This window comes from Streptomyces violaceusniger Tu 4113 (assembly GCF_000147815.2).
In the GTDB taxonomy this organism is placed as follows: Bacteria; Actinomycetota; Actinomycetes; order Streptomycetales; family Streptomycetaceae; genus Streptomyces; species Streptomyces violaceusniger_A.
In genome coordinates this window covers 340,507-570,588 of the sequence record NC_015957.1, presented here as the reverse complement: position 1 = coordinate 570,588, position 230,082 = coordinate 340,507, and the positions used below count along the sequence as shown (strand labels likewise).

General features: G+C 69.8%; 204 protein-coding genes, 6 rRNA genes and 1 riboswitch (2 of these 211 cut by a window edge). Of the genes, 104 read left to right on the top strand and 106 right to left on the bottom strand.

The annotated features are described in order from the left end of the window. From STRVI_RS02580 to STRVI_RS02555, 6 genes are all read right to left on the bottom strand, one after another. Positions 1-1,184 carry the 5' portion of a geranylgeranyl reductase family protein gene (locus tag STRVI_RS02580; RefSeq protein ID WP_014054058.1) on the bottom strand. 127 nt of this gene lie to the left of the window's left edge, so only the first 1,184 of its 1,311 coding nucleotides appear in the window; the start codon lies at positions 1,182-1,184; the stop codon falls past the left edge of the window. A 239-nt stretch (positions 1,185-1,423) separates the two neighbouring features. Then, positions 1,424-2,116: a demethylmenaquinone methyltransferase gene (locus tag STRVI_RS02575; RefSeq protein ID WP_014054057.1), complete on the bottom strand. Its 693-nt coding sequence runs from the start codon at positions 2,114-2,116 to the stop codon at positions 1,424-1,426. A gap of 54 nt (positions 2,117-2,170) precedes the next feature. Further along, the gene (locus tag STRVI_RS02570; protein ID WP_014054056.1) at positions 2,171-2,620 is read right to left on the bottom strand and encodes an imidazolonepropionase-like domain-containing protein; all 450 of its coding nucleotides are present in this window, start codon (positions 2,618-2,620) and stop codon (positions 2,171-2,173) included. Then, entirely contained in the window at positions 2,620-3,819 is a 1,200-nt protein-coding gene (mqnC, locus tag STRVI_RS02565; RefSeq protein ID WP_014054055.1) for a cyclic dehypoxanthinyl futalosine synthase, read from the bottom strand. Before mqnC ends, STRVI_RS02570 begins: the two co-directional genes overlap by 1 nt. A 106-nt stretch (positions 3,820-3,925) precedes the next feature. Continuing rightward, a complete protein-coding gene (locus tag STRVI_RS02560; protein WP_014054054.1) occupies positions 3,926-5,710 on the bottom strand; it encodes a serine/threonine-protein kinase in 1,785 nt (594 codons plus the stop codon). Positions 5,711-5,820: 110 nt separating this feature from the next. Continuing rightward, positions 5,821-6,678: a menaquinone biosynthetic enzyme MqnA/MqnD family protein gene (locus STRVI_RS02555; protein ID WP_043237721.1), complete on the bottom strand. Its 858-nt coding sequence runs from the start codon at positions 6,676-6,678 to the stop codon at positions 5,821-5,823. A 356-nt stretch (positions 6,679-7,034) separates the two neighbouring features. On the opposite strand from STRVI_RS02555, the gene STRVI_RS02550 reads away from it, so the two are divergent. Continuing rightward, positions 7,035-7,238, top strand: coding sequence for a cold-shock protein (locus STRVI_RS02550; protein ID WP_014054052.1), 204 nt, complete (start codon positions 7,035-7,037; stop codon positions 7,236-7,238). Positions 7,239-7,332: 94 nt separating this feature from the next. Here STRVI_RS02550 and STRVI_RS02545 read toward each other — a convergent pair whose 3' ends face one another. Beyond that, positions 7,333-7,779, bottom strand: a complete 447-nt coding sequence (locus tag STRVI_RS02545; RefSeq protein WP_043235315.1) for a cupin domain-containing protein — start codon at positions 7,777-7,779, stop codon at positions 7,333-7,335. Between the two features lie 143 nt (positions 7,780-7,922). Between STRVI_RS02545 and STRVI_RS02540 the strand changes: the two genes are divergently transcribed. Beyond that, positions 7,923-9,014 (top strand): AraC family transcriptional regulator, encoded by a 1,092-nt coding sequence (locus STRVI_RS02540; RefSeq protein WP_014054050.1) that lies wholly within the window; start codon positions 7,923-7,925, stop codon positions 9,012-9,014. Positions 9,015-9,113: 99 nt separating this feature from the next. Then, complete coding sequence (locus STRVI_RS02535) at positions 9,114-10,277, top strand: lipase family protein (RefSeq protein ID WP_014054049.1); 1,164 nt, start codon at positions 9,114-9,116, stop codon at positions 10,275-10,277. A gap of 120 nt (positions 10,278-10,397) precedes the next feature. Here the strand turns inward: STRVI_RS02535 and STRVI_RS02530 are convergent, their stop codons facing one another. Beyond that, positions 10,398-11,012, bottom strand: a complete 615-nt coding sequence (locus tag STRVI_RS02530; protein WP_251982853.1) for a TetR/AcrR family transcriptional regulator — start codon at positions 11,010-11,012, stop codon at positions 10,398-10,400. 221 nt (positions 11,013-11,233) lie between these two features. On the opposite strand from STRVI_RS02530, the gene STRVI_RS02525 reads away from it, so the two are divergent. Together STRVI_RS02525 and STRVI_RS02520 are read left to right on the top strand one after the other, a co-directional pair. Continuing rightward, the gene (locus STRVI_RS02525) at positions 11,234-12,250 is read left to right on the top strand and encodes an alpha/beta hydrolase (RefSeq protein WP_014054047.1); all 1,017 of its coding nucleotides are present in this window, start codon (positions 11,234-11,236) and stop codon (positions 12,248-12,250) included. A 6-nt stretch (positions 12,251-12,256) separates the two neighbouring features. Then, a riboswitch (guanidine-III (ykkC-III) riboswitch) is annotated at positions 12,257-12,322 on the top strand. 31 nt (positions 12,323-12,353) lie between these two features. Next, a complete protein-coding gene (locus STRVI_RS02520; protein WP_014054046.1) occupies positions 12,354-12,674 on the top strand; it encodes a DMT family transporter in 321 nt (106 codons plus the stop codon). Between the two features lie 61 nt (positions 12,675-12,735). On the opposite strand, the gene STRVI_RS02515 is transcribed toward STRVI_RS02520, so the two are convergent. The 6 genes from STRVI_RS02515 to STRVI_RS02490 all read right to left on the bottom strand — a co-directional run bounded on the left by STRVI_RS02515 (position 12,736) and on the right by STRVI_RS02490 (position 17,949). Further along, complete coding sequence (locus STRVI_RS02515) at positions 12,736-14,061, bottom strand: dicarboxylate/amino acid:cation symporter (protein ID WP_014054045.1); 1,326 nt, start codon at positions 14,059-14,061, stop codon at positions 12,736-12,738. Between the two features lie 377 nt (positions 14,062-14,438). Next, positions 14,439-14,705, bottom strand: coding sequence for a DUF4229 domain-containing protein (locus STRVI_RS02510; protein WP_043235306.1), 267 nt, complete (start codon positions 14,703-14,705; stop codon positions 14,439-14,441). A 115-nt stretch (positions 14,706-14,820) separates the two neighbouring features. Continuing rightward, on the bottom strand, positions 14,821-15,345 hold the full coding sequence (locus STRVI_RS02505) for a GNAT family N-acetyltransferase (protein WP_014054043.1): 525 nt from the start codon (positions 15,343-15,345) through the stop codon (positions 14,821-14,823). A 193-nt stretch (positions 15,346-15,538) separates the two neighbouring features. Then, positions 15,539-16,198 carry a UdgX family uracil-DNA binding protein gene (locus STRVI_RS02500; RefSeq protein WP_014054042.1) on the bottom strand — a complete coding sequence of 220 codons (660 nt, stop codon included), beginning with the start codon at positions 16,196-16,198 and terminating at the stop codon, positions 15,539-15,541. Between the two features lie 63 nt (positions 16,199-16,261). After that, entirely contained in the window at positions 16,262-17,440 is a 1,179-nt protein-coding gene (mqnE, locus tag STRVI_RS02495; protein ID WP_014054041.1) for an aminofutalosine synthase MqnE, read from the bottom strand. 47 nt (positions 17,441-17,487) lie between these two features. Further along, positions 17,488-17,949, bottom strand: a complete 462-nt coding sequence (locus STRVI_RS02490) for an Lrp/AsnC family transcriptional regulator (protein WP_014054040.1) — start codon at positions 17,947-17,949, stop codon at positions 17,488-17,490. A gap of 112 nt (positions 17,950-18,061) precedes the next feature. On the opposite strand from STRVI_RS02490, the gene STRVI_RS52465 reads away from it, so the two are divergent. Then, entirely contained in the window at positions 18,062-18,238 is a 177-nt protein-coding gene (locus tag STRVI_RS52465) for a hypothetical protein (protein WP_165449181.1), read from the top strand. An 11-nt stretch (positions 18,239-18,249) separates the two neighbouring features. On the opposite strand, the gene STRVI_RS02485 is transcribed toward STRVI_RS52465, so the two are convergent. From STRVI_RS02485 to STRVI_RS02475, 3 genes are all read right to left on the bottom strand, one after another. Further along, complete coding sequence (locus STRVI_RS02485) at positions 18,250-18,924, bottom strand: UbiX family flavin prenyltransferase (RefSeq protein ID WP_043235304.1); 675 nt, start codon at positions 18,922-18,924, stop codon at positions 18,250-18,252. A gap of 81 nt (positions 18,925-19,005) precedes the next feature. Further along, entirely contained in the window at positions 19,006-19,929 is a 924-nt protein-coding gene (mqnP, locus tag STRVI_RS02480; protein WP_014054037.1) for a menaquinone biosynthesis prenyltransferase MqnP, read from the bottom strand. After that, a complete protein-coding gene (locus STRVI_RS02475) occupies positions 19,926-21,377 on the bottom strand; it encodes a menaquinone biosynthesis decarboxylase (protein WP_014054036.1) in 1,452 nt (483 codons plus the stop codon). The genes mqnP and STRVI_RS02475 overlap by 4 nt, the downstream gene beginning before the upstream one ends. A 90-nt stretch (positions 21,378-21,467) precedes the next feature. Between STRVI_RS02475 and STRVI_RS02470 the strand changes: the two genes are divergently transcribed. Then, entirely contained in the window at positions 21,468-21,950 is a 483-nt protein-coding gene (locus STRVI_RS02470; protein ID WP_014054035.1) for a PLD nuclease N-terminal domain-containing protein, read from the top strand. Positions 21,951-22,054: 104 nt separating this feature from the next. Here STRVI_RS02470 and ccsB read toward each other — a convergent pair whose 3' ends face one another. The 11 genes from ccsB to STRVI_RS52460 all read right to left on the bottom strand — a co-directional run bounded on the left by ccsB (position 22,055) and on the right by STRVI_RS52460 (position 32,354). Continuing rightward, positions 22,055-23,149 (bottom strand): c-type cytochrome biogenesis protein CcsB, encoded by a 1,095-nt coding sequence (gene ccsB / locus STRVI_RS02465; RefSeq protein ID WP_014054034.1) that lies wholly within the window; start codon positions 23,147-23,149, stop codon positions 22,055-22,057. After that, on the bottom strand, positions 23,146-24,987 hold the full coding sequence (locus tag STRVI_RS02460; RefSeq protein WP_014054033.1) for a cytochrome c biogenesis protein ResB: 1,842 nt from the start codon (positions 24,985-24,987) through the stop codon (positions 23,146-23,148). Before STRVI_RS02460 ends, ccsB begins: the two co-directional genes overlap by 4 nt. A 3-nt stretch (positions 24,988-24,990) precedes the next feature. Beyond that, entirely contained in the window at positions 24,991-25,755 is a 765-nt protein-coding gene (locus STRVI_RS02455; protein WP_014054032.1) for a cytochrome c biogenesis CcdA family protein, read from the bottom strand. 5 nt (positions 25,756-25,760) lie between these two features. After that, positions 25,761-26,378: a TlpA family protein disulfide reductase gene (locus STRVI_RS02450; RefSeq protein WP_014054031.1), complete on the bottom strand. Its 618-nt coding sequence runs from the start codon at positions 26,376-26,378 to the stop codon at positions 25,761-25,763. Positions 26,379-26,484: 106 nt separating this feature from the next. Continuing rightward, on the bottom strand, positions 26,485-27,669 hold the full coding sequence (locus STRVI_RS02445; protein WP_014054030.1) for a hypothetical protein: 1,185 nt from the start codon (positions 27,667-27,669) through the stop codon (positions 26,485-26,487). Positions 27,670-27,935: 266 nt separating this feature from the next. Next, on the bottom strand, positions 27,936-28,622 hold the full coding sequence (locus STRVI_RS02440; protein ID WP_174893822.1) for a histidine phosphatase family protein: 687 nt from the start codon (positions 28,620-28,622) through the stop codon (positions 27,936-27,938). An 8-nt stretch (positions 28,623-28,630) separates the two neighbouring features. Beyond that, a complete protein-coding gene (gene hemL, locus STRVI_RS02435; RefSeq protein WP_014054028.1) occupies positions 28,631-29,947 on the bottom strand; it encodes a glutamate-1-semialdehyde 2,1-aminomutase in 1,317 nt (438 codons plus the stop codon). Positions 29,948-30,137: 190 nt separating this feature from the next. Then, complete coding sequence (locus tag STRVI_RS56315; RefSeq protein ID WP_050993607.1) at positions 30,138-30,623, bottom strand: integrase core domain-containing protein; 486 nt, start codon at positions 30,621-30,623, stop codon at positions 30,138-30,140. A gap of 17 nt (positions 30,624-30,640) precedes the next feature. After that, entirely contained in the window at positions 30,641-31,483 is an 843-nt protein-coding gene (locus STRVI_RS02425) for a hypothetical protein (protein WP_014054027.1), read from the bottom strand. Further along, positions 31,480-32,022, bottom strand: coding sequence for a SigE family RNA polymerase sigma factor (locus STRVI_RS02420; RefSeq protein ID WP_014054026.1), 543 nt, complete (start codon positions 32,020-32,022; stop codon positions 31,480-31,482). The genes STRVI_RS02425 and STRVI_RS02420 overlap by 4 nt, the downstream gene beginning before the upstream one ends. Positions 32,023-32,207: 185 nt before the next feature. After that, positions 32,208-32,354 carry a hypothetical protein gene (locus STRVI_RS52460; RefSeq protein ID WP_014054025.1) on the bottom strand — a complete coding sequence of 49 codons (147 nt, stop codon included), beginning with the start codon at positions 32,352-32,354 and terminating at the stop codon, positions 32,208-32,210. A gap of 807 nt (positions 32,355-33,161) precedes the next feature. On the opposite strand from STRVI_RS52460, the gene STRVI_RS02405 reads away from it, so the two are divergent. Then, complete coding sequence (locus STRVI_RS02405) at positions 33,162-34,433, top strand: IS256 family transposase (protein ID WP_014054022.1); 1,272 nt, start codon at positions 33,162-33,164, stop codon at positions 34,431-34,433. Positions 34,434-34,702: 269 nt separating this feature from the next. Next, complete coding sequence (locus STRVI_RS02400) at positions 34,703-35,716, top strand: helix-turn-helix transcriptional regulator (RefSeq protein ID WP_251982544.1); 1,014 nt, start codon at positions 34,703-34,705, stop codon at positions 35,714-35,716. A gap of 833 nt (positions 35,717-36,549) precedes the next feature. Here STRVI_RS02400 and STRVI_RS02395 read toward each other — a convergent pair. Then, entirely contained in the window at positions 36,550-38,277 is a 1,728-nt protein-coding gene (locus STRVI_RS02395) for a recombinase family protein (protein ID WP_251982543.1), read from the bottom strand. Positions 38,278-38,490: 213 nt separating this feature from the next. Between STRVI_RS02395 and STRVI_RS02390 the strand changes: the two genes are divergently transcribed. Continuing rightward, positions 38,491-39,042: a hypothetical protein gene (locus tag STRVI_RS02390; RefSeq protein ID WP_251982542.1), complete on the top strand. Its 552-nt coding sequence runs from the start codon at positions 38,491-38,493 to the stop codon at positions 39,040-39,042. Between the two features lie 75 nt (positions 39,043-39,117). On the opposite strand, the gene STRVI_RS02385 is transcribed toward STRVI_RS02390, so the two are convergent. Then, complete coding sequence (locus STRVI_RS02385; protein ID WP_014054017.1) at positions 39,118-39,630, bottom strand: DinB family protein; 513 nt, start codon at positions 39,628-39,630, stop codon at positions 39,118-39,120. A gap of 139 nt (positions 39,631-39,769) precedes the next feature. Here STRVI_RS02385 and STRVI_RS02380 point away from each other — a divergent pair, with 139 nt between their 5' ends. Continuing rightward, positions 39,770-40,102 (top strand): YnfA family protein, encoded by a 333-nt coding sequence (locus STRVI_RS02380; protein ID WP_043235298.1) that lies wholly within the window; start codon positions 39,770-39,772, stop codon positions 40,100-40,102. Here the strand turns inward: STRVI_RS02380 and STRVI_RS52455 are convergent. After that, the gene (locus STRVI_RS52455; protein ID WP_043235295.1) at positions 40,092-41,372 is read right to left on the bottom strand and encodes a PepSY domain-containing protein; all 1,281 of its coding nucleotides are present in this window, start codon (positions 41,370-41,372) and stop codon (positions 40,092-40,094) included. The two genes, STRVI_RS02380 and STRVI_RS52455, sit on opposite strands and share 11 nt — an antisense overlap. A 255-nt stretch (positions 41,373-41,627) precedes the next feature. On the opposite strand from STRVI_RS52455, the gene STRVI_RS02370 reads away from it, so the two are divergent. From STRVI_RS02370 to STRVI_RS02355, 4 genes are all read left to right on the top strand, one after another. Then, a complete protein-coding gene (locus STRVI_RS02370) occupies positions 41,628-42,383 on the top strand; it encodes an SDR family NAD(P)-dependent oxidoreductase (protein ID WP_014054014.1) in 756 nt (251 codons plus the stop codon). A gap of 192 nt (positions 42,384-42,575) precedes the next feature. Beyond that, positions 42,576-42,812, top strand: a complete 237-nt coding sequence (locus STRVI_RS02365; RefSeq protein WP_014054013.1) for a ferredoxin — start codon at positions 42,576-42,578, stop codon at positions 42,810-42,812. Then, positions 42,802-44,190: an NAD(P)/FAD-dependent oxidoreductase gene (locus STRVI_RS02360; protein WP_043235293.1), complete on the top strand. Its 1,389-nt coding sequence runs from the start codon at positions 42,802-42,804 to the stop codon at positions 44,188-44,190. Before STRVI_RS02365 ends, STRVI_RS02360 begins: the two co-directional genes overlap by 11 nt. Positions 44,191-44,335: 145 nt before the next feature. After that, on the top strand, positions 44,336-45,574 hold the full coding sequence (locus STRVI_RS02355; protein WP_014054011.1) for a cytochrome P450: 1,239 nt from the start codon (positions 44,336-44,338) through the stop codon (positions 45,572-45,574). 110 nt (positions 45,575-45,684) lie between these two features. On the opposite strand, the gene STRVI_RS02350 is transcribed toward STRVI_RS02355, so the two are convergent. Next, positions 45,685-46,878 carry an RtcB family protein gene (locus STRVI_RS02350; RefSeq protein WP_014054010.1) on the bottom strand — a complete coding sequence of 398 codons (1,194 nt, stop codon included), beginning with the start codon at positions 46,876-46,878 and terminating at the stop codon, positions 45,685-45,687. Between the two features lie 163 nt (positions 46,879-47,041). Here STRVI_RS02350 and STRVI_RS02345 point away from each other — a divergent pair, with 163 nt between their 5' ends. The 3 genes from STRVI_RS02345 to STRVI_RS02335 all read left to right on the top strand — a co-directional run bounded on the left by STRVI_RS02345 (position 47,042) and on the right by STRVI_RS02335 (position 50,374). Beyond that, complete coding sequence (locus STRVI_RS02345; RefSeq protein WP_063644211.1) at positions 47,042-47,974, top strand: DUF3558 domain-containing protein; 933 nt, start codon at positions 47,042-47,044, stop codon at positions 47,972-47,974. Positions 47,975-48,108: 134 nt separating this feature from the next. Then, positions 48,109-48,810 (top strand): hypothetical protein, encoded by a 702-nt coding sequence (locus tag STRVI_RS02340; RefSeq protein WP_014054008.1) that lies wholly within the window; start codon positions 48,109-48,111, stop codon positions 48,808-48,810. Positions 48,811-48,898: 88 nt separating this feature from the next. Further along, positions 48,899-50,374 (top strand): DUF2637 domain-containing protein, encoded by a 1,476-nt coding sequence (locus STRVI_RS02335; RefSeq protein ID WP_014054007.1) that lies wholly within the window; start codon positions 48,899-48,901, stop codon positions 50,372-50,374. 61 nt (positions 50,375-50,435) lie between these two features. Here STRVI_RS02335 and lysS read toward each other — a convergent pair whose 3' ends face one another. Continuing rightward, positions 50,436-52,187: a lysine--tRNA ligase gene (gene lysS, locus STRVI_RS02330; protein WP_014054006.1), complete on the bottom strand. Its 1,752-nt coding sequence runs from the start codon at positions 52,185-52,187 to the stop codon at positions 50,436-50,438. 157 nt (positions 52,188-52,344) lie between these two features. Between lysS and argS the strand changes: the two genes are divergently transcribed. After that, positions 52,345-54,132 carry an arginine--tRNA ligase gene (gene argS, locus STRVI_RS02325; RefSeq protein WP_014054005.1) on the top strand — a complete coding sequence of 596 codons (1,788 nt, stop codon included), beginning with the start codon at positions 52,345-52,347 and terminating at the stop codon, positions 54,130-54,132. Positions 54,133-54,225: 93 nt separating this feature from the next. Here argS and STRVI_RS02320 read toward each other — a convergent pair whose 3' ends face one another. After that, positions 54,226-55,722 carry an alpha/beta hydrolase gene (locus tag STRVI_RS02320; protein ID WP_014054004.1) on the bottom strand — a complete coding sequence of 499 codons (1,497 nt, stop codon included), beginning with the start codon at positions 55,720-55,722 and terminating at the stop codon, positions 54,226-54,228. A 207-nt stretch (positions 55,723-55,929) separates the two neighbouring features. Here STRVI_RS02320 and STRVI_RS02315 point away from each other — a divergent pair, with 207 nt between their 5' ends. Beyond that, a complete protein-coding gene (locus STRVI_RS02315; protein WP_014054003.1) occupies positions 55,930-56,526 on the top strand; it encodes an AMIN-like domain-containing (lipo)protein in 597 nt (198 codons plus the stop codon). Positions 56,527-56,597: 71 nt separating this feature from the next. Here the strand turns inward: STRVI_RS02315 and STRVI_RS02310 are convergent, their stop codons facing one another. Next, on the bottom strand, positions 56,598-57,479 hold the full coding sequence (locus tag STRVI_RS02310; protein ID WP_050993606.1) for a D-alanyl-D-alanine carboxypeptidase family protein: 882 nt from the start codon (positions 57,477-57,479) through the stop codon (positions 56,598-56,600). A gap of 229 nt (positions 57,480-57,708) precedes the next feature. Here STRVI_RS02310 and STRVI_RS02305 point away from each other — a divergent pair, with 229 nt between their 5' ends. Continuing rightward, positions 57,709-58,329 carry a nucleoside/nucleotide kinase family protein gene (locus STRVI_RS02305; protein WP_014054001.1) on the top strand — a complete coding sequence of 207 codons (621 nt, stop codon included), beginning with the start codon at positions 57,709-57,711 and terminating at the stop codon, positions 58,327-58,329. 94 nt (positions 58,330-58,423) lie between these two features. Here the strand turns inward: STRVI_RS02305 and hemB are convergent, their stop codons facing one another. From hemB to STRVI_RS02280, 5 genes are read right to left on the bottom strand one after another with little or no spacing between them, the layout of a single operon-like run. After that, entirely contained in the window at positions 58,424-59,428 is a 1,005-nt protein-coding gene (gene hemB, locus STRVI_RS02300; RefSeq protein WP_014054000.1) for a porphobilinogen synthase, read from the bottom strand. Continuing rightward, positions 59,425-61,083: a uroporphyrinogen-III synthase gene (locus STRVI_RS02295; protein WP_014053999.1), complete on the bottom strand. Its 1,659-nt coding sequence runs from the start codon at positions 61,081-61,083 to the stop codon at positions 59,425-59,427. Before STRVI_RS02295 ends, hemB begins: the two co-directional genes overlap by 4 nt. Further along, positions 61,080-62,069 (bottom strand): hydroxymethylbilane synthase, encoded by a 990-nt coding sequence (gene hemC / locus STRVI_RS02290; RefSeq protein ID WP_014053998.1) that lies wholly within the window; start codon positions 62,067-62,069, stop codon positions 61,080-61,082. Before hemC ends, STRVI_RS02295 begins: the two co-directional genes overlap by 4 nt. Next, a complete protein-coding gene (locus STRVI_RS02285; protein ID WP_014053997.1) occupies positions 62,066-63,535 on the bottom strand; it encodes a glutamyl-tRNA reductase in 1,470 nt (489 codons plus the stop codon). The genes hemC and STRVI_RS02285 overlap by 4 nt, the downstream gene beginning before the upstream one ends. Beyond that, positions 63,532-64,332, bottom strand: coding sequence for a redox-sensing transcriptional repressor Rex (locus tag STRVI_RS02280; RefSeq protein ID WP_014053996.1), 801 nt, complete (start codon positions 64,330-64,332; stop codon positions 63,532-63,534). The genes STRVI_RS02285 and STRVI_RS02280 overlap by 4 nt, the downstream gene beginning before the upstream one ends. A gap of 581 nt (positions 64,333-64,913) precedes the next feature. Here STRVI_RS02280 and STRVI_RS02275 point away from each other — a divergent pair. The 4 genes from STRVI_RS02275 to STRVI_RS02260 all read left to right on the top strand — a co-directional run bounded on the left by STRVI_RS02275 (position 64,914) and on the right by STRVI_RS02260 (position 69,003). Further along, complete coding sequence (locus tag STRVI_RS02275) at positions 64,914-65,192, top strand: glutaredoxin family protein (RefSeq protein ID WP_043235285.1); 279 nt, start codon at positions 64,914-64,916, stop codon at positions 65,190-65,192. A 142-nt stretch (positions 65,193-65,334) separates the two neighbouring features. Further along, on the top strand, positions 65,335-66,258 hold the full coding sequence (locus tag STRVI_RS02270; RefSeq protein WP_014053994.1) for an HAD family hydrolase: 924 nt from the start codon (positions 65,335-65,337) through the stop codon (positions 66,256-66,258). Between the two features lie 495 nt (positions 66,259-66,753). After that, positions 66,754-67,560, top strand: coding sequence for an ECF subfamily RNA polymerase sigma factor, BldN family (locus STRVI_RS02265; RefSeq protein WP_014053993.1), 807 nt, complete (start codon positions 66,754-66,756; stop codon positions 67,558-67,560). A gap of 204 nt (positions 67,561-67,764) precedes the next feature. Next, positions 67,765-69,003, top strand: coding sequence for a DUF5667 domain-containing protein (locus STRVI_RS02260; RefSeq protein ID WP_014053992.1), 1,239 nt, complete (start codon positions 67,765-67,767; stop codon positions 69,001-69,003). 423 nt (positions 69,004-69,426) lie between these two features. Here the strand turns inward: STRVI_RS02260 and STRVI_RS02255 are convergent, their stop codons facing one another. The 11 genes from STRVI_RS02255 to STRVI_RS02210 all read right to left on the bottom strand — a co-directional run bounded on the left by STRVI_RS02255 (position 69,427) and on the right by STRVI_RS02210 (position 81,534). Next, a complete protein-coding gene (locus tag STRVI_RS02255; RefSeq protein ID WP_014053991.1) occupies positions 69,427-70,473 on the bottom strand; it encodes a lysophospholipid acyltransferase family protein in 1,047 nt (348 codons plus the stop codon). Between the two features lie 14 nt (positions 70,474-70,487). Beyond that, positions 70,488-71,531 carry an NAD-dependent epimerase/dehydratase family protein gene (locus STRVI_RS02250; protein WP_043235281.1) on the bottom strand — a complete coding sequence of 348 codons (1,044 nt, stop codon included), beginning with the start codon at positions 71,529-71,531 and terminating at the stop codon, positions 70,488-70,490. A 210-nt stretch (positions 71,532-71,741) separates the two neighbouring features. Further along, the gene (locus STRVI_RS47350; RefSeq protein ID WP_003948845.1) at positions 71,742-71,840 is read right to left on the bottom strand and encodes a 30S ribosomal protein bS22; all 99 of its coding nucleotides are present in this window, start codon (positions 71,838-71,840) and stop codon (positions 71,742-71,744) included. A gap of 128 nt (positions 71,841-71,968) precedes the next feature. Beyond that, a complete protein-coding gene (locus STRVI_RS02245; RefSeq protein WP_014053989.1) occupies positions 71,969-72,178 on the bottom strand; it encodes a helix-turn-helix domain-containing protein in 210 nt (69 codons plus the stop codon). Positions 72,179-72,309: 131 nt separating this feature from the next. Then, a complete protein-coding gene (locus tag STRVI_RS02240; RefSeq protein ID WP_014053988.1) occupies positions 72,310-73,125 on the bottom strand; it encodes a phosphatase in 816 nt (271 codons plus the stop codon). 136 nt (positions 73,126-73,261) lie between these two features. Then, on the bottom strand, positions 73,262-74,434 hold the full coding sequence (locus tag STRVI_RS02235) for an acetoin utilization protein AcuC (RefSeq protein WP_014053987.1): 1,173 nt from the start codon (positions 74,432-74,434) through the stop codon (positions 73,262-73,264). Beyond that, positions 74,403-75,629 carry an MFS transporter gene (locus STRVI_RS02230; protein WP_014053986.1) on the bottom strand — a complete coding sequence of 409 codons (1,227 nt, stop codon included), beginning with the start codon at positions 75,627-75,629 and terminating at the stop codon, positions 74,403-74,405. Before STRVI_RS02230 ends, STRVI_RS02235 begins: the two co-directional genes overlap by 32 nt. Before the next feature lie 24 nt (positions 75,630-75,653). Next, positions 75,654-76,310: an HAD family hydrolase gene (locus STRVI_RS02225; RefSeq protein WP_014053985.1), complete on the bottom strand. Its 657-nt coding sequence runs from the start codon at positions 76,308-76,310 to the stop codon at positions 75,654-75,656. A 76-nt stretch (positions 76,311-76,386) separates the two neighbouring features. After that, positions 76,387-76,503 (bottom strand): 5S ribosomal RNA (gene rrf / locus STRVI_RS02220). A 94-nt stretch (positions 76,504-76,597) separates the two neighbouring features. Then, positions 76,598-79,717, bottom strand: a 23S ribosomal RNA gene (locus tag STRVI_RS02215). 290 nt (positions 79,718-80,007) lie between these two features. Further along, positions 80,008-81,534: ribosomal RNA gene (locus STRVI_RS02210) — 16S ribosomal RNA — on the bottom strand. Together the 16S, 23S and 5S rRNA genes form the textbook arrangement of a ribosomal RNA operon. Before the next feature lie 733 nt (positions 81,535-82,267). On the opposite strand from STRVI_RS02210, the gene trpS reads away from it, so the two are divergent. After that, a complete protein-coding gene (gene trpS / locus STRVI_RS02205; protein WP_014053984.1) occupies positions 82,268-83,287 on the top strand; it encodes a tryptophan--tRNA ligase in 1,020 nt (339 codons plus the stop codon). A 19-nt stretch (positions 83,288-83,306) separates the two neighbouring features. Here the strand turns inward: trpS and proC are convergent, their stop codons facing one another. Next, positions 83,307-84,116: a pyrroline-5-carboxylate reductase gene (gene proC / locus STRVI_RS02200; RefSeq protein WP_014053983.1), complete on the bottom strand. Its 810-nt coding sequence runs from the start codon at positions 84,114-84,116 to the stop codon at positions 83,307-83,309. A gap of 359 nt (positions 84,117-84,475) precedes the next feature. On the opposite strand from proC, the gene STRVI_RS47345 reads away from it, so the two are divergent. Next, complete coding sequence (locus STRVI_RS47345) at positions 84,476-84,811, top strand: hypothetical protein (RefSeq protein WP_251982541.1); 336 nt, start codon at positions 84,476-84,478, stop codon at positions 84,809-84,811. Positions 84,812-84,988: 177 nt separating this feature from the next. Continuing rightward, positions 84,989-86,545 (top strand): SulP family inorganic anion transporter, encoded by a 1,557-nt coding sequence (locus STRVI_RS02195; protein ID WP_014053981.1) that lies wholly within the window; start codon positions 84,989-84,991, stop codon positions 86,543-86,545. 90 nt (positions 86,546-86,635) lie between these two features. Here the strand turns inward: STRVI_RS02195 and STRVI_RS02190 are convergent, their stop codons facing one another. Then, positions 86,636-86,971 carry an SH3 domain-containing protein gene (locus STRVI_RS02190; protein ID WP_014053980.1) on the bottom strand — a complete coding sequence of 112 codons (336 nt, stop codon included), beginning with the start codon at positions 86,969-86,971 and terminating at the stop codon, positions 86,636-86,638. A 146-nt stretch (positions 86,972-87,117) separates the two neighbouring features. Between STRVI_RS02190 and STRVI_RS02185 the strand changes: the two genes are divergently transcribed. Further along, complete coding sequence (locus STRVI_RS02185; protein WP_043235279.1) at positions 87,118-89,448, top strand: serine/threonine-protein kinase; 2,331 nt, start codon at positions 87,118-87,120, stop codon at positions 89,446-89,448. A gap of 37 nt (positions 89,449-89,485) precedes the next feature. Then, positions 89,486-89,947 (top strand): PQQ-binding-like beta-propeller repeat protein, encoded by a 462-nt coding sequence (locus STRVI_RS02180; protein WP_078505076.1) that lies wholly within the window; start codon positions 89,486-89,488, stop codon positions 89,945-89,947. Here the strand turns inward: STRVI_RS02180 and ilvD are convergent. From ilvD to STRVI_RS02160, 4 genes are all read right to left on the bottom strand, one after another. Next, the gene (gene ilvD / locus STRVI_RS02175; protein ID WP_043235274.1) at positions 89,931-91,781 is read right to left on the bottom strand and encodes a dihydroxy-acid dehydratase; all 1,851 of its coding nucleotides are present in this window, start codon (positions 91,779-91,781) and stop codon (positions 89,931-89,933) included. The two genes, STRVI_RS02180 and ilvD, sit on opposite strands and share 17 nt — an antisense overlap. Positions 91,782-91,999: 218 nt before the next feature. Next, positions 92,000-92,629, bottom strand: a complete 630-nt coding sequence (locus STRVI_RS02170; protein WP_014053977.1) for a TetR family transcriptional regulator — start codon at positions 92,627-92,629, stop codon at positions 92,000-92,002. Next, a complete protein-coding gene (locus STRVI_RS02165; protein ID WP_078505073.1) occupies positions 92,626-93,471 on the bottom strand; it encodes a sugar phosphate isomerase/epimerase family protein in 846 nt (281 codons plus the stop codon). The genes STRVI_RS02170 and STRVI_RS02165 overlap by 4 nt, the downstream gene beginning before the upstream one ends. 443 nt (positions 93,472-93,914) lie before the next feature. Next, positions 93,915-94,844, bottom strand: coding sequence for a Ppx/GppA phosphatase family protein (locus STRVI_RS02160; RefSeq protein WP_014053975.1), 930 nt, complete (start codon positions 94,842-94,844; stop codon positions 93,915-93,917). A 171-nt stretch (positions 94,845-95,015) separates the two neighbouring features. Between STRVI_RS02160 and STRVI_RS02155 the strand changes: the two genes are divergently transcribed. Then, entirely contained in the window at positions 95,016-95,888 is an 873-nt protein-coding gene (locus STRVI_RS02155; RefSeq protein ID WP_014053974.1) for a hypothetical protein, read from the top strand. 637 nt (positions 95,889-96,525) lie between these two features. Here STRVI_RS02155 and STRVI_RS02150 read toward each other — a convergent pair. Next, positions 96,526-98,244 (bottom strand): BACON domain-containing protein, encoded by a 1,719-nt coding sequence (locus tag STRVI_RS02150; protein WP_014053973.1) that lies wholly within the window; start codon positions 98,242-98,244, stop codon positions 96,526-96,528. Positions 98,245-98,501: 257 nt separating this feature from the next. Here STRVI_RS02150 and radA point away from each other — a divergent pair, with 257 nt between their 5' ends. Together radA and disA are read left to right on the top strand one after the other, a co-directional pair. Beyond that, positions 98,502-99,926: a DNA repair protein RadA gene (gene radA / locus STRVI_RS02145; protein WP_014053972.1), complete on the top strand. Its 1,425-nt coding sequence runs from the start codon at positions 98,502-98,504 to the stop codon at positions 99,924-99,926. A 491-nt stretch (positions 99,927-100,417) separates the two neighbouring features. Further along, positions 100,418-101,476: a DNA integrity scanning diadenylate cyclase DisA gene (disA, locus tag STRVI_RS02140; protein ID WP_050993876.1), complete on the top strand. Its 1,059-nt coding sequence runs from the start codon at positions 100,418-100,420 to the stop codon at positions 101,474-101,476. A gap of 394 nt (positions 101,477-101,870) precedes the next feature. Here the strand turns inward: disA and STRVI_RS02135 are convergent, their stop codons facing one another. Then, positions 101,871-102,734 carry a hypothetical protein gene (locus STRVI_RS02135; protein ID WP_014053970.1) on the bottom strand — a complete coding sequence of 288 codons (864 nt, stop codon included), beginning with the start codon at positions 102,732-102,734 and terminating at the stop codon, positions 101,871-101,873. A gap of 335 nt (positions 102,735-103,069) precedes the next feature. Between STRVI_RS02135 and STRVI_RS02130 the strand changes: the two genes are divergently transcribed. The 5 genes from STRVI_RS02130 (at position 103,070) to cseC (ending at position 107,626) form a co-directional block, all read left to right on the top strand. Further along, positions 103,070-103,996: an A/G-specific adenine glycosylase gene (locus tag STRVI_RS02130; protein WP_014053969.1), complete on the top strand. Its 927-nt coding sequence runs from the start codon at positions 103,070-103,072 to the stop codon at positions 103,994-103,996. 229 nt (positions 103,997-104,225) lie between these two features. Continuing rightward, complete coding sequence (locus STRVI_RS02125; RefSeq protein WP_014053968.1) at positions 104,226-104,834, top strand: SigE family RNA polymerase sigma factor; 609 nt, start codon at positions 104,226-104,228, stop codon at positions 104,832-104,834. A gap of 26 nt (positions 104,835-104,860) precedes the next feature. Next, a complete protein-coding gene (locus STRVI_RS02120; protein ID WP_014053967.1) occupies positions 104,861-105,547 on the top strand; it encodes a hypothetical protein in 687 nt (228 codons plus the stop codon). A gap of 9 nt (positions 105,548-105,556) precedes the next feature. Continuing rightward, the gene (gene cseB / locus STRVI_RS02115) at positions 105,557-106,264 is read left to right on the top strand and encodes a two-component system response regulator CseB (protein WP_043235269.1); all 708 of its coding nucleotides are present in this window, start codon (positions 105,557-105,559) and stop codon (positions 106,262-106,264) included. Positions 106,265-106,270: 6 nt separating this feature from the next. After that, a complete protein-coding gene (cseC, locus tag STRVI_RS02110; protein ID WP_014053965.1) occupies positions 106,271-107,626 on the top strand; it encodes a two-component system sensor histidine kinase CseC in 1,356 nt (451 codons plus the stop codon). 4 nt (positions 107,627-107,630) lie between these two features. Here the strand turns inward: cseC and STRVI_RS02105 are convergent, their stop codons facing one another. The 3 genes from STRVI_RS02105 to STRVI_RS02095 all read right to left on the bottom strand — a co-directional run bounded on the left by STRVI_RS02105 (position 107,631) and on the right by STRVI_RS02095 (position 110,374). After that, positions 107,631-108,098 carry a VOC family protein gene (locus STRVI_RS02105; protein ID WP_014053964.1) on the bottom strand — a complete coding sequence of 156 codons (468 nt, stop codon included), beginning with the start codon at positions 108,096-108,098 and terminating at the stop codon, positions 107,631-107,633. Positions 108,099-108,179: 81 nt separating this feature from the next. Then, positions 108,180-108,566, bottom strand: coding sequence for a helix-turn-helix transcriptional regulator (locus STRVI_RS02100; RefSeq protein ID WP_251982852.1), 387 nt, complete (start codon positions 108,564-108,566; stop codon positions 108,180-108,182). Between the two features lie 164 nt (positions 108,567-108,730). Further along, positions 108,731-110,374: an MDR family MFS transporter gene (locus tag STRVI_RS02095; protein WP_014053962.1), complete on the bottom strand. Its 1,644-nt coding sequence runs from the start codon at positions 110,372-110,374 to the stop codon at positions 108,731-108,733. Between the two features lie 161 nt (positions 110,375-110,535). Between STRVI_RS02095 and STRVI_RS02090 the strand changes: the two genes are divergently transcribed. Next, positions 110,536-111,114, top strand: a complete 579-nt coding sequence (locus tag STRVI_RS02090) for a TetR/AcrR family transcriptional regulator (protein ID WP_014053961.1) — start codon at positions 110,536-110,538, stop codon at positions 111,112-111,114. A 74-nt stretch (positions 111,115-111,188) separates the two neighbouring features. Here STRVI_RS02090 and STRVI_RS02085 read toward each other — a convergent pair whose 3' ends face one another. Beyond that, on the bottom strand, positions 111,189-111,806 hold the full coding sequence (locus STRVI_RS02085; protein WP_014053960.1) for a M23 family metallopeptidase: 618 nt from the start codon (positions 111,804-111,806) through the stop codon (positions 111,189-111,191). A 308-nt stretch (positions 111,807-112,114) separates the two neighbouring features. On the opposite strand from STRVI_RS02085, the gene STRVI_RS02080 reads away from it, so the two are divergent. Then, on the top strand, positions 112,115-115,171 hold the full coding sequence (locus STRVI_RS02080) for an NACHT domain-containing protein (RefSeq protein WP_014053959.1): 3,057 nt from the start codon (positions 112,115-112,117) through the stop codon (positions 115,169-115,171). On the opposite strand, the gene STRVI_RS02075 is transcribed toward STRVI_RS02080, so the two are convergent. Together STRVI_RS02075 and STRVI_RS02070 are read right to left on the bottom strand one after the other, a co-directional pair. Continuing rightward, positions 115,122-115,337 carry a hypothetical protein gene (locus STRVI_RS02075; RefSeq protein WP_014053958.1) on the bottom strand — a complete coding sequence of 72 codons (216 nt, stop codon included), beginning with the start codon at positions 115,335-115,337 and terminating at the stop codon, positions 115,122-115,124. The two genes, STRVI_RS02080 and STRVI_RS02075, sit on opposite strands and share 50 nt — an antisense overlap. Continuing rightward, positions 115,334-115,768 carry an ATP-binding protein gene (locus tag STRVI_RS02070; RefSeq protein ID WP_014053957.1) on the bottom strand — a complete coding sequence of 145 codons (435 nt, stop codon included), beginning with the start codon at positions 115,766-115,768 and terminating at the stop codon, positions 115,334-115,336. Before STRVI_RS02070 ends, STRVI_RS02075 begins: the two co-directional genes overlap by 4 nt. 181 nt (positions 115,769-115,949) lie before the next feature. On the opposite strand from STRVI_RS02070, the gene STRVI_RS02065 reads away from it, so the two are divergent. From STRVI_RS02065 to STRVI_RS47340, 3 genes are read left to right on the top strand one after another with little or no spacing between them, the layout of a single operon-like run. Continuing rightward, positions 115,950-116,840 (top strand): helix-turn-helix domain-containing protein, encoded by an 891-nt coding sequence (locus STRVI_RS02065; RefSeq protein WP_014053956.1) that lies wholly within the window; start codon positions 115,950-115,952, stop codon positions 116,838-116,840. A gap of 11 nt (positions 116,841-116,851) precedes the next feature. Beyond that, positions 116,852-117,046, top strand: coding sequence for a DUF397 domain-containing protein (locus STRVI_RS02060; protein ID WP_014053955.1), 195 nt, complete (start codon positions 116,852-116,854; stop codon positions 117,044-117,046). Positions 117,047-117,058: 12 nt separating this feature from the next. Next, positions 117,059-117,211 (top strand): DUF397 domain-containing protein, encoded by a 153-nt coding sequence (locus STRVI_RS47340; protein ID WP_353477027.1) that lies wholly within the window; start codon positions 117,059-117,061, stop codon positions 117,209-117,211. Positions 117,212-117,837: 626 nt separating this feature from the next. Here the strand turns inward: STRVI_RS47340 and STRVI_RS02055 are convergent. Then, positions 117,838-118,947, bottom strand: coding sequence for a methyltransferase domain-containing protein (locus tag STRVI_RS02055; RefSeq protein WP_014053954.1), 1,110 nt, complete (start codon positions 118,945-118,947; stop codon positions 117,838-117,840). A gap of 349 nt (positions 118,948-119,296) precedes the next feature. On the opposite strand from STRVI_RS02055, the gene STRVI_RS02050 reads away from it, so the two are divergent. From STRVI_RS02050 to STRVI_RS02040, 3 genes are all read left to right on the top strand, one after another. Continuing rightward, the gene (locus tag STRVI_RS02050) at positions 119,297-120,430 is read left to right on the top strand and encodes an NADH:flavin oxidoreductase (RefSeq protein ID WP_014053953.1); all 1,134 of its coding nucleotides are present in this window, start codon (positions 119,297-119,299) and stop codon (positions 120,428-120,430) included. Between the two features lie 106 nt (positions 120,431-120,536). Beyond that, complete coding sequence (locus tag STRVI_RS02045; RefSeq protein WP_014053952.1) at positions 120,537-120,797, top strand: RNA recognition motif domain-containing protein; 261 nt, start codon at positions 120,537-120,539, stop codon at positions 120,795-120,797. 101 nt (positions 120,798-120,898) lie between these two features. Next, a complete protein-coding gene (locus STRVI_RS02040) occupies positions 120,899-122,236 on the top strand; it encodes an LmeA family phospholipid-binding protein (RefSeq protein ID WP_014053951.1) in 1,338 nt (445 codons plus the stop codon). Between the two features lie 99 nt (positions 122,237-122,335). Here the strand turns inward: STRVI_RS02040 and STRVI_RS02035 are convergent, their stop codons facing one another. Next, positions 122,336-123,583: a sensor histidine kinase gene (locus STRVI_RS02035; RefSeq protein ID WP_014053950.1), complete on the bottom strand. Its 1,248-nt coding sequence runs from the start codon at positions 123,581-123,583 to the stop codon at positions 122,336-122,338. Further along, on the bottom strand, positions 123,577-124,233 hold the full coding sequence (locus STRVI_RS02030; protein ID WP_014053949.1) for a response regulator transcription factor: 657 nt from the start codon (positions 124,231-124,233) through the stop codon (positions 123,577-123,579). The genes STRVI_RS02035 and STRVI_RS02030 overlap by 7 nt, the downstream gene beginning before the upstream one ends. A gap of 222 nt (positions 124,234-124,455) precedes the next feature. On the opposite strand from STRVI_RS02030, the gene STRVI_RS02025 reads away from it, so the two are divergent. The 6 genes from STRVI_RS02025 (at position 124,456) to STRVI_RS02005 (ending at position 130,628) form a co-directional block, all read left to right on the top strand. Beyond that, positions 124,456-124,980: a hypothetical protein gene (locus STRVI_RS02025; RefSeq protein WP_014053948.1), complete on the top strand. Its 525-nt coding sequence runs from the start codon at positions 124,456-124,458 to the stop codon at positions 124,978-124,980. Further along, positions 124,977-126,125, top strand: a complete 1,149-nt coding sequence (locus STRVI_RS02020) for an efflux RND transporter periplasmic adaptor subunit (protein ID WP_014053947.1) — start codon at positions 124,977-124,979, stop codon at positions 126,123-126,125. Before STRVI_RS02025 ends, STRVI_RS02020 begins: the two co-directional genes overlap by 4 nt. A 113-nt stretch (positions 126,126-126,238) precedes the next feature. Further along, complete coding sequence (locus tag STRVI_RS02015) at positions 126,239-126,904, top strand: ABC transporter ATP-binding protein (RefSeq protein ID WP_043237695.1); 666 nt, start codon at positions 126,239-126,241, stop codon at positions 126,902-126,904. Next, positions 126,901-128,142 (top strand): ABC transporter permease, encoded by a 1,242-nt coding sequence (locus STRVI_RS02010; RefSeq protein WP_014053945.1) that lies wholly within the window; start codon positions 126,901-126,903, stop codon positions 128,140-128,142. Before STRVI_RS02015 ends, STRVI_RS02010 begins: the two co-directional genes overlap by 4 nt. Positions 128,143-128,306: 164 nt before the next feature. Then, entirely contained in the window at positions 128,307-128,435 is a 129-nt protein-coding gene (locus STRVI_RS55480; RefSeq protein ID WP_014053944.1) for a hypothetical protein, read from the top strand. 108 nt (positions 128,436-128,543) lie between these two features. Then, a complete protein-coding gene (locus tag STRVI_RS02005) occupies positions 128,544-130,628 on the top strand; it encodes an ABC transporter ATP-binding protein (RefSeq protein ID WP_251982849.1) in 2,085 nt (694 codons plus the stop codon). Between the two features lie 726 nt (positions 130,629-131,354). Here STRVI_RS02005 and STRVI_RS02000 read toward each other — a convergent pair. The 5 genes from STRVI_RS02000 to STRVI_RS01980 form a co-directional block, all read right to left on the bottom strand. Further along, on the bottom strand, positions 131,355-132,779 hold the full coding sequence (locus STRVI_RS02000; RefSeq protein WP_014053942.1) for a HAMP domain-containing sensor histidine kinase: 1,425 nt from the start codon (positions 132,777-132,779) through the stop codon (positions 131,355-131,357). Beyond that, positions 132,776-133,516 (bottom strand): response regulator transcription factor, encoded by a 741-nt coding sequence (locus STRVI_RS01995; protein WP_014053941.1) that lies wholly within the window; start codon positions 133,514-133,516, stop codon positions 132,776-132,778. The genes STRVI_RS02000 and STRVI_RS01995 overlap by 4 nt, the downstream gene beginning before the upstream one ends. A gap of 128 nt (positions 133,517-133,644) precedes the next feature. Continuing rightward, positions 133,645-134,781 (bottom strand): S1C family serine protease, encoded by a 1,137-nt coding sequence (locus tag STRVI_RS01990; protein ID WP_014053940.1) that lies wholly within the window; start codon positions 134,779-134,781, stop codon positions 133,645-133,647. A gap of 622 nt (positions 134,782-135,403) precedes the next feature. After that, positions 135,404-136,426, bottom strand: coding sequence for a LacI family DNA-binding transcriptional regulator (locus tag STRVI_RS01985; RefSeq protein ID WP_014053939.1), 1,023 nt, complete (start codon positions 136,424-136,426; stop codon positions 135,404-135,406). A gap of 23 nt (positions 136,427-136,449) precedes the next feature. Beyond that, positions 136,450-137,262, bottom strand: coding sequence for a response regulator transcription factor (locus STRVI_RS01980; protein WP_014053938.1), 813 nt, complete (start codon positions 137,260-137,262; stop codon positions 136,450-136,452). Between the two features lie 305 nt (positions 137,263-137,567). Between STRVI_RS01980 and STRVI_RS01975 the strand changes: the two genes are divergently transcribed. Further along, positions 137,568-138,470, top strand: coding sequence for an alpha/beta hydrolase (locus tag STRVI_RS01975; protein ID WP_014053937.1), 903 nt, complete (start codon positions 137,568-137,570; stop codon positions 138,468-138,470). A 51-nt stretch (positions 138,471-138,521) separates the two neighbouring features. On the opposite strand, the gene STRVI_RS01970 is transcribed toward STRVI_RS01975, so the two are convergent. Together STRVI_RS01970 and STRVI_RS01965 are read right to left on the bottom strand one after the other, a co-directional pair. Continuing rightward, entirely contained in the window at positions 138,522-140,480 is a 1,959-nt protein-coding gene (locus STRVI_RS01970; protein ID WP_014053936.1) for an ABC transporter ATP-binding protein, read from the bottom strand. Further along, positions 140,477-142,219, bottom strand: a complete 1,743-nt coding sequence (locus tag STRVI_RS01965; RefSeq protein ID WP_014053935.1) for an ABC transporter ATP-binding protein — start codon at positions 142,217-142,219, stop codon at positions 140,477-140,479. Before STRVI_RS01965 ends, STRVI_RS01970 begins: the two co-directional genes overlap by 4 nt. A gap of 121 nt (positions 142,220-142,340) precedes the next feature. Here STRVI_RS01965 and STRVI_RS01960 point away from each other — a divergent pair, with 121 nt between their 5' ends. The 7 genes from STRVI_RS01960 (at position 142,341) to STRVI_RS01935 (ending at position 146,826) form a co-directional block, all read left to right on the top strand. Beyond that, positions 142,341-142,616, top strand: coding sequence for a MoaD/ThiS family protein (locus STRVI_RS01960; protein ID WP_014053934.1), 276 nt, complete (start codon positions 142,341-142,343; stop codon positions 142,614-142,616). Positions 142,617-142,627: 11 nt separating this feature from the next. Then, a complete protein-coding gene (locus tag STRVI_RS01955; protein WP_014053933.1) occupies positions 142,628-144,028 on the top strand; it encodes a hypothetical protein in 1,401 nt (466 codons plus the stop codon). A gap of 83 nt (positions 144,029-144,111) precedes the next feature. Beyond that, positions 144,112-144,798 carry an LmeA family phospholipid-binding protein gene (locus tag STRVI_RS01950; RefSeq protein WP_014053932.1) on the top strand — a complete coding sequence of 229 codons (687 nt, stop codon included), beginning with the start codon at positions 144,112-144,114 and terminating at the stop codon, positions 144,796-144,798. Positions 144,799-145,009: 211 nt separating this feature from the next. Further along, the gene (locus STRVI_RS55870; RefSeq protein WP_350203226.1) at positions 145,010-145,090 is read left to right on the top strand and encodes a putative leader peptide; all 81 of its coding nucleotides are present in this window, start codon (positions 145,010-145,012) and stop codon (positions 145,088-145,090) included. A gap of 154 nt (positions 145,091-145,244) precedes the next feature. Next, positions 145,245-146,084 carry a sulfurtransferase gene (locus tag STRVI_RS01945; RefSeq protein WP_014053931.1) on the top strand — a complete coding sequence of 280 codons (840 nt, stop codon included), beginning with the start codon at positions 145,245-145,247 and terminating at the stop codon, positions 146,082-146,084. Between the two features lie 43 nt (positions 146,085-146,127). Next, on the top strand, positions 146,128-146,415 hold the full coding sequence (locus STRVI_RS01940; RefSeq protein ID WP_014053930.1) for a DUF1416 domain-containing protein: 288 nt from the start codon (positions 146,128-146,130) through the stop codon (positions 146,413-146,415). Between the two features lie 153 nt (positions 146,416-146,568). Next, positions 146,569-146,826: a DUF3099 domain-containing protein gene (locus STRVI_RS01935; protein ID WP_014053929.1), complete on the top strand. Its 258-nt coding sequence runs from the start codon at positions 146,569-146,571 to the stop codon at positions 146,824-146,826. 137 nt (positions 146,827-146,963) lie between these two features. Here the strand turns inward: STRVI_RS01935 and STRVI_RS01930 are convergent, their stop codons facing one another. Beyond that, entirely contained in the window at positions 146,964-147,329 is a 366-nt protein-coding gene (locus tag STRVI_RS01930; RefSeq protein WP_014053928.1) for a DsrE family protein, read from the bottom strand. A 272-nt stretch (positions 147,330-147,601) separates the two neighbouring features. Between STRVI_RS01930 and STRVI_RS01920 the strand changes: the two genes are divergently transcribed. The 3 genes from STRVI_RS01920 to ygfZ all read left to right on the top strand — a co-directional run bounded on the left by STRVI_RS01920 (position 147,602) and on the right by ygfZ (position 149,751). Continuing rightward, a complete protein-coding gene (locus STRVI_RS01920; protein ID WP_014053926.1) occupies positions 147,602-148,165 on the top strand; it encodes an FABP family protein in 564 nt (187 codons plus the stop codon). Positions 148,166-148,299: 134 nt separating this feature from the next. After that, positions 148,300-148,776, top strand: coding sequence for a Fur family transcriptional regulator (locus STRVI_RS01915; protein ID WP_043237684.1), 477 nt, complete (start codon positions 148,300-148,302; stop codon positions 148,774-148,776). Between the two features lie 9 nt (positions 148,777-148,785). Then, positions 148,786-149,751: a CAF17-like 4Fe-4S cluster assembly/insertion protein YgfZ gene (ygfZ, locus tag STRVI_RS01910; protein ID WP_014053924.1), complete on the top strand. Its 966-nt coding sequence runs from the start codon at positions 148,786-148,788 to the stop codon at positions 149,749-149,751. A gap of 57 nt (positions 149,752-149,808) precedes the next feature. On the opposite strand, the gene dtd is transcribed toward ygfZ, so the two are convergent. Next, complete coding sequence (dtd, locus tag STRVI_RS01905) at positions 149,809-150,234, bottom strand: D-aminoacyl-tRNA deacylase (protein ID WP_043237681.1); 426 nt, start codon at positions 150,232-150,234, stop codon at positions 149,809-149,811. Between the two features lie 146 nt (positions 150,235-150,380). Here dtd and STRVI_RS01900 point away from each other — a divergent pair, with 146 nt between their 5' ends. Both STRVI_RS01900 and STRVI_RS01895 read left to right on the top strand, forming a co-directional pair. After that, positions 150,381-151,019 (top strand): RsiG family protein, encoded by a 639-nt coding sequence (locus tag STRVI_RS01900; RefSeq protein WP_014053922.1) that lies wholly within the window; start codon positions 150,381-150,383, stop codon positions 151,017-151,019. Between the two features lie 171 nt (positions 151,020-151,190). Continuing rightward, positions 151,191-152,438, top strand: coding sequence for a GNAT family N-acetyltransferase (locus tag STRVI_RS01895; RefSeq protein WP_014053921.1), 1,248 nt, complete (start codon positions 151,191-151,193; stop codon positions 152,436-152,438). 109 nt (positions 152,439-152,547) lie between these two features. Here the strand turns inward: STRVI_RS01895 and soxR are convergent, their stop codons facing one another. Next, the gene (soxR, locus tag STRVI_RS01890) at positions 152,548-153,009 is read right to left on the bottom strand and encodes a redox-sensitive transcriptional activator SoxR (RefSeq protein WP_014053920.1); all 462 of its coding nucleotides are present in this window, start codon (positions 153,007-153,009) and stop codon (positions 152,548-152,550) included. A gap of 52 nt (positions 153,010-153,061) precedes the next feature. Between soxR and STRVI_RS01885 the strand changes: the two genes are divergently transcribed. Beyond that, complete coding sequence (locus STRVI_RS01885; protein WP_014053919.1) at positions 153,062-153,688, top strand: NADPH-dependent FMN reductase; 627 nt, start codon at positions 153,062-153,064, stop codon at positions 153,686-153,688. Positions 153,689-153,751: 63 nt separating this feature from the next. Here STRVI_RS01885 and STRVI_RS01880 read toward each other — a convergent pair whose 3' ends face one another. Together STRVI_RS01880 and STRVI_RS01875 are read right to left on the bottom strand one after the other, a co-directional pair. After that, positions 153,752-154,495, bottom strand: coding sequence for an ABC transporter permease (locus tag STRVI_RS01880; RefSeq protein WP_014053918.1), 744 nt, complete (start codon positions 154,493-154,495; stop codon positions 153,752-153,754). Continuing rightward, a complete protein-coding gene (locus STRVI_RS01875) occupies positions 154,488-155,495 on the bottom strand; it encodes an ATP-binding cassette domain-containing protein (RefSeq protein ID WP_014053917.1) in 1,008 nt (335 codons plus the stop codon). Before STRVI_RS01875 ends, STRVI_RS01880 begins: the two co-directional genes overlap by 8 nt. Before the next feature lie 121 nt (positions 155,496-155,616). Between STRVI_RS01875 and STRVI_RS01870 the strand changes: the two genes are divergently transcribed. Next, positions 155,617-156,366, top strand: a complete 750-nt coding sequence (locus STRVI_RS01870) for a TetR/AcrR family transcriptional regulator (RefSeq protein WP_014053916.1) — start codon at positions 155,617-155,619, stop codon at positions 156,364-156,366. Positions 156,367-156,586: 220 nt separating this feature from the next. Then, the gene (locus STRVI_RS01865; protein ID WP_043235264.1) at positions 156,587-157,390 is read left to right on the top strand and encodes an NAD(P)H-dependent oxidoreductase; all 804 of its coding nucleotides are present in this window, start codon (positions 156,587-156,589) and stop codon (positions 157,388-157,390) included. Here STRVI_RS01865 and STRVI_RS01860 read toward each other — a convergent pair. The 5 genes from STRVI_RS01860 to STRVI_RS01840 all read right to left on the bottom strand — a co-directional run bounded on the left by STRVI_RS01860 (position 157,387) and on the right by STRVI_RS01840 (position 162,791). Continuing rightward, positions 157,387-157,920: a GNAT family N-acetyltransferase gene (locus STRVI_RS01860; RefSeq protein WP_014053914.1), complete on the bottom strand. Its 534-nt coding sequence runs from the start codon at positions 157,918-157,920 to the stop codon at positions 157,387-157,389. The genes STRVI_RS01865 and STRVI_RS01860 overlap by 4 nt on opposite strands. A gap of 177 nt (positions 157,921-158,097) precedes the next feature. Continuing rightward, the gene (locus STRVI_RS01855; protein WP_014053913.1) at positions 158,098-158,976 is read right to left on the bottom strand and encodes an aldo/keto reductase; all 879 of its coding nucleotides are present in this window, start codon (positions 158,974-158,976) and stop codon (positions 158,098-158,100) included. A gap of 42 nt (positions 158,977-159,018) precedes the next feature. Beyond that, complete coding sequence (locus STRVI_RS01850) at positions 159,019-160,299, bottom strand: RNA polymerase sigma factor (RefSeq protein ID WP_014053912.1); 1,281 nt, start codon at positions 160,297-160,299, stop codon at positions 159,019-159,021. 47 nt (positions 160,300-160,346) lie between these two features. After that, positions 160,347-160,703, bottom strand: coding sequence for a YciI family protein (locus STRVI_RS01845; protein ID WP_014053911.1), 357 nt, complete (start codon positions 160,701-160,703; stop codon positions 160,347-160,349). A gap of 516 nt (positions 160,704-161,219) precedes the next feature. Beyond that, positions 161,220-162,791 (bottom strand): carboxylesterase/lipase family protein, encoded by a 1,572-nt coding sequence (locus STRVI_RS01840; protein ID WP_063644355.1) that lies wholly within the window; start codon positions 162,789-162,791, stop codon positions 161,220-161,222. A gap of 191 nt (positions 162,792-162,982) precedes the next feature. On the opposite strand from STRVI_RS01840, the gene STRVI_RS01835 reads away from it, so the two are divergent. From STRVI_RS01835 to STRVI_RS01820, 4 genes are all read left to right on the top strand, one after another. Further along, complete coding sequence (locus tag STRVI_RS01835) at positions 162,983-163,741, top strand: TetR/AcrR family transcriptional regulator (RefSeq protein WP_251982539.1); 759 nt, start codon at positions 162,983-162,985, stop codon at positions 163,739-163,741. Between the two features lie 331 nt (positions 163,742-164,072). Beyond that, on the top strand, positions 164,073-164,495 hold the full coding sequence (locus STRVI_RS01830) for a helix-turn-helix domain-containing protein (RefSeq protein WP_014053908.1): 423 nt from the start codon (positions 164,073-164,075) through the stop codon (positions 164,493-164,495). Positions 164,496-164,513: 18 nt separating this feature from the next. Then, positions 164,514-165,218, top strand: a complete 705-nt coding sequence (locus STRVI_RS01825) for a hypothetical protein (RefSeq protein ID WP_014053907.1) — start codon at positions 164,514-164,516, stop codon at positions 165,216-165,218. A 120-nt stretch (positions 165,219-165,338) separates the two neighbouring features. Then, positions 165,339-165,683 carry a DUF2516 family protein gene (locus tag STRVI_RS01820; RefSeq protein ID WP_014053906.1) on the top strand — a complete coding sequence of 115 codons (345 nt, stop codon included), beginning with the start codon at positions 165,339-165,341 and terminating at the stop codon, positions 165,681-165,683. Between the two features lie 102 nt (positions 165,684-165,785). Here STRVI_RS01820 and STRVI_RS01815 read toward each other — a convergent pair whose 3' ends face one another. After that, a complete protein-coding gene (locus STRVI_RS01815) occupies positions 165,786-167,012 on the bottom strand; it encodes a PP2C family protein-serine/threonine phosphatase (protein ID WP_014053905.1) in 1,227 nt (408 codons plus the stop codon). 231 nt (positions 167,013-167,243) lie between these two features. On the opposite strand from STRVI_RS01815, the gene STRVI_RS01810 reads away from it, so the two are divergent. Continuing rightward, a complete protein-coding gene (locus tag STRVI_RS01810; protein WP_014053904.1) occupies positions 167,244-167,768 on the top strand; it encodes an O-acetyl-ADP-ribose deacetylase in 525 nt (174 codons plus the stop codon). 57 nt (positions 167,769-167,825) lie between these two features. On the opposite strand, the gene STRVI_RS01805 is transcribed toward STRVI_RS01810, so the two are convergent. After that, positions 167,826-168,926 (bottom strand): C40 family peptidase, encoded by a 1,101-nt coding sequence (locus STRVI_RS01805; protein WP_014053903.1) that lies wholly within the window; start codon positions 168,924-168,926, stop codon positions 167,826-167,828. Between the two features lie 444 nt (positions 168,927-169,370). Here STRVI_RS01805 and pstS point away from each other — a divergent pair, with 444 nt between their 5' ends. The 4 genes from pstS to pstB all read left to right on the top strand — a co-directional run bounded on the left by pstS (position 169,371) and on the right by pstB (position 173,454). Continuing rightward, the gene (gene pstS, locus STRVI_RS01800) at positions 169,371-170,489 is read left to right on the top strand and encodes a phosphate ABC transporter substrate-binding protein PstS (protein WP_014053902.1); all 1,119 of its coding nucleotides are present in this window, start codon (positions 169,371-169,373) and stop codon (positions 170,487-170,489) included. Positions 170,490-170,604: 115 nt separating this feature from the next. Continuing rightward, the gene (gene pstC / locus STRVI_RS01795) at positions 170,605-171,594 is read left to right on the top strand and encodes a phosphate ABC transporter permease subunit PstC (protein WP_014053901.1); all 990 of its coding nucleotides are present in this window, start codon (positions 170,605-170,607) and stop codon (positions 171,592-171,594) included. Further along, positions 171,591-172,652 carry a phosphate ABC transporter permease PstA gene (gene pstA / locus STRVI_RS01790; protein WP_014053900.1) on the top strand — a complete coding sequence of 354 codons (1,062 nt, stop codon included), beginning with the start codon at positions 171,591-171,593 and terminating at the stop codon, positions 172,650-172,652. The genes pstC and pstA overlap by 4 nt, the downstream gene beginning before the upstream one ends. A 25-nt stretch (positions 172,653-172,677) precedes the next feature. Next, the gene (gene pstB, locus STRVI_RS01785) at positions 172,678-173,454 is read left to right on the top strand and encodes a phosphate ABC transporter ATP-binding protein PstB (RefSeq protein WP_014053899.1); all 777 of its coding nucleotides are present in this window, start codon (positions 172,678-172,680) and stop codon (positions 173,452-173,454) included. 308 nt (positions 173,455-173,762) lie between these two features. Here pstB and STRVI_RS01780 read toward each other — a convergent pair whose 3' ends face one another. After that, complete coding sequence (locus STRVI_RS01780) at positions 173,763-174,761, bottom strand: inorganic phosphate transporter (RefSeq protein ID WP_014053898.1); 999 nt, start codon at positions 174,759-174,761, stop codon at positions 173,763-173,765. Positions 174,762-174,769: 8 nt separating this feature from the next. Further along, entirely contained in the window at positions 174,770-175,390 is a 621-nt protein-coding gene (locus tag STRVI_RS01775) for a DUF47 domain-containing protein (RefSeq protein WP_014053897.1), read from the bottom strand. A 191-nt stretch (positions 175,391-175,581) separates the two neighbouring features. Between STRVI_RS01775 and STRVI_RS01770 the strand changes: the two genes are divergently transcribed. After that, on the top strand, positions 175,582-175,986 hold the full coding sequence (locus STRVI_RS01770; protein ID WP_014053896.1) for a metal-sensitive transcriptional regulator: 405 nt from the start codon (positions 175,582-175,584) through the stop codon (positions 175,984-175,986). A 556-nt stretch (positions 175,987-176,542) separates the two neighbouring features. Here STRVI_RS01770 and STRVI_RS01760 read toward each other — a convergent pair. Continuing rightward, positions 176,543-177,457 carry a hypothetical protein gene (locus tag STRVI_RS01760; RefSeq protein WP_014053894.1) on the bottom strand — a complete coding sequence of 305 codons (915 nt, stop codon included), beginning with the start codon at positions 177,455-177,457 and terminating at the stop codon, positions 176,543-176,545. 96 nt (positions 177,458-177,553) lie between these two features. Between STRVI_RS01760 and STRVI_RS47325 the strand changes: the two genes are divergently transcribed. Then, positions 177,554-177,757: a hypothetical protein gene (locus tag STRVI_RS47325; protein WP_078505066.1), complete on the top strand. Its 204-nt coding sequence runs from the start codon at positions 177,554-177,556 to the stop codon at positions 177,755-177,757. A gap of 144 nt (positions 177,758-177,901) precedes the next feature. After that, positions 177,902-179,518: an FAD-binding oxidoreductase gene (locus STRVI_RS01755; RefSeq protein WP_014053893.1), complete on the top strand. Its 1,617-nt coding sequence runs from the start codon at positions 177,902-177,904 to the stop codon at positions 179,516-179,518. A gap of 81 nt (positions 179,519-179,599) precedes the next feature. On the opposite strand, the gene STRVI_RS01750 is transcribed toward STRVI_RS01755, so the two are convergent. Continuing rightward, on the bottom strand, positions 179,600-180,313 hold the full coding sequence (locus tag STRVI_RS01750; protein WP_014053892.1) for a phosphatase PAP2 family protein: 714 nt from the start codon (positions 180,311-180,313) through the stop codon (positions 179,600-179,602). A gap of 236 nt (positions 180,314-180,549) precedes the next feature. Beyond that, entirely contained in the window at positions 180,550-181,557 is a 1,008-nt protein-coding gene (locus STRVI_RS01745; protein WP_014053891.1) for a bifunctional lytic transglycosylase/C40 family peptidase, read from the bottom strand. A gap of 224 nt (positions 181,558-181,781) precedes the next feature. On the opposite strand from STRVI_RS01745, the gene STRVI_RS01740 reads away from it, so the two are divergent. The 9 genes from STRVI_RS01740 (at position 181,782) to STRVI_RS53985 (ending at position 191,219) form a co-directional block, all read left to right on the top strand. Continuing rightward, the gene (locus tag STRVI_RS01740) at positions 181,782-182,030 is read left to right on the top strand and encodes a DUF397 domain-containing protein (protein WP_014053890.1); all 249 of its coding nucleotides are present in this window, start codon (positions 181,782-181,784) and stop codon (positions 182,028-182,030) included. A 334-nt stretch (positions 182,031-182,364) separates the two neighbouring features. Next, positions 182,365-182,673, top strand: coding sequence for a hypothetical protein (locus STRVI_RS01735; RefSeq protein WP_014053889.1), 309 nt, complete (start codon positions 182,365-182,367; stop codon positions 182,671-182,673). Positions 182,674-183,006: 333 nt separating this feature from the next. After that, complete coding sequence (locus STRVI_RS01730) at positions 183,007-183,897, top strand: hypothetical protein (protein ID WP_014053888.1); 891 nt, start codon at positions 183,007-183,009, stop codon at positions 183,895-183,897. Further along, positions 183,887-185,236, top strand: coding sequence for a hypothetical protein (locus tag STRVI_RS01725; protein WP_014053887.1), 1,350 nt, complete (start codon positions 183,887-183,889; stop codon positions 185,234-185,236). The genes STRVI_RS01730 and STRVI_RS01725 overlap by 11 nt, the downstream gene beginning before the upstream one ends. Before the next feature lie 2 nt (positions 185,237-185,238). After that, entirely contained in the window at positions 185,239-186,795 is a 1,557-nt protein-coding gene (locus STRVI_RS01720) for an SCO6880 family protein (protein WP_043237672.1), read from the top strand. Positions 186,796-186,832: 37 nt separating this feature from the next. Next, a complete protein-coding gene (locus tag STRVI_RS01715; RefSeq protein ID WP_014053885.1) occupies positions 186,833-188,239 on the top strand; it encodes an ATP-binding protein in 1,407 nt (468 codons plus the stop codon). A gap of 1 nt (position 188,240) precedes the next feature. Beyond that, positions 188,241-190,121, top strand: a complete 1,881-nt coding sequence (locus tag STRVI_RS01710; RefSeq protein WP_014053884.1) for a type IV secretory system conjugative DNA transfer family protein — start codon at positions 188,241-188,243, stop codon at positions 190,119-190,121. Between the two features lie 52 nt (positions 190,122-190,173). Further along, on the top strand, positions 190,174-190,578 hold the full coding sequence (locus tag STRVI_RS53990; protein WP_106685607.1) for a helix-turn-helix domain-containing protein: 405 nt from the start codon (positions 190,174-190,176) through the stop codon (positions 190,576-190,578). Continuing rightward, entirely contained in the window at positions 190,548-191,219 is a 672-nt protein-coding gene (locus tag STRVI_RS53985) for an IS630 family transposase (protein ID WP_167543192.1), read from the top strand. Before STRVI_RS53990 ends, STRVI_RS53985 begins: the two co-directional genes overlap by 31 nt. Positions 191,220-191,455: 236 nt before the next feature. Here the strand turns inward: STRVI_RS53985 and rrf (STRVI_RS01700) are convergent. From rrf (STRVI_RS01700) to STRVI_RS01685, 4 genes are all read right to left on the bottom strand, one after another. Then, positions 191,456-191,572: ribosomal RNA gene (gene rrf / locus STRVI_RS01700) — 5S ribosomal RNA — on the bottom strand. A 94-nt stretch (positions 191,573-191,666) separates the two neighbouring features. Further along, positions 191,667-194,787, bottom strand: a 23S ribosomal RNA gene (locus STRVI_RS01695). A gap of 288 nt (positions 194,788-195,075) precedes the next feature. Continuing rightward, positions 195,076-196,602: ribosomal RNA gene (locus STRVI_RS01690) — 16S ribosomal RNA — on the bottom strand. Between the two features lie 541 nt (positions 196,603-197,143). Further along, positions 197,144-197,695: a MarR family winged helix-turn-helix transcriptional regulator gene (locus STRVI_RS01685; RefSeq protein WP_043237669.1), complete on the bottom strand. Its 552-nt coding sequence runs from the start codon at positions 197,693-197,695 to the stop codon at positions 197,144-197,146. 160 nt (positions 197,696-197,855) lie between these two features. Between STRVI_RS01685 and STRVI_RS01680 the strand changes: the two genes are divergently transcribed. Beyond that, positions 197,856-199,169 (top strand): MFS transporter, encoded by a 1,314-nt coding sequence (locus STRVI_RS01680; protein WP_043235253.1) that lies wholly within the window; start codon positions 197,856-197,858, stop codon positions 199,167-199,169. A gap of 131 nt (positions 199,170-199,300) precedes the next feature. Here STRVI_RS01680 and STRVI_RS01675 read toward each other — a convergent pair whose 3' ends face one another. Both STRVI_RS01675 and STRVI_RS01670 read right to left on the bottom strand, forming a co-directional pair. Beyond that, positions 199,301-201,244: an ATP-binding SpoIIE family protein phosphatase gene (locus STRVI_RS01675; RefSeq protein ID WP_014053881.1), complete on the bottom strand. Its 1,944-nt coding sequence runs from the start codon at positions 201,242-201,244 to the stop codon at positions 199,301-199,303. Positions 201,245-201,479: 235 nt separating this feature from the next. Next, positions 201,480-202,835, bottom strand: a complete 1,356-nt coding sequence (locus STRVI_RS01670) for an NAD(P)/FAD-dependent oxidoreductase (protein ID WP_043235250.1) — start codon at positions 202,833-202,835, stop codon at positions 201,480-201,482. Between the two features lie 321 nt (positions 202,836-203,156). Between STRVI_RS01670 and STRVI_RS01665 the strand changes: the two genes are divergently transcribed. Then, the gene (locus tag STRVI_RS01665; RefSeq protein ID WP_043235248.1) at positions 203,157-203,882 is read left to right on the top strand and encodes a TetR/AcrR family transcriptional regulator; all 726 of its coding nucleotides are present in this window, start codon (positions 203,157-203,159) and stop codon (positions 203,880-203,882) included. Positions 203,883-204,139: 257 nt separating this feature from the next. On the opposite strand, the gene STRVI_RS51675 is transcribed toward STRVI_RS01665, so the two are convergent. After that, entirely contained in the window at positions 204,140-208,198 is a 4,059-nt protein-coding gene (locus STRVI_RS51675; RefSeq protein WP_014053878.1) for an AfsR/SARP family transcriptional regulator, read from the bottom strand. 255 nt (positions 208,199-208,453) lie between these two features. Further along, the gene (locus STRVI_RS01655) at positions 208,454-210,541 is read right to left on the bottom strand and encodes an asparagine synthase-related protein (protein WP_014053877.1); all 2,088 of its coding nucleotides are present in this window, start codon (positions 210,539-210,541) and stop codon (positions 208,454-208,456) included. A 946-nt stretch (positions 210,542-211,487) separates the two neighbouring features. Here STRVI_RS01655 and STRVI_RS01650 point away from each other — a divergent pair. The 7 genes from STRVI_RS01650 to STRVI_RS01620 all read left to right on the top strand — a co-directional run bounded on the left by STRVI_RS01650 (position 211,488) and on the right by STRVI_RS01620 (position 220,425). Next, a complete protein-coding gene (locus STRVI_RS01650; protein ID WP_014053876.1) occupies positions 211,488-212,951 on the top strand; it encodes a hypothetical protein in 1,464 nt (487 codons plus the stop codon). A gap of 274 nt (positions 212,952-213,225) precedes the next feature. Continuing rightward, positions 213,226-214,440: an L-2-hydroxyglutarate oxidase gene (lhgO, locus tag STRVI_RS01645; protein WP_014053875.1), complete on the top strand. Its 1,215-nt coding sequence runs from the start codon at positions 213,226-213,228 to the stop codon at positions 214,438-214,440. Between the two features lie 466 nt (positions 214,441-214,906). Next, positions 214,907-215,722, top strand: a complete 816-nt coding sequence (gene trmB / locus STRVI_RS01640; RefSeq protein ID WP_014053874.1) for a tRNA (guanosine(46)-N7)-methyltransferase TrmB — start codon at positions 214,907-214,909, stop codon at positions 215,720-215,722. A 456-nt stretch (positions 215,723-216,178) separates the two neighbouring features. Continuing rightward, entirely contained in the window at positions 216,179-217,690 is a 1,512-nt protein-coding gene (locus STRVI_RS01635) for a PrsW family intramembrane metalloprotease (RefSeq protein ID WP_063644351.1), read from the top strand. A 65-nt stretch (positions 217,691-217,755) separates the two neighbouring features. Then, entirely contained in the window at positions 217,756-218,337 is a 582-nt protein-coding gene (locus STRVI_RS01630) for a SigE family RNA polymerase sigma factor (RefSeq protein WP_014053872.1), read from the top strand. After that, positions 218,330-219,172, top strand: coding sequence for a hypothetical protein (locus tag STRVI_RS01625; protein WP_014053871.1), 843 nt, complete (start codon positions 218,330-218,332; stop codon positions 219,170-219,172). The genes STRVI_RS01630 and STRVI_RS01625 overlap by 8 nt, the downstream gene beginning before the upstream one ends. 50 nt (positions 219,173-219,222) lie before the next feature. Continuing rightward, on the top strand, positions 219,223-220,425 hold the full coding sequence (locus STRVI_RS01620; RefSeq protein WP_050993603.1) for a L,D-transpeptidase: 1,203 nt from the start codon (positions 219,223-219,225) through the stop codon (positions 220,423-220,425). Positions 220,426-220,508: 83 nt separating this feature from the next. On the opposite strand, the gene STRVI_RS01615 is transcribed toward STRVI_RS01620, so the two are convergent. Continuing rightward, the gene (locus STRVI_RS01615; RefSeq protein ID WP_014053869.1) at positions 220,509-221,297 is read right to left on the bottom strand and encodes a hypothetical protein; all 789 of its coding nucleotides are present in this window, start codon (positions 221,295-221,297) and stop codon (positions 220,509-220,511) included. A 199-nt stretch (positions 221,298-221,496) separates the two neighbouring features. Between STRVI_RS01615 and STRVI_RS01610 the strand changes: the two genes are divergently transcribed. Next, positions 221,497-222,492 carry a NaeI family type II restriction endonuclease gene (locus STRVI_RS01610; protein ID WP_014053868.1) on the top strand — a complete coding sequence of 332 codons (996 nt, stop codon included), beginning with the start codon at positions 221,497-221,499 and terminating at the stop codon, positions 222,490-222,492. 25 nt (positions 222,493-222,517) lie between these two features. Beyond that, positions 222,518-222,973 carry a very short patch repair endonuclease gene (locus tag STRVI_RS47310; protein WP_078505062.1) on the top strand — a complete coding sequence of 152 codons (456 nt, stop codon included), beginning with the start codon at positions 222,518-222,520 and terminating at the stop codon, positions 222,971-222,973. Here STRVI_RS47310 and STRVI_RS01605 read toward each other — a convergent pair. Then, complete coding sequence (locus STRVI_RS01605; protein ID WP_014053866.1) at positions 222,908-224,068, bottom strand: DNA cytosine methyltransferase; 1,161 nt, start codon at positions 224,066-224,068, stop codon at positions 222,908-222,910. The two genes, STRVI_RS47310 and STRVI_RS01605, sit on opposite strands and share 66 nt — an antisense overlap. Positions 224,069-224,233: 165 nt before the next feature. On the opposite strand from STRVI_RS01605, the gene STRVI_RS01600 reads away from it, so the two are divergent. Further along, the gene (locus STRVI_RS01600) at positions 224,234-224,971 is read left to right on the top strand and encodes an HNH endonuclease (RefSeq protein WP_014053865.1); all 738 of its coding nucleotides are present in this window, start codon (positions 224,234-224,236) and stop codon (positions 224,969-224,971) included. Between the two features lie 18 nt (positions 224,972-224,989). On the opposite strand, the gene STRVI_RS01595 is transcribed toward STRVI_RS01600, so the two are convergent. Next, entirely contained in the window at positions 224,990-225,622 is a 633-nt protein-coding gene (locus STRVI_RS01595; protein WP_014053864.1) for an ATP-binding protein, read from the bottom strand. A gap of 219 nt (positions 225,623-225,841) precedes the next feature. On the opposite strand from STRVI_RS01595, the gene STRVI_RS01590 reads away from it, so the two are divergent. Together STRVI_RS01590 and STRVI_RS01585 are read left to right on the top strand one after the other, a co-directional pair. Continuing rightward, entirely contained in the window at positions 225,842-226,687 is an 846-nt protein-coding gene (locus tag STRVI_RS01590; protein ID WP_014053863.1) for a helix-turn-helix domain-containing protein, read from the top strand. After that, positions 226,687-226,896 carry a DUF397 domain-containing protein gene (locus STRVI_RS01585; protein ID WP_014053862.1) on the top strand — a complete coding sequence of 70 codons (210 nt, stop codon included), beginning with the start codon at positions 226,687-226,689 and terminating at the stop codon, positions 226,894-226,896. The genes STRVI_RS01590 and STRVI_RS01585 overlap by 1 nt, the downstream gene beginning before the upstream one ends. A gap of 74 nt (positions 226,897-226,970) precedes the next feature. Here STRVI_RS01585 and STRVI_RS53980 read toward each other — a convergent pair whose 3' ends face one another. Then, entirely contained in the window at positions 226,971-227,765 is a 795-nt protein-coding gene (locus STRVI_RS53980) for an NgoMIV family type II restriction endonuclease (RefSeq protein ID WP_014053861.1), read from the bottom strand. 221 nt (positions 227,766-227,986) lie between these two features. On the opposite strand from STRVI_RS53980, the gene STRVI_RS53975 reads away from it, so the two are divergent. Continuing rightward, positions 227,987-228,286: a hypothetical protein gene (locus STRVI_RS53975; RefSeq protein WP_014053860.1), complete on the top strand. Its 300-nt coding sequence runs from the start codon at positions 227,987-227,989 to the stop codon at positions 228,284-228,286. A 95-nt stretch (positions 228,287-228,381) separates the two neighbouring features. Here STRVI_RS53975 and STRVI_RS01575 read toward each other — a convergent pair whose 3' ends face one another. Both STRVI_RS01575 and STRVI_RS01570 read right to left on the bottom strand, forming a co-directional pair. Next, positions 228,382-229,326: an aldo/keto reductase gene (locus STRVI_RS01575; RefSeq protein ID WP_014053859.1), complete on the bottom strand. Its 945-nt coding sequence runs from the start codon at positions 229,324-229,326 to the stop codon at positions 228,382-228,384. A gap of 157 nt (positions 229,327-229,483) precedes the next feature. Continuing rightward, positions 229,484-230,082, bottom strand: the 3' portion of a protein-coding gene (locus STRVI_RS01570) for a M23 family metallopeptidase (RefSeq protein WP_014053858.1). 592 nt of this gene lie beyond the right edge of the window; only the last 599 of its 1,191 coding nucleotides appear in the window; its start codon lies off the right edge, out of view; its stop codon occupies positions 229,484-229,486.

The following is a 230,082-nucleotide window of genomic DNA, read 5'->3' as shown; positions in this document are numbered from 1 at the left end:
CGCTGCGCCGCCAGCTTCATGACCTTCGGATTGCCGATCAGCTTCACGAACGCCCGGCCCAGCGTGTAATAGCCGCCGTAGGTGTCCTTGAGGACCTTCGGGTAGCGCTGGAGGGCCAGTTCGCGCTGGGGGGCGGTGGCGCGGGCATGGGCCTGGACGATCACGTCTGCGGCGATCTGCCCGGATTCCATCGCATAGGCGATGCCCTCGCCGTTGAACGGGTTGACCATGCCGCCCGCGTCACCGACGAGCAGCAGCCCGCGGGTGTAGTGCGGCTGCCGGTTGAAGGCCATCGGGAGCGCTGCGCCGCGGATCGGGCCGGTCATGTTCTCCGGGGTGTAGCCCCAGTCCTCCGGCATCGAGGCGCACCACGCCTTGAGAACCTCGCGCCAGTCGAGCTCCTTGAAGGAGGACGAGGTGTTGAGGACGCCCAGGCCCACATTGCTCGTGCCGTCACCCATTCCGAAGATCCAGCCGTAGCCGGGCAGAAGCCGGTCCTGCGCACCGCGCCGGTCCCACAACTCCAGCCAGGACTCCAGGTAGTCGTCGTCATGGCGGGGCGAGGTGAAGTACGTCCGCACGGCCACGCCCATCGGACGGTCCTCGCGCCGGTGCAGCCCCATGGCGAGCGAGAGCCGGGTGGAGTTGCCGTCGGCGGCGACCACCAGGGGCGCGTGGAAGGCGACGGGCGTCTTCTCCTCGCCCAGCTTCGCGTGGACCCCGGTGATCCGGCCGGTGCGCTCATCGGTGATCGGGGCGCCCACATTGCAGCGCTCGTACAGCCGGGCCCCGGCCTTCTGCGCCTGCCGCGCGAGCTGCTCGTCGAAGTCGTCGCGCTTACGGACCAGGCCGTAGTTGGGGTACGCGGCCAGATCCGGCCAGTCGAGCTGCAGCCGCACCCCGCCTGCGATGATCCGCAGGCCCCGGTTGCGCAGCCAGCCCGCCTCCTCGGAGATGTCGATGCCCATGGCCACGAGCTGCTTGGTGGCGCGCGGGGTCAGACCGTCACCGCACACCTTCTCGCGCGGAAAGGCCGTCTTCTCCAGCAGCACCACATCCAGCCCCGCCTTGGCGAGGTGGTACGCGGTGGTGGAGCCGGCCGGTCCGGCGCCGACGACGATCACATCGGCGCTGCGCTCCGAGATCCCAAAGGACGCGCTCTCGGTGGGTGCGGTCTCGCTCACGCGGGTCTCCCCAAGCCTCGGTAACGGCGTGCCGGTCACGCCGGGCACTGGACAGCTGCAGTCTATGGGGGGCGTAACTCCGGCACTCGCGAAGGGGCGCAGGGAGCCGTCCCCCGCGGCCCGGCCGGTGACCGCCTTACGGCTCGTATGCCGCGTGCGTGGCCGCCTTACGGCTCGTACGGCCGCCTTACGGCTCGTAGGGCCACGTTACGGCTCGTAGGGCCGCGTTCGTGGCCGCCTTACGGCTTGTACGCCCGGTGGAGGGCCACCACGCCGCCGGTGAGGTTGCGCCAGGCCGGCCGCTCCCAGCCCGCCGACCGCAGCCGGGCGGCGAGACGGGGCTGGTCCGGCCAGGCGCGGATGGACTCGGCGAGGTAGACATACGCGTCCGGGTTGCTGCTGACCGACGTCGCGATCGGCGGCAGCGCGCGCATCAGATACTCGCTGTAGACCGTGCGGAACGGCTCCCATGTGGGGTGGCTGAACTCGCAGATGACGACCCGTCCGCCGGGCCGGGTCACCCGCAGCATCTCGCGCAGCGCCCCCTGCGTGTCCTGGACGTTGCGCAGCCCGAAGGAGATCGTGACGGCGTCGAAGACCCCGTCCGCGAAGGGCAGCCGGGTCGCGTCGCCCGCCGTCAGCGGCAGCCGCGGATGGCGCTTCTTGCCCTCCCGGAGCATCCCGAGCGAGAAGTCGCACGGCACCACGTACGCGCCCGCCGCCAGGAACGGGAGCGAGGACGTCCCCGTACCGGCGGCGAGGTCGAGCACCCGCTCACCGGCGCGCGCGTCCACGGCCCGGGCGACTGCCTTGCGCCACAGCCGGGCCTGCCCGAGCGACAGCACATCGTTGGTGAGGTCGTATTTGGCCGCCACGCCGTCGAACATGGCGGCGACTTCGTGCGGCTGCTTGTCCAGGGATGCTCGGCTCACGCCCCCATTGTTCACCTCCCGCGCCCCGTGCCCCCGCCCGGGGCCCGGCGTGCCTCAGCGGCGGCGGTGCACCAGCCGCCCCGCCACCACCGTGGCCAGGCATGCGCCGTCCGCGTCGAAGACGGCCAGGTCCGCGCGGCCCGCCAGGGCGAGCACGGGCGGCCGGGGCCGGTCCAGGACGGTGATGCCGCCCCGGTGGGCGGCCGCGCGCAGCTCGGCGTCGCCGAGGTGCTGCGCGAGGACGGCGGTCGCGCCCCGCCGCAGCAGGGCGTGAATCCGCTCCCGCGGGCTGGGCGCGTCGGGGACCGGGCCCTCGTGGACGAGAGCCGGGCCGAGCTCCCCGGGCCACTCCCGCACCCGGGCCCGCGGAAAGGCCCGCCGCAGCTCCTCCAGGGGGCCGATGGCCGCGATGCGGTCGCCGTCGACCGCGACGGCGGCCTCGTGCAGCGGCGCCGCGTCGTCGGGGGTGTACCGGACGACGGGCGCCGCGTGGAGCGTGAGCATCAGGACGCCTGGATCACCGTCAGCTCGGGGTGGGCCGTGCCACCGTCGATCGCCGTCGAGGACAGATGCGAGACGACGTGGTCGTCGACCGGGTCGTTCGCCGGGTCGTCGTGCACCACCAGGTGCTCGTACGTCGTCGCGCGCTGCGCGGGGACCCGGCCGGCCGCGCGGATGAGGTGGAGCAGCTCCATCCGGTTGGAGCGGTGGCGGGCGCCCGCCGAGGAGACCACGTTCTCCTCCAGCATCACCGAGCCGAGGTCGTCCGCCCCGTAGTGCAGGGCCAACTGGCCGGCCTCCTTGCCCACGGTCAGCCAGGAACCCTGGATATGGGCCACGTTGTCGAGGAAGAGCCGGGCGATGGCGATCATCCGCAGGTACTCGAAGACGGTCGCCTGCGTCTGGCCCTTCAGATGGTTGTTCTCGGGCTGGTAGGTGTACGGGATGAAGGCGCGGAAGCCGCCCGTACGGTCCTGCACATCACGGATCATGCGGATGTGCTCGATCCGCTCGGCGTTGGTCTCGCCGGTGCCCATCAGCATGGTGGAGGTGGACTCCACGCCGAGGTTGTGGGCGATCTCCATGATCTCCAGCCAGCGCTCGCCGGACTCCTTGAGCGGTGCGATGGCCTTGCGCGGCCGCTCGGGCAGCAGCTCGGCGCCCGCGCCCGCGAAGGAGTCGAGACCGGCCGCGTGGATACGGCGGATGGCCTCCTCGGCCGGGACGCCCGAGATCCGCGCCATGTGCTCGACCTCGGACGCCCCCAGCGAGTGGATCACGAGCTGCGGGAACGCCTTCTTGATGGCCGAGAAGTGCTTCTCGTAGTACTCCACGCCGTAGTCCGGGTGATGGCCGCCCTGGAACATGATCTGCGTGCCGCCCAGCTCGACGGTCTCCGCGCAGCGCCGCAGGATGTCGTCGAGATCGCGGCTCCAGCCCTTCGCCGTGTCCTTCGGCGCGGCGTAGAAGGCGCAGAACTTGCACGCCGTGACGCAGACGTTGGTGTAGTTGATGTTCCGTTCGATGATGTACGTCGCGATGTGCTCGGTGCCCGCGTAGCGACGGCGCCGGACCGCGTCGGCGGCGGCCCCCAGCGCGTGCAGCGGGGCCGAACGGTAAAGGTCGAGCGCCTCTTGTGGGGTGATCCGACCCCCGTCGGCGGCGCGGTCGAGGACTACCTGCACCTCTGCGTTTGCGGTCACCGGGGCGTACCTTTCGGAGGTTTATGGGTGGACCGACCCAGCGTACGCCAGCGCCTTTTCGCCAGTACGAGTACGTGTCGGGCACACCAGCGCCGCCCGCCCCCGCTCATTCCAGCTTGCGCAGAGTGCCCGTGGGGTCACCCGCCTGATCGTCCTTCGCCTGGTAGCTGAGCGCCCCGTCGGAGGTGAGGGTGAACTGCTCGTCCGTCGAGGCGTCGCTGCACCCCTGCTGGGGCTCGGAGCCCTTCAGGCGCGCGTCGAGGTGGAGTTGTTTCGGAGCCGCCGAGACCAGCTTCCAGGTGCTGTCGCAGCGCAGCACCGACAGCTTGACCCGGCCACTGGCGACGTCCTGCCCGGTCCGCCCCTGCCGGAAGGTGATGGTCAAGGTGCCCACCGGGATGCCCGAGTCGGAGGTCAGATCGCCCTGCCAGGTGCCGAGGAACGCCTTGGGCACGGCGCCCTTTCCGGAGCCATCGTGAGCTCCGTCTCCCGGGTTCCGTCCGGTGGCGGAGGGGCGGGGGTCCGCGGCGCCCTGGTCGCTGTTGTCGCCGGAGCCTCCGGGCAGCACCTTGAAGAGCACGGCGGCGGTCGTCGCGACGGCCAGCGCGCCCGCGACGGACAGGACCAGCGTGCAGCTCAGCGCCTTGGGGCGCTTCTTACCGCCGACGGCGGCGGAGAGCGCGACACTTCGGCCGCCCGGTTTCGACGACGGCGGGTAGGGGAGCGGGGGCCCGGTCGGCTGATCCTTCGGGGGCAGCCCGTTGGCGTACGACGGGTCGGGCGGGCCGAAGGCGCCCAGCAGGGGTGAGGCCGGGGCCGGGGTGGGCGGCGGGGTCGGTGAGTCCGCGGCGGGCGGCTGGGTGGTGGAGGGCTCGGCGGCGGGTGGCTCCGTGGCCGACGGCTCGGCCGAGGACGGCCCTGTGGATGACAGTCCTATCGATGACGGCCCTATAGCGGGCGGCTCGGCCACGCGCGGCGGTGCCACGGCCTCCGCCTCCAGGTCGAGCAGCTCCACCACCTGCCGGCTCACCCGCTCGACCAGCGCCCCCGGCAGCCAGCCCGGCCGCGCGAGCCCCGAGGCGCCGTCCTCCGGGGCGAGGCGCCGCACGATCCGCTCGGGGGTGGGGCGGTCGGCCGGGTTCTTGGCAAGGCACGCGGCGACCAGATCGCGCAGGTCACCCGTCAGCTCGGGGCCGAGCCGGGGCTCGTCGTGCACCACCTTGTAGAGCAGCGCGGCCGAAGTGTCGCCCGGGAACGGCGGCTTGCCGGTCGCCGCGTACGCCAGCACCGCCCCCAGGGAGAAGACATCGGCCGCGCCCTCGACGCCCTCGCCCAGGATCTGCTCGGGCGCCATATAGCCGGGCGAGCCGATGGAGGCGCCGGTCGAGGTCAGTGACACCGTGCCCTCGGTGGCCCGGGCGATGCCGAAGTCGATCAGACGCGGACCGTCGAGCGCGAGCAGCACATTGGACGGCTTGACGTCGCGGTGGACCAGGCCGAGGGCGTGCACCGCGGCCAGGGCCTCGGCGAGCCCCGCGCCCAGGGCCCGCACCGCCGACTCGGGCAACGGCCCCTCGTCGGACACCGCCTGGTTGAGCGGAGGGCCCGCCACATAGCCGGTGGCCACCCACGGAATGCGCGCCTCCGGGTCGGCGTCCAGGACCGGCGCGGTAAAGGCGCCGCCGACCCGGCGCGCGGCGTCGACCTCGCGCCGGAAGCGGGCGCGGAACTCCTCGTCCAGCGCGAAATGGGCGTGCACAACCTTCACCGCTACCGTGCGCCCGCCCACGCTGCGTCCCACAAAGACCCGGCCCATCCCGCCCGAACCGAGCCGTCCGAGCAGCCGGTACGCGCCGATGACCTGCGGATCGTCCGCTCCCAGCGGATCCATCGCGTTGCCTCCCCCTCCGTGCGCCGGTCCAGCTTAGGCGGTGTTCCCGCCATCCACGCAGGTCGGTGCGGCCCGGAAGGTCAGGTCGGCTCAAGTCAGGTCGGCTCAGGTCAGGTCAGCAGATCGACCCGGACGTCCGCCGGGTATCCGGTCGTCGGACCCGTACGGCGGGCGAACTCCGCGATGCCCTGCAACTGCTCCGCGCCCAGGCTGAAGTCGAGGGTGGTGAAGTAGCGCTCCAGCACCGACGACTCGAGCTGCTCCCAGCGCGCCGCCTGCTCGGCGACCTTGCCGACCTCTTCCAGGGAGACGTTCCGCGACTCCAGGAACGCCTGGTGCACGCCCCGGACGATCTCCGGCTCCCGCTCCAGGTACTCGCGGCGGGCCGCCCACACCGCGAAGACAAAGGGGAGCCCGGTCCATTCCTTCCACATCTGCCCCAGGTCGTGGACCTGGAGGCCCAGCCGGGGGGCGTCGTGGAGATTGGCCCGCAGCGCGGCGTCGCCGATCAGCACCGCCGCGTCGGCCTCCTGCATCATCAGGCTGAGGTCGGGCGGGCAGGTGTAGTAGTCGGGCGTGAGCCCGTACCGCTCGGCGAGCAGGAGCTGAGCCAGGCGTACGGAGGTGCGCGAGGCGGAACCGAGTGCGATGCGCGCCCCGTTGAGCTGCTCCAGCGGCAACTGCGAGACGATCACGCAGGACATCACGGGCCCGTCGCAGCCCACCGCGATGTCGGGGAGCGCGACGAGATCGTCCGCATTGCGCAGATACTCCACCAGGCTGATCGGACCGATGTCGAGATCGCCGCGGACCAGCAGGTCGTTGAGGGCATCGGGAGATGCCTTGGTGAGCTCGAAATCCAGGAGCGATCCGGTCCTGGCGAGGCCCCAGTACAACGGCATGCAATTGAGGTACTGGATGTGCCCCACTTTTGGCCGGCTGAGCCGATGACCGACAGAGGGCCTGATGCTTTCGGAAGCGTCCTGGGTACTCCGCGAGGGGGAACTCGGTGAATTGTCCACGTCTCGGAGGCTAGCCCCGCTCGCCCCCGGTAATGGCGGCGGGGTGGTCGGCCGGCCTTGCGCTGACCGACCGGTAAGCGCTCGACCTGCGATCTTATCCATCTTGGAGGCCAGGGAAACCCCTCGTTTTCGTGATCTTCGGCTCTTTCCTCGTGCACACGGAGCGTGCTAGGCTCGCCGCAAGTTGCAGTTTGGTTTCCTTGCAGTACAGAGCCTGCGGAGCATGTAACCGCGGGCTTTTGTAGTTTTCAGACTTCTTGCAGGTTCTGGAGCAGGGCAACCCTTTGGCCCAAGGAGGGCTTATGGCTACCGGAACCGTCAAGTGGTTCAACGCCGAGAAGGGCTTCGGCTTCATCGCCCAAGACGGCGGCGGCCCCGATGTCTTCGTTCACTACTCCGCGATCAACGCGACCGGCTTCCGTTCTCTTGAGGAGAACCAGGCCGTGACCTTCGACGTCACTCAGGGCCCGAAGGGCCCACAGGCGGAGAACGTCAGCCCCGTCTGATCCAGCAGCACCACCTAAGGAGCCCTGCTCCCCGCCTGGCGGGGAGACGGGGCTCCTGCCTTTTCTGCCTTTTCCCGGAGCCTCGCGGGGACGGTCAGTCCTCCAACAGCCGGAAGTCGGCGAAGTCGAAGCCCGGGGAGACCACACAGCTCACCAGGACCTCCTCGTCCGCCGCCGGACGGGCCGACTGCCAGGTGCCCGGCGGGACGACGGCCTGGGGGCGCTGGCCGGAGGCGATATCGGAGCCCAGGACCAGCTCCGTGGGGGTCGCCTCCGGGCCGTCGCCCGTACCGCCCAGCCGGAGCTGCAGCGGGCCGCCGCTGTGCCACAGCCACAGCTCGGCCGAGCGCACCACATGCCAGCGGGACTCCTCACCGGGAGTCAGCAGGAAGTAGATCGCCGTGGCCGTCGCGCGCTCGCCCTGGTACCCCGGCAGCCGCACCGTGACATCGCTGCGCCAGGTCTCCCGGTACCAGCCGCCCTCCGGATGGGGCTCGAGGCCCAGCCATTCGGCTGTCGCGGGCCGCCGGGATGTGGTCATGTCCCTCACCGCTTTCACAGGTCCGTCCGGGCCGTCGAGGATAGCCCGTAAGGCGCTCGCGTCGTCCTTAAGGTGCTCACGCCGCGTAGGGGTCCAGCGACGCACCGCTGACGCAACGCCCCGATCGGGCTACGGTTTCGACCATGGGGCGCGGGCGGCGGACGGTGACGGTGCACCATGTACGGGCCGCGCTGCGCGGTGCGCAGCGGCTCGGCCTCGACACCGTCCCCCTGCTGCAACGGGCCCGGATACCCCCGCTGTTGCTCACCGACGACCGCGCCCGCGTCTCCCCCGAGCAGTTCGCCCGGCTGGTGCGCGCCCTGCACCGGGCCACCGGGGACGAGTTCCTGGGGCTGGGGACCATCCGCAGCCGCCCCGGCACCTTCGCGATGATGTGCTACGCCTCGCTGGGCTGCCCCGACCTCGGCACGGCGGTGGAGCGCGGGGCGCGCTTCTACCGGCTCTTCCCCGGCGGACCCAATCTGGCCCTGGAGCGCGGCGAGGGCCACGGCCGGGAGGCGGTGTTGGCCCTGCGCGGCGGGCTGGGCCCGCATGCTGACGGCCTTACGGCGGCCGAGCACCACATCGTCGCCGAATGGCTCATGCTCATCTGGCACCGGCTCGCCGGCTGGCTGATCGGACGCCGGGTCCCGCTGCTGTGGGCCCAGTTCGCGTATCCCCCGCCCCCGTACGCCGACGACTACGAGCCGCTCTTCGGCTGCCCGCCCCGCTTCGGCGCACCGCGCACCGCGGCCGGTTTCGACCGCCGCTGGCTGACCGCCCCCGTCGTCCAGGACGAGTCCACGCTCCAGACGCTGCTGCGGCACGCGCCCGCCGGGCTGCTCAGCCGCCGCGCCTACGGGACGACCGTCGCCGAGCAGGTACGGCACGCGCTCACCGGGGCGCTGCGGGCGCGCGGCGGCCCGGCGACGAGCCCACGCGGCCGGCGCACCACGCGGCTCCCGGAGCTTCCCGAGGTCGCCGCCCGGCTGGCGGTCAGCCCGGCGACGCTGCGGCGGCGGCTACGGGAGGAGGGCACGTCCTTCCAGGAGCTCAAGGACACCGTGCGGCGTGACGAGGCGGTCAGCAGCCTGGCCGAGGGGGTCGAACCCATCGCCGACCTGTCGGCACGGCTGGGCTTCTCCGAGGACACGGCGTTCCACCGGGCGTTCCGGCGCTGGACCGGGTCAACCCCGGGCGCATACCGACATGAGACATGGAGTCAGCAAATCTGAGCGCCGCGGTCAGCCACAGACATTCCGCCCGTCCTTACGGTCCTCCCACAGCGACTCGGCACCACCAGAGCGCCGCCCCCGCACCGTTGGGAGAGCCGTATGCGCATCCGCACCACCGTGCTCGCCACCCTCGCCGCACTGGCCCTGGCCTCGGCGCCACCCGCCGCCGCGGCCATCTCGGGCGCCCCGGCCGCCGGTACCGGCAGACCCGGTGACATCCTCACCTCCGCCCCCACCGCCTTCCGGACCCAGCCCGGGGTGCCGACCGCGACCAGGGCATGGCACATCACCTACCGCTCGACCACCGCCACCGGCCGCCCCGACGTCGTCTCCGGCACGGTCGTCGTCCCCGACGACGGCAAACAGGGCCCCCGACCGCTCCTCACCTGGGGCATCGGCGCCGTCGGCCTCTCCGACGACTGTGCGGTCTCCGGCCGGTTCCCGCAGGGCACCTCGATCGAGGCCCAGCTCATCGACCTCGCCCTGCGCCGCGGCTGGGCCGTCGCCGTCACCGACTACGAGGGCCTGGGCACCCCGGGCGACCACACCTATACGGCCGGCCGGTCCGAGGGACATGCCGTCCTGGACGCGGCGCGCGCCGCCCAGCGCCTTCCGGAGGCGGGGCTCTCACCGGACACTCCCGTCGGCATCATGGGCTACTCCCAGGGCGGCCAGGCGGCCGGCTGGGCCGCCGAACTGCACGCCTCCTACGCCCCCGAACTGCGGCTGAAGGGCACGGTCGCCGGAGGCGTGCCCGCCGATCTCCCCACGACGCTCGACTACAACGACGGCGGAGCGGGTGCCGGGCTCGCCCTTATGGCGCTCACCGGACAGGACGCGGCCTTCCCCGCGCTGCGGCTCGACGCGTACCTCAACGACCGGGGCCGCGGCTATGTGGACTTCATCAAGCGGAACTGCGTGGCCCTCAGCACCATCGCGGGGCTCTTCCAGCGCATGTCCGAGGTGACCGTAAGGGACCCGCTCACCAGCCCGGCCTGGCAACTCGCCCTGCGGTCCTCGTACTTGGGCACCCGTTCCCCCGACCGCCCCGTCTATCTCTACCAGGGCTTGCTGGACGAGCTGATCCCGTACCGGGTCGGCGAGGCGCTGCGCACCCGCTGGTGCGCCCGGGGCGCGCCGGTGGAGTGGCAGGACTATCCGCTCGACCATGTCACCACGGCGCTGACCGGGCTCCCGGCGGCCCTGGACTGGATGGCCGGGCGGCTGGCGGACGAGCCGACGCGGGGCAACTGCACCGCCTGAGGCCCGCCTGACGCCCGCCTGAGACCCGCCTGAGGCCAGACCGGCCCACACCTCAGCCGATCCACGCGTCAGCCGACCCCCGGGCCCCAGCCGACCCGAGCGCGTCACCCCACCCACACCTCACCCCACCCGCTCGGGCGACCATCCCGTCCCCTGGAGCAAATTCCCCAGCCCGGCCCAGGCGAAGTTCATCAGGGTGGCCGCGGCCTCCTTGGCCGAGTGCCCGCCCACTCTCCCGTCCCCCGCCCAGTCCGCGAGCGACTCGGCCGCGCCCACCAGCGCGTGCGCAAGCCCGGACACCTCGGTGCCCGCGAGGGTCCGGGCGCGCGCCGCGCCGCGGGCGTGCTCCCGCGCCGCCGCCCCTATCAGCTGCGTCACGAACTCCACGATCTCCGCCCGCATCGCGGCCACTTCGCGCGCGTAGGGCTGCCCATGCGTACGGGCCTGCACATGCAACAGCGTCCAGCCGTCGGGATGTTCGGCCGCATGTGCGAAGAAGCCGCTCAGCCCGCTCCACAACTGCCGGTCGGCGGGCGCGTCCCGCTCCACGGCGGCGCGCACCGCGGTCACCAGCGCCACGGCCTCCCGCCGTATGCACGCCGTGAACAGCTCTTCCTTGGAGTTGAGATAGAGATAGACCAGCGGTTTGGAAACCCCGGCCAACTCGGCGATGTCGTCCATCGAGGCGTTCTGATAGCCGCTGCGCGCGAAGGCCCGTACCCCCGCGTCCAGCATCTGCTGCTCCCGCACCGCCCGTGGTACGCGCTTGCTCCCCGTCGCCCCGCCCACGCAGGCCGCCCCCTTCGATCGTGCCCCCGCACACATATCGCGGTTAAGCCTACGTGGGACCACTGTCGGCGCTCTTGCCACGGCCGCCCGCCGACATCAAAGTTTCAACTGACCACGCACCGTGCCCCGTTCAGCTCCGTACGCAGCACCGCGAAGGAGAACGAACGATGCCGAACCGCCGCAGAGCCGTCGCCGCGCTCACCGCGCTGGCCGCCGCACCGCTCCTGACGTCCACCGCCGAAGCCCGCTCCCGGGAGCCCGGCCCCTCGAAGGCCCGTCCCGCGGAAGCCCTTGCCGGACGCCGGACGCCCGCCCGCGCGCGCCTCATCGCCGCGGACCGCGTCAGCGAGCGCGTCCTCGACCTGACGATCGACTCGCCCGCCCTGGGCCGCGAGGGCCATGCCCGCGTCCTCCTCCCCACCGGCTACGACCGCCGGCCCCACCACCGCTGGCCCGTCCTCTACCTGCTCCACGGCTGCTGCGACCCGGGCCCCGGCTGGGAGGCGTGGACCCTCAACACCGATGTCGAGGCCATCACCGCCGGCACCCCGGCCCTGATCGTCTCCCCCGAGGGCGGCCCCGTGGGCTTCTACTCCGACTGGTGGAACGGCGGCCACTACGGTGCGCCCGCCTGGGAGACCTTCCACCTGGCCGAGCTGCGCCCCCTCCTGGAGCGCGCCTTACGGGCCAACGGCCGCCGTACGATCGCCGGCCTGTCCATGGGCGGCTTCGGCGCCCTGTCCTACGCCGCCCGCCACCCCCGCCTGTTCCGCGCGGCGGCGTCCTTCAGCGGTGTCGTCCACACCACCCTGGATCCCGCCGGCATCCAAGGCATCCTTACGGGCCAGGGCGCCGACCCGACGGCCCTGTGGGGAGACCCCGCCGCCCAGTCCGCGCTCTGGGGCGCCCACAACCCGTACGCCCTCATCCCCCGACTCCCCCGCGGCTACCCGCTCTACGTCGCCTGCGGCAACGGCACCCCCGGCCCCCTCGACCCTCCGGACCGCCCCGAGGACACCCTGGAGCGCGGCCTCGGCGAGATGGCCCAGCGCTATGTGCGCCGCGCCCGCACCCACGGCCTGGCCGTCACCGCCCACCTCTACGGCCCCGGCACCCACACCTGGCCCTACTGGGAGCGCGAGCTCACCCGCGCCCTGCCCCTCCTCACCGCCCCGCTCCTCTGACGCCGGGACTTGCTACGGTCGAGAACAACCCGACGAGACGCGCCGTACCGGGCCCCGCAAAGACGACGCACCCCGTAACGAGAGACTTCACGGAGGTGCCGTCATGGCATGGGTCCTGCTGCTCATCGCCGGACTGTTCGAAATCTGCTGGTCGATCGGCATGAAGCTGAGCGACGGCTTCACCCGGCTGTGGCCCAGCGTCTTCACCGTCGCCGGTCTGATCGTGAGCATGGGGCTGCTGAGCGTGGCGGTGAAGAGCCTGCCCATCGGCACGGCCTACGGCGTCTGGGTCGGCATCGGCGCCGTCGGCACCGCGCTGCTGGGCATGATCCTCTTCCATGAACCGGTCACCCCGGCCCGGATCTTCTTCCTGCTCCTGCTGCTGGTGGCCATCGTCGGCCTGGAGGCCACGGCGGGCGAGTGAACGCCGCGGTGCCCCCGGACCTCGCGGAGGTCCGGGGGCACCGTTTGTCGCTGGGCAGCAGTTACGCGGCGGCGAGCCGGCGCTCCGGCTCGTCGTAGTCGTCCAGCGGGGAAGCGCTGGCGTGGGCGTACGCCTCGTGATCGAGGATCTTCTCGCGGGCCGAGACGATCACCGGGATCAGCGATTGGCCGGCCACGTTCGTGGCGGTCCGCATCATGTCCAGCACCGGGTCGATGGCCATCAGCAGGCCGACGCCCTCCAGGGGCAGGCCCAGGGTGGAGAGGGTCAGGGTCAGCATGACCGTGGCGCCCGTAAGGCCGGCGGTGGCGGCGGAGCCGATGACCGAGACGAAGGCGATCAGGAGGTAGTCGCCGATGCCGAGGTGGACGTCGAAGATCTGGGCGATGAAGATCGCGGCGATCGCCGGGTAGATCGAGGCGCAGCCGTCCATCTTCGTCGTCGAGCCGAAGGGCACCGCGAAGGAGGCGTACTCCTTGGGGACGCCGAGGCGCTCGGTGACCTTCTGGGTCAGCGGCATGGTGCCGACCGAGGAGCGGGAGACGAAGGCGAGCTGGATGGCGGGCCAGGCGCCCTTGAAGAAGCTCAGGGGGTTGACCTTGGCGACCGTCGCGAGCAGCAGCGGGTAGACGCCGAACATCACCAGCGCGCAGCCGATGTAGATGTCGGCGGTGAACGTCGCGTACTTGCCGATCAGGTTCCAGCCGTAGTCGGCGATGGCGGTGCCGATGAGGCCGAGGGTGCCCAGCGGGGCGAGGCGGATGACCCACCACAGGGCCTTCTGGAGCAGTTCGAGCACCGACTGGCTCAGCGTGAGGATCGGCTGGGCCTTCTCGCCGAGCTGGAGGGCCGCGACACCCGCGACGGCGGCGATGAAGACGATCTGCAGGACGTTCAGCTCGGTGAACGGGGTGATGACGTCGGTCGGCACGATCCCGGTGAGGAAGTCCAGCCAGGAGCCCGCGTGGTCGGGCTTGGCGCCGTCCTTGGGGGTCAGATCGGTGCCGGCGCCCGGGTTGGTGATCAGGCCGATCGCGAGGCCGATGGCGACGGCTATGAGCGAGGTGGCCATGAACCACAGCAGGGTGCGGGTCGCCAGCCGGGCGGCGTTGTTGACGTTCCGCAGGTTGGTGATCGAGATCAGGATCGCGAAGAACACCAGCGGGGCGACGGCCAGCTTCAGCAACTGGACGAAGATCGAGCCGATCTTGTCGAGCGTGGTGACCAGCCAGCCGACATCACCGCTGCGGGCGATCCAGCCCAGCACCACACCGAGGACGAGGCCCAGCAGGATCTGCGCCCAGAAGGGCACCTTGGGCAGGCGGAAGGACGACGACCCCTGGGGGGACGCCTTGAGGGCGGACGACAACGGACACACTCCGGTGGAGGTAAGAGAGCGGGAGAAAGCCAGGAGTCCGTACGGGATCTCCGGCCGCTGTGCGTGAGGTCGATCAGCGGCGACGACAGGCCGCGGAGAGACAGCGGCAAAGATCGATGTGCAGGCGCGCCACGAGCGGAACGCTCGCGGAGATGAGGGGCGCGGCTGCTGTCTTCATGACAAGTACATTAACACCGCGGCTTTGGGGCACCCAAAGGAAATCTTTGACTTCTGGCGGCTTCCCCGGGCTCCTGACGGCTCCTGAGGGGCCGAAAGACATCAACGCCCCCTGTGCCAACGGAAGCTGACACAAGGGGCGTCGGTGGAGTGTGCGGGGTGGTGTGAGGAGGGTTACAGCCCGGCGCGGGTCAGACGCCGTCCTCCTGGCTCTGGTTCGCCGCCAGCCGCTCCTTGGCGCGGTCCACCTTCTCGGCGACCTGGACGGCCACGGCGTCCCGCTGCCTGCGCAGCGTCACCCAACTGAGCGGCGCGGAGACGACCAGCGCGAGCAGCGCCACCCAGAAGAGGTTGGAGCTGCCGAGGCCGGAGGGCAGCACCCGGACGTAGACCAGGCCCCAGATCGCCAGGAACGAGCCGACGAAGATTCCCAAGCGCATGAGGGTGTAGCGGAACATGGCACTCGGCGTGAAGGACACGACTCGTCCTCTCTCCTGGGAGTTCTGCTGGGCGTTCTGCCGGAGCGTGTGCCGGAAGAAACTGTCCTCCCAGTGAACCACGGCCGGTTTCTGATCAATTCAGCGGCAGCCACATGGTGACATCGTCCCGGAAATCGTCGTCCGCGACCCTGATCGCGCCGGGCGCCCGGCCGACCTCCTTGTAGCCGCACGCCTCGTAGAAGCGGTCCGCCCCGGTGCCGCCGCGGCAGGTGAGCCGTATCCCCCGGATGCCGTCCATATCGCGCGCGGCGTCCTCGGCGGCGGCCATAAGGGCGCGGCCGTGTCCCTTGCCCTGGTGGGAGGGGTGCACCATCACGGTGTAGAGCCAGCACCAGTGGCGCATCAGCCGGTGGGCGTTGAAGGTGAAGAAGGCGGTGGCGGCCACGGCGCCGTCCTCGTCGCGGCCGATGAGCAGGCGGGTCCGGCCCTCCGTCATCGCGGCGAGGTGCTTGAGCAGATCGGGGCGTATGTCGTCCTTGGCCACGGGCGGTACGAAGCCGACGGCGCCGCCCGCGTTCGAGACGTCGGCCCAGAGGGCGCAGACGGAGTCGAGCAGCTCGGGGGTGGCCTCGGGATCGAGTTCAAAACGCAGGGGCATGCGGCCGACGATACCCACCGGCGCTGTTACCGCTCACGCGCCTCAGGCCCCGTACGCGACGGCGGCCGGGCTCCCCTACGCCACGGCGGCCGGGCTCCTGGACACGAGGGCGGCCGGGCTCCCGTACGCCACGGCGGCCGGGCTCCTGGACACGAGGGCGGCGGGGCTCCCGTACGCCACGACCCCGGGCCGCTCAGCCGAGTGCCTCCGCCGCGACCCTCAGATCCGCCACCAGCCCCTCGTACGCCGCCTCCCGGTCATCGGCCCGCAGCACCGCGGAGGGGTGGATCGTGGGGACGATCAGGGCGCCGCGCGCCGGTCCCGACGCATCGCCCTCCAGCCGCGTCCCGCGCTGTTGGGTCACCCGGAACGACGAGCCGAGCAGCGCCTTCCCGGCCGTGGCGCCGAGCGCCACGATCACCTCGGGCCCGATCAGCTCCACCTCGGCCGCCAGCCAGGGCCCGCAGGCGGCGAGCTCGCGCAGGCTGGGCGGCTTGTGGATGCGCCGCTTGCCGCGCTCGGGGACGTAGGTGAACTTGAAGTGCTTGACGGCGTTGGTGATGTACGTCTCGTCCGGGTCGATCCCGGCCTCGTCCAGGGCCCGGTCGAGGACCTTGCCGGCCGGGCCCACGAAGGGCTTGCCCTGCCGGTCCTCCTGGTCGCCAGGCTGCTCGCCGACGAGCATGGCCCGGGCGTCCGGGTCACCGGCGCCGAAGACCGTCTGGGTGGCATCGCGGTGCAGCGGGCAGCCGCGGCAGCCGGCCGCCGCCTCCCGGAGCGCGCCGAGGTCGGCGCCGTCCGGGACGAAGGGGGCGGCGGTGTACGCGTCCTCGGGGCTCTTCGTACCGGCCATGCCCCCCGGGTGCCCCGCCCGGCGGCCGTCAGACGGCGGCCGCCGGGCGGTGGGCAGAGCGGGTCACACCCGCATCGGCTGCGGGGACTCGCGGCGGGCCGCGTCCGGGCCCTCGAACTCGCGGATGATCTCGTAGCGGGTGTTCCGCTCCACCGGCCGGAAGCCGGCGTCCCGGATCAGCTCGAGCAGGTCGTCACGGGTGAGCTTGTTGGGCGTCCCGTAGGAGTCGGCGTCGTGAGTGATCTTGTACTCGACGACCGAGCCGTCCATGTCGTCCGCGCCGTGGTTGAGCGCGAGCTGTGCGGTCTGCACGCCGTGCATCACCCAGAAGACCTTGACGTGCGGCACGTTGTCGAACAGCAGCCGCGAGACCGCGAAGGTCTTCAGCGCCTCGGCGCCGGTCGCCATGGTGGTGCGGGCCTGAAGACGGTTGCGGATCTTGCCGTCCTTCATGTCCACGAAGTCGTGCTGGTAGCGCAGCGGGATGAAGACCTGGAAGCCGCCGGTCTCGTCCTGGAGTTCACGCAGGCGCAGCACGTGGTCCACCCGGTGGCGGGGCTCCTCGATATGCCCGTAGAGCATCGTGCAGGGGGTCTTGAGCCCCTTCTCGTGCGCGAGCCGGTGGATCCGCGACCAGTCCTCCCAGTGGGTTTCGTGGTCGACGATGTGCTGCCGGATCTCCCAGTCGAAGATCTCGGCGCCGCCGCCGGTGAGCGACTCCAGTCCGGCGTCGATCAGCTCGTCGAGGATCTCCGAGGCGGGCATGCCGGAGATCTTCTCGAAGTGGTGGATCTCGGTGGCGGTGAACGCCTTGAGCGAGACCTGCGGCAGGGCCTCCTTGAGCGCCTTGAGCGACCGCGGGTAGTAGCGCCAGGGAAGGGTCGGGTGCAGGCCGTTGACGATGTGGAGCTCGGTGAGGTTGTCGTTCTCCATCGCCTTGGCGAGGCGGACGGCCTCCTCGATGCGCATCGTGTAGGCGTCCTTCTCGCCGGGCTTGCGCTGGAAGGAGCAGTACGCACAGGACGCGGTGCACACGTTCGTCATGTTGAGGTGGCGGTTGACGTTGAAGTGCACCACGTCGCCGTTCTTACGGGTGCGCACCTCATGGGCGAGACCGCCCAGCCAGGCCAGGTCGTCGGACTCGTAGAGGGCGATGCCGTCCTCCCTCGAGAGCCGCTCGCCCGCGCGGACCTTCTCTTCCAACTCCCGCTTGAAACCCGCGTCGTGTGTGGTCCCCGTCACCCCGGGTCGCCTCCCAATACGTCTGCTGATGTCAGCCTTGGCCGAGACTACGCCTCGATGTCCTCGGGAAGCTCGCCGACCCGGTTCTCCCACTTGGTGGAGAGGACGATCGTGGTCCGGGTGCGGGAGACGCCCTTGGTGCCGGAGAGCCGGCGGATGGTCCGCTCCAGGCCGTCCACGTCGGAGGCGCGCACCTTGAGCATGTAGGAGTCGTCGCCCGCGATGAACCAGCAGTCCTCGATCTCGGCGAGCTCGCGCATCCGGTGGGCCACCTCCTCGTGGTCGGTGGCGTCCGAGAGCTGGATGCCGATCAGGGCGGTGACGCCGAGCCCGAGGGAGGCGGCGTCGACGGTCGCGCGATAGCCGGTGATCACCCCGGCGGCCTCCAGGCGGTTGATCCGGTCCGTGACGCTGGGCCCGGAGAGGCCGACCAGCCTGCCCAGCTCCGCGTACGAGGCCCGGCCGTTCTCCCGCAGGGCCTGGATGAGCTGCCTGTCCACCGCGTCCATAAGCACGTACGCCTTCCATTATTCAGGGATTGAGCGAGATTACATGTAGAATCTAAGGCATCAGGGCCACAAGCCCTGTAAATCTTTTAGGCGATACACCTGTCCTCAGGAGATGAGACTCACCGTGTACACGATCGAGGGTCTTGAGGCCCGCATGCTCGAGCTGCGGGACCTGGCCAACCGCTCGCGTGCAGCCCATGCCACCGACCGGCCCGTCTCCCGTGCGGCCCGCCGCGCGGCCGTCGTCGCGGCCCGCGCCGCGCGCACCAGGAGGCGCTGGACCCGCTAGGGCCGACGCCCCTAGGCCATTCCCCGGTCCCGGTCTCCACCGAGCTCCCCCTCCCACCGGCGGTACAGCTTGTGCGGCACCCCCGCCGCGTCCAGCACCCGCCCCGCGACGAAGTCCACCAGATCCTGGATATGCGTCGCCCCCGCGTAGAACGCCGGCGAGGCGGGCAGCACCACCGCGCCCGCCTCGTCCAGCGACACCAGGGCCTTGAGGGTCTGCCCGCTCAGCGGCGTCTCGCGCACCGCCACCACGAGCTTGCGCCGTTCCTTGAGCGTGACGCTCGCGGCCCGCTGGAGCAGATCCTTCGACAGCCCGAGCGCCACTCCGGCCACACACGCGGTGCTCGCCGGGACGATCAGCATCCCCTTGGTCGGGTACGAGCCGGAGGACGGCCCGGCCGCGAGGTCCCCGGCCGCCCAGTGGGCCACGTCCGCGACCTCGGCGGGCACCTCGAAGGCGTCGGGTCTGCCGTCCGCGCCCCGCGCCAGCCAGCGGCGCAGATCCTCGCGCCAGTGGGCGTCGCGGAAGCCGATCCCCGTCTCGTCCAGCAGCGTCAGCCGTGACGCCCTGCTGACCACGAGGTCGACGGCCTCCCCCGCCGCCAGCAGCGCGCGCAGCACCGAGGCGGCGTACGGCGTCCCGGACGCGCCGGACACACCGACCACCCAGGGACGGCGCCGGCTCACTTCTTCGTGCGGCCCGTACGGCTCGTGCGGTCCGTAAGGCTCGTGCGGCGTCTCCACGTCACCGAGCCTATCCGGCGGGTCTCACAGGCCGAGGCCCCGCACCATGAGGTCCAGGAGCGCGCAGACGAAGAGGGCGATCCCGATGAAGCCGTTGACCGTGAAGAAGGCGCGGTTCAGCCGGGACAGATCGCCGGGCCGCACGATGGTGTGCTCGTACCCGAACGCCACCGCGACGATCACCAGCCCCACCCAGAAGAACGCCCCGGCGTCCGTGGCCAGCGCGTACCAGACCAGCAGGGCCGTGGTGACCACATGGCAGACGCGCGCCCCGTACAGGGCGCCCGCGATGCCGAAGCGGGCCGGTACCGACCGCACCCCGTGCGCCCGGTCGGCCGCCACGTCCTGGCAGGCGTAGATCAGGTCGAAGCCGCCGATCCAGATGCCGATCGCGAGCCCGAGGATCACCGCGTCCCACGACCACTCGCCGGTGACCCCGATCCAGGCGCCCACCGGGCCGATGGCCTGGGCCAGCCCCAGGATGGCGTGCGGATAGTCGGTGAACCGCTTGCCGTACGGATAGACCACCATCGGCACCACCGCGAACGGCGCCAGCGCCAGGCAGAGCGGGCCCAACAGCGCCGCCGCGCCCAGGAAGACGGCGAGCGCGATGAGTGCGCCGGTCCAGGCGGTGCGCACCGACACGGCGCCGGTGACCAGCTCACGCCCGGCGGTGCGCGGATTACGGGCGTCGATCTCGCGGTCGATGATCCGGTTGCAGGCCATCGCGAAGGTGCGCATGCCCACCATGGCGACCGTGATCAGCAGGAGCCGCGTCCAGTGGACGGTGCCGTCCCACAGTTGCATCGCGGTCAGCGCGGCGGTGTAGGCGAAGGGCAGCGCGAAGACCGAGTGCTCGATCATCACCAGCCGCAGAAAGGCGCGGACCCGGCCGGGCGGCGCCGGTTCGGGGCCGAAGAGATCAGAGGTTGCGGAATCGGCGCTCACAGCCCGTACTCCTTCCATCGCTTTGTCACCCGATCGGCGATCTCCGGGTCGGACATGACCATGCGCGGCCATCCGCCGTCGCGCGTATAGCCCTCCTCGGGCCATTTCGCGGTGGCGTCGATGCCCGCCTTGCCGCCCCAGAACTGCTGGTACGAGGCGTGGTCGAGGTGGTCGACGGGGCCATCGACCACGGTCAGATCGCGGCCGTAGTCGGTGTTCCCGAGAGCGCGCCAGGAGACCTCGTGCAGATCGTGTACATCGCAGTCGGCGTCGACCACGACGATCAGCTTGGTGAGCGACATCATGTGGGCACCCCAGATGGCGTGCATCACCTTCTGCGCGTGCTTGGGGTACTTCTTGTCGATCGAGACGATCGCGCAGTTGTGGAATCCGCCGGACTCGGGGAGGTGGTAGTCCACGATGTCCGGGATGATGATCTTGAGCAGCGGGAGGAAGAACCGCTCGGTCGCCCGCCCCAGCGGTCCGTCCTCGGTCGGCGGACGGCCCACCACGATCGACTGGAGCAGCGGCCGCCGCCGCATCGTCACACAGTCGATCGTCAGGGCCGGGAACGGCTCCTGGGGCGTGTAGAAGCCCGTATGGTCGCCGAACGGGCCCTCGGGCAGCATCTTCCCGGGCTCCAGCCAGCCCTCGATGACGACCTCGGCCGCCGCCGGGACCTGGAGCGGCACCGTCTTGCAGTCGACCATCTCGACCCGCCGGCCCTGGACGAACCCCGCGAAGAGGTACTCGTCGATGTCGCCGGGCAGCGGCGCGGTCGAGGCGTAGGTCACGGCGGGCGGCGCGCCGAAGGCGATCGCCACCGGGAGCTTCTCCCCGCGCCGGGCGGCCACTTGGTAGTGGTTGCGGCTGTCCTTGTGGATCTGCCAGTGCATGCCGATGGTGCGGCGGTCATGGCGCTGGAGGCGGTAGAGGCCGAGGTTGCGCACCCCGGTCTCGGGGTGCTTGGTGTGGGTGAGGCCGAGGTTGAAGAACGACCCGCCGTCCTCGGGCCAGGTGAACAGCGCCGGAAGCTGGTCCAGATCGACGTCCTCGCCGGTGAGGACCACCTCCTGGACGGGCGCGTCCTTCACCTTCTTCGGCGGCACATGGGCCATCGAGCCCAGCTTCCCGAACGCCTCGCGCATGCCGCCGAATCCCTGCGGCAGCTCGGGTTTGACCAGCCCGCCGATCTTCTCGCTGATCTCGTCGTACGAGCGGAGTCCGAGGGCCTTGAGGAGGCGGCGGTCGGTGCCGAAGACATTCATGGCCAACGGCATCGCCGAGCCCTTGACGTTCTCGAAGAGCAGCGCGGGGCCGCCCGCCTTGTTGACCCGGTCGACGATCTCCCCGACCTCCAGGTACGGATCGACTTCGGCCTTGACCCTCTTGAGGTCGCCTTCCTTGTCGAGCGCCCGCAGAAAGGAACGAAGATCGTCATAAGCCATGCGTCCCAGTATCCGGTACGCACTACCCTGGTCCCGTAACTGGGGGCCCGAGCCACCGCCCCGAACACCACACGCAGGGGGAATCGCCTCATGCTACGGGTGCTGATGATCCTGGTGCCGCTGGCACTGAGCATCTACGCGTTCATCGACTGCATCACCACCGACGAACAGGACATCCGCTATATCCCCAAGCCCATCTGGGCGATCCTCGTCCTGCTGTTCCCCATCGTGGGCTCCATCTCCTGGCTGATCGCGGGCCGTAAGCGCGCCGTCGCCGGAGGCGGCGGGCGGGGCGCTGCCCGCGGCGCGGGCAACGGGGGCGGGTGGGTCGCGCCGGACGACAATCCCGAGTTCCTCAAGTCCCTGAACGACACGAGCCGTAAGGACGACGGGAACGCCGCACCGGCCGACACGCCCGGCGACCAGGAGGAGAGCGACGAGGAGCGCCTGAAGGACTGGGAGGCCGACCTCCGCCGCCGCGAGGAGGAGCTGCGCCGCAAGGGCGAAGGGCCCGGCCCCGGTTCCGGTTCCGGCTCCGGTCCCGAGGACTCACCGCCGCCGGCCGCGTCCTGAGGAGGGGGCGGCCGGCCTGACGCGGCGGCCGGGACTGTCCGCACGCACCACGGCCGGTGCCCGTGACCTGGGTCACGGGCACCGGCCGTTGCCGTGTTCCGGTGTCAGACCCCGGCGTAGGAGTGCTTGCCGGTGATGAAGATGTTGACGCCGTAGTAGTTGAACAGGTAGCAGCCGAAGGCGATCAGCGCGAGGTAGGCGGCCTTGCGGCCCTTCCAGCCGGCGGTGGCGCGGGCGTGCAGGTAACAGGCGTAGGCGACCCAGGTGATGAAGGACCAGACCTCCTTGGGGTCCCAGCCCCAGTAGCGGCCCCAGGCCGCCTCGGCCCAGATCGCGCCCGCGATGATCGTGAAGGTCCACAGCGGGAAGATCGTGGCGTTGATGCGGTACGCGAACTTGTCCAGCGACGCCGCCGAGGGCACCCGCTCCAGAACGGACTTGGCGAACCGGCCGTACTGCTTGCCCTCCGGGTTCTCCAACTGGGCCTCGTAGCGGTCGCGGAAGAGGTACAGCAGCGTGGAGACGGCCCCGATGTAGAGCGAGGCGCCGGAGACGATCGCGCAGCTCACGTGGATCCACAGCCAGTACGAGTGCAGGGCCGGAACCAACTGGTCGCTGTCGGTGTACAAGACAGAGACGGCGAGACCGAGGTCGAGGAGGACCGTGGTGACGAGGGGCAGCCCGATCCAGCGCACATTCTTCTTCAACGCCAGCAGCACGAGGTACGTGGCGACCGCGACCATGGCGAAGGTCGTGGAGAACTCGTACATGTTGCCCCACGGCGCCCGCTGCACCGACAGCGCGCGGAAGAAGACGCCCACCGCATGAAAGAGGAAGGCCAGTACGGTCAGGCCCACCGCGATCCGGCCGTACACATCGCCCTGTTCGGTGCCGCCCGCGGCGCCCGGCCCGTCCGGCACATCGCGGCTGCCCGCCGCGGAGCGGGTGACGATCTTCGGTCGCTCCAGCACGGCGGTGCCACCGCTCTGGCCGCCGACCCGCACGGTCACCTTGGCGCGCTGGGCGGACGCGGCGTCGGCGGTGATCGCGGCGGCGGTGCGGCCGACGGCGCTGCGGCTGCCGAACACCCACTCGGCGATATGCGCGAGGAAGGCGAGCGTGTAGACCGCCATCGCCGAGTAGATCAGCACGTTGCTGTAATGAGCCAGGTTCTCGTTGACTTCGGCGGCGAGGTTCACGCGCGCGCTCCTTCGGCAGGATCTGCGGGATCTGCGGTGTCGGATGCGGATTCCGAGGCGGAGTCCTTGGTGGGCTCCTTGGTGGAGTCCTTACCGGCGTCCTTGGTGGAGTCCTTACCGGGCTCCTCGGTGGAGTCTCGGCCGGGCTCCGGATCGGGTTCCGCTTCCGGGGCCGGAGGTGCGTCCGTCTGCAGACGGACGGCCAGATCGGCGAGTTCTTCGGGGAGCTTGGCGTACTCACTGCGGCCGAGCCCCGCCATCTCGACCACGGTGGTGCCGTCGTCGCCCCTCACCGCGCGCACCCACACCCGGCGGCGCTGGATGAACAGGGAGCCGGCCAGGCCCACCAGGGCGGCGACGGCGCCGATGAGGGCGCCCTGGTCACCCGGCTTGTGCGAGATCTGGAAGCTGGCCCATTCCTTGACGCCGTCGAACGACAGCGTTCCGCCGCCGTTCGGCAGCTTCATGGTGTCGCCGACCTTGAGCGCCCGGGCGAACTTGGTCTTGCCGTCGGGCTCCATGAACTGCTTCATCCGCGACTTGTCCAGCTGGTACACGCTCTGCGGAGTGCCGCCGTCGACGCCGAGGCTGCCGTGGTAGGCGGTCAGGACCAGCGTCGGGTTGTCCAGCGCCGGGAAGACGGAGAACATGCCCTGGCTGCGCACCCAGGTCGGCAGGAACTGCCCCTGGAAGCCGATCTGGTCCTTCTTGCCGTCCTTGTCCCGGTAGTCCGGGACCTTGATGACCATGCTCTCGGTGAGGTTGGCCCCGTCGATCGGCAGCCCGACCGCCGGGCCCTGGTGCACCACATTGCCCTTGCCGTCCCGGATGGTGACGACCGGCGAGTAGCCGTGGTTCAGCAGGTAGACCTTGTAGCCCGAGATCTCCAGCGGCTCGTTCACCTTGATGGAGGTCTTACGGGTGGCACCGTCCGCGCCGTCCCAGTAGGACACATCGGCGCGGAAGGTGCGCGGGGTGCGCATCTGCGGACCGCTGCGTTCATAGGTCGCGGTGAAGCGGTCGAGCTGGAAGCCGAAGGGGGCGAGATCGGCGTTGTCGAAGAGCTGCCCCGACTTGATGTCGTCGTACTGGGTGACGCTGTTGGAGAAGCCGCCGCCCTCGGTGATCAGGGTGCTGCCCTCGGTCTTCCACAACTGCCCGGCGGCGAAGGAGACCAGCAGCACGATCAGCGCGATATGGAAGAGCAGATTGCCCACCTCGCGCAGATAGCCCTTCTCCGCGGCCATCGCGTCCCCCGAGCCATGGATGCGGAAGCGGCGCCGCTTCATGATCTTCCGGGCGGCCTCGAGCACCTGCTCCGGCTCGGCCTCACTGCGCCAGGTGGTGTACGCGGGAAGCCGGGTCAGCCGGCGGGGCGCGGCCGGCGGGCGGCCGCGCAACTGGCCGATGAACTGCCAGGTGCGCGGCACGATGCAGCCGATGAGGGAGATGAACAGCAGGAGATAGATCGCCGAGAACCACACCGAGCTGTAGACGTGGAAGAGCTGCAGCTTCTCGTAGATCGGCGTGAGCGTCGGGTGCCGCTCCTGGAAGTCCTGCACCTTGAGCTGGTCGATGCTGGTCTGCGGGACCAGCGAGCCGGGGATCGTGCCGAGGGAGAGCAGCAGGAGCAGCAGCAGCGCCACCCGCATCGAGGTGAGCTGCCGCCAGAACCACCGAGCCCAGCCGAGCGGCCCCAGCGAGGGGATGTTGATCTCCTCGACCGGGGCGGTGGAGAGCTGCGACTCCGCGGCGCCGAGCTCGCGCTCCTCGGCGGTCGCGCCGCTCTCGGGCGGCGCCTCCTGGCCGGCCGCGGTGTCGGTATCGGTGGTGGACATCAGTCAGATCCCAACGTTGAAGCCCTGAGCCCAGGTCTGCATGGAGCCCATCATGGTGTCCCAGATACCGGTGAGCAGCAGCACCCCCAGGAGGACGAGCATGCCGCCCCCGGCTCGCATCACCCAGACGTAGTGCCGCTTGACCCAGCCGAAGGCGCCCAGGGCCCGGCGGTAGGCCACGGCGACCACCACGAAGGGCAGCCCGAGCCCCACGCAGTACGCGGCGGTGAGCAGGGCCCCGCGCCCCGCGCTCGCCTCATTGAACGCCAGGGCGTTGACGGCGGTGAGCGTCGGCCCCAGGCACGGCGTCCAGCCGACGCCGAACAGGGCGCCCAGCACCGGCGCCCCCGCGAGCCCCAGCGTGGGCTTGATGTGAAAGCGGAACTCCCGCTGCCCGAAGCCCCCCAGCACCCCCATGAAGGCGAGGCCCATCACGACCGTGACGACCCCGAGAATCTTGGAGATGGTCTCCTTGTGCTCCTGGAGGGTCCAGCCGAAGTTGCCGAAGAGCGCGCCCCCGGAGACGAAGACCGCGGTGAAGCCGAGCACGAAGAGCGAGGCGCCCGCGACCATCCGGCCGCGCTTGGCCTCGGCCAGATCCGTCCCGGTGACCCCGGTGACATACGACATATAGCCGGGCACCAGCGGCAGCACACAGGGGGAGAAGAAGGAGACCAGCCCGCCGAGCAGGGCGACCGGAAGCGCCAGCAGCAGCGCCCCGGTCAGGACGGTCTGGTTGGGATCGGTGGCGGCGGCCAGCGTGCTCACGGAGGTCACTTCTCCGCGATCAGCGGGGTGATCATCGAGCGCAGGCGCTCCTCGCTGAGCGGCGTCAGAGCGCGGGCAGCGATCCTGCCCTCCCGGTCCAGGACGATCGTCGAGGGGATGGCCTGCGGGTTGAGGCTGCCCTTGGGGAAGCGCAGCATGAGCTTCCCGATCGGGTCGTAGAGGCTCGGGTAGTCGACGCCGTATTCCTTCTCGAACCTGAGCGCGGGGGCTCGGTTGGAGTCACGGGTGTTGATCCCGACGAACTGCACGCCCTTGGCCTTGGTGTCCTTGGCGACCTTGGCGAGGTTCGCCGCCTCCGCGCGGCAGGGGGCGCACCACGAGCCCCAGACGTTCAGGACCACGATCTTGCCCTTGTAGTCCGCCACGTCCAGCGGCTTGTCCTCCAGGGTCTTCCCCGACAGCTTGGGGGCGTCCTTACGGTTCTCCGCGGAGACCGTGTCCACGCCGCCCTTGCCCTGGACGAACTTGGTGTCGGTGGAGCCGCCCGAGGTGCCGCCCCCGCCGCAGGCGGTCAGGGACAGCGCGGCGATCACGGCCCCGATGGCCGGCACGGTTACGCCACGACGGGTCGCGAGGCCCCGAGGGGCACGGCAGGCACTCATGTGAAAAGTTTCGCATGGACCTTTTGGGGATCTTCGCCACCCCCCTCCGGGCACCCTCGTCGGGGTTCCGGAGGGCCTCTGCGGACCTTACGGCCCGCCGGCGCGGTCAGTGGCCGCTCGCGCTCCACGCCTGGCCCACGCCGAGCCCGCGCAGATCGGCCAGGACCGCGGGGTCCTGTGCGTCCATCCAGTCGGTGAACTGCTTGAACGAGACCAGCCGGACGTCCTTCCGCTTCTCGTCGGCCATATGCTTCAGCGCCTCTTCGACGGCGTCCATGTAGATGCCGCCGTTCCACTGCTCGAAGTGGTTGCCGATGAAAAACGGGGCGCGGTTGGTCTCATAGGCCCGCTTGAAGCCGGCTATGTACGCCTCGGTGGCCTGCTTGCGCCAGCCCGGGTAGTTCGCGGGCGGGGCATTGGTGGAATTCTGCGACTGGTTCGCCAGGATGTTGTAGTCCATCGAGAGCACCTCGAAGGTGTGCCCCGGAAAGGGAATCTGCTGCAGCGGGAAGTCCCAAACGCCCTGCTTCTTCGACGGCCACACCTGGAGTCCGCCGGGCGAACTGGCGTCATAGCGCCAGCCGAGTTCCCGGGCGGTCGGCAGCAAATTGGTCTGGCCCTTCAGACAGGGCGTGCGGCCACCGATGAGTTCCTTGTGGTAGTCGAACGGCAGCGGATCCACATCGGTGAAGCGCGTATTCGTCCGCCACTCGGTGACGAAGGACATGGCCTGGTCGATCTCGGACTTCCACTGCGCGGACGTCCAGTTCTCCACCGACCCGCTTCCGGAGCAGAAATGGCCGTTGAAGTGGGTGCCGATCTCATGGCCCTCGAGCCACGCCTCGCGGACGTTGCGCAGCGTCTCCTTGATGTGCTCATCGGTGAGATAGCCGATGTCGGAGGCGCCCACCGCGTTGTTCGGCGGCCGGTACAGCGACTTCTTCGACTCCGGAAGGCAGTAGATACCGGAGAGGAAGAAGGTCATGGTCGCGCCGTGGTCCTTGGCCAGCCTGCGGAACCGCGGGAAGAGACCGTTGCCGACCTCTCCCGCGCCGTCCCATGAGAAGACCACGAACTGCGGCGGCTTCTGCCCCGGCGCCAGCCGCTCGGGCTTCGGGTCCGCCGGCCGCTGCTCACCGTGCGAAGTGGAACCGTCACCGATCGGCTTCGCCTGAGCCGTCTTCTTCGCAGGCTTCGGCGACCCGGATCCCGAGGAACAGCCGGCGACGGCCAGCGATGCCGCCGCTCCCATACCCAGACCGAGGATCCCCCTCCGGCTGACCTCACGCATAACGTCCTCAATTCGCACTCGCCGTTCTGATTGCCCGGGGTGTCCGGACAACCCTGGAGATGGCGAAGCGAATAGCGAGGTTCCGAAGGAACGCGGTCAATTACACGGTGGACACAATGTCTCCATTCGGGAACGCGCCCCGTGACGAGCCGGCCACCGTGCGGCCATGTGCCGGTCACGCGCACCGCGGCCCGCGCCGCTGAGGCGCCGTAGCCCTGCCGCTCAGGCGCCGTAGCCCTGCCGCTCAGGCGCCGTAGCCCTGCCGCTCAGGCGCCGAAGCCCTTGGAGGCACCCTTCACCGGCTTGGCGCCCGCGCGCAGATGGGCCGGGACAAGATCACGGGCCGGTTCGCTGTAGCCCACCGCGACGATCCTGTCGCCGCGGTAGGTGAAGCTGGTGAGGCTGGCCAGGGTGCACTGCCGCTTGCGCGGGTCGTGCCACAGCCGCCGCCGCTCCACGAAGCTGCGCACGATCCAGATGGGGAGCTGATGGCTGACGCACACCGCCTCGTGCCCGCGCGCGGCGTCCCGCGCCCGGCCCAGCGCCGCCATCATCCGCACCACCTGGTCGACATAGGGCTCGCCCCAGGACGGGCGGAAGGGGTTGGTGAGATGGCGCCAGTTGGCCGGTTTGCGCAGCGCGCCGTCGCCGACGCCGAAGGTCTTGCCCTGGAAGACGTTCGCCGCCTCGATCAGCCGCTCGTCCGAGGCCACATCCAGGCCGTGCGCCTTGGCGATCGGCCCCGCCGTCTCCTGCGCCCGCTCCAGCGGGGAGGCGACGACATGGGTGATGTCACGGTCGGCGAGGTGCTCGGCGACCCGGTCGGCCATCTGCCGCCCCAGATCCGAGAGGTGGTAGCCGGGCAGCCTGCCGTAGAGCACGCCCTCCGGGTTGTGGACCTCGCCGTGGCGCATCACATGGACGACGGTGATGTCGTTCTCGCTCTGTGTCATGTCACCCATCATTCAGTGGCCTCGGCGGCGGCCCGCGCCGCCCCCGGCAGAGCCGCGGCCACCCGCTCCAGCGCCCGCTCGTCATGCGTCGTGGAGACGAACCACGACTCGAAGGCGGACGGCGGGAGATAGACGCCCTGGGACAGCATCGAGTGGAAGAAGGCGGTGAAGCGGAACGACTCCTGCGCCTTGGCCTGCTCGTAGTTGGTGACCTCGTCGCCGGTGAAGAAGACCGAGAACATGTTGCCCGCGACCTGCACCCGGTGGGCCACGCCCGCCTTGGAGAGCGCCTCCGTCGCCATCGCCCGCAGCCGCTCGGAGGCCGCGTCGACCTGTCCGTACGCCGCGTCGTCCAGCAGCCGTAGCTGCGCGACGCCCGCGGCCGTGGCGACCGGGTTCCCGGACAGCGTGCCCGCCTGGTAGACCGGGCCGGCCGGGGCCAGGCGCTCCATGACATCGGCGCGCCCGCCGAAGGCCGCGGCCGGGAAGCCGCCGCCCATGACCTTGCCGAAGGTCATCAGCTCCGGCTCCACGCCGTCCAGCCCGAACCACCCGGCCCGGGAGACCCGGAAGCCGGTCATGACCTCGTCGGAGATGTAGAGCGCGCCATGGTCGGCGCAGAGCTGCTTGAGGCCCGCGTTGAACCCGGGCAGCGGCGGGACCACGCCCATGTTGCCCGGCGACGCCTCGGTGATCACACAGGCGATCTCCCCGGGGTGCGCGGCAAAGGCCGCCCGGACCGCCTCCAGGTCGTTGTACGGCAGCACCACGGTCTCCCCCGCCTGCGCTCCCGTCACCCCCGGAGTGTCCGGCAGCCCGAAGGTCGCCACCCCGGACCCGGCCGCGGCCAGCAGGGCGTCCACATGCCCGTGGTAACAACCGGCGAACTTGATCACCTTCGACCGCCCGGTGAACCCACGGGCCAGGCGGATCGCCGACATCGTCGCCTCGGTGCCGGACGACACCAGGCGCACCTGCTCGACGGGGGCGACCCGCGCCACGATCTCCTCGGCGAGCTCGACCTCACCCTCACCGGGCGTGCCGAACGACGTACCGCGAGCGACGGCGGCCTGCACGGCCGCGATGACCTCGGGGTGGGAATGGCCGAGGATCATCGGTCCCCACGAGCACACGAGGTCCACATACTCGCGTCCGTCGGCATCGGTGAGGTACGGACCGTCACCGGACACCATGAACCGGGGCGTTCCTCCCACGGCGCGGAACGCCCGCACCGGAGAGTTCACGCCGCCGGGGGTCACGGCGGCCGCGCGATCGAAAAGCGTCTGCGACACTGGGGCTTCATGGCTATAGGGCAGTTCGGTCATGACCTGCTGTCTCTACGTCGACGGGAGGCGAACCCAACCAGCGTAGGACAGTGCACCCAAGTGGTGGGCACGCCCGCTCATGAGGAAGCCCCGCCCGGCGCCACGGGGGAAGCGCACGGACGGGGCAGGTGTCCGCTCCGGCCGGGTGGCCGCGCGGCGGTCTCCTAGGTGTGGTGTCTCGGGACCTTGGTTACACGAAGTCCTCGAACGTGAGCTGCTGCGGGATGTCCACGAGCGGCTCGGGTGGCTGATCGAAGACGACTCGGTAGTCGCTCCCTGCGGTACGGCTGATTGGCGGTCGACCGCCGAGCGCCGCGTGTGGTCTGTCGTGGTTGTAGTAGTTCACGAACTCTGCGAGGGCGACGCGGCGTTCGTACTCGGACGTGTAGTCGCGGACGTATGCCCACTCTCTGGCGAGAGTCCCGTTGTACCTCTCGACTTTTCCATTCGTGCGTGGTGTGTAGGGGCGGGTGCGCTTGTACTTCGTGCCGGTCACGGCCACAGCGGCCTTCCAGGCGTCGGAGCGGTAGCAAGAGCCGTTGTCGGTCAGAACGCGGCGGGTCGGGGAGATGCTGTGGGCGGCGAAGAACGCCACGACCCGGTGCCAGAAGGCGACCGCGGTCACGGCCTTTGCCGCGGGCGTCGCGAACCGTCGTCCGGCCTCGGCTCCCCGCACTCGGTCTCCCGCTTCGTCTACTTCGTCACCTTGATCCCCTCGAACGCGGTGGACTTCGGCGCCAGGCAGACGAACCAGTCGTAGGGCGAGTGCTTGGGGCTGTGGATGACCGGAACGGCGGCGTTCGCCTCGGTGGCCGCGGACGCACGGCCGACCTTGGTAGACGTGCCGTCCTTCCAGTTGCAGGTGACCTTCCGGGCGGTCTTGGCGACCTGGCCAGTCACCAGGCGCGGGGCCGTGTCGTTCCCGGGGAGCAGCGGGAGCGAGACGGTCCCGGACTCGCCGCCGGACAGGACGTCGTCCTCAGGTACCACGATGTCCGCGATCTGGGTGGTCCTCGCCTCTTTACCGGTGACCCGGTGCACGAAGTGCGCGACATTGCCCACCAGTTCGGAGGCCGTGGAGACGTCCTCCGGGTGCTCGCCGAACTCCGCCATCGCCGCCAGGGTGGCCTTGGCCTCCGCCGTGTCCGCCGGAGCCTTCCACACGTCGATGTACACCCTCCACGGCACTCCCGCGTCGGTGCCGCTCGCCAGGGTCGTCCGCATGTGCGGCTCGGGGGTCGTCCGCATGTGCGGCTCGGACGCCTCCGCGCTGGCGACCGGCCGGCTCGCCGGCGACACCCCCCGGTCCCCGTCACCGGACAGCCCCGTCAGCGCCAGAGCCCCCGTGGAGCCGGCCACGACCAGGGTGGTGGTCGCCACGACCGCCCAGCGACGGGCCTTGCGGCGGCGGCCGCCGCGAATCAGCGCCTGGGCGGGGGCTATGCCGATCTTCACCTCGTCGGCCGCGTCGGCCAGCAGGAGTGCGATGTCGTGCTGTGTCATGTTGTGGCTCGTCTCCCAGTCCGCGCTTTTCACTTTCGTCCTCCCTGCGTCACTGTTTCCGCCAGTCCCGATATGGCGCGCAGCTTCGCGATCCCCTTGGCTGCGTTGCTCTTCACCGTGCCGACCGAACAGCCCATCGCCTCGGCCGTTTGTGTCTCGGTGAGGTCCTCCCAGTAGCGCAGGACCACTGCTTCCCGTTGCCGTGTCGGCAGTTCGGCCAGCGCCTTCAGCAGTGTGTGGCGGTCGTCGGCCTGGGCGATCCGGTCACCGGTGTCGGCCACCTCGTGTGTCAGGCCCGCGTCCTCGCTCCTGGGCACCAGGAACTCCCGCAGTTTCCTGCGGTACCTGCGGGCATGCGCGTTGATCATCACTCGTCGTACATACGCCTCCGGGGCGTCGGCCGAGGCGACCCTGTGCCAGGCCACATAGACCTGTTCCAGCGTCGACTGGACCAGATCCTCCGCAGCGTGCTGCTCCCCCGTGAGCAGGAATGCCGTGCGCATCAGCCGCGGCCAGCGGCCGACGACGAAGGCCTGGAACTCTCTGTCCCCGGCCTGTTTTCGAACCCCCATGAGCACCTCCTAGATGTTCAAAAGAGGCCATGAGAGGCCGAGACCGTTGCCTTACCGCGGAGTCTTCTTCCGCGTTCTCGTCGGGGCGGGGGGTGCCTGTTGAGGCGGATCCTCCTGGAGACTCCTGTCGCTCGTCCCGCAGCCAACTGACACGGCCGTGGCACCAATGTCATGAGATGGCACACCTAGGTGATGAGGCAGGGCGGGCAGTTCACCTCTCGCTGCCACACGTTCCACCCCTCGGAGTCGTCGGCCGCCGACGCTCCGCAGCGCGCAAGACCATCGCGCATCTTGTGGACGGTCATGACGTCACGGCCGATCGTCCCGGGCACCCACCACTCCTCTTCAGTCGGCGGTCGTGTCTGAGGCTTCCCCACGGTCCTCCCCTCTCTGTGGCTGGAGTCTCCTCCGACGGCAGTGCGCGCACGGGTACGGGCACGGCGGGAGGTCAGCACCCGCGGGGATGTAGACGACGCCAGAGACGGGATCCTCAGCCCCGCCGTACTTCGTCCACCACCCGACCCGCGACCCCTCGTACGCGGTCCCCGCATACGGGTCGGCGGTCATGGCATCAGCGCGTGGTACTGCTTGACTTGCGCGTCCACCAAGCGGCGAAGCTCCGCCCACGTGGGAGCACTGACGGTCTGATCCAGCTTGCCCCTGCCCTCCACCGCCGGGAGGCTCGGGATGCTGTACGGCGCCGTGGCGTACCACTGGGGCAACTGACCTCCCAGCACTGGCTTTGCCTCAGACCGGAAGTACGTCCACCCCTCTGGCAAGGGGTCAGACAGCGGCGTGGGCTCCATGCGTCGGCTCATGACGTGGCCTCCGGGGTCTTGTCCTCCAGCACACGTTCCGCCTCAGGCTCCAGCGGGCTCGGTGCGGGGAGTCGGCCGCCCCGGGACTCCGCCACGCGGAGCACGTCCGTCAGGCACTCCGTGAGGCGCTTCATCAGATAGGCACACTCGTCCGGCTCGATGCGTAGACCGGTGCCCAACAAGCCCTTGGCGAGAGACAGAACAGCCTCCGCCGTTGCGACCTGTTCAGCTTGAGCGTGTCTGAAAGATCGTGTAAGTCCGTGATGTGGCAGGCTGGCCGTGGCTCTGACCTGGGCCTTTGACCAGCCGGGACGGACGGACATGAACGACAACGAGATCCTGGCCGTCGGACCGGTCGAGGACGAGCTCGTGGATGAGGTCGTCGAGCGGTTGATGGACCGCGCCGACGCCTCGGGTGCTGCCCTGCTGGGTGAAGGCGGGCTGCTGACCGAGGTGACCCGGGCCGTGCTGGAGCGGGCCCTGGACGCGGAGATGACCGACCACCTCGGATACGAGAAACACGATCCCGCGGGCCACGGCTCGGGCAACAGCCGCAACGGCACATCGCGCAAGACGGTGCTGACCGATGCGGGGGCGGTCACACTGGCCGTTCCGAGGGACCGTGACGGGTCGTTCGAACCGCAGTTGGTGCCCAAGCACGCCAGGCGGCTCGCGGGCTTCAACGAGCAGGTCCTGTCGCTGTACGCACGCGGCATGTCGGTGCGCGACATCCGCTCGCACCTGGCCGGCATGTACGGCGTCGAGGTCTCACCGGACTTGATCAGCAAGGTCACCGACGCTGTCACCGATGAGCTCGACGCATGGCGGAACAGACCGCTGGACGCGGTCTGGCCGATCATCTACATCGACGCGCTGTGGGTGAAGATCCGCTCCGGATCCGTGGCCTCCCGGCCGGTCTACCTGGCCGTCGGGGTGGACATGGACGGCTGCAAGGACGTGCTCGGCCTGTGGGCCGGCGACGAGGGCGAAGGCGCCACGACCTGGATGACCGTGCTGTCCGAGCTCCGTAACCGCGGGGTCGAGGACGTGTGCATCGTCGCCTGCGACGGGCTGAAGGGCCTGCCCGACGCGGTCACTGCGACCTGGCCCAAAGCCACCGTTCAGACATGCGTGATCCACTTGATCCGTGCCTCGCTGAGATTCGCCTCCAAACAGCACCACGCAAAGCTGGTCACGGAGTTGAAGGCCATTTACACCGCCCCGACCGAGCAGGCCGCCGAGCAGGCCCTCGCCGACTTCACCGCAGGCGAGCTGGGCCAGCGGTATCCCGCGATCGTGCGGACCTGGCAGGCCGCGTGGAGCGAATTCACCCCCTACCTCGCCTTCCCGCCGGAGATAAGGAAGGTCGTCTACTCGACGAACCTGATCGAGTCGATCAACGCGCGGCTGCGGAAAGCCACCCGCAACCGCGGACACTTCCCCTCCGAGCAGGCCGCGTTGAAGGTGCTCTACCTCGCCATCCGTGAGCAGGTCACCCCCAGAGCGCGCGATGTCAACCACGTCGCGGCACACTGGAAGAAGGCACTGAACCAGTTCTCACTCTTCTTCGAGGACCGGCTCAACCCCAAGTGAAAATCGAGGACTTACACAAAGTTCCGTACACGCCCTTCAGCTTCGACGCGATCGGCTAACCGGGCAATCCGGCCGTTGGGGGAGTCGTCTGGTGTGTACGCGAGTTTGCCGTTCGGCCCCGGCCAGGGCAGTAGGCGTAGGCGGGTAGCCTCCATGTGTCGCGCTCCTTCGCAGCGTGGCCATGCCCCCGGGCCGTTCGCGCGGTCGCGGGGGTCCCTTGCATCGGCCCATGCTCCGCCTCGCAGTGCTCACACGGGAGTTGACCAGGATTGACTATTCTGGAAGGACCACCGGTCAACCCCCAGAGGTTCACGATGCGTGACTTTGCTGATCTTGCCCGTAGGGCACTTCGGGACAGCGGCTATTCAATGAAGGCTGCGGCACGTGCGCTGAACTACGACCCTGCCTATCTGTCCCGTGTGCTCAATGGGAAGCAAAAATCATCGGAAAATCTCGCGTCAGCGCTGGATTCCCTCGTTGGGGCAGGCGGGGCACTGGCCGGAATAGTCCTCAACGATGACGACGCCGCTCGGGTTGCGAAAAGCTCTGCCAATCCTTCCCGTCTCGACGCTGGGACCGTGGATGCGCTTGCCGGAGTCTTGGCCGCATACCGCCGCCTTGACGACACGGCACAGCCAAAGTCCGTGATTCCGGCGACGGTGGCGCAGATGAAAGAGGTTATCCGCATGCTCCGCGCTGCCCGGGGGCCGCACCGGGACCGGCTAGCCGAAGTAGCGTCGGAATGGACACAATTCGCCGGATGGCTTCATGCGCAGGCCCGAGACGACAGCGAAGCGGTAAGCCTTCTTAACGGTGCTGTAGAGCTTGCCGACGAAATCGAGAACGGCACCCTGGCGGCGCAAGCACTCAACTTCAAGGGCTACCTTGCTCGGCAGCAAGGAAGGCCACAGGGTACTGCCCGTTGGTTTGCCGCAGCAGCGAACACGCCCGGGGCACATCCGGCACAGCGAATCGGCGACTACCTACAGGCAGCGGGTGGACTTGCTGAAATGAAGGAGCCCGATCTAGCGCTACGCATGGTGGAAGACGCGGAAAGGCTCATGGACGAAGCCGCCGCCCTTCCTCCGCCAGAAACTGCCTACTGGCTCACGCCCAACTTCAACCGACTGAATATGGGAATCTGCGTTCTCTCGCTGGGGCGGTACAACGAAGCCGCCGACCACTTGCGGGCCGGTCTTGCTGGCCTGCCTGATGACCTCGCCGACGCGCCGTGGACCTGGGAACACAAGGACGCGCTTCGCCGGGCGGTAGCAGCGGCATAAACGTAAGACGGCCCCCGCACTCTGTCCGACTGAGCGCGGGGCTTCCTTACGTCAGAAGGCATCCCAGCCGCCGACGCTGAACACAGCCGTCTTGCGGCGCAAGAGCTTCCCACACCACGGACGGCAGAATCGCTTTGCCCTCCCCGGCCCCTTCTTCTGCTCCAGCGGCTTACCGCACTGGAGACACTTGGTGCTCTCGTCCTTCGCAGACGTGTTGGAGTAGTCCATGTTAAACCTCTCTAGAAGTCGGTGGGGCCGCCCTCCCCTGAATGGAGAGAGCGGCCCGGGTGCGTCAGTGTGCGTTTGGTTTACCAGCGGCCGACGTTGATTGCGCGCGACGTCTCCGCTTCGCGGACGGTGTACCGGTGGTCGACGAGTTCCGTCAGTTCCCTGTCACCGATGTACGTGTGATTCTCGACGATGACGTTGGGGCTTCCACTCCTTCCGGAGTTGGCCCGGAGGGTGTCCCGTTGGCCGGAAGTGAATACTGGCTCGGGCTTTCCAGTTCCGTTGGCGACGAGGGAAAGGCCGGGGGGTAGATAACCGCCGCTGTCGCATGGCTGACACCGATGAGAACGAGTACGACCCAGCGCGGCGCGTGCGCATGCCTGACGACGAGTGGGGGGCCGCTCCTAGCGGCAGCGAAGACCGTGCACCCGACGGGCCGCCGCCCCCGCAGACGCGTGATTCGGGAGTTCGTCAGGTGGTACCTACGACGTCCCGGCGCGAAGCTGCCTGAGCGGCCCCCAACGGGCCCCTGGTCGACGCCCTGAGCCACACACACGCCAACGGCCCCCGCCAGCCTTCGACGGGGGCCGTTTTTGTGCGCGCGATCAGGCGGCGTCGCTCTCCTCGTCCGCGTTTGCTTGGGACGAGGCCATGAGCACCGTCACGCGGTCCTCTACACGGCACGTGCGGTCAGTGCCGCCACGCTCCTTAGCCTTCGCGACAGTGATGCGGTCGACGAACAGCTCGACCAGCATGCGGCGATCTTCGATGTCGGCACGCGCCCACCACGAGTTAGGGCCGAGGGGGTTGCCGTCTTCGGAGTCTGCCCACTCTTCGATGGGGAGGGGAGGCAGATCAGAATCACCAACCACAACAATCCTGGCGTCGACTGCCCTCAGGCGCGCCTCAAGCGACGATTTGTCAGCCAGGAATTGCTGACGTCCGATTTGACCATCATAGATTCCCATCCGAAGGTCGCTGTAAAGCTGCTCAATCGATCGGACGATATCCGACCGCTCCCCGAGCAGTGCGGCTCGTTCACTCCGAATCTCCGGGCTCTCATTACGACGCGCCAGTCGGACGGTTGCTTCGGCAAGGATGTCCAGCGTCTGCGGGTCGCCCGCATCGGCGTTGGTGATGACGGCCATGATGCGAGAAGCGACGTAGTAGTCCACGTCTGCTCGCTGGATCGTGCTCCCGCCTTCGTGCGTTCCCTCCTCCGCAACTCCCGCCGGCCGACTGCACTTGTAGACATCACCCGAACCAGTCTTGGGGCGTCCGCATTCGCAGTAGAACCGTTCCATGGCCGTCAGAAGATACTTACTGGGCGCGCCGCCTCGGTGGCCCCGCCCCCTGCCTGCCAGCCAGTCCTGAGCCTCGAAGAATCGGCGCTGCGGGATTAGCGCTTCGCCGATGACGATGGGCTCTTCGTTCTCGTCGCGGAGGATGCGGTACCCACTGACGTTGCGCGTCTGGTTGCCATCTTTGTCCCGGGAGTACACGGGCTCGGCAGCCATCCCAGCCAACCGAGGGTCTGTGAGGAGCCGCTTGACCGTGCGCTCCCTCCACGGCCCGCCCTTCTGCGTGCGGACGTTGTTGGAGTTGAGCCACGCCACAATGGCGCCTACCGACGCCGGATGGGCGTTCTTCTTTCCCGTCCAGGGCTTTTCTTTGAATTCGAAGATTCGGTCAAACATCTTCAAGACCTCGCCCGCTTGGTCTGTGCCGTCTTCACGCACTGCCGCGGGACGAAGGCGACGAATGGTGACCGTGACGGGCTTGCCGTCGATCTCACGCGTCACTGATTCTGCGTAGGACTCCATGCCGTAGGGCAGCGCCCCTCCGGTCCAGCCTCCGAATTCCTTTGCCTTCTTCTTCGTCCCGGCGATTGCCTGACTCTTGTTCCGGCTGTCCTGGTGGGCTGCGTCAAGACGCATGATCAACATGATGAGTTCCATCGTGTTGTCAGGACCGGGAGAGAAAGAGCCCTCCGACACCGATGTGATGGTGACGCCGAGGTCGAACAGCTCCAGGACAACGGGGATTGCGTCCCTTGGCTCTCGCCGGGAGAACCGAGTCACGTTGAAGACGATGATCTCGTGTACTAACCCCGCGCGGCAGTCATTCAGTAGCCGCTCGAATGCCTTTCGATTGGCGTTCGGATCGTATCCGGATACGCCGATGTCCCTGTAATGGCCTTTGAAGGAGCATCCGCGCTCTCGCGCTTTCCGCTCCGTCGCTTCGTCCTGCGTTTGCGGACTGGCTTCCGATTTGTCTGATTTAGCTTTCGACTGGCGGGTATACCCTGCTGCTACCCGGAGCACGGTAGCCACGTGCTCCGGGATCCCCACCTGTGTAGTTGGGTTCACACTCCCAAAGTACCCCAACGGCATGAAGATGGGCTGTGTACGGATAGCTCACGCAAGCCATGTTGTCAGAGCCGGACAGACTCCCGCGGCCGGGCGTTTCACAGCCCGAGCGTGGGGGAGGTTGCTGTAACAGAGATCGGGTTGCGCGGTAGTGGCCGCGAGTGGTCGGGTGGAGATATGTATCGCGGTGGCGAACTGGGTGAAGGGACCGACGACCGAGGCGGCCCCGAGCGTGCCCGGCCCGGACGCCATCGGCGGGACGAGGCGGGCAGGGCAGGCAGAAGCGGGGGCCGCATGGGGGTGACCTACAAGTACTTCGGTGCGCCCGATGGCGCCACCGCGGCCAGGGTCCCCATCTCCATGCGCCCCGAGGAGCTCGGCGGCGATGAGCTCGGCCAAGGCATGTTCACGAAGATCAAGCCGGAGACGGTCGCGGCGATGGTCCTCACCGGCATCGAGGGCGTCCCGCTGCACAGGGTCCCCCCGCTCGAACTGGTCGTCCTCCACCCGGACTACGCCGTCGTCAAGCTCCCGATGACCGTCGTCGACCCGCTGCGCGGCGTGGGCGAGGAGTCCGTGGGCGCCGCGGCCTTCATCTGGTCCACGGTTCCCGACCGCGGCGGCCCCCGGGATGCCTTCACGGTCTATCAACTGCTCCATGAGTGGCAGGACTTCAGCCACCGGCTGCACGAGGCGGGGCACCAGGCGTACTGCTTGGTGTGGCCCTGAGGCCAGGGGTCCTGAGGCCGGGGCTCTGAAGCCGGGACCGCAGCCCTGAGGCCAGGGGTCCTGAGGCCGGGGCCCCTACGTCGCGGACGCGGCGCGCAGCGGGCGGAGTTGGCCGATCTCGGTGGCGTTCTGCATCAGCTCGGCGTTCACCCAGGCCGCCATGCGGGCCACGGTGTGCCCGGGGTCCCGATCCCAGGAGAACGGTGCGATGCCGTCCAAGTCCTCCTCGGTGAGCCGTTCCAGCACGGCCGTCCACGCCGCCCGCAGGCCCCGCAGCCATTCGATGGCCGCCTTACCGTCGCCGGGCCAGGTGACGTCGGTCCGCTCCCGCGGCCTCCGTCCCTCCGCGTGGTCGATGGTCACGCTCCACCACCAGCCGATATGCCGGCTCAGCCATCCGATGGTGGGAACGGGCACGGGATCGGGCTCGGTCTCCGCCCAGTCCGGCACCCACACCCCGTCAGCGCCCTGCCGCACCGTCCAGCAGTGGGCCGCGGGCTTCCACAGGAAGTCCTCGGGCTCCAACCGCTCCAGGTGGTACTCGAAGAGCGACCAGGTCAAGTCGGACTGCCGCGCGGTAAGGCACATCGGGATGTCGTCGACGTCGTCATCGACCGACCCTGGCACATGGCCGGATGCGCGCGAAGGGAATTTCGGCCTACGCCCGGGGCTCGGGCGGGCCACGGGTGTTCGTTCAGGTTTCATGATCGGCCCGTACCCTTCCCCCATGCTCACCGCACGTTCCATCGCTCTGTTCGCCGTGGCCGCGCTCCTGGAGATCGGAGGCGCCTGGCTCATCTGGCAGGGCGTACGGGAGCACAGGGGTTGGGCGTGGATCGGCGCAGGGATCATCTCCCTGGGCGCCTATGGTTTCGTGGCCACGCTCCAGCCGGACGCGGAGTTCGGCCGCATCCTCGCGGCGTACGGCGGCGTTTTCGTCGCCGGATCGCTCGCCTGGGGCATGGTCGCCGACGACTACCGGCCCGACCGCTTCGATGTCATCGGAGCGCTGATCTGCCTGGCCGGAGTCGCCGTGATCATGTACGTGCCTAGGCGGTAACCATCGGCCGGCCGTGGCCGCCCTTGCCCTCGTGGTCGCCGTGGTCGTCCTGCTTGCCGTGGTCACCGTGGTGGTCGTCCTGCTCCTGCTCCTGCTCCGTACCCAGGACGCAGCCGGTTTCCGGGTCGATGAAGACGGTCGTGAGGGTGTGGTCGCACTCGACCTCTACGACCCACACCTTCTTGCCCTCCTTCTGGTGCGGGTCCTTGTGCTCGTCCTTGCGCTGCTGGTCCTTGCGCTGACCGTCGTGGTGCCGCGGGTCCTTACGGTCGTCCTTACGGTCGTCCTTGCGCTCGTCCTTGCGCTCGTCCTGGTGGTTGCCCTTGTGGTGCGGGTCGTCCTCGGGGCAGTCCACCAGCTCGGCGGTGACGGCCCGGCCGCCGACCTCGCACTCGGCGATCTCGATCGCCTCGGCGATCGTCACCGGGTCGTTCTTCTTCGCGTCCTGGTGCTCCTTGTTCTCCTTGTTCTGCTTGTTCTCCTGGCCGTGGCGCGCCTGGTCGTCCTCGTGGGCGGGAACGGTGACGGGGCGCACGGCACCGCGGTCCTGGGCCTCCTCAGCGGGCTGGGCGGCCTGCTGCGGCTGAGCCGTCTGCTCGGTCTGCGCTGCCTCCTGCGGCTGGGCGACCTGCTCCGGCTGAGCCGCCTGCTGCGGCTGCGCGGCCTGCTCGGGGCGCGCCATGCTGCGGCCCTGGGGACCGTGCCAGATCTTCCCGGGGAAGTAGTGGCTCATGTCCGGGCGCCCGTTGTCGTCCCGCCGGCTGTTGTCCTGGCTGCCGTTCTCCTCCTGGCTGCCGTTGTTCTCCTGGCTGCCGTTGTTCTCCTGGCCGCCGTTGTCCTCCTCGTTCTCCTGGCCGCCGTTGTCCTCCTGGCGCCCATGGTCGTCACGACCGCTGTTCATCTTCTCGTCGTAGCGGCCGCTGTCCTCGCGCTGACCGCTGTCCTCGCGCTGGCCGCTGTCCTCGCGCTGGCCGCTCTCCTCGTGCCGCCCACCGTCGTCGTGACGGCTGTCCTTGTCGTGACGGCTGCCCTCGTCGTCCCGGACATGATCGTGGCGGCCGTTCGGGTCCTGATGTCCGTTGTCGTCGTGGCGGCCATTCGGGTCCTGGTGACCGTTCTCGTGCTGCCCCTTGCTGTCGCCGTGCGCCCGGTCCTGGTGGCACTTGTTGCTCGGCGACGAGTGCGGCTCGGGGGTGCTGCCCGCGGCCCATGCGGTCCCCGGAGCACCGGTGACCAGGGCCGCAGCCGCGATGGCACCCGCTGAGGCCACGCCCCAGCGCCGGAAAGAACGACGAGACCGCTGAAGGAATCTGCTCTGCTGCGTCATTACCTGAATTCACTCCTTGGGCATGGGTGCTCCATTACCGGCGCCGCGCCGGACGCACTGCACCCTTCCCCGAGCCCAGCACCCGCTAGCGGATTCTGATCCTCAGTCCCCCGATTGGAGGTAAATCAGGCCGTCATATCCTGCGTATGGATCAGGCGCACGCACCACCGTTTGCGCCACGTCGCCACAGGAGGGCCGATGACCACCCGTACCGCAGTCATCACGGGCGCGAGCAGCGGGATCGGCGCCGCGACCGCGCGCCGCCTGGCCGCCGCCGGATTCCGCATCGTCCTCGCCGCCCGCCGTAAGGAGCGCGTCGACGCGCTCGCCGCCGAGCTGACCGAGGCGGGGCACGAGGCCGAGGCGTACGTCCTGGACGTCACCGACCGTGCCGCCGTGGAGTCCTTCGCCGCCGCTCTGGACCGCTGCGACGTCCTGGTGAACAACGCGGGCGGCGCCATCGGCGCCGAGCCCGTCGCCACCGCCGACCCGGCCGACTGGCGGGCGATGTACGAGGTCAATGTGGTGGGCGTGCTCCAGGTGACCCAGGCGCTGCTGCCCGCCCTCACCGCCTCCGGCGACGGCACGATCGTCGTGCTGTCCTCCACGGCGGGCCATGTGGCGTACGAGGGCGGCGGCGGGTACGTGGCGGCCAAGCACGGCGCCCACGCCATCGCGGCCACCCTGCGCCTGGAGCTGTGCGGTGAGCCGGTACGGGTGATCGAGATCGCCCCGGGCATGGTCAGGACGGACGAGTTCGCGGTGAACCGCTTCCGCGGCGACGAGGCCCAGGCCGCGGCCGTCTACGAGGGCGTGGCCGAGCCGCTGACCGCCGACGACGTGGCCGACACGGTCGAGTGGGCGGTCACCCGCCCCTCGCATGTGAACATCGACATGATGGTCATCCGCCCGCGCGCCCAGGCCGCCCAGCACAAGGTCCACCGCGAGCGCTGAGCGCGTTTCGCGGCCGCTGGCGCGTTTCGCGGCCGCTGAGCCCGTTCGCGAGCGCTGCGCCCGTTCGCGAGCGCTGCGCCCGTGAACGGGCGGCCGGTAGCCGTCCGCCCGTCTGACCCGGTGAATATGCGCCGTCCCGTGGGCTCTCCGATGCTGGGAGAGACCGTCACCTCGCGGTGAAGCGGAGGCGTCATGAGAGTTGTCGTTGATCTCAACCGGTGCCAGGGCTACGCGCAGTGCGCCTTCCTCGCGCCGGATGCGTTCGCGATGCACGGTGAGGAAGCGCTGCTGTACGACGGGCAGCCCGACGACACGCGGCGCCTGGACGTCCTGCGGGCGGAGGCGGCCTGTCCGGTCAAGGCCATCACCGTGGAGGGCGCGGGCGCGGCGTGGGCCACGGAGGGGGCGGGTGTCTCCGATGGCGGTTGACGGTTCCCTGGAGCGGCTCAGGCGCGAGGGCCGCATCGTCGTCGTGGGTGCCTCCCTGGCCGGGCTGCGGGCCGCCGAGACGCTCCGGGCGGAGGGCTTCGCCGGCACCCTCACCATGATCGGTGACGAGCCGTACGAGCCGTACGACCGGCCGCCGCTGTCCAAACAGGTGCTGCTCGGCAGGGTGCCGGCCGACCATACGGCCCTTCCCCGGCGCCGCGCGATCGAGGCGCAGTGGCGGCTGGGTGTCGCCGCGACCGGCCTGGATCCGACGGCCAAGCGGGTGGCTCTCGCCGATGGCACCTCGGTGGAGTACGACCGGCTGCTGATCGCCACCGGGGTCCGCTCCCGCCCATGGCCGAACGAGCTGGAGGCCGGTCTGGACGGCGTCTTCGTGCTGCGGACCAGGGACGACGCCACCCGGTTGAGACACCGGCTGAAGGCCGGGCCCAGCCGGGTGCTGGTGATCGGTGCCGGATTCACCGGCTCGGAGATCGCCTCCGTCTGCCGCGAGCGGGACCTGCCCGTCACCGTCGCCGAACGCGGCCCGGCCCCCCTGTCGGGCGCCCTGGGCAGCGTGATCGGCGACGTGGCCGCCCAACTGCACCACCAGCACGGCGTCGACCTGCGCTGCGGGGTGATGGTCACCGGGCTCGAAGGCGACGGCGCGGGAAGGCTGCGGCGCGCCCACTTCTCGGATGGCGGCACGGTGGACGCGGAGGTGGCCGTCGTCGCCCTGGGGGCGACGCGCAACACCGAATGGCTCGCGGGATCCGGGCTGGCCGCGGGACCGCGCGGGATCGCCTGCGACGCGGGCTGCCGGGCCTTCGACGTACGGGGCATCGTCGCCGATGATGTCTTCGTCGCTGGGGACGTCGCCCGCTCCCCGCATCCGCTGTTCGGCTATCAGTTCCTGTCGCTGGAGCACTGGGGAAACGCGGTCGCACAGGCCGAGGTCGCGGCCCACAACATGATCTGCCGCGGTGAGGAGCGCCGCCCGCACCTGTGGACGCCGTATTTCTGGTCGGCCCAGTTCGGCGTCAACATCAAGTCCGTCGGGGTCCCGAACATGGCCGACCAGATCATCGTCAGCCAGGGGTCGCTGGGCGAACACCGCTTCACCGCGGCCTACGGCTACCAGGGCCGCGTCATCGCCGCCGTCACCTTCGACCAGGCGAAATGGCTGGAGTTCTACCAGCGGCAGATCGAACAGGCCGCGCCCTTCCCGCCGCCGTTCGCCACCGTCGACCGGCGGGCCGAGGGCATGCGTCCGGTGCCGGCCGGATTCCCCGATCCCTCGGTGCCCACCCACGGCCCCCAGGTCACCGTGAGCGGCCACTCCCCGACCGACCAGCGCGTCACGTTCACCCCCGCCTGACGCGGGCCCCGACGCCCGACGTGTTCACCCCCGCCTGACACCGGCCCCACCGCCTGACGCGGGCCCCAACCCCCGACGCGGGCACCACCGCCCGCAGGCACCCCCGCCCGACGCGGACACCCCCGGCACCCGGAAGGAAACCACCATGACGTCGGTCGCACTCCTGGGCCAGATCCTCGACCACGCCAACCGCGCCGACCCCTACCCGCTGTATGCCGAACTCCGCAGGACCCCCGTGGTGCGCGACGAATCCGGCCCCTACCTGGTCAGCACCTACTGGGAGATCCACAGCCTGCTCCACGACCCCAGGGTCAGCTCCGACATCCGCAATCTCGCCCCCGAGGCGAAGACCGCCCCCAGAATCGAGGACCCCGACCTGCCGCCGAGCTTCATCAGGCTCGACCCTCCCGACCATGACCGCCTGCGCCGGCTGATCATGCGGACGTACGGCCCCCCGCGCTCCCCCCGGCGCGTCTACGGCCTGCGCGGCGAGATCTCCGGAATCGTCTCCGGCCTCATCGACCGCTTCCAGGGGCGGGACCGGATCGACCTCGTCGACGACTTCTCCTACCCCTTCCCCGTCACCGTGATCTGCCGCCTGCTCGGCGTCCCGCAGGAGGACGAGCAGCGCTTCCACGGCTGGGCCGACACCGTCGCCACCGCCATCGAGCCGCCCGTGGGCACGCCCGAGGAGCAGCAGGCCCACTGGCGGGCCATCCGGGAGGCCCACCACCAGCTCGCCGACTACCTCTCGGGCCTGATCGAGCAGCGCCGCCGCGCACCCCGGGAGGACATGATCTCCGCCCTGGCCACCGACCGCGGAGCCGACGAGAGTCCGATGTCCCTGCCCGAGATGCTCAGCAATCTGACGCTGCTGCTGATCGCGGGCCACGAGACCACCGTCAACCTCATCACCAACGGGATGCTCACCCTGCTGCGCCACCCCGACACCCTCAAGCAGCTACGTGCCGACCCCGACCTGGTCATCCCGCTGGTGGAAGAGCTGCTGCGGTTCGAACCGCCCGTGCAGTTGCTGCCCGAGCGCACCACGCTCGACGACATCGAGATCGCCGGTACCACCATTCCCCAGGGCGCCTCCCTGTGGCTCGTCCCGGCCTCCGGGAACCGGGACCCGCAGCGCTTCCCCGAGCCCGACCGCTTCATCCCCGACCGCCCGGACAACCAGCACTTCGGCTTCGGCACCGGCATCCACAACTGCATCGGCTCGCCCCTGGCCCGCCTCGAGGCGCAGGCCGCCCTGGCCGAACTCGTCCGCCGGCTCGACAACCCCCGCCTGGTCGAGGACCCGCCCCCTTACCGCCACAACGCCGTCCTCAGAGGCCCCCAGCATCTGCCCATCGCCTTCGACGGCCTCAGCCGATAGCGCGGGGCATCACCCATGGAACAGCCATGGACAAGGCAGAGCCCCCGAACCTTCGCCGGTCCGGGGGCCGTTGATCTTGTGCGGTCCCCAGGGTCACGGGGACCCGGGCCTCAGCCCTTCACGCACACGACCTGCTTGAGCCTCGCCACCACCTCGACGAGATCCCGCTGCTGGTCGATGACCTTCTCGATCGGCTTGTAGGCCCCCGGGATCTCGTCCACGACGCCGGAGTCCTTACGGCACTCCACGCCCCGCGTCTGCTCCTCCAGATCCCGGGTCGAGAAGCGCTTCTTCGCCGCGTTACGGCTCATCTTCCGGCCCGCTCCGTGCGAGGCCGAGTTGAACGACGCCTCGTTCCCCAGACCGCGCACGATGTACGAACCGGTGCCCATCGAGCCCGGGATGATCCCGTAGTCCCCGCTCCCGGCGCGGATGGCGCCCTTACGGGTCACGAGAAGGTCCATGTGCTCGTAGCGCTCCTCGGCGACGTAGTTGTGGTGGCAGCTGATCACCGGCTCGAAGACCGGGCGGGCCTTCCTGAACTCCTTGCGCACCACGTCCTGGAAGAGCGCCATCATGATCGCGCGGTTGTACTTCGCGTACTCCTGCGCCCAGAAGAGATCGTGCCGGTACGCCGCCATCTGCGGGGTGTCCGCGATGAAGACGGCCAGGTCGCGGTCGATCAGGTCCTGGTTGTGCGGCAGCTTCCGGGCCTGGCCGATGTGGTACTCGGCGAGCTCCTTACCGATGTTGCGGGAGCCGGAGTGCAGCATCAGCCAGACCGAACCCTCGTCATCGAGGCAGAACTCGATGAAGTGGTTACCGGACCCGAGCGAACCCATCTGCTTGACGGCCCGCTCCTGACGGAACTTGACCGCCTCGGCCACTCCCCCGAACCGGCTCCAGAAGTCGTCCCAGCCCGCCGTCGGAAACGCGTGCAGCCGCCCCGGGTCCACCGGGTCGTCGTGCATGCCGCGCCCCACCGGGATCATCTGCTCGATCCGGGACCGCAGCCGCGAGAGATCCCCCGGAAGGTCGTCGGCGGTCAGCGATGTCTTGACCGCCGACATCCCGCAACCGATGTCCACGCCGACGGCCGCCGGGCACACCGCGCCCGCCATCGCGATCACCGAGCCGACCGTGGCACCCTTCCCGTAATGCACATCCGGCATCACGGCGAGGCCCTTGATCCAGGGGAGCGTGGCAACGTTCCGGAGCTGCTGCATGGCCACGCCCTCGACCGTCGAGGGGTCGGCCCACATCCGGATCGGCACCTGAGCGCCGGGCACTTCCACATACGACATGATGTACTCATTCCCCCGCAAAAGACAGAAAACGCAAAAGCCGGACCAATGCGCCATAGGTGGCAGGCGACCGGCAGGCACGGCAGTGCGTGCGATAGACATTGTCTCCAGTCACCGCCCGCGGGCGGCAAGGAGTTTTCCGTCGTTCGAAGGGACACCGACAGTGCAGCCAGCGCAGCGAAGGGCGCACGGACGGCGGGTCACCCCGGCCGTCGCCGTGCTCATCACCGTGCTCGCCGCCGCGGGGCTCGGCGGATGCACCGGCTCCGATTCATCCTCCGGCCCGCACGACGGCGCCTCCGGCAACTCGGGGACGAATGCCTCCGCCGAGCCCGGCCGATTCCGCACCCTGCCCGAGGCATGCGGCGCGGTCAGCCGTAAGACCCTCCAGACCCTGCTGCCGGGCGCCGAGCAGGACGACAAGGTGTACGACGGCCAGGCCGTCGTGACGTACGACATAGACCGGCGGGACGGCTGCCGCTGGAAGGTGGAGACCACCAGCGGCACGCGCTATCTCACGATCGACTTCCAGCGCGTCGTCTCGTACGACCCCTCGGTCAGCGATGACGGCCGGGCGCAGGAGACCTACGAGAAGAAGGCCGTCGCCGCCGACATCCCGGACGCCCCGACCGCCCCCTCGACCCCCTCCTCCAGCTCACAGAGCGAGGGCGGCGTGAGCGGCGACAGCAGCTCCTCCGCCTCCCCCGGCACGAGCTCCGACGAGCCCGGCAAGAGCGGTAAGGGCGGCACGAGCGATGAGGCCGACACATCCAACGAGCCGGGCAAAGGCACCGATACCCCCTCCGCGGGGGGCGAGTCGAGCGGCGGAAGTGACGAAGGTGACACCGCCTCCGACGGCACCGCTCCGCGCCGGCTGGACGACCTCGGCGACGACGCCTTCCTCAACGACCAGCTGATCACCAAGGACTCGGGTATCCACCGCGATATCACGCTCGTGTTCCGGTCCTCGAATGTGATTGCCACCATTGAGTACGACCAGTGGACGACCGACAAGAAGCACATTCCCAACAGCCAGGGACTGCAGGAAAACGCCCAGGACTTGGCCGATGAGCTGACCGGTCGGCTCAACGAATAGCGGGTTCTGGCCACCCTCTGCGGGCCCCCGCTCAGACCTCGGAAATTGGGACGCCCGCGCGTCGGCCGCGTACCGTGCCGACTAATGACGCGGGCGGTACGTCCGCCCATCGACAGAGAATGAGCGAAGGACCCATGCACCGTTCAGCCCCGCGACTCGCCCGAATACTCGCCTGCGCGACCGTACCGATGGTGCTCGTCGCCGGCTGCTCCTCCGGCTCGGACCACAAGGACGAAAAGAACACCGGTGGCTCGGCGAGACCCGGCTCGCCCAGCGCTTCACCCACCGTCGCGGCCGCGAAGTTCAGCAAGCTGCCCGATGTGTGCACCACCCTTTCCGGAAAGACGGTCGACCAGCTCGTCCCCAAGGCGCAGAACAAGAAGGGCAAGGCCCTTCCCTCGGCCGACACCAACACGTCCGCAAGCTGCCTGTGGACCGGCCTCGACGGCTTCAAGTACCGCTCGCTGACCGTCTCCCTGAAGCTGTTCCACTCCGACCCGGGGCTCGGCTCCGGCGACCGGCGCGCCGGGGAGTACGCCGCCCAGCAGGCGAGCAGGGCCGCCACCGGCAAGGTGACCGACCCCAAGAGCGAGAAGGTCGCGGGCATCGGCGACGAGGCGACCTCGGTCAGCTCCAAGGAGAAGAAGGACGGCGACGAGTTCCGCAACCAGACGGTGGTGACCCGCACCGCCAATGTCGTCATCACCGTCCAGTACGACGGCGCGGGCTATGAGAAGGAGAAGACCCCGGACGCGGCCGCGCTGCTCAAGGACGCCAAGTCCGCCGCCAAGGAGGCCATCGGCGCCATCGCCAAGGGCTCCCAGAGCGGCACCTGATCCCCCGACACGACCCCTTCCCGCCCACGGGCCTTGACGTGTATGCGACGCTGAGGCCGCTGTTGTTGAAGACGGGGAGGGGTCGCGGGTGGCCGCGATGCAACTGACACGGATGCACCGAATACTGGCCGGGGTGGTCGTCACCGGGGCGGTGGTGATCGCGGGGATCGGCTTCGCCGGTTCCTATGCGGCGGTGCGCGATCTCGCCCTCGACAAGGGCTTCGGCAAGTTCTCCAATGTCTTTCCGATCGGTATCGACGCGGGGATCGTGGTCCTGCTCGCGCTGGATCTGCTGCTCACCTGGATCCGGATCCCGTTCCCGCTGCTGCGCCAGACGGCCTGGCTGCTGACCGTGGCCACCATCGCCTTCAACGGCGCGGCCGCCTGGCCGGACCCGATCGGCGTCGGCATGCACGCCGTGATCCCGATCCTGTTCGTGGTCTCCGTGGAGGCCGCCCGGCACGCGGTCGGCCGGATCGCCGACATCACCGCCGACCGGCACATGGAGTCGGTCCGCATCACCCGCTGGCTGCTCGCGCCGGTGCCCACCTTCCGGCTGTGGCGCCGGATGAAGCTGTGGGAGCTGCGCAGTTACGACGAGGTCATCAGGCTGGAGCAGGACCGGCTGGTCTACCAGGCCCGGCTGCGCGCCCGCTACGGGCGCTCCTGGCGCCGTAAGGCGCCCGTGGAGTCGCTGATGCCGCTGCGGCTGGCGCGGTACGGGGTGCCGCTGTCGGACACCGCTCCCGCGGGGCTCGCGGCGGCCGGTCTGGAGCCGTCCGCGGTGTCGCCGACGGCGCTTCCGCGGGGCCGGACCGACGCGGCGGACGGGACGGGGGCCAAGAGCGTCTCCCCGGGGGCCCAGCCGGGCCCGTACGGCCCGCCCGGGGCCCTGGAGGGTGCGGGCGGCACCGGCGCCGCCGACGGCCCGCAGCAGCACCCCCAGCCGCCCCAGACGCAGGAGCTGCCGCTCTCGCTGCCCCTGCCGGTGTACCAGCAGCCCGCCGGGCAGGGCCACGACGGCCGGAACGCCGTGCCGTTCGACCCGGCGGCCGCCGGGCATCCCGCGCCGGTCGAGCAGCAGCCGCAGCAGCCCCAGCAGCCGCACTACGAGCAGGCCCCCCAGCCGCAGTACCAGCAGGTCCCGGGCCAGGCGGCGCAGTTCGGGCAGCAGCCCGAGCAGCTACAGCCGCAGCAGCCCCAGCTCACCGTGCCGGTCGGGCCCGGCGGCCGGGTGCGACCGCTCGGCGGTGAGGGCGTGGGCAGCCATCAGGGTGTGTACGTGCCGGAGCAGCGCGAGCCGGAGCGGTACGCGTACGAGGAGCAGCCGGGGCAGCCGGGGCAGCCGGTGAACCAACTGCCGGACGACGTCCCGCGCGAGGAGGTCTACTACGCGACCTTCCGCCAGTTCCTCGCCGACCACAGCCGGTACCCCTCCGCGTACCAGTTCGGGCAGCGGCTGCGCGACACGTACGGCGTGAGCGACCTCAGCAACAGCGAGCTGTCCGCGTACGTCGAGGACTTCAAGGAGCGCGTCCGCCTGGAGCGGGAAGCCATCCCGTAAAGCCGAAAGCGCCGGGCGGGCAGCCGTAAGGCCGCCCGCCCGGCGCCCGGGAGCGGAGTGGTCAGGCCGCGAGCAACTTGCGCACCCGGTCCGCCCCCACCGCCAGCAGCAGCGTGGGCAGCCTCGGGCCGGTGTCCCGCCCGACCAGCAGGGTGTAGAGCAGCGCGAAGAACGACCGCTGGGCGACCTTCAGCTCCGGCGTCGGCTTGGCGTCCGGCGCCAGGCCCGCCTGGATCTTGGGCACTCCGTAGACCAGCGTGGTGAGACCGTCCAGCGACCAGTGGTCGTCCAGGCCGTCGAGCAGCAACCGCAGCGACTCCCGCTCGGTGTCGCCCAGCGCGGCCAGCCGCTCGGTGTCCGGCTCGTCCCGGACCCGGGTGCGCTGGTCGGCCGGGACCTGGGTGGTGATCCAGCGCTCGGCCTTGTCGAGCCGGGGCCGGGTCTCCTCCAGGGACGTGACCGGGTTGCCCGGGTCGAGGTCGCTGAGGATGCGCAGCGTCTGCTCGTCATGGCCGGTGGTGATGTCCACCACCGAGGCCAGCGTGCGGTACGGCAGCGGGCGCGGGGTGCTCGGCAGCTCACCCATGGCGGTGCGGGTCGCGCGGCCATAGGCGGCCACGTCGGCGGGCTGCGCCGTACCCTCGGTGATCTTGCGCTCCAGCGCGTCCCACTCGTCGTAGGTCCGCTGGATCTCCTGGTCGAAGGCGATCTTGAAGGACTGGTTGGGCCGGCGGCGGGCGTACAGCCAGCGCAGCAGCGGCGCCTCCATGATCTCCAGGGCGTCGGCCGGGGTGGGCACACCGCCCTTGGACGAGGACATCTTGGCCATGCCGCTGATGCCCACGAAGGCGTACATCGGGCCGATGGGCTGCTCCCCGCCGAAGACCTCGCGGACGATCTGGCCGCCGACCACATAGGACGAGCCCGGCGAGGAGTGGTCGACGCCCGAGGGCTCGAAGACCACGCCCTCGTACGCCCAGCGCATCGGCCAGTCGACCTTCCAGACCAGCTTGCCGTGGTTGTGCTCGGTGAGCAGGACGGTCTCGCCGTGGCCGCACGCGCAGGTGTAGGCCAGCTCGGTGGTCTCCTCGTCGTACGAGGTCACCGTGGTCAGATCGCGGTCGCAGACCGAGCAGTAAGGCTTGTACGGGAAGTAACCCGCGCCGCCCGCACTGCCGTCGTCCTCGGCGGCCGCGCCCGAGCCCTCGGCGGCGGCCAGCTCGGCCTCGTCGACCGGCTTCTGCTGCTGCTTGCCCGGCTTCTTCGCGCCGGCCTTCTCCTTGGTGCGGTACCGGTCCAGGACGGCGTCGATCTCCCGGCGATGGCGCATCGCGTGCAGGATCTGCTCGCGGTACGCCCCCGAGGTGTACATCTCGGTCTGGCTGATGGGGTGGAAGTCGATGCCCATCTCGCGCAGCGCCTCGGCCATCGGCACCTTGAAGTGCTCCGCCCAGTTCGCATACGGCGATCCGGGCGGGGCCGGGACCGAGGTGAGCGGCTTGCCGATGTGCTCGGACCAGGACGGGTCGATCCCGGCCGGGACCTTGCGGTACCGGTCGTAGTCGTCCCAGGACAGGATGTGAACGCATTCATAGCCCCGGCGCCGGATCTCGTCGGCGACCAGGTGCGGGGTCATGACCTCGCGCAGATTGCCGAGGTGGATCGGGCCGGACGGGCTGAGACCCGAGGCGCAGACGACAGGTTTGCCCGGGGCGCGGCGCTCCGCCTCGGCAATGACCTCGTCGGCGAATCGGGAGACCCAGTCGGTCTCGGTGCTCTGAGCCACGGTCGGCACTTCCTTCCTAGCGGTCATGGCACCGCCCATTGTCCCAGACGGAACGGACCCCTCCGGCGTTGCCCACAGGGCCTGCCGGACGGGCCCGGGTTATCCACAGGCCGGGGAAATCGTTGGACCCGCCGTGAAATACTGGGCTGACCCATACCACCACTATCGGAATGGCACCTCATCTATGGCATCGGTCCCTTCCCTCGCCGCCACCGTCCATCAGCGCGTCGTGGACGCCCTCTCGGCTGCCCTGCCGGAGGCCGGCTCCGCGGACCCGCTGCTGCGACGAAGCGACCGGGCCGATTTCCAGGCCAACGGGATGCTGGCGCTGGCCAAGAAGCTCCAGGGAAACCCCCGTGAGCTGGCCGCCAAGGTCGTGTCGCACCTTCCGGTCGCCGCCACCTCGGCCGACCCCGATCCGGTGATCGCCGACATCGAGGTCTCCGGCCCCGGCTTCCTCAACATCACCATCGCCGACTCCGCGATCACCGCGACCCTCGCCGCCCGCGCCGCCGACGACCGCCTCGGCGTGCCGTTCGCGCAGGCGCCCGGCACCACCGTGATCGACTACGCCCAGCCCAATGTGGCCAAGGAGATGCACGTCGGCCATCTGCGCTCGGCGGTGATCGGCGACGCGGTGGTGCGGATCCTGGAGTTCGCGGGCGAGAAGGTGGTCCGCCGCCACCACATCGGCGACTGGGGCACCCAGTTCGGCATGCTCATCCAGTATCTGATCGAGCACCCGCATGAGCTGGACCACAAGGACGCCGCCTCCGGCCAGCAGGCCATGTCCAATCTGAACCGGCTGTACAAGGCCGCGCGGGCGCTCTTCGACTCCGACCCGGAGTTCAAGGAGCGGTCCCGGCGGCGGGTGGTGGATCTCCAGGCGGGCGACGAGGAGACCATCGCCCTGTGGCGGAAGTTCGTGGACGAGTCGAAGATCTACTTCTACTCGGTCTTCGACAAGCTGGACATCGAGATCCACGACCCCGATGTGGTCGGCGAGTCGGGTTACAACGACATGCTGGCCGAGACCTGCCGGTTGCTGGAGGAGTCCGGCGTCGCCGTCCGCTCCGAGGGTGCGCTGTGCGTCTTCTTCGACGACATCAAGGGCCCCGAGGGCAATCCGGTGCCGCTGATCGTCCAGAAGTCCGACGGCGGCTTCGGCTATGCGGCCACCGACCTCTCCGCGATCCGCGACCGGGTGCAGCATCTGAAGGCCGACACCCTGCTGTATGTGGTGGACGCCCGGCAGTCGCTGCACTTCAAGATGGTCTTCGAGACCGCCCGCCGGATCGGCTGGCTCAATGACCAGGTGCACGCCGTCCAGCTCGCCTTCGGCACCGTCCTGGGCAAGGACGGCAAGCCGTTCAAGACCCGCGCGGGCGAGACGGTGCGGCTGGAGGACCTGCTGGACGAGGCCACCGAGCGGGCCGCCGCCGTGGTCCGGGAGAAGAGCGAGAAGCTCGGCCTCACGGAGGAGGACATCCTCGAGCGCGGCGCCCAGCTCGGCGTCGGTGCGGTGAAGTACGCGGATCTGTCCACCTCCGCGTCGCGTGACTACAAGTTCGACCTCGACCAGATGGTCTCGCTCAACGGCGACACCTCGGTCTATCTGCAGTACGCGTACGCCCGGATCCAGTCGATCCTGCGCCGCGCCGAGGAGGGCCAGCGGACGGTGGCCCACCCCGAGCTGCCGCTGACCAAGGCCGAGCGGGCGCTGGGCCTGCACCTCGACCAGTTCGGGGAGACGCTGGGCGAGGTGGCCGCCGGATTCGAGCCGCACAAGCTGGCCGGGTATCTCTACCAACTGGCCTCGCTGTACACGACCTTCTACGACCAGTGCCCGGTCCTGAAGGCCGAGGGCGGCCCGTCCCAGGTGGAGAACCGCCTCTTCCTGTGCGACATCACGGCGCGGACGCTGCGGCAGGGCATGACCCTGCTGGGCATCCGCACCCCCGAGCGCCTCTGAGTCGACCGAACCGGAAGCGCCCCGCCCCGTCGAGAGGGAGCGGGGCGCCTCGCGTTCGTCAGCGGCGTATCGCGTTCCTCAGCCGCGGGTTCCTCACCGGCAGAGCACATCGTGCTCCGGCCGCTCACCTTCCAGCAGGAAGTCCGTGACCTTCCGGTCCGCGCAGGCGCTGCCGTTGTTCACCACATAGGCCGCGCCATGCCCCATCGCGTTCACGCTGACCATCCGGGCCCGGTCGCCGTAGGCGCGCCGCAGGTTCAGCGCCCCGCTGTACGGGGTGGCCACATCGCGCTTGTTCTGCACCAGCAGGACGTTCGACGGCCCCTGGTCGGTGATCCGCACCGGCTTGTCCCGCGGCGCGTCATGCCAGAACGAGCAGGGCGTGACGTTCACCGGCATGCCCGCGGTGAGCGGGTGGCTCTTACGGCCGGCGGCCACATCCCGCGCGTAGTCCGGCAGGGACGTGGGCCACTCCACGTCGTTGCAGATGGTGGCCAGGGACACGGCCGCGGCGTCCTGGGGCGGGTCGGCCGGTGCAGCGCCGGGCGCCTTACCGGCGTCCGCGTCCACGATCAGCTTGGCCAGGTCCTCGAAGTCGTCCCGGGAGTACAGGGCGTTCAGCATGCTCTGGCGCAGTGCGTTGCCGTTCAGCTCGGGCGGGTTGGCGCCGGGCCACGGCAGCGGCTTCGCGTCCAGCCGCGCGGCGAGGTCCAGCACCCGCCGGCGCACTCCGTCGGGGGTCTCGGCGAGCCGGACGGGGCTGTTCGGGGCGGAGGCCCAGGCGGCGAAGTCGGGGAAGGTGTCCTCGACGCCGACGGCGTAGTTGGCCAGCCAGCGGCGCTCCACCCGCTCCGGGTCCGGGTCGTCATTGCTGTCCAGCACCCAGCGGTCGGTGTGCTCGGGGAAGAGCTGCGCGTAGACGGAGCCCACGTACGTCCCGTAGGAGACGCCCCATGCGGACAGCTTCCGCTCGCCGAGCGCCCGCCGGATGCTGTCGATGTCCCGGGCCTCGTTGACGGTGCTGATGGTGCGCAGCAGCTCACCGCCGTTGCGGGCGCAGGTGTCGGCGATGCGGCGGCCGGTGGTGACGTTCTGGGTGATGTCCCCGCCGGGGGCGGGCCAGGGGCGGGAGGCGAGCAGCGACAGATCGGCGGTGTCCAGACCGCAGCCGGTGTGCGTGGACTTCCCCATCCCGCGCGGGTCGAAGCTGACGATGTCATAGGCGTCCCGCACCGACCGCGGCAGCCGCTTGCCGAGCGTGGTGGGCCGCTCCAGCCCCGTCGATCCGGGGCCTCCCGGGATCAGCAGCAGGGTGCCCCGGCGGGCCTGCGGCCGCTCGCTGGGGATGCGGGACACGGCGAGGGAGATCCGCTTGCCGCCGGGGTCGCGGTGGTCCAGCGGCACCTTCAGCGTGGCGCATTCCTGCCGGGGGTCGAGCCCGGTGCCCGCGCAGGCCCCCCAACTGAGCGCGGTGGTGGTCGGATCGGCCAGCGGTCCCGGGGTCGCGTCCGCGGACGCGCTGCCGAGGAGGGATGCGGTGGCGGCGGTGGCGAGGGCCAGCGCGGCGGTTCTGCCGGTCGTCGGTCTCATGTGCACAAGCCTTGTCGAACCGGCATCTGTCTCCCATCCGGGCAACCGGCCGACCCGTCCGGGGGATAACCCCCGACGGAGCGTCAGGCGTACCGCCGCGCACGTAGCATTCGCGACACATTTCCCGGACCGGGACAACCTCTCGCCGCCCCGGCCCGTCCAACCCCGTGCATCACCTGTCATCAACAGAACATTGGGGGCTTGACCATGCGACGGTGGGGGACCGCACTCGCGGCGATGGTGCTCGCGGGCGGCGCGCTGGCGGCGACGGCGGGGGCGGCGGGGGCCGTCACTCCGGCCGCGGCCAAGTCGGCGGCCAAGGCGGCGGCCTGTGAGACCGGCTGGGGGAGCGGCGAGAAGACGGCCCAGCCGGCGGGCCACACACCGCTGGGCAGCATCAGGACCGGCCGGCACGCCTGCTACGACCGCATGGTGTTCGACGTGAAGGGCGCCACGGCCGCCGATCGCGTCGGCTACCGCGTGGCGTACGTGGACACCCTGTACCAGGACGGTTCGGGCGAGGAGATCCCGGTCGGCGGCGGGGCGATTCTGGACATCCATGTGGCCGCGCCGAGCTACGACCCGGGGACCGGCGGGGAGTCGTATCCCGGGCGGGCGCGCAAGCCGCTGCCGGGGGTGGACGTCACCGGCTACCAGACCTTCCGGGACACCCGCTTCGGCGCCAGCTTCGAGGGCGAGACCCAGGTCGGCCTCGGCGTGCGCGCACGGCTGCCGTTCCGCGTCTTCCAGACGGACGGGCGGGTCGTGGTGGACGTGGCGCACTCCTGGAACGCGGTGCGCTGAGGGCGATGACGAAGGGCCTGCCCCACGGCCGGACGGTCGTGGGGCAGGCCCTTGTCCACCTCGGACCCGCCCTACTGCTTGAAGCCGTAGTCCATGATCTTCTTCGCGTCCGCCGTGCGGGCGTCCACCGAGGAGGAGGCGAGGACGGTCCCGATGACCGTCTTCCCGTTCCGGGTGGCGGCGAAGACCAGGCAGTACTTGGCCTCCGGACCCGAGCCGGTCTTGACGCCGATGGTGCCCGAATAGCTACCCAGCAGATTGTTGGTGTTGGTCCACGACATGTAGCGGTAACCGCCGCTCTTCGTGGTCACCTTCTGCTTGGTCGACTTCGTCTTCACGACCGTACGGAACGTGGAGTACTTCATCGCGCTGCTGGCCAGCTTCGTCAGATCGCGCGGCGTCGAGTAGTTGGCGCCGCGCCCGATGCCGTCGAACGAGTCGAAGTGGGTGTTCGTCAGCCCGAGGGACTTGGCCGTGGTGTTCATCTTGCCGATGAACGACTTCACCCGCGCGGCCCGGGTGGAACCGGTGCCGAACTTGTCCGCCAGCGCGTACGCCGCGTCACAGCCGGACGGGAGCATCAGCCCGTACAGCAACTGGCGGACGGTGACCTTGTCGCCGACGATCAGCTTGGCCGAGGAGGCCCAGTTGTTGTCGACGATGTAGTCGCTGTACGCCTTCTGGACCGTGACCTTGGCGTCCAGGTTGAGATTCGGCTGTGCGAGCACCACCCGGGCAGTCATGATCTTGGTGGTGGAGCCGGTGGACCGACGGGTGTCCGCGGCCTTGGTGAACAGGCTCTTTCCCGTGCCGTTGTTCATCACGAACCCGCCCTTGGCGGCGATCGTGGGAGTAGCGGTCGTCGCGGCCTGCGCGGAGGCGGTGAACGCCCCCGCCGTCAGCACGGCTCCAGCGGTGATCGCGACCGCGGATACGCGACGTAGACCCTTCATGCCGGTTTTCAACGTGAATATCTCCAAATACCCAAGTGTGCGGCCACATCGCAGGGCCGCTCTCTCATGTGACGCGTGAAAGGGGTCAGGGGATGTGCCCCTCTGCCGAGATTTCTGGAAATTCGCCCGGCTGCCCGCCTGCCCTCCCCCGCACCGCCGACCGCGGGGGCGGGCCGCAGGCCGGATAGTGGATCGTGCCCATTCCCGAAAGCCACCGAAAGCGCCCGCCATGACTTCCCAGCAACTCCTCGACCGCGCCCAGCGCCTGGCCGACGCGGGCGGTCGCCGCCTGCTCGGAATCGCCGGACCGCCCGGGGCCGGCAAAACCACCCTCGCCCAGTACCTGGTCGACGCCCTCGGCGCCGACCGGGCCGTCCTGGTGCCGATGGACGGCTTCCACCTCGCCGACGCCGAGCTGCGCCGGCTCGGCCTGATCGGCCGCAAGGGCGCGCCGGAGACCTTCGACCCGTACGGCTACACCGCGCTGCTGCGGCGGCTGCGGGCGCCGCGCGCCGAGGAGGTCGTCTACGCGCCGGGATTCGACCGCGAGCTGGAACAGCCCGTCGCGGGCACCATCCCGGTGGTGCCGGAGACCCCGCTGGTGATCACCGAGGGGAATTATCTGCTGCTGGCCGAGGCGCCCTGGCTCCCGGTCCGCGAGCTGCTGGACGAGACCTGGTGGGTCGACCTGGACACCGAGGAGCGGGTGCGCCGGCTGATCGACCGCCATGAGCGGTTCGGCAAGCCGCGCGAGGTGGCCGAGCGCTTCGTCCTCACCTCCGACGAGGCCAACGCCCGGCTGGTCGCCCCCGGGCGGGCGGCCGCCGACTTCGTGGTCAGGGGACGGTGACCGCCGTATGAGCGACCCGAAGAGGGCGAGCCGGGGGCGCGAAGGCCGGCGGCTCCGCGCCCCCGGCCTCGTGGTCATTCCCCGCGGTGGAGGCTCACTCCCCGCGGTTCAGCCGCTGGGCGACCTCGGTCGCCCAGTACGTGAGGATCATCCCCGCGCCCGCGCGCCGTACCGAGGTCAGCGTCTCCATGATCGCGCGGTCGCGGTCGATCCAGCCGTTGGCCGCCGCCGCCTCGACCATCGCGTACTCACCGGAGATCTGGTAGGCGGCCACCGGCACGTCCACGGCGTCGGCGATCTGCCGCAGGATGTCCAGGTAGGGCAGGGCCGGCTTCACCATGACCATGTCCGCGCCCTCGGCCAGGTCCAGCTCCAGCTCGCGCATCGCCTCCCGGGCGTTGGCCGGGTCCTGCTGATACGTCTTGCGGTCGCCCTTCAGCGAGGAGCCCACCGCCTCGCGGAACGGACCGTAGAAGGCGGAGGCGTACTTCGCGGTGTAGGCGAGGATCGAGATGTCCTGGTGCCCGGCGCCGTCCAGCGCCTCGCGGATCACCCCGACCTGCCCGTCCATCATGCCGCTGGGGCCCACTGTGTGGACGCCCGCGTCGGCCTGGGCGCGGGCCATCTCCGCGTACCGCTCCAGCGTGGCGTCGTTGTCGATCCGGCCCTCGGCGTCCAGGACCCCGCAGTGGCCGTGGTCGGTGTGCTCGTCCAGGCAGAGATCGGACATGATCACCAGGTCGTCGCCGACCTCGGCGCGCACATCGCGGATGGCCACCTGGAGGATCCCGTCCGGGTCGGTGCCGGGCGTGCCGACGGCGTCCTTCTTGGACTCCTCCGGCACCCCGAAGAGCATGATCCCGCCGAGGCCCGCGGCGACCGCGTCGGCCGCCGCCTTCCGCAGGGAGTCCCGGGTGTGCTGCAGAACGCCCGGCATCGTCTGCAGCGGCACCGGCTCGGTCACGTCCTCGCGGACGAACGCGGGCAGGATCAGCTCGGCCGGATGCAGCCGGGTCTCCGCGACCATGCGGCGCATGGCCGGATTCACCCGCAGCCGGCGCGGTCGCGCACCGGGGAAGCTGCCGTACGTGGTGCTCAAGAGCGTGCCCTCCTCCGTGATCCCGGCCGTCGCTCGCTCGGGCGGGTGACCGGCTCCCCGGCTTCGATCGCGGCCTGCCGCCGCGCCGCCCCGAAGTCCGCGAGCGCCTCGGCGAGCTTGAGCACCGAGGGCTCGGGCGACAGCACGTCCACCCGCAGCCCGTGCTCCTCCGCGGTCTTCGCGGTGGCCGGGCCGATACAGGCGATGACAGTGACATTGTGCGGCTTGCCCGCGATGCCGACGAGGTTCCGCACGGTGGACGACGAGGTGAAGAGCACCGCGTCGAACCCGCCGCCCTTGATGGCCTCACGGGTCTCGGCCGGCGGCGGCGAGGCGCGCACGGTGCGGTACGCGGTCACGTCGTCGACCTCCCAGCCCAGCTCGATCAGCCCGGCGACCAGGGTCTCGGTGGCGATGTCGGCCCGCGGCAGGAAGACCCGGTCGATCGGGTCGAAGACCGGGTCGTAGGGCGGCCAGTCCTCCAGCAGCCCGGCCGCGGACTGCTCACCGCTGGGCACCAGATCAGGCTTCACTCCGAAGTCGATCAGCGACCTGGCGGTCTGCTCGCCCACCGCCGCGACCTTGATCCCGGCGAACGCGCGGGCGTCGAGCCCGTACTCCTCGAACTTCTCCCGCACCGCCTTGACCGCGTTGACCGAGGTGAAGGCGATCCACTCATAGCGCCCGGTGACCAGGCCCTTGACCGCGCGCTCCATCTGCTGCGGGGTGCGCGGCGGCTCCACGGCGATCGTCGGCACCTCGCTGGGCACCGCGCCGTAGCTGCGCAACTGGTCCGAGAGCGAGGCGGCCTGCTCCTTGGTGCGCGGCACCAGGACCTTCCAGCCGAACAGCGGCTTGGACTCGAACCAGGAGAGCTGATCACGCCGGCCGGCCGCGCTCTGCTCGCCGACCACGGCTATCACCGGCTGTGCGCCCTGCGGCGACGGCAGCACCTTGGCCGCCTTCAGCACCTGGGCGATGGTCCCCAGCGTCGCGGCCCAGGTCCGCTGACGCGTGGTGGTGCCACCGACGGTGACGGTGAGCGGGGTGTCCGGCTTGCGGCCCGCGGCCACCAGCTCACCCGCGGCGGCGGCCACCGTCTCCAGGGTCGCGGAGACCACGGCGGTCGCGTCGGACGAGCCGACCTCGCTCCAGCAGCGCTCATCGGCGGCCAGGGCGTCCACGAAACGCACATCCGCGCTGTGGGCGTCCCGCAGCGGCACCCCCGCGTAGGCGGGCACACCCACCGCGGCGGCCACACCCGGCACCACCTCGAAGAGGATGCCCTCGGCGGCGCAGGCGAGCATCTCGTCGGCGGCGTATCCGTCGAGGCCGGGGTCGCCCGCGACCGCGCGGACGACCCGCTTGCCGCCGCGCGCGGCCGTCATGACAAGATTGGCGGTGCCCCGGAGTACCGGGACGGTGGCTGACGACCCATCAGCCTCCGCTTGCCGCGGCGCGCCCTGAGCGTCCGCGGCCACGCCCGGCCTGACGTGCCCCCGCACCACGTCGAGCACTTGCGGGTCGGCGATCAGTACGTCCGCGGTGGCCAGAGCCTCCACGGCGCGCAAGGTCAGCAGGCCCGGATCTCCGGGGCCCGCACCGAGGAAGGTGACGTGTCCGCAGCCGGGGTGATTCGGGACGGTGGGGTTCAAAGTGCTCGCTCCCCCATAAGACCGGCCGCACCCTTGGCGAGCATCTCGGCTGCGAGTTCGCGACCGAGGTCCCCGGCCTCACTGGGCGACGCGGGTACGGGACCGGTGGTGGACAGCTGCACCAGCGTCGTGCCGTCGGTGGTGCCGACGACGCCGCGCAGGCGCATTTCGGTGACAGCCTGACCGTCGGCCAACAGGTCGGCCAGCGCCCCCACAGGTGCGCTGCAGCCGGCCTCCAGGGCGGCGAGCAGGGATCGCTCGGCGGTCACGGCGACCCGCGTGTACGGGTCGTCGATCTCGGCGAGCCGGGCAGTGAGCGCCACGCTGGACGCGGCACACTCCACTGCCAGTGCCCCCTGGCCGGGGGCGGGCAAAACATGGCCGACATCGAGCAGCTCGGTCGCCTCGCCGATCCGCCCCAGACGGATCAGGCCGGCGGCGGCGAGCACCACGGCGTCCAGCCGTCCCGACCGGACGTAGCCGATGCGGGTGTCGACATTGCCGCGTATCGGCACGGTCTCGATGTCGAGGCCGAAGGCGCGGGCCCACGCGTTGAGCTGGGCCGCGCGGCGCGGGGATCCGGTGCCTATCCGGGACCCCGGGGGAAGCTGGGCGAAGGTGAGCCCGTCCCGGGCGATCAGCGCGTCGCGCGGGTCCTCGCGGCGCGGTATCGCGGCCAGCCGCAGCCCGTCGGGCTCCGCGGTGGGAAGGTCCTTCAGCGAGTGCACGGCCAGGTCGATCTCACCGCTCAGCAGCGCCTCGCGCAGCGCCGAGACGAAGACGCCGGTGCCACCGATCTGCGCGAGGTGCTCCCGCGAGGTGTCGCCGTACGTGGTGATCTCGACCAGTTCCACGGGACGCCCGGTGACCTCGCGCACCAGGTCCGCGACCAGGCCGGACTGGGCCATGGCGAGCGCGCTGCGGCGAGTGCCCAGCCGCAGCGGCGGAGCGCCGCCGAAGGCGGCGGGTGAGGGGGTGGCGTTCATGGCCGGCCTCCCTTCGGGTCGTTCTGTTCGGCCGCGCGGGCCGAGCCGTCGGCGCGGCTGACGGCGGCGACCGCCTGCGGATCGAGGTCGAAGAGCTCGCGCAGCGCATCGGCGTAACCGGCGCCACCCGGAGTGCCCGCGAGCTGCTTGACCCGCACGGTGGGCGCGTGCAGCAGCTTGTCGACGACCCTGCGCACGGTCTGCGTGATCTCGGACCGCTGCTTGTCGTCCAGATCCGGAAGGCGCCCGTCGAGCCGGGCGATCTCACTGGCGACGACGTCCGCCGCCATGGTACGCAGCGCGACCACCGTCGGCGTGATGTGCGCGGCGCGCTGGGCCGCCCCGAAGGCGGCCACCTCGGCGGAGACGATGGTCCGCACCTTGTCCACGTCGGCGGCCATCGCCCCGGCGGACGAGCCCGGCGCCCCGGACGGCTCGGTGGCCGCCTCGGCGAGGGACTCGATATCGACCAGGTGCAGCCCCTCGATCCGGTGCGCCGCCGCGTCTATGTCGCGCGGCATGGCCAGATCGAGCAGCGAGACGTCCGTCCCCGTGCGGTGGGCCCCGGGCGGGCAGGCCGCGCGCTGGGCGAGCGCGGTGCGCAGCTCCGCGGCGGTCAGCACCAGGCCGGTCGCGCCCGTACAGGAGACGACGATGTCGGCGTGCGGCAGCTCGGCGGTGACCCGGTCCCGCGGCACTGCACGGGCCACCAGCGGCTCGCGCAACGTTTCCTCACCCTCGGCGGGGATCGCGGCCGGAGTGGCCGCATGCTGCTGGACCAGGGACTCGGCGAGGCGCAGCGCCCGCTCCAACGTCCTGTTGGCGATCACCAGTTCTGCCACACCGGCGCGTGCGAGCGTCGCCGCGGCCAGCGAGGACATCGAACCCGCGCCGATCACCAGGGCCCGCTTGCCCCGGGCCCACTCCGCCACCGACGCGCCCTGGGCGAGCTGCTCCAGGCCGAAGGTGACCAGCGACTGGCCCGCCCGGTCGATACCGGTCTCGCTGTGGGCCCGCTTGCCGACCCGCAACGCCTGCTGGAAGAGATCGTTCAGCAGCCGCCCGGCGGTATGCAGCTCCTGCCCCAGCGCGAGCGCGTCCTTGATCTGGCCGAGGATCTGGCCCTCGCCGACGACCATCGAGTCCAGCCCGCAGGCCACCGAGAAGAGGTGGTGGACGGCCCGGTCCTCGTAGTGGACGTAGAGATACGGGGTGAGCTCGTCCAGTCCGACGCCGGTGTGCTGGGCGAGCAGCGTGGACAGCTCGGCGACCCCGGCGTGGAACTTGTCCACGTCGGCGTAGAGCTCGATGCGGTTGCAGGTGGCCAGCACCGCGGCCTCGGTGGCGGGCTCGGCGGCGAGGGTGTCCTGCACCAGCTTCGCCTGCTCGTCCCCCACCAGGGCGGCCCGCTCCAGCACGCTCACGGGCGCGCTGCGGTGGCTCAGTCCGACGACGAGGAGACTCATGCCGGCATCACGGCGGGCACGTCCCCGTCAGGTCCTTGCCGACCGCTGTCGGCGCCGGGGCCACCGGAGGGCGCGCGATGCGCCACGGGCGGTGGTGGAACGGCTCCCGCGGCCTCCTCGGGCGCGGCGACCTCCTCGCCCGCCTTGCGCTGCTCGTGGAAGGCGAGGATCTGCAGCTCGATGGAGAGATCGACTTTGCGCACATCCACCCCGTCCGGAACGGTCAGCACGGTGGGCGCGAAGTTGAGGATCGAGGTGATCCCGGCGGCGACGAGCCGGTCGCAGACCTGCTGGGCCGCGCCCGCCGGGGTGGCGATGACGCCGATCGAGACGCCGTTGTCCGTGATGATCTTCTCGAGCTCGTCGGTGTGCTGCACCGGGATGCCCGCGACCGGCTTCCCGGCCATGGTGGGGTCGGCGTCGATCAGCGCGGCGACCCGGAAGCCACGGGAGGCGAAGCCGCCGTAGTTGGCGAGCGCGGCGCCGAGATTACCGATACCGACGATCACAACCGGCCAGTCCTGGGTGAGCCCGAGCTCCCGCGAGATCTGGTAGACGAGGTACTCCACGTCGTAGCCGACACCGCGGGTGCCGTACGAACCGAGATAGGAGAAGTCCTTGCGCAGCTTGGCCGAATTGACGCCGGCCGCGGTGGCCAGCTCCTCCGAGGACACTGTGGGCACCGAGCGCTCCGAGAGAGCGGTCAGCGCACGCAGATACAGCGGTAGCCGGGCGACGGTGGCCTCGGGGATCCCTCGGCTGCGGGTCGCCGGTCGGTGAGTTCGGCCAGTTGCCACGGTGCTCCTGCGGGTAGAGCGAGGCTGTGGGCGGCCGGGTGTTTCATGACCGCCCCATCGACAGCAGGCTATGTCTTTGTGAACGCGTGCACAAAGATGGTGTCCGCTTTGTCCGAGCAAAGTGACCGGTGTCACGCGCCTTTTCGCGCCAGCCGCGGAACCACCACCTGCGTCACACCGTTCCCGGCAGGCACGCTCGTACCGCTGGGCCGCCGACCGGAGCACAGGCCCTCACTCCTCACCTTTTACCCCCGGACAGCAACAAAACGCCCTCGATCGTAATCGACCGAGAGCCCACTTCCGAACTCGTGGAAGGGGCACCGTCGCGGGTCAGGGCACTGGGGTCTTCCGGCCGGGGGCACCTCCCAGCGGTAGCCGGGGGCGAGCCGAAGGGGCGCGTCGCTGTCGAAAGGGAGAGCGCGCGCAGGGAGCGAGGGCTGCGATCGATATGCGGCTCCGCCGCGTGAGCGACCGAGCACGGTCGACCGCCGACAGGGGGCACCTCCCAGCGGTAGCCGGGGGAGACTGGAGCGCCCCGGAGGCGAACCGAGCCTCGAAAAAGGCCAGGCAGAATGAAGGGCATGAGTCCGTTGCTGCGCCGCACCCCGCGGAAGAAGCCCGCCGAGCGCACGGTCACGCTGATCGGCAAGCCCGACTGCCACCTGTGCGAGGACGCCGAGGCCGTGATCGAAGAGGTCTGCGGCGAGCTGGGCACCCCCTGGGAGAAGAAGGACATCACCCAGGACGAGGAGCTGTACCGCGCCTACTGGGAGCAGATCCCGGTGGTGCTCATCGACGGCGAACAGCACGACTTCTGGCGGGTGAACCCCAAGCGGCTGCGCACCGCGCTCGGCGGCTGATCCCGCCCCCGCGAGGCGGCCCGATCCCGCGCCCGCGAGGCGGCTGATTTCGGCCCCTGCGCGGCCTCCCTTTCGCGTAACCTGAATCGGCCCGACACCCGGGCGTAACGGGATGCGCCGGAGCGCTGGCTATGCTCGCTCCATGGCCGCACTGGGATGGTTCACCCGACGTCGACGACCCGCCACCGAGCGGAGTGTCCTCGCCGGAGAGGCATCGGCCGAGGCAGCGCGCAAGTCGTCGGCCGAGACCCCCGCACCGCAGCCCCCCGCCGAACCGGAATTCCCCGTCGTCGGCGACGAGCGGGCCGCCGCCTTCTTCGACCTGGACAACACGGTCATGCAGGGCGCCGCGATCTTCCACTTCGGCCGCGGCCTCTACAAGCGGCACTTCTTCCGCAAGCGCGAACTCGCCCGCTTCGCGTGGCAGCAGACCTGGTTCCGGGTGGTCGGCGTCGAGGACCCGGCACATATGGAGGACGTGCGCAGCAGCGCCCTGTCCATCGTCAAGGGCCACCGGGTCTCCGAGCTGATGTCCATCGGCGAGGAGATCTACGACGAGTACATGGCCGACCGCATCTGGCCCGGCACCCGCGCCCTCGCCCAGGCCCATCTGGACGCGGGGCAGCGGGTCTGGCTGGTGACCGCCGCGCCGGTCGAGACCGCGACGATCATCGCCCGGCGGCTCGGCCTGACCGGGGCGCTGGGCACGGTGGCCGAGTCGGTGGGCGGCGTCTACACCGGCCGGCTGGTCGGTGAGCCGCTGCACGGCCCGGCGAAGGCCGAGGCCGTACGGGCGCTGGCGACGGCCGAGGGGCTGGACCTCTCCCGCTGCGCGGCCTACAGCGACTCCGCGAACGACATCCCGATGCTGTCGATCGTGGGCCATCCGTACGCGGTGAACCCGGACACCCGGCTGCGCAAGCACGCCCGTGAGAACAGTTGGCGGCTGCGCGACTACCGCACCGGCCGCAAGGCGGCCAAGATCGGCATTCCGGCGGCGGCCGGGGTGGGCGCGGTGGCGGGCGGCACGGCGGCCGCCGTGGCCCTGCACCGCCGACGCCGCTGACCGCAGGCGGCCGAGGACTCACTCCACCCCTCTGACCTCCCGCTGAGCCCTTTTCAGCGCTCTTCCCTCGGGTCGCGTTGACCGCTCGCGCACGACCGTGACCGAGGACGGTCAAGGCTGACCATCGATCGCGCTCCGTGACAATGCGCCCATCGATACGCAGCGTCACCAACCGAACGCGCCCGCCCTGTTTCGGTCATTCCGCGCGTCTTACCCCACAGCGCTCCCGCCAGTCCCCTTACCGCCGCTTTGTCACAACACGCCACGCAATCGCACAAGCCACGAACGATTTCGATCAATTAGCGGTACGTGTTCGATACTTGATAGGTCATCAATCCATAAGAGAGCGAACGGAAACGATGATTTGAACAACTGGGTGTAGTGCTGCCTGTACGAAGCGTTATTCTCCTTAGACGCAAACCGGTACCCACACGTCCCTACGGCGGGTGACGGTCCCGTACTGCTCGTGATGGAAGCTCTGCCTCTGGGAGTCTCGTGTACCCACACGTCGGGGTTGACGCCTCGGGCCTGGCTACGCTGCGCGCAACGGTCCTTGACTGTCTGCGCGGCTTCGTCCCCACCGCGTATGCCGTCCCCGGCCTCGCCGCCCCCCTGCCCGCCAGCCCAGCCGTCGGCACGGTCAATCGCCCCGGCCAGGCCGGTTCGTGCTACGCACTGGCGGACGGCGGCGCCGCGGTCAGCAGACGCTCCCGCGGCTCCACCCCCACCGCCCGGCGCCCCGGCGCCGACAGCGACAGCCGTCGCATGATGGACCTCGTCGAGCGCGCCCAGTCCGGAGAGGCCGAGGCGTTCGGCAGGCTCTACGACCAGTACGCCGACACGGTCTACCGCTATATCTATTACCGCGTGGGCGGCAAGGCCACGGCCGAGGACCTCACCAGCGAGACGTTCCTGCGCGCCCTGCGCCGCATCGGCACCTTCACCTGGCAGGGCCGCGACTTCGGCGCCTGGCTGGTGACCATCGCGCGCAATCTCGTCGCCGACCACTTCAAGTCCAGCCGCTTCCGGCTGGAGGTCACCACCGGCGAGATGCTCGACGCCAACGAGGTCGAGCGCAGCCCCGAGGACTCCGTCCTCGAATCGCTGTCCAACGCCGCTCTCCTGCAGGCGGTGCGAAAACTCAACCCGCAGCAGCAGGAGTGCGTGACGCTCCGCTTCCTCCAGGGCCTCTCGGTCGCCGAGACCGCCCGGGTCATGGGGAAGAACGAGGGCGCGATCAAAACCCTTCAGTACCGGGCCGTGCGCACCCTGGCCCGGCTTCTTCCGGAGGACGCCCGCTGACCACCCGTAGCCGTCCGGCCACGGACCGTCCGCCTTTGGGCAGGGCGTAACCCGGGTGCTGCGCCGCTCGTTGTGGGAGATGCAGGCGCCTCGTGGTCGTACCCTGCCCGTAGTTCACTCACTCGATCAGGTGGACGCGCGCATGGCACGGAACCCTCGGGTGTCCTGGGGAGTCGACCGTCACGAGGAGAGGAGGTGCCGCCTGTGATCGCGAACGTATCGGCACACCGGCGGGCGAACGCCTTCGCCAAGGCCTTGGAGGCCCTGGACGCCCTGGAGAGCAACCACCAGGCCGCCCAGGACAAGACGCCGCAGCAACAGCCAGGTTCCCCATCGGCGGAGAGCGCCGAGCGGAGACGGCTGCTGGCCCTGGCGAGCGGGCTGGGCGAGCTGCCGGCACCAACATTGGACCCGGAGGTACGCGTCACCCAGCGGGCGCAGTTGCTCGCCGCCATGGAGGCGGCCTTCGCCGAGGGCGCGCCACGCGTGCCCGAGCAGCGCCGCCGCACCGGCGGCGCCCACCGCGCCAAACCCCCGGTGGCAAGACTGCGCCCCCGTTCCCGCTGGTCCAAGGGGCTCGCGGCCGGGGGGCTCACCGTCGGCGTCGCGGCGGGTGCCTTCGGCGGCGTCGCCGCCGCCAGCTCGGACGCGCTGCCGGGCGACACCCTCTACGGGTTCAAGCGCGGCATGGAGGACCTCAAGCTGGAGATGGCGGACGGCGACGCCGACCGGGGCCGGATCTATCTGGACCAGGCGTCGACGCGGATGAGCGAGGCGCGCCGCCTGATGGAGCGCACCCGCACCGGCGATCTGGACCATGACTCGCTGGGGGAGATCCGCCGGGCCCTGGCCGGTATGCGCCATGACGCCTCCGAGGGCCACCGGCTGCTGCACCAGGTCTACCAGCGAGACGGCTCGCTCGGCCCGATCCAGCAGCTTTCCACCTTCTCGCAGGCGCATCGCGGCGGCTGGAGCCGGCTGCGCGATCAGCTACCGGTCCAGCTCATGGACGTCGGCGACGAGGTGAGCTCGGTCTTCGACGCCATAGACCAAGAGGTCGGTCCGTTGCGGGCGTTGCTGCCCACGAAGAAGGAGCAGCAGGGCCAGTCCGGCCAGACCGGGCACGCGCCCGAGCGCGCCGACGGGGTGGCCCCGGGCGACCGTCCGGCGTCCACCTCGGCCACCCCGAGCGGCAGCCGCACCGACGAGACCGCCTCCCACCCGCACCCGTCGTCCTCGGCAAGCGCCCACGACCAGAGCGGCGGCCTGGTGGGCGGCGCCGGGGACCTGCTGGACCCGCCGCTCGGCGGCGCGAGCCCCAGCCCGTCCACGGGCAAGGGCGACCCGGGCGGCAAGACGTCGTCCCAGCCGGACATCACCATCCCCCCGCTGCTGCCGGACCTCCTGCCGGGCCTGAGCATCGACGGCGACGACACAAGGTGAAACAGACCGGGGGTGGGCGATGTGCACCGCACGCCACCCACCCCCGGACCCCAGGTCAGAAGACCAGGCTCAGCAGAACACCGCCCGCAGGGGCAAGCCTCGGAAGAACACCGACCCGCCGCTGCACCAGCAACTTGACCCCTCCTCCGGCCGCCCTCGCATAGCGCGGCCCCGAGGCCCCCCAGCCTCAGCCGAGCTGCGCCGGACTCCGTCCGACGGACCAGGTGCCCGCGCCACATCACACCGCCCGCCGGGCAAGCCTCAGAAGAACACCGACCGCCGCTGCACCAGCAACTTGACCCCTCCTCCGGCCGCCCTCGCATAGCGCGGCCCCGAGGCCTCCCCCGCTTCAGCCGAGCTGCGCCGGACTCCGTCCGACGGACCAGGTGCCCGCGCCACATCACACCGCCCGCCGGGCAAGCCTCAGAAGAACACCGACCGCCGCTGCACCAGCAACTTGTAGAGCGTGTGCTGGATCGTTTCTCGTACCTGGTCGGTCAGGTTGAACATCAGCATCGGGTCGTCCGCCGCCTCCGGCGGATGCCCGTCGGTGGGGATGGGCTCGCCGAACTGGATCGTCCACTTCGTCGGCAGCGGCACTGCGCCCAGCGGCCCCAGCAGCGGGAAGGTCGGCGTGACCGGGAAGTACGGCAGGCCGAGCAGCCGGGCCAGGGTCTTCGCGTTCCCCACCATCGGGTAGATCTCCTCCGCGCCCACGATCGAGCACGGCACGATCGGCGCCCCCGCGCGCAGCGCCGTCGAGACGAAGCCGCCCCGCCCGAAGCGCTGTAGCTTGTACCGCTCCGAGAACGGCTTGCCGATCCCCTTGAAGCCCTCCGGCATCACCCCGACCACCTCGCCGCGCTCCAGCAGCAACTGGGCGTCCTCGGAGCAGGCGAGGGTGTGACCCGCCTTGCGGGCCAGCTCGTTGACGACCGGCAGCACGAAGACGAGGTCGGCCGCGAGCAGCCGCAGATGGCGCTGGGCCGGGTGGTTGTCGTGCACCGCGACCTGGAGCATCAGCCCGTCCAGCGGCAGCACCCCGGAGTGGTTGGCGACGACGAGCGCACCGCCACTGTCGGGGATGTTCTCGATCCCCTTCACCTCGACCCGGAAGTAGTTCTCGTACAGCGGGCGAAGCAGGGACATCAGGACCTGCTCGGTCAGGTCGTGGTCGTAGCCGAAGTCGTCGACCTCGTAGTCCCCGGTGATCCGGCGGCGCAGAAAGCTCAGCCCGTGGGCCAGCTTGCGCTCCCAGTCGCCGCTGCCCGGGGCCTGCTTGGGCGGGCCGGGCGGCAGGGGCGGTACGGCCGCGGCCGCCGTCTGGGGGCGCTGTTCGAGCGCCTCGTCGCGCTGCTGCGGTACGGGCTTGAGCGAGCCCTGGGAGCGGCCGCCGCGCCCCAGCCGAGGGACCTTCCTCCGGGAAGACCGGGGCTCCTCACCAAACGGAATGACCTTGGCGTCCGCCATGGTGGTTGCGCTCCTCACGTCTGGGCGCCCGCGGGCAGCAGCGCGGCGAGCCGATCGATGGTACGGGCGAGGGTCTCGGGCGGGAGCAGCCCGGGGCCGCGGCTGTGCGCATAGTCCGCGAGGGCACCGGCGGTGGTGTGCTCGGGTTCGAATCCCAGGGTCTCGCGCATCTGGTTGGTGGCCACGACCCGGCCGTGGGTGAGCAGCCGGACCTGCTCGGGCGAGAAGTCGGTGATGCCGAGGGACCGCAGCGCGGTGCGGGCCCATCGCAGGGTGGGCAGCAGCAGCGGCAGGGTCGGGCGGCCGAGCCGCCGGGCGGCCTGGGAGAGCAGCAGCACCCCGTCCCCGGCGATATTGAACGTGCCGCTGTTGAGCGTGGACCGGCGCGGTTCGGAGGCCCCGATCCGCAGCACCTCGATGGCGTCCTTCTCATGGACGAACTGCAGCCGCGGGTCGTAGCCGATGACGGTGGGCAGCACGGGCAGCGCGAAGTACTCGGCGAGCGGTGAGTCCGCGCAGGGCCCCAGGATGTTGGCGAAGCGCAGCACGCACACCGCGACATCGGGGCGGCGCCGGGCGAAACCGCGGACATATCCCTCGACCTCGACGGTGTCCTTGGCGAAGCCGCCGCTCGGCAGGGATTTGGGCGGGGTGGTCTCGCTGAAGACGGCGGGGTCGCGGGGCGCCGAGCCGTACACATTGGTGCTGGACTTCACCACCAGCCGCTGCACCGACGGGGCCTTCTGACAGGCACCGAGGAGCTGCATGGTGCCGATGACATTGGTCTCCTTGATCGAGGCGCGATTGCCGCGCGCCCCCAGCGGAGTCCCGTTGATATCCATGTGGACGACCGTGTGGACGCCGTATTCGGCGAGCAGTTTCCCGATCGTGGGGTGCCGGATATCGGCCCGGACGAAGTCGGCGCCGCCGAGGTGGTGTTCGGGCGGCACGGCGTCCACGCCGATCACCCGCTCCACATCGGGTTCGCGCTGTATGCGCCGGACGAAACGGCCTCCCAGGCGGCGAGCGACCCCGGTGACGAGCACGACCTTTCCCAAGATCAGCGCCTTCCTTCCCACCCTCGTCCGAGCTGGGCTGTGCGGAACACCGTAACCGCTCGATGTTGCGCTGTGATGGCCACTCGCCGCGCGCTGCGCGTTTTAAGCCGGGGCCACAGGGGCCACCGTGGCTCAGACCCGTGCCACATACGCACCGCAGCCCTTCCACCGATGGTGGAAGGGCTGCGGGACGAACACAGCGTCGCTTGCTTACTTCTTGTTGCGACGCTGGACGCGCGTGCGCTTGAGCAGCTTGCGGTGCTTCTTCTTCGCCATCCGCTTGCGCCGCTTCTTGATAACAGAGCCCACGACTACCCTCGCTCACTTCGATTCACTCGGTGCGGGGCGTCCGAGCCCACACGACCTACATCGGGCCAGCCTACCCGGCACCGAGCGAACCACGTAATCCGAGGGTCCTCCCCGGGCCCGGAAAGCGCCTAGGCGGACTCCACCCCCACATACGATTCGCGGAGGTATTCATGAACCGCTTGCTCTGGGACCCGGAAAGACCTGCCCACCCGGATCGCCGGCAGATGACCGCTGTGCACCAAGCGGTACACGGTCATCTTGGACACTCGCATCACCGAGGCGACTTCCGCCACGGTCAGAAACTGAACCTCGTTCAGAGGCCGTTCGCCAGCAGCCATGACACAACACCTGAACCTTCCGCACATGTCGGGCACCGGCTTCCCCTCCGGTGACTCCTGGTCGCATGCGCGCTCCACCCCAGGTTAGGGGCGGGTGATGCAAGTGGGGAAGAGGAGTAGCGATCGGACGCCTACTGTGACAGACACGCTCGATTGAGTACATAGCGAGTAAGCGGCCGGTAGTAACCAGACCGCACAGCGTCATCAAGCGGAACGGCGACGGACACCCGTCCCTCGGCCTCCCCGACGAACAGCGCGGGGTCATCCGTATCCCCGAGCCCGATGGCCTCAAAGCCGAGCTGACCTGCACCGCAGACCCATCCGTGGTCCCCGATGACCAGTCCCGGCAGCGGGCCGCCGGACTCCACGGCAGAGCCGAGCGCGACCCGAACCGGGAGCGGCGAGTGGCTGTGGGCGCCCGGCTCACTCACGGACGGGCGAGCGCCGGGCGCCTGCACCATCGCAATACCTCGTACGTAGGCGAGCCGGTGGGTACGTACGCCGAACCGCGTCGTTATGTCGATACATCTACCGTGCGCGGGAGTGAGGACACGGCAGCCCGCCGCCGAGAGCGCCGACGCCAACGCGGCGTAGAAGCCGAGGAGACGGTGGGGATGGCCGGTGCCGAGGAGCACGGGGAGCCGGTCCTGGGCGGCGGCGCGCAGCCGGTCCGCGAAGGCATGCAGCGCGGCGATCGTCAGCTCTGGATCGATCACATCCGGCCCCGAAACGTTGGCCGGGTCGACCGAAACCCCGCATTTGGCGCCCATCAGGCTGAGCAATTCCACAAAGGACCAGTCGTATTCGGGCTCCAGACCGAGCAGCACCCGGGGGTCCCGGGCGGCGAAGAGCCGATAGCGGCGCAGGCTCTCCTCCCGGCTCGTCGCCACGGGTCCGGCGAGCCGCGCCGCCAGCAGATGCGCGCGCAGCGCGGCAGTACTCAACACGTCACCGATGCTGACGGACGCGGCCCGCCGACCGCCCGGTTATGCCGGCAGACCCCACGGTTGGCGTAACGCCCGTTTGGTCAGAGCCTCGTCCGGGCGTTCCCGGTCGGCGTGGAGAGGCTTTGCCTGGGGCGATTCACGGAAGCAGCCCATGGTGCGGGAAGACCGCCCGGCGCGTCGCCAGGATCGCCTGGTCCAGCCGGTCCGCGGGGTCGTACCCGGACTCGGCGAACTCCCGCCAGCTCGGCTCCCGCCCGTCCGTCATCCGCCGCGGCGCGTCCATCCGGGTCCGCCGGTACACCTCCTGCCGCCACTCCTCCGGCACCGGCGCGGCGGGCTCGACCGGCCGCCCCGCCGCGATCGCGACCAGATGCGTCCAGGACCGCGGCACCACGTCCACCACCGCATAGCCGCCGCCCCCGAGCGCGACCCAGCGCCCGTCCGCATGCTCATGCGCCAGCCGGTGACAGCTCTCGGCGACCGCCCGCTGCGCGTCGACCGTCACCGCCAAGTGGGCCAGCGGGTCCTCGACATGGGTGTCCGCGCCATGCTGGGTCACCAGCACCTGCGGACGGAACGCCGCCAGCAGCTCCGGCACCACCGCGTGAAAGGCCCGCAGCCATCCCTCGTCCGAGGTCCCGGCCGGCAGCGCCACATTGACCGCCGAGCCCTCGGCGCCCTCCCCGCCCGCCTCCTCCGGCCAGCCGGTCTGCGGGAACAGGGTCCGGGGGTGCTCATGCAGCGAGATCGTCAGTACCCGAGGATCGTCCCAGAAGGCCGCCTGGACCCCGTCCCCGTGATGGACATCCACATCCACGTACGCGACCCGCTCCGCGCCCAGCTCCAGGAGCCGCGCGACCGCCAGCGCCGCGTCGTTGTAGATACAGAACCCGGACGCGCCCCGGGGCATCGCATGGTGCAGCCCGCCCGCGAAGTTCACCGCGTGCAGCGCCTCTCCGCGCCATACGTCCTCGGCGGCGCCGACCGACTGCCCGGCGATCAGCGCGGACGCCTCGTGCATCCCCGCGAAGGCCGGATCGTCGATCGTCCCCAGGCCGTACGAACCGTCCGCCGATTCCGGGGCGGCCGAGGCCCGCCGTACCGCCTCGATGTACTCCTGCCCGTGGACCAGGCGCAGCGTCGACTCCCCGGCCGGCTTGGCGGCCACCACTTGGACCGCCCGGTCCAGCCCGTACGCCTGCACCAACCGCATGGTCAGCGCGAGCCGCACCGGGTCCATCGGGTGCCCGGCGCCGAAGTCGTATCCGGTTACTTCCTCATCCCACATCAACTGTGCGCGGCCGCTCATGCCCGTCACCGTATCCGGCTGGTACAGGGGTGAACGACCTCGCGTACCGGATCGTCACCAGCACGAGCGCCATCGGCACCAGCATCGCCGCCCGGTAACTCCACGCACCGCCCAGGGCGCCGACGAGCGGTGAGCCGATGAGAAAGCCCACGTAGTTGAAGATGTTGAGGCGGGCGACCGCGGCATCGGACGCCCCGGGGAAGAGCCGCCCCGCGGCCGCGAAGGTCTGCGGCACCAGCACGCACAACCCCAGCCCCAGCAGCGTGAACCCGCCCATCCCCGCCCATGGGCCGGGCGCCGCCGCGACCACCGCGAAACCGGCGCCCGCGAGCAGCGCCCCGGCCCGGACCACGGCGACCGCGCCGAAGCGCCGCACCCCGAAGTCGCCGAAGGAGCGGCCGAGGAGCGTGGTGACCATATAGACGTTGTACGGGATCGTGGCCAACTGCTCGGAGCTGTGCAGCACGTCCTCCAGATACTTGGCGCTCCAGTTGGAGACGGTCGAGTCCCCGATATAGGCGAAGGCCATGACGAGACAGAGCGGCAGCAGCGCCCGCATGCTCACGGCGGCACCGTGGTCGTCGGCTTGGTGCTCGACTTGGGGGTCGGCCAGGTGGTCGGCTCGGCGGTCCACGTACCAGCGGCCGGCGATCAGCGCGACGGGCACCAGGGTGGCCACCAGCGGTGCGTAGAGCGTGGGCAGCGACAGGTCCCAGTGCGCGCCCACCCAGGCCAGCGAGGCCCCGGCGATCCCGCCCAGGCTGTACGCGCCATGGAAGCCGAGCATGATGCTGCGGCCGTACGCGCGCTGCAGGCTCACTCCGAGCATGTTCATCGACGCGTCGAGCGCCCCGACGGTCAGCCCGAACACCGCGAGAGCCGCCGCGAGCTGCCATACCGTCGTACCCGATCCAGCGGCCAGCAGGGCGACGGAGACGATGGGCTGCACCACGCGGAGGACGAGCCCCGGACGCATCCGCTTGACGAGATGCTCGGTGCCGACGCTGCCCGCACCGGCGAGGATCGGCACGGCGGCCAGGAAGAGGGGCAGCAGCCCATCGGATATCCCGTACCGATCCTGCAGCGCGGGTATGCGCGTCACCAGCAGAGCGAAGATCGCGCCCTGGACGAAGAAACTGATGGCCAATGAGGCCCGGCCCTGCCGAAGTCGGCGGCTCGGACGCGAATCCGTCATGGCCGTGGAGCGTACGGCCCCGAACTACTTGTGGGTAGAGGTGAGCAACCCTCGCAGTTCGGCCATGTGGACGAAACGGTCGCTGGCCGCGGCGAGCTTGGCGGCGGGTGTCATGGCCGTGTAGCCGTACACGTCCATCCCTGCGGCCACGGCTGCCTGGACCCCGAGCGGGCTGTCCTCGACGACGGCACAGCGCCCGCGCGCCACCCCCATCCGCTCGGCCGCGTGCAGAAACAGATCCGGGGCGGGCTTGCCGCGGCCCACGTCCTCGGAGCTGAAGATGTGGTCCTCACCGAAGAGGTCGTACAGCCCGGTCGTACGGAGGGCGACACGGATGCGCTCATGGCTTCCGGAGGAGGCGACGCAGTACGGAATCCCGTCGGCCCGCAGCTTCTCCAGCACCTCGGACACCCCGGCCACCGGCTGCAGCTCCTGGCGGAAGGCGTCGAAGACCCGGCCGTGGAAGGTGCTGTCGAAGTCCGACGGCAGCTGCCGGCCCCAACGCTCGAGGACCAGCTCGTGGATGCGATGCATGGCGGAGCCCATGTAGTCGCGTATGGAGTCCTCGTAGCTGGTGGGGTGCCCCAACTCCGTGAGGTAGGCGGCGAGAATCCGATTGGAGATGGACTCGCTGTCCACGAGCACTCCATCGTTGTCGAAGATGACCAGGTCATAGCGCATGAGGCCAGCCTACAAACTGAAATGAGAAAAGCCCGGTTGAGAGCCGAAGCTCCCAACCGGGCTTTTCTTAATATTTGTTCGGCGGTGTCCTACTCTCCCACAGGGTCCCCCCTGCAGTACCATCGGCGCTGAAAGGCTTAGCTTCCGGGTTCGAAATGTAACCGGGCGTTTCCCTAACGCTATGACCACCGAAACACTATAAAGCTGAACCGGAACCACACCCCAAACAAGAGGGGGGTTCAATACGGTTCGTTGCTTCAGAACCAACACAGTGGACGCGAGCACCTGAGGACAAGCCCTCGGCCTATTAGTACCAGTCAACTCCACCGGTTACCCGGCTTCCATATCTGGCCTATCAACCCAGTCGTCTACTGGGAGCCTTAACCCATCAAGTGGGTGGGAGTCCTCATCTCGAAGCAGGCTTCCCGCTTAGATGCTTTCAGCGGTTATCCCTCCCGAACGTAGCCAACCAGCCATGCCCTTGGCAGGACAACTGGCACACCAGACGGTTCGTCCGTCCCGGTCCTCTCGTACTAGGGACAGCCCTTCTCAAGACTCCTACGCGCACAGCGGATAGGGACCGAACTGTCTCACGACGTTCTAAACCCAGCTCGCGTACCGCTTTAATGGGCGAACAGCCCAACCCTTGGGACCGACTCCAGCCCCAGGATGCGACGAGCCGACATCGAGGTGCCAAACCATCCCGTCGATATGGACTCTTGGGGAAGATCAGCCTGTTATCCCCGGGGTACCTTTTATCCGTTGAGCGACGGCGCTTCCACAAGCCACCGCCGGATCACTAGTCCCGACTTTCGTCCCTGCTCGACCCGTCGGTCTCACAGTCAAGCTCCCTTGTGCACTTACACTCAACACCTGATTGCCAACCAGGCTGAGGGAACCTTTGGGCGCCTCCGTTACCCTTTAGGAGGCAACCGCCCCAGTTAAACTACCCACCAGACACTGTCCCTGATCCGGATCACGGACCCAGGTTAGACATCCAGCACGACCAGAGTGGTATTTCAACAATGACTCCCCCTGAACTGGCGTCCAGAGTTCACAGTCTCCCACCTATCCTACACAAGCCGAACCGAACACCAATATCAAGCTATAGTAAAGGTCCCGGGGTCTTTCCGTCCTGCTGCGCGAAACGAGCATCTTTACTCGTAGTGCAATTTCACCGGGCCTATGGTTGAGACAGTCGAGAAGTCGTTACGCCATTCGTGCAGGTCGGAACTTACCCGACAAGGAATTTCGCTACCTTAGGATGGTTATAGTTACCACCGCCGTTTACTGGCGCTTAAGTTCTCAGCTTCGCCACACCGAAATGTGACTAACCGGTCCCCTTAACGTTCCAGCACCGGGCAGGCGTCAGTCCGTATACATCGCCTTACGGCTTCGCACGGACCTGTGTTTTTAGTAAACAGTCGCTTCTCGCTGGTCTCTGCGGCCACCACCGGCTCACACCGCAAGGGTGATCACCAACAATGGCCCCCCTTCTCCCGAAGTTACGGGGGCATTTTGCCGAGTTCCTTAACCATAGTTCACCCGAACGCCTCGGTATTCTCTACCTGACCACCTGAGTCGGTTTAGGGTACGGGCCGCCATGAAACTCGCTAGAGGCTTTTCTCGACAGCATAGGATCATCCACTTCACCACAATCGGCTCGGCATCAGGTCTCACCCACATGAGGGACGGATTTACCTACCCCTCGGGCTACACCCTTACCCCGGGACAACCACCGCCCGGGCTGGACTACCTTCCTGCGTCACCCCATCACTCACCTACTACAGGTCTGGACCGTCGGCTCCACCACTCCCCTTTGCCCGAAGGCTCCAGGGCGGCTTCACGGACTTAGCATCGCCTGGTTCGACGTTGACGCTTCAAAGCGGGTACCGGAATATCAACCGGTTGTCCATCGACTACGCCTGTCGGCCTCGCCTTAGGTCCCGACTTACCCTGGGCAGATCAGCTTGACCCAGGAACCCTTAGTCAATCGGCGCACACGTTTCCCACGTGTGTATCGCTACTCATGCCTGCATTCTCACTCGTGAACCATCCACAACTCGCTTACACGGCTGCTTCACCCGGCACACGACGCTCCCCTACCCATCACAGCCCCCGTTGGGGGTAATGCTGCAATGACACGACTTCGGCGGTACGCTTGAGCCCCGCTACATTGTCGGCGCGGAATCACTTGACCAGTGAGCTATTACGCACTCTTTCAAGGATGGCTGCTTCTAAGCCAACCTCCTGGTTGTCTCTGCGACTCCACATCCTTTCCCACTTAGCGTACGCTTAGGGGCCTTAGTCGATGCTCTGGGCTGTTTCCCTCTCGACCATGGAGCTTATCCCCCACAGTCTCACTGCCGCGCTCTCACTTACCGGCATTCGGAGTTTGGCTAAGGTCAGTAACCCGGTAGGGCCCATCGCCTATCCAGTGCTCTACCTCCGGCAAGAAACACACGACGCTGCACCTAAATGCATTTCGGGGAGAACCAGCTATCACGGAGTTTGATTGGCCTTTCACCCCTAACCACAGGTCATCCCCCAGGTTTTCAACCCTGGTGGGTTCGGTCCTCCACGAAGTCTTACCTCCGCTTCAACCTGCCCATGGCTAGATCACTCCGCTTCGGGTCTTGAGCGCGCTACTATGTCGCCCTATTCGGACTCGCTTTCGCTACGGCTTCCCCACACGGGTTAACCTCGCAACACACCGCAAACTCGCAGGCTCATTCTTCAAAAGGCACGCAGTCACGACGCAGAGACGAATCCCTGCGCGACGCTCCCACGGCTTGTAGGCACACGGTTTCAGGTACTATTTCACTCCGCTCCCGCGGTACTTTTCACCATTCCCTCACGGTACTATCCGCTATCGGTCACCAGGGAATATTTAGGCTTAGCGGGTGGTCCCGCCAGATTCACACGGGATTTCTCGGGCCCCGTGCTACTTGGGAGATGAGCAAGCAAGCCATCACAATTTCAGCTACGGGGGTCTTACCCTCTTTGCCGGACCTTTCGCATGTCCTTCGCCTATCGCAATGGTTTCTAACTCGCCCAGTCGCCGGCAGACGACTGAAGCTCATTCCCACAACCCCGCATGCGCAACCCCTGCCGGGTATCACACACATACGGTTTAGCCTCATCCGGTTTCGCTCGCCACTACTCCCGGAATCACGGTTGTTTTCTCTTCCTGCGGGTACTGAGATGTTTCACTTCCCCGCGTTCCCTCCACATACCCTATGTGTTCAGGTATGGGTGACAGCCCATGACGACTGCCGGGTTTCCCCATTCGGACACCCCCGGATCAAAGCTCGGTTGACAGCTCCCCGGGGCCTATCGCGGCCTCCCACGTCCTTCATCGGTTCCTGGTACCAAGGCATCCACCGTGCGCCCTTAAAAACTTGGCCACAGATGCTCGCGTCCACTGTGCAGTTCTCAAACAACGACCCGTACCCCGTCACCCACACCCATTGATGTGGTTCACCGGGACCGGTCGAAAGGGACGAGCGTCATAGCCCGTGCCCTCAGACACCCAACAGCGTGCCCGGCCCGACCCCCTGCATCCAGCGGTCTCGTTCCACGCCCCGAGGGGCAGTACTAGAGACAGCGGACCAGACGGCCGTGCCGAATAGTCAACGTTCCACCCATGAGCAAACCGTGCGAGACATGCGCTCGCAGTCGGCTATGTGCTCCTTAGAAAGGAGGTGATCCAGCCGCACCTTCCGGTACGGCTACCTTGTTACGACTTCGTCCCAATCGCCAGTCCCACCTTCGACGGCTCCCCCCACAAGGGTTGGGCCACCGGCTTCGGGTGTTACCGACTTTCGTGACGTGACGGGCGGTGTGTACAAGGCCCGGGAACGTATTCACCGCAGCAATGCTGATCTGCGATTACTAGCGACTCCGACTTCATGGGGTCGAGTTGCAGACCCCAATCCGAACTGAGACCGGCTTTTTGAGATTCGCTCCACCTCACGGCTTCGCAGCTCATTGTACCGGCCATTGTAGCACGTGTGCAGCCCAAGACATAAGGGGCATGATGACTTGACGTCGTCCCCACCTTCCTCCGAGTTGACCCCGGCAGTCTCCTGTGAGTCCCCATCACCCCGAAAGGCATGCTGGCAACACAGAACAAGGGTTGCGCTCGTTGCGGGACTTAACCCAACATCTCACGACACGAGCTGACGACAGCCATGCACCACCTGTACACCGACCACAAGGGGGCCCCTGTCTCCAGAGGTTTCCGGTGTATGTCAAGCCTTGGTAAGGTTCTTCGCGTTGCGTCGAATTAAGCCACATGCTCCGCCGCTTGTGCGGGCCCCCGTCAATTCCTTTGAGTTTTAGCCTTGCGGCCGTACTCCCCAGGCGGGGAACTTAATGCGTTAGCTGCGGCGCGGACGACGTGGAATGTCGCCCACACCTAGTTCCCAACGTTTACGGCGTGGACTACCAGGGTATCTAATCCTGTTCGCTCCCCACGCTTTCGCTCCTCAGCGTCAGTATCGGCCCAGAGATCCGCCTTCGCCACCGGTGTTCCTCCTGATATCTGCGCATTTCACCGCTACACCAGGAATTCCGATCTCCCCTACCGAACTCTAGCCTGCCCGTATCGAATGCAGACCCGGAGTTAAGCCCCGGGCTTTCACATCCGACGTGACAAGCCGCCTACGAGCTCTTTACGCCCAATAATTCCGGACAACGCTTGCGCCCTACGTATTACCGCGGCTGCTGGCACGTAGTTAGCCGGCGCTTCTTCTGCAGGTACCGTCACTCTCGCTTCTTCCCTGCTGAAAGAGGTTTACAACCCGAAGGCCGTCATCCCTCACGCGGCGTCGCTGCATCAGGCTTTCGCCCATTGTGCAATATTCCCCACTGCTGCCTCCCGTAGGAGTCTGGGCCGTGTCTCAGTCCCAGTGTGGCCGGTCGCCCTCTCAGGCCGGCTACCCGTCGTCGCCTTGGTAGGCCATCACCCCACCAACAAGCTGATAGGCCGCGGGCTCATCCTGCACCGCCGGAGCTTTCCACACGCATCCCATGCGGGAGCGTGTCATATCCGGTATTAGACCCCGTTTCCAGGGCTTGTCCCAGAGTGCAGGGCAGATTGCCCACGTGTTACTCACCCGTTCGCCACTAATCCCCGGCCGAAACCGGTTCATCGTTCGACTTGCATGTGTTAAGCACGCCGCCAGCGTTCGTCCTGAGCCAGGATCAAACTCTCCGTGAATGCTTCCGGGATATCCCGGTCACACAGTCACGAGAGCGGAGCAGACCGGAGGAATAATCCAGTCCGCCCACAGCGTCCTCGCTGTGTATTTTTCCAAAGGAACCTCGTCCGAGATGGACGGGGTATCAACATATCTGGCGTTGACTTTTGGCACGCTGTTGAGTTCTCAAGGAACGGACGCTTCCTTTGAAACCGTTTCACCGGTCTCTCCGGGCGCTTCCCTTCGGTGTTTCCAACCTTACCAGACCCGTTTTCCGTTCCGTTTCCGGTCCGAATTCCGTTTCCGGCCCCCTGCTGGAGCGGGGTCTTTCGCGCCTTCCGGCGTGATCACTACTTTAGCGGATTCCCCCGGAAGCTCATAATCGAGCTTCCCGATCCGAATTCCGGCATGCCGAAATCCATCCCGATGAGGGACCGTGCAGAAGTGGTTTGCCGCCGGTGCGGCTCGAGTGGCTGCCGCGTTTCCCCGCAGGGCTCCGTGGCAACTCGGTGAACAGTACACGACGCCTCGAGGACCATCAAACTCATGGCCGGACGCCCCGTCAGGGCGTACCGTCCAGGGCATGACGAGCGCATGTGTGCACCCACGGTGGTGGGCCGCCTGACGGCGGCCGCCTCTATCAACACATGCGCAACCACGGCCGCCGCTCCGGCGGCCGTTCGCGTAGCTCCCTCCCCGCGAAGCCCGGCCGGCCGGGTCGGCGGTCCCGACACAGCGGGAGATGGCAGAGAGATGACGGAGACGAAGACGGCGCGACGCCGGATCTTCAGTGGGATCAAACCGAGTGGGCATCTGACCCTCGGCAACTACCTCGGGGCCGTACGCCGGTGGGTTCAGGAGGACCAGCACCGTGCCGACGCGCTGTTCTGCGTCGTCGATCTGCACGCGCTCACGGTGGAGCACGATCCGGCACGGGTGCGGCGGCTCACCCGGCAGGCCGCCACGCTGCTGCTGGCCTCGGGGCTCGACCCCGAGCAGTGCACGCTGTTCGTCCAGAGCCAGGTGGACGAGCACGCGCGGCTGTCCTATCTCATGGAGTGCACGGCCACCGACGGCCAGATGCGGCGGATGATCCAGTACAAGGAGAAGGTCGCACGGGAACAGGCGAGGGGGCGGAGCGTACGGCTGTCGCTGCTCACCTATCCGGCGCTGATGGCGGCCGACATCCTCGTCTATGGCACGCATGAGGTGCCCGTCGGCGAGGACCAGACGCAACATGTCGAGCTGGCCCGGGATCTGGCGCAACGCTTCAACCAGCGGTACGGACCGGTCTTCACCGTGCCTCGGGCCACTCAGCCGCGGGTCTCGGCGCGGGTGATGGATCTGCAGGACCCCACCTCGAAGATGGGGAAGTCGCATGCGGAGACGGCGGGCATCGTCTATCTGCTCGATGAGCCGGACATGGTGCGGAAGAAGATCATGCGGGCCGTCACGGACAGCGGAACCGAGGTGCGGTACGACCGGACGGAGCAGCCGGGGGTGGCCAATCTGCTGGATGTGCTCGCCTCGTGCACCGATGGAAAGCCGGAGGTGCTGGCCGAGGAGTTCAGCTCGTACGGGGCGCTGAAGCGGGCCACGGCGGATGCGGTGCTGGAACTGCTGCGGCCGCTTCAGGCCCGGCACGCGGAGCTGTGCGCCGACCCCTCTTATATGGACGGGGTGCTGCGGGCCGGGGCCGAGCGGGCGCGTGGGCTGGCCCGGCCCCGGGTGGACGAGGCGTATGCGGCGGTCGGACTGCTGCCGCCCGCCTGAGCAAAGCGGCTGGTCGGCGTCAGCCGTTCCCGGAGGCGAGCTCGCGGCTGCGGTCGCGGGCCGCCTCCAGCGCGGCGATCAGCGCGGCGCGCACCCCGTGGCTCTCGAGCTCGCGGATGGCGTTGATCGTGGTGCCCGCCGGGGAGGTCACGGCCTCCCGCAGCTTGACCGGGTGCTGATCGCTGTCGCGCAGCATCACCGCGGCGCCGATGGCCGCCTGGACGATCAGGTCATGGGCCTTGTCGCGGGGCAGGCCCAGCAGGATGCCCGCGTCGGTCATGGCCTCGACGAGGAAGTAGAAGTAGGCCGGGCCGGAGCCGGAGAGGGCGGTCGCGGCGTCCTGCTGGGACTCGGGGACGCGCAGCGTCTTGCCGACGCCGCCGAAGATCGCCTCGGTGTGGGCGAGGTGCTCCTCGGTGGCGTGGCTGCCCGCCGAGATGACGGACATGGCCTCGTCGACCAGTGCGGGGGTGTTGGTCATCACACGGACGACCGGGGTGCCGGCGGCCAGGCGCGCCTCGAAGAAGGAGGTGGGGATGCCGGCGGCGCCGGAGATCACCAGCCGGTCGGCGGGGACGTGTGGGGCGAGCTCATCGAGCAGGGCGCCCATGTCCTGCGGTTTGACGGTGAGGATGAGGGTGTCGGCGGACTTGGCCGCCTCGGCGTTGGAGACGGCCTCGACGCCGTGGCGCGAACGGAGCTCCTCGGCGCGCTCGGGGCGGCGGGCCGTGACCAGGAGGTCGGACGGTGACCAGCCACCTCGGATCATTCCGCTGAGAAGGGCTTCACCGATCTTTCCCGTGCCGAGCACGGCGACCTTCTCCGTCATAGTGCGGCTCTCCTCATACCTGAGCGGGTCGTGCTGTGCTGCATGTGTGTTCTCCGCCATCTTCCCACGGGTGGCCGATTCCCCCTGGCTCTTATGAATTACTTATTCGTCGTTCGATGAATTAATATTTTCGCGCCACCCGGCGTGACCGGGAGGCCGCTTTGCGCCAGCGCCTATGGGGGCGCCCGGAACCAAGCAGTCCTGTTCGATGACTCCGAGTTCACAAGTCGGTTACATATCGACTTGCAAATGGTCACGGTCTCATGGACACAATGGGGGTCGGTGTCTATACGTACGGGAGGGGGGCGATGGTGAGGAGCATTCGGCATACCGCTCACGCACTGGTAACGGCGGTAGCCGTGTTGCTTGCCCTCTTCATCGCGGCTGATTGCGCGTCCGCGCAGGTCATCCATCCCGAAACGAGCAGCGTCACCGCTTCAGCCGATCCGCGGCCGGCCACGGAATCGTCGGTCGCCGCGCACGGCGACAACGGAACAGAAGACTGCAAGGGGCTCCGCGGACGGGCCCCGCTGACCGCTCCCACACCGAGCGGCAAATACGGATGTGTGTGCGGTTGCGATACCGGTGTTCCGGTGCCGCGTACCGCCATCTCCACATCGATCACCGAACGGCAAGCCGTTCCGGTGTCGAGATCGGGCGAGCTGCCCGTCATCCTCCAGATCTTCCGCTGCTGAGAGCTACACCGCCGTAGCCCGGCGGTTCATCTCACACCGTTTCAACGCTTTTCACGCTTCTCGCAGCAAGCGATCTCAACCGCCAGCGACCGATTCCATCGATCCCACTGACGTAGCGTTATGCCGTGCCCCCGCCTGCCCATGAGCCGGTGACGGGGCGCACTGGAGGCAGCCCTCATGCGAAACTCTCTCCTTGACCGTTTCCGTGGTGCCGGAGGCACCTCAGGCTCATCCGGCGCCAAAACATTCCGCGCCGACTTCACCGCTTCTCTCGTCGTCTTTCTCGTCGCCGTCCCCCTGTGCGTGGGGGTGGCGGTGGCCTCGGGTGTTCCGGCCGAACTCGGCCTGATCACCGGCATCGTCGGCGGGCTGGTCACCGGCTTCCTGCCGGGCAGCAGCCTGCAGGTCTCCGGCCCGGCCGCCGGTCTGACCGTGCTGGTGTACGAGGCCGTGGAGCAATACGGCGTCGCCGCACTCGGCGTCCTCGTCCTGATCTCCGGACTGCTGCAGCTTGCCATGGGGGCGTTCGGCCTCGGCCGCTGGTTCCGGGCGATCTCCGTCGCCGTGGTGCAGGGCATGCTCGCGGGCATCGGCCTGGTGCTGATCGCCGGACAGCTCTACGCGCTCGCCGACGCCAAGGCGCCGACCAGCGGGCTCGACAAGATCTTCGGCATTCCGGAGCTCATCGGGGACGTGGCCGGTTCCGGGGACGCCCTGAAGGCGCTCGCCGTGGGCGTCGGCACCATCGCGGTCCTGGTGCTGTGGCCGCGTTTCCGCCAGGGCGCCAAGGTGCTGCCCGCACCGCTGGCGGCCGTCGCGCTCGCCACTGCCTCGACCGTGATCTTCGACCTGCCGATCGCGCGAGTCGAGGTCAAGGGTCTGCTGGACGCCATCCAGCCGCCTGGCGGCAGTGAGTTCCAAGCGCTCGCCGAGGTGGGCGTCATCGGCACCGTGCTCGCCTTCACGCTGATCGCCTCGGCCGAGAGCCTGTTCAGCGCCGCGGCCGTGGACCGGCTGCACGACGGTGCCCGCACCGACTACGACAAGGAGCTCATGGCGCAGGGCGCGGGCAACGCGGTGTGCGGTGTCCTCGGCGCCCTGCCGATGACCGCGGTGATCGTGCGGAGCGCGGCCAATGTGCAGGCCGGCGCGAAGACGAAGGCATCGCGGGTGCTGCACGGTGTGTGGCTGCTGATCTTCGCGGTGCTCTTCCCCTCGGCCCTGGGCATCATCCCGGTGGCGACGCTCGCCGGTGTGCTGGTGTATTCGGGCTGGAAGCTGATCCCGACCAAGGACCTGGTGCCGCTGTGGCGGGCCCACCGCGGTGAGGCGATCATCCTGGTCGTCACCGCCGGCGCGATCGTGATCACCAATATGTTCGAGGGCGTGGTCATCGGTCTGCTGATGGCCGTGGCCAAGACGGCCTGGGAGACCTCGCATGTGCATGTCGAGGTCAGCGGGCGCGAGGACGGTGCCGGTGCCGGCGACGGTGCCGGTGCCGGTGCCGACGACAAGCCGCTGCACGTCCGGGTGCGCGGTCACGCGACCTTCCTGCGGCTGCCCAAGCTGCTGGACGAGCTGGAGGGGCTGCCCCGGGAGCGGGAGGTCGAGCTCGACCTGACCGGGCTGCGCCACGTGGACCACGCCTGTGAGATGGCGCTGGCCACCTGGGCCGAGCGGCACAACGCGGTGGTCAAGCGGGACGCCGCCCTCGAGGAGCAGGTCCCGGCGTAACGAACACCCGGGGGGATACGCCCCCTTCCGTCATCCGGCCCCCGGCGTCGCACTCGCGGCTCCGGGGGCCGGCTGCGCTCCGGCCGTGGGTCAGCCGCAGGGCACGGTGACGAAGCCGTCGCTGCCGGTCCTCACATACGCGTCGGACACGTACTGGCCCGGGGCGATGCTGTCCCAGATGTCCGTGGTGCCGTACGGTCCGGAGACCTGCTCGCCGTGCCGCTGGCAGCGGATGGGGACACGGGTGTTGTACGGCAGCACCTTGACGACTCTGTGGTTGGTGCCGGGCCCGCTGCGGACGTTCACCTGGTAGCCGGGCGCGGTCGGATAGGTGATCGCTCCGGCGGTGGCCATGACGTCGGCGGCGTCGGTGGCGCTTGCGGTGTCGGTGGTGGCGACGGTTTCCGCGGTCTCTTCAATGGCCATGACGGCCCCTCCCCCGTTGAACTGCTTTCCGAAGTTGTGCACATGTCGTGTGAAGTGACACGACATGCGGAGGCTAACAAGGCTCGCACGTGTCATCGACTAGGCTCGCCGAGTCGCGAATGCGGCCGAATTCACGGGGGTGGGGCATGCCGCCGGTGCACAGAGCCGGGACGGGGCCGGAAGCGGAGGATCCGGAATACGCCGGGCAGTACCGGCTCGAGGCGCGCCTCGGTTCGGGTGGCATGGGCGTGGTCCATCTGGCCCGCTCGCCCTCGGGACGGCATCTCGCGGTCAAGGTCGTCCATGCCGCGTACGCCGAAGACCCCGAGTTCCGGGCGCGGTTCCGGCAGGAGGTGGCGGCCGCCCGGCGGGTCAGCGGCGCGTTCACGGCGCCCGTGGTGGATGCCGACCCGGAGGGGCCGAGGCCCTGGATGGCCACCCTCTACATCCCCGGCCCGACCATCGCCGAACACGTCAAGCGGAGCGGCCCGTTGCCGCCGGACGAGACAGTGCAACTGGCCGCGGGGCTCGCGGAGGCGCTGCGGGACATCCATCGGGTGGGCGTGGTGCACCGCGATCTCAAGCCGAGCAATGTGCTGCTCGCGGCGGACGGCCCGAAGGTCATCGACTTCGGCATCTCGCGGCCGTCCGACAGCGAACTGCGCACCGAGACAGGGCAGTTGATCGGTACTCCGCCGTTCATGGCGCCGGAGCAGTTCCAGCGGCCGCGTGCGGTGGGCCCGGCGGCGGATGTGTTCGCGCTGGGTTCGCTGCTGGTCCACGCGGCCACCGGGCGGGGGCCGTTCGAGTCCGAGAGCCCGTACATCGTGGCGTACCAGGTGGTGCACGACGAGGCGGATCTGGCGGGGGTGCCGGATGAGCTGCTGCCGCTGATCCAGCGGTGCCTGGCCAAGAACCCCGAGGAACGCCCCACGCCCGACGCCCTGATGACGGTCCTGCGCGCCGTCCGCGGCCCCCATCCGCCGATGCCCCGCGGCCCCGTCCGGCTGGTGCCGCAGCAGCGGACGCCGGAGCCGCACTCCCTGCCGGGCGGGCGCGCGGAGCAGGTCGGCGGCGCCACGGATACGCATGTGAAGGCGGCCTCTGAGCCCGCGCCCCGGCTCATGAAGGACATGAAGGCCGAGCCGGAACGGGGCGCGGACGAGGCCGAGTCGGTGACGAGCGGGCCCGTGACGGACGGGCCGGTGGCGGACGAGTCCATGGCCGACGGGCCGGGGGCCCGGCGGCGGGGGATCCGGCGGTGGGCCCTGTCCGGGCTCGCGGCCCTCGTGCTGCTGGGCGCGGGCACGGTTGTCGCGCTGCGCCCGTTCGGCGACGCGGACGCGTCCGGCGGGCGGCAGCCGCGGAACAGCGCGGCGACCACGGAGGCCTGGCGCCCCTGGACGACGGGGCTGGACGTCGGAAAGGCCGCGGGCTCGGGGGCGCGGCCCGCGTTCTGCTCGTACGGAGCGGGCGCGCTGTACTGCACCCGGCGCGGTATCGAGGCCGCCCGGGTCGATCCGGACGACGGCCGGGTGGTCTGGTCGCGGCCGTCCGCGGCCGGGAGCCCCGGTGACGGCGAGGCGGTCTCCGCTCCCGTGTTCTCCGGCGGTCTGGTGCAGACGGTGTCGCAGGACGGCGGGCGGCTGCGGGCGCTCGACCCCACGACCCACGACGTCCGCTGGAGCCGCGAGGTGTCCCGTTACGACGGCGGCGTCTACGCCTCGGGCGACACCGTGCTGCTGGCCGCGCCGGACGGCACGGTCACGGCGGTGAACGGCGCGACGAACAAGGAGCGTTGGAGCCATCGGCTGCCGGGCCACGCCCGGCCCGCCTTCTTCTCGTACGGCGACGGCCGCACGGCGTACGCCGTGACCGCAGCGGGCGATGGCGCGCACACGGTGGTCACGGCGGTGGACACGGTGCGCGGTGACACGCGCTGGCACGCCTCGCTCAGCGGCAACCTCACCCCGGCCGGGAGCGGCCCCGGCGGAGTGCTGCTGCTGACCGAGACGGACACCCGGACCCGTACCACCGCCGTCGTCCGCTACGACCCGGAGCGGCGTACGGCGCGGCGGGTCGCGCTGTCCGCGCCGGTGTCCGCGACCAGTGTCGTCACCAGCGGCGACCGGGTGTACGTGCTGGGCTCGGACGGCGGGTTGGTGGCCGTCGACACCGGGCGCGAGGGTGCGGCGCGGGCGCGGCTCTGGCGCCTGGAGACCTCGGTGGCCAACGCCTCGCCCCTGGTGGCGGCGGACGGACGGCTGTACTTCTCGGCGGCGGACGGCCGGCTGCTGGCCGTGGACGCCGAGCGGGGCGAGGTGATCGGCGAGACCCGCCGCTCGCGCGGGGGCGCGGCCGGTCGCGGCTTTCTGGATCTGATGCCTGCGCCGGTGGTGGCGGACGGCAAGGTGTTCGCGACGGGACCGGACGGCACGGTGTTCGCGGTGGACGGACGGGATCCGGCTGGTTGGTGAGGGTGTCCGGCGGACCACGCGGCGGAGCCGCATATCGATGCTTTCCCCCTACCCGCCCCTTCCCGCAGCATCGGGTTGCGGCTCCGCCGCGTGGGGGCTCCGCCCCTGGGCTCCGCTCCTCAAGTGCCGGAGGGAGGGGCTCTCCGCCCAGCAGACCCAGCCCACCCTGGTGGGCGACACGCTCTACTTCGTCCGGCAGAACGGCGAGGTCACCGCCGTCACCACGGCCGGAAAACGGCTGTGGAGCGAGGCGACGGAGGTGGAGTGGCTGGGCGCGCCCGTGGTGTCCGGGCGCCGGAACGCGCTGTATCCGGCCACCGCCGCCGGCCGCACGGTCGCGCTGGACCGCGGGGACGGCCGGGTGCTGTGGCGGGGCAAGGCGCGGACCGACCCCGGTGGCGTCCCCGCCGAGCTGACGCTGAGCGGTGACGCCCTCACCACGGTCTACGGATACGACACCGTGGAGGCGGCCGGGACGGACGTCAGCCGAGGCGGCTGATGTCGCGGACCGCGCCCTTGTCGGCGCTGGTGGCCATCGCCGCGTAGGCGCGCAGTGCGGTGGACACCTTGCGCTCGCGGTTCTTCGGGGTGTAGACGCCGCCGAGGGCCTCGCGACGGGCCGCCAACTCCTCCTCGCTCACGAGGAGTTCGATGGTGCGGCCGGGGATGTCGATGCGGACCCGGTCGCCGTCCCGGACCAGGGCGATGGTGCCGCCGGACGCCGCCTCGGGCGAGGCGTGGCCGATGGACAGGCCCGAGGTGCCGCCGGAGAAGCGGCCATCGGTGACCAGCGCGCAGGCCTTGCCGAGGCCCCGGCCCTTGAGGAAGGAGGTGGGGTAGAGCATCTCCTGCATACCGGGGCCGCCCTTGGGGCCCTCGTAGCGGATGACGACGACGTCACCCTCCTTGACCTGCTTGCCCAGGATCCGCTCGACGGCCTCCTCCTGGGATTCGCAGACCACGGCGGGGCCCTCGAAGGTCCAGATCGACTCGTCCACGCCCGCGGTCTTCACCACGCAGCCGTCGACGGCCAGATTGCCCTTGAGGACGGCCAGCCCGCCGTCCTGGGAGTAGGCGTGCTCCAGGTCGCGGATGCAGCCGCCGGCGGCGTCCGTGTCCAGCGTGTCCCAGCGCTCGGACTGCGAGAAGGCGGTGGCGGAGCGCTTGCAGCCGGGGGCCGCGTGCCACAGCTCGACGGCCTCGGCGGACGGCGAACCGCCGCGCACGTCCCAGGTCTTGAGCCAGTCGGCGAGCGAGGAGCTGTGCACGGAGTGGACGTCCTCGTTCAGCATCCCGGCGCGGAACAGCTCGCCGAGGATCGCCGGAATGCCGCCCGCGCGGTGCACGTCCTCCATGTAGTACGTGCCGCCGGGGGCCACGTTCGGAGCGACCTTGGCCAGGCAGGGCACCCGGCGCGAGACCTCGTTGATGTCGTCGAGGTCGTAGTCGAGACCGGCCTCCTGGGCGGCGGCCAGCAGATGCAGGATCGTGTTGGTCGAGCCGCCCATGGCGATGTCGAGCGCCATGGCGTTGTCGAAGGCGGCGCGGGTGCCGATGGAGCGCGGCAGAACGGTCTCGTCGTCGTGGTCGTAGTGGCGCTTGGTGATGTCCACGACCGTACGGCCGGCGGTCTCGTAGAGCGCCCTGCGGGCGGTGTGGGTGGCCAGCACCGAGCCGTTGCCCGGCAGGGAGAGGCCGATCGCCTCGGTCAGGCAGTTCATCGAGTTGGCGGTGAACATGCCGGAACAGGAGCCGCAGGTCGGGCAGGCGTTGTTCTCGATACGGAGGATGTCCTCGTCCGAGACGTTTTCGTTGACCGCGTCCGAGATCGCGTTGATCAGGTCCAGCTTGCGGACGGTGCCGTCGACGAGCGTGGCCCGGCCGGCCTCCATGGGGCCGCCGGAGACGAAGACGGTCGGGATGTTGAGCCGCATCGCGGCCATCAGCATCCCGGGCGTGATCTTGTCGCAGTTGGAGATGCAGATCAGCGCGTCGGCGCAGTGCGCCTCGACCATGTACTCCACGGAGTCGGCGATCAGATCGCGGGAGGGGAGGCTGTAGAGCATCCCGCCGTGGCCCATGGCGATGCCGTCGTCCACGGCGATGGTGTTGAACTCGCGCGGAATGCCACCCGCCGCGTGGATCGCCTCGCTGACGATCCGGCCGACCGGCTGGAGGTGGGTGTGGCCGGGCACGAACTCGGTGAAGCTGTTGGCCACGGCGATGATCGGCTTGCCGAAGTCCTCGCGCGCTACGCCGGACGCCTGCATAAGGGCGCGGGCGCCCGCCATGTTGCGGCCATGGGTGACGGTGCGAGACCTCAGCTCGGGCACAGTGCTCGGCTCCCTCGTGATACGTGCGTCCAGCGAATGGGACGCCCGGCGAATCGGATCGGAGTCTTCTGAGCCTACGCCTGTGTCCATGGATCCGGATGGTCCGTCCGGATCCAGAGACGGTGGGGTCACTGTGTGGAAGGACCCGGTCAGCTCTCGGTCAGCGCACGGCCCGGCCGTCCGCGATCAGCTCTCGGTCAGCGCACGGCCGCCCGCGATCAGCTCTCGGTCAGATAGCGCTGCAGGGTGGGCCCCACCATGGTCACGATGTCATCGACCTCCGCCGAGGCCATCGGCTCCATCCGGATCACATACCGCAGCATCGCGATCCCGATGAGGTGCCCGGCCGCGAGCTGGGCCCGGAACTCGGGGTTCGGGACGTCCAGCTCATCCGCCATCCGCAGCAGCACCCGGCGCTCGATCATGCCGCGCAGCACCACGGATGCGGTCTCGTTGGTCAGCGCCGAGCGCATCACGGCGAGCAGCGGCAGCCGGCTGACGGGGTTCTCCCAGATGCCGAACATGAAGCGGGCCATCCGCTCGCCCGCGCCCTCCCGGCTGCCGTGCACCGCGTCCGGGGCGGCCATGGCGGGCGCGAAGATCAGCTCGATGGCCGCCTCGAAGACCTGCTCCTTGGTGCCGAAGTAGTGGTGGACCAGCGCCGGGTCCACCTCCGCGGTCTTGGCGATGCCACGGATCGAGGTCTTGTCGTAGCCACGCTCGGCGAACTCGTTGCGCGCCGCGGCCAGGATCCGGTCGCGAGCCCCGGGGCCGTCGGAGGCGCTCGTACGGGCCGGGCGGCCACGCTTGCGCGGGCCCGTGGCGGGCCCGGACGAGGCGGGGGTCATGAACCGGGCACCGTCCTCCTCCGCGGAGTGGCCGAGGTCGGCGAGGCGAGATGCAGCCGGGTGAAGGCCAGGGCCTCCGCCAGGTCGGCCTCGCGCTCGGCGGTGGACATCGCCCGCCGGGTATTGACCTCGACGACCACATTGCCATCGAAACCGGTGGCCGCGAGCCGTTCCAGCAGCTCGGCGCAGGGCTGGGTGCCGCGCCCCGGCACCAGGTGCTCGTCCTTGTTGGAGCCCTGGCCGTCGGCGAGGTGGAGATGGGCCAGCCGGTCGCCCATGCGGTCCACCATCTCCATCGCGTCCGTACGGGCGGTGGCGGTGTGCGACAGGTCGATCGTGAAGTGGCGGTAGTCGTCCTGGGTGACGTCCCAGTCCGGGGCGTACGCGAGCATCTCGCGATCGCGATAGCGCCACGGGTACATGTTCTCGACCGCGAACCGCACATCGGTCTCATCGGCCATCCGCCAGATTCCGCTGACGAACTCGCGGGCGTAGGACCGCTGCCATCGAAACGGCGGGTGGACCACGACGGTGGACGCGTCGAGCTTCTCGGCGGCCGCTCTCGCCCGCTGCAGCTTGACCCAGGGGTCGGTCGACCAGACCCGCTGGGTGATCAGCAGACAGGGAGCGTGCACGGCGAGGATCGGCACCTGGTGGTAGTCCGAGAGCCGACGCAGCGCCTCGATGTCCTGGCTGACCGGATCGGTCCACACCATGACCTCGACGCCGTCGTAGCCCAGGCGTGCCGCGATCTCGAAGGCCGTCGCCGTCGACTCCGGATAGACCGAGGCTGTGGACAGCGCGACCTTCGCATCCGGGATGCGCACCACTGGCTCTGTCACGAGGGACAGCGTACGGCGGCTGCTCTCCGCAGCCGAACCGCGGCGGCGCTCGCGGCTGACGCACCGCCGCTTTCCAGCCCGGTCACCGCCGCTCTGCGGCCCGGCCACCAGGGCTTTCCGACCCGGTCACCGCTGCTTTCCGGCCTGGCCACCGAGGCTTTCCGGCCCGGCCACCGGGGCTTTCCAGCCGGGCCACCGAGGCTTTCCGACCCAGCCACCGCCGCCCTCCAGCCCAGCCACCGCCGCCCTCCAGCCCGCCGTCGCCGCTCTCCAGCCCGGCCACCGCCGCTCTCCAGCCCGCCACCGCCGCTCTCCAGCCCGCCGTCGCCGCTCTCCAGCCCAGCCACCGAGGCTTTCCGACCCAGCCACCGCCGCTCTCCAGCCCAGCCACCGCCGCTCTCCAGCCCGCCGTCGCCGTTCCCGGCCCCGGTGAGGCCGCGTGGTCACGTGGACAGGTGGTCCAGGCGGCGGAGTATGACGCCCTCGCGCAGCGCCCACGGGCAGATCTCCAACTGCTCCACGCCGAACAGATCCAGCGCCGCCTCCGCCACCAGCGCCCCGGCCGGAAGCTGTCCGGCCCGGCCCTCGGAGACCCCGGGCAGCTCGGCCCGTTCCTCGGTGGTCATGGCGGCCAGTTTCGGCACCCACTCCACCAGCGCCCGGCGGGTGAGCCGGCGCTCCACGTACGGCCCGTCGGCGGAGCGCGCGGCGCCGGTGATCCTGGCCAGTTGCTTGAAGGTCTTGGAGGTGGCCACCACATGGTCCGGCGCCCCATGACGGCTGAAATCGCCGACGGTCCGGGCGATCTCGGCCCGCACATGGCGCCGCAGGGCCCGTACCTCCGCCGCGTCGGGCGGGTCGCCGAGCAGCCAGGAACCGGTCAGCCGGCCGGCCCCCAGCGGCAGCGAGACCGCCGTGTCGGGCTCCTCGTCCATGCCGTACGCGATCTCCAGCGAACCGCCGCCGATGTCCAGGACCAGCAGCTTCCCCGCTGACCAGCCGAACCAGCGGCGGGCGGCCAGAAACGTGAGCCGCGCCTCGTCCGCGCCGCTGAGCACCTGGAGCCGCACGCCGGTCGCCTCGGCGACCCGGGCCAGGACCTCATCGGCGTTGGACGCCTCGCGGACGGCGGAGGTCGCGAACGGCAGGACGTCCTCGACGCCCTTGTCCTCGGCCGCCTCCAGCGCCTCCTTGACCACCGCGATCAGGCGGTCGACGCCTTCGGGGCCGATGGCCCCGGCGCCGTCGAGGAGTTCGGCCAGCCGCAGCTCGGCCTTGTGCGAGTGCGCGGGCAGCGGGCGCGCGCCGGGGTGGGCGTCCATCACAAGCAGATGAACCGTATTCGAACCCACGTCGAGGACACCGAGTCTCATAACGTGAACGCTACTGCTCCCCCCTCGGTGTCATGCACAGGTCCCCCACGATCGCGCGCCCGGGCGGCCGATCGGCGGCCGATCGCCGGCCGATCCCGGGTTCGGGCCGCGCCGCCGGGCCGGGCGCGGTCCCCACCTCCGGCTTTTGGCCGAGGGGCCTACCCTTGCACCGTGGCAAAGACGAAAAAGGCGAAGCAGGGCAAAAGCCGGAAGACCGCCCCGGAGTGGGCGGCCGAGGAGCCGACGCCGTCCGGGGCCGAGGATGCCTCGGCGGCCGCGGCCGCCGAGGACGAGGTCGGTCTGGACTTCGCCCGCGCATGGGTCGAATTCCCCGATCCGGCCGACGACGAGCAGTTCTTCCGATGCGATCTGACCTGGCTGACCTCCCGGTGGACCTGCATCTTCGGTCAGGGCTGCCAGGGCATCCAGGCGGGGCGGGCCAGCGATGGCTGCTGCACGCTGGGCGCGCACTTCTCCGACGAGGAGGACGAGGAGCGGGTCGGCCGCCATATGGCCCGGCTCTCCCCGGAGATCTGGCAGTTCCACGATGTGGGGCACGCCTCGGGGTGGGTGCAGGAGGACGACGACGGCGAGCGGCAGACCCGGCGCCACAAGGGCTCGTGCATCTTCCAGAACCGGCCGGGATTCGCAGGCGGCGCGGGCTGCGCCCTGCACATCCTGGCGCTGCGCGAGGGGCGCGAGCCCCTGGAGACCAAGCCGGACGTCTGCTGGCAGCTACCGGTGCGCCGGTCCTACGACTGGATCGACCGGCCGGACGACACCCGGGTGCTGCGGGTCACCATCGCCGAGTACGACCGGCGCGGCTGGGGGCCGGGCGGCCACGATCTGCACTGGTGGTGCACGTCGGCCACGTCGGCGCACGGGGCCGGGGAGCCGGTGTTCCGGTCGTACCGGCCGGAGCTCACGGAGCTGATGGGCAAGGCGGGATACAACCGGCTGGCCGAGCTGTGCGAGCAGCGTCTGGCGTCCTCGCTGCCGATGGTGGCTCCGCATCCGGCGGATCCGGCGCATCCGGCGGGCTGACGCGGGCGGTCCGGCTGATCTGGCCGATCCGGCCCACCTGGGCGGTCCGGCGATGCCCGCCGTCAGCGCGTGCGGCCACTGGCGTGGCTTCGTCACCGCCCATGCCCGGCGGAATTTTCCCCTCCCCGCCCCTTCCCGAAACCGGGGCGGAGCCCCGGCCCCCGCCGGGCCTCCGCCCCGGACCCTGCTCCTCAAACGCCGGAGGGGCTGGGATCGCATCAATGTGCGGCTCCGCCGCGTGGGGCCCGGCCCGGCCCCCGCCGGGGCTCCGCCCCAGGACCCCGCTCCTCAAACGCCGGAGGGGCTGGGATCGCATCGATATGCGGCTCCGCCGCGTGACTGGGGGCTCCGCCCCAGACCCCGGGGTCTGGGGCGGAGCCCCAGGTTCGGGAAGGGGCGGGGAGGGGAACAGCCCGCCGCAGGCGTCACGACCCGCCGGACACCCCCTTGACCCGCCGGTCGGTGTGTACAGGCCCGCCGGTCCAAGTGACCTGGCCCGCCGGTCGGCGTGTCCGGGGCCGCCCGTCGACCTATCCGGGTCGCCGGGCGACGCCTTCGTGGCCCCCGGTCGACGCATCCGGGGCCCCCGGTCGATGCCTTCGGGGCCGCCGGTCGGCTGATGTGTGCGGGCCTCGGGTCAGCGCTTCGCGGCGGCCGGGCCGGAGGGCGTAGGGGACGGGTCGGTCGGGGTCGGAGTCGGGTTGCCGGAGGGGGCTGTGGGGGTGGGGGTGGGCTCGGGGGACGTGCCCCGGCCCTCGATCAGCACCACCGCGCCCGCCGGGTCCACCGAGACCCGTGCGCTCCAGTGACCGGCCGGCTCCCGGCCGTGGTCCACCGAGACCGTGATGGTCGTGGCGTCGCCGGGCCGCAGCACCCCGCCCGTATGGTTCAGCCGGAGCCAGGACGCCCCGGCGGAGGCCGACCAGTGCACCGGTGAGCCGCCGGAGGCGGTGAGGGTGATGACCGTCACCTCGCCCTCGGGGTGTGCCGTGACCGTGAGCCGTCCCGGGCCGGGGGCGGGCCGGGACGGGCCTGAGCCGCCGCCGGGGCGGCCGCCGCCGGCCGGAGAGCCGTCCGGGCGGGACGCTTCGCCGCCCTTGCCCTTGTGCCCCGGACTCGCCATCGCGCCGTCCACGCCGATGACCTCGACGGACACATCCGACGCCCCGCGGCCCGCCTTGGCGCTCCGCGGGCCGGAGCCGATCTGGGTGCCGGAACGGTCCTGCGCGCTGCCGCCGCGCTCGTACGAGCGACGGGCGGGCCGCTCCTGACCGGCCGGGGCCTGGTCCGTGCCGTCCGCCTCGGCGGCGGCCACCGAGTCCGTGTCGCGCTCGTCACCGGCGAGCGGGGCGCCCCGGTAGGCAGCCCACAGCGCGAGCACCGGGGCCGCGATGACCGTCGCCACCACCGTCGTCGTCAGCGCGCGGCTGCGCATCCGGCTGCGGCGGGCGGCCCGGTCCTGGGGCTCCAGCGGGAAGCCGCGCCGGTCGAAGCGCGGCCCGGCGCCCGCGCGGGCGGGGCGTCCGCTGAGCGCGCTCAGCAGCGCGGCGTGCACAGCGGCGCGGGGAGCCTCCACCACCGGCAGCGCGGCGGGCGCCGCCGCCGTACCGGGCCAGGGTCCGTCGGCCGTGGCCCGCTCGGCAATCCGGCGGCATTCGCGGCAGTCGTCCACATGGCGCACCAGCTCGCGGCGGAGGGCGGCGGAGAGCAGCACCTGGGTGTCGCCCGCGAGCCGCGCGACGACCGGGCAGTGGCCCAGCTCGACGACGGCGAGGGCGGCACGCGTGCGCTCCACCTCGCAGGCGGCGCTGGAGAGCAGGGCCCGGGTCTCCTCCTGGTCCTTGCCGAGCACGGCGGCCACCTCGGAGGGGCCCAGCCGATGGCGCACCGCGAGCTCGAGCGCCTCGCGCTGCTCGGCGCTGGTCCCGGCGGCCTCCGGCCAGGCCAGCGCGGCGAGTTCGCGACGGCGCTGGGCGGCGATGGGCTCGGGCAGCTCGGCCCCGGCGCCGTCGCCCGGGGTGTCCGTCCCCGTACGGCCGCGGCGCTCGGCCAGCTTGCGCAGACAGGCCCAGCGGGCGACCGCGTACAGCCAGGGGCGGGACAGCTCGCCCTCCGCGGTGACCCGGCCCCGCCCCCGGCCGGGGCGGCGCTCGGCCACCGCCAGCACATCGCCCACCGCGACGGCCGCCGCGTCGTGCTCGCACAGGGCCGACAGGCAGTAGGTGAACAGGCCGTCGAGATACGGCTCATAGCGTTCGGGAGGGCGCTGGGGGCGGGTGGTGGTGGAGCGGGGCGCACGGCGCCGCACCCGCTGTGCGCCGGTGGTCTGTGTCGAGTGCTCGGACCTGCTGCTCATCACCCGGCGACGGTAGGCGGATGATGCAGACTTCCTCGCGCCACTTGCGCTGTTTTAACCCTTACGGGTGACCATCTCCCTCATAAGGGGACAGGTGTCCCCCTCCGGTGGCCGTAACCTGCTATGCGCCCGGCGCCCTCCGGCAAGGCCGGGCAAGGGCCACTGAGAGGGCCGCGAAAGGGCTCGTGAAGGGGCCCGTGACGGGGCCGTCACCACCGCCGTTCGGCTCTGTCGGTGGCCGACGCTAGCGTTACGGCATGGCTGCCCGTAGCTCCTCCCGCTCATCCGCCAAGGACCGCCCCTCCTACCGCTGTACGGAGTGCGGCTGGACCACCGCCAAGTGGCTCGGCCGCTGCCCGGAGTGCCAGGCGTGGGGCACGGTCGAGGAGTACGGCGCGCCCGCGGTGCGCACCACCGCGCCCGGCCGGGTCACCTCGGCCGCCCTGCCCATCAGCCAGGTCGACGGCCGTCAGGCCACCGCGCGCGGCACGGGCGTGGACGAGCTGGACCGGGTGCTCGGCGGCGGGCTGGTCCCCGGCGCGGTCGTGCTGCTCGCCGGGGAGCCCGGGGTCGGCAAGTCCACGCTGCTGCTGGACGTGGCGGCCAAGGCCGCCTCCGAGGAGCACCGCACGCTCTACATCACGGGTGAGGAGTCGGCGAGTCAGGTGCGGCTGCGCGCCGACCGCATCGGCGCGCTGAGCGAGCATCTCTACCTCGCCGCCGAGACCGACCTGTCCGCGGTCCTCGGCCATCTCGACTCGGTCAAGCCCTCGCTGCTCGTCCTGGACTCGGTGCAGACCATCGCCTCGCCCGAGATCGACGGCGCGCCGGGCGGGATGGCGCAGGTGCGCGAGGTGGCCGGGGCGCTCATCCGCGTGTCCAAGGAGCGCGGTATGTCCACGCTGCTGGTGGGCCATGTCACCAAGGACGGCGCCATCGCGGGGCCCCGGCTGCTGGAGCATCTGGTCGATGTGGTCCTGCAGTTCGAGGGCGACCGGCACGCCCGGCTGCGGCTGGTCCGCGGGGTGAAGAACCGCTACGGGGCGACGGACGAGGTCGGCTGCTTCGAGCTGCACGACGAGGGCATCACCGGGCTCGCCGATCCCTCCGGGCTGTTTCTCACCCGCCGCGACGAGCCGGTGCCGGGCACCTGTCTGACGGTCACCCTGGAGGGCCGCCGGCCGCTGGTGGCCGAGGTGCAGGCGCTCACGGTCGACTCCCAGATCCCCTCCCCGCGCCGCACCACCTCCGGTCTGGAGACCTCCCGGGTCTCGATGATGCTCGCCGTTCTGGAGCAGCGCGGCCGGATCAGCGCGCTGGGCAAGCGGGATATCTACACCGCCACGGTGGGCGGCGTGAAGCTGTCCGAGCCGGCCGCGGACCTCGCCGTGGCGCTCGCGCTGGCCAGCGCCGCCAGTGACACCCCGCTGCCCAAGAACCTGGTGGCGATCGGCGAGGTGGGTCTCGCGGGCGAGGTCCGGCGGGTCACCGGAGTGCAGCGGCGGCTGTCGGAGGCGGCCCGCCTCGGCTTCACCCACGCCCTGGTGCCGAGCGATCCGGGCCGGATTCCGGACGGGATGCGGGTGCTGGAGGTCGCGGACATCGGGGACGCGCTGCGGATGCTGCCGCGGCGCCGCGAGCGCGACGAAAAGACGCGGGCGGACGCGGAGGACCATGGCTAAGGCGGCAGGCGAGGCCGAGGGTGACAGGCCGTGGCCTGAGGTAGCGGGCGAAGCCCAGGTGACGGGCCGTGGCCTGAGGTGGCGGCGGTGGCCGGGATGGTGGGCGATGCCGAGGCGGCGGGCCGTGGCCGAATTGGGGACGAGGCGTCGACGGAACACCGGCCGGAGCGTGGCCCAAATCGGCGCGAGCCGTCCGCAGAACAGCGGCCGGAGCGTGGCCGAGTGTGCTGGTGAGGGCGTACGCAAGGGGGCGGTGATCCGGGTGGTGCGCGGCACAGGGGGAGCCGCACTCCGTTTCACACCTACGGGCGTACGCCGGGAGACCCCACGGGAGGCCGGTGGCCGCCGGTAGACTTTGCCCTGGTCTCGCCCATACGTGGCCTCGTACATCGGCATGGCAGGGCGACTCGCGGCACCGACAGACCTTGCGACGGAGGAGTGCAGTGGCAGCAGGCGACCGGGCAACGGCACCCGGCAAGGCCGACGGTCTGATGCGTGCCTCCCTGAGCGCGGTCGCGCCCGGCACGGCGTTGCGCGACGGCCTCGAGCGCGTCCTCCGGGGAAACACCGGAGGGCTGATCGTGCTCGGCACCGACAAGACCGTCGAGTCGCTGTGCACCGGCGGCTTCGTGATCGACGTCGAGTTCACCGCGACCCGGCTGCGCGAGCTGTGCAAGCTGGACGGCGCGCTGGTTCTCGACAAGGACATCACCAAGATCGTGCGGGCGGGGGTGCAGCTCGTTCCGGACGCGGCGATCGCCACCGAGGAGACCGGCACCCGGCACCGCACCGCGCAGCGCGTCTCCATCCAGACCGGGTTCCCGGTGGTCTCCGTCAGCCAGTCGATGCGGCTGATCGCGCTGTATGTGGACGGCCAGCGGCGGGTCCTGGAGGACTCGGCGGCGATCCTCTCCCGCGCCAACCAGGCGCTGGCCACCCTGGAGCGGTACAAGCTCCGCCTCGACGAGGTCGCGGGCACGCTCTCGGCCCTGGAGATCGAGGACCTGGTCACCGTCCGGGATGTGAGCGCGGTCGCACAGCGGCTGGAGATGGTCCGGCGCATCGCCACCGAGATCGCGGAGTACGTGGTCGAGCTGGGCACCGACGGCCGGCTGCTCTCCCTCCAGCTCGACGAGCTGATCGCGGGCGTCGAGCCCGAGCGTGAGCTGGTGGTGCGCGACTACGTCCCCGAGCCGACCGCCAAGCGCACCCGTACGGTGGCCGACGCGCTCGCCGAGCTGGACCGGCTGACCCACACCGAGCTGCTCGAACTGCCCATCGTGGCCCGGGCACTGGGGTACACCGGCTCGCCCGAGACCCTCGACTCGGCGGTCTCGCCGCGCGGCTTCCGGCTGCTGGCGAAGGTGCCGCGGCTTCCGGGCGCCATCATCGAGCGGCTGGTGGAGCATTTCGGGGGCCTGCAGAAACTGTTGGCGGCGAGCGTGGACGATCTGCAGATGGTGGACGGCGTGGGCGAGGCCCGGGCGCGCTCGGTCCGCGAGGGCCTGTCACGGCTGGCCGAGTCGTCCATCCTGGAGCGGTACGTCTGAGCAGCGGCGCGTAGGTCCGACGGGGCGGCGGCGCGTTCCGGCGCATACGTGCGCGGGGCGCCGCCGCGTTCCACCGCGTACGTTCGACGGGGCGCCACCGCGTTCCGGCGCGTACGTGCGGGGGGCGCCACCGCGTTCCACCGCGTACGTTCCGGCGGAGCGCCGCCACGTTCCACCGCGTACGTTCGACCGGGCGCCGCGTACGTACCGGCGGAGCGCCGCCACGTTCCACCGCGTACGTTCGACCGGGCGCCACCACGTTCCGCCGCGTACGTTCGACCGGGCGCCGCCACGCGCCCCGGCGCCCCCGTAGCCGCTGGCGCGCCCCAGCGCCCCCGTAGCGGCTGGCGCTCCAGCGTCTCCGTAGCCGTGCTTCAGCCCTCGTAGCCGCCGCTCAGTCCTTCTCGAGGACGAACGACACCTTGGCCGTGCCGAGGCCGTCCACCTTCACCTCGACCAGATAGGTGCCGGGCTTGGCCGACGCGCTGCCCGACGGGGTGGCGCAGTGCTCGGCGCTGCGCTTGCGGTCCCACTCCACGGTGCGCTTGGTCTGGCCGGAGCCCTTTACCTCGACCAGCGCGGTGGCGCTGCCCTCCGGGCAGTCGCCGGAGGCCCAGACATGGGCGTTCTTGGCGTCCGTGATGGTCAGTGAGGCCGCCGCGCGGCCGAAGTCGACCTTGCAGGACTTCGACTTGGTGTTCTTCACGACGATCTCGAAGGCGGGCTTCTCCCCCGGCGCCCAGGTGTTCTTGACCTTGGAGTCCTTGACGCTGCGCACCGTCAATTCCGCGTCGCCGGGGCGGCAGTCCGGCAGGCTCGACCCGGCGGGCAGACCCTGTCCGGTCCCGGTGCCGATGCCACCGCCCGCGCCGCCGCCCGAGGAGCCCCCGGCGCCACCCGCGCCGCCGGAGCCGCCACCGCCGCCCGCGTCCGTACCGCCGTCGTCCGAGCCACCGCCGCCACCGCCGCTACCGCCGCTGCCGCCGGAGCCCGAGCCGCCGTTGTCCGACTCGTCGCGCCCGCCCGGCCGTTCGCTGTTCACCGGCCCGGATGAGGAGGGGCCCGGGGTGATCGTGCTCGCGGGTCCCCCGCCGCCCGATCCCTTGCCCTCGTCACTTCCGCCACCGCCCGAACCACCCCAGCCGAAGGCCCAGATGACCAGGAGCACGATGACGACGAACAGGGCCAGCGCAACGATCCTCCGCCGCCAGTAAATGGAGGAGGGAAGCGGCCCGATCGGATTGCGCAGAGATCCCACGCGGAAACTCTACGAGAGATCGGGAGCTCTACCGGCCAATAACCCCCGCCCCGTTCCCTTCTTTTCTCATGATCCGACCGGATCCCGCACATGAGACCGCCATAAGTTCGCCACCAGGCCGCCACGAGTCGCCCCAAGACGCCCCCCGGATGCCCCAGAATCGCCCTGCGGCCACCCTGCGGGGGCAGAAAGACCGCACCCGGGCGCGGAAAGCGGCCATCCGTTCCCGCGCGGACGCCCGTATTGCACGATTTGGCAACGACTGGCGCGGCTCGACCCGAACGCCCGCGCCCAGCGCGCCCGCAAACCGTCCGGTCGTGCCAGGATCGAGAGCGATGACTGCCATTTCCGCTTCCGCCGTCCCGGCCGCCGCATCCCCCGACCCCGACGGAGCCGTCCTGCACCGGCCCGTCATCGACTGGTTCGACGCGCACGCGCGCGACCTCCCCTGGCGTCGCCCCGAGGCCGGTGCCTGGGGCGTGATGGTGAGCGAGTTCATGCTCCAGCAGACCCCGGTGAACCGGGTGCTGCCGGTGTACGAGCAGTGGCTCGCCCGCTGGCCGCGCCCGGCCGACCTGGCCGCGGAACCGCCCGGTGAGGCGGTCCGCGCCTGGGGCCGGCTCGGCTATCCGCGCCGGGCGCTGCGGCTGCACGGCGCCGCGGCCGCCATAAGGGAGCGGCACGGCGGTGACGTACCGCGCGACCACGCCCAGTTGCTGGCGCTGCCGGGGGTGGGTGAGTACACGGCGGCGGCCGTGGCCTCGTTCGCGTACGGCCAGCGCCATCCGGTCCTGGACACCAATGTCCGCCGGGTGTTCGCGCGCGCGGTCGGCGGTGCGCAGTACCCGCCGAACGCCACCACCGCCGCCGAGCGCAAGCAGGCCCGCACCCTGCTCCCCGGCGACGAGCCGACCGCGGCGCGCTGGGCGGCCGCCACGATGGAGCTGGGCGCACTGGTCTGCACGGCCCGCACCCCCGACTGCGCCCGCTGCCCGATCGCCGCGCTCTGCGCCTGGCGCCAGGCCGGTTCCCCGGAGCACGACGGACCGCCGCGGCGCGGCCAGACCTATGCCGGTACGGACCGTCAGGTGCGCGGCAAGCTGCTCGCGGTGTTGCGGGGGACGGTGACACCCGTGCCGCAGGCGACGCTGGACCAGGTGTGGCACGAGCCGGTGCAGCGGGCCCGCGCGCTCGACGGGCTGGTCTCCGACGGGCTGGTGGAACCGCTCTCGGGCGGCCTCTACCGACTGCCGCTGACCTGAGGAAATTCCTCGTCACGGCCCTGTCTGTGACAGACCTGTGACACTCCCAGGACCCGGTTCTGACACTCGGTCGAACCGGGTTCCGTTGTTACACAACCTATGGGTAGCTGTGCATTCGCCGAGGCCCGGATGCGCATGGCGCCGCAACAGCGCCTCCGTAGCGTCCTTCTCGCGCCGACCGACAGGACGGCACATCAACGGCGGGGATCAGCGGGATGGAGGCTGCATCATGGGCAGCAATGTTCTGGACTTTGAGGAGTACGTGCGGAATCGGCAGGACGCGCTGCTGCGCAGCGCCCGTCGGCTGATTCCGGACCCGGTCGAGGCACAGGACCTGCTCCAGACCGCCTTGGTGCGCACCTACGGCCGCTGGGACGGCATAGCCGACAAATCGCTCGCCGACGCCTATCTCCGGCGCGTGATGATCAACACCCGTACCGAATGGTGGCGCGCCCGCAAGCTGGACGAGGTGCCCACCGAGCAGCTTCCCGAGGCGAGTGTCGAGGACAGCACCGAGCAGCACGCGGACCGCGCCCTGCTGATGGACATCCTCTCGGTGCTGGCTCCCAAGCAGCGCAGTGTCGTGGTGCTGCGACACTGGGAGCAGATGACGACGGAAGAGACCGCGGAGGCGCTCGGAATGTCGACCGGAACGGTCAAGAGCACGCTGCACCGGGCGCTGGCCCGGCTGCGGCAGGAGCTGGAGAGCCGCGATCTGGACGCCCGCGCGCTCGGCCGTCGGGACGAGGAAGGCAAGCGGACCGGGAACGTCCGGCAGCACACGGGTCGGGTCCGGCGCGGCCGCCAGGAGCGGGGGCAGGAACGGTGCGCGGCCTGACCAGGGCCTCTCCCAGCAAAACAGCCATGATCACCGGCGGTGCGGTCGTGGGCCTCGCCGCGGCCGGCGGCTGGATGCTGGCCGGATGCGGCGCCGCCAGCGAGGGTGTGCGCAAGGAGGGACCGGCGCGCACCGAGTGGGCCGCCGCGGACCCGGGCTCGTACGCGGGTCGCCACGCCTCGGGCCGGCCGTCACCGACCGGGCAGAAGGTCGACGCGATCAAGCTGGTCAAGACGGATCCGAACGTCAGCGACGATCTGAAGGCGAACCTCAAGCCCTGCCCCAAGGGCAAGGTGCCCGAGGGCAAGCAGCAGATCGAGGGCTACCCGGTGGACGTGGCGTACGGAAAGCTGACCGGCTCCAGCGCCTCCGACCTGGTGATCAACGTGACGAGCTGCGGCGATGGCTTCGGCATCGGCTCGTATGTGTACCGCAAGGCGGGCGACCGGTACGAGAACGTGTTCAGCGACGAGCAGCCGCCCGTCTACGCCGACATCGACGAGGACGAGCTGCGGGTGACCAAGCTCGCCTACGCCTCCGGTGACTCCGTCTGCTGCCCTTCGAGCGAGGCCGTGATCACCTACCGCTGGACCGAGGCGCACAATACGTTCGACGTGCTGTCCCGCAAGCGCACCGACTACAGCAAGAATGTGCCCACGGAAGAGGCGACCCCGGCGCCGTCCGTGAGCGCCGACGACGGAACGGAAGGCTGAACCGAGGCTGTGGCCGAGACCCATGTGCTGTTCGTCGAGGACGACGATGTCATCCGTGAAGCCACGCAGCTCGCCCTGGAGCGCGATGGCTTTCTCGTGACGGCCGCACCCGACGGGTTGACCGGCCTCGAGCGCTTCCGCGCCGACCGCCCCGATATCGCGCTGCTCGATGTGATGGTTCCGGGCCTGGACGGGGTCAGCCTGTGCCGCCGGATCCGCGATGAGTCCACCGTGCCCGTGATCATGCTCTCCGCGCGTGCCGACTCGATCGATGTGGTGCTCGGCCTCGAAGCCGGCGCCGACGACTATGTGACCAAGCCCTTCGACGGCGCCGTGCTGGTCGCCCGCATCCGGGCCGTGCTGCGCCGCTTCGGCCATGCCAGCGGCCCCGGCGGGCGGGGCGCGGAGCCCGTCCCCGAGGAGCCCGACGGCGGGGTGCTGTGCTTCGGCGATCTGGAGATCGACCCCGAGGGCATGGAGGTCCGCAAGGGCGGCCGGCAGGTCGCGCTCACCCCGACCGAGATGCGGCTGCTGCTGGAGTTCTCGGCCGCGCCCGGCACCGTGCTCTCCCGTGACCGGCTGTTGGAGCGGGTCTGGGAGTACGGCTGGGGCGGGGACACCCGGGTCGTGGACGTCCATGTGCAGCGGCTGCGCGGCAAGATAGGCCAGGACCGGATCGAGACGGTCCGCGGCTTCGGCTACAAGCTCAAGGGCTGACCGGCGTTGGGGCGATTCGCACTCCGCACCGGCCTGCGGTGGAAGGTCAGTCTCGCCATCGCGGCGGTGAGCACGCTCGTCGCGGTGGTGCTGAGCCTCGTCGTCCACAACGCGGCCCGCGTCTCGATGCTCGACAACAGCCGCACCGTGATGGACGAGCGGGTGAAGGTCGCCCAGCGGTGGTACGAGCAGTCCCGGGTGCTGGGCTTCGGCGCCAAGCTGGACGACCCCAAGCTGCCCGAGCAGCTCAAGAAGGAGGCGTGGCGCGGCCAGCGCGCCACCTATCTGGAGGACTCCGGCACCGGCGCCCCCGAGGTGTGGGCCTCGGTGCCGCTGCGGAACGGCAAGGTGCTGTCCGTCCACACCAAGTTCCAGGACCGCTTCGCCGTTCTCAACGATCTCGACCGGGTGCTGCTGATCGGCTCGGTGGCGGTGGTGATGGGCGGTATCGCACTCGGTGTGCTCGTCGGCGATCAGCTCTCCCGGCGGCTGCGCAAGGCGGCCACCGCCGCCCGCAAGCTGGCCGAGGGCGACTCCGAGGTCCGGGTGCGCGAGGCGATCGGCGGCCGGGTGCGCGATGAGACCGACGATCTGGCGCGCGCGGTCGACGGCATGGCCGAGGCGCTGCAGCAGCGGCTGGAGGCGGAGCGCCGGGTCACCGCCGATATCGCGCATGAGCTGCGCACCCCGGTCACCGGGCTGCTCACGGCCGCCGAGCTGCTGCCGCCGGGCCGCCCCACCGAGCTGGTACGGGACCGGGCGCAGGCGATGCGCACGCTGGTCGAGGACGTCCTGGAGGTCGCGCGGCTGGACGGCTTCGCGGAGCGCGCGGAGCTCCAGGAGATAGCCGTGGCCGAGTTCATCGCCCGCCGGGTGCGGGCGGTGGCCCCCGACGCGGTGATCAATGTGGCGCGTGACGCCCATGTCTCCACCGACCCCCGGCGGCTGGAGCGGATCATGGGCAATCTGCTCGCCAACGCCGCCCGGCACGGCAAGCCGCCCTTCGAGGTCACCGTCGAGGGACGGGTGCTGCGCGTCCGCGACCACGGCCCCGGCTTCCCGGAGGAGCTGCTGAAGGACGGGCCGAGCCGGTTCCGCACCGGCAGCAAGGACCGCGCGGGCACCGGGCACGGCCTGGGGCTGACGATAGCCGCGGGCCAGGCGCGGGTGCTGGGCGCCCGGCTGACGTTCCGCAACGCCGATCCGGTGCTGGACGGGCCGGACGGGACCGACGGCACGGACGGCACGAATGGCACGGACGGCACGGACGGCGAGTGCCGGGGCGCGGTCGCCGTGCTCTGGCTGCCGGAGTCCGCGCCCACCAACACCGGCAGCTTCCCGATCATCGAGGTGCCGGACTGAGCGATCAGTCCGAGACGCAGCCGTCCCAGGGCTGGCTGAAGTCCATCTCCGCGCGGGGCTGGGTGAACGAGAACCAGTTGCCGGAGTCGTCGCGGAAGAGGGCCTCGGTGCCGTACGGACGCTCCTGGGGCTCCTGGACGAACTCCACGCCCTTGGCCTTGAGCGCCTCGTAGTCCCGGTGGATGTCATCGGTGGTGAACACCCCGGCGCCGAGCACGCCCTTGGCGACCAGCGTCCTCAGGGCCTCGGCGGACTCCGGGTCGAGCCCCGGCGAGCTGGGCACCATCAAGGTGAGCTGCACATCCGGCTGGTCCTTGGCGCCGACCGTCAGCCAGCGCATACCGCCGCCCTCGCCGTCCCCGCCGATGCTCATGTCGGTGCGGACCTCGAGGCCCAGCTTCTCGGTGTAGAACGCCTTGGCCCGGTCCTGGTCGAGGACCCAGACGGTGACGATGGACATCCCCTTGATCATTGCTGCCTCCGGAGGTATCGGGATGGATCGCGCGTCGTCGCGACATCGCCACCGTAGGCAGCAGGGGGTCCGGCCCGCTTCTCAAGAATTGCTGTCCTCGGCACCACCGATGTGGGCGCGTGCGTCGCGCCCGCCGTACCACAGCATGGCGTAACACCCCGGTATGACCCCCGCGGCCCGGCCGACGTATCGGTCCCGGTAGGCGCTGGGGGTGAGCCCGGTCTGCTTCTTGAAGCTCGTCGAGAACGTGCCGAGGCTGCTGAAGCCGACGAGCGAGCAGATCTCGGTGACCGAGAGATTGGCCGAGCGCAGCAGCTCCTCGGCCCGCTCGATGCGGCGCCGGGTCAGATACTGCCCGGGCGTGGATCCGTAGGCGCCCTTGAAGGCGCGGATGAAGTGATAGCGCGAATAGCCGGCATGCGCGGCGACCGCGTCCAGGTCGAGCGGCTCGGCCCAGTCGCGGTCCATCACATCCTTCGCGAGGCGCAGCCGGCGCAGATGCGCCAGCCGCGCCTCGTCCGGCGAGGTCACCACGGGGCCGATGCTGTCATGCCCCACTGACAGGAAGGTGATCCCTCGGAGGCCGTCGCTCAGAGGCCGTATGTCAGAGGCCGTCGTTCAGAGGCCGTAGGTCAGACGGTCTCGGCGACCGGCGCCGCGTCGGCCGGGGCCTGGTCGCCGTCGGTGGACTTGGCGGCGCCCCCGCGCAGCGGGACCTCCTTGACGAACCAGGCCGCGAGGAAGCCGATGATGCTGATCAGCGCGCCCCACAGGAACACCTGGTGCGCACCGCTGGCCACCGCGTGGGTGTACGCGTCCCGGATCCCCGGGGGCAGCTTCTTGAGGCTGGCCGGGTCGAGCTGGGCGCTCCCGGAGGTGACGGCCGCGGCCTTCCCACCGGCCCGCTCGCTCATGGTGTCCCGCACCTGGCTGGTGAACAGGGCGCCGAGGATGGCGACACCGAAGGAGCCGCCCAGAGTGCGGAAGAGGGTGGCGGAGGAGCTGCCGACGCCCATGTCCTTCATCTCGACGCTGTTCTGCGCCACGAGCATGGTCGTCTGCATGAGGCAGCCCATGCCCATGCCGAGCACCGCCATGTAGAGGCCGGAGCTGAAGCGGGTGGTCTCGGTGTCCATCGTGGACAGCAGGAACATCCCGGTGGTGATCAGGAAACCGCCGATGATCGGGAAGATCTTGTACTTGCCGGTCTGGGTGGTGACCCGGCCCGCGACCAGCGAGACGACCAGCATGCCCAGCAGCATCGGGAGCAGCAGCAGCCCGGAGTTGGTGGCCGTGGCGCCCTGGACGGTCTGCTGATAGAGCGGCAGGAAGGTGGTCGAGCCGAACATCACGAAGCCGACGAGGAAGCCGATGGCGGTGACCAGCGTGAAGTTGGGGTTACGGAAGATGTGCAGCGGCAGCACGGGCTCGGCGACCCGCTGCTCGACGAAGACGAACGCGACGAGCGAGAGGACACCGACCGCCCCGAGCCCGAGGATCTGGGCCGAACCCCAGTCGTACTCGTTGCCGCCCCAGGTGGTGATCAGCACAAGCGCGGTGATGCCCACGGTCAGCAGGGCCGCACCGGTGTAGTCGATCCGTCCCTGGGAGCGCTTCTTCGGCAGGTGCAGCACGGCGGTGATCGCAGCGAGGGCGACGGCGCCGAGCGGGAGGTTGATGTAGAAGATCCAGCGCCAGCCGAGGTGGTCGGTGAGGGTACCGCCGACCAGCGGGCCACCGATCATGGCCACGGCCATCACACCGGCCATGATGCCCTGGTAGCGGCCACGCTCCCGGGGCGGCACCAGGTCACCGATGATCGCCATCACGCCGACCATCAGGCCACCCGCGCCCAGGCCCTGGATGGCCCGGAAGCCGATCAGCTCCCCCATGCTCTGTGCCATACCGGACAGGGCCGAGCCACCGAGGAAGACCACGATGGAGGTGAGGAAGACGCCCTTGCGGCCGTACATGTCGCCGAGCTTGCCCCAGATGGGGGTCGAGGCGGCGGTGGCCAAGGTGTACGCGGTCACCACCCAGGAGAGGTGGTCGAGCCCCCCCAGCTCGCCGACGATGGTCGGCATCGCGGTGCCCACGATCATGTTGTCGAGCATCGCGAGCAGCATCGCGATCATCAGTGCGAAGATCACCACACTGGTACTGCGCTGCTTCGGCTCGGCCTTGCCCTTGGGCTCCTTGGGTATCTGGGCCTCCTGGGCGGGCTGAGCCGATATCGAAGCGGATGGCGCTTCGTCTTCTGATGGTTTCCGGAACATGTTCTCCGTCTCCCCCTGGATGATGAGAGCCCTGACGCCCACTTACTTGCCGCCCGGCTAGTTCAGTACAGTGGAGACGGTAAGGCGCCAACTAGCCGGGCGTCAAGTAAGTTACGTTCGGCCTGCCGACGGCAGCCAGACCACCAGCACAGGAGAGCACCATGGGCAGCACACCGCGGCGGGGAGACACCCGTCAGCGCATCCAGGACGTGGCCCTGGAACTCTTCGCGGAGCGGGGTTACGAGAAAACGTCACTGCGCGAGATCGCCGAGCACCTCGAGGTCACCAAGGCAGCGCTCTACTACCACTTCAAGACCAAGGAAGACATCGTCCTCAGCCTGTTCCAGGACCTGGGCCGGCCGCTGGACGAGCTGATCGTCTGGGGCGAGCAGCAGCCGCGCACGCTGGAGACCAAGCTGGAGCTGCTGCGCCGCTACAGCGCGTCCCTGGACATCGCCGAGCCGCTGATGCGCTTCATGCAGGAGAACCAGGCGACGGTGCGCGAGCTGAGCATCGGCCAGATCTTCAAGAACCGGATGCTCGCCATCTCCGCCCTGATCCGGGACCCGGAGGCGCCCATGGTCGACCAGGTCCGGAGCATCACGGCCCTGTTCAGCATGCATGCGCGGATGTTCGCGCTGCAGGCGATCGAGGGCGACGCCGAGGCCAAGCGCAAGGCTGTCCTCGAAGTCGCCCTCGATCTGGTGAAGCAGGCGCATGCGTCATCGACGCATGGCTGATATGCGCGCAAAGCGCATGAATTGCGTCAGACCTTGACGCCGTGGTCGCGTCAGGTCTTGACGCCGTGGTCGCGTCAGACGTTGACGCCGTGGTCGCGGAGGAACTTGAGCGGCTCGACCGCGCTGCCGTAGTTCGGCGTCGTACGGATCTCGAAGTGCAGGTGCGGGCCGGTCGAGTTGCCGGTGCTGCCGGACAGGCCGATCTGCTGGCCCTCGGTCACGGTCTGGCCGATCCGGACATCGATCCGGGACAGGTGGGCGTACTGCGAGTACGTCGCGTTGTCGTGCTTGATCACGATCGCGTTGCCGTACGCGGGGCCGTCACCGCCGCCGTTCGGGCCCGCCTTGACGACGACGCCGTCGTGGGCCGCGTGCACCGGGGTGCCCGTCGGCACGACGAAGTCCTGACCGCTGTGGTTGTGCGACCACAGGTTGCCCGCCAGACCGAAGCCCGCGCCTATCGAGAACTTGTCGACCGGGGTCTGCCAGTCCTTCGCGGGGGCCTTCTTGGCCGGGGCCTTCACGGCGACCTGCTTGACGGACGGGGCGGCGGGGGCCTCGCCCGCCCCCACGGCGAACGCCGTTCCGGCGCCCAGCGCGAGCGAGGCGCCCAGGCCGACGGCGACCACAGCGGCGCGCCCCTTGGATACGGACGTGAGCGAGAAACGGCGGTTTGTGGCGCGCGGGGCCATGGGAAGTACCTCCAGAAGCGTCTTTGGACGCCTCTTGTTATCCCGTTCTCGCGAATAGGCCAAGGCGTTCTTCTACTAAGTGGTTACGTAGCGAATTGGTTATGTGATGCGTTTCCCGTGCGAAATTCCCGGAAACCCCCATCACACCTCTGACCTGCGAGATCCCCTATTTACCGTAGTAGGCACCGAAGGGCCTGTGTGAGAAGTCACCTGCGCAGGGACTTTCGGATGTCCGATTCGGGACCAAAGTCCTTACCCCGCTGTACGCTGTCCGGTCAGGGACACACAACTACCGGGGGGAATGGGACGTGGATCCCGCAGTCATCGGCGCGCGCCTGGCGTCGGGCGTCGCCGCACCGCTCATCAAGAAGCTGTTCGTCAAGGAGGGGCCGGGCGCCGGGCTGGTCGACCAGCCGGTCCGCATTTCCTCCCTCGTCTCGTTCCGCGGCGAGAAGCGCACGCTGACCGAGAAGGACCTCGACAAGCTCGCCGCCGAACTGGTCGCCCAGGCCACCCGGCACGCCGGCCCCGGCGAGCGGCCGTGCCCCGCCGACGAGGACGAGCTCGTCGCCGAGCAACTGGCCACCACGCTGTACGCGCTCGGCGACCTCGACATGAACGACGTCCAGGCGGTGCAGCTCGGCCACCGAGGACTGGCCCGTGCGCTGATCGACGCCACCCTCGCCAAGGGCAACAAGCTGTTCCTCAGCCAGGGCGGCACGCTGCTCTACCAGCGCCTGCTGGACACCGCCTGCCTGCACATCCTGCACTTCTTCACCCAGCGCTCGGCCTTCATCCCCCGCACCCTCGTCGACCAGAGCGGCCGACTCAGCGAGCTGATCACCAAGATCGACATCCTGATCGAGCGGATTCCGTCCCAGACCGCGCAGGACGCGGGGTTCGAGCGCCGCTACGCCGAGTACATGATCGGCAAGCACTCCACGCTGACCATCGTCGGGATCGACCTCAGCCACGCGGAGGCCACGTGGCCGCTGGATGCGGCGTATCTCAGCCTGGAGGCGGTCTCCTCGGGCGAGGAGCGTCCGCTGGGGGCGTTCGCCGGGGAGCCCGGTGGGTCCGGTGAGTCACCCGCCGCCGAGCACACCGCGCATGCCGCGCTCCCTGCGGCCCTCCCCGCCGACCGGGCGCTCTCGGGCCATCAGCGGGTGCTGCTGCGCGGGGTCGCGGGCTCCGGCAAGACCACGCTCGTCCAGTGGCTCGCCGTGTGCACCGCACGGCAGGAGTCGCCGCGCGGCCTGGAGCAGCTCATCGGCCGCGTCCCCTTCGTCCTCCCCTTGCGTACGATCGCCCGCCAGGCATCCCTGCCCTCCCCGGCCTCATTCCTGGCCTCCGTCCACAACCCCCTGGACGGCGCGCAGCCGCCCGGCTGGGCCGACCGCGTCCTGAACGCCGGCCGCGGGCTGCTGCTGATCGACGGCATCGACGAGATCCCCGAGCGCGACCGCGAGCGCACCCGGGCCTGGCTGACCGACCTCCTCATCGCCTACCCGGACAATCTGTGGCTGGTCACCTCCCGCCCCTCCGCTGTCGCCGACGACTGGCTGGGGGCGCAGGGCTTCTCCGAGTTCACGCTGTCCCCGATGAGCCGCGAGGACATGGCGGCGTTCATCGACCGCTGGCATGAGGCGGCGCGCCAGAGCTGCCGTACGGAGGAGGAGCGGGCGGCGCTGGACGACTACGAGTCGGCCCTGCACACGGCCGTCCGCACCAAGCAGGACCTGAGCCGCCTCGCCACGAACCCGCTGATGTGCGGGCTGATCTGCGCCCTGCACCGCGCCCGGCGCGGCTATCTGCCACCGGGCCGCAAGGCTCTGTACGACGCGGCGCTGTCGATGCTGCTGACGCGGCGCGACACCGAGCGCCATATCTACGCGCCGGGTGACGTCCAGTTGGACGAGGAGCCGCAGATCCAGCTCCTCCAGCGGCTCGCCTACTACCTGATCCGCAACGGCGAGGCCGAGCTGGACCGCGACCGCGCGGAGCGCCTCATCGAGGAGGCCCTCCCCTCCGTCCCCGCCGCCCAGGCCTTGGGCGACGCCCCGGCCATCCTGCGCCATCTGCTGCTCCGGAGTGGGCTGTTGCGCGAGCCGTCCGTGAGCACGGTGGACTTCATCCACCGCACCTTCCAGGACTACCTGGGCGCGAAGGCGGCGGTGGAGGCGTGGGACGTCGGCCTGCTGATCCGCAATGCGCATGACGCGCAGTGGGAGGACGTCATCCGCATGGCGGTCGCGCATGCGCGACCGCGCGAGCGGGCGGAGCTGCTGAACAAGCTGCTGGAGCTGGCCCGGCACAAGGACGGCGCCGACTCGGCGCTTCGTCTGTTTCTGCTGGCCATGGCCTGCCTGGAGCACGCGCCCGATCTGGACCCGGCGATACGGGACGAGGTCACGCGGCACGCGATGGGGTTCATCCCGCCCCTGGACATCCCGCGAGCACGGGAGTTGGCCACGGTGGGCCCACTGGTCCTGGAGCTTCTTCCGGGGCCGGAGGGGCTGGCGGACGAGGTCGCGGAAAGCTGTGTGGTGACGGCCTCACGCATACCGGTGGACGCGGCGATCCCCTATCTGGCCCAATTCGCCGACCACCCGGCGCTCAATGTTCGTCGACAGCTCGCCTCGTGCTGGGGGCGATACGACACTGAACGCTACTTCGCGGACGTGATCTCCCGCCTCCAACCGGACGGGCTGTACTTCGTGGCCGAGTCCACGGAGCACTTGCGCCTGCTTCAGGAAACCGGCCCTCACTCAAAGCTGCTCCTGCGCGGCAACCTCACGGAGGATGAGCTCCGCGCCTCCCTGGATCCCAGCCATCTCACCCACCTATGGATGCCCAACAACAATGTCCTGCAAGATCTCGGCGCCGTCGGTGACTTCCCTCAACTGCAAGAGCTCGACTTGGCCGGTTGTACCCGGGTTACCGATCTGACCTCGCTAGGTGACGCTCCCCTGCGGTCCTTAAGCTGCACCACAACCCCGGAAGGCCAGATCCTCCGCACTCTGGATCAGTTCACCTCCCTGGAAAGCCTCACGATCTTGGTCAGTGGGCACAAGTCGCTAGCATCGGAACACCAGCTACCGCACATCTCCCAGCTGCACATCGTCTTCTACGAATCAGTGGACCTTGACGGCCTATCCCACACCTTCCCGGGGCTTCGCCGCCTCATAATCGAGGGCGTATCCAGGCACACGCATCCCATCGACCTGACTCCGCTTCGCAATCTCAGCCACCTGGAGTTGGTCACCATCGGCGATTCCCTGACAACCGGTAGCGAACAGCTCGTGGGTGTCAGGATCAGGACCTTCGCCGACGCTCGGCCTTCAAGAGACGCTGATAGTCCGTGAGCACGCGCAGCAGCGCGAAGCCGGTGCCGAGAGGGATGGTGCCGAGTTCCAGCCGGGGTTGCCGGGGGTCGGTGAGGTCGGCTCGTACGTCGGGGAGCCGTACGCCGTGGGCGGCCAAGTCGTCGCGCAGGGCCTCGGCGACTCGCTCAGCGGGAGTGGCATTCATGCGGTGCTTTTCGTGTTCGCGGGCGGGACGTTGAACTCGAACCACACCGCTTTGCCGGTGCCGTTGGCCGGTTCGTCGGGGGTCATGCCGCAGCCGTCGGAGAGGACGGTGACCAGGAAGAGGCCGCGCCCGTTGGTGTCATCGCCGGCCGCGCGCCGGGGCGAGGGCAGTTCGGGGCTGTCGTCGTGGACGGTCACGCGGACGCGGTCGTGCTGGATGGTGGCGGCCATCCGTACGTCGCCCTTGCCATGGCGATGGACGTTGGTCACCAACTCGGATGTGCAGAGGGCTGCCGCTTCGGCGAGTTGGGGTAACCCCGAGGCCGCGAAGATGCCGCGTACGAAGTCGCGGCACAGGCGGGGTGAAGTGGGGAGGGCGGGGGCGGAGAGGGTGTAGCGGTGCGGATGTTCCGGGTGTGCGAGTGCTCCCATGCGACGCCTCCGTGGCGCTTCGTAAACGGGCATCGTGCGGCTCTCCACAGCTCCGCTGTGTGACTGCCACCACACACACGGTAGAGATAGGGGATGACAAGTTCAACCTAGTCACAAGAATGAGTGGACCGGCCCACGCCTTGACGGCAGACTGTGGCCCACACCCTGAGGAGAGACCCCGTTGGCACTGCGAACCAACCCCACGGAAAGACAGCGCCGCCTTGGCGCAGAGCTGCGAAGGTTGCGCGAGCAAGCTGGGTTGACGCTGAACGAGGCGGGCGCGCTCATCGACATGGGTCGTGTGCACCTGACGCATGTCGAGGGCGGCCGCACGGCGATCCCGAGCGAGCGACTGCGTCGGCTTTGCGAGGGTTATGGGTGCACAAGTGTGCCCCTTGTCGAGGCGCTGGTCAGCCTCGGGGAAGACAAGGGCAAGGGCTGGTGGAGCGGCTACAAGGGCGACATGCGCGCCGCAGCCCTCGACTTGGCGGAACTTGAGTCCCGCGCCATCGGGCTTCGCTCCTACGAGTCGCTGTTCATCCCCGGGGTCTTCCAGTCGGAGGATTACACCCGCGCCATCTTTCGGGTCAGCGACGTGGTGACGAACCCTTCCGACATCGACCGGGCGGTGGAGTTTCGGATGCGCCGCCAGGCGGCCCTCACCGCTGAAGACCCGCCCACGGTCCATGCCGTCATCCACGAGGCTGCGCTGCACATGCGGTTCGGCGGCTCCGCCGTGACGCGCAAGCAGTTGCTGCGGCTCGTAGAACTGGCGGAACTGCCGCATGTGACGATTCAGGTCCTGCCCTTCGCGGCCGACGGCCTTCCGATGGCGAACACGCCCTTCAACCTGATCGCTTCACACGGCGGGATTCTGGAAACCATCCAGTTGGACCACGCAAGCCAGTCCATGTTCCTGCACGACCCGGAGTCGGTCGCCCAGTACCGAAGGCACTTCGACCGGCTCCGTGGCGTAGCCCTACCGCCGGTGGACACCAGCCCTTCCGCGATCAGCCATGACGTTCGAGATTCGCTTGGCCTGATCCGACACATCCTCTACAGCCATTACTAGGAAGCGTGGTCATGCCTGATCTCAAGTGGCGCAAGTCCTCCTTCAGCACGGACGTCCACCAAAACTGCGTGGAACTCGCCGCCGTCGCAGACGGCATCCGCATACGCGAGAGCGACGAGCCCGAAACGGTGATCCGCACCAACCCAGCAGCCCTTCGGTCGTTCATACGAGCCGTAAAGACCGCACGCCTCGACCACATCCGCTGAGGAAGGTCGGTCATGTCGGACCTCACCTGGCAGAAGTCATCGTTCAGTGAAGCTGCTGCGGCCAACTGCGTGGAACTCGCCGCCACCCCCGGCGGCATCCACATACGCGAAAGCGATGAGCCCGATGCGGTGATTCGCAGCTCGGCTCCCTCATACGTGCCGTGAAGGCCAGCCGCCTCGACCACACCCTCTGAGCACAGGCCGGGCGTCAGGCGCGGGCCTCGCCTCGCGCGCTTCGCGCGATTGAGCAGCGGAGGGCGGGGGCCGGGGCGCAGGGCGCGTTGCCGACCGCCGGGCCGGTGGGGGCCCGCGCCGTGACGGCAACCGCGCCCGGGGGCCGATGCCGATCCGGAGCGCGGCCCGGCGGGACGGCCCCTCCGGGTACCCCCTCCGAAAACGCTTGACCTGAAGCAACTACCTTGTCAAGGGATTTCGGGAGAGGTACCCCCTGCGGCGTCGAGTGCGATGGTGGACCGTTCAGGCGCGACTGATGGATGGTCCAGTGCCGCAGTGGATGCGGAGTCCGGCGGTCCGGCGACGGGCCTCGCCTCCTGCACACGGATGCCGCCACCGGCGGTCGCTCCCACCGGCCCGGCGGTCGGCGGTCGATCCGCGCCCCCGCCCCTGCCCCGCTGCTCAATCGCGCGAAGCGCGCGAGACGGCGCCGCACCCGGCCCATGCGCCGCACCCGACCGATGCGGCACCCCCGGCGGAGGCGGCCTGTCGGGCGAGCGGGACGGCCCCCGACCGGCGGGACGGCGCTCCGGCTACGCGGCGGGCAGGGGTACCGGCTACGCGGCGGGCAGGGGCCACGCCGCCGAGGGATCGCCGAGCCATACCCGGTGGTGGCCATCGGCCGTGACCGTCAGCCCGAAGTCGAACAACTCCGGCCGCCCGGCGCCCTCCCACCAGGCGAGGGCCTCGGCGGTCTCGACGGCCAGGTCTCGCGGCCCCCACTGGTGCACCGCGCCATCCGCCGCGTACGCCCAGGAGTCCCGGCTGCACCACCAGTGCCCGCCGTCCTGCGCCCAGTGCGCCACGTCGGCCAGCCTCAACCCGACCGCGAACTCGGCGTGCGGGTCGGCGAGCACCGTGACGTCCACGTCGGACTTGCCGGCGCGGCTCTCCTCCCACGCCTCCGTGGAGAAGACCCCATCGATACGCGGGCGCGCCCGCTGGCCCCGCACGGCCATGAACGTCACCGCGCCCACGAACCGGCCCTCGACACAGCCGTCCGAGACGGTCAGCCGTGCGAGCCCGTGCGAGCAGAACGCGGTGCGGAACGGGGCCAGGATCAGGCCGCCGGGCCGCACCTGCTCCACCCACGCCCACGGGATCGACGTCACCGAGGCCGTGGCCACCAGACGGTCGTAGGGCGCGCCCCCGCGCCAGCCCTGCTCGCCGTCCGCTTCCAGCACCGTCACTCCGCCGTACCCGGCCCGGTGCAGCGCGACTCGTGCGCCGTCGGCCACCTCCGGGTCGACGTCCAGCGTGGTCACCCGCCCGGCGCCTGCCCGCTCGGCCAACAGCGCCGCGTTGTACCCGGTGCCCGCCCCGATCTCCAGCACCCGATGCCCCGGCCGCAGATCCAGCTCGGCGAGCATGGTCACGACGGCAGTCGGCGCGGAGATGGAGCTGGTGGGCACATCGCCGCCGGCGGTGGCGGGGGCCCCGTCGTCCACCTGTGTGGTCATGGCCTGCGCGGGGTCATACACCATGCGGGCCCACCGGTCGGGGTCGTCCGCCCGGTGGAGCGGCCGGTACACGCCGCCGTCCACCACCCATACGGTGCTGGGGACGAATTCGCGTCGCGGGACGGCCTCGAACACGCGCCGTATCCACGGCTCGGCGATGTCGAGCGTCTCGGCCGCCCGCGCGCGCAGCTCTTCCAGATCGGTCACTTTCGGTGCGTTCCGCCGCCCGGCCTGGAGACATCCGGATGCTGCCCGTCCGAGTCCCGTGGACTCGGCTGCTTCGGTTGCGGGTTCGGTGTGGGCGGCTTGCCGTGCGTTCCCATGTCGGGCCCCCTCGCATCATTGGTCAAGCAGCCAGTGTGGGTCTGCCCACTGGCTGACAGTAGGGCGCGTAGGCACCAAGCGGGGGCAGACGGTGCCGCCGTGCGCCTGCACCCCGGCCGGGGGTTCAGCGGAGGCGGCCTCCGGTACTTGACCCTCACGTTGACGTCAGGTTTTAGCTTGGCCGGGCAGCGCGATTCCGCGCTGTGACGATGCCAGGTCAAGGAGTATCAACGTGTCCATAAACGGGAGTGCTGAGCGCGCGGCACAGGTTCTGTCCCGGCCGTTCACCGTGGGCGGGCTGACCGTGCCCAACCGGATCGCCATGGCGCCGATGACCCGCATGTTCTCGCCCGGGGGCGTGCCCAACGCCGATGTGGTGGCGTACTACGCGCGCCGCGCGGCCGGTGGGGTGGGGCTGATCATTACGGAGGGGACGTACATCGACCATCCCTCGGCCGGGCTGAGCGACAGCGTGCCGCGCTTCTACGGGGAGGACGCCCTCGCGGGGTGGGCCGACGTCGTGAAGCAGGTGCATCTCGCGGGTGGGCGGATCGCGCCGCAGATCTGGCATGTGGGGGTTTCGCGGGAGGAGGGCGCGCCGCCGCACCCGGAGGCGCCCGTGCTGAGCCCGTCGGGGATCGGGCTGAACGGCGAGCCGGTCGGGCGGGCGATGACGCAGGATGACGTGGACGCGGTGATAGCGGCCTTCGCGGAGGCGGCGGCGGGCGCGGAGCGGATCGGGTTCGACGGGGTCGAACTGCATGGCGCCCATGGCTATTTGATCGACCAGTTCCTGTGGGACGCGACCAACCGGCGCGGCGATGCCTATGGCGGCGACCCGGCCTCCCGGGTCCGGTTCGCCACCGAACTCGTGGCCGCTTGCCGTAAGGCCGTCTCGGCCGAGTTCCCGATCATCTTCCGTACCTCGCAGTGGAAGCAGGACCACTACGACGTGCGCATGGCCGAGACCCCGCAGGAGCTGGAGGCGCTGCTCACCCCACTGGTGGAGGCGGGGGTGGATGTCTTCCACTCCTCGACCCGGCGCTACTGGACACCGGAGTTCGAGGGCTCGGAGCTGAACCTCGCCGGGTGGACGAAGAAGCTCACCGGGAAGTCCACGATCACGGTCGGCTCGGTCGGGCTCAACCAGGACTTCCTGCCGACGTTCGTCCCCGGGACCGGCAGTGAGCAGGCGCAGGTGGCGGACATCGAGAATCTGCTGGACCGGCTGGAGCGGGACGAGTTCGATCTCGTCGCCGTCGGCCGCGCCCTGCTCGCCGACCCCGAGTGGGCCGCGAAGGTGCTCGGCGGGCGTACGGCGGAGCTGGTGCCCTACTCCAAGGAGCAGCTCGGCACGCTGCACTGAGCCGTATGACCGGTTCAGCCCATGCGGATGGCCCGTTTCATACCTCGCTGAGAGGATTGACACGGTTCGCTGCACTGGGGGCCACGGAGAACAAGGAGAGCCGGTCATGTCCAAACGACTGCATGTGGGCAACTTGAGCTACCAGACGACGACAAGGGACCTGGCGACCCTGTTCGGGCAGTTCGGCGAGGTGCTGGACGCCACCGTGATCACCGACCGGGAGAGCGGCCGCTCACGGGGGTTCGGGTTCGTGGAGATGGACGAGACGGCCGCGGAGAAGGCGATGGCCCAGCTCGACGGCACGGAGATGGACGGCAGGGCGGTCACCGTCACCGAGGCGAGGGCGGTCTCACGCGGCACGCGCTGAGAAACGGCACGTGCACGGAGGGCGAAATCGGAACGTGCGGTTCGCCACGTATCGCCGCTAGGACTTGCGGGTGGAGCAGTGTGGCGTGGTGGTATGGATGAATGCGATCCCCCACACGCATACCTTCACCCCAGCCCTCGCATCCTCACAGCGGTTCACCTGCTGTTCATTACAGCAACCCCTATGAGGAACTCGCCGAGCTCGCCGATCCGTACGATCCGGACGACCCCCTGGGCCTCGGCCTGGCGTCGGATGACGACGACGCCGATGGCGGCGGGCGCAGGGGTGAGCCGGTCGGCTCGGGCTCCGGTTCCTCCGGCTCGGGCTCCGGTTCCTCCGGCTCGGGCTCGGGAAGCGACGGCGCGGCGTGGTCACCGCCCAACCACCGCCGTTCGTCCCGGCGCCGGCGCGGGCGCTTCAGGGGGATACCGCTCACCGCGAAGGCGCTGATCGGGCTGCTCGTACTGGGCCTGCTGCTGGTGCTGGCCGACCGCTGTGCCGTCATGTACAGCGAGCGCAAGGCCGAGCAGGAGCTGCAGAAGAGGCTGGATCTGGCCACGGCGCCGAATGTGACGATCCACGGCTTCCCCTTCCTCACCCAAGTGCTCGGCAAGGATCTGCAGCAGGTCGACATCGCCGTCCCGGACGTGGCGGCCGACCGGGTCTCGCTCGCCGAGGTGCGTGCCCAGGCCCAGGACATCCGGATCGTGGGGGATCTGCCCAGCTCCTTCCGGGGCGCGACGGTGGGCCGGATGAAGGGCGATGTGCTGCTGTCCTTCGAGGACCTCAGCCGTGAACTGGGCGCCTCCCAGGTGCGGTTCCGGGCGCTGGGGCCCAGCTCGGTGCGCGCGGACGGGAAGCTCCCGGTCGCCGGCCAGCAGGTGTCGCTGCACGCCCAGGCACATATCCAGCGCCAGGGAGACCGTGGGATCTCCACCAGCGTCACCGATATGCGGCTGGACATCCCCGGGATCGCCACCTACCGGCCCGGCCCCGAGCCGCGCGCCGGGCTGTATCTGCACAAGAAGGCGGCGCAGCAGATCAGCGAGGACTCCGAGAAGGCGCAGGCGCTGCTGTCGATCCCCTCGGTGGCGGAGAAGCTCGGGGTGTCGCCGGCGGAGGCGGGGCAGGCGCGGAACGACGACCGGGTGCTGGACCGGATCACGGGGTCGCCGCGCTTCGTGCCCGCGCTGCTCGCGGTCAACCTCGTCCAGGCGGCCAACGACCATCCCCAGTTGGCCAGGAAGCTCGGCATCGACCCGACGGTGGCCGCGGCGCTGACGCGGATGAAGGTGCCGGAGCTGACGGACAAACTGGAGCTCTCCTTCCAACTGCCGAAAAAGGCCAAGGGCATCAAGCTGGCGAACATCGGCGTCTCCCCGGAGGGGATTCGGGCCGATCTGACCGGCGCGGGGCTGTCATTCGGGAAGACCCGCTAGAAAGGCCCGCTGGAACCTGGTCGCGGACGCGGGGCTGCGACTGAACGCGGCCGCGACCGGACGCGGGGCCGCGACCGGTCCCGGCGCCACCGCCGTGAGTCACCGCGTCGTCGGCAGCCGTACCTCGATGCGGAGGCCGCCCGCGGGGCCCGGGGCGGCGGTGACCGTGCCGCCGTGGGCGGTGGCGATGGAGCGGACGATGGACAGGCCCAGGCCGTGGCCGTGAACGGCGGTGCGATCGCGGTCGAGGCGGCGGAAGGGTTCGAACAGGCCGTCCACGCGGGTGGGGTCGATGCGGGGGCCGGTGTTGGTCACGGTCAGTCGACGGGCATCGTCGATGCGCACGGTGACCGTGCCCTGCGGGTGGTTGTACTGGATGGCGTTGCGCACCAGGTTGGACGCCAGATGCTTGAGGAGCACCGGGTCTCCGTTCACGGACAGGGGCGTGGTGTGCACCGCCGTGACGACGGTGTGCTCGGCGGCGAGGGAGCTGAGTTCGTCGGCGGCCTGCCGGGTGAGTTCGGCGAGGTCGGTGTCCTTGGTCTCGTCGAGTCCGCGGTCGCTGCGGGCGAGCAGCAGGAGTGCGGCGATGAGGTGTTCGGCCTCGCGGTTGGTGACGAGCAGATCCTCGCGGACCGGGATCAGGTGGGCAGGCAGCGGGTCGGCGAGGCCGACTTCGATGCTGGTGCGCTGGGCGGCCAGGGGGGTGCGCAGTTCGTGGGAGGCGTTGGCGACGAACCGGCGCTGGCTGGTGAAGGATCTCTCCAGGCGGTCCAGCATGGTGTCGTAGGTGTCGCCCAGTTCCCGCAACTCGTCTTGTGGCCCGGTGAGTTGAAGGCGTTCGTGAAGGTTCTCCTCGCTCATCCGGCGGGCCGCGAGGATCACTTTGCGTACCGGGCGCAGGGCCCGGCCGGCCAGCCACCAGCCCATGGCGCCGGACAGTACGGCCATGACGGCCAGGCCGACCGCCGACCACAGCACCATCTGCCGTACGGCGGTCCTCTGGAGCCTGTTGGTGACTTCCACCCTGGCCAGCCGGGCGTCCTCGGCCTGTTGTCGAGACCACGTCGAGGCGGCGGGGTCGGGACGCGCCGGGCCCCCGGTGGCCGACGAGGTCGAGGAGGTGGGTCGGGGAGCGGTCGGCCCGCCGGTGTGGTCCGTCGTGATGCTCGCGAACTGCTCCATGGTCCCCTGCCGGGCCAGCACCGTGACGAAGATCAGCAGGGCGGCTCCGGCGCAGAAGAACAGCGCGGTGAAAGCGGCGGCGAGTTTGGCGCGGAAGGTCAGCCGGTCGCGCAGCGCGGCCCGCAGGGCCCAGGGGCTGACGAGGGACAGGGGATTCAGCACAGCCGGTAACCTTTGCCGTCGTCCATGGAGATCGCGTCGGAGCGGCCGAGTTTGCCACGCAGCCGGCTGACGGTGGCGCGTACGGCGCTGGTGCGCGAGTCCATGTGCTCGTCCCACACACGGTCCAGAAGGGCACGGTGGGTCACGGCTTCGCCGCGCGCCTCCATCAGGAGCTGAAGGACGGCGAATTCCTTCGGGCTCAGCTCCACCGGCCTCCCATCGATACGGACTTCGCGACGGCCCCGGTCAAGCTCGATGCCGCCGTGCCGCAGGATCATCAGCGGGGGTGTGGGCACGCGTCGGCTCAACGCTCGGATCCGTGCGAGGAGTTCGGCGAAGTCGAAGGGCTTGGCCAGATAGTCGTCGGCGCCGAGATCGAGCCCGGACACCCGGTCCTCCACCGAACCGGCGGCGGTGAGCATGAGGATGCGGGGCGGGTCCTTGAGCGCGCGCAGGCGCAGGCACACCTCGTCGCCGCTCAGGACGGGCAGATCCCGGTCCAGGACGATGATGTCGTAGGCGTTGAGCAGGCACATCCGCTCGGCCACGTCCCCGGAGCCGGCCAGGTCGACCGCCATGGCCTCGCGGCGCAGGCCGGTGGCGATCGTACGGGCCAGGATGTGGTGGTCTTCGGCGATCAGGACCCTCATGGGGGAGCTTCCTCGGGGTGGCACTCGGGGTGGTACGCGGCAGTTACTGAAGGTAACAAACCGGGTGGATCGGACCCCGGCCCAGTCATGCAAGCAGGGAGGCGATTGCAGAGGGATAAGCGCGGCGGGGCGCGACGGCCTCCCGCGCTTACGTCCCTGCGCACGGCCGACTGGTTCTCTCATGGCGCAAGCACCGGCTCCTACCCCAACCGTGAGGTCCCCATGTCCGTCCTCTCCCTGCGTAAGCACTGTGCCCTGGCCTCGGCGGCCCTGGGCATGGTCCTCGTCCTGTCGGCCTGTGGCGGAGGCGGCGGCGATGACGATGTCGCCAGCGCCGGTGGCGAGAAGAAGCCGTCCGCGGGCGCTTCCCAGAAGGAGAAGAGCCCGGAGGAGATGCAGAAGGCCCGGCTGAAGTACGCGGCCTGCATGCGCGAACAGGGCATCGACATGCCCGACCCGGACGCTGACGGGGCGAAGTTCGTCCAGCCCTCCGACCCGAAGAAGTTCCAGGCGGCGCTCGATCAGTGCAAGCAGTTCATGCCGAACGCGGACGGCCAGGCCCCGGAGTACGCCCCTGAGCAGAAAGCGAAGGACGTGAAACTGGCCGAGTGCCTGCGCGACAAGGGAATCGAGGCCGAGGACCCGACCGACGAGGGGAGGATGAACATCCCGGACGGTGGATCGAAGAAGACGCAGGACGCCCTCAAGGCATGCGGCGCCATGTCCAGCGGTAAGACCGGCCGGTGACCGCCGCCACGGAGAGCGGCACCGTGCCGCAGAGCGAAGAGAGCGGGGACGACTCCCCCGACGCCGCCCCGCGCCACCGGCCACGCGGTCGCCGGCGCCGCGGCCACTGGATCATCGCGGCCGTCCTGGTCGCGGCGGTCGGCGGCGGCGTGTACTACGCGACCGCCGGCACCGGCACCGCCCCGGCGGCAGGCTCGGACAAGCCGACGCAGCACACGGACAAGGTCACCCGCCAGACGCTCATCAACAGCAAGCAGGTCGACGGAACGCTCGGCTTCAAGGGCAGCACCTCGGTCATGGGCCGGCTGCCCGGGACCGTCACCGGCCTGCCGGGCGTCGGCAGCACCGTCTCGCGCGGCGAGCCGCTCTACGGCGTGGACGGAAAACCCGTGGTCCTGCTGTACGGGAAGTCGCCCGCGTACCGGGACATGAAGAGTGGCGACAAGGGCGAGGACGTACGCCAGTTGGAGGAGAACCTCCAGGCGCTCGGCTACAGCGGCTTCACCCCCGACAGCGAATTCACCGACCTCACCGCGCAGGCGGTCGAACGCTGGCAGAAGACGCTCGGCCTTTCGCAGACCGGGAAGGTGACGGACGGCCGGGTCGTGTTCGCCTCCGGGGCCCTGAGGATCGCCACGCACAAGGCCCCGGTCGGCTCGAAGGTCCAGCCGGGCGGGCCCGTGCTGACCGGCACCTCGTCCAAGCGCCAAGTCCACGTCGACCTGGACATCGGTGACCGGTCGCTGGTGAAGAAGGACGGCACGGCCACCGTCACCCTCCCCGACGGCAAAACGGTCAAGGGCACGATCACCAGTGTCGGTACGACGGTGAAGAAGACGCCGGGCACGGACGGCGCCGCGGACAAATCCACCATCGGGGTCGACATCGAACTGGCCGACGGCGTGGCGGACATCACCGAAGCGCCGGTCACCGTCGGGCTCCAGAGCGCGAAGAAGGAGAACGTCCTGACAGTGCCGATCACCGCACTGCTCGCGCTCCGTGAGGGCGGCTACGGCGTCGAGGTCATCGGCGCCGACGGTAAGGGCACCGTCAGCGCCGTGAAGCTCGGCATGTTCGCGAACGGCAGGGTCGAGGTCGGCGGCAGCGGCCTCACGGCCGGCACCACGGTAGGGGTCGCCGCATGACGCCGGCCCTGGCGGGGCCCGTACCGACCGGACCCGCGCCGACCGGACCTGTACCAACCGGACCCGCGCCGACCGGACCTGTACCGACCGGACCCGCGCCAACAGAACCCGCGCTGGTGGAACTCGAAGACGTCGACCATGTCTATCCGGGCGGGGTACAGGTGCTCCATCAGGTGTCCTTCCGCGTCGATCGGGGCGAACTCCTCGCCGTCGTCGGCCCGTCGGGGTCCGGCAAATCCACCCTGCTCAACCTGATCGGCACGCTGGACGTGGCGACGTCCGGCACCGTACGCATCGACGGTCACGACATCGCCGGCCTGAGCGAGAGCAGGCTGTCCGCGCTGCGGGCCCGGTCCATCGGCTTCGTCTTCCAGCAGTTCTTCCTGGCCGACGGGGTCAGCGCGTTGGACAACGTCGCCGACGGACTCCTCTACCTGGGCGTCCCCCGCAGGGAACGCCGCGCGCGGGCCGAAAAGGTCCTGCGCCGGGTCGGCCTCGGGCACCGCCTCGACCACCGCCCGAGCGAACTGTCGGGCGGCGAGAAACAGCGCGTCGCCATCGCCCGCGCGGTGGTCGGAGACCCGCCACTGCTGCTGGCCGACGAGCCCACCGGAGCGCTCGACACCACGTCCGGAGCGTCCGTGGTGGAACTTCTGCGGGAACTCAACGCGGCCGGCACGACCGTCCTGATCATCACCCACGACCAGGAACTGGCCGCCGCACTGCCCCGCCGTATCCGCGTACGCGACGGCAGGATCACCGAAGGGGTACTGCGGTGAGCCGCCGCCTCGACCCGCGGCGCCTCACCGCGGCCCGTCTCACCGCGGCCCGTCTCACCCCCCGCAGGCTCAGCCTGGCCGACACCCTGCGGGTGGGCAGCGTGGGACTGCGCACCCGCCCCACCCGAGTGCTGCTGTCGGCGCTCGGTATCGCGATCGGTATCGCCGCGATGGTAGCGGTGGTCGCCGTATCCGCTTCCAGTCAGGCCGCGTTCAACGCCCAACTCGCCTCGGTGGGTACGAACATGCTCACCGTGACGCCCGGAAAGGACTTCGTCGGCGACCCCGCGCCACTGCCCGAAAACGCCGCCGAAATGGTCGGACACATCGCCCCGGTCGAGAACGCCGCGGCCACCGGCAGCGTCAAGGGCGCCAAGGTCTACCGCAACGACCACATTCCCAAGGCCGCCAGCAGAGGCATCGGTGTCCTCGGGGCCGGACTCGACCTGCCCAGGACGGTGGGGCTCCACATGGCCGCCGGAACGTGGCTCAACGGCGCCCAGAGCCGCTACCCGGCCGTCGTCCTCGGCACCACCGCGGCCGAGAACCTGGGCATCACCACCCCCGGTGCCCAGATCTGGCTCGGGGAGCAGTGGTTCACCGTCACCGGAATCCTCCAGAAGGCGCCGCTCGCCCCCGAGCTGGACTCGGCGGCGCTCATCGGCTGGGACGCGGCCAAGACCCACCTGGGTTTCGACGGCCGCCCCACGATGATCTACACCCGCACCGCCGACAGCAAGGTCGACCAGGTACGCGGAGTGCTCGCCGCCACCGTCAACCCCGAGGCACCCAACGAGGTCACGGTCTCCCGGCCCTCCGACGCGCTGAGCGCCAAGCAGGCCGCCAACCGGGCCTTCACCAGCCTGCTCGTCGGCATCGGCGCCATCGCCCTGCTGGTCGGTGGTGTCGGCGTGGCCAACACCATGGTCATCGCCGTCCTCGAACGGCGTGGCGAGATCGGCCTGCGCCGTGCGCTCGGCGCCACCCGTGGCCAGATCCGCACCCAGTTCCTCACCGAGTCGGTCATGCTCTCCGCCCTCGGGGGCATCAGCGGCGCCGCCCTCGGCGCGGGAGCATCGGCGGGATACGCGCTCTCCCAGAACTGGCAGGTGGTCGTCCCGCCCTGGGCACTGGGCGTCGGAGTCGGCGCCACCATGGCGATCGGCGCGCTCGCCGGCCTGTGGCCCGCCGTACGCGCGGCCCGGCTCGCGCCCCGGGCCGCGCTCTCCGGACCGTAGGCAGTGCGGTTCCCCATCCGGCATGAGAATTCCTTGAAACCGTTCTTGGTAAACGCACAGCTCAGCCCGATCTTCCTCACGGATATCGCTCCTAATGTCTTCCGTGTCGAAGCCGAACGGCTCCGGCAAAGGAAAAGAAACACCGAATCCCGAGAGGCAGAATCATGAGCTTCCACAAGATCGTCCCGGTCAAGCCCGCCCGTAAGGCCGAGCCGAAGAAGAAGCACCACGCCCCGAAGCCGGACCCGAAGAAGGGCCCGAAGAAGCCCCACCGTCGCCCCATCGGCGGCTGACCCACACCCCGGAGGCGGGTCCGCGGCATCGCGCCGCGGGCCCGCCTCGGCCATGTCCGGAGCCGAGCGGGAGTGACCGCCGTGACCTCGTACGAAGACCAGCCCACCATGCAGCTCCGCACGCTCGGGTCCGACCCGGCCACCGGCCTCGGCCGGCATCGGCGCACCGGGCGGCCGCGCCCTTACGGTCGTCATCAGCCGAAGGCGGCCCCGCGGCTCCCCGAGGAGTACCTGCCTGTCGACGCGGGGGACAGCGAGCACGGCGAACCCGGCGGCGAACCCGGCGAACCCGGCGGCGAACCCGGCGAACCCGGCGGCGAACCCGGGGAACCCGGCGGCGAGGGGGCCGCTCCGTGGCTGCCCTCGCGGCAGGCGTTCCGCCGGTTCTGGCCGCTCACCAGGGGCGACCGGCGCTGGCTGGTGCTCATCTGCGCCTGTGTCATCGCCGCGGCGCTCGCCGAGACCGCCGCGATCCTGCTGTTCTCCGATCTGACCGACAACGCCCTGCGGCAGGGCTCGCTCGGCGCGTTCTGGGTGCCTGCCGCGCAGTGGCTCGCGGTCGCGGTGCTCGGCGCGGCCGTCGGCTATACGGGCAACTCGCTCGCCGTATGGATCGCCGAGCGGTTCGTACTGCGGCTGCGGGCCCGGGTCTTCGCGCATGTGCAGGATCTGCCGCCGCACTTCTTCCAGCGCCACCGCCAGGGCGATCTGGTCGAACGCCTCACCGGGGACGTGGAGTCCATCGAGCAGATGGTGGTCTCCGGGGTGGTGAGCACCGTCGCCGCCCTCTTCAGCACGGTCTTCTTCTCGGTCGCCGCCTTCCAGTTGCGCTGGGACCTGGCGCTGGTCACCTTTGTCCTGGCGCCGCTCTTCTGGCTGGCCGCGCGACGCTTCTCCGGGCGGATCGGGTCGGTGGCGAGGGACGAGCGGGTCGCCGACGGTGCGATCACCTCCGTCGTGGAGGAGTCGCTCGGCAACGTCGTGCTGACGCAGGCGTACAACCGTAAGGACGCCGAGGAGCGGCGGCTGGGCCGGGAGGCCCGTGCGTGGATGCGGGCGTCGGTGGCCGGTGCCCGGATGAGCGAGCTGTACGAGCAACTGGTCGAGGTCATCGAGACGCTGTGCGTGCTCGCCGTGATCGGGCTCGGCGCCTGGGAGATCTCCCAGGACCGGATGACCATCGGGCAGTTGCTGGCCTTCGCCGCCTTCCTCGGCTATCTCTATCCGCCGATCCGCAACCTCGGACAGCTCGGTCTCACCCTTACGGCGGCGACGGCGGGCGCCGAGCGGCTGCTGGAGATCCTCGACGCCGAGCCCGCCGTGAGCGATCCGCCGCCCGGGGCCGCGGTGGCGCCGTGGCGGGTGCACGGCACGGTGGAGTTCGACCGGGTCGGCTTCCGCTACCCCGGGGGCGACCGGCGCACCCTGGCCGACGTCTCGTTCACCGCCCGGCCGGGTGAGTTCGTGCTGATCACCGGGGCGAGCGGGGCGGGCAAGTCCACCGTCTCCAAACTGCTGACGCGCTTCTACGACCCGGCGGAGGGATACGTACGGCTCGACGGCGTGCCCCTGTACGCGATGCCGCTGGGCTTTCTGCGGACGAACGTGACGCTGCTGCCGCAGGAGACCCTGATCCTGCACGACACCATCCGCGAGAACATCGCCTGCGGCCGCCCCGGGGCCGCCGAGCACGAGATCGTCCGGGCGGCGCGGGACGCCGCCGCGCACGACTTCATCACGGCGTTGCCGGAGGGCTACGACACCCGGATCGACCCGCATACGGCGCGGCTGTCCGGCGGCCAATTGCAGCGCATCGCCATCGCCCGCGCAATGCTGCGCGACGCGCCCGTCCTCGTCCTGGACGAGCCCACCACCGGTCTGGACGCGCTGGCCGCGCGGCGCGTCGTCCGGCCGCTGCGGCGGCTGATGTCCGGCCGCACCACGCTCATGATCACCCACGATCTGAACCTGGCACCGGACGCGGACCGCATCCTGGTGCTGGACCACGGGAGGGTGGTGGAGACCGGCACCCATCGCGAACTGCTGGCGCTGAACGGCGCGTACGCCCGGCTGCACGGCTCCGGGAACGGCGCTCTGGAGGGCCCCCTGGAGGGCGGCTCGTTGGACCGCCCCCTGGGCGGCTCCCCGACGAGCACGGACCCCCAACCGACGCTCCGGCTCGGGCCGTTCTGATGGGGGGCGGGCTGGCCTCGTCCGGGCTCAGCCGGACCGGGCGCACCGAGCGGACCGAGCTGAACGGGCTGAACGGGCCGGGCTGAGCGGACCGGGCTGAACGGACCGGGCCGGACCGAGCCGAGGCGGACCCCGCCGAGCCAGGCCGGGCCGCTCCGGAATCGCGCTAGGTCAGGCCGGGCCGCTCCGGACCCGCTCTGGGGCAGGCCGGACCGCTGAGCAGAACCCCCGCGGACCGAGCCGAGCCGGACCCCGCGCCAGGCCACGTCGGACCGAGCTGGCCCCCGCCGAGCCAGGCCGGACCGCTCCGGAATCGCGCTAGGTCAGGCCGGGCCGCTCCGGACCCGCTCTGGGGCAGGCCGGACCGCTGAGCAGAACCCCCGCGGACCGAGCCGAGCCGGACCCCGCGCCAGGCCACGTCGGACCGAGCTGGCCCCCGCCGAGTCGAGCCGAGCTGGCCCCCGCCGAGCCGGGCCGGACCGGACCGCGCTGGGCCGGGCCGGCGCCAGGCCACGTCGGACCGAGCCGGACCGGCGCCGGACCGGACCCACACCGGGCTGAGCCGGACCGGCGCCGAGCCGGACCCCGCCGGGCCGGGCCAGGCCGTACCGGGCCGTGCCGCGCCGTGTCAGGCCGCACCGGGCCGCGCCAGGCCAGGCCACACCAGGCCACACCAGGCCACACCAGGCCGCGCCGGACCCCACGCCCGGCCGCGCCGGGCCACGCTCAGTCGACGTCGATCCCCGGCGGAGCCGTCGGCGCCCCCGGGAGCCTGATCCAGGCGACGGTGCCGCCGCCCGGGGCCGCTTCCAGCCCCACCTGGCCGCCTGCCTGCTGGACCGTACGGGCCACGATCGACAGGCCGAGCCCCGAACCGGGCATGCTGCGGGCGGACGGGGAGCGCCAGAAGCGCTCGAAGACATGCGGCAGTTCCTCGGCGGGGATGCCGGGGCCGTGGTCGCGCACCCTTACCTCTCCGCTTCTGAGGACAACGTCGATCACACCACCCGATGGGCTGAACTTCACGGCGTTGTCGAGGAGGTTGACCAGCGACCGCTCCAGCGTGGCCGCCTCGCCGCGGACGTACCAGGGCTCGATCGAGGCGTTGATCGTGAGATGCGCACCGCGCAGCCGGGCCCGCTCCAGGGCCGTCCGCGCCACCTCGTGCAGGGCGATCACCTGCGGGGGGCCGCTGCCGGGCAGGGCGTCGGGCCGGGACAGCTCCTGCAGATCGCCGATCAGCGCGGCCAGCTCGGTCATCTGCGCCTTGACGCTCCCCATGAGCGCCTTACGGTCGGCGGGCGGCAGCGCGCGGCCGGTCTCCTCGCTGCGGGCGAGCAGTTCGATATTGGTCCGCAGCGAGGTGAGCGGGGTGCGCAGCTCATGTCCGGCATCCGCGATGAGCTGCTGCTGACGGTCGCGGGAGGAGGTGAGGGCCGCCGTCATGGAGTTGAACGACCGGGACAGCCGGGCGATCTCGTCATCGCCCTCCGCCGGGATGCGGACGGCCAGATCCTCCGTGCGGGCCACATGCTCGACCGCCTCGGTCAGCCGGTCCACGGGCTTGAGCCCGGTCCTGGCGATCCACAGGCCCGCGGCGCCCGCGCCGACGACGCCGACCCCGGCGACGAGCGCGAGGACGAGGGTGAGCGTGCCCAGCGGATGCTGGACCTCGCTCAGCGGGCGGGCCATGGAGACGGCGATCCCGCGCGGCAGCGGGCTGCCGGGGCCCTCGGTCGGCCGGTAGGTGTACACCCGCATGTCCCCGCCGCCGCCCGCGCCCGTCGCGTCATGCAGCGCGTTCGGCCGCTGCCCGACGGCCACCTCCACATCGGCGGTGGTCACCGGGAGCTGGGTGGCCCCGGGCTGGGTGCAGCGGCTTCCGTCGGCCAGCACGATCTGCACGGAGTACGAGCCGAGGGCGCGCGGGGTGTGGCCGTCGGCGCCCTCGGGGCTCTGGCACGCCTCCAGGATGCTCAGCACATTGCGCTCGTCCACCTTGACGTTGCGCAGGGACGAGTCGAGTTGGGCGCTGAGCTGCTCCCGGACGATCAGCCAGCACGCGAACGCGGACACCGCCACCGCCACCGCGACAGCCACCGCGGTCAGCAGGGCCAGCCGCGAGCGCAGCGGCAATCTGTGGAACCTCACGAGGGATCGCCCTCCGCGGGCCGCAGCACATACCCCACCCCGCGCACGGTGTGCACGAGCCGCGGCTCACCGGCCGCCTCGGTCTTACGGCGCAGATACATCACGTACACGTCCAGCGAGTTGGACGACGGCTCGAAGTCGAAGCCCCACACCGCCTTCAGGATCTGCTCACGGGTGAGCACCTGACGGGGATGGGCCAGGAACATCTCCAGCAGGGTGAACTCGGTGCGCGTCAGCTCGACGCGGCGCCCGCCCCGGGTGACATCGCGGGTGGTCAGGTCCATCCGCAGATCGCCAAAGGCCATCACGTCGCCCTCAGGGAGCGCCGCGCCCTGAAGGCCCGTGTAGGAGCTGCGGCGCAGCAGGGCGCGGAGGCGGGCCAGCAGTTCGTCCAGTTCGAAGGGTTTGACGAGGTAGTCATCCGCGCCCGCGTCGAGCCCGGTGACCCGGTCGCCGACCGTGTCCCGCGCGGTGAGCATGAGGATCGGCAGCGTCACCCCGGTGGCGCGCAGCCGCCGCGCGGCGGTCAGCCCGTCCATCCGGGGCATCAGCACATCGAGCACGATCAGTTCGGGGTCGTAGGAGCCGACCTTGTCCAGCGCGTCCAGTCCGTCCACGGCGGTCTCGGTCGCGTAGCCCTCGAAGACGAGGCTGCGCTGCAGGGCTTCCCGGACGGCCGGCTCGTCGTCGACGATCAGGATGCGGGCGGGCTGATCGCCGTGGTCGGCGGGGCTCATGGGTCGGTTTCCTTCACGATCACGATGACGGTGGGCGGGGAGGTGGCCGCGCTGCCGAGCGAGCCGCTCCGCGGGAATGGCTCCGTCGCTGCTCCGCCGCGCTGCTGCCAGCCTCGCACGTGGGTCGGTCAGGCGTTGCCGTCACTGCCGCCCGAGCGCAGGGAGGCGAGATCGGACTTGACCGTGTTGACCGGGATCGAGAAGCCGAGGCCGACGCTGCCCGCACTGCTTGAGCTCTGGCCCGAGGCCGCCGAGTACATCGCGGAGTTGATGCCGATGACCTGGCCGCTCATGTTGATCAGCGCGCCGCCGGAGTTGCCGGGGTTGAGCGAGGCGTCGGTCTGGAGGGCCTTGTAGGTGGTGGTCGACTCGCCGACGTCGCCGTTGTACCGGCCGCCGCCGAACTCGAAGGGCCACTGACCGCCGCCGCCACCCTGCCCCTGACCGCCTTGCCCCTGGCCGCCTTGCCCCTGGCCCTGGCTCTGGTCCGTGGAGACGGTGACCTCGCGGTCGAGCGCGGAGACGATGCCGCTGGTGACGGTGCCGGTAAGGCCCTCCGGCGAGCCGATGGCCACGACCTGGTCGCCCACCGTGACCTTGCTGGAGTCGCCGAGGGCCGCGGGCTTGAGCCCGCTCGCACCCTCCACCTTGATCAGCGCGAGGTCCTTCTTGCTGTCGGTGCCGACGACCGTCGCGGTCTTCTTACTGCCGTCGCTGAAGGTCACCTTGATCGAGTCGGCGCCGGAGACCACATGGTTGTTGGTGATGACCTCGCCGCCGCTGGTGATGACCACGCCGGAACCGGTGGACTGACCGCTGGTGCCGCTCGCGCTGACCTCCACGATGCTGGGGCTGACGGCCGCCGCGACGGCCGAAACCCCGCTGCTGCTGGTGGATTTGGCGTTGACCACAGGGGTGGAGACCGTGGTGTCGGACTTCTGCGTGGCGTTGGTGACCAGCGCGGCCGCCCCGCCGCCCACGAGCGCCGCGACCGCCGCCACGGCCGCGATCAGCGCGACCGGACGCGACGCCCGCGCCCTGCGCCGCCCTCCGCCACCATGCGCCCCCTCACCCGCGAACGCCCCGCCCTCCTCCCCGACCCCGCCCCCACCACCACTGCCACCACTCGGCCACACGGTGACCCCGGACGGCGTGGTGACCGCCTGCTGAGGCTCATACCCGGGCGGATCGGGATACCCCGCACCACCGCCGTACGAGAAGGGATAGGGCTCGTCTGCGCCGCTACGGCGGGTGCTGTCCGTCATGTCTATGACTGTGCGACCGAAGTATGAGAGTCCCCTGAGTGCCCGCTAAGAACCCCACCAGAAGTCGGTATGCCCGACATAAGGCCCCCGCGGGGGCGCGCCTGCCGGGGCGCCGAGGGACGCCGCAACCCCCTCGGCCCCGCCGACCCCAAACCCCCTCGGCCGCACCGCAGGTCAGCGAAGTCCCGCCGCAGAACGTGGGCGTCGCGCCCCGCCGGCACGCCGCCGTAAGGCGGACGCTGCGCCCCGGAGGCGCACACCACCCGCAGGGCGCGGCGCCTCCGCGAACATCGGGGCCCAGCCATGGAACGCCGGGATCACAAGCCTCGCAAGCGCGGAATCTCTCCGCAGGGGAGGCCACTGGGCGGGCACGCGCCGCGCATGGCATCGGTTCGCGGGGCCGCAGGGCCCCGCGACGCGCGGGCGCCGCCCGCCGGGAAAGCAGCCCACAGGGCGCGGCGGACGCCGACCCCAGAACGGGCCTCCACACCGGCGCGCACCCGCAAGGCAGGCGCCTCTCCCCCACAGCACAACCGGCCCGCAGGGCCGAACCCGCCGGACGGTGAAGACAACAGGGGTCGTCGGGGTCCCAGGGCCCCGACCCCGACAGAAGCGCTCCGCGCTAGACGCAGCCGCAGGAGTGGCGGACCACCAGGGCCGACGGGAACTGCTTGACCCGCTCGCGGCGGGAGCTGGCCAGGCGGACGCCGTCGTCCAGCACCAGATCGACCGCGGCGCGCGCCATCGCGGGGCGGTCGGAGCCGACCGTGGTCAGCGGGGGGTCGGTGAGGTGGGCTTCCTTCACATCGTCGAAGCCGGCCACCGCCAGCTCCTGCGGTACCTCGATCCGCAGCTCACGCGCGGCCCGCAGCACCCCGAAAGCCTGGTCGTCGGTGGCGCAGAAGATGGCCGGGGGCCGGTCGGGGCCGGCCAGCAGGTCGAGGGCGACCTTATAGGCGTCGTACCGGTTGTACGGGGCCTGGAAGAGCCGCCCCTCCGTGGGGCGGCCCGCCTCGTGCATCGCGCGGCGCCAGCCCTCGACGTGGTCGGTGACGGGGTCGCCGATGGTCGGGGTTATCTCGGTGCCGCCGAGGCACGCCACGTAGTCATGGCCGTGCTCCAGCAGATGCCGCACCGCGAGCTGCGCGCCGCCGACGTCGTCCAGCACCACCGCCACGTCGTCGATCGCCTCGGGCCGCTCGTGCAGCAGCACCACCCGGGCGTCCCACGCCTCGATCTCGGCCGCCGCGTTCTCGCTCGGGCCCTGGCTGATGAGGATCAGCCCGGACACCCGCATCCCCAGGAAGGCGCGCAGATAGTGCACTTCGCGCTCGTCGAGGTAGTCGGAGTTGCCGACCAGCACCATCTTTCCGCGCTCGGCGGCCGCCTGCTCGACGGCGTGTGCCATCTCCGCGAAGAACGGCTGCCGGGCGTCCGGAACGATCAGCCCTATGAGATCGGTCCGGCGGCTCGCCATCGCCTGCGCGACGCGGTCCGGCCGGTAGCCGAGCTCCTTGATCGCGGCAAGCACCCGCTCGCGCGTGGCCGGGGCGACCGGCCGGGGTCCGTTATTGATGACGTAACTGACGACCGCGGTCGAAGTCCCCGCAAGCCTTGCCACATCATCCCGCGTCACCTTGGCCACGCGCGAAGTCTACGCGGGTCCAGCTAGCTGTTGGCCGGTCGTGCGGCAGCGGCCCTCGCCACGGAGCCGGGCGCCTCGCCGGGGTGCTCGCCGCGCGCCGCGTCGCCCGGCGCGGCGCCCCGCGCCGCGGCGTTGGCCCGGGCCTCCTCGGCGGCGCGCTCGACCTTCTCCGGCGCGACGAAGCGGTAGCCCACGTTCCGCACGGTGCCGATCAGGGACTCGTGCTCCGGGCCCAGCTTGGCGCGCAGCCGCCGGACATGGACGTCCACGGTGCGGGTGCCGCCGAAGTAGTCGTAGCCCCAGACCTCCTGCAGGAGCTGCGCCCGGGTGAAGACCCGGCCGGGGTGCTGCGCGAGATACTTCAGCAGCTCGAACTCCTTGAATGTGAGATCGAGCACACGCCCCTTGAGCTTGGCGCTGTAGGTGGCCTCGTCGACCGACAGATCGCCGTTGCGGATCTCCGTCGGGCTGTCGTCGGTGGTGATCTGCTGGCGGCCCATGGCCAGCCGCAGCCGGGCCTCGACCTCCGCCGGGCCCGCGGTGTCCAACAGGACGTCGTCGACGCCCCAGTCGGCGGTGACGGCGGCCAGCCCGCCCTCGGTCACCACCAGGATCAGCGGGCAGCCGGGGCCGGTGGACCGCAGCAACTGGCACAGGCTGCGCACCTGCGGCAGATCGCGGCGGCCGTCGATCAGGATGACATCGGCTCCCGGGGTGTCCACCAGGGCCGGGCCTTCGGCGGGAGCCACCCGCACGCTGTGCAGCAGGAGGCCGAGGGCGGGGAGCACCTCCGTCGAGGGCTGAAGTGCGTTGGTCAGCAGCAGGAGGGAACTCATCGTCCACCACCCGCCCCGGCCATGTTCTCGAGGTTGTGCACGCTTCGCTCGCCCATTACGTCGGTTCCTCCTCGGTCCCTTGCGAGAGGGGCACCTCCCGGGCCGCGCCCGGGGGAGTCTGCGGCTACTACTTCGTACGGTCACGCTCCGCACCCTTGGAGCGACGGTGCGCTCAAACGCGCATCACGCCCCGAAAGCACAAAAGGACCCGGGGGCTACGTTGCCCGGATCCTCTTCACAGCAGAATAACCCACATGACATGTGCCCGAGAGGCTCAATCTGCTCCCCGTTGTCCTTTCACGGAAATGACAGGAGAGCGGCGGGCCACGCTGCTGACCGATGACGGCGTCTCGATCGAGGCGCTGTACGAGCCTTCCCCGGCGCCCGGCACCGAACCCTCCGACCATCTCGTGCTGGTGGTCGGGCACGGGTTCACCGGCGCCCTGGAGCGCCCCGCGCTACGACGGGTGGCGTCGGCGTTTCGCCAGCGTACGGCCGTGATCACGTTCTCGTTCCGGGGCCATGGCCGGTCCGGCGGGCGGTCCACGGTCGGCGATCGCGAGGTGCTGGACCTGGCCGCCGCGGTGCGCTGGGCGCGTCGCCTCGGGCATCGGCGGGTCGTCACGGTCGGCTTCTCGATGGGCGGGTCGGTGGTGATCCGGCAGGCGGCGCTGTACGGGAAGAACGAAGAAATGCAGCCGGTGCATGTCGCACACGATGGGGAGCGCACGGGGCGCTCGCCAGGGCGCACGGACCCCGCGGCCGCCTCGACGGGCGGCCAGGCGCCGGGCGCGCCCGGCGAGGCGGCCGACGGCGCCGCGCCCGATGCCGTGGTCGCGGTGAGCGCACCCGCCCGCTGGTACTACCGGGGCACCGCGCCCATGCGGCGGGTCCACTGGGCGATCACCCGGCCGGCGGGCCGACTGGTCTCCCGCTACGGGCTGCGCACCCGGATCGACCCGCGCGGGTGGGCCGTCGATCCGCTGTCCCCGGTGGCCGCGGCGCCGCTGATCGCGCCGACGCCGCTGCTGATCGTGCACGGCGACCGGGATCCGTACTTCCCGCTGGACCATCCGCGGATGCTGGCGTCGGCGGCGGACCCGTCCGCCTCGGAGCTGTGGATCGAACCGGGCTTCGGCCACGCCGAGACCGCCGCCTCCCCCGCCCTGCTGGACCGCATCGCCGACTGGGCGGCGGCCCACGCCTGAGGGGCCCCTGGCTGAGCGGCCCGCGCCGCAACGGCCCCCGGGCGAGCGCGGCTACTCGGCCTCCGCCACGGGCTCCGCGAACTGGGACGCGTACAGCCGGGCGTACGCACCGCCCGCCGCGAGCAGCGCGTCATGCGAGCCCTGCTCCACGATCCGCCCCGACTCCATCACCAGGATCACGTCCGCGTCCCGGATGGTCGACAGCCGGTGCGCGATCACGAAGCTGGTACGGCCGCTCCGCAGCGAGGCCATCGCCCGCTGGATGAGGACCTCGGTACGGGTGTCGACCGAGCTGGTGGCCTCGTCCAGCACCAGGATCGACGGCTCGGAGAGGAACGCCCGGGCGATCGTGATGAGCTGCTTCTCCCCGGCGCTGACATTGGAGCCCTCCTCGTCGATCACCGAGTCGTAGCCGTCCGGCAGGGTCCGTACGAAGCGGTCCACATAGGTGGCCGTCGCCGCCTCGACGATCTTCTCGAAGGTCGCCCCTTGCGCGCCGTACGCGATGTTCTCGGCGATCGTCCCACCGAACAGCCAGGTGTCCTGCAGCACCATCCCGATATGGGAGCGCAGCTCCTCCCGTGACATCTCGGCGATGTCCACCCCGTCCAGCGTGATCCGCCCGCCGCTGACCTCGTAGAACCGCATCAGCAGATTGACCAGCGTGGTCTTCCCGGCGCCGGTCGGGCCGACGATGGCCACCGTCTGCCCGGGCCGCACCGACAGCGACAGGCCGTCGATGAGCGGTGTCTCCGGCTGGTAGCGGAAGGAGACGTCCTCGAACGCGACCTGCCCCCGCACCGCCTCCGGCCGCCGCGCGTCCACCGGCTCCGCGCTCTGCTCCGGCGCGTCCAGCAGCTCGAAGACCCGCTCGGCGGAGGCCACGCCCGACTGCACCATGTTGGCCATGGAGGCCACCTGGGTGAGCGGCTGGCTGAACTGCCGGGAGTACTGGACGAACGCCTGGACATCGCCGATCGACAGCGCGCCGGAGGCCACCCGGAGCCCGCCGACCACGGCCACCAGCACATAGTTGAGGTTCCCGATGAACATCATCGAGGGCTGGATCAGCCCGGAGATGGACTGGGCCTTGAAGCCCGCCGCGTAGAGCTTGTCGTTCTGCTCCCGGAACAGCTCCGCGGACTCCTTCTCCCGCCCGAAGACCTTCACCAGCGAGTGGCCGGTGTACATCTCCTCGATATGGGCGTTGAGCTTGCCCGTGGTCTTCCACTGGGCGACGAACTGCGGCTGGGCGCGCTTGCCGATGCGCGTCGTCACCCACACCGAGACCGGGACGGTGATCAGCGCCACCAGCGCCAGCAGCGGCGAGATCCAGAACATCATCGACAGCACGCCCACGATCGTCAGCAGCGAGGCCAGGATCTGGCTGAGGGTCTGCTGCAGCGTCTGCTGGATGTTGTCGATGTCGTTGGTGGCGCGCGAGAGCACCTCACCGCGCGACTGCTTGTCGAAGTACGACAGCGGCAGCCGCGCCAGCTTGTGCTCCACGTCCTCGCGCAGCCGGAAGACCGCGCGCTGGACGATGGCCGTGGCCACCCGCGCCTGCACCAGGCCCAGAAGCGCGGCGACGACGTACAACGCCGTGGCCCACAGCAGCACGATGCCGACCGCGTGGAAGTCGATGCCCTGGCCGGGGGTGACGTCCATCGAGGCCACCATGTCGGCGACCGTGCCCTGGTCCCTGTCGCGCAGCCACTGGACGGCCTGCTCCTTGCCGGCCCCGTCGGGCAGTTGCCGTCCGATGAGGCCCGCGAAGATCAGGTCGGTCGCCTCGCCGAGGATCTTCGGACCCGCCACCGCGAGCGCGACGCTGCCCGTGCCCAGCGCGAGCACCAGCAGCGCGATACCGCGCTCGGGGCGGAGCCGGGCCAGCAGCCGGCGGCCGGAGCCGCGGAAGTCCAGGGACCGCTCGGTCGGCTGCCCGCCCATGAAGCGGCCGGGTCCGGCGCCGGGCGCCGGGCCCCTGCGGGGTGCCGAGGTGCCGCTCATGCCGCCTCCTGTTCGGTGAGCTGGGAGAGCACGATCTCGCGGTAGGTCTCGTTGCCGGCCATCAGCTCGCCGTGGGTACCGGCGCCGACGATCCGCCCCGCGTCGAGCACCACGATCAGATCGGCGCCCCGGATGGTGGACACCCGCTGGGCGACGATGACGACCGTCGCGTTCTCCGTCTCGTCCACGAGCGCCGCCCTCAGCCGGGCGTCGGTGGCGTAGTCGAGCGCGGAGAAGGAATCGTCGAAGAGGTAGACGGACGGCCTGCGGACCAGGGCCCGGGCAATGGCCAGCCGCTGCCGCTGCCCGCCGGACACATTCGTCCCGCCCTGGGCGATGGGGGCGTCGAGCCCGGCCTCCATGGACTCCACGAACTCCCGTGCCTGGGCGGTCTCCAGGGCCCGCCACAGCTCCTCGTCGGTGGCGTCGGGATTGCCGTACCGCAGGTTCGAGGCGACGGTTCCGGCGAAGAGATACGGCTTCTGCGGGACGAGCCCGACGTTCCGGGTCATCACCTCCGGGTCGAGGTCGCGCACGTCCACCCCGTCGAGGTGGACGCTGCCGTCGGTCGCGTCGAACAGCCGCGGCACGAGCCCGAGCAGGGTCGACTTGCCGCTGCCGGTGGAGCCGATGACGGCGGTGGTCCGGCCGGGCCGGGCGATCAGCGAGATGTCGCGCAGCACCGGCTCGTCGGCGCCGGGGAAGCGGAACTCCACGCCCCGCAGCTCCAGCAGCCCTCGTCCGGCGTCGGCGGGCGCGGCCGTGACGGGCACGAGGGGCGGTACGACACTGGTCTCGGTGTCCAGCACCTCCTGTACGCGCTCGGCGCACACCTCGGCCCTCGGCACCATCATGAACATGAAGGTGGCCATCATCACGGACGACAGAATCTGCGCCAGATAGCTGAGGAACGCGGTCAGCGCGCCGATCTGCATCCCGCCGCTGTCGATCCGGTGCCCGCCGAACCAGACGACGGCCACGCTGGAGACGTTCACCACCAGCATCACGGCGGGGAACATCAGCGACATCAGCCGCCCGGCCCGCAGCGAGACGTCCATCAGCCCGGCGTTGGCGGTGGTGAAGCGGTCGCGCTCATGGGTGTCGCGGACGAAGGCGCGGATGACCCGGATACCGGTGATCTGCTCGCGCAGGACCCGGTTGACCGTGTCGATGCGGTCCTGGACATGGCGGAACAGCGGCCGCATCCGGCGGACGATGAGCGTGACGACCACGCCCAGGGCCGGAACGATGAGCAGGAGCAGCCCCGACAGCGGAACGTCCTCGTTGAGCGCCATGACCACACCGCCGACGCACATGATCGGGGCCGAGACCATCAGCGTGAACGCCATCAGGCACAGCATCTGCACCTGCTGCACATCGTTGGTGGTGCGGGTGATCAGGGACGGCGCCCCGAAGTGGCCCATCTCACGGGCGGAGAAGGACTGCACCCGGTCGAAGACGGCGGCGCGCACATCGCGGCCGAGCGCCATGGACGTACGGGCGCTGAAGTAGACGGCTCCCGCGGCGCACACGATCTGAACAAACGTGACGGCGATCATCAGCCCGCCGACACGGACGATGTAGCCGGTGTCGCCCTTCACCACTCCGCCGTCGATGATGTCCGCGTTCAGCGCGGGGAGGTAGAGGGTGGCGAGGGTCTGCACCAGCTGCAATAAAACGATCAGCGTGATCGTTCGGGTATAGGGCCTCAGATATGCCCGTATCAGTCGTACCAGCACACCGAAACCTTAAGTGACTCACGCCCCGAACCGGCCGTATTTTCGACGAACCGCGCGTGGTCCATGGCGCGGGCCCGCACCCGTCATCATGGAGGCGGCAGATGACGGGAAAGGGATCGCGATGGCGATGAAGAACACGCCCGCCGGGACCATCCGGTACTGGGCCGCCGCCCGCGCCGCGGCCGGTACCGCGGAGGAGCCGTACGCCGCGCGGACACTGGCGGAGGCGCTCGATGTGGCCCGGGAGCGGCACACCGCGCGGCCGGAGTTCGCGCGGGTACTGCTGCGCTGTTCGTTCCTGGTCGACGGAACCCCGGTCGGCACCCGCGACCACAAGACGATCCAACTCGCCGAGGGCGGCACGGTCGAGGTGCTCCCACCGTTCGCAGGAGGGTGAACCCCGAGCTCATGAGCAACCAGCCGCACCAGCCCAACGAGCCCCACGAGCCTCACCAACAGAACCCGCAGCAGCCGCAGCAGCCGCAGAACCCGCAGCAGCAGTACCAGCAGCCGTATCCCCCGTACGGGTCGTACGAGGCTCCTTACGGCGGATACGACCAGAGCGCGCATCCTTACGGCGGCAATGGCGGCAACGGTGGCCCGGGCAGCAACGGCGGCCACGGTCAGGGCGCCCAGCAACCGGCCGACTGGCCGGGGTACGAGGGCTATCCGCAGCAGCAGGGGTACGCCCAGGCCCAGCCGCAGCAGTACCAGCACCCGCAGCAGCAGTACCAGCAGCAGCCGTACGCGGATCCTTACGCCGCCCAGCAGGGGCACCACGGCCAGCAGGCGCACCAGGGCCAGCACTCGAATCAGGGCCACCAGGGGCAGTACGCCCAGGGCTGGGATCAGCAGCAGCCCCCGTACCAGCCCGCCGCCCAGCAACCGGCCCAGCCCCCGCACCCGCACCCGCACCCGGCCCAGGCCCAGCACCCACAGGCGCAGCACGCACAATCCCAGCAGCCCCAGGCCGCGCCCGCCGCCGCCACGGCAACCGCGACCGCGACCACCGAGCCGCCCGCCGCGCAGCCGGACCGGCCGCTCACCGCCGCCGAGAAGGCCCGCGCCGAGGGCCGTCCGCAGATCCTCCCCCCGGGGTTCGTCCCCGCCGCGCTGACCGCCGCGCTCGCCGGCCTGCTCGCGGCCACCGCGCCGCTGGGCCGCCCGGCGGTCGCCGTCGTGGTGGCGGTGCTGCAGGCGGTCACGGCGGCCGGCTGGTTCCGGCTGAACGGCATGTGGCCCGCCCGGCAGGGCATCGCGCTCGCCTACGCGGGCGGTCTGGCCGCCAGCATCGGCCTGCTCGCCACCGAGCCCGCGCACGCCCCGACGGTCCTCATCGGCACCATCGGCGTCTGGCTGCTGCTGGTGGTGATCCTCCAGTTGCGCAGCCACGCCTCCGCGGACGAGCGGCTGTACGGGCTGACGGCCGCTGTGGCGTCCACGGCCCTTACGGTGCTCGCGGCCGGTCATCTGGCCGCCGTCGCCGAATCCTCGGACGCCGTCGTGGTGGGGGCGGCCGCCGTCGCCGTGGCCGTGCTCGTCAGGGCGCTGCCGCTGCCGACCGCCGCCGCCGTCGTGGTCGCGCTGGCGGCCGCCACGGGCGCCGGGGTCGGGGCCGGGCAGCTCACCGGAACGGGCACCTCCACCGCCGCCCTGCTCGGGTTCGCGGCCGGGGCCTGCGCGCTGATCGGCCACCGGGTCGCCAGCTACGACTACCCCTCGCGCTTCGTCCATATGACGGCCGGCGTGGCGCTGCCGCTCGCGGCCGCCGCCCCCGTGGTCTATGTGATCGGCCGCGCACTGGGCTGACTCCCCGGCTCCCGCCCGGCCGCTCCGGATAGGCTCGCAGCCTCAGGCGAGGGCCTGAGCAAGAGCCTGGGGGACCCACGCACATGCGCGCACTACGCATCACCTTGATCGTCGTCGTGATACTCGGCGGCCTCTTCGTGGCCGCCGACCGCATCGCGGTGAACATCGCGGAGTCGAAGGCCGCAGACAAGATCAAGAGTTCGCAGGGCCTGACCACCACGCCCAATGTCTCGATCAAGGGCTTCCCCTTCCTCACCCAGGTCGCAGGCAAGGAGCTGGACGAGGTCGACGTCAATGTGGACGGGCTGACGACGGCCACGGGGGACGGCCGCAGCGTCCGGGTCACCGAACTCGACGCGAAGCTGCACAACGTCCGCATCTCGGGCAGCTTCTCCTCGGCCAGCGCCGACCGCGCCACCGGCTCGGCCCACATCAGCTACGCGGACCTCTCGCAGGCCGCCGGTCCGGGGGTGACCGTCGGCTACGACTCGTCGGGGAGCAACAAGGTCAAGATCACCGGCAGTCTGCTGGGCCTCACCCTCACCGCCCACTCCCAGGTCACCATCGTGAACGGGACCACCATCCGGCTGCACGCCGAGTCCATCCCGGGCGGCAGCATCCCCCAGTGGGAGGACAAGGTGCGCGAGAAGGCCGACATCGAGCGGAAGATCGAGGGACTGCCCTCCGGCATGCGGCTCGACAAGGTGGAGACCACCAAGGACGGCATAGACGTCTCGGTCACGGGTAATAACGTCCAACTGACGGGCTGACGCGATCAGCACCAGGGGCGCCCGATCTCGCCCCTGGTCCATTCGCTGAGACGATCTCGTCCGCGTACATGACCGCCCGTGGCCTTCGTCTGCCCGGGCGGCCCCGCCTCCGGGGCGTTCACCCCCCTCTCATCCCACTATCCGGACGATAATGTCTCACCATTCGACACGCCGGTGACATGCCCGCCTGTCCATCCCTACGATCGGACGCATGAAGCGACAGGCGGATCTCACGAAGCGGCGGGCAGTCGACCTGTGCCGCGTCGCCGCCATGCTCTGTCGCACCGTCTGAAACGGGACGCGGTCCGGCACGCCTCGGACCGGCCCCCTCCTCGGCCCGTCAGCCGGGCCTTCCCGCACTTTCGCTCGTACGCTCGCCGCACGCCCCGCGCGGCGCCGCGTCGCGAGCGTGCCCGTACCGCCGCAACTGCCCCGGAGGAGAGAACATGAGCCGCAGTGACGTCCTGGTGGACGCCGAGTGGGTCCAGGACCGGATCGACGACCCCAAGACGGTCATCGTCGAGGTGGACGAGGACACGTCGGCCTACGACAAGAACCACATCAAGAACGCCGTACGGATCGACTGGAAGCAGGACCTCCAGGACCCGGTGCGCCGTGACTTCGTCGACCAGGCCGGCTTCGAGAAGCTCCTGTCGGAGAAGGGCATCGCCAACGACGACACGGTCGTCCTCTACGGCGGCAACAACAACTGGTTCGCGGCGTACGCCTACTGGTACTTCAAGCTCTACGGCCACCAGGACGTGAAGCTGCTCGACGGCGGCCGTAAGAAGTGGGAGCTCGACTCCCGCGACCTGGTCGCCGAGGTGCCGACCCGCGCGGCGACCGAGTACAAGGCCAAGCCGCAGGACGCCTCCATCCGCGCCTTCCGCGACGAGGTCGTCGACGCCATCGGCTCGCTGAACCTCGTCGACGTGCGCTCCCCCGACGAGTTCTCCGGCAAGCTGCTCGCCCCGGCCCACCTCCCCCAGGAGCAGTCGCAGCGTCCGGGCCACGTGCCCAGCGCCCGCAACATCCCCTGGTCGAAGTCGGCCAACGACGACGGCACCTTCCGGTCCGACGACGAGCTCAAGGAGATCTACGAGAGCGCGGGCGTCGACCTGGCGAAGGACACCATCGCCTACTGCCGCATCGGTGAGCGCTCCGCTCACAGCTGGTTCGTCCTGCACGAGCTCCTGGGCCAGACCAACGTCAAGAACTACGACGGCTCCTGGACCGAGTACGGCTCGCTGGTCGGCGTGCCGGTCGAGCTCGGCGCCGATAGCTGACCCCTCTCCCCGAACGCGCCCCCGAACGTAAGGACAGACATCCATGTGTGGAGCCAAGGCCGGCGGCCCCGACGCCTCGACGATCAAGCCCGGTGAGACCACCATCCAGGGTTCGGTGACCCGCGACGGCGAGCCGGTCACCGGCTACGTCCGGCTGCTGGACAGCACCGGCGAGTTCACCGCCGAGGTCCCCACCTCCGCGACCGGACAGTTCCGTTTCTACGCCGCGGAGGGCACCTGGACGCTGCGTGCCCTGGTTCCCGGCGGCAGCGCGGACCGCACTGTTGTCGCCCAGAAGGGCGGGCTGGCGGAGGTCGCCATCGCCGTCTGACGTGTGACGGCGCGTCGTGACACACGGCCGGAGGGCCGCACCCCGGGGTTGGACGCCTCGGCGGGGTGCGGCCCTCCGTCCGTCTGTCTGCGCCTCTCGGCCGCCGCTGTCCTTCATCTGTCGGCGCGGCGGTCCCGGACGTACGCTGGAGATATGTACGCGCGACGCCGCCACGCATATTTTTTCCTGATGGGCGCGTGTCTGACGCTCTTCATCTCGGCGTGGGCGTTTGTGCGCTTGTGGTCCGTACCCGCCGCGGTCGCGATGTGTATCGTCGCCATGGTGATCCCGCCCCTGGCCGCCATAGTGGCCAATCGCCGGGGCCCGGACGACCGGTGGTGGGATGAGTCGGGGGACGAGGAATCCGACCGGTGGTGGCGGGAGCTGGACGAGCACAACCACCGGCATTGACCACCAGCACAACCGCCCCGGCCGATCGGGGCCCGGCAGGGGCCACTGACCGGGCCCCGGCCGGGGCGTAGCGGACCGCCCTGCCAGCCCGGGGTGCTGAGGACCGCCCCTGGCGGCCGGGGTTGTTGAGGACCGCCCTAGTACACGAGCGCTTGGACGCCGTCCGGCATGATCTCGCTCACGAAGACCTGAGCGCCCGCGATCCGGGCACCCTCGATCAGATCCTTCTCCTCGATCTCGCGGCGCGCCGCGCACTGGGTGCACACCGTGATCGTGCCGCCGCCCGTAAGGATGCCGTCGATCAGATCCGGCAGCGGCGCCGCATGCGGCAGTTCGAACTCCGCCGCCCGGCCCGGCAGCGCGAACCACGTCGACTCCCCGGTCAGCCAGAGCGAGACCTCGACCCCGCTCGCCGCGGCCACCGCCGCCACCGTGAACGCCTGGGAGCACCGCTCGGGAGCGTCCGCGCCCGCCGTCACCTTGATCACCAGCTTCTTCGCCATACGCCAACCTTAGAGTCGGCACGGTGGCCCGGGCGCGGCACGGCGACCTGTCTCCACCGGCCGTCCCGGCGCCGACTAGACTCGGTGCCGTCCGTCGTCTGTTCCGAGGAGCGCGCTCGTGCTTGAGGCTTTCTTCACCACCCTGATGATCCTGGTCGCCGTGGCCACGCTCGGCTTCGCCGCGCTGACCTGGAAGAAGCTGTACCAGGGCCAGCGCTGACCCCCTCCCGCCCGGCCGTCACGGCTCGACTCTCGACAGATCGCCTGAATTCATGATCCAGATTCCGTCCGACCTCCACCCGGACCTCGTGCCGCTCGCCTTCCTCCTGGGCAACTGGGAAGGCGCGGGCGTATCGGACTTCCCCGGGGCCGAGAAGTGCAACTTCGGCCAGGAGGCCACCTTCACGCACGACGGCCGCGACTTCATCGAGTACGTCTCGCACACCTGGGTGCTGGACTCCGAGGGCAAGAAGGTGCGCCCCCTGGAGACCGAGTCCGGCTACTGGCGGATCGACAAGGACCGCAAGGTCGAGGTCGTGATGAGCCGGGACCAGGGCATCGTCGAAATCTGGTACGGCGAGCTCGCGGACGGCAAGCCGCAGATCGACCTGGCGACGGACGCGGTGGCGCGCACCGCGCACGCGGCCCCGTACGCGGGCGGCAAGCGGCTGTACGGCTACGTCAACAGCGATCTGATGTGGGTCGGCGAGAAGGCCACCCCCGAGGTCGAGCTGCGCCCGTACATGTCCGCGCATCTGAAGAAGGTCGTCGACCCCCGGGAGTGGGCCAAGGACCTGAAGGACCTGCCGGACGACGGGATCGCCTTCTTCCGCTGAGCGCTCCCCGGCTGTTCCGCCTCGGAGCACGTCCGGGCCGTTCCACCTGCCACCGAGCCCGGCTCTTCCCTGCCGCGGCCGGTTCTGCCCCTGCGCGTCCGGCCGGTGACCGCGTGCCCGCCTACACTTGCACCGTGGCGACCACCGACTGGAAGAGCGATCTGCGGGAGCGCGGCTACCGGCTGACCCCGCAGCGCCAGCTCGTGCTCGAAGCCGTCGATCATCTGGAGCACGCCACTCCGGACGAGATCCTCACCGAGGTGCGCCGCACCGCGAGCGGCGTCAACATCTCCACGGTCTACCGCACGCTGGAGCTGCTGGAGGAGCTGGGCCTGGTCAGCCATGCCCATCTCGGCCACGGCGCCCCCACGTACCATCTGGCCGACCGGCACCATCACATCCATATGGTGTGCCGCGACTGCACGGATGTGATCGAGGCCGATGTCTCCGTGGCCGACGCCTTCACCCGGCAGCTCCGGGCGGACTTCGGTTTCGAGACCGATCTGAAGCACTTCGCGATCTTCGGCCGGTGTGCCGCGTGCTCCGCCCGACAGCGCGGTGGAGACGACGGCCAAAACGGCTCCGGTGAGGGCCGAGCCCGCAGGCCGTAGGCTGAGTTCATGAAGAGCCCTTTGCTGTCGCTGCCCGGCGCCGTCCCCGGCGAGGGCCCCGACGAAGGCGTCGCCGCCCACTACGGCGACCTGTTCCGCGAGCAGCGCGCGCTCGCCGACGGCACCGGCTTCGTGGACCTCTCGCACCGCGGAGTGGTCACGGTCACCGGTGCCGACCGGCTGAGCTGGCTGCATCTGCTGATCACTCAGCACGTCAGCGAACTTCCGCCGGGCCAGGCCACCGAAGCCCTGATCCTCTCCACCCACGGCCATATCGAACACGCGCTCTATATCGTCGACGACGGCGAAACGACCTGGGCCCATGTGGAGCCCGACAGCCAGGGCGATCTGATCGCCTACCTGGAGAGCATGAAGTTCTTCTACCGGGTCGACATCGCGGACCGCAGCGACGACTACGCGGTCGTCCACCTCCCGGCGGGCAGCATCACCGAGGCTCCCGAGGACACCGTCGTCCGCGAGACCCCGCACGGCCGGGATCTCTTCCTGCCGCGTGCGCGGCTCACCGACTTCGCCGAGGCGAGCGGGCCGGCGATCGGAGTGCTGGCGTACGAGGCGCTGCGCGTCGAGGCCCACCGGCCGCGGGTCGGCCTGGAGACCGACCACCGCACCATCCCGCATGAGCTGGGGTGGATCGGCTCCGCCGTCCATCTGCAGAAGGGCTGCTACCGCGGCCAGGAGACCGTGGCCCGGGTGCAGAACCTGGGGAAGCCACCGCGCCGGCTGGTCTTCCTCCACCTCGACGGCAGCGAGGTGACGCTGCCCTCCCACGGCGCGCCCATACGGCTGGCCTCGGAGGGCGAGGAGGGCCGCCAGTTGGGGTTCATCACCTCCTCCGCCCGCCACCACGAGCTGGGGCCCATCGCGCTCGCACTGGTCAAGCGCAATGTGCCGGTGGACGCGGAGCTGATCGCCGACTCCACGGCCGCCGCACAGGAGACGGTCGTGGAGCCGTGAGCCCGGTGCGGTCGCGCCAGACCTCGAGGTGAGGTCGCGCCAGACGGTGAGGTCGCGCTAGACCTCGATCAACACCGTGAACGGGCCGTCGTTCGTGAGCGAGACCTTCATGTCCGCTCCGAACCGGCCCGTTTCCACGTGTGCGCCCAGCTTCCGCAACTGGGCCACCACCTCGTCGACGAGCGGCTCGGCGACCCCACCGGGCGCCGCCGCGTTCCAGGTGGGACGGCGCCCCTTACGGGCGTCGCCGTAGAGCGTGAACTGGCTGATGACCAGCAGCGGGGCGGCCGTGTCCGAGCAGGACTTCTCGCCCTGGAGGATCCTTACGGACCACAGCTTGCGGGCGAGCTGGGCCGCCTTCTCCGGAGTGTCGTCATGCGTCACCCCGACCAGCACGCACAGCCCCTGGCCGACGATCTCGCCGACCGTCTCGCCGTCCACGACGACGTTTGCCCCGTCCACTCTCTGTACCACAGCACGCATACCGACCATCATGCCGTGCGTCCATCCGGGGCCGATCGGGTGGAGAGCCGCTGCACAGGGAGCATCACTGGTGGCACGATGCGTGCAGGCGGTGCAAGCGGGCAGGAAATGCGGGAATGACGCATCGCTGGAGGGGACGGACACCAATGACCACACCGGGCACCGGCCAGCCCATGGCCACCGAGGGCCTGCTGCCACCACGGCCGCCGAGTCAGCGCGGCGGGCGGCTGGCCGATTCCGCCGCCGTGACGGCGCCGACCGTGGCTCCCACATCCGCGGCGGCGAGCGCTCTGCACACGCTGCGGCTGCCGGAGCTGCGGGCGCTGCGCCGCGCGGCACAGGGCGAGGAGGCGGATCTGAGCTATCTGCGCAGACTGCTGCAGGGCCGGATCGACATCCTCCGCGCGGAGCTGGGCCATCGCCGTGATCCGGCGCCCGCGGCGGCCGCGGCACAGCCGCCCGCCGCACTGGTGGACCGGCTGCCGGAGATCCTCGCGGACCTCCCCTCACGGCACCGCTCCTCGGCCCGTCATGTCACGCTCGGGACGCCACAGGGCGCCGAGTACGAGCGGCTGGCCGAGGAGATGCTGGCCGAGGTCGGCCTCTCCGATCTGCGGGCCCGTACGGACGAGGAGCTGTGCGGCGCGATGACCCGCCTCGTCGGCCGTGAGCAGCAGGTGTCGCGGCGGCGGCAGGAGCTGCAGCGGACGGCGGACGGCTGCAGTGCGGAGATCGCCCGCCGGTACCGCGAGGGAGAGGCGCAGGTGGACGACCTGCTGGCGTAGGCGTCGGCGGTGCTCGGAGGGTGCTCGGGGAGCCGTTCGCGGGGAACTCGGGGAGCCGTCCGCCAGGTGCTCGCCGAGCCGTCCACAGGGTGCGGTGTGATGAAAGGACCTGGTCCACAGGCTGGGGAAATCGGCGTGCGGCCGGTGGCGGCGGACGCCTAGCGTGTGCGCATGGCCGTCGAACTCCGCACCTCGCTCTCCGATTCCGATCTGACCAACTGGACCATCGCGCTCAACACCGGCTTTCTGCGTCCGCCGGAGGCGCCGAAGGAGGAGGTGGAGCTGCGTCGGGAGCAGATGGACCTCTCCCGTACGCAGGGGGTCTTCGACGGGGAGCGCTGCGTCGCCACCTTCCGCAGCTTCGCCCAGCGGCTGACCGCGGTCGGCGGGGCGGACGTGCCCGCCGACGCGGTCAGCAATGTCGCGGTGTCGCCCACCCACCGCCGCCGGGGGCTGCTCAGCCGGATGATGGAGCACGATCTGCGCGCCGCCAAGGAGCGGGGCGACGCGGTGGCCACCCTGATCGCGGCCGAGTACCCGATCTATGGGCGGTACGGCTTCGGCCCGGGCACCTGGATCACCGAATGGCAGGTGGACGTTCCCCGCGCCGGTCTCGACCCGCGCCACTCGGCTCCGGTGGACGGCGGCCGGGTCGACTTCGCCGACGCCGACGAGGTGCGGAAGCTGGGCCCCGCATTGCATGAGCGGCTGCGCACCCAGCAGCACGGCGTCATCGACCGCCCGGAGAGCTGGTGGCGGATCAGCACCGGTCAGCGGCGGTTCCCCAACCGCCCCTGGACCGAGCCGTTCTATGTCCTCCACCGCTCCCCCGACGGCTCGGTGGACGGACTGCTCGCCTATACGGCGGACGACCGCTGGGAGGGCAACAAGCGTCCGCACAACACGGCCACCGTGCTCGAGCTGATAGGAGCCACCCCGGCCGCCGAGCGGGCGCTGTGGCACTTCCTGCTCTCGGTCGACTGGGTGACCCGGGTCAACACCGGCCGACGCGCCCCGGACGATCTGCTCCCGCTGCTGCTCGGCGACCCCCGCGCCGCCCAGGTCACCCAGCACGCCGACTGGCTGTGGCTGCGCCCGCTGGATGTTCCCCAGCTTCTGGAGACCCGTACGTACCCGGTCGAGGGCTCGCTGGTGCTCGAGCTGCACGACAGCGCCGGGCTGGCCGGTGGCCGCTATTTCCTGGAGGCGGGCCCCGACGGCGCGGCGTGTGCGACCACGGGCCGCCCGGCCGATCTGACCATGGACATCGGCGAGTTGGGCACCCTGTGGCTGGGCGACGAGTCGGCGGTCCGGCTCGCCTCGCTGGGCCGGATCGCCGAGGAGCACCCGGGCACCGCGGCCCTGGCGGACCGACTGCTCCGGACGCCGCGCCGCCCGTGGTGCCCCGATAGCTTCTGAGGTGGGCGGGGAATGTCCGGGCCCGGTGGCAGGCGCCCACCCGATCGGCACCCGCCCGATCGGCACCCGCCCGATCGGCGCTGGGCGGTCGACACTGGGCGGTCGACGCTCAGCAGCAGGACTTGAGCAGTCGGCGCGCGCCCGCGCCCTGCTCACCGAGGCTGTCGTAGGGGTTGGCCAGCGCGCATTTGTCGATCGACAGACAGCCGCAGCCGATGCAGTCGGTGAGGTGGTCGCGGAGGTTCTCAAGCTGCTCGATGCGCTCGGTGATGTCCGCGTGCCAGCACTCCGAGATCCGGGCCCAGTCGTCCTTGGTGAGGACATGGTCCTCGGGGAAGAGCGCGAGCACCTCCCGGATTCTCCCCAGCGGGATGCCGACGCGCTGCGAGGAGCGGACGAAGGCGACCCGGCGAAGCGTATCGCGGGTGTAGCGGCGCTGATTGCCGGAGGTGCGGCGGCTGTGGATCAACCCCTCGCGCTCATAGAAGCGCAGCGCGGAGGCGGGCACTCCGCTCCGCTGCGAGAGCTCGCCGACCGTGAGCTCATGGGTCTTCCAGGTCAATTGCGTCATAGGGCCGAGAGTAGCTTGACTTCAACCTTTGTTTAAGTCCGAGGCTCTTCCCATGGCTACTGACACCGCCGTATCCACGGCCGCAGCCCCTACCGACACCGATTCCCCCATCCGGCTCGCCGTCATCGTCGGCAGCACCCGCGACGGCCGCTTCGGGCCGAAGGTCGCGGAGTGGTTCGCCGGCCATGCGACGCTCCGCTCCGATATGACCGTCGATGTCGTCGACCTCGCCGAGACCCCGCTGCCCATGGATCTCACCCACCGGCCCGGCCCCGATGACCTCGCGGCCCTGGAGGCCGTGACGCCTAGGCTGGACGCGGCCGACGCGTTCGCCGTGGTCACGCCCGAGTACAACCACAGCTACCCCGCCTCCCTGAAGAACGCGATCGACTGGCACTTCACCCAGTGGCAGGCCAAGCCGATCGGCTTCGTCTCCTACGGCGGCATCTCCGGGGGCCTGCGCGCGGTCGAGCATCTGCGGCCGGTCTTCGCCGAGGTCCACGCCGTGACCGTCCGGGACACGGTCAGCTTCCACAACGCGCACGGGCTCTTCGAGGAGGACGGCCGGCTGACGGACTCCGAGGGTCCGGACACCGCCGCCGGGGCGATGCTCAACCAGCTCGCCTGGTGGGCACGGGCCCTGCGCACGGCCCGCACCACCCACCCGTACGGCACCTGACGGCACCGGCGGCGCCGACCCCCGTCGCGGCGCCGCCGGGCCGTGGCTCAGACGAGCCGTGGCTCAGACGGTGCGGCGGCGGAAGAGCACGCCCGACAGCCCGGCCGCCACCGCCAGGATTCCGCCGCACCAGACCAGGGCCTGCCAGGCGCTGTCGCCGACCGGCCGGTCCAGCAGCAGCCCCCGCAGCGCCTCGATGACCGGGGTCACCGGCTGGTGCTCCGCGAACCCGTGCAGCCAGCCCGGCATGGTGTCGATCGGCACGAACGCGCTGCTGGGATACGGCAGGAACATCATCAGGAAGGAGAATCCGCCCGCCGCCTCCGGTGACCTGGCGATCAGGCCGAAGCAGGCCGACAGCCAGGAGATCGCGAGGATGAACATCAGCAGGATGCCCGCCACGGCCAGCCAGTCGAGCGGTCCGGCGTCCGGCCGGAAGCCGATGAGGAACGCCACCCCGAAGACGATCGCGGTCGCGACCACGTTGCGCAGCACGCTCGCGGCCACATGGCCCGCCAGGATCGGGGTGCCGCCGATGTCCAGCGACCGGAAGCGGTCGATGATGCCGCCGGTCATGTCATGGGTGACAGTGACCGCCGTGTTGGCCGAGCCGAAGCCCGCGCACAGCAGCATCACCCCGGGGACGACATAGGTGACGTACTCGGTGCCGGTCTGGATGGCGCCGCCGAAGAAGTAGACGAAGACCAGCATCAGCATGATCGGCAGCAGCATGGCGGTGACGACCGCGTCGAGATTGCGCCTGGTCAGCCGGGTCACGCGGCCGGTCAGAACGATCGCGTCAGACACCGGCCGTCTCCTTCTCGCCCGTGGCGTTGCGGCGGTCGCCCTCCGCGGTACGGCTCTCGCCCTCCGCGGTGTGGCCGGTCAGGGCCATGAAGACGTCGTCGAGCGTGGCGCTGCGCACGGTGAAGCGGTCCACGGCGCGGCGCTCGGGGTCGATCTCGTCGAGCAGGGCCCGCACATGGGCGGCGCTGCCGTCCGTGGCGACGCCGAGCGTCAACCGGTCGGCGTCGCTCCATACGAGCCGTACGCCCAGTTGGCGCGCGGCCCTCTCGTACGCGGCGACGTCGCAGAGCACCAGGTCCAGCCGCCGCCCGGCGATGCGCTCCTTGAGTTCGGCCGAGGTGCCCTCGGCCACCACCCGGCCGCCGTCCACCACGGCGATGCGATCGGCGAGTTGGTCGGCCTCGTCCAGGTACTGGGTGGTGAGGAAGACCGTCACCCCGTCCGTCACCAGCCCCTTGACCACGTCCCACATGGCCTGCCGGCTGCGCGGGTCGAGGCCGGTGGTCGGCTCGTCGAGGAAGATCACCTCGGGGTGGCCGACCAGGCCCGCGGCGAGGTCGAGCCGGCGGCGCATCCCGCCGGAGTAGGTGCCCACGGTGCGGCGGGCGGCGCCGGTGAGGTCGAAGCGCTCCAGCAGTTCCCGTGCACGGCTACGGGCCTCGGTGCGGCCGAGCCGGCTCAGCCGCCCCATCATCAGCAGGTTCTCCTCGCCGGTCTGCATCTCGTCGACCGCGGCGTACTGACCGGTGAGGCTGATGGCGCGGCGGACGCGGCGGCGGTCGGTGACGACGTCGAAGCCCGCGACGCGGGCCCGCCCGGCGTCCGGCGGCGTCAGCGTGGACAGGATCCGCACGGTCGTGGTCTTGCCCGCCCCGTTCGGGCCGAGCAGCGCGAAGACGCTGCCGCGTGCGACCGACAGGTCGACGCCCCGGAGCACCGTCACCGCCCCGTAGGACTTCTCGAGGCCGCTTGCCTCGATGGCGGCTGGTTGATGGGCCATGGTTTCCCCCCGTTCCCTCTTCTGCGTATGCTATACGCTCTACTGCGTAGGGTATACACATCTCTAGGATGGCGGTCAACCGAGCGGACATGAGCACACGCACGCATGGAGGTCCCGAGCCATGGCCACCGAGGAGAACGGCACCGGCCTGCCGGCGAGCATCGAGGCCGCCTGGGGGCTGCGGGAACGCCCGGGCAAGGGGCCCCGCCCCGGGCTGACCCTGGGCCGGATCGTCGACGCCGCCGTCGGGATCGCCTCGGCGGACGGCCTCGGCGCGGTCTCCATGAGCCGGGTCGCGGCCGAACTCGGTGTCTCCACGATGTCCCTGTACCGCTATGTCTCGGCCAAGGACGAACTGCTGGTGCTGATGGAGGACGCGGCCTACGGCCCCACGCCGCCCGGCGACCCGGCGGAGGACTGGCGAGCCGGGTTCACCGACTGGGCCTGGGGGCTGCGCACCGCCCTCGCCCGTCACCCCTGGGTGGTGCGGATCCCGATCAGCACCCCGCCCTCGACACCCAACTCGGTGGCCTGGATGGAGCGCGGACTGGCCTGCCTGCGCCGCACCAGCCTCAGCGAGGGCGAGAAGGTCTCCGTACTGATGCTGGTCAGCGGCTTCGTCCGCAACGAGGCACGGCTGACCACCGACCTCCAGGCAGCCAACCGACGCACCGGAGACAGCCTCGAAACCTCGATGGCGGCCTGGGCCCGGCTGCTGGAGAGGGTGACCGACGCCGAGCGCTTCCCCGCGGTGACGGCGGCGCTGCGGACGGGAGAGTTCGGCGCACCGGGCGGCCCGGACGACGAGTTCGTCTTCGGCCTGGAACGGATTCTCGACGGGGTGGAGGCGCTGGTCAGCGCGCGGAGCTGACCGTCTGGGCCCTGCAGCCCCGCACCTGCGCCGCATTGGCCGCCGGCTGCTGGCCGTCGGGCCCTGGCCGTCGGGCCCTGGCCGTCGGGCCCTGGCCGTCGGGCCTGGCCATCGGGCCCTGGCCGTCGGGCCCTGGCCATCGGGCCCTGGCCAGATATTTGCACATCCTGGCCATCCGGCCACTCGTCGGTCCCGGGGCCCGTTTTCCAGCATGGTGGTCATGAATGTGCTGTGGATTTTCGCCCACCCCGAACAGCGTTCCCTCAGCGGGGCATTGCGCGACGAAGGTCTGCGCGCCCTGCGGGAGGCTGGCCATGACCACCGGCTGTCCGATCTCTACGCGATGCGCTGGAACCCCGTGGTCGACGGCGCCGACTTCCGCCATGACGCGAGCGAACGCCTCGTCGTCGGGGCCGCCTCGCGGCGTGCCTATGACGCGGGGACGCTGAGCGAGGACATCCGCGCCGAACAGGAGAAGATCGCCTGGGCCGACGCGCTGATCGTGCAGTTCCCGCTCTGGTGGTACGGCATGCCCGCCATCCTCAAGGGCTGGTTCGACCGCGTCTTCGTCAAGGGCTTCGCCTACGGAGTCACCGGGCCCGACGGACGCACCCTGCGCTACGGGGACGGCAAGCTGGCCGGTAAGCGCGCCATGGTGATCCTGACCGCGGGGGCGCCCGAGGACACCATGGGGCCGCGCGGTGTCAACGGCGACATCGGCGATCTGCTGTTCCCGCTGCACCACGGCACCTTCTGGTACAGCGGGATGTCCGTGCTGCCGCCGCATGTGGTCTACGGCGCGGACCGGGTACCGGACGAGGTGTACGACGCCCATGCCGCCGCGCTGCGGAAGCGGCTGGCCACCCTGCCGACGGAGGAGCCGATCCCGTTCCGCCGCCAGAACGGCGGGGACTACGACGAGCGCCTGGTGCTCCGGCCCGATGTGCTGCCGGGCCGGACCGGTCTCTCCGTGCACTACGCACGGCCCCATGCCCAGCGCCCCCAGGGTGCCTTGAGCGACTAAGCGGGGAAGCTCAACTCCAGCCGCCAGTCGTTGCACCGCATCATCGTCCCCAGCGGGTACTCGACCTCGCACTCGCCGGCCAGGGTGAACCCCGCCTTGCGGCACACCCCGTTCGACGCGGGGTGGCCGACGGACGGATATGCGTGCAGATACCGATGGGTCCGCTGGGCCGCGGCCGCCCGGGCGACCTCCCCCGCGGCCGCGGCGGCGATCCCCCGCCCCTGGAACGGCGGCAGCACGGCCCAGCCGGTCTCGTACACCGACTCGCCCCGCCGCTCCCGCTCCCAGTACCCGATGCTGCCGACCGTCTCCTCCTCCGGCAGCAGCACGATCCGGTACATCCGCCCGGCGCCCGGACCCGTCAGCTCCGCATACCGCCGATGGCGGACCAGGATCTGCTCCTCGCTCTCCGGTCCGCCCAGGTGGCTCGTCATCTGCGGACTGTTGACGCCACGCAGCAGCTCGAGGCAGGACGCGCTGTCCTCCCATGGCTCGAGCCGCACCCGCACCCCGCTCGCCCCACCGGACATCCGCCGCCTCCCGCCGTCAGCACACCCTGCGCCCGCGTGCCGTTCATTCGACCACGGGGGTACGACAACGGCGCCGCGCCCAGATCCGGACCCGGCCCGGCCCGGTCCAGCCTCAGCCCGCCCCGCCCGGCCCGGCCTCAGCCCGCCCGGCCCGGCCTCAGCCCGCCCGGCCCGGCGTCAGTCCGCCACCGGCTCCAGCAGCGCCAGGTCGTCCTCGTCGAGGGCGATCCGCGCCGCCGCCATGTTCTCCTCGAGGTGGGTTAGTGAGCTGGTGCCGGGGATCTGGACGATCGCGGGCGAGCGGGCGAGCCCCCAGGCGAGGGCGATCTGATGCGCGGTCGCGCCGTGCCGTTCCGCGACCGTCCGCAGGTTCCCGCTCTCCAGGTCGGTGTGGCCGCCGCCCAGCGCGAAGAACGGCATATAGGCGATCCCGGCCCCGGCGCACTCGTCCACCAGCGCCCCATCGGCCTGATCGAGCACCCCGAACCGGTTCTGCACCGCCTCGACGGGCGCGATCGCGCGGGCCTCGGCCAACTGCTCGGCGCTCACATTGCTCACCCCGAGCCGCCGCACCAGCCCTTCCTCCCGCAGTGCGGCCAGCACGGCGAACCGCTCCCCCAGCGGCACCGCGCCCACCGCCTTGAGCCGCCCCACCCGCAGGTAGACCAGGTCGAGCGCGTCGATGCCGAGCTGCCGCAGGTTCTCCTCGACCAGACCCCGCAGCTGCTCCGGCCGCGCCTCCGCGTACATCTCGCCGGTCGCGGTGCGCAGCGGCCCGACCTTGGTGGCGATGGTGACGTCGGGGTACGGGTGCAGGGCCTCGCGCAGGATGTCGTTGGCCCGCTCGGTGGCGGAGAAGTAGAAGGCGGCGGTGTCGATATGACGGGCGCCCAGCTCCACGGCCCGCCGTGCGACCGCCACGGCCGTCGCACGCTCGACGGCGGGACCGGCCCATCGCCCCGGCAACTGCATCGCGCCGAAGCCGAGCCGATCGGCCGGTGACGAGAGGCGGGAGAACAAGGACGGAGCTGAGGAGGATGCGGAGGATGAGTTCATGGGGCAGCATGCGCACCTTTTCGCCCCGACCACAAGATTGGATCAGCCCGAGGACCGCTCCAGCAGCAGCGCCCGCTCACGTGCGTTACGGGTAAGGGCCGCCGCCCGGGCGAACTCCGCCCGGGCCTCTTCATGCCGGCCCAGGCGCTCCAGCAGATCCCCGCGGACGCTCGGCAGCAGGTGGTAGTCCTTGAGGGCCGGTTCCTCCGCCAGCGCCTCGACCAGCTTCAGACCCGCCGCGGGCCCCTCCGCCATCGCGACGGCGACCGCCCGGTTGAGCTCCACCACCGGGGAAGGGGCCAGCGCCATCAGCCGGCCGTAGAGGGCGGCGATGGCCGTCCAGTCGGTGTCCTCGTAGCGGATCGCCCGTGCGTGGCAGGCGGCGATGGCGGCCTGGAGGGAGTACGGGCCATGGCCCGCGCGCTGCAGGGCATCGACGCCCCGGCGGATGAGCAGCCGGTTCCACTTGGTGCGGTTCTGATCGGCGAGCAGCACCGGCTCACCGCCTGGGCCGGTGCGCGCCGCGATACGGGAGGACTGGAACTCCAGCAGTGCGGCCAGTCCCTGCACTTCGGGCTCCTGGGGCAGCAGTCCGGCCAGAACCCGCACCAGCCGCAGCGCGTCCTCGCACAGAGCCGGGCGCACCAGATCGTCGCCCGTGGTCGCGGAGTAGCCCTCGTTGAACACGAGGTAGATGACCTCCAGAACCGAGGAGAGCCGGGCGGTCCGGTCGTCGCCGTACGGCACTTCGAACGGGACGTCGGCCTGGGCGAGCGTCCGTTTGGCCCGGACGATGCGCTGGGCGACCGTGGGCTCCGGGACCAGGAACGCGCGGGCGATCTCCTCCGTCGTCAGCCCGCCCAGCAGCCGCAGGGTGAGCGCGACCCGGGCCTGGGTGGACAGCACGGGATGGCAGGCGGTGAAGATCAGCCGCAGCAGATCGTCGTCGATGTCCTCGGCGGTCCGGGCGAGATCCGCCGGATCGGGCGGCGAGACGTCCTCCAGGGCCCGCCCGACCTCCGCCAGCTTGCGCGCGTAGGTCTCCTTACGGCGTACGAGATCGATCGCACGGTGCTTGGCGGTGGCCATGAGCCAGGCGCCCGGATTGTCCGGCACTCCCGACTCCGGCCACCGCTCCAGCGCGGTGACCAGGGCGTCCTGCGCGAGTTCCTCGGCCAGCCCGACGTCCCGCACGATGCGGGCGACGCCTGCGATGATCCGCGCGGACTCGATCCTGAAGACCGTTTCGACCGTCTCGGCGATTTCGGCGGTTCCCCCCGCTCCATCCGCTTTCGCCGCATCGGCCGGGCTTGCTGCCGTCACGGCCCCTATCAGAGCAGCCGTACGGGGACGGAGCAAGCACCGCCGGCTCAGCCCGCGACGATCTCGCGGACCTCGACGGTGATGGTCCAGAACTCCTCATGGGTCCGCAGGAACCGCTTGGTCCACTCCACGGCCTCGGCCTTGTCCTTGGCCTCGACGATGGAGTAGCCGCCGATGACCTCCTTGCTCTCGGTGAAGGGGCCGTCGGTGCAGCTCATCTTCCCGCCGGACCAGGTGACCCGGGTGCCCTCGGAGGTCGGGGCGAGCCCGGCCGTGTCCAGCATGACCCCGGCCTTGGTCATCTCCTCGATCAGCGCACCCATCCGCTCCATGAGCTCGGGGCTGGGGCCCTCGGCGGGGGCGTTCTGCTCATCGACGCGGATCATCGACAGATAGCGCGGCATGGTGACTCCTCATTCGACATACGAAGCGGGATTCGGGACGGAGGCCGGGCGCTTCCCCTGCCTCTCACCCCTGCGTCGAACGGGCACCGCCGGAATCGACAGCCCCCACGAGATTTTTTTCGCCGAGGCCGTACCACCCGGCTGAGGAGGCCGTACCACCCGGCTGAGACCGAGCACGGTAGTTGTCGTCGACCTTCCATCCCGACCTGGCCTTTCATGAAGCGCTGAGCACGACATCTGTCGCCGAATTGCCATCGTTGTTGACGTGTTCCGCGCTCTTTGCAGGCAAGTTGTCGCCAACTTCGAAGATCGCTCCTACGAGGGGAAGCACGCCGCTTACCTGGGGTCATGAGCGATAGCCGGGGCTCCCTGTGGTCCCACCGTTGTACGTGGACGGAGCTGCTGGTCCCGCTCGCTGGACGCGGGGCGGGGCACCTTGCACAGCCTCTGTCGGACAGGTCGCGGGTCCAGACCGACGGGCCGCGAGCCCGGTGAGGACAGGCGCCGTGGCAGCCGTCAGCCGCCGATGGTCTTCCAAAAGCCACACTGGTGTTCCTGGGCGAGATCGGCCGGTTCCGTCTTCCCCGGTTGCAGCGACTGGACGTGCTGGCCGGTTCCGAATCGGGGCCAGGGCGCCGCGCCGTGGCCGTTCGGGTCGCCCGTGTAGGCGAACTGGGCCCAGTAGCGCACCATCGTGTCCGCGAGTCGGTGCTGAGCGGGTGTGGCCGGACCGGGGAGCTGCTCGTCGTCGAAGAGATACTGCAGTTCGCTGCCGTGGAACGCCCCGGTGGGGAAATTGGGTTTCTTGAGGGTGCTGAACCAGGGAGCTTCGTCGTCGTCGAACTCGTAGGCGTAGGTCGGCACGTGCCGGTCCAGGGTCCGGTCCCGGTCGAGGACCGTGCACCCCCAGGCCCAGTCGCTGATGACGGCGGACAACGCCTCGCCAGGGGACTGGAAGCGGTCGGCGGGGTAGCGGGCCAGGACGCGGGCCGCCTCGGTCGGGGTGAAGAGTGTCCGGATCTGTTGCCGGTAGTCGGCGTCGGTCGTCGTCTGGCCGGTCACAGCTTCGATGGCCGCGGTGAACAGGCGATGTTCGTCCCGGGTGGTTCCCTGCATGATGGGGACCCGCTTGAAGTGGCCGGTGGCGAACGCCTGTTCCGGGCTGACGGGCAGTATGCCGGCGCCGACCGCCGGTCCGGACCCGAGTCCGTAGTCAGACCACTTGACGAGTTCCTCCACGGGTTCGGCGCGTAGACAGGCCGCTGCTGTCCGGAGGTCGGAGCAGCCGACCTTGGCCGCCACGTCAAGCCCGTGCCGCTCGCGCTCCGCGCGCGGCAGCGGGAACCAGGTCGCCGGACCCGGTGACCATTTGCGTCCCGTGCACTGGGCGCTTTGCAGGATCGCCTTTTGGAAGAGGCCCACTGACCCCGGCGCCACGAGATGCGCGCAGACGCTGGTACCGCCGGCCGACTCGCCGAAGAGCGTGACGTTCGCCGGGTCGCCGCCGAATGCCGCCGCGTTGCGCCTCACCCACCGCAACGCGGCCTGCTGGTCCTCCAGGCCGAAGTTGCCCGACAGGTGCTTGGACAGACCGTGGTCGAGCGCGGGATGGTCGAGGAATCCGAAGACACCGAGCCGGTAGTTGAAGCTGACCACGATCACCTTGCCCGTACTGGCCAGGCGCTGTGCGTCGTAAAGGCTCCCGGCGCCGTTGATGAAGCCGTTGCCGTGGATCCATACCATCACCGGCAGATTGCGGGCGCTGCTGTGCAGAGGCGTGGTGACGTTCAGATAGAGGCAGTCCTCACTGCTGCTCTGCTGGTCGATGAGCCCTGCTGCCTGTGCACACCGGTTGCCGGGTTCGGTCGCGGCCCGTACGCCTGACCAGGACACAGCCGGCTGGGGCGACGCCCAGCGCAGCCGCCCGACCGGCGGGGCGGCGTAAGGGATCCCCTGGAACATCCGGGTGTCCGTGCCGAGGCGGCCTTCGACCAAGCCGGCGTCCGTCCTGACCACGGTGGCAGGACCGCCTAGGCCGCCCTCGGCGTGATGTGCTGCCTGCGAGCTTCCGGCTGCGCCGCTGATCATGGCGCCGCAGAGCAGAGCGGTCAGCAGGGCCCGTAGGCGCGGCCGCACCGTGACCTGCGACCTGCGATGCCCTGGTAAGAGATCCCGACCTAGGGGATTCATCGACGTTCACATCCTCAAACAGTTCGTGTGGGGTCCACACTAATATAAAGTGTGAGGCACCCACAAAGTCAATGCCCCGTGGACGAGGCATGGAGATGAGCCCGATGCCGACAAGTGACGATGAGCGGCTGCCACCTGGCCTCGCCCTGGCCTGGGGGCTGACCGCCAAGACGGGGCGACTCGGCCGGAAGCCGTCGCAGAGCGTTGAGGGAATCGTCGAAGCGGCTGTCGGGCTGGCCGACGCGGAAGGCTTCGCGGCCCTGTCCATGCCGAACATCGCCAGGCGGGTGGGGCTCACCGCCAACGCGATCTACCGGTACGTCAGCTCGCGGGACGAACTGCTGGTGCTCGCCGCCGAGGCCGCGTGGGGCCCGGCGCCGGACCTGGAAACCGGCACGGACCAGTGGCGAGCCGCGGCCGCCACCTGGACCAGGGCAATGATCGAGCGATGCGACACTCATCCATGGCTGCCCGACCTGCCCATCCGCGGGGCGCCCGCGACCCCGAACCTGCTGCGCTGGACAGAAGTGCTGCTGGAAGCGCTCACCGGCGCCGGGCTGAGCTCTGCCGAATCGCTAGGGTGTGCGCTGCTGCTTGACGGCTACGCGCGGCGCATCGCCAGTGCCCGCCGCGATGTGCGCAACAGCAGTGCGGCGCCGGTTCAGTCGGCCGCCGTGACACGGTTCCTCCAACCGCTCCTGCATGAGCACGGATACCCCATTCTGGCGTCCATGATGACGCACAACGAATACGACGATGCTGTCGGCGACGACGACGTGGACTTCGGCCTGACCCGGATCCTGGACGGAATCGAGGTCCTGATCGCTCGACGAACGAAGGCCCGCTGAACCGCGGCTCGACAAGCGGGAAATCGGCCCGTCGGCCGCCGGTACGGCCACGCGCGTGGACAACCCATGACCAGCCCCGTTTGACCCCGCCAGCAGCGAAGGCGCCTCCGGTCTCCGCGTCGATGGCCCACCGGGTGTACCGCATGAGGAAGAGCAGGACTCCTCGACCCGCAGCGCGGCTTCCCCGCTGATGGCGGTGATGCGTCGGCACGGCCGATGTCCTGCAAATACGACACCTAGCGTGCCCAGGCACACCGGCCCCGCCATGACACGCGCCACTATTGCAAGCAAATGCTTGCAATAGTTAGCACTCCTGTTGCAGCATCGAGGTATGGCATCACTCAACGTCGGCAACCTCGGCGAGTTCCTGCGCGAGCAGCGGCGCAGTGCGCAGCTCTCACTGCGGCAGCTTGCCGATGCGGCCGGGGTGTCCAATCCGTACCTCAGCCAGATCGAGCGCGGGCTGCGCAAGCCGAGCGCCGAGATCCTGCAGCAGCTCGCGAAGGCGCTACGGATATCCGCCGAGACCCTGTACGTACAGGCGGGGATTCTCGACGAGCGGGACCGCGAAGAGACCGAGGTGCGCAGTGTGATACTCGCCGACCCCTCGATCAACGAGCGGCAGAAGCAGGTACTGCTCCAGATCTACGAGTCCTTCCGCAAGGAGAACGGGCTCCAGACCGCCTCGGACGACCTCTCCGACCCCTCCGACACCTTCGGCACCGGCGCCGACGTCGCCACACCCTCGAACTGATCCGGGAGGACCATCACCATGGCCATCACCGACGACGTACGCAAGACCCTGACCGACCCGACCCCGCTGTACTTCATGGCGGGCACCGCCGATCTGGCCGCCCAGAAGCTCAAGGAGGTGCCGTCGTTCGTCGAGAAGATCGTCGCCGAGGCCCCGGAGCGCCTGAACGCGGTGCGCAACACCGACCCCAAGGTCGTGCAGGAGCGGGTCTCCCAGCAGGCCAAGGAGGCCCAGGGCAAGCTCAACGAGATGCTGGGCACGCTCGACACCGACATCAAGCGGCTGCGCGACACGGCCCAGGACCTCGCCCTGCAGGGTGTGGGCCGGGCCGCCGAGCTCGCCGTGAAGGCGCGGGAGCGGTACGACGAGGTGGCCGAGCACGGCCAGGAGGTCGTGCGGACCTGGCGCGGTGAGGCGGCCGACGAGGTCGTCGACATCGCCGGTGCGATCGAGCCCCACGAGGGCCGGGACGGCAACGCGGCGGCCCAGTCGAAGGCCCCGTCGCAGTCGGTCGCCATGGACTCGTCCAAGGAGGCGCCGAAGTCGACGGCCAAGCCGGCCACCCCGGCCCCGTCGAGCAACTCGGGCCACTCCGGTCCCTCTGCGCACTCAGGCGCGCAGACGTCCCCGGCCTCTTCGTCCTCCCAGTCCAAGAAGGGCCCGGCGCGCGGCAACAAGCCCGCCACCCCTGCCAAGCGGCCGGAGCCGAAGTCGGCCGGCTGACGAGCGCACGTCCACGACCGGGCCGGGTACGCCGGGTACGCCCTGCGTGCCCGGCCCGGTGTGCGGGTACGGTGGCCCGCAGAGACGCTTCCCATACATATCTTCTAGGCGGTGGATGGCGTGCTGGTTGAAGGCTTCGGCAAGCTGATGTACTGGGTCTCCTGGGCCCTGCTCCTCTTCAGCCTCTTCGCCTTCGTCGACTCGGCGATCCGCCGGGATGACGCGTACCGGGCGGCGGACAAGCAGACCAAGGCGTTCTGGCTGATCATCCTTGGCCTCGCCGCCGCGGTGAACTTCTTCATGGGAATCCTGGACTTCCTGCCGATCATCGGGCTCATCGCGACGATCGTGTACATCGTCGACGTCCGGCCCGCGCTGCGGCAGGTCTCCGGCGGTGGCCGCCGCTGGCCGCGCGGCCGCGGCTCCAGTTCCGACGGTCCTTACGGACCCTTCAACGGCCGCTAGGGACGGGTCGAGCGGCCGGCAGCAGGCGCAGGCGACAGGCAGCGAGCGCCGGGAGACAGACACCGGCGCCGGGCGGCAGACAGCGGAACGGACCGCGGCCGATCAGCCGCGGTCCAGCAGTAGCACCGCCAGATCGTCGGTCAGCTCCCCGCCGTTCAGCGACCGCACCTCGGTGACGGTCGCGTCCAGCAGCTCCTCGCCGCGCCGCCCCTCAGCGACCTGGCGGGCGACGATCTCGACCATTCCCTCCTGGCCGAGCCGCTGCACCCCCGCTCCGACGCGGCCCTCGATCAGCCCGTCCGTGTACATCATCAGGCTCCATGCCCCGCCGAGCTCTACCTCGCGGCGCGGCCAGCGGGCGTTCGGCAGCAGGCCGAGCGCCGGGCCGTTCTCGTCGGTGGGCAGCAGCCGGGGCGCCATGCTCGGGCGGATCGCCAGCGGTGAGGGGTGCCCGGCCAGGCAGACCCCGGCCCGGCGGCCGTCCGGCGCGATGTCGACCGTGCACAGTGTGGCGAAGATCTCATCGTCGGCACGTTCGTTCTCCAGCACCTGCTGAAGGGTGCCGAGTAGCTGATCGCCACAGAGCCCGGCGAAGGTCAGGGCGCGCCAGGCGATGCGCAGCTCCACGCCGAGGGCGGCCTCGTCCGGGCCGTGGCCGCAGACGTCGCCGATCATCGCGTGGACCGTGCCGTCCGGGGTGCGGACGGTGTCGTAGAAGTCGCCGCCGAGCAGGGCCCGGCTGCGGCCAGGCCGGTAGCGGGCGGCGAACCGCAGCCCCGAGCCGTCCAGCAGCGGGGTGGGCAGCAGTCCGCGCTCCAGCCGGGCGTTCTCCTGCGCGCGCAGCCGCGACTCGGTGAGCTGGCGCTGGGCGAGGTCGGAGCGTTTGCGCTCGACGGCGTAGCGGATGGCGCGGCTGAGGATCCGGCCGTCCAGCTCGCCGCGGAAGAGGAAGTCCTGGGCGCCCACCCGCACCGCCTCGGCGGCGCGCTCGGCGTCGTCCTCCGCGGTCAGGACGAGGACGGCGTGCAGGGGCGCGAGCCGCAGCACCTCGTGCAGCGCGGCCAGCGAGTCCGCGCCGTCGCGGCCCGGGCCCGGGAGGGCGAGGAGGATGCACTGCACCCCGTCGGTGAGCAGCCGGCTGGCCTCGGTGAGATTGCGCGCCGTACGGATGCGGACTCGGTTACCCTCGGTATCCAGCATCTCGGGAACGTTGAAGGCACCGGACGGATCGTCCTCGATCACCAGCAGGGTGAGCCCGTTGTCGGGCAGGGCGGCGGGACCGGCCTGCGGGGCCGGTGCCTCCCGTTGCCTCGGCACGGGTACGGACATCGCTCGATTCCTTCCCTCCCCCCGAGGGCGCGCACCGCCGACCGGTGGAGCGCAGTGGATTCCGGTACGCACACCGACTGGTCGGTTTCAGCGGCCCCAGAGCGCGGGTACCGGATATTGCCAGGCGACTTTAGCGCTAGGCGGCCGTTTCATGGAATGACCTCCAGGCACCGACTTTTGTCATATGCCGCACGTCATGCGGCACTTGGTGGCCCGGGAGACAATCCCGAGATGACGAACATCACGCTGGCGCTGGGCGACATCACGGAGCAGAGCGTCGACGCGGTCGTGAACGCGGCCAACTCCTCCCTGCTGGGAGGGGGTGGCGTAGATGGAGCAATCCATCGGCGGGGCGGGTCCGACATTCTGGATGAATGCCGCGATCTGCGTGCGTCCCGCTACGGCAAGGGCCTTCCGGCCGGGCAGGCGGTCGCCACCACGGCCGGCCGACTGCCCGCCCGCTGGGTGATCCATACGGTCGGACCGGTCTTCTCCACGACCGAGGACCGCTCGGCCACGCTCGCCTCCTGCTACCGGGAGTCACTGCGGGTCGCCGATGAGCTGAATGCCCTTACGGTCGCCTTCCCGGCCGTCTCCACCGGCGTCTACCGCTGGCCCCTCGACGACGCGGCCCGGATCGCGCTCACCACCGTCCGCGATGCGGACACCGCGGTCACCGAGGCCCGCTTCGTCCTCTTCGACCAGCGCGCGTACGACGCCTTCGAGACGGCCCTGAACGCGCTTCCACCGGCCTGAACCTGAGGCCGCCGGTCGGCCCCCCGCCATAGCAGCGGACCGACCGGTCCCGCCGTCCTACCTCGCCTCCGGCCGGACCACGCCCAGGATCGGCATCGAGCCCGCGCCCGCGACCGTGACCTGGCGGCCGGGGCGGGGAGCGTGGATCACCGCGCCGCTGCCCACGTACATCCCCACATGGCTCGCGTCCCTGAAGTAGATGATCAGATCACCCGGGCGCATGGCCTTCGTGCTCACCTTCGGCAGCAGCCTCCACTGCTCCTGCGAGGTCCGCGGGATCGCCCGGCCGGCCGCCGCCCACGCCCGCTGGGTCAGCCCCGAGCAGTCGTAGGTGTCCGGGCCCACCGCGCCCCACACATAGTTCTTGCCGAGCTGGGCCCGCGCGAAGTCGACCGCGCGTCCGCCCATCGCGGTGGCGCCGCTGCCGAGCTGCCGCAGTATCCCGGTGTCCAGCCACTTCGCCTGCGCGCCACGGGCCTTGTCCTCCTCAAGCCGGCGCAGCCGCTCCCGTTCGTCCTTCGCCAGCCGGGACTCCAGCCGCTGGGCCCGGGCGAGCTTGCGCAGGATCTCCTTCTTCGCCGCCGCCTTCTTCGCCCGGCTCCGGTCCAGCCGCTCCCACTCCTGGGAGGCCGAGTCGGCGTAGCGGTCGAGCGCCACCTGGGTGCGCTCCAGACGGCCGATCAGGCCGTGGGTCGCCTGTTCACCCTTGCGGGCGAGCGTCACACCGTCGAGGAACTCGCCCGGATCGCCGCCCAGGAACAGCCGCGCCTCCGCCGGCATCCCGCCGCCCCGGTACTGCGCCCGGGCCATCGCCCCGGCCCGCTTGCGCAGCCCGGCCATCTCCTTCTGGGCCTTCACCACGGCTCGGGCGATCTTCAGGATGGACTTCTCCTGACGGGCCTGTTTCTCCCGTGCCAGGTTGTACGCGTCCGTGGCGGACTCCGCCTTGCGGTAGAGCCCGTCGACCTCCTGATGGACCTGCTCCAGGCTCTGGCCCCCGGTCGCGCCGCCATCCGCCCCGCCGCCCGGCCCCGGAGCCGGTCCCGGCTCGCCGGGCGCGGCGTACGCCGTCTCCGGCACGGCCGACAGTCCCAGCGCGCAGACCAGCGCGGTGGCCGCGGCGACGCTCACACCCCTCCCTCTCCCGTCCCGCCTCACCCGCGGTCTCCTCTCGTTCCGTTCCGGCCGGGCGCGCTCCTGTCCCACTCGCGCGCCAGACCTGACGTACCGGCACGTAGGGACGGATAGTGACATGCCGTACCGCAATTCGACAGAGACACGCGGCGGTTACGCCAGCAGCCACCCCGAACCGGTTCACCGGACGGGTGTCGCACAGGTGTCGGACGGACCTGGCGCGACCTCCACAAGGACGTCGCCCGCGTCGGGATCAGGCCGTGACCTGGCCGTGACATGGCCACCACACTGACGGCCGAGGTTCACCATCCGTTAACTCACCCCCTCAGGCCGCTTCACCTGATCTGCCTACTTTCGGCCCTACTGAGCGTGAGCCGAGTCCGGCTCCGGCGCACGCCGCACCAAGTGCGCTCCACCCATCTCGCGCGCCGTCCCCCAACCGGCGGCTCCTGGAAGGAACTCCTGAAAGTGAAGCTTCAGCGCAAGAACCGGCTTCGCGCCATCACCGCCGGTGCCCTTGCTGTCTCCGGCGTCCTTGTCCTCACGGCGTGCGGTTCCGACAACAACAACGACTCGGGCGGCGGCTCCAAGGCCGCCTCCAAGATCAAGTGCGACGGCAAGGGGCAGCTGCTGGCCTCGGGCTCGTCCGCGCAGAAGAACGCCATGGACCTGTGGATCAAGACCTACGGCGCCGCCTGCAAGGACACCAAGCTCAACTACAAGGCCACCGGCTCGGGCGCGGGCATCCAGGAGTTCCTGCAGGGCAAGACCGCCTTCGCGGGCTCCGACTCGGCGCTGAAGCCCGAAGAGGTCAAGTCCTCCGAGAAGATCTGCAAGGGCGGCAAGGCCGTTGACCTGCCGATGGTCGGTGGCCCGATCGCCGTCGGCTTCAACGTGCCCGGCGTCGACAAGCTGACGCTGAACGCCGATGTCCTCGGCAAGATCTTCAACTCCGAGATCAAGAAGTGGGACGACCCCGCGATCAAGGCGCTGAACAAGGACGCGAAGCTCCCGAGCCTCAAGATCCAGGCGTTCCACCGCTCCGACGAGTCGGGCACCACGGACAACTTCACCAAGTACCTCAAGGCCGCCGCCCCGAAGGCGTGGCCGCACGAGCCGGGCAAGGCGTGGGAGGGCAAGGGCGGCCAGTCGGCCGACGGCTCCTCCGGTGTCTCCTCGCAGGTCAAGCAGGTCTCGGGCGCCATCTCGTACTTCGAGCTGTCCTACGCGACCGCGAACAGCATCAAGACCGTCGACCTGGACACCGGCGCCTCCGCCCCGGTCCAGGCCACCGTCGAGAACGCCTCCAAGGCCATCTCCGAGGCCAAGATCAAGGGCACCGGCAGCGACCTGGCCCTCGACCTGGCGTACGACACCAAGGCGGACGGCGCTTACCCGATCACCCTGGTCACCTACGAGATCGCCTGCGACAAGGGCAACAAGGCGAGCACCCTCGCCGCGACCAAGTCCTTCCTGACCTACGTCGCCAGCGAGGACGGCCAGACCTCCCTCAAGGAGCTGGGCTACGCCCCGCTGCCGACCGAGATCGCCAACAAGGTTCGCGAGAGCGTCAAGAGCCTCTCCTGACCCGAATGCGGCTGACTCCGTCGCGGCGATCGCCGCGGCGGAGTCAGCCGCATTGTCCGGTGCACCGCCGCACCAGGAGCCTCATCCGCATCAGGCTCCGCAGACCGGAGAACTCATGAAAACGGATATAGAACCCACATCATCAGCCGCCGGGTCTCCACCCAAGGTCAAGACCCGCTCCACCGGCCGCGCCGGTGACAAGATCTTCCTCGGCCTCTCGCGGGGTTCCGGTATCGCCCTGCTGGTGATCATGGGGGCCATCGCGGCTTTCCTCACCTACCGCGCCGCCATCGCGATCTCCAAGGACGAGGCCAACTTCCTCACGTACTTCGAGTGGAACACCAGCTCCTCGCCGATGCGGTTCGGCATCGCCGTCCTCGCCTACGGCACGGTCGTCAGCTCGATCATCGCCATGGTCATCGCGGTCCCGGTCGCGGTGGGCATCGCGCTGTTCATCTCGCACTACGCCCCGCGCCGGCTGGCCACTCCGGTCGCCTACGTCATCGACCTGCTCGCCGCGGTCCCCAGCATCGTCTACGGCCTGTGGGGCGCGCTCTTCCTCGTCCCGCATCTGACCGGGCTGTACACCTGGTTCGACGACTACCTGGGCTGGACCGGGATCTTCAGCTACCAGGGCGGCGCCGCGCGCTCCCTGTTCACCGTGGGCATCCTGCTGGCGATCATGATTCTGCCGATCGTCACCAGCGTGAGCCGCGAGGTGTTCCGGCAGGTCCCGAAGATGCACGAGGAGGCGGCGCTGGCGCTCGGCGCGACCCGCTGGGAGGTCATCCGGATGTCGGTCCTCCCCTTCGGCCGCTCCGGCATCATCAGCGCCTCGATGCTGGGCCTGGGCCGTGCGCTGGGCGAGACCATGGCGGTCGCCACCGTGCTGTCCCCCAACTTCCTGATCGAGACCAGCCTGCTGGACCCGGGCGGCGGCACCTTCGCCCAGAACATCGCCAGCCGCTTCAAGGAAGCCGGTAACGACGGCCGCGACGCGCTGATCGCCTCCGGTCTCGTGCTGTTCGTCATCACCCTGCTGGTGAACGGCGCCGCGCGAATGATCATCGCCCGCCGCAAGGAGTACTCGGGGACCGCCGCATGAGCACTGTTGTTGATAAAGGCGCGCACCGCGCTTCGAGCCTCCAGCAGGCCCGGCTGCCCAAGTGGACCCCGTACGCCCTGGTCGTGGGCTCGGCGGCGGTGGGGGCGGGCATCGGCGCCGCCCTGGGGATGAGCAATCCGCTCCAGTGGGGCCTGTTCGCCGCCCTGGTGTTCATCGTCGCCACGTACATCCTCGGCGCCGTGGTCGAGGGTGGCCGGCAGGCCAGGGACCGGCTGGCCACCAGCCTGGTCTGGGTCTGCTTCCTGCTCGCCGTCATCCCGCTGCTCTCCCTGCTCTGGGAGACCATCGACCGGGGCCGGACGGTGCTCGACGGCTACTTCCTGGGCCACTCCATGGAGGGTGTGCAGACGATCCTGCCCGGCGGTGGCGCGTATCACGCGATCATCGGCACCCTGGAGCAGGTCGCCCTCGCCACGCTCATCGCCGTTCCGATCGGCCTGCTGACCGCCATCTACCTGGTGGAGTACGGCCGCGGCCGGCTCGCCAAGGCCGTCACCTTCTTCGTCGACGTGATGACGGGTATCCCCTCGATCGTCGCCGGTCTGTTCATCCTCAGCTTCTGGATCATCATTCTCGACTTCAGCTACTCGGGCTTCGCCGGTGCCATGGCGCTGGCCATCCTGATGATGCCGATCGTCGTCCGCTCGACCGAGGAAATGCTCAAGCTCGTCCCGGACGAGCTGCGTGAGGCGTCCCTCGCGCTCGGCGTGCCCAAGTGGCGCACCATCCTCAAGGTGGTGCTGCCCACCGCGATCGGCGGAATCACCACGGGTGTGATGCTCGCGGTCGCCCGTATCGCCGGTGAGTCCGCCCCCATCGTGCTGCTGGTCTTCGGTGCCACCGGGATCAACAACAACCCGTTCGAAGGCGCCCAGTCGTCGCTGCCGTACTACATCTACGAGCAGTGGCAGCTCGGCAACGATGCGTCCTTCAACCGGGCCTGGGCCGCGGCGCTCGTGCTCATCGCCTTCGTCATGATCCTGAACCTGGTGGCCCGCGGCATCGCCCGCTGGAAGGCCCCGAAGTCCGGCCGCTGAGGCCAGAAGAAGAGAAGTGATTCACATGGCCAAGCGCATCGACGTCAGCGGGCTTACGGCCTACTACGGCACCCACAAAGCCATCGAGGACATCTCGATGACGGTCGAGCCCCGCTCGGTGACCGCCTTCATCGGCCCCTCGGGCTGCGGCAAGTCGACCTTCCTGCGCACCCTCAACCGGATGCACGAGGTCACCCCCGGCGGCCGGGTCGAGGGCAAGGTGATGCTCGACGACGAGAACCTCTACGGCTCGGGCGTGGATCCGGTCTCCGTGCGGCGCACGGTCGGCATGGTCTTCCAGCGCCCCAACCCGTTCCCGACGATGTCCATCTTCGAGAACGTCGCCGCCGGGCTGAAGCTCAACGGCTCGTACCGTAAGAGCGAGCTCGAGGCCGTCGTCGAGAAGTCCCTCAAGGGCGCGAACCTCTGGAACGAGGTCAAGGACCGGCTGAACAAGCCGGGCGCCGGGCTCTCCGGTGGTCAGCAGCAGCGGCTGTGCATCGCCCGCGCCATCGCGGTCGAGCCCGATGTGCTGCTGATGGACGAGCCCTGCTCGGCGCTCGACCCGATATCGACGCTCGCCATCGAGGACCTGATCGGTGAGCTCAAGGAGCGCTTCACGATCGTCATCGTGACGCACAACATGCAGCAGGCGGCGCGCGTCTCGGACCGTACGGCCTTCTTCAACCTGGCCGGCGTCGGCCAGCCCGGCAAGCTCATCGAGATCGACGAGACCCAGCGGATCTTCTCCAACCCGTCGGTGCAGGCGACCGAGGACTACATCTCGGGCCGCTTCGGCTGACCAGGCTCCTCGCCGCGCTATGGGCGAGGACAGAACGTCCTGCGGTGCTGCATGGCGGTGCCACCGCAAGACGAAGGGCCCGCCCCTGGCTCCCGGGGGCGGGCCCGCCTTTGTGTGTCTGCTTGGTGTGTCTGCTTCGTGTGTCTGCTTCGTGTGTCTGCTTTGTGTATCTGCGTACGACGGTCGGGCGGAGCGCGTGCGGCCGGTCAGTCCGGAAACGTGCGGCGGTCAGCCGCGGCGTGCGGCGGTCAGCCGCGGCGTGCGGCGGTCAGCCGCGGCGTGCGGCGGTCAGCCGCGGCGTGCGGCGGTCAGCCGAAGGCCAGGTTGACGATCCAGTAGCTGAGCGCGGCGACTGCGGCCGCGGCGGGCATGGTGATGAACCAGCCGAGGATGATGTTCTTCGCGACCCCCCAGCGGACCGCGCTCACCCGCTTGGTCGCCCCCACACCCATGATCGCCGAGGTGATGACATGGGTGGTCGAGATGGGCGCCTGGAACATGAACGACGCCGTGTACATGACCCCGGCCGCCGTGGTCTCCGCCGCGAACCCCTGCGGCGGGTCCAGCTCGATGATCCGCCGTCCCAGCGTGCGCATGATGCGCCAGCCGCCCGCGTAGGTGCCAAGTGACAGCATCGCGGCGCAGGAGATCTTCACCCACACCGGAATCGCGTCGCCTTCGTCCTCGACACCCCCGATGACCAGGGCCATCACCACGACACCCATGGTCTTCTGGGCGTCCTGGAGGCCGTGGCCGAGCGCCATGCCCGCCGCCGAGACGGTCTGCGCTATCCGGAAGCCGCGCTTGGCCTTGTGCGGGTTCGCGTCACGGAACAGCCAGAGGATGATCACCATCACGAAGTAGCCCAGCACCAGGCCGACGATGGGAGAGAGGACCATCGGGATGACGATCTTCTCCAGCACCCCGTCCCAGTGGACCGTGCTCGCCCCGGCCAGCGCCGCGCCGACCAGCCCGCCGAACAGCGCGTGCGAGGAGGAGGACGGCAGACCGTAGTACCAGGTCACCACGTTCCAGGTGATCGCGCCGACCAGTCCGGCGAACAAGATCATCATGCCTTGGTCGCCGGTGGGAGTGGCGATCAGGCCCTCGCTGACGGTCTTGGCGACGCCGCTGCCGAGGAAGGCACCCGCGAGGTTCATCACAGCGGCCATCGCGAGCGCCGCCCTGGGGGTCAGCGCCCGGGTGGAGACCGAGGTCGCGATGGCGTTGGCCGAGTCGTGGAAGCCGTTCGTATAGGTGAAGAAGAGCGCGACCGCGATGGTCACGACAAGCGCGAAGGTGTCCATGCCCGGGCTCAGGACTCCTTGACGGCGATGGTCTCGACCGTGTTGGCCACATGCTCGAAGGCGTCGGCCGCTTCCTCGAGCACATCGACGATCTGCTTGAGCTTGAGCACCTCTATCGCGTCGTACTTACCGTTGAAGAGGTGGGCCAGGAGCCTGCGGTGGATCTGGTCCGCCTGGTTCTCCAACCGGTTGACCTCGATCCAGTACTCGGTGAGGTTGGTCATGGTGCGCAGATTCGGCATCGCCTCGGCGGTCAGCTCGGCCGCCCGCGCCAGCACCTCGATCTGCTGCTCGACCCCCTTGGGCAGCTCGTCGACCTGGTAGAGGACGACCAGGTCGACGGCCTCCTCCATGAAGTCCATGATGTCGTCGAGGGACGAGGCCAGGCGGTAGATGTCCTCACGGTCGAACGGCGTGATGAAGGAGGAGTTCAGCTGGTGGAAGATCGCGTGTGTGGCGTCGTCCCCCGCGTGCTCCGCGGCCCTCATCCGCTCCGCGATCTCGGCACGAGCGGAGGAGTCCGCCCCGAGCAGTTCCATCAGGAGCTTGGAGCCGGTCACGATGTTGTCCGCGGACGCGGCGAACATGTCGTAGAAGCTCGTCTCCCTGGGGGTCAGACGAAAGCGCACTGGGGATCCTCGGATGCAGCGGATGGGGACTCGTCGATGCTAGGCGCATCTTCCGGCCACGGTAACCGGCGATCCCAGTGTCGCCCATCGGGCAAGGTGCTCAGCACGGGGGCCCGGTTCGACCAGAAAAGCCGGTACCATATACCCACTGGGGGTATATGCGGACATTGCGTAATCAACGGGAGGACGCCATGACGACCACGGCAGCCGACACCACCGCGCCCACCGACGGCGACGAGCGGGGCCAGACGTCCGGGCATACTTCCGCCCAGGAGTCCGTACCCCACGGTGGCCATGGATACGCCAAACAAAAGGATCAGCACCTCAAGCGTTTGCGCCGGATCGAGGGCCAGATCAGGGGATTGCAGCGGATGATCGAGGAGGACGTCTACTGCATCGACATACTCACCCAGGTCTCGGCCGGCACCAAGGCGCTCCAGTCCTTCGCCCTCCAGCTTCTCGAGGAGCATCTGCGCCACTGTGTCGCCAGCGCGGCCGTCGAGAGCGCGGCCCAGGGCGAGACGGAGGGCACGAGCGAGGTCGACGCCAAGGTGGCCGAGGCCACGGCGGCCATCGCCCGGCTGCTGCGGACCTGAGCCCGCACCAGTACGGCCCCGGGCGTAGACATGACCGTAGTCGGGTGTGGACAGGGCCGCCCGCCGGACGGGGCCGCTGGGCACCCGCCGGCGAGACGGCGACTCCGCTACGGAGCGTCCGGGCTCCCGGCCTCCGGGGCGCCCGTCGATTCCTCGGCACCCCTTGCGTCCTCGGCGCGTGAAGCGCTAGGGGCACCCTTGGTCCGCTTGACGCCATTGGCACCCTTGGCGCCATTAGCACCCTTGGCCCCCTTGACCCCCTCGGCCGAATCTGATCGGTCGGCCTGCACCCGGAGCACCTCGTCGATACGGTCCGTACTGAGCCTGTCCTCGTCCGCGCTCGACGCAGCGATCATCAAGTCACCATAGAGATCGATTTCGACGAGGGCCACGGGGTCCGGGCCCGACGAGCCGCGACGCGCAACCACGTGTTTCACCTCCTCCAGCGAGCACCTGCGAGCCACTTTCGAGCAGCGGCTTCCCAGCGTAGGGATCGGTACACACTCCGCGCATGGCACGGATGGGCCATTTCGAAGGGTAAAGCGGGCCCCTCCGACTACTTCTGAGGTGATCCGACCTTTCCTGTGTAGATATCCGTGGGCTTGGGGAGCTCGACCACGGCCGGCGCCCCGAAGTCGTACAGCTCCGTCGTCGAGGCGACCCCGACCGCACCGCGCCGCCCGGCGGCGTCCGGCCCCGCCGTCACCTCCTGGCCGTCGGCGCGGCTGCTCACCGTGAACCGGTGCCGCACCTCGCGCAGCCGGCCGAGCCCGTCGAGATACGCGTCGAAGGTCACCGTGTTCTCGTCGAACCCCCTCGCCGCGGCCACCAGCGACCCCCGCGCACCCTCCGACGCGACCCGGGCCGCCCGGCCGATGTCGGTGATGCCGCGATAATGGCGCACCAGATCCCCGTCGAGCCCCTCCTCGCCGACCAGGCTGGCCTTCCGCACTCCGCGCAGCAGTTCGGCGGCGGTCAGCGGATCCGTGGCCCCTCCGGTGACGAGATTGCCGTCGGGAATGTCCGTAGTATCCACCCGAACCCACTTATCACGGGGAATGCCCGCCCCGCGGTTGCGCATGAAAAGCGCCCCGGAGGCCAGGAGTTCGGTGATCGGCGCATGCTCGGCGGCCCCCATCGCGTCCCTCGGCAGCAGCAGCCGCAGCCGACCCAGCCGCTTCTCGAAGTCGTACGCACCGCTGCCGCGGATGGACACGCGGGTGCCGCCCGTCGCCGTCTCCATGGTCGTGCGGACCCGTGAGCTGCCCGATCCGACCAGCACGTCCGCGGCCCGGTGCAGCGCCGTGACCGCGCTCTCCCGCGCCGTGCCGCCGGGGCGTTCATCGGCCACGGTCTCGGTGGAACAGCCGCTGACGGTCGCCAGCGACACGGCCAGCAGGCCGCCCGACACGACACCGGCGACCGCTCTCACCCGTCTCCGTACGCCGAGCCCGCGCTGCTGGAACTCCATCGACCGCCGACCCCCTGGCCACGCTCGTCCACGCTTGATACTTGTTCGTTTAACGATCAGAACCGGCGGCCCGTCACGGCCCGGTAGCGTGGTCATGTGCTCGACTCAGGCGACATAGGCCCCGGCCAGGACCGCACCACCACCGTGGAGAAGGGCTCCTTCTCCATCGCCCGCTGCACCTGCGGCTGGTCCGGTCCGGCCCGTCGCGCCAGAGGCACCGCCCGCGACGACGCGGCGGCTCATGCGACGGCCCGTCACTCCCCGTCCGACACAAGCGATTCATCGGACTCGTCCGATTAGTGGGGCTTGTCCGTCCCCCGACAACACTTCGGCAACGAGCGGAACCACATCCCCCGGCCCCTCCCTCTGACCCAGGGACCGGGCCGGCTTCGCGGTGGCCCGGTCGACGGTTGAGAACAGCGTCGACAGGGAGGGGACACCGCCATGAACCGGCGGACACTGCTGGCAGCGGGCACGGGGCTGACGGCCACCGCCACATGGGCCACCGCGTGCGACGACAACGCGGGAAAGGCCGGCAGTGACGGAACCTCCGCCGACTCCGCCTCCTCCTCGGCGCCGGACGCCCATTCGGCCTCCGCGAGCGGCAGGCGCGGCGCCGTCGACGGCAAGCCGAAGTCCGCCGACTGGAGCGCGCTCGGCAAGGACCTGCAGGGCGACCTGGTGCGCCCCGGCGACTCCGACTACAGCTCCGCCAGCCGGCTCTACAACACCCGGTTCGACCATCTGCGCCCCGCCGCCGTCGCCTATATAGAGAACACCTCGGACATCTCCGCCTGTCTGGACTTCGCCCGCCGCCATGGCGCCCCCGTCGCCATCCGCAACGGCGGTCACTCCTACGCCGGGTGGTCGAGCGGCGACGGCCGTCTCGTCATCGACGTCTCCGCGCTCTCGTCGATCCGTACGACCTCCGGCGAGGCGCGGATCGGCGGTGGCGCCAAGCTCATCGGCGTCTACACCTCACTCGGCGCCCGCGGGGTCACCGTCCCCGGCGGTTCCTGCCCGAGCGTCGGCATCTCGGGGCTGACCCTCGGCGGCGGCCACGGTGTGGTCTCCCGGGCGTACGGGCTGACCGCCGACAGCCTTACGGGCGCGACGATCGTCACCGCGGACGGTAAGGCCCTCGAGGTCTCCAAGGACCGCGAGGCCGATCTGTTCTGGGCGCTGCGCGGCGCGGGCAACGGCAACTTCGGCGTCGTCACCGAACTGCGGTTCCGTACGCATGAGGCGGCCGACGGCGTGACGTGCTATATGTCATGGCCATGGTCTAAGGCCGCGAAGGTGCTGAGCGCCTGGCAGAAGTGGGGCCCGGACCAGCCCGACGAGATCTGGTCGGCGCTGCATCTGTCCGCCGCCCCCGGGGGCACCCCCACCGTCTCCATCAGTTGCTTCTCACTCGGCACCTACGGCTCGCTGCAGAACGCGGTGGACCGGCTCGCCGACGGACCGGGCGGACCCGGCCCGGCCACGCAGGTCAGCCTGCGCCGCCGCGGCTACGTCGACGCCATGCGGATGTACGCGGGCTGCGGCGACACCTCCACGACCAACTGCCATCTGCCGGGCGACAAGCCCGGCCACAGCACCTCCGGGGTGCTGAATCGCGAGACCTACGCGGCGCGCTCGGACTTCTACGACCGCTCGCTGAGCCAGGCGGGCATACGGGCGATGCTCGACCAGGTGGAGCGCTACGGGCGGCGCACCGGCGGCGGGGGCGCGGTGAGCATCGCGCTGACCGCGCTCGGCGGGGCGGTCAACCGGGTCTCGCCCACGACGACGTCCTTCGTCCACCGCCGCTCGCGGTTCCTCGCGCAGTACACCGCGTCCTGGGCGGCGAGCGGCTCCGGCACCGCGGGCAACGCCTGGCTGGACGGGGCCCATACGGCGATGCGGCGATACGCCTCCGGGGCGGCGTACCAGAACTACACGGACGCGTCGCTGAAGGACTGGCGCTCGGCCTACTACGGCTCGGCGGCCGACAAGCTGACGCGGCTGAAGAAGCGTTACGACCCGGACCGGCTCTTCGACTTCCCGCAGGCGCTGTGAGGCCGTTCACCGACGAGGGGAGCCGGAGATGACAGAAGGCCCGGCAGCCGCCGGGCCTTCGTCGCATCCGTAAGGAGGCCGCTAGGCAGCCAGGTCCTTGTTCCCGTGGTCGCCGCCCGCTGAGCGGGACTCGGACAGTTCCGCACACGCCCCGTCCGGGCTCTGGTCGGCGGCGGCGGGCTCGGCCCGTATCAGCCGGCCGACGCGCGAACTTGCGATCGCCGTGGTCAGCGGTGTCAGCAGCATCATCGCGAGCGGCGCCAGCAGCAGCGTGACCGCCGTCCCCAGGGCGAACCCGCCGATCACATCGGTCGGGTAGTGGACCCCCATATAGACGCGGCAGAACCCTTCCAGCAGCGCGAGCCCTATCGCGGCCACCCCGTAGGCGCGGTGGGCCATGAAGACGCCGACGGCGACCGCCATGGCCAGCGTCGCGTGGTCGCTGACGAACGAGAAGTCGGCCTTGCCCGCCACCAGGACGTCGAGCCCCTGGTGGTCCTTGAAGGGCCTCGGCCGCTCGACGAAGCCGCGGATCGGGATGTTGGCGAACAGCGCCAGTCCGGCGGCCAGCGGGGCCCACACCAGCCCGGCGACGGCGGACGGCGCCTCCTGCGGCCGCTTCCGCACGCTCCACCATGCGGCCAGGGTCACGAGGGCGAGCCCGATGATGATCCCGTACTCGCCGACGAACTCCATGACGCGGTCGAACCAGTGGGGGGCGTCCTTCGCCAGCCCATTGATGTCGAAGAGAAGGCTGACATCGGGGTTCGACCCGTCCAGTGCGAGTCCAGCCATGTGCCGTAGCCCCTTATCTCTTGCCTGTCACTACGTGCAGCTGCCGACCCCCCGTAATGCCTTGCGATCCGTGGCATCGCGACCGGCGCCGGAGAGTCCGCCGTCGATCCACGCTGATCCACGCTCCGATCCACCTCCAGGGAACTCCCTCTTCTCCCCGGGGGTTCCGTACTCCACCCAACGATCACCGGGACGTTATCGAAGGGTGACCGATCGTCGCAGCTCAGGGGGAATCCTTACGCGGAGTTCGCCCGCGGCAGCGCTTTCGCGCCATCTTGAGTCACCCGTGTAGCACCGATGTAGTCCGGCGAGTCGATCTTGTCAAAACGGATCACCGCACCGGTGTAGGGCGCGTTGATCATGTAACCGCCGCCCACATACATCCCCACGTGGTGGATCGATCTCGGGTCGTCGAGGTCATAGGCGAAGAAGACCAGGTCCCCGGGGAGCAGCTCGTTCCGCTTGGGGTGGGGTCCGGCGTTCCACTGGTCGTTGGCGACGCGCGGCAGGTCGATCCCGACCGTCTTGTACGCCGCCTTCGTCAGCCCCGAGCAGTCGAACCGCCCGCCCTCCTCCGGCGTGCCGTTCCCGCCCCACAGATAGGGCTTGCCGAGCTGCTTCTGCGCGAAGTAGATCGCCCCGGCCGACTGCTGGGAGGGCTGGACCTTCTGTATCGGCGCCTCGAAGCTCTTGGCGAGGGTGGTGATGGTCTTCACGTAGTTCTGGGTCTCGCGGTAAGGCGGCACCCCGCCGTACTTGATCACGGCATAGGCGCCCGCGTTGTACGAGGCCAGCATGTTGTGCGTCTGATTGCCCGGCACGTCCTTGACGTACTTGGCGAGCGAGCAGTCATAGGCGGCCGCCGACGGGATCGCGTCCTGGGGGTCCCAGATGTCCCTGACGCCGTCCTTATTGCCGTCGACCCCATGCGAGGCCCAGGTGGCGGGGATGAACTGCGCTATCCCCTTGGCGTTGGCCGGGCTCTGCGCCTTCGCGTTCCAGCCGCTCTCCTGGTAGAGCTGCGCGGCGAGGAGCGCGGGGTTGATGGCGGGGCAGGAGTTCCCGTACTGCTGGATCAGCGGTTCGTACGAGGAGGGAACGGAGCCCTTCGCCAGCCCGACGGCCTTACCGCCCGCACCGCCGATGAGATCCGCCGCGACCATATAGGTGCCGACGACGAGCAGCGCGACGAAGGAAAAGGAGACTCCGATACCGACACTGACACCCAGCCAGACCTTACGCACCCGGCCATCCTCCCCCATCCACCCGCGATGCGAACGCGTTTACGTCCCCACGGCGAAAATCAGCCGCTCCCCAGCCGAAACCATACGGCGGGCCGCTGACGCGCGCCCCCTATGCGCCGTCCACCCGCCCCGCGCGCCTCACCGCTCCGCCCAGGCCGCCTCTCGCGGGGGCGCGCAACGCGTAGAGTCCAGCCGTCCGAGCACCACGACCCTGGGGACCGCAGATGACACGGCGCGACTGGCAAGAGCTCGACTGGCAGCGGGCCGCACCCGCCGACAGCGAGGAGGGCCGTGCCTACCTCGAGGTGGCCGTGGGCCCCGACGACCAGATCCTGATGCGCGAGAGCAACGACCCGGAGACCGTGGTCGTCACGACCCGGACCAAGTGGGAGGCGTTCATCAAGGGCGTCAAGGCGGGCGAGTTCGACGACTTCGCCGACCTCGCGGAGGCCGACGAGCCTGCGGGGAAGTGAGACGGCTGATGGCCGTTCACCGATGACTCTCTGGCTCTCACCGACAGCCTTCACCGACGGCCCCTACCGCCGGCCCTCACCACCGGCCCTCATCGCCGGCCCTTACCGATCGTTGCCCGACGCTCACCCGCGTGATACACAGAGTGACCATACGACACTCCGTTGACACGCCTCACACGTCCGCCAGACGGCCGTGTTCCACAACACGCACGAGATCCGCCAAGAAATGCCGCCAAGTCGACATGCGGAAGCGGATTCATCAGCGAAGATAGAGGCTGACCCACGCCATGCCGGCGGGGGGACACAACAACCCACAAGGGGCGGTGAGTTCATCATGTTCCTAGCGGCCGAAAAGGGCGACATCAACACCATCATCGGTGGAATCGCCCCAGACTGGGGCCCGTTCGGCAGCCTGGGCAGCGAGGCCCGCGTCATGATCGAGGTGGTGATGGCGGTCGCACTGCTGCTGTGCTTCGGCATCGCCATCTGGGGCGCGGCCAAGCAGCGAATCGGCGCGACGGCCCTGCGGGACACTTTCAGCGCGGAACAGGGCAAGGGGCTGATCGTCGCCGGCCTGACCGGTGTGTTCATCATCGGATCACTGGGCACTCTCTTCACGATCGTGTACGGCATGGCCGTCTAGCCGCGCCCCCGCCCGCCTCCGAGCCGCCCCCTCCCTGCGCGGGGCGCACACCCCTGGCCGCAAGCCCCCGCTCCCGATTCCCCCTACCGGCCCCCCCACCCCGTACCCGAGGCTGCTCCCTGATGCCCGCTCCAGCTCACCACGCTGAGGACGTGTCAGCTTGATGTCCACTCACACCAGCGCGCCCGAGCGTCAGTCCTCGCCGTTACCGTCGTATGCGGGTGACGGAAGAGGGACCATGGATGACGCGGCCGGCACGATCGGCAGGCTCGGCGGGATCAGCGGTCTCGGCAGGCTCGGCAGGCTCGGCACGGGTGAAGGGGCGTACGCAGGATGAGTCTCGGCGGCGACGACGGATACGGCGGTGACTACGAGGGCCATGAGGCGCGCCGCGGCCGCGGCGCGGCCCCTGGAGATCATCTGACGCGCACCCGCCTGCCCGAGGGCGACGGCGACCCCTACGGCCCGGCCCGCCGAGCCCCCGGCCGCGTCGGCAAGCCCAGCCGCAACCTGATCACCGTGGTCAGCGTCGTCGTCCTCCTCCTCGCGGCCATCGCCTTCGTCAACCGCAGCGGCGGCAAGGACGGCGGCTCCAGCAGCAACGACACCGGAGGCACCGGCACCGAAGCCCGCCCCACCGCCCCCACGGGCGAGCGCCCGGTCGACGGCAAGAACAACACCACGGGCATCGCCTCGGGCTTCGCCAAGTCGGAACAGGGAGCCCAGAGCGCGGCGGCGAACTACGCGGTGGCGCTGGGGTCCGCCCATATGTACAACCGCGACCGACGCCATGAGATCGTCCCTCAGATCTTCACCAGCGCTGCCGCCGACCGGCTCCAGAGCAGGCTCGACAAGGCCTACTCCGAGGCATCCCTGGAGAGAATCGGCCTGGACGCGAGCGGTAAGGCGCCCGACGGCATGACCTACGTCTCGCGTACCGCCCCCGTGGGCACGAAGGTCGGCAAAGTCTCGGACACCAGCGCGACCGTCGCTGTCTGGTGCACCGGCGTATTCGGCACGGCCGGAGAGGGATCGAAGAACCCGGTCACCAACGACTGGTTCACCCTGACACTCAAGCTGCGGTGGGTGAACAACGACTGGAAGGCCGAGAGCTACTCGCAGAAGGCCGGTCCGGCACCGGTCAACAGCGACCGCACCGCGTCCACGGCCGATGAGATCGCCAAGGCAGTCGAGCAGTACGGAGGGTTCACCTATGCCCGCTAGCCCCCGCCGACGCGCTCTCACCCTCGCCGGAGCCCTGGCTTCCGTGCAGACGGCCGCCATCCTCCTGGCCAGCCGCGCCGCGGCGGCACCGAGCCCTACCCCGACCCCGACCCCGTCGGGCAGCAAACAGGACGACTGCGAGCTCCTCCTCGGTCAGGTCCGGGAGAACTGCGAAAAGGGCGGCGGCAGCGGCGGCTCCAGCGGCCCCCCCGACCCCTCCAACCCCCTGGACCCCGCCGCCTCCCTCGCCCGCGGCTGCGCCGACGCCGCCTCCTGGCTCATCGGCAAGCTCTCCAAGCTGGTCAAGGAGACGGCCACCGTCGACTTCACCAATGAGGCCTTCCTCCGCCAGTACGCCGTCGTCTTCGCCGCCTCCACCGTCCTCACCCTCATCCTCTGGCTCCTCGCCGTCGCCAAGCGCGCCATCCGCGGCGTCCCCCTCGGCGAGGCGCTCTCCGAAGCCATCGGCTTCCTCTGGCTGACGGTCCTGGCCTCCGCCTTCACCCCCCTCATCCTCTATACGGTCGTCACCGCGACCGACGCCGTCACCGAAGCCATCGCCTCCGGCACCGGTGCGGACAACAACGCCTTCTTCGGCTCCTTCGCCCAGGCGCTCAAGCGGGACGAGGACATCGGCGGCGGCCCGATCATGCTCATCGTCGTCTCGCTCGTGACGATCCTCGCCGCCGGCGTCCTCTGCCTCGAGCTCGTCATCCGCGCCGCCCTCCTCTACGTGGGCGCGCTGCTCGGCACCGCCGTCTACTCGGGCCTCGTCGACAAGAACATGTGGGGGCATGTGCGCCGCTGGGCGGGGATCATGATCGCCGTGATCCTCGTCAAGCCGGTGATCATGATCGTGCTGGCCCTCGCCGGCGCGCTCTCCACCTCCGGTGACAAGCCCGACGCCTTCTCGGCCGTCGTCTCCGGCCTGTCCATCATCATCCTCGCCATCTTCGCCAGCGCGATGATCTACCGCTTCGTGCCCGGCTTCGGCGACGAGATCGTCAAGGCCCGCAGCGCCAGCTCCGACCCCGCGTCCCGCCAGGCCGCCGCCGTCATCACGTCCCCCGCCGCCCTGGTGAAGCAGGGCATCAACGCCCACAGCGCCCGCGGCGGAGGCGAGACCGGAGGAGGCGGCGGCGCCCCGGGGCAGGCCAAGCCCGCCAACCCCGTCTCCGGCGGCGTGGCGGCCCACAGCACCCGCCCCAGCGGCGGAGGCGGAGCCTCGGGCGGCGGGGGCGGCGGCCCCGCCAGCCGCACCGGCCACACCGGAGGCTCCCGCGGCGGCTCCGCCACGAACCGCGGCTCCGGCAACAACTCGGGAGGTGACCGGCGGTGACGATCGACGCCCAGTCGCACCCCATCGCGCCCCGTCGTACGTATCTGATCGGGCGACCCCGCCCGAACGCGATCGTCGGCAAGAACCGCGAGACCGGCGAGATCGCACTGATCATCGGGGGAGCCTTCGTCGGAATGATGTGCGGCCTGCTGGTGCAGGTGCTGATGTTCCGCATCGTCGCGCTGGTCGGCTTCCCCACCCTCGCCCTCGCCGCCGTGTACATCCCGTACAACGGGCGGACGTTCTACCGGTGGTTCGAGATCAACCGCTCCTACAAGCGCAGCGTCCGTAAGGGCACCACCGCCTACCGCTCCGGCGCCGCGGAGGCCGGCACCCGCCTCGACGGCCGGGAGATCGAGGTCGGCCCGCCCCCCGGCATCGGCCGGATCAACTGGCTGGCGGCCCCCTTCGGCCCCGACGAGATCGCCGTGCTTCTGCACGCCGACCGCCGCACCGTCACCGCCGCCATCGAGATCGAGGGCCCCGGCGTCGGACTGCGCGACAGCGAGGACCAGGAAGCCCTCGTGGACCGGTTCGGCACCCTGCTCAAGCATGTGGCCAACGGCGACGGTTTCGTGACCCGACTGCAGATCCTGGCCCGCACCCTCCCCGCCGACCCCGACGCGCACGCCAAGGACGTCGAGCGGCGCGGCGACCACCAGACTCCCAACTGGCTCAAGGACTCCTACGACCAGCTGCAGTCCATGGTCTCCACCTCCTCCGAGCAGCACCGCGCCTATCTCGTCGCCTGCATGCACTACACCCGCGACCTCGCCGCCGAGGCCCAGGCCATCGCGCGCGCCACCCGCCACAGCGGCGCCGGCCGCCGCCTCGACAAGGACGCGGGCCTCGCCGTGGTGATGGCCCGTGAGCTCACCGACATCTGTGCCCGGCTCGCCGAGGCCGACATCCGGGTGCGGCAGCCCCTGGGGCAGGGGCGGCTGGCGTCGCTCGTCCACTCCATGTACGACCCGGACCACCCCATCGACCACATTCAGGCGATGACCAAGCGGAACGCCTGGCCCGCCGAGCTGGACGCCATGGAGCCCACCTACCTCCAGGCGAAGACGCGCGAGTCGAGCACCCGCGAGCCCTGGTGCCACTCCACGGCCTGGGTGAAGGAGTGGCCCATGACGCCGGTCGGGGTCAACTTCCTGGCCCCGCTGCTCGTCCACACCCCCGATGTCATCCGTACGGTCGCCGTCTGTATGGACCTCGAGCCCACCGAGGTCGCCATCGAGCGGATGCTCACCGAGAAGACCAACGACGAGGCCGAGGCCAGCCGCGCCGCGAAGATGAACCGCACCGTCGACCCGCGCGACATCGCCGCCCACGGCCGGCTGGACCAGCGCGGCGAGGATCTCGCCAGCGGCGCCGCGGGCGTCAACCTCGTCGGCTACATCACCGTGTCCTCCCGGTCCCCGGAGGCCCTCGCACGCGACAAGCGGACCATCCGGGCCTCGGCGGGGAAGAGCTATCTCAAGCTGGAGTGGTGCGACCGCGAGCATCACCGGGCCTTTGTGAACACGTTGCCGTTCGCGACCGGCATCCGCCGATAGAGACGACAGGGACGACAGGGACGATAGGGGCTTCGCAGTGGCCGATCCGATGAGCGCCGTCACCGATGCGTTCACCAGCTTTCTGTTCGGAAAGGTGGAGACGACGCGGCTGCCCGTGCGCACCTCCACCGGCCAGGCGCAGGCCGTCTATCTGCCCACCGCGGCCCCCGGCCTCGGCGACTCCGGCGTGATCATCGGTCGCGAGGTCTACTCCGGCAAGGGCTATATCTACGACCCCTTCCAGCTCTACGGCCAGCAGCTACCGGCCCCCCACTGGCTGGTGCTCGGCGAGTCCGGAAACGGAAAATCGGCCCTGGAGAAGACCTACGTCCTGCGCCAGCTGCGGTTCCGCGACCGCCAGGTGGTGGTGCTGGACGCCCAGGGCGAGGACGGGGTCGGCGAATGGAATCTCATCGCCCAGGAGCTGGGAATAACGCCTATCCGGCTCGACCCCATGTCGGCCCTGGACGGCGGTATCCGCCTTAACCCCCTGGACCCGGCGATCACCACGACCGGTCAGCTCGCCCTGCTCCGCACGATCATCGAGGTCGCGATGGGGCACGGGCTGGACGAGCGCTCCGGGTTCGCCCTGAAGGTCGCCCACGCCTACGTCAACGAGACCATCGTCGACCGCCAGCCGGTGCTGACCGACATCGTGGAGCAGCTGCGCCACCCCGAGGAGGATTCGGCGGCGGCGATGAACGTGGATAGAGACGACGTCCGGGCCTGGGGCCTCGATGTCGCCCTGGTGCTGGACCGGCTGGTCGACGGCGATCTGCGCGGTATGTTCGACGGCCCCACCACGGCCGGAATCGATCTGGACTCACCCCTGATCGTCTTCGACCTGTCCCATATCGATCGCAACTCGATCGCGATGCCGATCCTGATGGCCATCGTGGGCGTCTGGCTGGAGCACACCTGGATCCGTCCCGACCGTAAGAAGCGCATCTTCCTGGTCGAAGAGGCGTGGCACATCATCAACTCCCCCTTCGTCGCCCAGCTCTTCCAGCGGTTGCTGAAGTTCGGGCGACGGCTCGGCCTGTCCTTCGTCGCCGTCGTCCACCATCTCTCCGACGTGGTCGACGGCGCGGCGGCCCGGGAAGCCGCGGCCATCCTCAAGATGGCCTCCACACGGACGATCTACGCCCAGAAGGCGGACGAGGCACGGGCCACCGGCCGCGTCCTGGGCCTGCCCCGCTGGGCCGTCGAGATCATCCCGACGCTCTCCCCAGGTATCGCCGTATGGGACGTCAACGGCAACGTACAGGTCGTCAAACACCTGATCACCGAGGCCGAGCGGCCTCTGGTCTACACCGACCGGGCGATGACGGAGGACGGGCTGACCGTGCAGATGGCGGCCGAGGCAGAGGCCGAGGAGCAAGCCGCCGCGGCGGTCGAGGCGGAAACCTACGGCGGGCCGTCGTACGGATCCACGGTGGCGTGAGATGGCAGCGGGACAGAACCACGGCGGGCCCGCGGAGCACGGAAGACCTCCGTCCGCGGAAGGCGGCATTCCGGATGGTCTGCTGATCGGCGCCATCGGCCTCCTGCTGGGCACGCTCGGCCTGATGTGGTCGGCGACCGGGCTGGCCGGGCTCTTCGCCCGCGGCGCCTGGCCGGACAACCTGACCTTCATGCGGACACCGGTGGCGCTGCGCCATCTGGTGCAGGAGCCCCAGGACCTCGCGGCGGCATGGCCCGGCACTCCGAAGGACCAGTTGTCGGGGTACGGGCTGTTCTGGGGCGTCTTCATCAGTGAGCTGATGGTGCTGATCGTGCTGACGATCTTCGTGATCGGCACGCTGGCCCGCTACCGGACGGTCCGCATCCAGCGCCGCGCGGACCGCGCGGCCGCCCGCGCGGAGGCGATGGAGGCGAAACGACTCGGCCTTACGGGCGCGGGCGCCGCCAAGGACGGCTTCGGAACCGGCAACGGTACGAGGACGGAGCCGACCCCAGGCACCGAGGCGCCACCCCCGCCCGCACCCATCCCTGGAAACAGCCCAGCGGCTCCAGGAGCCGCCTCCGGCCCCGCCAGACCCTCTGAGGGCTCCTCGGCCTCCTGGCGCGAGAGCGCCGCTCCAGGCCACCCCGTCGGGCCCCCCGTACCGGCCCCGACCGAGGCGGTTCCCGGCAACGGCCTCGTCGCGCCCGTCGCGGGTCACCCCCACGAGGCCGAGGCCGTCGCCGCTCAGGCGGCCACCGGGACGGGCCACCAGCCGCATCCCCAGATCGCCGAGCAGAGAGCCCGCGCGCAGGGCGCCCCCACGGAGGGCGCGACCACACCGCCCGCCCAAGACGGTCTGTACGCCCCGCTCGGCACCGACCCGGTGTCCGCCCAGCCGCTCCCCACCCCCCGCACCGACCCGCTGACGGCGGCCGGCCTTCCCGACGGCGAGTTGGCCCAGTCCCGCGTCCTCTTCGGTGCCCAGCGCGGCGAGACCGCGGTCCACACCGTCCTGGAGGCCCTCGGCCCCGTTCTGGTGGTCACCAGCGATCCCGAGCTCTGGTCCACGACCAAGGACGCCCGCGCCAAGCTCGGCCCCACCCACGTCTTCGATCCGTCCCATCTGCTCGACACCCCCGCCCGGCTGCGCTGGAACCCGGCGTCGGACTGCGGCTCCCGCGATATCGCGGCCGCCCGCGCCACCGCCCTCCTCGCCCCCGTAAGGCCCATGCACGCGATGGACCGGCCCATGGCGGAAGCCGCGGAGACGATGCTCCGCTGCTGGCTGCACGCCGCCGCGGTGGACGGCCGGCCCTTCCGCCATGTGCACCGCTGGGCGCAGGGCAGCTCGGCCCACGAGCCCGTGAAGATCCTCCGTACGCATCCCAAGGCGGCGGGCGGCGCGGCCGGCGAGCTGGAGGCCGCGCTCACCGCGCACCGTGAACGCCGCGATATGGCCCAGGAGCTGACCGCCCGTGCCCTCGGCGCGCTGTCCTCGATCCACATCCGGGACGCCTGCAATCCGGGCCGCGCCGACACGCTCGCACTGGAGTCATTCGTCGCCGAAGGGGGAACGCTGTATCTGATGGGTGAGTCCATCGAGGACCCCCGAACCCATCCGGGTGCGATGCCCCTCTTGACCGCACTCGCCTCAGACGTGGTCGAGCACGGCCGGCGCATGGCCGAACGGTCATCCTCCGGTCGGCTCGACCCACCACTGACCCTCGTCCTGGACGACGTCGCCGCCGTGGCCCCGCTCCCGGCGCTCCCCGATCTCCTCACCCAGGGCGCGGCCCAGGGCCTGCCCACACTGGCCCTGATGCGCTCCCAGGAACAAGCACGAGCCCGCTGGCCCCACCGCTCCCTGGTCGGCCAGTAGCCAGTCGGGCTATTGATCCGAAACGCTTTGGGTTCGGGCTCGTTGACGGTGTGTGAGTGATCTGGTGGGGGACGCGCGGACCTGGTCGCCGGACGCGCAAGAGGCCGTGCGGTTGCTGGCGGTATCCGCGCTGGTGGAGGGCCGGGACCGGGTAGAGGTTGCCGCCTTGTTCAAGGTGTCGGTCAGGGCGGTGGACAACTGGTGGGCGAGGTGGCGGGCCGGCGGACGGGACGCGCTGCTGTCGCGTCCTCGAGGCCGTTGTGCGGGTGAGCATCAGGTCCTGTCCGAGGCCGAGCAGGCCGCCGTGCGGCAGGCTGTCCTCGATCACACTCCCTCCGGCCTGGGGCTTTCCGGTCAGCTGTGGACGCGGGGCCAGATAGGCCGACTGATCTTCAAACTGTACGGGGTCCGCTTCACCGAGCCGGGGTGGGCAAGTACCTCAAGCGCTGGGGGCTGACCTTCCAGCGACCGGACAAGCGAGCCATCGAGCAGGATGCGGAAGGGGTCCGGACCTGGCAGGAGGAGACCTGGCCGGCGATCCGGGCCCGGGCGAAGGCCGAGAGGGGCGAGATCCTGTTCGCTGACCAGGTCGGGATCCGCTCGGACCAGGTCACCGGCCGTACCTGGGGCGCCAAGGGGCAGACTCCGGTGGTCCGCCGAACCGGGAACCGGTTCTCCGTGAACGCGATGTCCGCGATCAGCACCAAGGGCCGGATGCACTTCATGGTCTTCACCGAGTCGTTCGACGCGACGGTCATGTGCCGCTTCCTCGCCAGGCTCGTCGGGCACTTCGGCCGGAAGGTCCACCTGATCGTCGACCGGCACTCGGCCCACCGTTCGAAGGCCGTCCGGGCCTGGCTCGCCGACCACGAGGAGAAGATCGAGCTGCACTTCCTGCCCTCGTACTCACCCGAGCTGAACCCGGACGAGCTGGTCAACGCCGACCTCAAGCGCAGCCTTCCCCACAGCCACCGGGCCAGGAACCAGACCGAACTCGCCAGCGAAACCCGCAGGTTCTTCCACCGCCGACAACGCCAGCCCCATGTCATCACCGGCTACTTCAAAGCCCCGCACGTCCGCTACATCATCGACGAGTGAACCCCATGAGTTTCTGATCAATAGCTGGGACGGACGCCGCGGCAGAGGCTCCCGGTCAGCCGTCCCCAGGACGCGGACGCGAGGCCGCCGGGGCACACCGTCCGATGGTGCTTACCGGAGCCTCTCTTTCGTGTCCTTCGTGTCAAGGCGGGGACGGATATCGCGGCGAGTGACGAGGCGAACGCAAAAAAGCCTCGGTCCCGAGCACTAAGTGCTCGGGACCGAGGCTAAAGATTGTTCGGCGGCGTCCTACTCTCCCACAGGGTCCCCCCTGCAGTACCATCGGCGCTGAAAGGCTTAGCTTCCGGGTTCGAAATGTAACCGGGCGTTTCCCTAACGCTATGACCACCGAAACACTATAAAGCTGAACCGGAACCACACCCCAAACAAGAGGGGGGTTCAATACGGTTCGTTGCTTCAGAACCAACACAGTGGACGCGAGCACCTGAGGACAAGCCCTCGGCCTATTAGTACCAGTCAACTCCGCCGGTTACCCGGCTTCCATATCTGGCCTATCAACCCAGTCGTCTACTGGGAGCCTTAACCCATCAAGTGGGTGGGAGTCCTCATCTCGAAGCAGGCTTCCCGCTTAGATGCTTTCAGCGGTTATCCCTCCCGAACGTAGCCAACCAGCCATGCCCTTGGCAGGACAACTGGCACACCAGAGGTTCGTCCGTCCCGGTCCTCTCGTACTAGGGACAGCCCTTCTCAAGACTCCTACGCGCACAGCGGATAGGGACCGAACTGTCTCACGACGTTCTAAACCCAGCTCGCGTACCGCTTTAATGGGCGAACAGCCCAACCCTTGGGACCGACTCCAGCCCCAGGATGCGACGAGCCGACATCGAGGTGCCAAACCATCCCGTCGATATGGACTCTTGGGGAAGATCAGCCTGTTATCCCCGGGGTACCTTTTATCCGTTGAGCGACGGCGCTTCCACAAGCCACCGCCGGATCACTAGTCCCGACTTTCGTCCCTGCTCGACCCGTCGGTCTCACAGTCAAGCTCCCTTGTGCACTTACACTCAACACCTGATTGCCAACCAGGCTGAGGGAACCTTTGGGCGCCTCCGTTACCCTTTAGGAGGCAACCGCCCCAGTTAAACTACCCACCAGACACTGTCCCTGATCCGGATCACGGACCCAGGTTAGACATCCAGCACGACCAGAGTGGTATTTCAACAATGACTCCCCCTGAACTGGCGTCCAGAGTTCACAGTCTCCCACCTATCCTACACAAGCCGAACCGAACACCAATATCAAGCTATAGTAAAGGTCCCGGGGTCTTTCCGTCCTGCTGCGCGAAACGAGCATCTTTACTCGTAGTGCAATTTCACCGGGCCTATGGTTGAGACAGTCGAGAAGTCGTTACGCCATTCGTGCAGGTCGGAACTTACCCGACAAGGAATTTCGCTACCTTAGGATGGTTATAGTTACCACCGCCGTTTACTGGCGCTTAAGTTCTCAGCTTCGCCACACCGAAATGTGACTAACCGGTCCCCTTAACGTTCCAGCACCGGGCAGGCGTCAGTCCGTATACATCGCCTTACGGCTTCGCACGGACCTGTGTTTTTAGTAAACAGTCGCTTCTCGCTGGTCTCTGCGGCCACCACCGGCTCACACCGCAAGGGTGATCACCAACAATGGCCCCCCTTCTCCCGAAGTTACGGGGGCATTTTGCCGAGTTCCTTAACCATAGTTCACCCGAACGCCTCGGTATTCTCTACCTGACCACCTGAGTCGGTTTAGGGTACGGGCCGCCATGAAACTCGCTAGAGGCTTTTCTCGACAGCATAGGATCATCCACTTCACCACAATCGGCTCGGCATCAGGTCTCACCCACATGAGGGACGGATTTACCTACCCCTCGGGCTACACCCTTACCCCGGGACAACCACCGCCCGGGCTGGACTACCTTCCTGCGTCACCCCATCACTCACCTACTACAGGTCTGGACCGTCGGCTCCACCACTCCCCTTTGCCCGAAGGCTCCAGGGCGGCTTCACGGACTTAGCATCGCCTGGTTCGACGTTGACGCTTCAAAGCGGGTACCGGAATATCAACCGGTTGTCCATCGACTACGCCTGTCGGCCTCGCCTTAGGTCCCGACTTACCCTGGGCAGATCAGCTTGACCCAGGAACCCTTAGTCAATCGGCGCACACGTTTCCCACGTGTGTATCGCTACTCATGCCTGCATTCTCACTCGTGAACCATCCACAACTCGCTTACACGGCTGCTTCACCCGGCACACGACGCTCCCCTACCCATCACAGCCCCCGTTGGGGGTAATGCTGCAATGACACGACTTCGGCGGTACGCTTGAGCCCCGCTACATTGTCGGCGCGGAATCACTTGACCAGTGAGCTATTACGCACTCTTTCAAGGATGGCTGCTTCTAAGCCAACCTCCTGGTTGTCTCTGCGACTCCACATCCTTTCCCACTTAGCGTACGCTTAGGGGCCTTAGTCGATGCTCTGGGCTGTTTCCCTCTCGACCATGGAGCTTATCCCCCACAGTCTCACTGCCGCGCTCTCACTTACCGGCATTCGGAGTTTGGCTAAGGTCAGTAACCCGGTAGGGCCCATCGCCTATCCAGTGCTCTACCTCCGGCAAGAAACACACGACGCTGCACCTAAATGCATTTCGGGGAGAACCAGCTATCACGGAGTTTGATTGGCCTTTCACCCCTAACCACAGGTCATCCCCCAGGTTTTCAACCCTGGTGGGTTCGGTCCTCCACGAAGTCTTACCTCCGCTTCAACCTGCCCATGGCTAGATCACTCCGCTTCGGGTCTTGAGCGCGCTACTATACCGCCCTATTCGGACTCGCTTTCGCTACGGCTTCCCCACACGGGTTAACCTCGCAACACACCGCAAACTCGCAGGCTCATTCTTCAAAAGGCACGCAGGTCACGACGCAGAGACGAATCCCTGCGCGACGCTCCCACGGCTTGTAGGCACACGGTTTCAGGTACTATTTCACTCCGCTCCCGCGGTACTTTTCACCATTCCCTCACGGTACTATCCGCTATCGGTCACCAGGGAATATTTAGGCTTAGCGGGTGGTCCCGCCAGATTCACACGGGATTTCTCGGGCCCCGTGCTACTTGGGAGATGAGCAAGCAAGCCATCACAATTTCAGCTACGGGGGTCTTACCCTCTTTGTCCGGACCTTTCGCATGTCCTTCGCCTATCGCAATGGTTTCTAACTCGCCCAGTCGCCGGCAGACGACTGAAGCTCATTCCCACAACCCCGCATGCGCAACCCCTGCCGGGTATCACACACATACGGTTTAGCCTCATCCGGTTTCGCTCGCCACTACTCCCGGAATCACGGTTGTTTTCTCTTCCTGCGGGTACTGAGATGTTTCACTTCCCCGCGTTCCCTCCACATACCCTATGTGTTCAGGTATGGGTGACAGCCCATGACGACTGCCGGGTTTCCCCATTCGGACACCCCCGGATCAAAGCTCGGTTGACAGCTCCCCGGGGCCTATCGCGGCCTCCCACGTCCTTCATCGGTTCCTGGTACCAAGGCATCCACCGTGCGCCCTTAAAAACTTGGCCACAGATGCTCGCGTCCACTGTGCAGTTCTCAAACAACGACCCGTACCCCGTCACCCACACCCATTGATGTGGTTCACCGGGACCGGCCGAAGGAACAAGCAAAAATTTGCCCGTACCCTCAGACACCCAACAGCGTGCCCGGCACCGTCCTCTGATCCGATCCGCGTTCCACGCCCCGGAGGGCAGTACTAGCGGTCTTCACATGAAGGACCGTGCCGAATAGTCAACGTTCCACCCATGAGCAAACCGTGCGAGACATGCGCTCGCAGTCGGCTATGTGCTCCTTAGAAAGGAGGTGATCCAGCCGCACCTTCCGGTACGGCTACCTTGTTACGACTTCGTCCCAATCGCCAGTCCCACCTTCGACGGCTCCCCCCCACAAGGGTTGGGCCACCGGCTTCGGGTGTTACCGACTTTCGTGACGTGACGGGCGGTGTGTACAAGGCCCGGGAACGTATTCACCGCAGCAATGCTGATCTGCGATTACTAGCGACTCCGACTTCATGGGGTCGAGTTGCAGACCCCAATCCGAACTGAGACCGGCTTTTTGAGATTCGCTCCACCTCACGGCTTCGCAGCTCATTGTACCGGCCATTGTAGCACGTGTGCAGCCCAAGACATAAGGGGCATGATGACTTGACGTCGTCCCCACCTTCCTCCGAGTTGACCCCGGCAGTCTCCTGTGAGTCCCCATCACCCCGAAAGGCATGCTGGCAACACAGAACAAGGGTTGCGCTCGTTGCGGGACTTAACCCAACATCTCACGACACGAGCTGACGACAGCCATGCACCACCTGTACACCGACCACAAGGGGGCACCCATCTCTGGATGTTTCCGGTGTATGTCAAGCCTTGGTAAGGTTCTTCGCGTTGCGTCGAATTAAGCCACATGCTCCGCCGCTTGTGCGGGCCCCCGTCAATTCCTTTGAGTTTTAGCCTTGCGGCCGTACTCCCCAGGCGGGGAACTTAATGCGTTAGCTGCGGCGCGGACGACGTGGAATGTCGCCCACACCTAGTTCCCAACGTTTACGGCGTGGACTACCAGGGTATCTAATCCTGTTCGCTCCCCACGCTTTCGCTCCTCAGCGTCAGTATCGGCCCAGAGATCCGCCTTCGCCACCGGTGTTCCTCCTGATATCTGCGCATTTCACCGCTACACCAGGAATTCCGATCTCCCTACCGAACTCTAGCCTGCCCGTATCGAATGCAGACCCGGAGTTAAGCCCCGGGCTTTCACATCCGACGTGACAAGCCGCCTACGAGCTCTTTACGCCCAATAATTCCGGACAACGCTTGCGCCCTACGTATTACCGCGGCTGCTGGCACGTAGTTAGCCGGCGCTTCTTCTGCAGGTACCGTCACTCTCGCTTCTTCCCTGCTGAAAGAGGTTTACAACCCGAAGGCCGTCATCCCTCACGCGGCGTCGCTGCATCAGGCTTTCGCCCATTGTGCAATATTCCCCACTGCTGCCTCCCGTAGGAGTCTGGGCCGTGTCTCAGTCCCAGTGTGGCCGGTCGCCCTCTCAGGCCGGCTACCCGTCGTCGCCTTGGTAGGCCATCACCCCACCAACAAGCTGATAGGCCGCGGGCTCATCCTGCACCGCCGGAGCTTTCCACACGCATCCCATGCGGGAGCGTGTCATATCCGGTATTAGACCCCGTTTCCAGGGCTTGTCCCAGAGTGCAGGGCAGATTGCCCACGTGTTACTCACCCGTTCGCCACTAATCCCCGGCCGAAACCGGTTCATCGTTCGACTTGCATGTGTTAAGCACGCCGCCAGCGTTCGTCCTGAGCCAGGATCAAACTCTCCGTGAATGCTTCCGGGATATCCCGGTCACACAGTCACGAGAGCGGAGCAGACCGGAGGAATAATCCAGTCCGCCCACAGCGTCCTCGCTGTGTATTTTTCCAAAGGAACCTCGTCCGAGATGGACGGGGTATCAACATATCTGGCGTTGACTTTTGGCACGCTGTTGAGTTCTCAAGGAACGGACGCTTCCTTTGAAACCGTTTCACCGGTCTCTCCGGGCGCTTCCCTTCGGTGTTTCCAACCTTACCAGATCCGTTTTCCGTTCCGTTTCCGGTCCGAATTCCGTTTCCGGCCCCCTGCTGGAGCGGGGTCTTTCGCGCCTTCCGGCGTGATCACTACTTTAGCGGATTCCCCCGGAAGCTCATAATCGAGCTTCCCGATCCGAATTCCGGCATGCCGAAATCCATCCCGATGAGGGACCGTGCAGAAGTGGTTTGCCGCCGGTGCGGCTCAAGTGCCGACCAGGGAACCGTTACGGCTCCGTGGCAGCTCGGAGTACATTACGGATCGCCCGGACCCGTGTCAACACGGCCTAGGCCGAATGCCTCAGTCGAGGTTGCTCAGGCGCCCCTCGGCGTCGGGCTGGGCCTCCTCCACCCGGCGCAGCACGCGGGTGAGCATCGCGCCGAGGGCTCCGCGCTCCTCGCTGGAGAGGTCCTGGAGAAGGTCCGTCTCGAAGATCGTGGCCTGGCGCATGGCCTCCAGCCACTTCTCCCGGCCGTCGGGGGTCAGCTCGACGATGACGCGGACCCGGTTGTCGGCATCACGCTCACGGGTGACCAGTCCCTCGTTGACCATGCGGTCGATGCGGTGGGTCATCGCGGCGGGGGTGAGGCCCAGCCGCTTGGCCAGGTCTCCGGGGCCCAGACGGTAGGGAGCCCCCGACAGGACGAGCGCCTTGAGGACCTCCCACTCGGAGTTGCTGATCCCCAGCCTGGCCGACTGACGGCCGTATGCAACGTGCATGCGCCGGGTGAGCCGACTGAGCGCACTGACGACCTGCTCCACCTGAGGGTCCAGGTCCTGGAACTCGCGCTGATAGGCCGCGATCTGCTCCTCGAGGCTCAGCAGGTCGTCCGCATCGGGGGTCTCCGCCATGGTGAACAGCATGACACGAAAGTCATTGGCGCTGAAGTCCTTCGTTCTGTACTCTTAAGCATTGAAGTTTAGGTTCGAAGTCTTCAGATGTCGATCCTCCGGGCTGACCCGCAGGTCAGGCCCGTTCTCTCTTGACCCTTCTCGACCTAGGTAGGTGAGTGTGACCACCGCGATGGGCGCAGCGCTGCGCCGTATCCAGCTGGGCAACGCGCTGAGCGCGTTCGGCAACGGCTTCACGGTCCCGTTCCTCTTCGTCTATGTGGCGCAGGTGCGGGATCTCGGTGCGAACACTGCGGGCGTGGTGCTCGCGACGTTCGCCGTGGCCGCGCTTGCCGTGCTGCCCTTCGTCGGTCGGGTGATCGACCGGCGGGGGCCGCTGTCCGTTGCCGTCGCGGGCGCGGTCGCCGCCGCTGTCGGATCGATGGGGCTCGGGCTGGCGGCGAGCGAGCCGCTGGTCATCGCCTCGGCCGGAGTGCTGGGCGCGGGCATCGCGGCCATACAGCCCGCGTTGGCCACGCTGATCGTCTGGTGTTCGACGCCGATCACCCGGTCGCGGGCCTTCGCCACCCAGTTCTTCCTCGGCAATCTGGGCCTCGGCGTGGGCGGGCTGCTCGGCGGGCTGCTGGTGGACACCTCCGCAGCCTCGAGCTTTGTGCGGCTCTTCGCGATCGACGCGGTGATGTTCCTGGTGCTCGGCGCCGCGGTCGCGACCGTAAGGCTGGCGAAGACACCGGTGTTCGACGACCCGGTGCCGACCGCCGATGAGCACCTCGGTGGGGCCGGCGGCGGCTGGCGTTCGCTGCTCGGCGATCGAGCCATGGTGCAGCTGTGTGTGCTGGGCTTCGTGATGTTCTTCGCCTGCTACGGCCAGTTCGAGTCCGGGCTGTCGGCGTTCGCGGTGGATGTCGCCCGGATATCGCCGTCGATGCTGGGCGTCGCCCTGGCCGCGAACACGGCGGCGATCGTGCTGGCGCAGTTCGTCGTGCTCAAGCTGGTCGAGCGGCGGCGTCGCAGCCGAGTGATCGCGCTGGTCGGGCTGGTCTGGACGGTGGCGTGGTGCGTCGCCGGGTCCGCCGGGCTGGTGCCCGGGAGCCAGGCCGTCGGCATCACGGCGATCGTCTCGGCGTACGCGCTGTTCGGGATCGGTGAGGCGATGCTGTCGCCGACCGTCGCGCCGCTGGTCGCCGATCTGGCGCCGTCGTCGGCACTAGGTCAGTACAACTCGGCGTTTGCGCTGGTCAAGCAGCTTGCCCTGGCGGTGGGTCCGGCAGTCGGCGGGCTGATGGCCGGTGCCGGGCTGTACGGGACGTACGTCGTGACGCTGATCGTCTGCTCGCTCGGCATCACCGCGCTCGCGCTGCGGCTCGGCAAGTGGCTCACGGCCGAGCAGGACAATCCGCTGCGGGCGGTCGCCGGTGCCGCGGTGCCCGCGCCGCGGGCGGCCGTCTCGGACGAGGTGACCACCGCGGCCTGACCCACCGGGCCATTCCACCATCGCCCTGGCGCGGCGAAGGAGCCAGTCGGCTCCGCCGTGCCAGGGCGATGTGCCTGTTCGGGGTCAGCCCTGCCCTCGTCGGACCAGTGCCGCCGGGACCCTTTGTGGAGCTAGCCCGTCGGCAGGGCGAATTCGCACCACACCGCTTTGCCGCCGCCCGGTGTGCGGCGTGAGCCCCAGGAGGAGGCGATGGTCGCGACGATCGAAATACCGCGTCCGGCCTCGTCCACCGGTTCGGCCCGGCGGCGACGCGGCAGATGCTCATCGCCGTCCGTCACCTCGATGATCAGGCGGCGGTCGGTGCGGCGCAGCCGCAGCCGCATGGGCGGTGTGCCGTGCTGGAGGGAGTTGGCGACGAGCTCGCTGGCAGCGAGCACGCCGAGATCGCGCAGTTCCATGGGGAAGCGCCAGCTGGCGAGTACCCCGGAGGCGAAGGCCCGGGCGCGCGGTGCGGCTTCCACTCCGCCGAGGAGCTCCAGCGCGGCGTTGTGGAAGAGCTCGGCGTCATGCCCCGTACGGGCGGGGTGCTGGAGGACCAGCACCGCCACATCGTCGTCGTGCTCCGCGGTGATGCCCAGGGCCCTGATGAGGCGGTCGCACATCACCTGGGGCGAGCCGGTCGCGCCCGCGAAGACGCGCTCGAGCGCGGCCACACCGTCGTAGATGTCCTTGTCCCGCCGCTCCACCAGGCCGTCGGTGTAGAGGACCGCGCTGGCGCCGGGGCCGAGCGGGACCGAGCCGGTGGTGTGCACCCAGCCGCCGGTGCCGAGCGGAGGGCCGGTGGGCTCGGAGGCGCGGCGAACGGTGCCGTCCGGGTCGCGGACCAGGATCGGCAGATGGCCCGCGGAGGCGTAGACGAGGCGGTTCTCGTTGGGGTCGTGGACGGCGTAGACGCAGGTGGCGATCTGGTGGGGGTCGATCTCGGCGGCCAGGCCGTCGAGGAGCTGCAGGACCTCGTGCGGCGGGAGGTCGAGCCGGGCGTAGGCCCGGACGGCGGTGCGCAGCTGGCCCATGACGGCGGCGGCGCGCACACCGCGGCCCATGACGTCGCCGATGACGAGGGCGGTGCGGCCGGCGCCCAGGGTGATGACGTCGTACCAGTCGCCGCCCACCGCCGCGTCCGTGCCGCCGGGCTGATAGGTGGCGGCGACCCGCAGATCGTCGGGCTGCTCCAGCTCCTGGGGGAGGAGGCTGCGCTGGAGGGTGACGGCGGCCTCGCGCTGGAGGCGCTCGCCGGCGCGCAGCCGCTCGGCGGATTCGACCTGGTCGGTGACGTCGGCGCCGAAGACGAGCACGCCGCGGACCGGCTCGGTGACCGTGCTGGTGGCGGTGGCCTCAGTGGCGACCGCTTCCGGCATGACGCCCTTACGGAGGGCGGCTTCCCGGATCGAGCCGTCCATCGGCGATCCATCCACCGGAGCTCCGTCCACGGCCCCCTCCCCCGCCCGCTCGTCTGCCGGCTGCGCGGGGGCGACGATCCTGGGCGCGGCCATCTCGATCGGGGAGCAGGTGAAGGTGTAGTAGCCGTGGCGCGATCGGCCGGGGCCGGGGGCCGCGCCCTCCTGTCGCGGCCCGGGTGTGGTCGCCGGGCCGCCCGCGGGCACGCGCCGGGACTTGACCGTACGGGGCTTGCCGCTGCGCAGGACCTGGTCCATGAGCGGCAGCAGCCCCAGCTCCGTCAGCTCGGGCAGGGCCTGGCGGGCGGGCGTGCCGGGGGCCCGGGAGCCGAAGAGCTCGACATAGGTGTCGTTGAGGTAGGCGATGCGGTGCTCGGGGCCGTAGACCACCGCGACCAGCGCCGGCACCTGGCCGAGGAGGTCGTGGACGGACAGCCCGTCGAGGGTCGGGACGGCTGCGGGAACGGCGGCGTCGGAGGGGGCGTCAGCGGGAGGCTCGCCGCGCCCTGAGGGGTCGGCGCGCTCGCCCCGGGCCGCCGGGACGGAGCCGCCGCTCGCGGTGGCCGCGGGCTTCGGCCGCCGCGCACCGCGGTCTGCCCGGGCGGCGTTGCGTCGCTGGGTTCGGGGGAGCCGGGCGCTCCAGCGCGTGAAGTTCACTGCGGATTACCTCGTGGGGTGGTGGCTGAGCTGCGCGCCGGAGCGGGATCGGGGAGAGGGGTGCGGGTACGGGGGACGGCCCCCAGGGGAATGCAGCAAACTTCCGAATCCTCGCGATTGTCACTCTTTGCAGATACGAGCCCACCCATGGTCACACGACCAGTGTGGCCGACCGGACTGACATCCGTGAGACGCCGATCGTGGGAGGGGAGTTCCCGGCTCCGCCCCGATCGGCTCAACTGGACTCGGGATGGCGACCGGTGTCCGCGGCGAGTTTGAACTCGGCGCGCGGGTTCTCCAGCGAGCCCAGCGAGACGATCTCGCGTTTGAACAGCCCCGACAGGATCCACTCGGCCAGCACGCGCGCCTTACGGTTGAACGTCGGCACCCGGCTGAGGTGGTAGGCACGGTGCATGAACCATGCAGGGTAGCCCTTCAACTTGCGCCCGTAGATATGGGCGACGCCTCTGTGGAGTCCCAGGGAGGCCACGGAGCCCGCGTACTTGTGCGCGTACTCGGTGAGCGGCCGGCCGGCGAGCGAGGCGGCCACGTTCTCCGCGAGGACCTTGGACTGGCGGACGGCGTGCTGTGCGTTGGGGGCGCACTCCGCACCGGGCCGGTCGGCCGTGCGGTCGGGGACCGACGCGGCGTCCCCGGCCGACCAGGCATGCTCCACGCCCTCCACCTGGAGCGCCGCGGTGCATTTGAGCCGGCCGCGTTCGTTCAGCGGCAGATCGGTGGCGGCGAGGATCGGGTGCGGTTTGACGCCCGCGGTCCACACGAGCGTGCGGGTGGGGAAGCGTGAGCCGTCACTCAGTGCGGCGATCCGGTCGGCGCAGGAGTCCAGACGGGTCTCCAGCCGCACGTCGATATTGCGGCCGCGCAACTCCCGGACGGCGTACTTGCCCATCTCCTCGCCGACCTCCGGGAGGATCCGGTTGGTGGCCTCCACAAGGATCCACTTCAGATCCTCGGGGGCGATGTTGTGGTAGTAGCGGACGGCGTACCGGGCCATGTCCTCCAGCTCGCCGAGCGCCTCGACGCCCGCGTAACCGCCGCCGACGAAGACGAAGGTCAGCGCCGCGTCGCGGACCTCGGGGTCCCGGGTCGAGGAGGCGATGTCCAGTTGGCCGAGGACATGGTTGCGCAGGCCGATGGCCTCCTCGACGGTCTTGAAGCCGATGCCGAACTCGGCGAGGCCGGGGACCGGGAGGGCGCGGGAGACGGATCCGGGGGCCAGCACCAGCTCGTCGTAGTGGATGTCGACCGTGCCGGTGCGCTCTTCCTCCGTGGCGAGCGTTCTCACGGTCGCGGTGCGTTTGCCGTGGTGGATCGCGGTGGCCTCGCCAATGATGACCGTGCAGTCGGGCAGGACCCGCCGCAACGGCACGACGACATGGCGCGGTGAGATCGATCCGGCCGCCGCCTCGGGCAGGAAAGGCTGATAGGTCATATACGGCTCTGGGTCGACCACGATGACCTGCACGCCGCCGTGTCTCAGCTCTCGCTTCAGCTTTCGCTGGAGGCGCAGCGCGGCGTACATCCCGACGTAGCCACCACCGACAACGAGAATGCGCGCGGGTTCCTTCACCCTCCCATGAGGCACGCGCGACCGCGGTTTGTCCACAGCCCCGACGAATTGTGTGACCGGATGGCTTGACTCGCCCCGCGGCGCGGAATCGGTTACACGTACGAAATGTCCGCAGGTCAGCCCCTCGATGGTCGGTGACGGTCGGGGGGCGAGTCAGGAAAAGGCGGTCCTCTGCTCTGATCGGGGGGCGTTCTGTCCCGAGCTACCCTCTTCTTTCTTGACCTGGGCTCAACTATGTTCGTACTTCGTCGGGGTTGTGACTGCCTCGACAGTCTGGGCGGGGAGTCTCCGGGGGGAGACGTCATTACCGGGGGATCACTTATGCACCTTCAGGGTTCGTCATGGTCCGCAGCCGTCGCATCGTCAGACGGAAACGGCGGACGGAATACACCGTTGCGCGTGGACGCGCAGCGCAATCTGGAGCACGTCCTGCGAGCGGCGCGCGAAGTCTTCGGTGAGCTCGGATACGGGGCTCCGATGGAAGACGTGGCGCGCCGGGCGCGAGTCGGGGTGGGCACCGTCTATCGGCGCTTCCCCAGCAAGGACGTGCTGGTGCGCCGCATAGCCGAGGAGGAGACGGCGAGGCTGACCGATCAGGCGCGGTCGGCGCTGGGGCAGGAGAACGAGCCGTGGTCCGCGCTGGCACGGTTCCTGCGCACCTCGGTGGCGTCCGGCGCGGGCCGGCTGCTGCCGCCGCAGGTGCTAAGGGTCGGGGTCGATGCGGAGGCCGAGATCCGGCTGCCGCAGCAGCGGCAGGCGGCGTTAGCCGCACCCGGTCAGCCGGAGCTCCGGCTGGTCGAGCGGCCGACCGCACCTGAGGACGAGCCGGACGACGCGGGCGCCGCGGCGCTGCTTGAGGTCGTCGGGCAACTGGTGGAGCGGGCACGGGCAGCGGGCGAGCTGCGCCCTGATGTGGCGGTCGCCGACGTACTGCTGGTGATCGCCACGGCGGCGCCCTCGCTGCCGGACGCGGCGCAGCAGGCGGCGGCATCGGCCCGGCTGCTGGACATCCTGCTGGACGGGCTGCGGTCGCGCCCCGTGGGGTGATGCCGTCGGCCCTGGAGCGATATCCACGCCCGGCGGGGTGACATCGGCGACGTCCGAGGAGCCGTGCCGGGCGGGGGTGCTTGCTGACGGGGCCGTCCGCGAGGGGGTTCGGCGATACGTCGGCCCGGTGGGCGGCGCCCGCAGGTGTTCGCGTTTCGTGCGCCGGGGCGGTCGGGGGTGCGTCTCGCCTCCTCCGTACGAGTGACGACACGCGGCTGTGGGCCGGGGCGTTGCGCATACGCGTGCATGCGTCCGCGTCAGCGGGTGGGCGGCGGTGCGGCTCCCCGGTCGGCCGTCTCGGCTTGGGTGTCGGGCTCGGCTTGGATGTCGGGCCTCGCTTGGTCGTCGGTTTCGGCCCGCTCGACGGCCTCGGCCTCGGCCTCTGCCTGGGCCGCGGTTGCGTCGGAGGGGTTCGCGGCGTCCGCGGCAGCCGTAGCGTCGAGAGAGGCCAGCACCTCGTCGAGCAGACAGATGGCCTGCTCGGGGGTCAGGGTCGTGTTCTCGGTGCGCAGCTTCTCCACCGCGTCCTGGCTCAGCGCCTCGCTCGCGCGGGCCGCGGTCGCGCCGACGTCCCCGGCCACCAGTGGTGAGCGCGGCAGCCGACCGCGCCAGCCGTCGGCGGCGCCCAACAGCCGCACGGCGAGCCGCTCCTGTCCGCATCGCACCAGGAGCTCCGCCGCCGACTCCGCCTGATGGGCCAGCAGCAGCTCCATGGAGTTCGCCTCGAAGCCCTCGCGCAGAGTGTTCCGCAACTTGCGCAGTCCACCGACCAGATCGCCCTCCAGGCCGGTGATACGGCCGTCCAGTCCGTTGGCCACGACCCAGAACTGCGGCGGAGGCGTGCCGCGCCCCGCACGATGCCAAGCGGCGTCGCAATACGTCCTGGCCCGCGCCACATCACCACGAAGCAGCTCGGCCTCGCTGCGCACGATCTGGTTGAAGGCCCGCACGTCCTGGGTACCGCAGCGCTCCGCCGCCTCCTCGGAGCGCGCCACCAGCTTCAGCGCGCCCTCCAGGTCCCTCTCGTGGAGGGCGAGATCGGCGAGGCGGGTGCAGAGGAACGGCACCTCGGTGTGGGCCCCGAGCTCCTGCGCGAGCCGCAGTGCCTTCTCGTAGGCGGCCCTCGCCTCCGCGAACCGGCCGTGGTGGGTGGCGATCTCGCCGCGCGCGCCCTCCACCTGGGCGAGCAGCCAGCGATCGCCGACGCGGGTGGTCAGCTCTCGCAGCTCGGCCAGGTCGTCGTCGACGGTCTCGATGCCGCCCGGCATGTCGATGGCGAGGTGGGTGCGGTACATCAGCGTGATGCCGAGCGCCCAGTCGTTGCCGTGCGTCCGGCAGCCGGCCACGGTCTGGTCCATGAGCGGCAGCATCCCACCGGCGAAGCCCTCGATGACGAAGGCCGTGAACGGCCACAGCAGACCGGGGAAGGACGCGCTGCGGGGCCCTGGGTGGCCCGCGTAGGCGTCGCGCATGCGTATGGCCACGTCCCGGATCGCGGGATCGTTCATATCCGGGCCGGTGCCCTGCTCCGCGAGCAGGACGAAGAGCATCAGCCGCAGGTCCATACGCTGCCAGTACCGGGTGGCTTCCTCGTCGACACCGTCCTCGCCGTCCGGAACCCGGGCCGGGATGTGCGGGAACTGGTCAAGGGGATGGTTGCCGCCCGGTAGCCGGTCCGCCTCGGCGTCCGTGCCGTGGGGGCGGGCCAGGAGAGCCAGGGCACGACCGACCCAGGCCGCGCCCTCGTCCCGGTAGTTGCGCAGCCACCAGAACCAGGCCAAGCCGCGGATGAGCGCGATGACGGTGTCCTCGTCCGCGATGGTCAGGGAGCGGTGCAGCGCTGCCCGGATGTTGTCGAGGTCGGTCTCGACGAGGAGGAGCCAGGGAAGCTGTTCGGCGGAGCGCAGACGGGGCTCGGCGGTGCGGATGAAGTCCCTGAAGTGGGCGGTGTGACGGGCCACGGCGGCCTTGTGGTCGGCGCGGGCCGCCCGGTCCTCGGTGGCGCGCTTGCCGACGTACTCGTGGATCGTCTCCAGCATCCGGTAGCGCGGCTCCCCGCCCGGCGGCCCGGAGGACTCCGCCGCCGCACCGTGCGACGGATGGTCGACGATCAGAAGCGACTTGTCGACCAGCGCCCCGAGCAGCTCCAGCACCTCGGCGGGCGCGATCCTGGCGTGGGGGCGCGTATGAGAGCGCATGAGGGAGGGCGTCTCGTCGTACGCGACCGTGTCGCCCGGCTCCGGCGGGCTTACCGTCGCGTCCGTAAGGGCGGCACGGGTGTCGACGCCGTCTTCCAAGACGCCGTCTTCGAGGACGCCATGCTCGTCCGTGTCGACCGTAAGGGCGTTCTCACCGGGGTGGGCGTCCGCGCACACCGCCTCGGCCGCGGACAGGGTCCACCCGCCCGCGAAGACCGACGCACGGCGCAGCACGGTGCGCTCGCGCTCGTCGAGGAGGTCCCAGGACCACTCGACGACGGCCCGCAGGGTCTGCTGGCGGGGCAGCGCGGTTCTGCTGCCGCTGGTCAGCAGGCGGAAACGGTCGTCCAGCCGGTCCGCGATCTGGCGTGGGGTCAGCAGCCGCAGCCGCGCCGCGGCCAGCTCGATCGCCAGCGGCAGACCGTCCAGACGGCGGCAGATCTCCGCGACTGCGGCCTCCGTGTCCGGGTCCGCCACCGGATCGAAGCCGGGCCTTACGGTGGCGGCGCGCTCGGCGAACAGTTGGTGGGCGGGGGCGGGCGCGAGCGGCTCCACCGGTCTGATGGTCTCGCCGGGCACCCCCAGCGGCTCCCTGCTGGTGGCGAGCACGGTCACACCGGGGCAGTGCGCGAGCAGGGTCTCGGTGAGCCGGGCCGCGGTGTCGATGACGTGCTCGCAGTTGTCGAGCAGGAGCAGCAGCCGGCGGTCGGCGCAGTACTCGACGAGCCGACTGGTCGGATCCCCGCCGTCCGGGCCCGTGGTGCGGCTTTCGAACCCGGAGGCGAGCAGCATGGTCGCGCGGCGGCCGACCGCGCTCAGGACGGCGCCGGGGACGGCGGAGGGGTGGTCGAGCGGGGCGAGTTCAGCTACCCAGACGCCATCCGGATAGCCGGCCGTCACGGTCGCCGCGGCCTCCTCGGAGAGCCGGGTCTTGCCGGAGCCGCCGGGGCCGGTGAGGGTGACCAGCCGGGCGCCGTCCAGGTCCCGGAGGATGTCGCCGATCTCGTTCTGCCGGCCGACGAAGCTGTTGAGGCGGGCCCTGAGATTGCCGTGCGGCAGAGGCGGCACGGCGGTGCGCGAGCCCGTCTCCCGGCCGTCTTCGCCCCGGCTTCGGGCCCGGCCGCCGGTGTCTCCACCCCCCGCCGGACTGTCGAACGCGCCCCTGGCCGGGCTGTCGAACGCGCCCCTGGCCGCACTGCCGCCCCGGCCGTCGGGCATCCCCCTGGGGGCGCTGTCGCCGCGGCCGTCCAAAGCCCACATGGTCCCGCTGTCGGCCCGGGCCCCGCCCCCGCCGCTCCCTCCACGGCCGTCGGTCCTCGGCACCACGGCCTCGGCCGTGGGCGGGCCGCCCCGCGCGGCGTCCGGCTTCCCGAGGGCCGGCTCGGCATTTGTCGTCAGCAGCTGTCTGTGGAGCTCCTTCAGCTCCGCTCCCGGGTCGGTGCCGAGGCGGTCGGCGAGTATCCGGCGGACGTCCTCGTACGCGGCGAGGGCGTCGGCGGAGTGACCGGCCGCCCGCAGCGCGCGGATCAACTGGGCATGGAACGTTTCGTCGAGCGGATGGTCCGCGACGAGCTGGCGCAGCTCCGGTATGACGTCCGTAGGGCGGTCAAGCGCGAGGTCGGCGTCGATCCGGCGGTGCAGCGCGGTCAGCCGGAGCGCCTCGGGGCGGGCGGCGGGCGCGTCCCGGTCCGGCAGGTCGGCGAGGGCCGGGCCGCGCCACAGGGCGAGCGCCTTACGGAGGGTGGCGGCGGCCGTCCCGGGGTCGTCGGCGTCCAGGGCGCGTATGCCCTCGTTGGTCAGCCGCTCGAAGCGCAGCAGGTCGACGTCGTCCTGGGGGGTGGTGGTCGCGAGACGGTAGCCGCCGGGTGAGGAGATGACGGCGTCCCTGCCGATGGTCCGGCGCAGCCGGCCGACGAGCGCCTGGAGCGCGGCGGGCGCGTCATGGGGAGGGTCGTCGGCCCACACCTCGTCGATCAGGACGTCGACGGAGACCGGGGCGGAGCGTGCGGCCCTTACGGCGAGCGCGGCGAGCAGCGCGCGGATCCGGGGGCCGCCGAGGGGGAGCGGGTCGCCGTGGTCGTCGCGCGCTTCGGTGGTGCCGAGGATCAGATACCGCACAGGGGCCATTCTCCTAGCTTGCCCGTTGCCGCTGGGGAGCCCGTGCGGCGCGGCCCCTTCGTCCCGTCCGCCATAAGGACTCGTCGCCGTAAGGGACTCGCCGCCGTAAGGACTCGTCCGCCGTCGTCCGCCGTAAGGACGCCGGCTTCGTCCACGGCGGGCCCCGGCTCCCTGGGCGCCAAAGGCCATGCCCCGTTGGGCACCCGGGGGCGAGGTGTCACAAGGCGCCCTCGTATCGCCTCGGTGCGGAAGCCGTCACAGGCTCGGGCGCGGCACCACTCCGCCCGCCACGGCCCGCTGCCGCGGTGCCGCCGTACCGGTCCAGCAGGTGCCCCGGCGGGCCAGCAGGCGCCGCAGCCAGACTTCGGTCGAGACGAGTTCGGCCAGGCCGTCCAGAGGCAGCCGCTCCCCCTGCGCGGCGGCGCGCAGGGCCTTACGGATGACGCGGGCCTCGATCAGGCCGGCGTCCGCCAGCAACGGCGCGTCGAAGAGGGTCATCAACTCGCCCGTCCAGGTGCGCATGCCGGTCCGTACGGCGGCGGTGTGCGCGGCGTGGGAGGTGGCTCCCCAACCGGGAGGAAGCTCCCGGATGCCCGCTCCGGCGAGGACCGTCCGCAGTACCGCGGCGCGCGCCCCCGGTTGCACCCGAAGCGCTTCGGGGAGCGCGCGGCAGGCCCGTACGACCTGGTTGTCGAGGAAGGGCGCGTGCAGGCGCTGGCTGCGGATCTCGGCGGCCTGCTCGAAGACGCGGTGGTCCGCGGCGTAGCGGGCGAGGGCGGCGTCGGCGCGGCGCTCCCCGGGGCGGCGCACCAGCACGGGGCGCATGGCCGCCTCCTCCAGCCGGACGGACACCTCGGCGAGCGTCTCCCCGGTGAGCCAGCGGGCGGCGGGCCCCGGGCGGCACCACGTCAGGGCGGCGAGGGAGGCGGATACGGCGCCGGGGTCGCGTACCGCCTGGTCGTCGGCGAAGCGGCGCTCCAGGAGGCGCACCGCGGCCTCCTGGACGCCGTCGCGGTAGGAGGTGCGGGCCAGCCGTCGTGCGGCCCGGTAGACCGTGAAGGGCACGAAGAAGGACTGTGCGGAGGGGCCGTCGGCCTTCGCGAGAGCGGTGGCGGGGCGCAGCAGATGGCGTCTGCGCCGGTCGAGCAGCAGGTCGGCGAGGCGCGCGGGGTGGGCGTCGAGCACCTGCCGGGCGCCGTGCCCGATGAAGTGGTCCGCGCTGCCCGCGGCGAGCCGGCGCCGGTGGCGTTCGGCGATGACGAGGGAGGGGCCGGGCTCATCGGTAAGGGCGCCGGTGTCGAGGCCCGCGTACGGCAGGGCCTCCTCGCCCGCGGCGACGACCACATGGTGCAGCCGCGGATTGGCGGCGATGGCACCGGCCCGTTCGAGTTCGGCCTCGCGGGTGCGGGCGCCGCCCGCCGTGGCGAGGTCGTTGAAGGTGACGGCCAGGAGCCGCTCGCCCGCCTCGGTGCCGTGCCCGAAGAGGGTGCCGGGCATTCCGGGGAGCCCGGCGGCGAGCAGGGCGAGGGTGGCGGAGGCGCTGCCTCCGGACAGATCGGCGCCGATGCCGGGGGCCGGGGCGCCGCGGGCCGCCCGCCGCTCGGCGGGCCCCATGCCGGGCACCGGGCCGGGGTCGAGGTCGTCGGTCTCGGGGGCGTGGCGCGGGGCGGTGAGCCGGGCCCGTACGGCCTCCACGAGGGCGTCCTGGACCGCGTCCACGGCCGTGCCCTGGTCGAGTGGGGGCGCGGCGACGGCGAGGGACGCGGTGGGCTCGTAGCCGGTGACGTCTCGGGCGCCGTCGCGCAGGATCAGCGCATGGCCCGGGGGCACGCGTCTGACGCCCATATAGGGCGTGCCGTCGCCCATGGCCTCGGGGGAGTCGGGGCAGGCGAGCAGCGCGCCGAGGTGGCCGACGTCGAGCTGCGCCTCGATGAGGTCGGCGAGCGGGAGCGCGGCCGTGGCGTAGGCGGTGCCGCCGGCCCAGTCGGTGTGGAAGACGGGCCGGGCGCCCGCAAGGTCGCCGACGATGGTGATGCGGCGGCCGACCTGGGCGACGGCGGTGTAACTGCCGGACCAGGCGGTCAGATGGCGCAGGGCGCCGCCGCGGGCGGCGAACAGCCCCACCCGCAGATCCTCGTCGGTGGCGCCGCAGCAGCCGAAGACGGCGAGGCGGGTGAAGGGATCGGTCTGGACGATCCGCACCTCATCGGGCCGCCAGTCGCCGACCGCCCACAGCGGGTCGGGGTCGGACCACAGGAGTTGGGCGCCGACCGGCTGGATCGCACGGCCCTCCGGGGGGACCGGGCCGGATGCGGTACTGCTCCACCCCACCAACCACCGCATCGCCGCCTCCACAGGCTGTGGGCATCCAGGGCAACCAAGAAGTAGGTGCCATCATGCACAGCATGTTGACGGTTTCGGCATCGAACCGGACAACAACATGGATCTCCTGGATGTCCTGTGACCACAGATGACCGCAGAAATCGCAGAGTTGATCCCTGTAGGTGACGCCTCCCTGGGAGGCATCCGTAAGGAGCCCACGAGGGAACCACCGCCGGTAGCGACCCACCGTTCCGCCGTGGCCCATGCTGCCACGACTGGGGCGCGCAAGAGCGCAAGGGCATCCACGCGTATGCGGAGCGGCGCACAAGGGGCGCACGAAGGGGCGCACGGAAAATACGCCAACCCGCAGACCAGAAGAGGGACTTACCGTCCGCGCCGCGGTGTCCGCCGCACACCGGGGCATCCGCGGCAGGTGCTACGTGGCGCACCGCTCTGGGCGGCATCCGTGCGCGATCCGAGCGGATGAGGGCTTCCCGCGTCGGGCCTCCCCCTCCCCGGCCCGACGCGGGAGCCCGGCCGTGGTGGGCGTTATTCAGCCAAGTTGCCGTGGCGCTCTCGATGGTCTTGCGGACGCCCTGTACGTACTCAACTTCCGCCTCTCGCGCCCCCGACACGACAGTCCGGGAGGCGGCATTCGCCTCCCGGACCGTTCCGCCACCCGCGGGGAATGAGGCGGCGGCGTCCCCCAGCCCGCTGGATCCAGTACAGCGGGCCGACCCACGCAGGACCCATCGAAACGTCCCCGCCGCGACTGAGACAGAGCGCACACACGGGCGCACAGCCACACACACCGGGAGCACACGTCACGCCCCGCACGCCCGTTCGTACAAGAATCTCGCCATCCGGGACACCACCTCTTAACGGTCGGGATGCGGCGAACTACGCTGGGTTTACGAATGCCCCGCGGTTATGCAGGGGCGGCCGTCGGTGCTGTCGAGGGGTGCGCATGTCCAGGGAGCCACGCGGGCCGAACGAAAAGCTCGGCACCGTTCTCGCCCTCGCTGGGATCAGCAATGCCGGGCTCGCGCGCAGAGTCAACGACCTCGGCGCCCAGCGTGGCCTGACACTTCGCTACGACAAGACGTCCGTCGCGCGCTGGGTGTCCAAGGGCATGGTCCCCCAGGGCGCCGCGCCACACCTCATTGCGGCTGCGATCGGCAGCAAACTCGGCCGCCCCGTCCCCCTGCACGAAATCGGCCTGGCCGATGCCGATCCGGCCCCCGAGGTCGGTCTCGCCTTCCCGCGCGACATCGGCCAGGCCGTCCGCGCCGCGACCGAGCTCTACCGGCTGGATCTCGCGGGTCGGCGCGGCGGGGTGGGCATCTGGCAGAGCCTGGCCGGATCTTTCTCAGTAAGCGCGTACGCCACCCCGGCCTCACGCTGGCTCATATCTCCGGCCGACAGCTCGGTGGCTCGCGAACCCAAGGACGCCGAGGACGGGACCACCGCCGCGAGCACCACGGGCGGGGCGGCGCCGGACGCCTTACCGCTGCAGCGCGTCGGCCACAGCGACGTCACCAAGCTGCGCGAGGCCGCCGAGGACGCGCGCCGCTGGGACTCCAAGTACGGCGGCGGCGACTGGCGTTCGTCCATGGTTCCCGATTGCCTCCGGGTGGACGCGGCGCCCCTGCTGCTCGGCTCGTACAGCGACGAGGTCGGCCGCTCCCTCTTCGGCGCCACCGCCGAACTGACCCGGCTCGCCGGGTGGATGGCCTTCGACACCGGCCAACAGGAGGCCGCGCAGAGGTACTACATCCAGGCGCTGCGCCTCGCCCGCGCCGCGGCCGACGTCCCCCTGGGCGGCTATGTGCTGGCGTCGATGAGCCTGCAGGCCACCTACCGGGGCTTCGCCGACGAGGGCGTGGACCTGGCCCAGGCCGCCCTGGAGCGCAACCGCGGCCTGGCCACCGCCCGCACCATGAGCTTCTTCCGGCTCGTGGAGGCGCGCGCCCAGGCCAAATCCGGGGACGGGCCCGCCTGCGGGGCGGCCCTGAAGTCCTCCGAGGGCTGGCTGGAGCGCTCGCGGGCGGGCGACCCCGATCCGTCCTGGCTCGACTTCTACAGCCATGAGCGGTTCGCGGCCGACGCCGCCGAGTGCTATCGCGATCTCCGGCTGCCGCGCCAGGTGCGGCGCTTCACCGAGCAGGCGCTGGCCCGGCCGACGGAGGAGTTCGTACGGTCCCACGGGCTGCGGCTCGTGGTGTCCGCCGTCGCCGAACTGGAGTCCGGCAATCTGGACGCGGCCTGTGCGGCGGGCGCCCGTGCCGTGGAGGTCGCCAACCGGATCTCGTCCGCGCGCACCACGGAGTACGTGCGCGACCTGATGCGCCGCCTCGAGGCATACCGCGACGAGCCGCGCGTCGCCGAGCTGCGCGAGCAGGCCCGGCCGCTGCTGGTGGCCCCGGCGTGAGCGGCCCTCGGCGCGGGAGGAGACGTGGCCGGCCCGGGCTGAAGGGCGTGATCGGCCCGGGATGAGTGGTGAGGCGAGAGCTGCCCGGAATGCGCGATTCAGACGCGCGTCGCCCGGAATGCGCGACTCGGTATGAATCGATCCATATGGCCGGTGGGCCTAGCCCGGACCCTAGTCATGGCATGGGTTTCGGGCCGTTGTCAGTGGTGCAGGTCATGATAGGGATCGACGGTCGGGCGACTGGGCGGTGTGGCACGTGGGGAGGTGACATGGCGTGACGGCGTTGGACTGCGACGTGCTGGTGATCGGGGGCGGGATCGTCGGCATGTCGACGGCGTATGCGATCACGCGCGCCGCGCCCGGCACCCGCGTGACCGTGCTCGAGAAGGAGGCGGGCCCGGCCCGCCACCAGACCGGGCGCAACAGCGGCGTGATCCACAGCGGTATCTACTACCGCCCTGGGTCGCTCAAGGCGCGGTTCGCGGTGCGCGGCGCCGCGGAGATGGTGAAGTTCTGCGCCGAATACGGCATTCCGCACGAGGTCACCGGCAAGCTCATCGTCGCCACGGAGCGCTCCGAGCTGCCGAGGCTCCACGGCCTCGTCCAGCGCGGCAGGGAGAACGGCATTCCGGTGCGCGAGCTGGGCCCCGCCCAGATCGCGGAGTACGAACCATGGGTGCGCGGCCTCGCCGCGATCCATGTCGGCACGACGGGCGTCTGCGACTTCGGCGCGGTGGCGGCCCGGCTGGCCCGGCTCGCCCAGGACGCGGGCGCCTCGGTGCGCTACGGGGCGCATGTGCGCACCATCGGCCGACGCCCCTCCGCGGTCGCGGTGCGCACGGCGGACGGCACGGTGCTGCGCGCGCGGGCCCTGGTCAACTGCGCGGGGCTGCACTGCGACCGCGTCGCCCGGCTGGCGGGCGACGACCCGGGCATGCGGATCGTGCCCTTCCGCGGTGAGTACTACGAGCTGGTCCCCTCCCGCGCCTCGCTGGTGAACGGTCTGGTGTACCCGGTGCCCGACCCGGCGTTTCCGTTCCTCGGCGTCCATCTGACCCGCGGCATCGACGGCGGCGTCCACATCGGGCCCAACGCAGTGCCGGCCCTCGCCCGCGAGGGGTACGCCTGGCATACGGTGCGCCCGCAGGAGCTGGCCGGCACGCTGGCGTATCCGGGCTCCTGGCGGATCGCCCGCCGCCACTGGCGGTACGGGGCTGGTGAGCTGCGGCGCTCCCTGTCCAAGCGCGCCTTCACCGACGCCGTCCGCCGTCTGCTGCCCGATGTGACGGCCGACGACCTGATAGCGGCCCCGGCAGGCGTGCGGGCCCAGGCGGTGCTGCCGGACGGCACGCTGGTGGACGACTTCCTGATCTCACAGTCGCCCCGGATCGTCCATGTGCTCAACGCCCCGTCGCCCGCGGCCACGGCCTCGCTGCCGATCGGCCGGGAGGTCGCCCGCCGAGTGCTGGAGACCCTGCGGACGGGGTGAGGGGGCCGCTGCGGACGGGGTGAGGGGGCCGCTGGGGCGGGGTACTAGCCGGGCCGGGCCCCCGCCGCCGAGATACGGGCGAGCCTCGGCGTGAGGTACGGGCCGAGCTCCCGCCACTAGGTAGGGCCGAGCTCTCGCCGCGAGGTACTGGCCCAGCCCGGCCACCGCCGAGCACCTCGCCGAGTTGTCGACGGCTGCCCTTGACGGGCTGTTCCCGGCCGCCGGCACGGAGGCCGTCGCCGCGCACGACGCTCAGCTCCCGAAGGGCCCGCACGACCGACCTGACCGCCCAGGGCCCGCGCCGTACCGTCGAGGCCGCGCCCGGCTGCCCATGGCCCGGCTGCCCGTCCCGACCGCCCCAACCGGCTGGGCGGCGGCCACCGGACCAATCCCCGGCGCCCCCGCGCCCCACCTGCCGCACCGGCCCCACCGCCCGCCCCGCCTCCGCCCGTAGAATCGAAGCACTGTGTCCGAGAACCCCACCGCCCCCGATTCCCATGTGGAGCGCGCTCTGCCCGCCCCCCGTGACCGCAGCGAGCCGATGTTCCCCGGCGGTCCCGTGGCCGATCCGGCGGGCTCGCACCATGAGCGCCGCATCCGCTCCTTCCGCCCCCGCCGCGGCCGGGTGACCCCGGGCCAGGGCGAGGCGCTGCGCCGCCTGTGGCCACAGTGGGGCCTGGACATCGACGGGCTGAGCCGTATCGACCTCGGTGAGTTGTTCGCCACAGAGGCGGGCCCGCGCCCCGACCTCCCCGTCGTCCTGGAGATCGGCTTCGGCATGGGTGAGGCCACCGCGCAAATGGCCGCCGCCGACCCCGGCACGGGCATCCTCGCCGCCGACGTCCACACTCCGGGCCAGGGCAATCTGCTCGCGCTCGCGGAGCGGAACGGCCTGGACACCATCCGGGTCGCCAACGGCGACGCGATCATCCTGCTCCGCGAGATGCTGGCCCCCGCCTCGCTCTCCGGGCTGCGGGTCTTCTTCCCCGACCCCTGGCCCAAGAAGCGGCACCACAAGCGCCGCCTCATCCAGCCCGAGTTCATCGAGCTCGCCGCCACCCGGATGAAGCCCGGTGCGCTGCTGCACTGCGCGACCGACTGGGAGCCGTACGCGGAGCAGATGCTGGAGGTCCTCTCCGCGAGCCCCGCCTTCGACAACTCCCAGCCCGACGGCGGCTATGCCCCGCGCCCGGACTTCCGGCCGCTCACCAAGTTCGAGAGCCAGGGGCTGGACAAGGGGCACCTCGTCCATGACCTGATCTTCCGCCGCAACGACACATAGCGACCTCAAGGGGATGGGCATAAACCCTGAGTCCCCCTTCCCCCTTTCGTTAGGGTCGGTTGAGTGCATCAGTCCCCGCCCCCGCAAGAGCCGCCCGAACCACCGGTCACGCCGCCGCACGAGGCTCCGTACGGAGCCCTGCACGAGGCTCCGCGTGGCGCACCGCACGAGGCTCCGCACGGAGCGCCGTACGCGGCACCCCAGGGCGGCCCGTACGAGGCACCGCAGGGCGGCCCGTACGAGGCGACGCAGGGCGGCCCGTACGAGGCGACGCACGGCGGCCCGTACGAGGCGACGCACGGCACACCACAGGGCGCACCGCACCGCACCCCGCAGGGCACGCCCCAGGGCGCAGCACCGCACAGCACTCCCTACGGCGCTCCTTACGGTGACCAGCACCCGTGGTTCGGCACCGGCGCCGCACCGGCGGGCTGGCCGCATCCGCCCCGCCAGGGTCTGTGGGGGCCGGGGGGCCGTCTCGCCCGCGTCTGGCACAACAAGGCGCTGCGGGCCACCGCGCTCACGGGTCTGCTCTCGCTCTCCGGCCTGATCATCCTGGCGCTGGTGCGCGAACAGACGGGCACCAAGGGCTTCCTGGTGGGGCTCGGCCTCGCCGTGCTCCCCGTGCCGCTGATCATCGCGGTCTTCCGGTGGCTGGACCGCGTCGACCCCAAGCCCTGGCGGAACCTTGTGTTCGCCTTCGCCTGGGGAGCGTGCGCCGCGACGCTGGTCGCGCTGATCGCCAACGGCTTCGCCACCGAGTGGCTCATGACCACCGTGGACTCCTCGTCCCCGACCGGCCAGGCCGACGCCGACGCCTGGGGCGCCACCTTCATCGCGCCGTTCGTGGAGGAGAGCGCCAAGGCGGCCGCCGTCCTGCTGCTCTTCCTCTTCCGCCGCCGCGACTTCAACGGGCTGGTCGACGGGGTCGTCGTCGCCGGAATCACCGCCACCGGTTTCGCCTTCACCGAGAACATCCTCTATCTCGGCTCGGCCTTCGTCAGCGACCAGACGCTCGGCTACTCCGGCATCCGGTCGACCACGGCCGCGACCTTCTTCATCCGCGCCGTGATGTCCCCCTTCGCGCACCCCCTCTTCACCGCGATGACGGGGGTGGGCTTCGGCATAGCCGCCGCGGCGGCGCGGCATCAGCGCGTCCGCCGCGTCCTCATACCGATCGCGATGCTGCTGACCGCGATGGTCCTGCACGGCGTCTGGAACGGTTCGGCGACCCTCGGCGGCTACGGCTTCCTCATCGTCTACGCCCTGTTCATGGTCCCGATGTTCGGGCTGCTGACCTGGCTGACGCTCTGGTCCCGCAGCAAGGAACTGCGCACCATACGGGAGCAGCTCGCGGCCTACCAGGCCGCTGGCTGGCTCACCCCGCCCGAGCCCCTCGCCCTGTCCTCGATGCGCGCCCGCGGTATCGCCCGCGACCTCGCCCGCCGCACCCATGGCGTGGCGGCGGCCCGTACGGTCGGCGAGTACACCGCCTTCGCGACCTCACTCGCGTTCCTCCGCCGCCGCGCGTACCGCGGCACGGCCGGCCCGGACTTCACCACCCACGAGAAGGAGCTGCTGGACCGTCTGTGGGAGCGGCGGGAGACCGCCCAGCCCGCCCTGGCCCACGCGGCGCTGTCCGTGCCGCTCCCCCGGCCCCGCCGGGCACCCCGGCCGGCCCCGGGCACGATGCCCGCACCGTTCTGGCCCGCGGGGCCGTACGGCGGCGGGTACGCGTATGACCACGGAAACAGTCAGGGCTACGGCTACGGCGGCCCCGGGTCCGGTTACGGGTACGGCTACGGGGCTCAGCCGCAGTACGGGGCCCCGCCCACCTACGCCCCGTGGGGCGCCCCTGCGCCGCACGGCCCGCAGCCGCCGCGGACCCCGCAGCCGCCCGCGAACTCGGCGACGCCCCACACCTCCCCCGTGCCGTACGGATCCGGCGGACCCGAAAGTCGTCTGTAACCTCCCGCCCCTTTCGGACGTGTTCCTACATAGAAGCGGGGAGCACGTGGGGGCGCGGGGGATTCATGTCAGAACCATCATCTTCATCAACACCATCCGATTTCGACCAGTTCTATACGGCTACGGCGAAGCGGCTCGTGGCCGCGGTCTATGCGGCGACGGGCGATCTCGCCGAGGCCGAGGACGCGGTGCAGGAGGCGTATGCCCGGGCGTGGCAGCGCTGGGACCGGCTGACCGCCGAGGGCGATCCCACACCCTGGGTCCGCACCGTCGCCCTGCGCCTCGCCGTCAGCTCCTGGCGCCGCGCTCGTAACCGCATGCGGGCCCACTTCCGCCATGGCCCGCCCCCCGATCTGCCCGATCTCGCCCCGGACCGGGTGGCACTGATCCATGCCCTGCGCGGGCTGAAGCCCGAGCAGCGTACGGCCGTGGTCCTGCACCACCTGCTCGATCTGCCCATTGAGCAGGTGGCCCGGGAGACGGGCGTCTCCTCCGGCGCCGTGCGCACCCGGCTGAGCCGCGCCCGCAAGACCCTCGGCTCCCATCTCGCGGACGCCGATGCCGGCGCCGTCGCCGGCGCCAACGCCGAGGCACCGGCGCCCCATCCGCCCACCTGCCACCCGAAGGGAGTGCCCTCCCATGGCTGAGCTGGACGAGCGCCTGCGCGATATCGCCCGAGACGTCGAGCCCTCCATACGTCTGGCGGGCCCGGAAGCCGTGCGTGCACGGGGCCGTCGGCGCCGCGCACGACAGCGCACCGCGATCACCGCCGCGGCCGTCCTCGCGGTGGCCGCCGTGACCGCGGGCTCCTGGCGGCTGCTGCCGGGCGACGATTCCACCCGTACGCTCCCGGCGGCCCCGCCCGCCCCACGAACGGACCGCGTCCCGGGAGCACAGATCCCCGCAAGCGCCCTCCTTCGCCCCTCGGCCCTGCCGTTCGACGCGATGATGCGCTGGAAGACGGTCGACGCCGCCATCGGCTCCGCCGACGATGGCCGGGCACCGCTGCTCGACCTCTCCCCCGGCTGCCGACTCGACGGTCCGCCACCGCTCGCCCAGCGCAATCGGAACTACCAAGGCCGCGAGCCGGAGCAGGCGCGCCACACCATCAACGCCTATGCGAGCGAAGGCGAGGCCGCGAAGGTCTTCACCTCCCTCGAGGAGACGCTGAAGGACCACTGTGCCCGGCCCAAGTCGCTGGACGCGCCGTCGTCGAGCACGACCGCGGTCGACCAGCCGACCACCATGACCTACGGCTGGCACTCGCCCCGCGCACCGCACGACGCCCACGTCGTCCTGATGCGCTCGGGCACCCGGGTCGGGGTGCTGCAGGCCGAGGGCATCGGCAGCCCGTCCGGCGACTACACCGACGGTCCCTCCGCCTACTGCGTATCGGTCGCGCTCTGGCGCCTCGATCCCACCGCCACCGCCTCCCCCGGCCCGTACCGGAACAACCCCGAGGAGGCGAAGAGGCGTTGCTGACCCGCTCCTCCCGTCCCACCGCCCCTCACGACTCCCGCAAGAGGTCCTCTGTGCTGCTCTCCGTCCGTTCCCTGCGCACCCTCAGCACCCTCACGGTGCCCGCCATCGCCGTCGCCCTGCTCGCCGGCTGCCAGTCGGCGTCGAAAACCGCCTCGGTGGACCCGGCCGACGCCAAGCCCGCCCGGATCACGATCACCCCAAGCAGCGACTCGGCGGCGATAGCCCCCGACGCCACGGTCAAGGTGGCCACCTCCCACGGCACCCTCACCAAGGTCCGCGTCGTCCCCGACGGCGCCGGTTCCCAGGCCGCCACGGTGACCGGCGCCCTCTCCCGCTCCAAGAGCAGTTGGCGCTCCACCCGCACCATGACCCCGGGCACGACCTACACCGTCGAGGCCACGGCCACCAACGCCGCCGGCAAGTCCGCCGTCCAGCACTCCACCTTCCGCACCCGCGCCGCCCAGCAGACCAACGGCGTCACGGTCACCCCGTCCAAGGGCTGGACCGTCGGCATAGGCCAGCCGGTCTCCCTGACCTTCGACCACCCGGTCCAGAACAAGGCAGCGGTGGAGCGCACCCTCTCCATCTCCACCAGCCCCAAGACCGAAGGCGCTTGGGGCTGGACCATGGACCCCCTCACCGGCATCGAGCGCGTCGACTGGCGCCCCAAGACCTACTGGCACAAGGACACCAAGGTCACCCTGCGAGCCCACCTCAGCGGTGTGAACACCGGCGACTCCCGCTACCTCCGCCGCGATGTCTCGACGACCTTCACCATCGGCACGCCCCGGATCTCCAAGGTCGACATCAAGAACCACACGATGACCGTCTACGAGGACGGCCAGAAGCAGAAGACCATCCCCATATCCGCCGGCCAACCCTCCTACCCCACCTGGAACGGCACGATGGTCGTCCTCGACAAGGCCCCCATGGTCAATATGACTAGCGAGTCCGTCGGCATAGCCGACCCCTACAACAAGGACGTCCCCTGGGCCGTCCACCTCACCACCTCGGGCACCTACGCCCACGCCGCCCCCTGGAACGAGGGCCTCGGCTACTTCGGCCAGACCAACATGAGCCACGGCTGCGTCGGCATGTCCCTCGCCGACGGCAAGTGGTTCTACAACCGCGCCACCCGAGGCGACCTCGTCGAAATCACCGGCTCCACCCGCGCCACGGTCTCCACGGGCAACGGCTTCGGCGACTGGAACCTCCCCTACCCGTCCTGGCAAAAGCTCAGCGCCCTGCGCTGAGTCTGCTCAACGATGCGGGCACTCGCGCCGTCAGGGCGCGGGTGCCCGCGTGCGCGTGCGTGGGCACCGGTGCGGGACATCGTTTATCCAGAGAGTCTTGCAGCAGCCGCAGAGAGGTGATTTAAAGATGGCAGGTGCACACTTCCAAACTTCGTGGCCGGGGAAAGCTCCAGCGTGGCGAACTCCAAAGGTGGCCGCACATCTGCGAGCAGGCGCTCGGGAGGCATCTTCCGGCCCGCGCCCTCTCCCTGGCGGAACTTCTTATTTCCAACCCGCAAGCTGATCACTTTGTTGCCCACCCATGCGTCCACTCTGAAGAGAGCATCGGCTAGTGGGTGCACCCTCAAGTCAAGGCCCATACTGCGTAACTGCACGACGGTATAGACCTCCCTCAAGAAGCTGTAGTACGCGTTGCCCACTCTCCATCGCATGGCGTCCCGGGCCAGCCTTTCCGGGACCCCGGTAGCCGAGACCTCATGCACCTTGGCCTTAGCAGGGTCCCCCAGCATGCGCAGGCCCCAGTGATCGTTGTAGGCGTACGACCGAAAGTCCTGGTAGGAGGGCAGGCGGCGCATCTGCTCCATGCAGACGTGGAACACGTGAGTGAAGGCGAAATCAGGATGCCAGTCCACTATGGCGGCGACGCTCTCACCATCCAGACGCCTCACCTGCCCCAGCGCATGCTCCGTTCGATGGCACACGGCCTCGACGTCCGCCGTGGACAGCTCGTAGACCAACTCTGCTCGGTGGGCCATGACCACCGGGGCGACCTCCACACGCCGTGCGTCTTTCTTCCAGTTTGTATAGATCTCCCAGGTGCGCGGAGAGACGCAGAACCGTTGTAAGACGTCATCAGACGTCGTCTGAGTCATGATCCTCGCTCTCACGGTGCGCCAACAACTGACCGCCACTGACCATAAGTTGTCACACAGACGTCGCCAACAGGCTCTTACAGTCCTCCGTTGAGCACTGCGCTATGCGATCACGACAAGTAGGCAAGCATGTCCCTCTGGTAAACACAGGACTGGCGCATGACACTCCGCTGTGCCGTGACTCCCGAGGAGACGAGAAGTGCAACTCGCTGGCCTGCCTGGCCCTCACCCAGGCGTGTGCGATGACCCGGAACTGATGCTCGTCCGGCAGCATCTGCTGACGCTCGATCCTGACGGTCAACGGTTCGCGAAAGTGCTGCGGGACACCGTCGACCAACTCCTCGACGGCGAACACACCGGCCGCTTCGACTGGCGCGATCTCCACAAGACGGAGAAGACTCACGCCGGCACGCTGGTGGAGATCAATCTGCAGCGCGAGTTCGGGTTTACCGGCGGCCAGGACCTGGACTACCTCATTGAAGGACTCGAGGTCGACTGCAAGTTTTCACAGACGCTCTACGGCTGGATGATCCCTCCCGAGGCCCTCGGAGAACTCTGTCTCGTGGTCTGGGCAGACGACCGGCAAAGCCTGTGGAGCGCAGGGCTGTTCCGTGCCGACCGGGAGAAGCTCACCACAAGCGGCACTGTCACGAAGAAGGGCAATCGCGACGGCAAGTTCAGGTTGACCAAGGAGCATCATGCTCTGGTCACGTGGCTGTGGCACAAGGAGCCGCTCCAAGAGAACCTGTTGCTTCACATCCCGACCGAGACCCGGCAAGCCATCCTCAATCCCAGCGCCAACACACGCAGGAACTCAGGTCAGGCGAGGGTCTCCGAGCTCTTCCGGCGCGTACAGAGGCGGCCCGTCAGCCGCACTGTGGTGCGCACGTTGGCACAGCAGAAGGACTACATGAAACGGGTGCGCTACAACGGTGGAGCGCGCGCCATACTCCGGCCCGAAGGCATCGTGATCTTCGGTGACTATCCCAATCACCAAGCCGCTGCTGCCCAGCTCAAGATCCCAGCCCCGCAGGAGGGGGAGTTCGTAAGTACACGCCTCGCGCAAGCTCAGCCCCGCCACGGGGACCGTCCGCGCGCCTTCATGGACGGCCAGTACTGGGTGGTCGCTGACAGCGCCGACCCGGTAGAGGCCGCACCCCTGCTCCCCGAGACGAAGAAAGCGTCGCAGGACTGAGTAGAGTCGAGGTGGGAGGCATGTAGTGGCGACAGAGACACCTTGGACCCCGCCAGACGGCTCGTGGGCGTCATCTGAATCCAGGCGCCGGAATATGCAGGCGATCCGGAGCCGTGACACCAAGCCGGAGAAGCTCATCCGGCGACTGGTCCATGCGCAGGGTCTTCGCTACCGCGTGTCAGCCAAACCGCTCCCAGATCTTCGCCGGACGGCCGACATGGTCTTCCGTCCGGCGAAGGTCGCAGTTTTCATCGACGGCTGTTACTGGCACGGCTGCCCTGAACACTACGTGTCGCCGAAGACCAATTCCGGCTATTGGTCAGGCAAGGTAGCCGGGAACATCGCACGTGACCGGGACACCGATCAGCGCCTTGCGGAGGCCGGGTGGACAGTGCTCCGCTTCTGGGAGCATGAGTCAGCTCATAGCTGCGCACTCACGATCGCCGCTACGGTCACCAAGCTCCGACCCAGGCGAAGCTGAGGGAGCAGGGAGCTCGAAGAGCGTGTCGCTCTGGGCCGCGGCAAGGGCCTTCGTGCCCTTCTCAAGGGCAGCGATGATCTGCTCGCCAACCGCCTGGGCAACGGGAGGCGGGAAGGCATTGCCGACCTGGCGATAGGCAGCGGTCTTTCGGCCTTCGAACTTCCAGTCCTCAGGAAACCCTTGGATGATCGCCGCCTGGCTCACGGTGAGCTTGGGGCCGCGTTCACCGAAAAGGTCGCGATCAGGATCCTTGAGGTCCTTGGGCTCGTTCGCAACGCCGAGGCCACACACACCCAGCTTGCGCCATGCCTCCTTCGCACGAGTAGGCCCAAGATCCGCACCGCCGTGCTTCTTGGATCCGCCCACAAGCGTCGGAGCAACGCTCCCCTTTTCGGCTTCCGTGAGCCAACGTTCGTAGAACGTCTTCCACTGGGGATGTCCGCTGTCCTTGAAGCGCTTACGCATGGACGAAGCTAGGGCCTCCGCCACAGTGAGGAGCGGACGTGTCTTCGCCTCAGTCCATTCGAAGTACTCCGCGTACTCCTTCAGCATCGCCACGAGGATCGCCCGAGGACGTAGCTGAGGAACCCCGTAGTCGCATGCCTCCAAGATCTTCCAGTAGCACTTGACATAGCCGGCCTCACGCAGCCTGTGCTCGATGACTTCCTCGCGATAGCGGCTGAACTTCTCGGGCGGCTCCAGCAGCCCGCGGACGTTCTCAATCATCACAGCCTTAGGCCTCAAGGCTTCCACCATGCTCAGCATGGTGGGGAACAGGTCACGCTCGTCGTCCTCCCCGAGCTGCTTGCCTGCCGCAGAAAAGGGCGGGCAGGGGACGCCGCCTGCGAGGAGGTCCAGCTCGCCGGGCTTGAGACCCAGCTCGTCAACCTTGAATTCCGTGAGGTCTCTCTTTAGAACCTTGCAGCCATCCCACTCGGGGTTACCTGTCACGTTCGATTCGAGGGTGGCGCAGGCGTGCTCATCAATCTCAATCAGGGCCAAGTGACGGAACCCTGCTTCGTGCAGACCGACCGCTTGGCCGCCGGCACCGGCGCAGATCTCCACTGAGGTGAACTTGGGCTCAGCGCGAGTCATGCACCCTCCTTTCAAAGCTTGCTACGGCAGGCACACTTCGCAACCCGCCCACTACAGAGGGTGACATACCCCACTGACAACGTGACCCGCCAAGTTTGCCGGACAACCTCACTCCACTCCCGCCCGCCTCGTACGCACACGGCGAACACTCATACGATATTGCCCATGCGAAGCCCTGCATGGACCCGGGACGAACTGCTGCTCGCGTGCGTTCTCGTCGTCGAGAACGACTGGAACGAGTTACGCGAGAGCGATCCACGGACACAGGAGCTCTCCAAACTGCTCCGTTCTCTCCCCCTGCACGGCGACGCAGCCCGGAACGTGCCCAACTTTCGGTCTGTCGGCAGTGTCAGCCGCAAGACCACCGACCTGGCGTCGAACCACCCTGCCTACTCCGGGAAGCCCACTCGGTGCGGGCGCCTGGACCGTGAGGTGATCGCCGACTTCATCTCCCAGCCTTCCGACATGATCAAGGCGGCCAAAGCGATCGAGGAAGGCATCCGCTCCGGCGAGCTCCAGCGAATACCTGAACAGCCCGAAGAGGTTTCCGACGACGGCGCCACCGGGGCCGAAGGCCGCCTCCTGGCACGCTGGACCATCGCACGTGAGCGCGACCCCAAGCTCCGCCGACGCAAGCTCGACCGAGTCCGGCGTCTGGGCCAGCCGCTGCGGTGCGAGGTCTGCGACTTCCAGTTCGAGCGCTTCTACGGGCCGATCGGCGAGGGATACATCGAAGTGCACCACCTGCTGCCTCTCCACATATCAGGGCCACGAGATACCGAACTGGACGACCTCGCCCTCCTGTGCTCCAACTGCCACCGCATGTGTCACAGGAACCATCTCGGCGAATCATGGCGCACACCCGCGGCCCTCAAGGCTGAGATCGAGAAAGTCTCCGAGTAGCAACTCCGGCCTCCTACGTCAGACGACTCCTGGCCGGGCTTCGAAGTGGGTCTGGGCTCTATCGAGAATGTCGTCGGGATCGAGACCGTGTGCGCTGAGCCAGTGCAGGAGGTCCAGGATCAGACTGGTTGCCGACTCTTCCAGGACCGGGCGGCGGGTGAGTCGTGCGGCCGAGCCGCCGACCGTGACGCTGTACGTCTCCATGACGGTCGCTGCGCGCTGGATGCGGCAGCGGGTTTCGCCCAGGGCCAGCGGCAGTTCGCACCAGACCGCCTTGCCGACCGTCGTGCGGACCGTGCCCCAGGTTGTCGAGAGGGCTCCAAGGATTTGCAGGCCGCGGCCGGATTCCTCGTCGCTGTCGGGGTGGAGGTTCTGCGGCTCCTTGCCGCTCTTGTCGTGCAGTTCCATGCGGAGCTGGTCTGAGCCGACGTCGAGAACGAGAGTGGCTACGGAGCCCTGGCCGACGTGTTTGACCACATTCGACGCCAGCTCCGTAACGATTAGCTGCGCTTCGTCAACGAGGGCCGACAGCCCCAAGACGGCAAGTTCCGCTCTCACTGCTCGGCGCAGGCCGGCCACTTGAGAGGCCTCGGCCGCGAAAGGGAAAACACATCGGCGTGGCTGAGGTTCGGTGACTGAGTACGTGTGCATGGCCACACTCCTTGGGCGCTACGTCAGCGCTGCGCCCAGCCGTGTCCGTACGACCGCGCTGCGTAGTCTCGCTGATGCGAGTATGGCACTGAGAAGTCTCTCCATGTAACTTCTCACGAATCTCGGAAGGGTGAATCCGGTGGTGTGGCAACTTCAGCCGCCCATAGCCTTGTTGCCGCTGGCCCCGTCGTGGCCAGCTCGGAGGGAGAGATAGTCGTCATGCCAGCGCGGGCCACTACCCGTCGACGCCAGCTCGGCGTCATGATGCGCAAGTTCCGGGCCCGCAAGGGGATGACCTTGGAGGAGGCGGGTCGGCTTGTCGGGGTCTCGAAGGCGACCGTCAGCCGGTACGAGACGCAAGAAGGGCCCGTGAAGTGGCCCATCGTGGACGCGCTGTGCCGTGAGTACGAGGCGAGTGAGGCGGAGCGGAAGGCCGTGGTCGGCCTCGCCAAGGACGCCAAGCAGCAGGGGTGGTGGACCTCCTTCGCGGATTCCCTGCCGGAGAGCATGAACCTGCTGTTCACGTTAGAGGACGAGGCGGCTCGGGAGGATCACTTCGCCTGCCTGTACGTGCCAGGGCTTCTGCAGACTCGCGGCTATACGGAAGCGGTGCAGCATGCCTCGGAGATGCGCCTGTCTGCGAAGGAGATCGAGCGGCTGGTCGACCTTCGGATGAAGCGGCAGGAGATCCTGAGCCGTCCGAAGCCACCGCATCTGTGGGCCATCCTCGACGAGTCGGTGATTCGGCGGGTGGTCGGTTCGCGTGAGGTGATGCGGGAGCAACTGGATCACTTGTTGCGCGCCAACGAGTCGCCTGACATCACGCTCCAGGTCCTGCCGTTCGCCAAGGGCGCGCACTCAGCAGCTATGGGGAGCTTCGTGATCCTCGGGGGTGCCGAGCCCTCGCTGGACGTCGTCTACGTAGACATCCACGTTGGCTCGCTCTTCATGGAGAAGGACGAGGAACTGGAGCGCTACCGGGTCGCGTTCGACTACCTTCGCGCTCAGGCGCTGGACATGGCCTCGTCCTCCGCCCTCATCGAACGCGTCCGTGAGGAGATCTGATGCGCGAGCCCTGCATATCCGGCAGAGACGGTGGCTGGTTCAAGTCCTCCTACAGCGGTGCTGGCAACACCGAGTGCGTGGAGACCGCCTTCCGGCGGAGCATGACCGCCGTGCGGGACTCAAAAAATCCGGACGGACCCATGCTCGGGTTCTCAAGCGGTGCCTGGGAAGAATTCATCGCGGCCGTGCAGCGCAAGTACCTGAACTGACCGACCTCACGGTTCTACGCGCCCCATAACGACTTGCACTAACCACCAATTCCGGGAGCGTCAGCGAGCACTCGTCACAGTCGCGCAAGATCTCCAGCCAAGTCGTTGTAGTCCTTCAGCCGGTTCTGTTCAGTCATCTCCCGCCACAGTTCAAGTTGAGTGGGCTCGCTCTTCTTGTGCTGGACTGTTCCCCATGCCTGGACCGCAGCCTGCGTCTCTTCGAAGGCGAGGTGGTAGACGGCGTCTATCTCGCCAGTCCCACGCGTTAGCGAAGCCAGGCGACTCGGTAGTGGCTCTGTTGTAACTGCGACCAAGTGTGGCGTCCGCCCCCGGCGGGACCGCACTAGAAGGTTGAACTCGTGCCGGACGTTCTGCGCGCGGTCTGACCGCAGTGTCCATTTACAGGAGACCACCGCGTGGAGCGGATGACCAGGTACGTCGAGTGCCACGGTCACATCGGGAGCAATTTGATAGTCAGTTCCGAGTGCCACACGCAGGCTCGGGTTCTCAGCAAGAAGCGTGCGCAGCCCGTCAAGGTGCTTATACTGCTGAAAGTTCCTGACGTCTTTCCCGCGCCCTACTGCCCAGGCCCTATTCGGCTCAAGGCTGGGCAGCTCAGAGACAAGTTGATCATTAACGGCGTTTTCGAGTGCGGTTCCCCTGCTTTCCTCCTTGGCATCGGATGAGTTCGCAGAAACCTTGCGACTAACTCCCAGGTCATCGAGCACGGATTTTGCGATGTGCAGGCTGGTTTTGTTGTCTACGTCCGAGATGTTTGGAGCCCAGGGCTCATCACAGACATCGATCACCTTTTGGTTGGCTGAGCTCTTCCAAGCGAGGAGTTCGCGAAGCCAATCCGGTGCCGCCATGCCTACTTCCTTCCAGAGAACAGCCACTCACGGAGGGACCCACCGGTCTAAGGGTCATGTAAACGGCTAGCCAGGATTTTAGAGCAAAGATCCTCTGCCGAACTGATGCCCCCACAGGAGCGAGGCGGGCCTGCCTACCACCCTTGGCCGCGACATCCATTCTCGGCGTCTACCTTCGTAGGGTCGAGGGTGAGGAGCCCCTTGGAGTGGGAGGTAGTGGGATGGCTGGAGTGTCGGCGGGGGTTGTGGCGGCGGGTGGGTTGGTTGGGGGGTATGGGGTGGCTCGGTGGACCAAGAAGCGGCCATTGGGTGGGGTCGCGTTGGCTGCTGCCGGGGTCGTGGCCACTCAGGGGTGGCGGGAGAAGGCGGGGAACGGGACAGCGGCCGCGCTCAGTAGGGCGTATGTGGCCGCCTTCGCCGGGTCGCATCCGCTCGCGAAGAAGATCGGGGCCTGGCCGTCCGTCTTTGCTGTCGCGGGTGGGGTTGCTCTCGCGTCCTGGGTTCTTGCCGATCGGCGGTAGGGGTTCGTCGGCGTATATGGAGGACTGACGAGGGCGGGCTGAGTTGGTCTTTGGGGTGCCCGCCCTCGTTGGGGTTTTGTTTGGTCGGCCGGCGCTCAGTCCGACGCCGAGGTCAGCAGGTCCAGTTCCGGCTGGGTCAGCTTGAGGTCGACCGATGCCAGCAGGGGCGGGAGCTGGTCGACGGAGCGGGCGCTGGCGAGGGGGGCCGCGACGGTGGGCTGGGCGAGGAGCCAGGCGAGGGCGACCGTGGTGGGCTCGGTGGCGTGGTTGGCGGCGACGTCGTCCAGAGCGGCGAGGACCTTCTGGCCGCGCTCGGTCTCCAGGTGCTGGGCCGCGCCCGAGGAGCGGGGGCTGTCGATCGCCGTGCCCGGGCGGTACTTGCCGGTCAGGAAGCCGGACGCCAGGGAGTAGTACGGGATGGTCGCCAGGTGGTGGCGGGCGGCGACGTCGGCCAGCTCGCCCTCGAAGGTGTCGCGGGAGACCAGGTTGTAGTGCGGCTGGAGGGCGACGTAGCGGGCCAGGCTCTCCTGGGTGGAGAAGGTCAGCAGGGCCTCCAGGCGCTCCGCACTGACGTTGGACGCGGCGATCTCGCGGATCTTGCCCTCTCCGACCAGCTCGTCCAGGGTGCTGATGATCTCCTCCACCGGCACCGACGGATCGTCGTAGTGGGTGTAGTAGAGGTCGATGTAGTCGGTGCGCAGCCGCTGGAGGGATTCCTCGACGCCCGATTTGATGGCGGACGAGGTCAGACCGCGCGGCTCCGGGGAACCGCCGCCCACCTTGGTGGCGAGGACGACGTCGGAGCGGTTGCCCCGGGAGGCGAACCAGTTGCCGAGGATGGTCTCGGACTCGCCGCCCTCGTTGCCCGGCACCCACGCGGAGTAGACGTCGGCGGTGTCGATGAAATTGCCGCCCGCCGCCACGAAGGCGTCGAGTACGCGGAAGGACTCGGCCTCGTCGGCGGTCCAGCCGAAGACGTTCCCGCCGAGAGAGAACGGGAAAACGGACAGATCGCCGATCTTCTGTGTGTTGTCAGCCATACGTTTTTACAACGGGCGGCTGGGCGGGGTTGTTCCTGAGGGGGTTGTTCCGGGGGGGGGTGTTCCTGAGGGGGTGTTCCTGAGGGGCGGCCCCGTCGGGGCGTAAACCGGCGGCCCTGGCGTCAAGGGGGGAGAGAGCGCCAGAGCCGCCGGAGTATCAGGGATTCATCCCGTGCTGGCGCAGCCAGGGCATCGGGTCGATCGGCGAGCCGCCGCCCGGCCGGACCTCGAGGTGGAGGTGCGGGCCGGTGACATTGCCGGTGGCGCCGACGCGGCCGATCACGTCGCCCGCCGTCACCTTGCCCGAGGTGACGACCATCGAGGACAGGTGGCAGTACCAGATCTCGGTGCCGTCGCTGAGGGTCAGCACGATGCGGTAGCCGTACGAACCGGCCCAGCCCGCCTGGGTGATGGTGCCGCCGTGCACCGCCTTGGCCGGGGTGCCGGTCGGGGCGGCGAAGTCCTGGCCGGTGTGATCGGCCGACCAGATGTCGCCCGCCTGGCCGAAGCTCGCCGTCAGGGTGTACGAGCCGACGGGGAGGGTGTACGCGGCGGCGAGCCTGGCCTGGCGCTCGGCCGCGGCCTTCTTCTCGGCCGCCTCCTTCGCCCGCTGCTCGGCGGCCTTCTTCTCCGCCTCGGCCTTGGCCTTCCGCTGGGCGGCCACCTCCGCGGCCTGGTCGGACGCCTTCGCCGCGGCGGCCTTCGCCGCGGCGGTGCGGCTGTCCTCGTCCGCCGAGTTCTGCTGGTTCTCGGCCT

Bases quoted from the DNA above. Each gene is read 5' to 3' on its own strand.
- STRVI_RS02570 (WP_014054056.1), bottom strand. From the start codon at position 2,620: ATGCTCACGCTCCACGCGGCGCCCGTCGTCCGGTACACCCCCGACGAC.
- STRVI_RS02560 (WP_014054054.1), bottom strand. From the start codon at position 5,710: ATGGATCCGCTGGGAGCGGACGATCCGCAGGTCATCGGCGCGTACCGG.
- STRVI_RS02550 (WP_014054052.1), top strand. From the start codon at position 7,035: ATGGCTACCGGAACCGTCAAGTGGTTCAACGCCGAGAAGGGCTTCGGC.
- STRVI_RS02545 (WP_043235315.1), bottom strand. From the start codon at position 7,779: ATGACCACATCCCGGCGGCCCGCGACAGCCGAATGGCTGGGCCTCGAG.
- STRVI_RS02540 (WP_014054050.1), top strand. From the start codon at position 7,923: ATGGGGCGCGGGCGGCGGACGGTGACGGTGCACCATGTACGGGCCGCG.
- STRVI_RS02535 (WP_014054049.1), top strand. From the start codon at position 9,114: ATGCGCATCCGCACCACCGTGCTCGCCACCCTCGCCGCACTGGCCCTG.
- STRVI_RS02530 (WP_251982853.1), bottom strand. From the start codon at position 11,012: ATGCTGGACGCGGGGGTACGGGCCTTCGCGCGCAGCGGCTATCAGAAC.
- STRVI_RS02525 (WP_014054047.1), top strand. From the start codon at position 11,234: ATGCCGAACCGCCGCAGAGCCGTCGCCGCGCTCACCGCGCTGGCCGCC.
- STRVI_RS02520 (WP_014054046.1), top strand. From the start codon at position 12,354: ATGGCATGGGTCCTGCTGCTCATCGCCGGACTGTTCGAAATCTGCTGG.
- STRVI_RS02510 (WP_043235306.1), bottom strand. From the start codon at position 14,705: ATGTTCCGCTACACCCTCATGCGCTTGGGAATCTTCGTCGGCTCGTTC.
- STRVI_RS02505 (WP_014054043.1), bottom strand. From the start codon at position 15,345: ATGCCCCTGCGTTTTGAACTCGATCCCGAGGCCACCCCCGAGCTGCTC.
- STRVI_RS02500 (WP_014054042.1), bottom strand. From the start codon at position 16,198: ATGGCCGGTACGAAGAGCCCCGAGGACGCGTACACCGCCGCCCCCTTC.
- STRVI_RS02490 (WP_014054040.1), bottom strand. From the start codon at position 17,949: ATGGACGCGGTGGACAGGCAGCTCATCCAGGCCCTGCGGGAGAACGGC.
- STRVI_RS52465 (WP_165449181.1), top strand. From the start codon at position 18,062: ATGAGACTCACCGTGTACACGATCGAGGGTCTTGAGGCCCGCATGCTC.
- STRVI_RS02475 (WP_014054036.1), bottom strand. From the start codon at position 21,377: ATGGCTTATGACGATCTTCGTTCCTTTCTGCGGGCGCTCGACAAGGAA.
- STRVI_RS02470 (WP_014054035.1), top strand. From the start codon at position 21,468: ATGCTACGGGTGCTGATGATCCTGGTGCCGCTGGCACTGAGCATCTAC.
- STRVI_RS02460 (WP_014054033.1), bottom strand. From the start codon at position 24,987: ATGTCCACCACCGATACCGACACCGCGGCCGGCCAGGAGGCGCCGCCC.
- STRVI_RS02450 (WP_014054031.1), bottom strand. From the start codon at position 26,378: ATGAGTGCCTGCCGTGCCCCTCGGGGCCTCGCGACCCGTCGTGGCGTA.
- STRVI_RS02445 (WP_014054030.1), bottom strand. From the start codon at position 27,669: ATGCGTGAGGTCAGCCGGAGGGGGATCCTCGGTCTGGGTATGGGAGCG.
- STRVI_RS02440 (WP_174893822.1), bottom strand. From the start codon at position 28,622: ATGACACAGAGCGAGAACGACATCACCGTCGTCCATGTGATGCGCCAC.
- hemL (WP_014054028.1), bottom strand. From the start codon at position 29,947: ATGACCGAACTGCCCTATAGCCATGAAGCCCCAGTGTCGCAGACGCTT.
- STRVI_RS02420 (WP_014054026.1), bottom strand. From the start codon at position 32,022: ATGGGGGTTCGAAAACAGGCCGGGGACAGAGAGTTCCAGGCCTTCGTC.
- STRVI_RS02405 (WP_014054022.1), top strand. From the start codon at position 33,162: ATGAACGACAACGAGATCCTGGCCGTCGGACCGGTCGAGGACGAGCTC.
- STRVI_RS02390 (WP_251982542.1), top strand. From the start codon at position 38,491: ATGTATCGCGGTGGCGAACTGGGTGAAGGGACCGACGACCGAGGCGGC.
- STRVI_RS02385 (WP_014054017.1), bottom strand. From the start codon at position 39,630: ATGTGCCTTACCGCGCGGCAGTCCGACTTGACCTGGTCGCTCTTCGAG.
- STRVI_RS02380 (WP_043235298.1), top strand. From the start codon at position 39,770: ATGCTCACCGCACGTTCCATCGCTCTGTTCGCCGTGGCCGCGCTCCTG.
- STRVI_RS02370 (WP_014054014.1), top strand. From the start codon at position 41,628: ATGACCACCCGTACCGCAGTCATCACGGGCGCGAGCAGCGGGATCGGC.
- STRVI_RS02365 (WP_014054013.1), top strand. From the start codon at position 42,576: ATGAGAGTTGTCGTTGATCTCAACCGGTGCCAGGGCTACGCGCAGTGC.
- STRVI_RS02360 (WP_043235293.1), top strand. From the start codon at position 42,802: ATGGCGGTTGACGGTTCCCTGGAGCGGCTCAGGCGCGAGGGCCGCATC.
- STRVI_RS02355 (WP_014054011.1), top strand. From the start codon at position 44,336: ATGACGTCGGTCGCACTCCTGGGCCAGATCCTCGACCACGCCAACCGC.
- STRVI_RS02350 (WP_014054010.1), bottom strand. From the start codon at position 46,878: ATGTCGTATGTGGAAGTGCCCGGCGCTCAGGTGCCGATCCGGATGTGG.
- STRVI_RS02340 (WP_014054008.1), top strand. From the start codon at position 48,109: ATGCACCGTTCAGCCCCGCGACTCGCCCGAATACTCGCCTGCGCGACC.
- lysS (WP_014054006.1), bottom strand. From the start codon at position 52,187: ATGACCGCTAGGAAGGAAGTGCCGACCGTGGCTCAGAGCACCGAGACC.
- argS (WP_014054005.1), top strand. From the start codon at position 52,345: ATGGCATCGGTCCCTTCCCTCGCCGCCACCGTCCATCAGCGCGTCGTG.
- STRVI_RS02320 (WP_014054004.1), bottom strand. From the start codon at position 55,722: ATGAGACCGACGACCGGCAGAACCGCCGCGCTGGCCCTCGCCACCGCC.
- STRVI_RS02315 (WP_014054003.1), top strand. From the start codon at position 55,930: ATGCGACGGTGGGGGACCGCACTCGCGGCGATGGTGCTCGCGGGCGGC.
- STRVI_RS02310 (WP_050993606.1), bottom strand. From the start codon at position 57,479: ATGAAGGGTCTACGTCGCGTATCCGCGGTCGCGATCACCGCTGGAGCC.
- STRVI_RS02305 (WP_014054001.1), top strand. From the start codon at position 57,709: ATGACTTCCCAGCAACTCCTCGACCGCGCCCAGCGCCTGGCCGACGCG.
- hemC (WP_014053998.1), bottom strand. From the start codon at position 62,069: ATGAACGCCACCCCCTCACCCGCCGCCTTCGGCGGCGCTCCGCCGCTG.
- STRVI_RS02285 (WP_014053997.1), bottom strand. From the start codon at position 63,535: ATGAGTCTCCTCGTCGTCGGACTGAGCCACCGCAGCGCGCCCGTGAGC.
- STRVI_RS02275 (WP_043235285.1), top strand. From the start codon at position 64,914: ATGAGTCCGTTGCTGCGCCGCACCCCGCGGAAGAAGCCCGCCGAGCGC.
- STRVI_RS02270 (WP_014053994.1), top strand. From the start codon at position 65,335: ATGGCCGCACTGGGATGGTTCACCCGACGTCGACGACCCGCCACCGAG.
- STRVI_RS02255 (WP_014053991.1), bottom strand. From the start codon at position 70,473: ATGGCGGACGCCAAGGTCATTCCGTTTGGTGAGGAGCCCCGGTCTTCC.
- STRVI_RS02245 (WP_014053989.1), bottom strand. From the start codon at position 72,178: ATGGCTGCTGGCGAACGGCCTCTGAACGAGGTTCAGTTTCTGACCGTG.
- STRVI_RS02235 (WP_014053987.1), bottom strand. From the start codon at position 74,434: ATGAGCGGCCGCGCACAGTTGATGTGGGATGAGGAAGTAACCGGATAC.
- STRVI_RS02230 (WP_014053986.1), bottom strand. From the start codon at position 75,629: ATGACGGATTCGCGTCCGAGCCGCCGACTTCGGCAGGGCCGGGCCTCA.
- STRVI_RS02225 (WP_014053985.1), bottom strand. From the start codon at position 76,310: ATGCGCTATGACCTGGTCATCTTCGACAACGATGGAGTGCTCGTGGAC.
- trpS (WP_014053984.1), top strand. From the start codon at position 82,268: ATGACGGAGACGAAGACGGCGCGACGCCGGATCTTCAGTGGGATCAAA.
- proC (WP_014053983.1), bottom strand. From the start codon at position 84,116: ATGACGGAGAAGGTCGCCGTGCTCGGCACGGGAAAGATCGGTGAAGCC.
- STRVI_RS02195 (WP_014053981.1), top strand. From the start codon at position 84,989: ATGCGAAACTCTCTCCTTGACCGTTTCCGTGGTGCCGGAGGCACCTCA.
- STRVI_RS02190 (WP_014053980.1), bottom strand. From the start codon at position 86,971: ATGGCCATTGAAGAGACCGCGGAAACCGTCGCCACCACCGACACCGCA.
- STRVI_RS02185 (WP_043235279.1), top strand. From the start codon at position 87,118: ATGCCGCCGGTGCACAGAGCCGGGACGGGGCCGGAAGCGGAGGATCCG.
- STRVI_RS02180 (WP_078505076.1), top strand. From the start codon at position 89,486: ATGCTTTCCCCCTACCCGCCCCTTCCCGCAGCATCGGGTTGCGGCTCC.
- STRVI_RS02170 (WP_014053977.1), bottom strand. From the start codon at position 92,629: ATGACCCCCGCCTCGTCCGGGCCCGCCACGGGCCCGCGCAAGCGTGGC.
- STRVI_RS02160 (WP_014053975.1), bottom strand. From the start codon at position 94,844: ATGAGACTCGGTGTCCTCGACGTGGGTTCGAATACGGTTCATCTGCTT.
- STRVI_RS02150 (WP_014053973.1), bottom strand. From the start codon at position 98,244: ATGAGCAGCAGGTCCGAGCACTCGACACAGACCACCGGCGCACAGCGG.
- radA (WP_014053972.1), top strand. From the start codon at position 98,502: ATGGCTGCCCGTAGCTCCTCCCGCTCATCCGCCAAGGACCGCCCCTCC.
- disA (WP_050993876.1), top strand. From the start codon at position 100,418: ATGCGTGCCTCCCTGAGCGCGGTCGCGCCCGGCACGGCGTTGCGCGAC.
- STRVI_RS02130 (WP_014053969.1), top strand. From the start codon at position 103,070: ATGACTGCCATTTCCGCTTCCGCCGTCCCGGCCGCCGCATCCCCCGAC.
- STRVI_RS02125 (WP_014053968.1), top strand. From the start codon at position 104,226: ATGGGCAGCAATGTTCTGGACTTTGAGGAGTACGTGCGGAATCGGCAG.
- STRVI_RS02120 (WP_014053967.1), top strand. From the start codon at position 104,861: ATGATCACCGGCGGTGCGGTCGTGGGCCTCGCCGCGGCCGGCGGCTGG.
- STRVI_RS02105 (WP_014053964.1), bottom strand. From the start codon at position 108,098: ATGATCAAGGGGATGTCCATCGTCACCGTCTGGGTCCTCGACCAGGAC.
- STRVI_RS02100 (WP_251982852.1), bottom strand. From the start codon at position 108,566: ATGGACCGCGACTGGGCCGAGCCGCTCGACCTGGACGCGGTCGCCGCG.
- STRVI_RS02095 (WP_014053962.1), bottom strand. From the start codon at position 110,374: ATGTTCCGGAAACCATCAGAAGACGAAGCGCCATCCGCTTCGATATCG.
- STRVI_RS02090 (WP_014053961.1), top strand. From the start codon at position 110,536: ATGGGCAGCACACCGCGGCGGGGAGACACCCGTCAGCGCATCCAGGAC.
- STRVI_RS02085 (WP_014053960.1), bottom strand. From the start codon at position 111,806: ATGGCCCCGCGCGCCACAAACCGCCGTTTCTCGCTCACGTCCGTATCC.
- STRVI_RS02075 (WP_014053958.1), bottom strand. From the start codon at position 115,337: ATGAATGCCACTCCCGCTGAGCGAGTCGCCGAGGCCCTGCGCGACGAC.
- STRVI_RS02070 (WP_014053957.1), bottom strand. From the start codon at position 115,768: ATGGGAGCACTCGCACACCCGGAACATCCGCACCGCTACACCCTCTCC.
- STRVI_RS02060 (WP_014053955.1), top strand. From the start codon at position 116,852: ATGCCTGATCTCAAGTGGCGCAAGTCCTCCTTCAGCACGGACGTCCAC.
- STRVI_RS47340 (WP_353477027.1), top strand. From the start codon at position 117,059: ATGTCGGACCTCACCTGGCAGAAGTCATCGTTCAGTGAAGCTGCTGCG.
- STRVI_RS02045 (WP_014053952.1), top strand. From the start codon at position 120,537: ATGTCCAAACGACTGCATGTGGGCAACTTGAGCTACCAGACGACGACA.
- STRVI_RS02040 (WP_014053951.1), top strand. From the start codon at position 120,899: ATGCGATCCCCCACACGCATACCTTCACCCCAGCCCTCGCATCCTCAC.
- STRVI_RS02030 (WP_014053949.1), bottom strand. From the start codon at position 124,233: ATGAGGGTCCTGATCGCCGAAGACCACCACATCCTGGCCCGTACGATC.
- STRVI_RS02025 (WP_014053948.1), top strand. From the start codon at position 124,456: ATGTCCGTCCTCTCCCTGCGTAAGCACTGTGCCCTGGCCTCGGCGGCC.
- STRVI_RS55480 (WP_014053944.1), top strand. From the start codon at position 128,307: ATGAGCTTCCACAAGATCGTCCCGGTCAAGCCCGCCCGTAAGGCCGAG.
- STRVI_RS02005 (WP_251982849.1), top strand. From the start codon at position 128,544: ATGCAGCTCCGCACGCTCGGGTCCGACCCGGCCACCGGCCTCGGCCGG.
- STRVI_RS01995 (WP_014053941.1), bottom strand. From the start codon at position 133,516: ATGAGCCCCGCCGACCACGGCGATCAGCCCGCCCGCATCCTGATCGTC.
- STRVI_RS01990 (WP_014053940.1), bottom strand. From the start codon at position 134,781: ATGACGGACAGCACCCGCCGTAGCGGCGCAGACGAGCCCTATCCCTTC.
- STRVI_RS01980 (WP_014053938.1), bottom strand. From the start codon at position 137,262: ATGAGTTCCCTCCTGCTGCTGACCAACGCACTTCAGCCCTCGACGGAG.
- STRVI_RS01975 (WP_014053937.1), top strand. From the start codon at position 137,568: ATGACAGGAGAGCGGCGGGCCACGCTGCTGACCGATGACGGCGTCTCG.
- STRVI_RS01970 (WP_014053936.1), bottom strand. From the start codon at position 140,480: ATGAGCGGCACCTCGGCACCCCGCAGGGGCCCGGCGCCCGGCGCCGGA.
- STRVI_RS01960 (WP_014053934.1), top strand. From the start codon at position 142,341: ATGGCGATGAAGAACACGCCCGCCGGGACCATCCGGTACTGGGCCGCC.
- STRVI_RS01955 (WP_014053933.1), top strand. From the start codon at position 142,628: ATGAGCAACCAGCCGCACCAGCCCAACGAGCCCCACGAGCCTCACCAA.
- STRVI_RS01950 (WP_014053932.1), top strand. From the start codon at position 144,112: ATGCGCGCACTACGCATCACCTTGATCGTCGTCGTGATACTCGGCGGC.
- STRVI_RS55870 (WP_350203226.1), top strand. From the start codon at position 145,010: ATGAAGCGACAGGCGGATCTCACGAAGCGGCGGGCAGTCGACCTGTGC.
- STRVI_RS01945 (WP_014053931.1), top strand. From the start codon at position 145,245: ATGAGCCGCAGTGACGTCCTGGTGGACGCCGAGTGGGTCCAGGACCGG.
- STRVI_RS01940 (WP_014053930.1), top strand. From the start codon at position 146,128: ATGTGTGGAGCCAAGGCCGGCGGCCCCGACGCCTCGACGATCAAGCCC.
- STRVI_RS01935 (WP_014053929.1), top strand. From the start codon at position 146,569: ATGTACGCGCGACGCCGCCACGCATATTTTTTCCTGATGGGCGCGTGT.
- STRVI_RS01930 (WP_014053928.1), bottom strand. From the start codon at position 147,329: ATGGCGAAGAAGCTGGTGATCAAGGTGACGGCGGGCGCGGACGCTCCC.
- STRVI_RS01920 (WP_014053926.1), top strand. From the start codon at position 147,602: ATGATCCAGATTCCGTCCGACCTCCACCCGGACCTCGTGCCGCTCGCC.
- ygfZ (WP_014053924.1), top strand. From the start codon at position 148,786: ATGAAGAGCCCTTTGCTGTCGCTGCCCGGCGCCGTCCCCGGCGAGGGC.
- dtd (WP_043237681.1), bottom strand. From the start codon at position 150,234: ATGCGTGCTGTGGTACAGAGAGTGGACGGGGCAAACGTCGTCGTGGAC.
- STRVI_RS01900 (WP_014053922.1), top strand. From the start codon at position 150,381: ATGACCACACCGGGCACCGGCCAGCCCATGGCCACCGAGGGCCTGCTG.
- STRVI_RS01895 (WP_014053921.1), top strand. From the start codon at position 151,191: ATGGCCGTCGAACTCCGCACCTCGCTCTCCGATTCCGATCTGACCAAC.
- soxR (WP_014053920.1), bottom strand. From the start codon at position 153,009: ATGACGCAATTGACCTGGAAGACCCATGAGCTCACGGTCGGCGAGCTC.
- STRVI_RS01885 (WP_014053919.1), top strand. From the start codon at position 153,062: ATGGCTACTGACACCGCCGTATCCACGGCCGCAGCCCCTACCGACACC.
- STRVI_RS01875 (WP_014053917.1), bottom strand. From the start codon at position 155,495: ATGGCCCATCAACCAGCCGCCATCGAGGCAAGCGGCCTCGAGAAGTCC.
- STRVI_RS01870 (WP_014053916.1), top strand. From the start codon at position 155,617: ATGGCCACCGAGGAGAACGGCACCGGCCTGCCGGCGAGCATCGAGGCC.
- STRVI_RS01865 (WP_043235264.1), top strand. From the start codon at position 156,587: ATGAATGTGCTGTGGATTTTCGCCCACCCCGAACAGCGTTCCCTCAGC.
- STRVI_RS01860 (WP_014053914.1), bottom strand. From the start codon at position 157,920: ATGTCCGGTGGGGCGAGCGGGGTGCGGGTGCGGCTCGAGCCATGGGAG.
- STRVI_RS01855 (WP_014053913.1), bottom strand. From the start codon at position 158,976: ATGAACTCATCCTCCGCATCCTCCTCAGCTCCGTCCTTGTTCTCCCGC.
- STRVI_RS01845 (WP_014053911.1), bottom strand. From the start codon at position 160,703: ATGCCGCGCTATCTGTCGATGATCCGCGTCGATGAGCAGAACGCCCCC.
- STRVI_RS01840 (WP_063644355.1), bottom strand. From the start codon at position 162,791: ATGATCAGCGGCGCAGCCGGAAGCTCGCAGGCAGCACATCACGCCGAG.
- STRVI_RS01835 (WP_251982539.1), top strand. From the start codon at position 162,983: ATGGAGATGAGCCCGATGCCGACAAGTGACGATGAGCGGCTGCCACCT.
- STRVI_RS01830 (WP_014053908.1), top strand. From the start codon at position 164,073: ATGGCATCACTCAACGTCGGCAACCTCGGCGAGTTCCTGCGCGAGCAG.
- STRVI_RS01825 (WP_014053907.1), top strand. From the start codon at position 164,514: ATGGCCATCACCGACGACGTACGCAAGACCCTGACCGACCCGACCCCG.
- STRVI_RS01815 (WP_014053905.1), bottom strand. From the start codon at position 167,012: ATGTCCGTACCCGTGCCGAGGCAACGGGAGGCACCGGCCCCGCAGGCC.
- STRVI_RS01810 (WP_014053904.1), top strand. From the start codon at position 167,244: ATGACGAACATCACGCTGGCGCTGGGCGACATCACGGAGCAGAGCGTC.
- pstC (WP_014053901.1), top strand. From the start codon at position 170,605: ATGAAAACGGATATAGAACCCACATCATCAGCCGCCGGGTCTCCACCC.
- pstA (WP_014053900.1), top strand. From the start codon at position 171,591: ATGAGCACTGTTGTTGATAAAGGCGCGCACCGCGCTTCGAGCCTCCAG.
- pstB (WP_014053899.1), top strand. From the start codon at position 172,678: ATGGCCAAGCGCATCGACGTCAGCGGGCTTACGGCCTACTACGGCACC.
- STRVI_RS01780 (WP_014053898.1), bottom strand. From the start codon at position 174,761: ATGGACACCTTCGCGCTTGTCGTGACCATCGCGGTCGCGCTCTTCTTC.
- STRVI_RS01770 (WP_014053896.1), top strand. From the start codon at position 175,582: ATGACGACCACGGCAGCCGACACCACCGCGCCCACCGACGGCGACGAG.
- STRVI_RS01760 (WP_014053894.1), bottom strand. From the start codon at position 177,457: ATGGAGTTCCAGCAGCGCGGGCTCGGCGTACGGAGACGGGTGAGAGCG.
- STRVI_RS01755 (WP_014053893.1), top strand. From the start codon at position 177,902: ATGAACCGGCGGACACTGCTGGCAGCGGGCACGGGGCTGACGGCCACC.
- STRVI_RS01750 (WP_014053892.1), bottom strand. From the start codon at position 180,313: ATGGCTGGACTCGCACTGGACGGGTCGAACCCCGATGTCAGCCTTCTC.
- STRVI_RS01740 (WP_014053890.1), top strand. From the start codon at position 181,782: ATGACACGGCGCGACTGGCAAGAGCTCGACTGGCAGCGGGCCGCACCC.
- STRVI_RS01735 (WP_014053889.1), top strand. From the start codon at position 182,365: ATGTTCCTAGCGGCCGAAAAGGGCGACATCAACACCATCATCGGTGGA.
- STRVI_RS01730 (WP_014053888.1), top strand. From the start codon at position 183,007: ATGAGTCTCGGCGGCGACGACGGATACGGCGGTGACTACGAGGGCCAT.
- STRVI_RS01725 (WP_014053887.1), top strand. From the start codon at position 183,887: ATGCCCGCTAGCCCCCGCCGACGCGCTCTCACCCTCGCCGGAGCCCTG.
- STRVI_RS01710 (WP_014053884.1), top strand. From the start codon at position 188,241: ATGGCAGCGGGACAGAACCACGGCGGGCCCGCGGAGCACGGAAGACCT.
- STRVI_RS01685 (WP_043237669.1), bottom strand. From the start codon at position 197,695: ATGGCGGAGACCCCCGATGCGGACGACCTGCTGAGCCTCGAGGAGCAG.
- STRVI_RS01665 (WP_043235248.1), top strand. From the start codon at position 203,157: ATGCACCTTCAGGGTTCGTCATGGTCCGCAGCCGTCGCATCGTCAGAC.
- STRVI_RS01655 (WP_014053877.1), bottom strand. From the start codon at position 210,541: ATGCGGTGGTTGGTGGGGTGGAGCAGTACCGCATCCGGCCCGGTCCCC.
- STRVI_RS01650 (WP_014053876.1), top strand. From the start codon at position 211,488: ATGTCCAGGGAGCCACGCGGGCCGAACGAAAAGCTCGGCACCGTTCTC.
- STRVI_RS01630 (WP_014053872.1), top strand. From the start codon at position 217,756: ATGTCAGAACCATCATCTTCATCAACACCATCCGATTTCGACCAGTTC.
- STRVI_RS01625 (WP_014053871.1), top strand. From the start codon at position 218,330: ATGGCTGAGCTGGACGAGCGCCTGCGCGATATCGCCCGAGACGTCGAG.
- STRVI_RS01615 (WP_014053869.1), bottom strand. From the start codon at position 221,297: ATGACTCAGACGACGTCTGATGACGTCTTACAACGGTTCTGCGTCTCT.
- STRVI_RS01605 (WP_014053866.1), bottom strand. From the start codon at position 224,068: ATGACTCGCGCTGAGCCCAAGTTCACCTCAGTGGAGATCTGCGCCGGT.
- STRVI_RS01600 (WP_014053865.1), top strand. From the start codon at position 224,234: ATGCGAAGCCCTGCATGGACCCGGGACGAACTGCTGCTCGCGTGCGTT.
- STRVI_RS01595 (WP_014053864.1), bottom strand. From the start codon at position 225,622: ATGCACACGTACTCAGTCACCGAACCTCAGCCACGCCGATGTGTTTTC.
- STRVI_RS01590 (WP_014053863.1), top strand. From the start codon at position 225,842: ATGCCAGCGCGGGCCACTACCCGTCGACGCCAGCTCGGCGTCATGATG.
- STRVI_RS01585 (WP_014053862.1), top strand. From the start codon at position 226,687: ATGCGCGAGCCCTGCATATCCGGCAGAGACGGTGGCTGGTTCAAGTCC.
- STRVI_RS53980 (WP_014053861.1), bottom strand. From the start codon at position 227,765: ATGGCGGCACCGGATTGGCTTCGCGAACTCCTCGCTTGGAAGAGCTCA.
- STRVI_RS53975 (WP_014053860.1), top strand. From the start codon at position 227,987: ATGGCTGGAGTGTCGGCGGGGGTTGTGGCGGCGGGTGGGTTGGTTGGG.
- STRVI_RS01575 (WP_014053859.1), bottom strand. From the start codon at position 229,326: ATGGCTGACAACACACAGAAGATCGGCGATCTGTCCGTTTTCCCGTTC.